166 protein-coding genes, 1 tRNA gene and 7 pseudogenes (2 of these 174 cut by a window edge) are annotated in these 230,686 nt (G+C 72.0%); 99 read left to right on the top strand and 75 right to left on the bottom strand.

Annotated features, from left to right (window positions below; all coding sequences use genetic code 11):
- Positions 1–1,374, bottom strand: the 5' portion of a protein-coding gene (locus CLT72_RS10290) for a DUF3732 domain-containing protein (protein WP_486484213.1). Its footprint begins 297 nt before the window's first position; the window shows 1,374 of its 1,671 coding nt (coding positions 1–1,374); its start codon is at positions 1,372–1,374; its stop codon lies beyond the left edge, outside the window.
- Between the two features lie 125 nt (positions 1,375–1,499).
- Between CLT72_RS10290 and CLT72_RS10280 the strand changes: the two genes are divergently transcribed.
- A protein-coding gene (locus CLT72_RS10280; protein WP_375547185.1) for an IS3 family transposase occupies positions 1,500–2,701 on the top strand; the annotation gives its coding sequence in 2 pieces (ribosomal slippage) (positions 1,500–1,784 and positions 1,787–2,701; 1,200 coding nt in all).
- Here the strand turns inward: CLT72_RS10280 and CLT72_RS10275 are convergent.
- The 3 genes from CLT72_RS10275 to CLT72_RS10265 are packed head-to-tail and all read right to left on the bottom strand — an operon-like array spanning position 2,653 to position 4,617.
- Positions 2,653–2,958, bottom strand: a complete 306-nt coding sequence (locus CLT72_RS10275) for a hypothetical protein (RefSeq protein WP_199184539.1) — start codon at positions 2,956–2,958, stop codon at positions 2,653–2,655. The two genes, CLT72_RS10280 and CLT72_RS10275, sit on opposite strands and share 49 nt — an antisense overlap.
- A gap of 4 nt (positions 2,959–2,962) precedes the next feature.
- Complete coding sequence (locus tag CLT72_RS10270) at positions 2,963–3,433, bottom strand: three component ABC system middle component (RefSeq protein ID WP_101411160.1); 471 nt, start codon at positions 3,431–3,433, stop codon at positions 2,963–2,965.
- On the bottom strand, positions 3,430–4,617 hold the full coding sequence (locus CLT72_RS10265) for an ABC-three component system protein (RefSeq protein WP_101411158.1): 1,188 nt from the start codon (positions 4,615–4,617) through the stop codon (positions 3,430–3,432). Before CLT72_RS10265 ends, CLT72_RS10270 begins: the two co-directional genes overlap by 4 nt.
- A gap of 622 nt (positions 4,618–5,239) precedes the next feature.
- Between CLT72_RS10265 and CLT72_RS10260 the strand changes: the two genes are divergently transcribed.
- Positions 5,240–5,593 carry a nuclear transport factor 2 family protein gene (locus CLT72_RS10260; protein ID WP_101415076.1) on the top strand — a complete coding sequence of 118 codons (354 nt, stop codon included), beginning with the start codon at positions 5,240–5,242 and terminating at the stop codon, positions 5,591–5,593.
- Positions 5,594–5,602: 9 nt separating this feature from the next.
- Here the strand turns inward: CLT72_RS10260 and CLT72_RS10255 are convergent.
- Positions 5,603–5,764, bottom strand: a pseudogene (locus tag CLT72_RS10255) (IS5/IS1182 family transposase); the annotation flags it as partial.
- A gap of 33 nt (positions 5,765–5,797) precedes the next feature.
- Here CLT72_RS10255 and CLT72_RS32635 point away from each other — a divergent pair.
- From CLT72_RS32635 to CLT72_RS32630, 7 genes and pseudogenes are all read left to right on the top strand, one after another.
- Positions 5,798–6,031, top strand: a pseudogene (locus CLT72_RS32635) (hypothetical protein); the annotation flags it as partial.
- Positions 6,032–6,262: 231 nt separating this feature from the next.
- Positions 6,263–6,646, top strand: coding sequence for a PadR family transcriptional regulator (locus tag CLT72_RS10250; RefSeq protein ID WP_101411156.1), 384 nt, complete (start codon positions 6,263–6,265; stop codon positions 6,644–6,646).
- A gap of 29 nt (positions 6,647–6,675) precedes the next feature.
- Positions 6,676–7,539, top strand: coding sequence for a hypothetical protein (locus CLT72_RS10245; RefSeq protein ID WP_486484212.1), 864 nt, complete (start codon positions 6,676–6,678; stop codon positions 7,537–7,539).
- A gap of 422 nt (positions 7,540–7,961) precedes the next feature.
- Positions 7,962–8,798: a CPBP family intramembrane glutamic endopeptidase gene (locus CLT72_RS10240; protein ID WP_101411152.1), complete on the top strand. Its 837-nt coding sequence runs from the start codon at positions 7,962–7,964 to the stop codon at positions 8,796–8,798.
- Positions 8,795–9,952 (top strand): sensor histidine kinase, encoded by a 1,158-nt coding sequence (locus CLT72_RS10235; RefSeq protein WP_101411150.1) that lies wholly within the window; start codon positions 8,795–8,797, stop codon positions 9,950–9,952. Before CLT72_RS10240 ends, CLT72_RS10235 begins: the two co-directional genes overlap by 4 nt.
- Positions 9,949–10,608: a response regulator gene (locus CLT72_RS10230; RefSeq protein WP_101411148.1), complete on the top strand. Its 660-nt coding sequence runs from the start codon at positions 9,949–9,951 to the stop codon at positions 10,606–10,608. The genes CLT72_RS10235 and CLT72_RS10230 overlap by 4 nt, the downstream gene beginning before the upstream one ends.
- 11 nt (positions 10,609–10,619) lie before the next feature.
- Positions 10,620–10,781 (top strand): annotated as a pseudogene (locus tag CLT72_RS32630) (ISL3 family transposase); the annotation flags it as partial.
- A gap of 120 nt (positions 10,782–10,901) precedes the next feature.
- Here the strand turns inward: CLT72_RS32630 and CLT72_RS32625 are convergent.
- Positions 10,902–12,269: a ricin-type beta-trefoil lectin domain protein gene (locus tag CLT72_RS32625; protein ID WP_101411146.1), complete on the bottom strand. Its 1,368-nt coding sequence runs from the start codon at positions 12,267–12,269 to the stop codon at positions 10,902–10,904.
- 955 nt (positions 12,270–13,224) lie between these two features.
- Here CLT72_RS32625 and CLT72_RS10215 point away from each other — a divergent pair.
- Together CLT72_RS10215 and CLT72_RS10210 are read left to right on the top strand one after the other, a co-directional pair.
- Positions 13,225–14,808, top strand: a complete 1,584-nt coding sequence (locus tag CLT72_RS10215; protein ID WP_199184538.1) for a class I adenylate-forming enzyme family protein — start codon at positions 13,225–13,227, stop codon at positions 14,806–14,808.
- A gap of 98 nt (positions 14,809–14,906) precedes the next feature.
- Complete coding sequence (locus CLT72_RS10210; RefSeq protein WP_101411142.1) at positions 14,907–17,060, top strand: MMPL family transporter; 2,154 nt, start codon at positions 14,907–14,909, stop codon at positions 17,058–17,060.
- An 88-nt stretch (positions 17,061–17,148) separates the two neighbouring features.
- Here CLT72_RS10210 and CLT72_RS32220 read toward each other — a convergent pair whose 3' ends face one another.
- Positions 17,149–19,545, bottom strand: coding sequence for an acyl-CoA dehydrogenase family protein (locus CLT72_RS32220; RefSeq protein WP_199184537.1), 2,397 nt, complete (start codon positions 19,543–19,545; stop codon positions 17,149–17,151).
- Between the two features lie 22 nt (positions 19,546–19,567).
- Entirely contained in the window at positions 19,568–21,211 is a 1,644-nt protein-coding gene (locus CLT72_RS10195) for a fatty acyl-AMP ligase (RefSeq protein WP_101411140.1), read from the bottom strand.
- 203 nt (positions 21,212–21,414) lie between these two features.
- Between CLT72_RS10195 and CLT72_RS10190 the strand changes: the two are divergent.
- Positions 21,415–27,057, top strand: a pseudogene (locus tag CLT72_RS10190) (type I polyketide synthase); the annotation flags it as partial.
- Positions 27,058–27,131: 74 nt separating this feature from the next.
- On the opposite strand, the gene CLT72_RS10185 reads toward CLT72_RS10190, so the two are convergent.
- The 3 genes from CLT72_RS10185 to CLT72_RS10175 are packed head-to-tail and all read right to left on the bottom strand — an operon-like array spanning position 27,132 to position 29,900.
- Positions 27,132–27,602: a type II toxin-antitoxin system RatA family toxin gene (locus CLT72_RS10185; protein WP_101411136.1), complete on the bottom strand. Its 471-nt coding sequence runs from the start codon at positions 27,600–27,602 to the stop codon at positions 27,132–27,134.
- Positions 27,603–27,633: 31 nt separating this feature from the next.
- Positions 27,634–28,659: an SDR family oxidoreductase gene (locus tag CLT72_RS10180; RefSeq protein ID WP_101411134.1), complete on the bottom strand. Its 1,026-nt coding sequence runs from the start codon at positions 28,657–28,659 to the stop codon at positions 27,634–27,636.
- Complete coding sequence (locus CLT72_RS10175; protein WP_199184536.1) at positions 28,656–29,900, bottom strand: aspartate aminotransferase family protein; 1,245 nt, start codon at positions 29,898–29,900, stop codon at positions 28,656–28,658. Before CLT72_RS10175 ends, CLT72_RS10180 begins: the two co-directional genes overlap by 4 nt.
- Positions 29,901–30,021: 121 nt before the next feature.
- Between CLT72_RS10175 and CLT72_RS10170 the strand changes: the two genes are divergently transcribed.
- Genes CLT72_RS10170 through CLT72_RS10160 form a run of 3 tightly spaced genes read left to right on the top strand, consistent with a single transcriptional unit; the run spans position 30,022 to position 31,582 of the window.
- Positions 30,022–30,855: an enoyl-CoA hydratase-related protein gene (locus CLT72_RS10170; protein ID WP_101411132.1), complete on the top strand. Its 834-nt coding sequence runs from the start codon at positions 30,022–30,024 to the stop codon at positions 30,853–30,855.
- Between the two features lie 16 nt (positions 30,856–30,871).
- Entirely contained in the window at positions 30,872–31,351 is a 480-nt protein-coding gene (locus CLT72_RS10165) for an SRPBCC family protein (RefSeq protein ID WP_101411130.1), read from the top strand.
- 36 nt (positions 31,352–31,387) lie between these two features.
- Positions 31,388–31,582 (top strand): beta/alpha barrel domain-containing protein, encoded by a 195-nt coding sequence (locus tag CLT72_RS10160; protein WP_144082228.1) that lies wholly within the window; start codon positions 31,388–31,390, stop codon positions 31,580–31,582.
- A 68-nt stretch (positions 31,583–31,650) separates the two neighbouring features.
- Here CLT72_RS10160 and CLT72_RS10155 read toward each other — a convergent pair whose 3' ends face one another.
- From CLT72_RS10155 to CLT72_RS10110, 10 genes are read right to left on the bottom strand one after another with little or no spacing between them, the layout of a single operon-like run.
- Positions 31,651–33,213 carry an ABC transporter ATP-binding protein gene (locus CLT72_RS10155; protein ID WP_486484211.1) on the bottom strand — a complete coding sequence of 521 codons (1,563 nt, stop codon included), beginning with the start codon at positions 33,211–33,213 and terminating at the stop codon, positions 31,651–31,653.
- Positions 33,210–34,025: an ABC transporter permease subunit gene (locus CLT72_RS10150; RefSeq protein ID WP_101411126.1), complete on the bottom strand. Its 816-nt coding sequence runs from the start codon at positions 34,023–34,025 to the stop codon at positions 33,210–33,212. Before CLT72_RS10150 ends, CLT72_RS10155 begins: the two co-directional genes overlap by 4 nt.
- On the bottom strand, positions 34,022–34,972 hold the full coding sequence (locus CLT72_RS10145; protein WP_486484210.1) for an ABC transporter permease: 951 nt from the start codon (positions 34,970–34,972) through the stop codon (positions 34,022–34,024). Before CLT72_RS10145 ends, CLT72_RS10150 begins: the two co-directional genes overlap by 4 nt.
- Complete coding sequence (locus tag CLT72_RS10140) at positions 34,969–36,537, bottom strand: ABC transporter substrate-binding protein (RefSeq protein ID WP_101411124.1); 1,569 nt, start codon at positions 36,535–36,537, stop codon at positions 34,969–34,971. Before CLT72_RS10140 ends, CLT72_RS10145 begins: the two co-directional genes overlap by 4 nt.
- Positions 36,538–36,569: 32 nt before the next feature.
- Positions 36,570–37,388, bottom strand: a complete 819-nt coding sequence (locus CLT72_RS10135) for a class I SAM-dependent methyltransferase (RefSeq protein ID WP_101411122.1) — start codon at positions 37,386–37,388, stop codon at positions 36,570–36,572.
- Positions 37,385–38,626 (bottom strand): MFS transporter, encoded by a 1,242-nt coding sequence (locus CLT72_RS10130; protein WP_101411120.1) that lies wholly within the window; start codon positions 38,624–38,626, stop codon positions 37,385–37,387. The genes CLT72_RS10135 and CLT72_RS10130 overlap by 4 nt, the downstream gene beginning before the upstream one ends.
- Positions 38,623–39,672, bottom strand: coding sequence for a dipeptide epimerase (locus CLT72_RS10125; protein WP_101411118.1), 1,050 nt, complete (start codon positions 39,670–39,672; stop codon positions 38,623–38,625). Before CLT72_RS10125 ends, CLT72_RS10130 begins: the two co-directional genes overlap by 4 nt.
- Complete coding sequence (locus CLT72_RS10120; RefSeq protein ID WP_486484209.1) at positions 39,663–40,766, bottom strand: PLP-dependent cysteine synthase family protein; 1,104 nt, start codon at positions 40,764–40,766, stop codon at positions 39,663–39,665. The genes CLT72_RS10125 and CLT72_RS10120 overlap by 10 nt, the downstream gene beginning before the upstream one ends.
- A complete protein-coding gene (locus CLT72_RS10115) occupies positions 40,763–41,590 on the bottom strand; it encodes a Rossmann-like domain-containing protein (protein WP_101411116.1) in 828 nt (275 codons plus the stop codon). The genes CLT72_RS10120 and CLT72_RS10115 overlap by 4 nt, the downstream gene beginning before the upstream one ends.
- Positions 41,587–42,861, bottom strand: coding sequence for an ATP-grasp domain-containing protein (locus CLT72_RS10110; protein ID WP_101411114.1), 1,275 nt, complete (start codon positions 42,859–42,861; stop codon positions 41,587–41,589). The genes CLT72_RS10115 and CLT72_RS10110 overlap by 4 nt, the downstream gene beginning before the upstream one ends.
- Before the next feature lie 507 nt (positions 42,862–43,368).
- Between CLT72_RS10110 and CLT72_RS10100 the strand changes: the two genes are divergently transcribed.
- Positions 43,369–47,487: a S8 family serine peptidase gene (locus CLT72_RS10100; RefSeq protein ID WP_158242008.1), complete on the top strand. Its 4,119-nt coding sequence runs from the start codon at positions 43,369–43,371 to the stop codon at positions 47,485–47,487.
- A gap of 173 nt (positions 47,488–47,660) precedes the next feature.
- On the opposite strand, the gene CLT72_RS10095 is transcribed toward CLT72_RS10100, so the two are convergent.
- The 7 genes from CLT72_RS10095 to CLT72_RS10065 all read right to left on the bottom strand — a co-directional run bounded on the left by CLT72_RS10095 (position 47,661) and on the right by CLT72_RS10065 (position 55,644).
- On the bottom strand, positions 47,661–48,863 hold the full coding sequence (locus CLT72_RS10095; protein WP_486484208.1) for a zinc-binding metallopeptidase family protein: 1,203 nt from the start codon (positions 48,861–48,863) through the stop codon (positions 47,661–47,663).
- Positions 48,860–49,669 (bottom strand): amino acid ABC transporter ATP-binding protein, encoded by an 810-nt coding sequence (locus CLT72_RS10090; protein ID WP_284039786.1) that lies wholly within the window; start codon positions 49,667–49,669, stop codon positions 48,860–48,862. The genes CLT72_RS10095 and CLT72_RS10090 overlap by 4 nt, the downstream gene beginning before the upstream one ends.
- Positions 49,666–50,520, bottom strand: coding sequence for an amino acid ABC transporter permease (locus CLT72_RS10085; RefSeq protein WP_101411110.1), 855 nt, complete (start codon positions 50,518–50,520; stop codon positions 49,666–49,668). Before CLT72_RS10085 ends, CLT72_RS10090 begins: the two co-directional genes overlap by 4 nt.
- Positions 50,521–50,640: 120 nt before the next feature.
- A complete protein-coding gene (locus CLT72_RS10080) occupies positions 50,641–51,585 on the bottom strand; it encodes a transporter substrate-binding domain-containing protein (protein WP_101411108.1) in 945 nt (314 codons plus the stop codon).
- Between the two features lie 102 nt (positions 51,586–51,687).
- Complete coding sequence (locus CLT72_RS10075) at positions 51,688–52,623, bottom strand: MurR/RpiR family transcriptional regulator (RefSeq protein WP_250101213.1); 936 nt, start codon at positions 52,621–52,623, stop codon at positions 51,688–51,690.
- A gap of 152 nt (positions 52,624–52,775) precedes the next feature.
- A complete protein-coding gene (locus CLT72_RS10070; RefSeq protein ID WP_101411106.1) occupies positions 52,776–54,215 on the bottom strand; it encodes a pre-peptidase C-terminal domain-containing protein in 1,440 nt (479 codons plus the stop codon).
- Between the two features lie 175 nt (positions 54,216–54,390).
- Complete coding sequence (locus CLT72_RS10065; RefSeq protein WP_101411104.1) at positions 54,391–55,644, bottom strand: cyanophycinase; 1,254 nt, start codon at positions 55,642–55,644, stop codon at positions 54,391–54,393.
- 421 nt (positions 55,645–56,065) lie between these two features.
- On the opposite strand from CLT72_RS10065, the gene CLT72_RS10060 reads away from it, so the two are divergent.
- The gene (locus CLT72_RS10060; RefSeq protein ID WP_101411102.1) at positions 56,066–56,662 is read left to right on the top strand and encodes a redoxin domain-containing protein; all 597 of its coding nucleotides are present in this window, start codon (positions 56,066–56,068) and stop codon (positions 56,660–56,662) included.
- Between the two features lie 2 nt (positions 56,663–56,664).
- The gene (locus CLT72_RS10055) at positions 56,665–57,552 is read left to right on the top strand and encodes a cytochrome c biogenesis CcdA family protein (RefSeq protein WP_101411100.1); all 888 of its coding nucleotides are present in this window, start codon (positions 56,665–56,667) and stop codon (positions 57,550–57,552) included.
- Positions 57,553–57,738: 186 nt separating this feature from the next.
- Here CLT72_RS10055 and CLT72_RS10050 read toward each other — a convergent pair whose 3' ends face one another.
- From CLT72_RS10050 to CLT72_RS10015, 7 genes and pseudogenes are all read right to left on the bottom strand, one after another.
- Positions 57,739–58,758: a sensor histidine kinase gene (locus CLT72_RS10050; RefSeq protein ID WP_101411098.1), complete on the bottom strand. Its 1,020-nt coding sequence runs from the start codon at positions 58,756–58,758 to the stop codon at positions 57,739–57,741.
- A pseudogene (locus tag CLT72_RS10045) lies at positions 58,751–59,275 on the bottom strand (winged helix-turn-helix domain-containing protein); the annotation flags it as partial. The pseudogene CLT72_RS10045 and the gene CLT72_RS10050, both read right to left, overlap by 8 nt.
- 12 nt (positions 59,276–59,287) lie before the next feature.
- A protein-coding gene (locus tag CLT72_RS10040) for an IS3 family transposase (RefSeq protein ID WP_486484205.1) occupies positions 59,288–60,492 on the bottom strand; the annotation gives its coding sequence in 2 pieces (ribosomal slippage) (positions 59,288–60,258 and positions 60,258–60,492; 1,206 coding nt in all).
- Between the two features lie 66 nt (positions 60,493–60,558).
- Positions 60,559–60,789 (bottom strand): annotated as a pseudogene (locus tag CLT72_RS10030) (response regulator); the annotation flags it as partial.
- Positions 60,790–60,875: 86 nt separating this feature from the next.
- Complete coding sequence (locus CLT72_RS10025) at positions 60,876–61,430, bottom strand: class I SAM-dependent methyltransferase (RefSeq protein WP_486484207.1); 555 nt, start codon at positions 61,428–61,430, stop codon at positions 60,876–60,878.
- 89 nt (positions 61,431–61,519) lie between these two features.
- On the bottom strand, positions 61,520–62,194 hold the full coding sequence (locus tag CLT72_RS10020; protein ID WP_101411092.1) for a TIGR04282 family arsenosugar biosynthesis glycosyltransferase: 675 nt from the start codon (positions 62,192–62,194) through the stop codon (positions 61,520–61,522).
- Positions 62,191–62,865 (bottom strand): glycosyltransferase family 2 protein, encoded by a 675-nt coding sequence (locus CLT72_RS10015; protein ID WP_101411090.1) that lies wholly within the window; start codon positions 62,863–62,865, stop codon positions 62,191–62,193. The genes CLT72_RS10020 and CLT72_RS10015 overlap by 4 nt, the downstream gene beginning before the upstream one ends.
- Positions 62,866–63,011: 146 nt before the next feature.
- Between CLT72_RS10015 and CLT72_RS10010 the strand changes: the two genes are divergently transcribed.
- Positions 63,012–64,493: a hypothetical protein gene (locus CLT72_RS10010; RefSeq protein WP_101411088.1), complete on the top strand. Its 1,482-nt coding sequence runs from the start codon at positions 63,012–63,014 to the stop codon at positions 64,491–64,493.
- A gap of 42 nt (positions 64,494–64,535) precedes the next feature.
- Here the strand turns inward: CLT72_RS10010 and CLT72_RS10005 are convergent, their stop codons facing one another.
- Entirely contained in the window at positions 64,536–65,597 is a 1,062-nt protein-coding gene (locus tag CLT72_RS10005; RefSeq protein WP_101411086.1) for an NAD-dependent epimerase/dehydratase family protein, read from the bottom strand.
- Positions 65,598–65,846: 249 nt separating this feature from the next.
- On the opposite strand from CLT72_RS10005, the gene CLT72_RS10000 reads away from it, so the two are divergent.
- Both CLT72_RS10000 and CLT72_RS09995 read left to right on the top strand, forming a co-directional pair.
- The gene (locus CLT72_RS10000; protein ID WP_199184535.1) at positions 65,847–67,193 is read left to right on the top strand and encodes a molybdopterin-dependent oxidoreductase; all 1,347 of its coding nucleotides are present in this window, start codon (positions 65,847–65,849) and stop codon (positions 67,191–67,193) included.
- Positions 67,186–67,674 carry a hypothetical protein gene (locus CLT72_RS09995; protein WP_101411082.1) on the top strand — a complete coding sequence of 163 codons (489 nt, stop codon included), beginning with the start codon at positions 67,186–67,188 and terminating at the stop codon, positions 67,672–67,674. Before CLT72_RS10000 ends, CLT72_RS09995 begins: the two co-directional genes overlap by 8 nt.
- A 79-nt stretch (positions 67,675–67,753) precedes the next feature.
- Here the strand turns inward: CLT72_RS09995 and CLT72_RS32620 are convergent, their stop codons facing one another.
- Both CLT72_RS32620 and CLT72_RS32615 read right to left on the bottom strand, forming a co-directional pair.
- Positions 67,754–68,065, bottom strand: coding sequence for a hypothetical protein (locus tag CLT72_RS32620; RefSeq protein WP_486484369.1), 312 nt, complete (start codon positions 68,063–68,065; stop codon positions 67,754–67,756).
- A 165-nt stretch (positions 68,066–68,230) separates the two neighbouring features.
- Entirely contained in the window at positions 68,231–68,410 is a 180-nt protein-coding gene (locus CLT72_RS32615; RefSeq protein WP_101411078.1) for a hypothetical protein, read from the bottom strand.
- A gap of 510 nt (positions 68,411–68,920) precedes the next feature.
- On the opposite strand from CLT72_RS32615, the gene CLT72_RS09980 reads away from it, so the two are divergent.
- The 6 genes from CLT72_RS09980 (at position 68,921) to CLT72_RS32600 (ending at position 74,520) form a co-directional block, all read left to right on the top strand.
- Positions 68,921–70,387 (top strand): endo-1,4-beta-xylanase, encoded by a 1,467-nt coding sequence (locus tag CLT72_RS09980; RefSeq protein ID WP_101411076.1) that lies wholly within the window; start codon positions 68,921–68,923, stop codon positions 70,385–70,387.
- Positions 70,388–70,580: 193 nt separating this feature from the next.
- Complete coding sequence (locus tag CLT72_RS09975; protein ID WP_101411074.1) at positions 70,581–71,963, top strand: RICIN domain-containing protein; 1,383 nt, start codon at positions 70,581–70,583, stop codon at positions 71,961–71,963.
- Positions 71,964–72,073: 110 nt separating this feature from the next.
- Entirely contained in the window at positions 72,074–72,466 is a 393-nt protein-coding gene (locus CLT72_RS32610) for a type 2 periplasmic-binding domain-containing protein (RefSeq protein WP_250101223.1), read from the top strand.
- Positions 72,439–72,723: a hypothetical protein gene (locus CLT72_RS32605; protein WP_250101224.1), complete on the top strand. Its 285-nt coding sequence runs from the start codon at positions 72,439–72,441 to the stop codon at positions 72,721–72,723. The genes CLT72_RS32610 and CLT72_RS32605 overlap by 28 nt, the downstream gene beginning before the upstream one ends.
- A 169-nt stretch (positions 72,724–72,892) precedes the next feature.
- Positions 72,893–73,822, top strand: a complete 930-nt coding sequence (locus CLT72_RS09965) for a carbohydrate ABC transporter permease (protein ID WP_486484206.1) — start codon at positions 72,893–72,895, stop codon at positions 73,820–73,822.
- Positions 73,823–74,064: 242 nt separating this feature from the next.
- Positions 74,065–74,520 carry a carbohydrate ABC transporter permease gene (locus tag CLT72_RS32600; RefSeq protein ID WP_250101226.1) on the top strand — a complete coding sequence of 152 codons (456 nt, stop codon included), beginning with the start codon at positions 74,065–74,067 and terminating at the stop codon, positions 74,518–74,520.
- Here the strand turns inward: CLT72_RS32600 and CLT72_RS09955 are convergent.
- Positions 74,517–77,255 carry a beta-L-arabinofuranosidase domain-containing protein gene (locus CLT72_RS09955; protein WP_101411072.1) on the bottom strand — a complete coding sequence of 913 codons (2,739 nt, stop codon included), beginning with the start codon at positions 77,253–77,255 and terminating at the stop codon, positions 74,517–74,519. The genes CLT72_RS32600 and CLT72_RS09955 overlap by 4 nt on opposite strands.
- A gap of 1,051 nt (positions 77,256–78,306) precedes the next feature.
- A protein-coding gene (locus tag CLT72_RS09950) for an IS3 family transposase (RefSeq protein WP_486484205.1) occupies positions 78,307–79,511 on the bottom strand; the annotation gives its coding sequence in 2 pieces (ribosomal slippage) (positions 78,307–79,277 and positions 79,277–79,511; 1,206 coding nt in all).
- A 176-nt stretch (positions 79,512–79,687) separates the two neighbouring features.
- Here CLT72_RS09950 and CLT72_RS32595 point away from each other — a divergent pair.
- Together CLT72_RS32595 and CLT72_RS32590 are read left to right on the top strand one after the other, a co-directional pair.
- Positions 79,688–79,990 (top strand): DUF4913 domain-containing protein, encoded by a 303-nt coding sequence (locus CLT72_RS32595; protein WP_250101227.1) that lies wholly within the window; start codon positions 79,688–79,690, stop codon positions 79,988–79,990.
- 27 nt (positions 79,991–80,017) lie between these two features.
- Positions 80,018–80,413 carry a hypothetical protein gene (locus CLT72_RS32590; RefSeq protein WP_250101228.1) on the top strand — a complete coding sequence of 132 codons (396 nt, stop codon included), beginning with the start codon at positions 80,018–80,020 and terminating at the stop codon, positions 80,411–80,413.
- An 80-nt stretch (positions 80,414–80,493) separates the two neighbouring features.
- On the opposite strand, the gene CLT72_RS09935 is transcribed toward CLT72_RS32590, so the two are convergent.
- Both CLT72_RS09935 and CLT72_RS09930 read right to left on the bottom strand, forming a co-directional pair.
- Positions 80,494–81,420 carry an IS3 family transposase gene (locus tag CLT72_RS09935; RefSeq protein ID WP_101411066.1) on the bottom strand — a complete coding sequence of 309 codons (927 nt, stop codon included), beginning with the start codon at positions 81,418–81,420 and terminating at the stop codon, positions 80,494–80,496.
- Positions 81,417–81,728 carry a transposase gene (locus CLT72_RS09930; protein ID WP_101411064.1) on the bottom strand — a complete coding sequence of 104 codons (312 nt, stop codon included), beginning with the start codon at positions 81,726–81,728 and terminating at the stop codon, positions 81,417–81,419. Before CLT72_RS09930 ends, CLT72_RS09935 begins: the two co-directional genes overlap by 4 nt.
- Positions 81,729–82,020: 292 nt before the next feature.
- On the opposite strand from CLT72_RS09930, the gene CLT72_RS09925 reads away from it, so the two are divergent.
- Positions 82,021–82,554, top strand: a complete 534-nt coding sequence (locus CLT72_RS09925) for a GNAT family N-acetyltransferase (RefSeq protein ID WP_144082227.1) — start codon at positions 82,021–82,023, stop codon at positions 82,552–82,554.
- On the opposite strand, the gene CLT72_RS31870 is transcribed toward CLT72_RS09925, so the two are convergent.
- The 3 genes from CLT72_RS31870 to CLT72_RS09910 form a co-directional block, all read right to left on the bottom strand.
- The gene (locus CLT72_RS31870) at positions 82,519–82,890 is read right to left on the bottom strand and encodes a hypothetical protein (RefSeq protein ID WP_158242007.1); all 372 of its coding nucleotides are present in this window, start codon (positions 82,888–82,890) and stop codon (positions 82,519–82,521) included. The genes CLT72_RS09925 and CLT72_RS31870 overlap by 36 nt on opposite strands.
- 312 nt (positions 82,891–83,202) lie before the next feature.
- A complete protein-coding gene (locus tag CLT72_RS09915; protein WP_250101230.1) occupies positions 83,203–83,814 on the bottom strand; it encodes an HAD domain-containing protein in 612 nt (203 codons plus the stop codon).
- Between the two features lie 38 nt (positions 83,815–83,852).
- Positions 83,853–85,583, bottom strand: a complete 1,731-nt coding sequence (locus CLT72_RS09910) for a cellulose binding domain-containing protein (RefSeq protein WP_101411060.1) — start codon at positions 85,581–85,583, stop codon at positions 83,853–83,855.
- Between the two features lie 1,193 nt (positions 85,584–86,776).
- Here CLT72_RS09910 and CLT72_RS09905 point away from each other — a divergent pair.
- From CLT72_RS09905 to CLT72_RS09875, 8 genes are all read left to right on the top strand, one after another.
- The gene (locus tag CLT72_RS09905) at positions 86,777–88,285 is read left to right on the top strand and encodes a lyase family protein (protein WP_101411058.1); all 1,509 of its coding nucleotides are present in this window, start codon (positions 86,777–86,779) and stop codon (positions 88,283–88,285) included.
- A gap of 70 nt (positions 88,286–88,355) precedes the next feature.
- Positions 88,356–89,342, top strand: a complete 987-nt coding sequence (locus tag CLT72_RS32585; protein WP_250101233.1) for a PLP-dependent cysteine synthase family protein — start codon at positions 88,356–88,358, stop codon at positions 89,340–89,342.
- Positions 89,291–90,655: an ATP-grasp domain-containing protein gene (locus CLT72_RS32580; protein WP_396802751.1), complete on the top strand. Its 1,365-nt coding sequence runs from the start codon at positions 89,291–89,293 to the stop codon at positions 90,653–90,655. The genes CLT72_RS32585 and CLT72_RS32580 overlap by 52 nt, the downstream gene beginning before the upstream one ends.
- 9 nt (positions 90,656–90,664) lie before the next feature.
- Entirely contained in the window at positions 90,665–94,024 is a 3,360-nt protein-coding gene (locus tag CLT72_RS09895; protein WP_101411056.1) for an AMP-binding protein, read from the top strand.
- Between the two features lie 10 nt (positions 94,025–94,034).
- Positions 94,035–100,721, top strand: coding sequence for a non-ribosomal peptide synthetase (locus CLT72_RS09890; RefSeq protein ID WP_158242006.1), 6,687 nt, complete (start codon positions 94,035–94,037; stop codon positions 100,719–100,721).
- Between the two features lie 34 nt (positions 100,722–100,755).
- On the top strand, positions 100,756–103,476 hold the full coding sequence (locus CLT72_RS09885; protein ID WP_101411052.1) for an amino acid adenylation domain-containing protein: 2,721 nt from the start codon (positions 100,756–100,758) through the stop codon (positions 103,474–103,476).
- Positions 103,477–103,550: 74 nt separating this feature from the next.
- Entirely contained in the window at positions 103,551–104,747 is a 1,197-nt protein-coding gene (locus CLT72_RS09880) for an MFS transporter (protein WP_101411050.1), read from the top strand.
- Positions 104,744–107,131 carry a penicillin acylase family protein gene (locus CLT72_RS09875; protein WP_101411048.1) on the top strand — a complete coding sequence of 796 codons (2,388 nt, stop codon included), beginning with the start codon at positions 104,744–104,746 and terminating at the stop codon, positions 107,129–107,131. Before CLT72_RS09880 ends, CLT72_RS09875 begins: the two co-directional genes overlap by 4 nt.
- Here the strand turns inward: CLT72_RS09875 and CLT72_RS09870 are convergent.
- Positions 107,070–107,930 (bottom strand): hypothetical protein, encoded by an 861-nt coding sequence (locus tag CLT72_RS09870; RefSeq protein ID WP_101411046.1) that lies wholly within the window; start codon positions 107,928–107,930, stop codon positions 107,070–107,072. The genes CLT72_RS09875 and CLT72_RS09870 overlap by 62 nt on opposite strands.
- Before the next feature lie 482 nt (positions 107,931–108,412).
- Between CLT72_RS09870 and CLT72_RS09860 the strand changes: the two genes are divergently transcribed.
- The 18 genes from CLT72_RS09860 to CLT72_RS31860 are packed head-to-tail and all read left to right on the top strand — an operon-like array spanning position 108,413 to position 137,378.
- Positions 108,413–110,023, top strand: coding sequence for a condensation domain-containing protein (locus CLT72_RS09860; protein ID WP_144082226.1), 1,611 nt, complete (start codon positions 108,413–108,415; stop codon positions 110,021–110,023).
- The gene (locus CLT72_RS09855; RefSeq protein ID WP_158242005.1) at positions 110,023–111,831 is read left to right on the top strand and encodes an amino acid adenylation domain-containing protein; all 1,809 of its coding nucleotides are present in this window, start codon (positions 110,023–110,025) and stop codon (positions 111,829–111,831) included. Before CLT72_RS09860 ends, CLT72_RS09855 begins: the two co-directional genes overlap by 1 nt.
- Entirely contained in the window at positions 111,828–116,315 is a 4,488-nt protein-coding gene (locus CLT72_RS09850; protein ID WP_101411038.1) for a type I polyketide synthase, read from the top strand. The genes CLT72_RS09855 and CLT72_RS09850 overlap by 4 nt, the downstream gene beginning before the upstream one ends.
- Before the next feature lie 4 nt (positions 116,316–116,319).
- Entirely contained in the window at positions 116,320–117,546 is a 1,227-nt protein-coding gene (locus CLT72_RS09845) for a MupA/Atu3671 family FMN-dependent luciferase-like monooxygenase (protein ID WP_199184534.1), read from the top strand.
- Positions 117,543–121,601 carry a non-ribosomal peptide synthetase gene (locus CLT72_RS09840; RefSeq protein WP_101411036.1) on the top strand — a complete coding sequence of 1,353 codons (4,059 nt, stop codon included), beginning with the start codon at positions 117,543–117,545 and terminating at the stop codon, positions 121,599–121,601. The genes CLT72_RS09845 and CLT72_RS09840 overlap by 4 nt, the downstream gene beginning before the upstream one ends.
- Positions 121,598–122,848 (top strand): MFS transporter, encoded by a 1,251-nt coding sequence (locus tag CLT72_RS09835; protein WP_158242004.1) that lies wholly within the window; start codon positions 121,598–121,600, stop codon positions 122,846–122,848. The genes CLT72_RS09840 and CLT72_RS09835 overlap by 4 nt, the downstream gene beginning before the upstream one ends.
- A complete protein-coding gene (locus CLT72_RS09830; RefSeq protein ID WP_101411032.1) occupies positions 122,845–125,157 on the top strand; it encodes a non-ribosomal peptide synthetase in 2,313 nt (770 codons plus the stop codon). The genes CLT72_RS09835 and CLT72_RS09830 overlap by 4 nt, the downstream gene beginning before the upstream one ends.
- Positions 125,150–126,439 carry an ATP-grasp domain-containing protein gene (locus CLT72_RS09825; protein ID WP_101411030.1) on the top strand — a complete coding sequence of 430 codons (1,290 nt, stop codon included), beginning with the start codon at positions 125,150–125,152 and terminating at the stop codon, positions 126,437–126,439. Before CLT72_RS09830 ends, CLT72_RS09825 begins: the two co-directional genes overlap by 8 nt.
- Positions 126,421–127,269: a thioesterase II family protein gene (locus CLT72_RS09820; protein ID WP_101411028.1), complete on the top strand. Its 849-nt coding sequence runs from the start codon at positions 126,421–126,423 to the stop codon at positions 127,267–127,269. The genes CLT72_RS09825 and CLT72_RS09820 overlap by 19 nt, the downstream gene beginning before the upstream one ends.
- On the top strand, positions 127,266–127,601 hold the full coding sequence (locus CLT72_RS09815) for a cupin domain-containing protein (RefSeq protein ID WP_101411026.1): 336 nt from the start codon (positions 127,266–127,268) through the stop codon (positions 127,599–127,601). Before CLT72_RS09820 ends, CLT72_RS09815 begins: the two co-directional genes overlap by 4 nt.
- 14 nt (positions 127,602–127,615) lie before the next feature.
- Positions 127,616–128,155: a hypothetical protein gene (locus CLT72_RS09810; protein ID WP_199184533.1), complete on the top strand. Its 540-nt coding sequence runs from the start codon at positions 127,616–127,618 to the stop codon at positions 128,153–128,155.
- Positions 128,148–129,098 (top strand): aminotransferase class IV, encoded by a 951-nt coding sequence (locus CLT72_RS09805; protein WP_101411022.1) that lies wholly within the window; start codon positions 128,148–128,150, stop codon positions 129,096–129,098. The genes CLT72_RS09810 and CLT72_RS09805 overlap by 8 nt, the downstream gene beginning before the upstream one ends.
- Positions 129,095–129,796 carry an RraA family protein gene (locus tag CLT72_RS09800; RefSeq protein ID WP_101411020.1) on the top strand — a complete coding sequence of 234 codons (702 nt, stop codon included), beginning with the start codon at positions 129,095–129,097 and terminating at the stop codon, positions 129,794–129,796. Before CLT72_RS09805 ends, CLT72_RS09800 begins: the two co-directional genes overlap by 4 nt.
- A complete protein-coding gene (locus CLT72_RS09795) occupies positions 129,797–132,865 on the top strand; it encodes a condensation domain-containing protein (RefSeq protein WP_101411018.1) in 3,069 nt (1,022 codons plus the stop codon).
- Between the two features lie 48 nt (positions 132,866–132,913).
- Positions 132,914–134,494 (top strand): AMP-binding protein, encoded by a 1,581-nt coding sequence (locus CLT72_RS09790; RefSeq protein ID WP_101411016.1) that lies wholly within the window; start codon positions 132,914–132,916, stop codon positions 134,492–134,494.
- On the top strand, positions 134,491–135,183 hold the full coding sequence (locus tag CLT72_RS09785; RefSeq protein ID WP_158242003.1) for an HAD family hydrolase: 693 nt from the start codon (positions 134,491–134,493) through the stop codon (positions 135,181–135,183). The genes CLT72_RS09790 and CLT72_RS09785 overlap by 4 nt, the downstream gene beginning before the upstream one ends.
- 21 nt (positions 135,184–135,204) lie before the next feature.
- The gene (locus CLT72_RS31865) at positions 135,205–136,380 is read left to right on the top strand and encodes a hypothetical protein (RefSeq protein WP_158242002.1); all 1,176 of its coding nucleotides are present in this window, start codon (positions 135,205–135,207) and stop codon (positions 136,378–136,380) included.
- A complete protein-coding gene (locus CLT72_RS31860; protein ID WP_158242001.1) occupies positions 136,377–137,378 on the top strand; it encodes an NAD-dependent epimerase/dehydratase family protein in 1,002 nt (333 codons plus the stop codon). The genes CLT72_RS31865 and CLT72_RS31860 overlap by 4 nt, the downstream gene beginning before the upstream one ends.
- A 158-nt stretch (positions 137,379–137,536) precedes the next feature.
- Here the strand turns inward: CLT72_RS31860 and CLT72_RS09775 are convergent, their stop codons facing one another.
- Complete coding sequence (locus CLT72_RS09775; protein WP_250101244.1) at positions 137,537–138,406, bottom strand: DUF6745 domain-containing protein; 870 nt, start codon at positions 138,404–138,406, stop codon at positions 137,537–137,539.
- A gap of 297 nt (positions 138,407–138,703) precedes the next feature.
- Here CLT72_RS09775 and CLT72_RS09770 point away from each other — a divergent pair.
- Positions 138,704–139,441, top strand: a pseudogene (locus tag CLT72_RS09770) (class I SAM-dependent methyltransferase); the annotation flags it as partial.
- A 65-nt stretch (positions 139,442–139,506) separates the two neighbouring features.
- Here CLT72_RS09770 and CLT72_RS09765 read toward each other — a convergent pair.
- Positions 139,507–140,100 carry a TetR/AcrR family transcriptional regulator gene (locus tag CLT72_RS09765; RefSeq protein WP_101411012.1) on the bottom strand — a complete coding sequence of 198 codons (594 nt, stop codon included), beginning with the start codon at positions 140,098–140,100 and terminating at the stop codon, positions 139,507–139,509.
- A gap of 104 nt (positions 140,101–140,204) precedes the next feature.
- Here CLT72_RS09765 and CLT72_RS09760 point away from each other — a divergent pair, with 104 nt between their 5' ends.
- The 3 genes from CLT72_RS09760 to CLT72_RS09750 all read left to right on the top strand — a co-directional run bounded on the left by CLT72_RS09760 (position 140,205) and on the right by CLT72_RS09750 (position 142,770).
- Entirely contained in the window at positions 140,205–140,582 is a 378-nt protein-coding gene (locus tag CLT72_RS09760) for a DUF4267 domain-containing protein (RefSeq protein WP_101411010.1), read from the top strand.
- Positions 140,583–140,648: 66 nt separating this feature from the next.
- Positions 140,649–141,116: an SAM-dependent methyltransferase gene (locus tag CLT72_RS09755; RefSeq protein ID WP_101411008.1), complete on the top strand. Its 468-nt coding sequence runs from the start codon at positions 140,649–140,651 to the stop codon at positions 141,114–141,116.
- 88 nt (positions 141,117–141,204) lie between these two features.
- Entirely contained in the window at positions 141,205–142,770 is a 1,566-nt protein-coding gene (locus tag CLT72_RS09750) for a class I SAM-dependent methyltransferase (RefSeq protein WP_101411006.1), read from the top strand.
- A gap of 252 nt (positions 142,771–143,022) precedes the next feature.
- Here CLT72_RS09750 and CLT72_RS09745 read toward each other — a convergent pair whose 3' ends face one another.
- Positions 143,023–145,026, bottom strand: a complete 2,004-nt coding sequence (locus tag CLT72_RS09745; RefSeq protein WP_101415063.1) for an endo-1,4-beta-xylanase — start codon at positions 145,024–145,026, stop codon at positions 143,023–143,025.
- A gap of 375 nt (positions 145,027–145,401) precedes the next feature.
- Here CLT72_RS09745 and CLT72_RS09740 point away from each other — a divergent pair, with 375 nt between their 5' ends.
- From CLT72_RS09740 to CLT72_RS09710, 8 genes are all read left to right on the top strand, one after another.
- Positions 145,402–146,088, top strand: coding sequence for a hypothetical protein (locus CLT72_RS09740; protein WP_199184532.1), 687 nt, complete (start codon positions 145,402–145,404; stop codon positions 146,086–146,088).
- 6 nt (positions 146,089–146,094) lie between these two features.
- Positions 146,095–146,685 carry a MauE/DoxX family redox-associated membrane protein gene (locus tag CLT72_RS09735; protein ID WP_101411002.1) on the top strand — a complete coding sequence of 197 codons (591 nt, stop codon included), beginning with the start codon at positions 146,095–146,097 and terminating at the stop codon, positions 146,683–146,685.
- Positions 146,682–147,230 carry a hypothetical protein gene (locus CLT72_RS09730; protein ID WP_199184531.1) on the top strand — a complete coding sequence of 183 codons (549 nt, stop codon included), beginning with the start codon at positions 146,682–146,684 and terminating at the stop codon, positions 147,228–147,230. The genes CLT72_RS09735 and CLT72_RS09730 overlap by 4 nt, the downstream gene beginning before the upstream one ends.
- Entirely contained in the window at positions 147,227–148,162 is a 936-nt protein-coding gene (locus tag CLT72_RS09725) for a peptidoglycan-binding domain-containing protein (RefSeq protein ID WP_101411000.1), read from the top strand. Before CLT72_RS09730 ends, CLT72_RS09725 begins: the two co-directional genes overlap by 4 nt.
- Positions 148,159–148,332, top strand: coding sequence for a hypothetical protein (locus tag CLT72_RS32215; protein ID WP_199184530.1), 174 nt, complete (start codon positions 148,159–148,161; stop codon positions 148,330–148,332). The genes CLT72_RS09725 and CLT72_RS32215 overlap by 4 nt, the downstream gene beginning before the upstream one ends.
- A gap of 81 nt (positions 148,333–148,413) precedes the next feature.
- A complete protein-coding gene (locus tag CLT72_RS09720) occupies positions 148,414–148,917 on the top strand; it encodes a hypothetical protein (RefSeq protein WP_199184529.1) in 504 nt (167 codons plus the stop codon).
- A 131-nt stretch (positions 148,918–149,048) separates the two neighbouring features.
- Positions 149,049–149,939: an ABC transporter ATP-binding protein gene (locus tag CLT72_RS09715; RefSeq protein ID WP_101410998.1), complete on the top strand. Its 891-nt coding sequence runs from the start codon at positions 149,049–149,051 to the stop codon at positions 149,937–149,939.
- Positions 149,936–151,537, top strand: a complete 1,602-nt coding sequence (locus tag CLT72_RS09710; protein WP_101410996.1) for a polyketide antibiotic transporter — start codon at positions 149,936–149,938, stop codon at positions 151,535–151,537. Before CLT72_RS09715 ends, CLT72_RS09710 begins: the two co-directional genes overlap by 4 nt.
- Before the next feature lie 127 nt (positions 151,538–151,664).
- On the opposite strand, the gene CLT72_RS09705 is transcribed toward CLT72_RS09710, so the two are convergent.
- Entirely contained in the window at positions 151,665–152,957 is a 1,293-nt protein-coding gene (locus tag CLT72_RS09705; protein WP_250102525.1) for a phospholipase D-like domain-containing protein, read from the bottom strand.
- A 288-nt stretch (positions 152,958–153,245) separates the two neighbouring features.
- Between CLT72_RS09705 and CLT72_RS31855 the strand changes: the two genes are divergently transcribed.
- Positions 153,246–153,374: transfer RNA gene (locus tag CLT72_RS31855), tRNA-OTHER, on the top strand.
- A gap of 56 nt (positions 153,375–153,430) precedes the next feature.
- Positions 153,431–155,590, top strand: coding sequence for a TerD family protein (locus CLT72_RS09700; protein WP_101415061.1), 2,160 nt, complete (start codon positions 153,431–153,433; stop codon positions 155,588–155,590).
- 125 nt (positions 155,591–155,715) lie between these two features.
- On the opposite strand, the gene CLT72_RS09695 is transcribed toward CLT72_RS09700, so the two are convergent.
- Entirely contained in the window at positions 155,716–156,432 is a 717-nt protein-coding gene (locus tag CLT72_RS09695) for a hypothetical protein (RefSeq protein WP_101410992.1), read from the bottom strand.
- A gap of 494 nt (positions 156,433–156,926) precedes the next feature.
- Here CLT72_RS09695 and CLT72_RS09690 point away from each other — a divergent pair, with 494 nt between their 5' ends.
- A complete protein-coding gene (locus CLT72_RS09690; RefSeq protein WP_101410990.1) occupies positions 156,927–158,447 on the top strand; it encodes a non-reducing end alpha-L-arabinofuranosidase family hydrolase in 1,521 nt (506 codons plus the stop codon).
- A 363-nt stretch (positions 158,448–158,810) separates the two neighbouring features.
- On the opposite strand, the gene CLT72_RS09685 is transcribed toward CLT72_RS09690, so the two are convergent.
- Together CLT72_RS09685 and CLT72_RS09680 are read right to left on the bottom strand one after the other, a co-directional pair.
- A complete protein-coding gene (locus tag CLT72_RS09685) occupies positions 158,811–160,619 on the bottom strand; it encodes a family 43 glycosylhydrolase (RefSeq protein WP_101410988.1) in 1,809 nt (602 codons plus the stop codon).
- A 131-nt stretch (positions 160,620–160,750) separates the two neighbouring features.
- The gene (locus tag CLT72_RS09680; protein ID WP_396802758.1) at positions 160,751–162,268 is read right to left on the bottom strand and encodes a glycoside hydrolase family 27 protein; all 1,518 of its coding nucleotides are present in this window, start codon (positions 162,266–162,268) and stop codon (positions 160,751–160,753) included.
- Positions 162,269–163,109: 841 nt separating this feature from the next.
- Between CLT72_RS09680 and araB the strand changes: the two genes are divergently transcribed.
- The 10 genes from araB (at position 163,110) to CLT72_RS09630 (ending at position 176,675) form a co-directional block, all read left to right on the top strand.
- Positions 163,110–164,786 (top strand): ribulokinase, encoded by a 1,677-nt coding sequence (gene araB / locus CLT72_RS09675; protein WP_101410983.1) that lies wholly within the window; start codon positions 163,110–163,112, stop codon positions 164,784–164,786.
- A complete protein-coding gene (locus tag CLT72_RS09670; RefSeq protein WP_101410981.1) occupies positions 164,783–165,490 on the top strand; it encodes an L-ribulose-5-phosphate 4-epimerase in 708 nt (235 codons plus the stop codon). Before araB ends, CLT72_RS09670 begins: the two co-directional genes overlap by 4 nt.
- Positions 165,491–165,593: 103 nt before the next feature.
- Positions 165,594–166,586, top strand: a complete 993-nt coding sequence (locus CLT72_RS09665; RefSeq protein ID WP_101410979.1) for an ABC transporter substrate-binding protein — start codon at positions 165,594–165,596, stop codon at positions 166,584–166,586.
- An 89-nt stretch (positions 166,587–166,675) separates the two neighbouring features.
- Positions 166,676–168,217, top strand: a complete 1,542-nt coding sequence (locus CLT72_RS09660; RefSeq protein ID WP_101410977.1) for a sugar ABC transporter ATP-binding protein — start codon at positions 166,676–166,678, stop codon at positions 168,215–168,217.
- On the top strand, positions 168,214–169,284 hold the full coding sequence (locus tag CLT72_RS09655; RefSeq protein ID WP_101410975.1) for an ABC transporter permease: 1,071 nt from the start codon (positions 168,214–168,216) through the stop codon (positions 169,282–169,284). Before CLT72_RS09660 ends, CLT72_RS09655 begins: the two co-directional genes overlap by 4 nt.
- Positions 169,281–170,273 (top strand): galactofuranose ABC transporter, permease protein YjfF, encoded by a 993-nt coding sequence (yjfF, locus tag CLT72_RS09650; protein ID WP_101410973.1) that lies wholly within the window; start codon positions 169,281–169,283, stop codon positions 170,271–170,273. Before CLT72_RS09655 ends, yjfF begins: the two co-directional genes overlap by 4 nt.
- Before the next feature lie 24 nt (positions 170,274–170,297).
- On the top strand, positions 170,298–171,800 hold the full coding sequence (gene araA, locus CLT72_RS09645; RefSeq protein WP_101410971.1) for an L-arabinose isomerase: 1,503 nt from the start codon (positions 170,298–170,300) through the stop codon (positions 171,798–171,800).
- 54 nt (positions 171,801–171,854) lie between these two features.
- On the top strand, positions 171,855–173,936 hold the full coding sequence (locus tag CLT72_RS09640; RefSeq protein ID WP_374208851.1) for an RICIN domain-containing protein: 2,082 nt from the start codon (positions 171,855–171,857) through the stop codon (positions 173,934–173,936).
- Between the two features lie 444 nt (positions 173,937–174,380).
- A complete protein-coding gene (locus CLT72_RS09635; protein WP_199184528.1) occupies positions 174,381–175,373 on the top strand; it encodes a LacI family DNA-binding transcriptional regulator in 993 nt (330 codons plus the stop codon).
- A 408-nt stretch (positions 175,374–175,781) separates the two neighbouring features.
- Entirely contained in the window at positions 175,782–176,675 is an 894-nt protein-coding gene (locus tag CLT72_RS09630; RefSeq protein ID WP_101410968.1) for an SGNH/GDSL hydrolase family protein, read from the top strand.
- Between the two features lie 115 nt (positions 176,676–176,790).
- On the opposite strand, the gene CLT72_RS09625 is transcribed toward CLT72_RS09630, so the two are convergent.
- The 3 genes from CLT72_RS09625 to CLT72_RS09615 all read right to left on the bottom strand — a co-directional run bounded on the left by CLT72_RS09625 (position 176,791) and on the right by CLT72_RS09615 (position 180,896).
- On the bottom strand, positions 176,791–177,618 hold the full coding sequence (locus CLT72_RS09625; protein WP_101410966.1) for an SDR family oxidoreductase: 828 nt from the start codon (positions 177,616–177,618) through the stop codon (positions 176,791–176,793).
- Positions 177,619–177,821: 203 nt separating this feature from the next.
- Positions 177,822–178,766, bottom strand: coding sequence for a GNAT family N-acetyltransferase (locus CLT72_RS09620; RefSeq protein WP_350822504.1), 945 nt, complete (start codon positions 178,764–178,766; stop codon positions 177,822–177,824).
- Between the two features lie 138 nt (positions 178,767–178,904).
- Positions 178,905–180,896 (bottom strand): acyl-CoA dehydrogenase family protein, encoded by a 1,992-nt coding sequence (locus tag CLT72_RS09615; protein WP_101415059.1) that lies wholly within the window; start codon positions 180,894–180,896, stop codon positions 178,905–178,907.
- Positions 180,897–181,228: 332 nt separating this feature from the next.
- Between CLT72_RS09615 and CLT72_RS31850 the strand changes: the two genes are divergently transcribed.
- The 3 genes from CLT72_RS31850 (at position 181,229) to CLT72_RS09600 (ending at position 183,176) form a co-directional block, all read left to right on the top strand.
- Positions 181,229–181,507: a BON domain-containing protein gene (locus tag CLT72_RS31850; RefSeq protein WP_158242000.1), complete on the top strand. Its 279-nt coding sequence runs from the start codon at positions 181,229–181,231 to the stop codon at positions 181,505–181,507.
- Between the two features lie 111 nt (positions 181,508–181,618).
- Positions 181,619–182,026, top strand: a complete 408-nt coding sequence (locus tag CLT72_RS09605) for a YciI family protein (protein ID WP_101410960.1) — start codon at positions 181,619–181,621, stop codon at positions 182,024–182,026.
- A gap of 4 nt (positions 182,027–182,030) precedes the next feature.
- A complete protein-coding gene (locus CLT72_RS09600; RefSeq protein WP_101410958.1) occupies positions 182,031–183,176 on the top strand; it encodes a DUF6596 domain-containing protein in 1,146 nt (381 codons plus the stop codon).
- 102 nt (positions 183,177–183,278) lie between these two features.
- Here the strand turns inward: CLT72_RS09600 and CLT72_RS09595 are convergent, their stop codons facing one another.
- From CLT72_RS09595 to CLT72_RS09585, 3 genes are all read right to left on the bottom strand, one after another.
- Positions 183,279–183,551: a GlsB/YeaQ/YmgE family stress response membrane protein gene (locus CLT72_RS09595; RefSeq protein WP_101410956.1), complete on the bottom strand. Its 273-nt coding sequence runs from the start codon at positions 183,549–183,551 to the stop codon at positions 183,279–183,281.
- A 291-nt stretch (positions 183,552–183,842) separates the two neighbouring features.
- Entirely contained in the window at positions 183,843–185,564 is a 1,722-nt protein-coding gene (locus CLT72_RS09590; protein WP_144082225.1) for an exo-alpha-sialidase, read from the bottom strand.
- A 548-nt stretch (positions 185,565–186,112) separates the two neighbouring features.
- Positions 186,113–186,844 (bottom strand): FadR/GntR family transcriptional regulator, encoded by a 732-nt coding sequence (locus CLT72_RS09585; protein WP_101410952.1) that lies wholly within the window; start codon positions 186,842–186,844, stop codon positions 186,113–186,115.
- Positions 186,845–186,981: 137 nt separating this feature from the next.
- On the opposite strand from CLT72_RS09585, the gene CLT72_RS09580 reads away from it, so the two are divergent.
- From CLT72_RS09580 to CLT72_RS09545, 8 genes are all read left to right on the top strand, one after another.
- Positions 186,982–188,607: an ABC transporter substrate-binding protein gene (locus tag CLT72_RS09580; protein ID WP_101410950.1), complete on the top strand. Its 1,626-nt coding sequence runs from the start codon at positions 186,982–186,984 to the stop codon at positions 188,605–188,607.
- Between the two features lie 103 nt (positions 188,608–188,710).
- On the top strand, positions 188,711–189,667 hold the full coding sequence (locus tag CLT72_RS09575; protein WP_101410948.1) for an ABC transporter permease: 957 nt from the start codon (positions 188,711–188,713) through the stop codon (positions 189,665–189,667).
- Complete coding sequence (locus CLT72_RS09570) at positions 189,667–191,625, top strand: dipeptide/oligopeptide/nickel ABC transporter permease/ATP-binding protein (protein ID WP_101410946.1); 1,959 nt, start codon at positions 189,667–189,669, stop codon at positions 191,623–191,625. The genes CLT72_RS09575 and CLT72_RS09570 overlap by 1 nt, the downstream gene beginning before the upstream one ends.
- The gene (locus tag CLT72_RS09565; RefSeq protein WP_101410944.1) at positions 191,622–192,692 is read left to right on the top strand and encodes an ABC transporter ATP-binding protein; all 1,071 of its coding nucleotides are present in this window, start codon (positions 191,622–191,624) and stop codon (positions 192,690–192,692) included. Before CLT72_RS09570 ends, CLT72_RS09565 begins: the two co-directional genes overlap by 4 nt.
- A complete protein-coding gene (locus CLT72_RS09560) occupies positions 192,689–193,627 on the top strand; it encodes a dihydrodipicolinate synthase family protein (protein WP_101410942.1) in 939 nt (312 codons plus the stop codon). The genes CLT72_RS09565 and CLT72_RS09560 overlap by 4 nt, the downstream gene beginning before the upstream one ends.
- 2 nt (positions 193,628–193,629) lie before the next feature.
- A complete protein-coding gene (locus CLT72_RS09555; protein WP_101410940.1) occupies positions 193,630–194,580 on the top strand; it encodes an ROK family protein in 951 nt (316 codons plus the stop codon).
- Entirely contained in the window at positions 194,577–195,257 is a 681-nt protein-coding gene (locus CLT72_RS09550; RefSeq protein WP_101410938.1) for an N-acetylmannosamine-6-phosphate 2-epimerase, read from the top strand. Before CLT72_RS09555 ends, CLT72_RS09550 begins: the two co-directional genes overlap by 4 nt.
- A 95-nt stretch (positions 195,258–195,352) precedes the next feature.
- Entirely contained in the window at positions 195,353–196,321 is a 969-nt protein-coding gene (locus tag CLT72_RS09545) for an acetylxylan esterase (protein ID WP_101410936.1), read from the top strand.
- Positions 196,322–196,410: 89 nt separating this feature from the next.
- Here CLT72_RS09545 and CLT72_RS09540 read toward each other — a convergent pair whose 3' ends face one another.
- Positions 196,411–196,854 (bottom strand): DUF6223 family protein, encoded by a 444-nt coding sequence (locus CLT72_RS09540; RefSeq protein ID WP_101410934.1) that lies wholly within the window; start codon positions 196,852–196,854, stop codon positions 196,411–196,413.
- Between the two features lie 229 nt (positions 196,855–197,083).
- On the opposite strand from CLT72_RS09540, the gene CLT72_RS09535 reads away from it, so the two are divergent.
- Entirely contained in the window at positions 197,084–198,208 is a 1,125-nt protein-coding gene (locus CLT72_RS09535) for a sensor histidine kinase (RefSeq protein ID WP_101410932.1), read from the top strand.
- A complete protein-coding gene (locus CLT72_RS09530) occupies positions 198,205–198,867 on the top strand; it encodes a response regulator (protein WP_101410930.1) in 663 nt (220 codons plus the stop codon). The genes CLT72_RS09535 and CLT72_RS09530 overlap by 4 nt, the downstream gene beginning before the upstream one ends.
- Before the next feature lie 81 nt (positions 198,868–198,948).
- On the opposite strand, the gene CLT72_RS09525 is transcribed toward CLT72_RS09530, so the two are convergent.
- Positions 198,949–199,356: a RidA family protein gene (locus CLT72_RS09525; protein WP_101410928.1), complete on the bottom strand. Its 408-nt coding sequence runs from the start codon at positions 199,354–199,356 to the stop codon at positions 198,949–198,951.
- A gap of 70 nt (positions 199,357–199,426) precedes the next feature.
- Here CLT72_RS09525 and CLT72_RS09520 point away from each other — a divergent pair, with 70 nt between their 5' ends.
- The 3 genes from CLT72_RS09520 (at position 199,427) to CLT72_RS09510 (ending at position 203,163) form a co-directional block, all read left to right on the top strand.
- Positions 199,427–200,050 (top strand): TetR/AcrR family transcriptional regulator, encoded by a 624-nt coding sequence (locus CLT72_RS09520; protein WP_101410926.1) that lies wholly within the window; start codon positions 199,427–199,429, stop codon positions 200,048–200,050.
- A gap of 66 nt (positions 200,051–200,116) precedes the next feature.
- The gene (locus tag CLT72_RS09515; RefSeq protein ID WP_101415058.1) at positions 200,117–200,833 is read left to right on the top strand and encodes a carbon-nitrogen hydrolase family protein; all 717 of its coding nucleotides are present in this window, start codon (positions 200,117–200,119) and stop codon (positions 200,831–200,833) included.
- 200 nt (positions 200,834–201,033) lie between these two features.
- Positions 201,034–203,163, top strand: a complete 2,130-nt coding sequence (locus CLT72_RS09510; RefSeq protein ID WP_199184527.1) for a cellulase family glycosylhydrolase — start codon at positions 201,034–201,036, stop codon at positions 203,161–203,163.
- A gap of 77 nt (positions 203,164–203,240) precedes the next feature.
- Here the strand turns inward: CLT72_RS09510 and CLT72_RS09505 are convergent, their stop codons facing one another.
- Positions 203,241–204,512 carry an MFS transporter gene (locus CLT72_RS09505; protein ID WP_101410922.1) on the bottom strand — a complete coding sequence of 424 codons (1,272 nt, stop codon included), beginning with the start codon at positions 204,510–204,512 and terminating at the stop codon, positions 203,241–203,243.
- Positions 204,513–204,549: 37 nt separating this feature from the next.
- Positions 204,550–205,701: a SagB/ThcOx family dehydrogenase gene (locus tag CLT72_RS09500; protein ID WP_101410920.1), complete on the bottom strand. Its 1,152-nt coding sequence runs from the start codon at positions 205,699–205,701 to the stop codon at positions 204,550–204,552.
- A gap of 609 nt (positions 205,702–206,310) precedes the next feature.
- Here CLT72_RS09500 and CLT72_RS31515 point away from each other — a divergent pair.
- Positions 206,311–206,496 carry a hypothetical protein gene (locus tag CLT72_RS31515; RefSeq protein ID WP_144082224.1) on the top strand — a complete coding sequence of 62 codons (186 nt, stop codon included), beginning with the start codon at positions 206,311–206,313 and terminating at the stop codon, positions 206,494–206,496.
- A 62-nt stretch (positions 206,497–206,558) separates the two neighbouring features.
- On the opposite strand, the gene CLT72_RS09495 is transcribed toward CLT72_RS31515, so the two are convergent.
- The 6 genes from CLT72_RS09495 to CLT72_RS09470 are packed head-to-tail and all read right to left on the bottom strand — an operon-like array spanning position 206,559 to position 211,637.
- On the bottom strand, positions 206,559–207,857 hold the full coding sequence (locus CLT72_RS09495; protein ID WP_158241999.1) for an SDR family oxidoreductase: 1,299 nt from the start codon (positions 207,855–207,857) through the stop codon (positions 206,559–206,561).
- Positions 207,858–207,915: 58 nt separating this feature from the next.
- The gene (locus tag CLT72_RS09490; protein ID WP_101410916.1) at positions 207,916–209,469 is read right to left on the bottom strand and encodes a long-chain-fatty-acid--CoA ligase; all 1,554 of its coding nucleotides are present in this window, start codon (positions 209,467–209,469) and stop codon (positions 207,916–207,918) included.
- Positions 209,466–209,717 (bottom strand): acyl carrier protein, encoded by a 252-nt coding sequence (locus CLT72_RS09485; protein ID WP_101410914.1) that lies wholly within the window; start codon positions 209,715–209,717, stop codon positions 209,466–209,468. Before CLT72_RS09485 ends, CLT72_RS09490 begins: the two co-directional genes overlap by 4 nt.
- A gap of 2 nt (positions 209,718–209,719) precedes the next feature.
- A complete protein-coding gene (locus tag CLT72_RS09480) occupies positions 209,720–209,992 on the bottom strand; it encodes an acyl carrier protein (protein ID WP_101410912.1) in 273 nt (90 codons plus the stop codon).
- Positions 209,989–210,999: a hypothetical protein gene (locus CLT72_RS09475; RefSeq protein ID WP_144082223.1), complete on the bottom strand. Its 1,011-nt coding sequence runs from the start codon at positions 210,997–210,999 to the stop codon at positions 209,989–209,991. The genes CLT72_RS09480 and CLT72_RS09475 overlap by 4 nt, the downstream gene beginning before the upstream one ends.
- Complete coding sequence (locus tag CLT72_RS09470; protein WP_101410908.1) at positions 210,996–211,637, bottom strand: hypothetical protein; 642 nt, start codon at positions 211,635–211,637, stop codon at positions 210,996–210,998. The genes CLT72_RS09475 and CLT72_RS09470 overlap by 4 nt, the downstream gene beginning before the upstream one ends.
- Before the next feature lie 275 nt (positions 211,638–211,912).
- Between CLT72_RS09470 and CLT72_RS09465 the strand changes: the two genes are divergently transcribed.
- Positions 211,913–212,968, top strand: coding sequence for an FAD-dependent oxidoreductase (locus CLT72_RS09465; RefSeq protein ID WP_101410906.1), 1,056 nt, complete (start codon positions 211,913–211,915; stop codon positions 212,966–212,968).
- 81 nt (positions 212,969–213,049) lie between these two features.
- On the opposite strand, the gene CLT72_RS09460 is transcribed toward CLT72_RS09465, so the two are convergent.
- The 6 genes in view from CLT72_RS09460 to CLT72_RS09435 are tightly spaced (at most 22 nt apart) and all read right to left on the bottom strand, a layout consistent with a single transcriptional unit that may run on beyond the window.
- Positions 213,050–213,925 (bottom strand): TauD/TfdA family dioxygenase, encoded by an 876-nt coding sequence (locus tag CLT72_RS09460; RefSeq protein WP_101410904.1) that lies wholly within the window; start codon positions 213,923–213,925, stop codon positions 213,050–213,052.
- A gap of 22 nt (positions 213,926–213,947) precedes the next feature.
- Positions 213,948–214,643 carry a hypothetical protein gene (locus CLT72_RS09455; protein WP_199184526.1) on the bottom strand — a complete coding sequence of 232 codons (696 nt, stop codon included), beginning with the start codon at positions 214,641–214,643 and terminating at the stop codon, positions 213,948–213,950.
- On the bottom strand, positions 214,606–215,661 hold the full coding sequence (locus tag CLT72_RS09450; protein ID WP_101410902.1) for a GSCFA domain-containing protein: 1,056 nt from the start codon (positions 215,659–215,661) through the stop codon (positions 214,606–214,608). Before CLT72_RS09450 ends, CLT72_RS09455 begins: the two co-directional genes overlap by 38 nt.
- On the bottom strand, positions 215,658–225,083 hold the full coding sequence (locus CLT72_RS09445; protein ID WP_101410900.1) for a non-ribosomal peptide synthetase: 9,426 nt from the start codon (positions 225,081–225,083) through the stop codon (positions 215,658–215,660). The genes CLT72_RS09450 and CLT72_RS09445 overlap by 4 nt, the downstream gene beginning before the upstream one ends.
- A complete protein-coding gene (locus tag CLT72_RS09440) occupies positions 225,083–229,141 on the bottom strand; it encodes a non-ribosomal peptide synthetase (protein ID WP_101410898.1) in 4,059 nt (1,352 codons plus the stop codon). Before CLT72_RS09440 ends, CLT72_RS09445 begins: the two co-directional genes overlap by 1 nt.
- Positions 229,138–230,686, bottom strand: the end of a protein-coding gene (locus CLT72_RS09435; RefSeq protein WP_158241998.1) for a non-ribosomal peptide synthetase. Its footprint extends 9,545 nt past the window's final position; the window shows 1,549 of its 11,094 coding nt (coding positions 9,546–11,094); its start codon lies off the right edge, out of view; its stop codon occupies positions 229,138–229,140. The genes CLT72_RS09440 and CLT72_RS09435 overlap by 4 nt, the downstream gene beginning before the upstream one ends.

Here is a 230,686-nt window from a genome sequence, read left to right as displayed (position 1 = left end):
GCGAACAAAGTAGCGGTGCAGTGCGAGGTGGGCGATGAGGTGGTAGCCGATCCAGTTCTCGGCGCTGCCGATGCGAAACAGCGGTGCTGGCCCGCTGTCGGTGTCGATGACGACGGTGAGGCGGTGCAAGTCGAGACGGATGTTGCCGCCGCGGTGCTCAAGTTCAAGTCGGTCCGCCCAACGGGTCATGTCGGCGCCGACGACGCCGAGCCGTGAGGTCACCTGCTCACGTTCTTCGTCGGGGTCGAGGTCGGCGGCTAGACGGTCGACGTTTCGACGGGCTATGTCGACGCGGGTGCGTAGACCGTCGAGGGTGTCTTCATCTCCGGCTTGGCGTAGGCGGGTCAGATACAGGTCGATGCGGCCCTTGGTGAAGGCTCGGTCTTCTCCACGGCTGCGGGCCGCATCGAGGGCGGCGTCAGCGGCGCGGAGTCCGGCCAGGGCAGCGTCGGCTCCGCGTAGCTCTTGGCGGACGCTGTCGGCGCGACGCTCGAGTTCGTCGAGGGCAGCCACACGTCGCGGCTGGGCGCTCTCGACGGCCCGGAGCTGGCTCCGAAGATCATCGAGGGTCTGCTGCAACTCGCTGATCTGGGGATCGGGCTCGCCCAGGCCGTTGCCGCATATCGGGCAGATGTGGGCGTCAACGTGACCGTTGGGTTGCACTAACTCCAGGCTTTGCAGCCGGCCGGCACCGACGCGGACGGCTGTCTGGTAGTCGCGCTCGCCGCGAGCTTGGTCATCCAGTAGTGCGCGCTGCTCGCCGATGGCCCGCAACTGTCGGCGCAGGTTGTCGCGGCGCTGTTCGAGTTCCCGGCGTCGGGTGTCGTTGTTGTGGTCGATGGCTAGGTCGACGGTTGGGGTACCGAGGGCCTGTGTCAGGGCTTCCACGGCAGCGTCACGGCCGTCGACGTCCGTGCTGGCAATGAGCCCTTTGGCGTGGGCTTCGTTCAGCAACGCTCGGAGCTCGACCTCCACATCGCGGTTGAGTCTCTCGGCAGCGGCCAGGTCGGCCTCAAGGCGGCGAAGCTGGCGGCGAGCAGTCTGCAACTGCTGGCGCCTGGCGGCTTGGTCACCCGGCACGGCGCCAAGGAAGTACGGCAGTGTGTCGGTGATCGCCTGGTGGATCCCGCGGTCGCCTTGCCGATGGAACAGCAGGTCGCGGTTACCAATTTCGCCCTGGCGTTGCAGGCATAAGAGCAGTGCGTGGCCGAGGTGGGCCTCCAGAGGGGCACGTAGGGCACCGGCCTCGGGGAGGTGCAGGTTCTCGCCGATCCCGATAAGCCGGCCGAGCTGCTGGCGGACGGTGTCGGAGTCGACGTTGACCATCAGGTCGGCGTAATCCAGCGGCTGCAGATCCGCGCCGAGTTCCAGCATTGCTTGTTGGGTGGAGGCGCGACCGGCCCGTGGGGCTGGGCGGGCGACGAACGCGCGGGTGGGCTTCCCCCTGAGATGTGGACACCCTGAGACTGGATGTTGGTCCAGAGGAAGGGGTGTCCCCGTTGGGGCGTCCATCGAAGTACACGGAAGAGTTCCGGCGTGACGCGGTTGATTTGGTTCGCTCGTCGCGGCGGCCGATCAATCAGGTGGCCCGTGAGCTGGGGATGAGTCACGAGACGCTGCGCAACTGGGTCCGCGCCGCTGAACGCCAAATCCAGACGGGTTCGGGGGCCTCGGGCGAGGCGCTGTCGGTGGCTGACAAGGACGCCGAGATCGCTCGGCTGCGGCGTGAGGTCGCGGAGTTGCGGCAGGAGAAGGAGATCCTGCGTAAGGCAGCCGCCTATTTCGCGAAGGAGATGGATCGGTGACCGGCCGCTTCCGGTTCATCTCCGCCCACCGTGCCGTGTTCGGCGTCAAGCGGCTGTGTCGGGTCCTGGCGGTGTCCCGCTCGGGGTTCTATCGCTGGAGCGCCAGCGAGCCCGCTCGGCAGGCTCGCGCCGCCGGTGAGGACGCCCTCGCCGAGCAGATCAGGGCCATCCACGCCGGCTCCGGCGGCACCTACGGCTCCCCGCGGGTGACCGTCGAGCTGCACCACCAGGGCGTGCGCGTCAACCGCAAGCGGGTCGAGCGGATCATGCGCCAACGCGACGTGGTGGGCCGGCACCTGCGCCGCCGCAAACGCACCACCATCCCCGACCCGGCCGCCCCACCAGTGCCGGACCTGATCGGCCGGGACTTCACCGCCACCGCACCGGACCAGCGATGGTGCGGCGACATCACCTACCTACGCGTCGGCGCCGGCTGGCTCTATCTGGCCACGGTCATCGACATCGCCACCCGACGGCTGATCGGCTGGTCGATCAACACCCACATGCGCGCGGAACTGGTCATCGACGCCCTCGACGCGGCGGTCGCCGCCCGCGGCGGCCGGGTCGACGGCGTGGTCTTCCACTCCGACAGGGGCGCCCAATACGGCAGCGGCGATTTCGCCGACGTCTGCCAACGGCACGGCATCCGCCGCTCGATGGGGCGGATCGGCTCGTCGTACGACAACGCCCTGGCCGAGGCGTTCTTCGCCACCCTCAAACGTGAACTCGACGTCGACCGCCGCACCTGGACCAGCGAAGCCGACGCCCGCCGCGACGTGTTCCGGTGGATCGCCTTCTACAACCACCGACGCCGCCACTCCGCACTCGACTACCTCAGCCCCGCCGACTACGAACAGACCCTCACACCGACTACGCTGCACCAGATCGCGGCATAACCCGGTGTCCACATCCCGGGGGGAACCTCACGGGTGGTGGGTAGCTGGACAAGCACCGCGTACCACGAGACGGTGTTGGTAATCGGCCCAACTGGCATGGTGACGGTGTCACGGCCCAAGCAGAACTCGGTGATGTCGAGCAAGGCACTCTTGCCGGTGGCCGACCAGCCGGTGACGATATTCAGCTCACCGGGCCGGAAGTCGACCACGCGCCGGTCACCGGCTCGGTTGTACAGCACGATTGCTAGCAGATTCATGTCGTCAGGGCTCCACACCGAGAATCGCGAAGGCGGTGCCGGGCTGGTCGGCCTTGGCCAGCCAGCGGCCCACTAGTTGTGCACTGCGCAGCAGTTGCCGAAGCTCAGGGTCGCGGCTCCTCCCGACCGCGCCGCTGAGCCCGCCAGCCTCGACGGTCAAGACGCCATGGCGCAGCCCGAACCGGAGGCCCTCCCGGACTGCCGGCGTAAGTGCCCGCGCCCGCGCCGCGAAGCCAGTGTGCAGCAGAGCGTTGCGGGACACCCACGAAGCGAGGTGCGTCGTGGTGCTGCGGGGCAACGCCTGGCGGGTGCTGCGGTGTAGGACCAGAGGTGCGACGACAAACGCTAGCGGCCAAATCATCGTCCGCTGCCGTTCAGTCCGGTAACCAGCCGCGGCAGCGGCCAACACAGTCGCCACCATCGCTGGGTTGAGGTACGCCGCCGACACCTGCGGTCGATCCTGCCAAGCCGTCACTGGCTGCCCGCCAGCAGCAACGACCCAACCCGGTCGGCGAACTCGGGATGCCAACCCACCCGACCCGCATCGGCGAGTTCGTGGTGCTTGCCCCGACAGAAAAACGACTCGTCGTAGCGGTCGCGAACCCGGATGCCAGTGCGATCGAGAGTCTCGCGCAGCAGCCGCAGCCCGGCCCGCCGCTTGGCATCCTCGTCCGCGTCGGCAGGTAGCTCGGCCACCATCCACTCGTACTCGCGTTCCCACTCGTCGCGTAACCGTGCCTCAAACGCTTCCAACTCATCCAAGCCGATGAGGTCGTCATCGATCCAACGAGCCGTCTGCGCATACGCCCGGTAATAGTCGATGATCGCCTTCTGGATCAGCCGTGCTGGTGTGCCGACCCAGCGCAGTTGCTGCACGAAGCGCCGGTCCAGGTAGGTCACTTCTTCGGCAGGATCGAAGTGCTCCGGCTGCACCAGCGTCGGAAGGTTGTCGCGAGTGAACTGGTCACGCAGCTCATCAATCTTTACCGCGACATCGACGGCGTTGACCCGTCGTCGATGCCCCTGCAGCAGGTCGACGACCTTGGCGTGCCACCACGACCACAGCAACCCCATAAAGGTGTCTTCGTGCCCGCGCGGCAGCGCCCAGCGCAGGACCCGACGCACCGCATCGTCCAGATCGCGGATCAGAGGTGCGGCATCCAGCAGATAGATACGGGCGACGAAGACTGCGCGCACCGCGGGGTCAAGGTCCAGGAACTGGCGACGCCAACCAGCGCTCACCTCGGCGGTCGAATCCGCTGCTGCGGCCTCCAGCAGCGCCAGCGCCCGCTTGACGTCTCGTTCCAGCGGTCGTAGCGCCGCTGCGGCACTGTGCGGTCCCGCTGTCTGCGTCGTCACCATGGTGAGCGTCGGGCCCTCCGGATCACCCACGTCCTGGGTATCCATCCACGCTCTGAGCGTGCGCCATATGTCGACGTCCTTGTCACCCAGCCCGCGGCCGGCACGGAGGTGATGCTTCAGCTGCAACAACTCAGTAGGTGTTCCGTCTCGCTCCCAAGCGACATCGTCGTGCAGCTCCAAGGTGATGGCACAGTCAGGCCGCTCTTCGGACCGCCGCAGCAGCTCAAGCAACGGCCACTGTGACTGGTACAGGTAGCCCAGCGCAGATGGTGCGGCGTTGTGCAACGACGACGACACGACGCGTAGTGTCGCGGAGTGAGCCGATCATGTCCAGACTTGCGTCGCTCTTTTGGCCGACGGGCCGGGCACCAATCCACTGTTTGGCAGGCCGTCCCAAGGTGACACGACAGGGCGCTCGGTACGACGTGTTGACGGCGCTGCCGAAGCACGGCTGCCTGACCGATCGTGACTACCTGGACCGTCGGGCTCTGCGCCGGTCTGACTTGGTGACCTCTTCGGCGATCCCGAAGAGGTCACCAAGGCGGCTAGACTTGCGCGAGCTTCAAGGTCTTGCCGATTGTCATCGGCGGTGGGGCAATGGTTCGTGTCGCCCCTCGGACACGAACAGAATCCCAACGGTGCGCGGCAAGCTCAACACTTGCCCGCACCGTTCGTGTTTCCGGGTCGTACGACAGGTGCAGCCCGAGGCTGCGGTAGACCTCCAGATTGTGTTCCGGCTCGGCGTCTCGCAGGGCGTGCACGAGGTCGCCTGCGCATGGAGAGCGGTCGCCGTGCCCGCGAGGTCGGCACCGGGTTCGTGGCGGTTCCGGAAGCGACGGCGTCCTGGCCGGTCTCCAGCAGGGTTCTGCCGCGAGCGAACCCGCTTGTCTTGTTGCGGTGCGCTTCGGAGGATCGGTGGATGGATCTCCTCACCGCGGAACGGCAACTCCAAGCCGCCCAGCGCGCCGCCGACGTCGAGTCCCTCGACGTGCTACTGCACCCGCAGGTGGTGGGTGCCGGACCGGACGGCACGGTCTTTACGAAGGAAGACGACTTGGAGAGCTACCGCTCCGGTGCACTGCGAATCACCAGCCTGGTGGAGGAGTCGCTCGGCGTCCAGGAAGACGGTCAGACTGGGGTGACTCGCATGGTCGCTGCGGTGGATGCCGTTCAGGGCGGTGTCGCTATGTCCGCGCGGTTGCGCTACACCCGACTTTGGGTGCGTGAGGACGGCAACTGGCGGGTGTTGGCCGCCACCTTCGTCCCGGTCTAGGGAGCCTCTTCAACTGCGGTGCACCGGGTTCTCGAGGTGATGAAGGACGAGGATGGAGTGCACGATCGCGGTGGCGCGGCGTGGGCGGCAGCGCAGCTTTGTCAGGACTTGCCAGGTTTTGGAGGTGGCGTTGGCGCGTTCACCGATGGCGCGGATGCGGGCGTGAGCGGCGGTTGACCTTCTTCTGCCAGGGCGCTGCGGGCCGACTTTCACCAGAATTTCCTCACCCCTCGCCAACTCCCTGGACGCCATGCTCGCCGAAGCCCGCGAGTGCCGGCTGTCCCTCGTGCTGTCCCACCAGGATCTTGCCCAGGTCCCAAAGATCTCCTCGCCGCCGCCTCGACCAACGCCCGCAACAAGCTCTACTTCTCCTGCGCCCCGGAGGACGTACGCGTCCTTGCCCGCCACACCCTGCCGGAACTCGACGAGCACGACCTTTTCGGCTACTGAACGTAGTCTGCGCTGGTATTTGCCGAGCAGTGAGGGGCGCCGACCTCGCGCCTTGTCTGCGGCAGACCCGCGCACGAGGCTGGTCACTCGATGTCGTGCCCGGGGTGGTGTGCGCGTCCGGACGTCCGGCGTGCGCGTCTATTGGGGACGTTCAGGTGGGTCGGCGAGAGCGTACGGTCACCTTGGCTAGATATTCATGTTGCTTGTATATTCGGCACCATGCGATCGACTTCGCGTCCCGCGCTGCGGGAACCGTCGTACTTCGTCCTTGCTGCCCTACTCGGTGGCCCTCTCCACGGGTATGCCGTGATCAAGCGGGTGACTGAGCTGTCCGATGAGCGGGTGACACTCGCTGCCGGCTCGCTGTACTCAGTGATCGATCGGCTGCTCGGCGAGGGACTCATCACCGCCGACGGTGAAGAGATCGTCAACGGGCGTGCCCGCCGCTACTACCGGCTCACCGACGAGGGCCACCGCGTACTCGCCGAGGAAGCCGACCGGCTCGCCCGGGCCGCCCGGGTGGTCATGGATCGCCTGCCGCACCGGAGCTTCCCGCAGGGAAGCACCCATCAACCTTCTATCGCGAGGATCAGACCAGCATGAGTTCTGATGTTCTGGAGAAGCGTTACCGCATGCTGCTGCGGGCCTATCCGGCCGGTTATCGCCGCGAACGTGCCGACGAACTGATCGATACGTTGATCGGCGAGGAACCGACCACCCGCCGCTGGCCCAGCGTCCGGGAAGCGGCCTCGCTGATCCGGGGCGCCCTACATGTGCACGGTGGCAGCACCGCGGCCCGGCCCACCGCCGTGCTGCTCTGGCAGGGCATCCACCTGGGTGCCATGGCGGTGCTGGCGCTGGGTGCGCTCATCGGCCTGGACGACCTCGTCGAGGCGTTCCAGTTCGGCGGATTCTTGGACCCCCTGGCCGTCCTGCGGGATCAGGGCATCTTCGCGGTCATGGTGATCGCGGCGCTGGTGGCGCTCGTCGCGGGCCGCACCCGCACCGCTGCCGTCCTGGTGGTAGCTGCGGTGGTGGTGCCGACCGCGATCTCCCCGTACCTGTTCCTCAACGGCCTGCCGCAGTGGTGGGCAGCGGTTGTCGCCACGCCTTTGATCCTGGTGGGCCTGCGGCGTCCGGCGGACGTGCCGCCGACGCCCCGGGCCAACGCCGTTCTGGTCACCGCCGGCATACTCGCCCTGCATCTGATTCCTGGGGACGGCTTCCGCAGGGTCGACATGAACTCGCAGATCGTTGCCGCCACCATGGTGATAGTCGGGGTAGTCGCCTTCCTGTGGGTGGCGACGGCCGACCAGCGACTGCTGATTGCCGTCGTTCCCACCCTCCTGCTGGGCACGCTCCACCAACTGGGCAACGCCGGGTCGACGGGGGAACTGCTGCACCGGCCCGACGCCCTGCCGTCCCTGGTCGTCGCGGTCCTCATGGCAGTCGTCGCGGTCATTTCGACCCGGCTGCGTCAGCGCACCCGCGCCTGACCAACCGACGGGCGGTCCGGCCACGGCCGGACCGCCCGGGCAAGAATCGGTGGAACAGCCTTACGCCATAACGACATAGCCGATGAGCGGCGGCAGCGGCTGGTGGCAGCGTTGGACGGCTGTGTTCCAGGCCGCGATCGACGGTACCGACTGTCCGCGTATCGACTACGGCTACTCGCGACACCTTTCACGCCGCAGGGGCGGCAGTTCGGACGTAATAGAGCGACACGGGCTGCACTCGGCTGCTCTTCAACGGTCGTTGGCTGCGTCGCTGATCTCTCACGGCCGGACTCCGGAGGGAGTCTTGTCCCCCATGCGAGCTACCTGCAAGTGTCCACCGCACGGGGACGATTGTGGCGGCCGAACTCCATAGGTTTCTTTGTGTCCGCGGCGCTCCGGTCGCGGACTGCGAAGGAGTCGTCATGCGCTTCGTCAAACAGCTTCTCGCCGTCGCCGCCGTCGCCCTCGTCGGCGGGCAGAGCATCGCCGCCGTCGAGGGCAGTTTCTTCCTCACCTTGGTGATCGGCGCTGTGACGGCGGTGCTGGGCGTGGTCGTCTACCGGTGGGTCGTGCGGCGCACCGAGCGCCGTGAGCCGACCGAGCTCGGCCCGGACGGTTGGAGCGGGAAGCTGGGCCGCGGGACGCTCATCGGCTTCGCCATGTTCGCGGCCGTCATCGCCAACATCGCGTTCCTCGGCGGTTACCACGTCGAGGGCTGGGGTTCGCCGACGCGAGCGCTGGGTCTGCTCGGGCTCATGGCGGCCATCGCGGTCACCGAGGAGCTGCTGTTTCGCGGGGTGCTGTTCCGCATCATCGAGGAGCGTACGGGCACCTGGATCGCTCTCGCCCTGACTGGCGTGGCGTTCGGCGCGATGCACCTGGTCAACCCGGACGCCAGCCTGTGGGGGGCGACCGCCATCGCGATCGAGGCCGGGTTCATGCTGGCCGCCTGTTACGCCGCCACCCGGAACCTGTGGGTCCCGATCGGCCTGCACTTCGGCTGGAATTTCGCCGCCGGCGGCATCTTCAGCGTCGCCGTGTCGGGTAACGGCGAGTCGAAGGGGCTGCTTGAGGCCTCGACGTCGGGGCCGGTCGCGCTCAGCGGCGGCGCTTTCGGGCCGGAGGGCAGCCTGTACGCGGTGCTGGCCGGCGTGGTGCTGACCGTGGTGTTCCTGTGGCTGGCCAAGCGCCGCGGGCGCATCGTCCCGCGCCGCGGCCGTACAGCGAAGGTCCCGGCAACCGCTACGGTGTCCCAGTGAGCAAGTTCCGGAGGCTCCCGGATCTGTGGCGGCAGTGGCCGATCACGGTCCGGGACCTCCCGTTCGCGCTGGCCTTGGCCCTCGCGGCGGTGGTCCCGGCCCTGGAGCGGCAGGGTACGCAGCTCGGCGACCTCCCGGACCGCCCGTACGACGCGCTGACCGTCGGTGCCGTCGCCCTGGAGTGCCTGCCGCTGGCCGTACGCCGTCGGTGGCCGGCCGTCTGCCTCGCGCTGGTGTCGCTCGGCTTCGCGATCGACCAGCTCCGCGGCTACCACACCATCGCGGGTACGGGACTGGCCATCGCGCTCATCAGCGCCGGCGCCCACCTGGAGCGGCACCGCTGGGTCGTCGCGGGTCTCGCCTCGGCGGCGTACGTGCCCCTGGCGATCTCCCTCGACCGGCTCGGATCGGGTGAGGGCGTCGCCGGGTTCACCACCTTCTACCTTCTGCTGGCGCTCGCGTGGGGCATCGGGGCGTGGCTGCGCCAGAACCGGGCCGCCGAGGCGGAACGCCGCCGCCATGTCGAGCAGGCCACCCGCACGGCGGAGCGCACGCGCATCGCCCGGGAGCTGCACGACGTCGTCACCCACCACGTGACGGCGATGGTCGTGCAGGCCGAGGCGGCACGCTATCTGACGGGCGCCCCGGACAAGCTGGACCAGGCCTTGAGTGCGATCACCGGCACCGGCCGCCGGGCCGTCGGCGACCTGCGGCAGCTGCTCGACCTGCTCAACCCGGATCACAACGCAGGCGACCCTCGTACGCCCTCCGTCGGCGACCTGGACACCCTCGTCGACCATTCCCGGCAGGCCGGGCAGCCGGTCGAGTTCGTCCGGGAGGGCACGCCGGCGACGGCCACCGGCAGCGCCGAGGAGGCGGCGTACCGCGTGGTGCAGGAGGCGCTGACGAACGCGCTGAAGCACGCGCACGGCAGCCGGACCGAAGTTCGCCTTCACCACGGGGAAAGGGAGACGACCGTGGAGATCAGCACCGACGGCTCCGGATCCGCCAGCGCGTCTCCGGGCGGCAGCGGGCGCGGCCTCGCCGGGCTCCGCGAGCGGGTCACCGCCCTCGGGGGCGACTTCAGCGCTGGCGTGCAGACCGACGGCGGCTTCCTCGTGCGGGCCCGGATCCCGGCCGGGTACCCGTCGTGACCGCGCCGATCCGGGTGCTGGTCTGCGACGACCAGGAGCTGATCCGCGCCGGATTCGCGACGATCATCGACGCCCAGCCCGACATGGAGATCGTCGGCGAGTGCGGCGACGGGCGCGCTGGGGTCGACCTGGCCGCTCGGCTCCGGCCGGACGTGGTGGTGATGGACGTCCGGATGCCGGTGCTCGACGGCATCGAGGCGACCCGCCTGCTGGCCGGCGCCGGGGTCCCCGAGCCGGTGAAGGTCCTCGTGGTGACGACGTTCAACCTCGACGAGTACGTCTACGAGGCACTGCGTGCGGGCGCCAGCGGCTTCCTGCTCAAGGACGCCCCACCGGCGCAACTGCTCCACGGCATCCGCACGGTCGCGACGGGCGCCGCGCTGCTGGCCCCGGAGGTGACTCGGCAGTTGGTGGGCCGCTACGCGGCCCGCATCCGCCCGGCCGAAGGCGACCCGAGCAGCGGCGCGCTGACCCCGCGCGAGATGGAGGTGCTCCGCCTCATCGCGGAGGGTTTGTCCAACAGCGAGATCGCCGCGGCCCTGGTGATCAGCCAGGAGACGGTAAAGACATACGTGTCCCGCATCCTCACCAAGCTCGACCTGCGCGACCGGGTGCAAGCCGTGGTGTACGCGTACCGTCGGGGCCTGGTGACCTGAGGTGGCCGCTACTCCTGTCGGCGCTGGCGGTGCCACTATCGCGGCATTCCCCGATCCGGGCGCTGCTGCGGATACCGTATGCCGCGCCTGTGGTCCCACGGATGCTGGGCGTGGATGATTCCGCGCTGCGGCGACGCAGCCGCTACGCGACCGTGCTGATCGATGCTCGAACACGGCTGCTCGGCCAGGGACGTACGGCTGCGGTGGTCGCTCTGCGGCCGAGGTCGAACCTCCGCGCACAAGAAGAAGGCCCGCACCGAGCCGGTGCGGGCCTTCTTCTTGCTGACATCCGGTCAGAGCTTGCCCCAGATCTGGTTGGCGGTGCCGGCGCAGTCCCACAGTTGCAGCGCGGCGCCGTTGCTACCGACCCAGTCCTTGATGTCCACGCATCGGCCGGAGGAGACGTTCACCAGGGTCCGGGCGGAGGTGAGGGTGAATCGCTGCACCGGGTTGGTGTTGCAGGCGGTCAGTTGGATCGGCGTGCCGTTGGCGAGGGCGCCACCGGCCGGGTCCATGCACTTGCCCATCGCCCGCAGCGTGCCGTCCCCGTGGAAAGCCCAGCTCTGCGCGGCGCTACCGTTGCAGTCGAACATCTGGAGGCGGGCTCCGTCGACCGGGTTGCCGCCCGGGATGTCGATGCAGCGACCGCTGAAGTTGGACTGCAGCATCGTCGCCCCGACCGGCGGGGTCGTCGGCGGGTTGGTGCCCGGTGGTACGCCGGGGTCACAGTCGTTGGTGGTGACGACGCTGTCGACGTGCACGGTGCCTCCGGAGCGGTACCCGTTGATCGCCGCAGCCGCCTGCGTGGGGCTCAGCACCTGCTTCTTGGCGTGGTACACGTAGTCGACCGACTGGATCCAGGTGCTGGTGCCGACCCCCGTGTGCCCCGTCAGGTCGATGAACCACTGGTTGAAGTCGATCGACATGTTCTGCCGGGGGTAGAACTTGCCTGAGTGGTCACCGACCAGCGCGCCGTCGATGTAGTACTTCACGTGACCACCGGAGACCGTCGCCATGACGTCGTGCCAGCCGTTGATGCTGCCGGCCTGCTTGCTGTGCTGGTTGTCGGCGTACCACGGATCGGCCACGTAGGTGTACCAGCTGGTCTGGTAGTTGATCGGGCCCGGCTCACCCCAGCCGCCGTTTGGCAGGTACTCGGAGAAGTCCAGCTCGGAGTACATCGGGTCGCGCGGCGCGGCAAGCGGGGAGATGGCGTAGAAGGTCTGGTTCACGTGGTCGCCGTCCGGGCCGCTGACCGGGGCGTCGGCGAACTTTATCCGGGCGAGGTAGGTGCCCTCGAAGAAGCGGCGGTCGCTCTGCGAGAACTCGGCGTGCGACGTACCGCCCGCGGTACCGTCGGTGACCGCTCTCAGCTGGGCGACCTTCTGCCCGTCGACGGTCGGGAACGACACGTTGTCAGCGAGCCAGCGCGCACCACTCACGCCCGGGCCGCCGGGACTGCTCCGGATGCGCCAGCCCCGCTGGCCAAGGGCCGCGTCCGTACGGGATGAGTAGTTGAAGTCATCGAAGAGCACGCCGCAGCCGACCGCGGCGCTGCTGCTCGGTGCGGCGACGATACCGATGCCGGTGAGGGCTGCGACGGTTGCGGCGAGGGTCGCACCAATGGCGACCTTGCGGATTGGCGTTGGCGTAGGCCCCATGAGGGTGGGCTCCTTCGCATGAGAGGCGCCGGCCGGCCTGGGGGCCTGCCAGGACTGAGGCGGGACGATGATCTCAGCACCGGACTGACCAGTGGTGTGGCAATCGGCTGTCTGGATACCCTCGCCCACGCCAATGATTTACGTCAATACCGCGCGTGCGGGCAGGTGTACCGCAACGACGTAACCCCCCGGTACGGCCACGGGAGCGGGGACCGTTCACCGCGCCGCAGCTCGCCGGGCACATGGAGGACCTCAAGCCGATCGCACAGTGGATCTGGGCCCCGGCCGCGACCGAGACCCTGGAGCAGGTGATCGGCGTCGGCGAGGCGGGCCGGTACTGGTGGTCCCACGAGTCCGTCACCATCGCCGCCGCCGAGCGACGAGCCGCAGCCCCGGACCGGTACGGCGGTAACCGGCACGCCACCGGTCACCACGGCAGCCACGGCGTTGGCCATGACGGCGGTGGTTTCGCCGGCGGTGGTCCCAGCGTGCACGTCTGGTGGTCGAACTGCTGCTGCACCCTGCCGTGCAGGGCACCTCGGTGGTGCTTTTGCTCGACGCCGCGCTCGACCGCTGACTGGCCAAGCCGGGGGAGGCCGTGTCCCGCTACGTCGCCGGGGTGCATTATGGCCGGTGGTCGTGCCGTCCACACTGGTCTGACGGTCCGAGTTGAGGCGCGTTCGTGGGCGGACGTCCGTCCAGGCAGGTCTGGCCGACGCCGGAGAACGTCGATATCGTTACCGGCCAATCGGACGGCCGGTGATCATTCGTCGTCCGCCGACCTGCCCAAGCCCCGAGATGAGAGGACGCGCTCGTGGCCTCACCCGCCGATTCGACGGTCGCCGGCGGCGACGTCGAGCCGCAGCGGCCCATTCCACGGTTCCTCACCGAGTTCACGCCCACTCGGTGGCGCCGTCGGCTGAGCCCTTTCTCGCGCGTACCAAAGCATTCCAAGATGGGCGAGACCTGGCACGTGGCGGCGAAGACCGCCCCGGACGAGCTGGTCATCGTCGATCGCCCGCCGGACATCGACCCCGACGGAGCCGAAGCCCGCACCTACACCGAGTGGGCGGAGCTCGTCGATCGCGCCGCGGCCTGGCTGCACAAGGCGGGCGTGCGCCCGTGGGACCGGGTGGCGATCCTCAAGCAGAACCACCTGGACATCGTCGTTCTCGGCTGCGCCATCGCCCGGATCGGCGCCATCCCCTGCATGTTCTCCGGCTCCTATGGCCCGGAGGCGATGATCCCGATGCTGGAGCGGCTGGAACGGCCGTTCCTGTTGACCGACCAGAAGCACCTCGACAAGTGCGGCATCACCCCGGAGGTGGTGGCGGAGCTGACCGTACGCACGATCAGCGTCGACGCGGTCGCGGACCGGCCGGACGTGCTGCGCCTGGACGACTTCAAGGACGCGCCACCGGTCCAGCCGAACATGCGCGAGTTCAAGGAGCCGGTGGTCATCACCCACACCTCCGGCACCACCGGCATCCCCAAGCTGGTCATGCACTCCGCCGAGTCCATCTACGCGATGGCGATCGTGGAGACCGAACGGTGGCCCCGGTTCGGGCTGCGGCGCAGCGACACGGTGGCCTTCTGCGACCCCTACACGCACGAGCGGCTCACCACCATGCAGCTGGCGATGGCTGCGGTCGGCCCACGGGTGATCTATCTGTCCGACCCGCTGTCGCCACGGGTCCGGGAGCTGCTGGCCGAGCACAAGCCGACACTGGTGGAGGCGCTGCCGAACATCTACCTCGCCTGGGAGCCGCTGGCCCGCGACCCCGCCGGCCTGTTCAGCAACGTGCGGGAGTACGTCAACTCGTTCGACGCCATTCACACCCGCACGATCCGCACCTTCATGGCCGCCACCAAGCGCCGCTTCCCGATCTGGGTCCAGTCGTGGAGCCAGAGCGAGAACGGCGCGCTGTGCATCCGGCCGTTCTTCCGCTTCGTCGTGCGGCGCAGGGGGCACCGGCCGCCGCCGACGCAGCTGATCGGCTGGCCCATCCCGTTCCACGCCAAGATGCGGGCGGTGGACCCGGAGACCGGCAAGGAGGTCCCGCGCGGCCAGGTCGGCCTGATCGAGATCGACCAGCCGGGACGGTGCCTCGCGTACGTGGGCGAGCAGGACCGGCATGACCTGAAGTGCAACGGCAGGTGGTGGAACACCGGCGACCTCGCAGTCATCAACAAGTGGGGTGCCGTCCGGATCGTGGACCGGGAGATCGACCGGATTCCCGGCGGCAGCGCGATCGAGTTCGAGGACCTCATCCTCGACCGGATCGAGTACACCACCGAGGTCGTCATCCTTCCGGTCGCCGGTGACCTGCCGGTACCCGTGGTCAGCACCATGGACGACGTACCGCTGGACAAGGCCGACTGGGATCGGGCGGTCGCCGACCTGAGCCCGATGGCCCCGCCGATCCAGATAGAATGGGACGAGTTCCCACGAACCGGCACGTGGAAGATCCGCCGAGTCGCGCTTCGGGAGAAACTGCTCTCCGGTGCCCAGGCGATCGGCATCGGGCGCTGGAACTGACCGTCGTCGTCCTCTGACCACAACGACGCGGCGCCGGTGGAGACTGTGCCGGCGCCGCGTCGTTGTGGACCACCGCAGTCGAGCGAAGGGTAACTGCGATGTTGGATCTCCTCGGCCGGCTCGCCCACCGGGCGCGGTGGTGGGTGATCGCTGCCGCCGCGGTGTTCCTGGTCGCCGCGGGCGGCTGGGGCGCGGGCGCCTTCGACGACCTGGCCGTCGGCGGGTTCACCTACGCGTCCAGTGAAAGCTCCCGCGCCGACGAGGTCGAACGCAAGGCGCTCGGACGCAACGACGCGGACGTCGTCGTGCTGTTCGGCAGCGACCGCTGGACGGTGGAGGACCCCGCGTACGCCGACGCCGCCCGGCGCGTGCTGGACGGGCTGCCGGCGGACCGGGTCGAGGGCGTCACTGACTACTGGCGGGCCAGGGTTCCCGCCCTCGTCAGCACCGACCGGCAGGAGACGTTTGCGGCGGTGCAGATCGCCGGTGCCACCGAGAACGACCGCCTCACCAACTACCTGGCCATCAAGGACAGCCTGACCAGTCCGGATCTCGACGTCACCGTCGGGGGCCCGCTGGCGCTGATCGACGACGTCAACAGCCAGAGCAAGGCCGACCTGACCCGCGCCGAGGCGTTGGCGTTGCCGATCCTGTTCCTGCTGCTGGTGTTCATCTTCCGCAACCTGCTGGCGGCGCTGCTGCCGGTTGTGGTCGGAGTGCTGGCGATCGTGGGTTCGATGGCCGGCCTGCGGCTGCTGGCGCAGTTCACCGACATCTCGATCTTCGCGGTCAACGTGGTCACGCTGCTCGGTCTCGGACTGGCCGTGGACTACAGCCTGTTCATGGTCAGCCGGTTCCGGGAGGAACTCGGCGCCAGCCACCCCGTCCCGGAGGCGTTGCGACGGACCATGGTCACCGCGGGCCGGACCATCGTCGTCTCCGCGGTGACCGTCGCGCTCGCGCTGGCCAGCCTGGCCGTCTTCCCGCAGGTGTTCCTCCGGTCCATCGCCGTCGGAGGGGTCGCCGCGGTGCTCCTGGCGGGGTTCTTCGCGATGACCGTCATGGCGGCGATGCTGTCTTTGTTCGGGCTGCGGCTGCGGGAACGTCGCCGCAGGCCGGTCGACACCGACCCGAACTCCGGCGCGTGGGCGCGCATCGCGCGGACGGTGATGCGCCGACCCGTACTCGTCGGGGGCGCGGTCATCGCCGTGCTTCTGGTTCTCGGTCTGCCGTTCCTGCGGATCTCCTACGGCTGGCTGGACACCCGGGTGCTGCCCGCCTCGGCGGAGAGCCGGCAGGTCCAGGACGCCATCGAGCGGTCGTTCCCGGACAGCGTCACCCGGCCCATCGAGGCCATCGTCACGCTGGACGGCCCGGTGACCGGTTCGCCCGGTCGGGAGGAAATCACCGCGTACGTGCAGCGGGTGGCCGCGCTGCCGGGCGTGCGGCAGGCGGACGTGAGCGGTCTGGCCGGCGACACCGCGCGGGTCACCGTCCGCTTCGACGCGGAACCGATCTCCGAGCAGGGCAGGCAACTGGTCGACGCGGTGCGTGGCGTCGCACCGCCGCCGTCCGGCACGGTGCTGGTCGGCGGCGACGCCGCCGGGTTCGCCGACCTGATGGACATGCTCGGGCAGCGGCTGCCGTGGATGGCGCTGCTCGTCGTGGCCACCACGTTCGTGCTGCTGTTCCTGTCCTTCGGCTCGCTGGTGCTGCCGGTCAAGGCGATCCTGATGAACGTGCTGAGCCTGACCGCGGCGTTCGGCGCGGTGGTGTGGGTCTTCCAGGACGGCAACCTCGCCGGGCTGCTGCGGTTCACCTCCACCGGCAACATCGACGTGGTGCAACCCATCCTGATCTTCGCCGTCGCGTTCGGGCTGTCGATGGACTACGAGGTGTTCCTGCTCTCGCGCATCCGCGAGCACTACGACCTCAGCGGTGACAACACCGAGGCGGTGGCGGTCGGATTGCAGCGGTCCGGCCGGATCATCACCAGCGCGGCCCTGCTGCTGGTGGTGGTGATCGGGTCGTTTGCGACCGCGAGCGTGCTGGTCGTGAAGATCATCGGTATCGGGCTCGCACTTGCCGTCGTCGTCGACGCCACCATCGTCCGGGCGCTGCTGATGCCGGCTACGATGCGGCTGCTCGGCCGGCTCAACTGGTGGGTGCCCGGGCCGCTGCGGCCGCTCTACAGCCGGTGGGGGATCCGGGGGGAGAGCGGCAACCTGGACGCGGAGCGTACGTCCGTCTAGAGCCGCGCCGCCGATGCCCGTACCGGAAAGGCCCCCGCCGTGCCCGCGTGCCGTGGCCTGGGGGCGCCCCCAGGCCACGGCACGGAGGTCAGTAGATCAACGCCCGGCCGAGGCCCATGTCGGTGAGGCGGGTGGAGTGCACGATGCTCGTGATCTCGACGGCCTTCTGGAGGCGTTCCTCCGGCGTGGTGTCGATCAGCCGCCGCCCGTCCCACACCTCGTAGTCGCCGATGGCGGCCAGGTGCGGGGCGATGCCTTCCTGGAACCAGTTCTCCCAGCGGGTGAGCTGGTCGGAGACCGGCAACTGCTCCCACAGTCGCATGCCCTCGCGGATGAGCTCGACGAGGCGTTCCTTGTCGTCGGGGTGCCGCTGCAGGTGCTCGCGGATGATCGACGTGCCGACGGCCAGGTGGCGCACCTCGTCGATGGCGGCGCCCTTCTCCATGTCCGCCATCCGCGGGTCGATCGGCCGCCACTTGCGTTCGCTGAGTTCGAACGACGGGGCGAGGAAGCCCTCGACCAGGATCGTCAGCAGCACCACGCCGCCGAGGAAGTCCTGTCGATCGCGCACGATCGGCATACCGTAGTCCTCCAACGGATCGAGGATGGCTGCCCTGTCGTGCGCGGTCTCCCGCGCGATGACGGCGGCGACGTCCCGCTCGTCGATGCCGAGGTTCCGCAGGTGGTTTCGGAAGATCATTGCGTGCCGGGTCTCGTCCATCAGCTGGGTGGCGTAGAACTCGGCGGTCGTGGAGTCCGGTGCGCACGCCACGATGTAGCCGATCGCGCGGGCCGCCCGCTCCTCGGCCAGCGCGCGGAACGCGACCTCCTGGATCAGCGCGTCGCGCAGCGGGCCCGGCTCGTGCAGGAAGCCCGGGATCACCAGCTCCGGCGAGTAGCCGAGGATGTTCCCGCGCAGCGTGCGCTGCGGAACGTTGGCGAACCAGTACCGCAGGTCGCAGTCGCGTGCGGTCAGCCGGATGCCCTCCGCGCCGTCGAACAGGGAGGACGCCTGGTCCCAGTCGGCGGCCTCGTCCGCCGTCATCCCCGACCGCTCGCCGCTGCGGGGGGCGGCGGGCTGGGGGCCGTAGGTGACCACCGGACGCGGAGCGGGCACGGCGACCGGTGCCCCGTCGGCGGCTCGAGCCGGGGCCGGGGCTGGCTCGATCGCGCGGCCGGCCGCGGGCGCGGCGGACGGCGCGACCACGGACGGCTGCGCCGCAGCGGTCGGTGCCTGCGGCGCGACTGGTGCCTGCGGCGCGACCCGCGGCTGTGATGCGACCGGCGCCTGTGCCGCTGCCACTTGCTGTGGCGCCGCCGGTGGCTGCGCGGCCGGTGCCGGGCTGTCGTTCATCATGAACGGGCCGGTGCCATCGAGGAAATCGACCAGCGGCGACGCGACGCTGGCCCGCGACGGCGGATGGAACGCGACGCACTGGCAGGCCGCGACCAGGTAGGCCACCTCGGGGGAGCGGATGAACGACATGCCCCCGAGCATCTCCACCGCCTGGCGGGCGGCGTCGGTGATGGCGTCCTGCGCACCGTAGCGGGCCATCAGGACGCGGGCCAGCGCGTCGTTGTCCCTGTCGCCGGCCTGCATGGCGCGGGCCGCGCCCTCCAGCAACTGCGTCGCCGTCTCCAGGCGGGTGCCGAGGGCGGCGCGGTCGGTGACCGCGCCGCGCCGGTCGGCCAACGCACGTTCCACGAGCGCGCTGGCCATGCCCAGGTACGACGCGGTGATGAGCAGCTCGAACCAGATGAACCCGACGGTCTGCAGGTCGTCGAGCATCCCGTCCGGGCCGTTCTCGGTCGGGATGACCAGTTCCTCCTCGATGAACACGTCGGTCAGCCGGACTTCGTCGCTCTCCGCGCCGGCGAGCACGCTGCTGCCCCAGAACGGGTGCCGGGTGATGCCGCGTAGCGTGGCCGGCATGAGCAGGAAGGCCGTCTGCTGGCCGCCGCCCTGTGCGGGCACCGCCACGCTGGCCGTCAGCAGGTCCATCGAGTGGCTCAGGCTGCACGGTTTCTTCGACCCGTTGATCCGGTAGCCGCCGTCCACCGGCGTCGCCGTCATCGCGGGGGAGAGGATCCCCTGGGCCGGGCGGCCCTCGGCGAAGCCCGAGGAGACCAGCAGGTTGCGGTTGGTGATCGCCTCCAGCAGGGCCCACTCCATGCCCGAGTTCTTGATGCTCTCGGCGAAGGTGAACAGCGTCGCCACGGAGAAGTGGTGCATCGTGGTCGCGACCGTCAGCGACGGCGCGTGGGCGCCGATCGCGCGGGTGACCCGCACCGCGTCCAACGGGGACGCGCCGAGCCCGCCGTAGTCCTTCGGGATGACCAGGCTCGGGCCGCCGCTGGCCCGGAACGCCGGCAGCGTGGCGCCGCCGGAGGCTTCCCGTTGCTCGAACGGGATCTTCGACAACCCGTCGAGCAGCCCCGGCAGGTACGACTCGCAGAGGGCGCGGGCCTGATCGAGGGATCGCACAGAATTCCTCCGGGGACGACGGTCAACGAGGGATGAGTGAGTGGGCCGCCGCGCGGCGCAGCTTGCCTGACGGCGTCTTCGGCAGGGTGCCCGGTGGCAGCACCACGATCTGCGCCGGACGGGCGTCGACGTCGGCGAGCACCCGGTTGGCGATGGCGTCGGACAGCGCCTTCTCGGCGGCCGGGTCCCCGGCCAGGCGTGACTCGACCAGCACCGCGAACGACTCCCGGGCCACCGAGTCGCCGGCCATGAGTCGTACCGCCGCGACGTTGCCGTCCCGGACGCCGTCGACGCCGGCGGCCGCGCGTTCGATGTCGGTGGGGTAGATGTTGCGGCCGCCCATGATGATGACGTCCTTGCGGCGGCCGCAGACCACGATCTGCCCGTCGACCAGGTAGCCCTCGTCGCCGATGTCCAGCCAGCCGTCGTCGTCGAGGGCGGGCGCCGGGCCGTCCTCGGTGAGGTAGCCGCGGGTCACCGAGTCACCGCGCAGCTGCAACCGGCCGACCTCGCGGTCGCCCAGCTCGGCGCCGGAGTCGTCGACGACCCGCACGGCGGCGCTCGGGTGGGCGGCGCCGAGCATGGGCAGCCGGCGTACGCCGGCCGGGTGGCCGTCGCCCGCCGGTACCGCCCGCCGGTTCTTCTCCAGCTCCAGGGCATCGACGGTGTCGAGGAGCATCGGATCCGACAGCGCCGACAGCGAGATGACCAGGGCACTCTCCGCCGCGCCGTAGCAGCAGTTCACCGCCTCGGGGCGCAGGCCGAACCGTGCGCCGGCCGCGACGAATGCCTCCACCGTAGACGGGTCGATCGGCTCCGCGCCGTTGCACAGGGCCTTCAACCGGGACAGGTCGAGCGAAGCGGCGTCGGCGCGGGCGAGCTGCCGGGTCAGGATCGCGTACGCGAAGTTCGGCGCGGCCGTGATCGTGCCGCCGTAGCGGCTCATCAGTTCCGCCCACACCATCGGACGGGCGAGGAACTCCGCGGGCGTCACCATGACCAGGTCGATGCCAGTGAACATGGGCAGCAGCAGGCAGCCGACCATGCCCATGTCGTGGAAGAGCGGCAGCCAGCTGACCAGCACGTCGTCGCCGCCGCACTCGAGGTGGGCCGCGGTGTCGGCGAGGTTGGCGTGGATGTTGCGGTGGGTGATCCGCACCGCCTTCGGCTCGGCGGTCGAGCCACTGGTCAACTGCAGCAGCGCGGCGTCGTCCTCGGCGGCGGTCACGACGGTGAACTCCCGGTCGCTGTCCAGGTCGCCGATCATCAAGTGGGGGATGCCCCGTTCGCGCAGCACGCCGGCCATCGCCTCGAACGGCGCGCCCACCAGCACCAGCCGCGCGTCGATCATGCGCAGCACCCGCAGCGTGTCGTCGCGCCAGACCGACAGGTCGGTCCGCGGGGTCGGCTGGTGCAGCATGGTCACGCTGCCGCCGGCCAGCCACGTCCCCTGGACGACCCGCGCGACCTCCCCCGGGTCACCGGCCAGGACCGCGACGGCCTGGCGGGGGGCCAGCCCGCCCGCGACCAGCGCCGCCGCCGTACGCCGGGCCGCCTCGTGCAACTGCCCCCAGCCGCGCCGCACCGGGTTCGCGGGGGCGCCGGTGACCATGCCGCCCGGGGACCTCCCGGCGATGCCGACGACGGTGTCGACGAAACGGCTCACCTCAGTCTCGCCAGAATCATGCGGGCCAGCCTAGACAGGCCGATCGACAAAGACCATAGATCCTTTGTGGAGTCCGTACGGGCGATTGTGCACGCGGACAGGACCGATAAAGGATGACCGCTGCCCGGTAGTCGACCGCGGCACTGACGATGATGATCCGGAAGGCGGCCGCCTGAATGGGTGACTCCAGGACGCAGTGGTGGTTGGATGTCGTACGCACCCAGGCGGCTGAGGCGCTCGGCCGGCCGCGTGGTGACGTCACTCCGGACGGCGCCTTCGCCGACCTGGGCTTCGACTCACTGACCGCGCTCGAACTGGCCGACCGGCTGTCCGAGGCGAGCGGCCTCCAACTGTCCGGCACCCTCGCCTTCGACTATCCCAACCCGCAGGCCCTGGCTGAGTACCTGGCCACACAGGTCGACGGCCCGGACGCGGACCCGGGGCCGGGGCAGCACAGCGCGGCGGGCGAGCCGGGCGGCACGCGGTCGGGTGAGCCAGGTGGCACACCGGGTGAGCCCGAGCCGATCGCCATCGTGGCGATGGCCTGCCGCTTCCCCGGCGGAGCGGCCACCCCCGAGGACTTCTGGACCTTCCTGGCCGACGGCCGCGACGGCGTCGGGCCGTTCCCGACCGACCGGGGCTGGGACCCGCAGGTGTTCCACCCCGACCCCGACCGCCCCGGCTCCACCTACGCCCGGCACGGGGGATTCCTCTACGACGCCGGCGACTTCGACGCCGGGTTCTTCGGCCTGTCGCCCCGCGAGGCGTTGGCCACCGACCCGCAGCAGCGGCTGATGCTGGAGATCTCCTGGGAGGCGCTGGAACGCGCCGGCGTCGACCCCCGCACGCTGCGCGGCAGCCGCACCGGCGTGTACACCGGCGTCATCGCCAGCGACTACGCCCCGCGCCTCGGCGCCATCCCGGCGGAGGTCGCCGGCTTCCTGATGCCCGGCAACGCGTCCAGCATCGTCTCCGGCCGCGTGTCGTACGCGTTGGGCCTGGAAGGGCCCTCGCTGTCGGTCGACACCGCCTGCTCGTCGTCGCTGGTCGCGCTGCATCTGGCAGCCCGCTCGCTGCGTAGCGGCGAGTGCGACCTCGCCCTGGCCGGCGGGGTCACCGTGATCGGGACGCCGCTGGTGTTCACCGAGTTCAGCCGTCAGCGTGGCCTCTCGCCGGACGGGCGGTGCCGGTCGTTCGCCGCGTCGGCCGACGGCACCGGGTGGGCCGAGGGCGCCGGTGTGCTCGTCCTCGAACGGCTCGCCGACGCACGCCGCCACGGTCGGCGCGTCCTGGCGGTCCTGCGGGGCAGCGCGGTCAACTCCGACGGGGCGTCCAACGGCCTCACCGCGCCCAACGGCCCGTCCCAGCAGCGCCTCATCGCCGACGCGCTCGCCGATGCGGGACTCGACGCCTGCGACGTGGACGTGGTGGAGGCACACGGCACCGGCACCCGGCTGGGTGACCCGATCGAGGCTCAGGCGCTGATCGCCGCGTACGGGCCCGGCCGGCAGCGTCCGCTGTGGCTCGGATCGGTCAAGTCGAACATCGGACACGCCCAGGCGGCGGCCGGCGTGGCCGGTGTCATCAAGATGGTGGCGGCGCTGCGGCACGAGCGGCTGCCCCGCACCCTGCACGTCGACGAACCCACCCCGTACGTGGACTGGTCCGCCGGCCCGCTGCGGCTGCTCACCGATGAGCAGCCGTGGCCGGCCGGTGCCCGGCCGCGCCGCGCGGCGGTGTCGTCGTTCGGCATCAGCGGCACCAATGCGCACGTCATCGTCGAGGAGGCGCCGCAGGACGAGCCCGCCGCCGCGACCGACGACGCGGCCGTGCCGGCGCCACTGGTGCTCTCCGCGCGGACCGTTCCCGCGCTGCGCGAACACGCCCGCCGCCTCGACGCCTTCCTCGACGCCCACCCCGATCTGCCGGCCCGCGCGGCGGCGGTCGCGGCAGCCCGGCGTACGGCGTTCGAACAGCGCGCCGTCGTCCTCGACCGCGCCGCTCTCGCGGCGCTCGCCGCTGGGCAGGACACCCCGGCCGTGGTCACCGGCACGGCGGGCGAGGGCAGGCTGGCTCTGGTCTTCCCCGGACAGGGCTCGCAGCGGCCCGGGATGGGGCGGGAGCTTGCCGCGGCCGAACCGCGCTTCGCCGCCGCCCTGGACGAGGTGTGTGCCGCACTGGACCGGCACCTGGACCGCCCCATCCGCGCGGTCGTCGACGGCGACCCGGACCTGCTGGACCAGACCGAATACACCCAGCCGGCGCTGTTCGCCGTGGAGGTGGCGCTGTACCGGCTGCTGCGACACTGGGGCGTCCGGCCGGACTTCGTCCTCGGCCACTCGATCGGGGAGATCACCGCCGCCCACGTGGCCGGAGCGCTCTCGCTGGACGACGCCGCCCGCCTCGTCGTCGCCCGCGGACGGCTGATGCAGGCACTGCCCGCCGGCGGCGCGATGGCCGCGATCCAGGCCACCGCGCAGGAGGTCGAGCCGCTGATCGCCGACCCTGCGGCGCAGGTCGGGCTCGCCGCCGTCAACGGCCCGACGTCGGTCGTCATCGCCGGCCCACACGACGCGGTGCAGACCGTCGCCGACGCGTTCGCCGCCCGCGGCCGCAGGACCACCCGGCTACGCGTCAGCCACGCGTTCCACTCCCCGTTGATGGAGCCGATGCTCGCGGACCTCGCCAAGCTGGAGGCGGACCTCACCCACCGGGCGCCGGAGATCCCGCTGGTCTCCAACGAGACCGGCCTGCCGGTGGACATGGTCACACCGGGGCACTGGAGTCGGCACGCGCGGCAACCGGTGCGGTTCGCGCAGAGCGTACGCCGGCTTCGCGAGCAGGGGGTGAGCCGGTTCCTGGAGGTCGGGCCCGGCGGCGTGCTGTCGGCCATGGTCCTCGACTGCGTCGGCGACCTGGACGCCGACACGGGTGACACGGCGATCGCCGTGCCGCTGCTGCGCGACGGGCGCGACGAACGGGACTCCGCCTGGGACGCGGTGGCCCGCCTGTTCGTCCGCGGCGTGGACGTCGACTGGCCCGCGCTGGTCGGCGGGGACGTCCCGCCCGCGCAGCTGCCCACCTACCCGTTCCAGCACCGGCGGTACTGGTTGACCCCGGCGGCCCGGCCGCTGCCCGGGGAGCCGGTCGAGACGTCGGACGCTGTGCTGTTGACCGGCGAACTGTCGGTCGCCGCCCAACCGTGGCTCGCCCAGCATCGGGTGGGCGGGGCGGTCGTCGTACCGGGCGCGCTGCTGGCGGAGCTGGCGGCGCGCGCCGGTGCGCGCGCCGGCTGCCCCGAGGTGGTGGAGCTCCTGCTGCAGGCACCGCTGGTGCTGCCCGAGGCCGGTGCCGTGCAGACCCGGGTGGTCGTCGCCGGGACCGACGGCGACCCGACCCGCCCGCTGACGATCCACGCGCGCCCACCCGGCGGAGCGTGGACGCCGCACGCGACGGGAACCGTCGCCCCGGTGCGGAGCAGCGACGCCACCCGGTTGAAGCTGTGGCCGCCGCCGGGCGCGACGCCGTTGGACACGCAGGGCTTCTACGACCGCCTGCGAGCCGGTGGCTACGACTACGGCCAGGTGTTCCAGGGCCTCGGTCGGGCGTGGAAGCGGGGCGACGAGATCTTCGCCGACGTGACGCTGCCGGCCGACGCCGCCGGCGCGACCGAGGGTTTCCTGCTGCACCCGGCGCTGCTCGACGCCTCGCTGCACGCCCTCGGCCTGCTCGGCGACGCCGGCGCGGACGACGGGATCGCGCTGCCGTTCTCCTGGGCGGGCCTGCAGGTGCACGCCCGGGGCGCCACGGCGCTGCGGGTTCGGCTGACCCGCGAGGGCGACGGTGTGGACGTCGTCCTCGCCGATCCGTCCGGTGCGCCGGTCGCCTCGGTGCGGCACGTCGCGCTGCGGCCGATCGCCCCCGACCGCCTCGCCCTCGGGCCGTCCGGGTCGGGCGGCGGGTACGAGCTGCGCTGGGTGCCGGCCGCCGTGGTCCGCTCCGACCAGCCGGTGGTGGCGTCGGCCAGCCTGTCCGAGCCGGTCTGGCTCGACGAGTTGACAACCAGCGACCAGGTTCCCGACCTCGTCTTCACCGAACTGCCGCCGGGCGGTGACGACCCGAACCCCACCGTCGCCGCCGCGCTCGACCTGGCACACCGCTGGCTGGCCGACCCGCGGTTCGGTGCCGCCCAGTTGGCGGTGGTGACCCGGGGGGCCGTCGGCGACCAGTGCCGGGATCTGGCTCAGGCGGCGGCGTGGGGGCTGCTGCGCTCGGCGCAGTCCGAGCACCCCGACCGGCTCGTGTTGATCGACCTGGACGACGACCCGGCGTCGCGGCAGGCGCTCGCCGCGGCCGGCGCCGCCGGAGAACCGCAGGTCGCCGTCCGCGCTGGCAGCCTGCTGGTGCCTCGGCTGCGCCCCTCGGCCGCCGACGGCCGCGGCCCGGAGGCCGGGGCCCTCGCCGATTCCCCGGCCGTCACCGGCGTCGGAGCACGGTCGTGGGCCCCGCAGGGCACCGTCCTCGTCACCGGCGCGACCGGCGCCATCGGCCGTCTCGTGGCACGGCACCTCATCGAACGGCGCGGGGTGCGGCACCTGGTGCTCACGTCCCGGCGTGGAGCCGACGCCCCCGGCGCCGCCGACCTGGTCGGCGTGCTGTCCGCGCTCGGCGCGGAGTCGGTGCGCGTCGTCGCCTGCGATGTCGCCGACCCGTCGGCCCTGACCGACCTGCTGAGGTCCATCCCCGCCGAGCATCCGCTCACCGCCGTGCTGCACCTGGCCGGCATGCTGGACGACGGGGTCGTCGAGACGCAGACCCCGCAGCGGGTGGCCGCGGTGCTGCGGCCGAAGGCAGACGGCGCCCGGCAGCTGCACGAGCAGACCCGCGGGTGCGAGCTGGCCGCGTTCGTGCTCTTCTCCTCCGCCGCCGGCCTGCTCGGCTCGCCGGGGCAGTCGGGGTACGCCGCCGCCAACGCCTACCTCGACGCCCTCGCCGAACAGCGTCGCGCGCAGGGGCTGCCCGGGCAGTCGCTGGCGTGGGGCCTGTGGGAGCTGCCGGACGGGATGGCCGGACAGGTCAGCGCCACCGGCCTGCGTCGCATGCGCGGGATCGGGCTGACGCCGTTGTCGCCGGAACGCGGACTGGCCCTGCTGGATCGGGCGCTCGACTCGGACGCGGCGACGCCCGTCCTCGTCGACGTGGACGGCGCCCTGCTCGACGGGCACGACCGGCGGTCGGTGCCGCCGGTGCTGCACGACCTGATGGCCACGGACCGCCTGACCGGCGCGCACGTCGCCGGCCTGGCGTCGCCGGCCACCGCGTCGGTCGACTCGGTCACCGGCGGCGCGCCCGGCGGCACCCGCGCCGCCGGCACGGAGCTCGCCGGGACGTTGCCCGGGCTCGCTCCCGCCGAACAGGACCGGGTGCTGCGTGAGTTGGTGCTCGCCGAGGCCGCCGTCGTGCTCGGCCACGCCTCCGCCGCCGACCTGGATGGCGCCCGGAGCCTGCCCGAACTCGGATTCGACTCGCTGACGGCGGTCGAGCTGCGCAACCGGCTCGCTGCCGCGACCGGGCTGACGCTGCCGGCGACCCTGGTGCTGGACTACCCGAACGTGCGGGAGCTCGTCGGCTACCTGCGCGGTGAGCTGCTACCCGAGCAGGCGTCCACCCCGATCGGGGTGCTGGAGGAGCTGACCCGGCTGGAGTCCAGCCTGGCCAACCTCACGATGGACGCCGTGGCGCGCAAGCGGCTCGCCGACGCCCTGAACCAGTTGCTGTCGCTGGTCGACACCGAGTCGGACAAGGTCGACGCGGCGAAGGACGACTTCTTCGACCTGCTCGACTAGGAATCCGCCCCGGCCGCAAGAAAGCGGGCCGTCTTCCAGCCGCTCGGACGACTGGAAGACGGCCCGCGGGTCGCTCAGCCGAGCGGGGCGGCCTCCACCACGGTGACCTCGATGTCGGAGCCGAACAGCCCGAGCAGGATGTTCCGGATCGAGTCGCGCATCGCCGCGCACGCCACCGGGTCGATCAGGCTCGCCAGGGAGGCGATGCCCAGGTCGAAGCGGCTCTCGAACTCGACTCGCACCGCCTCGTCGGCCTCGACGACCAGCCACGAGCCGGTGAATGTCGCGAAGTCGCCCTTGGTCTGTTCGAAGTCGATGCGGCGGCTGACCGGGTCGATCTCGTCGCGTTCGGTCCAGACGAGGATGCCGCGGCGGAAGTTCACCTCCCACGTCGACTCCACCTGGGTCGGGCTGACCTGGGTCACCCCGACCGTGCGTACGGTGTCGGTGAACTCCGGATACGCCGCGAAGTCGGCCAGCCGGTCGAACGACTCCTTGGCCTCTGCCGCGGGCAGCAGAGCGTGCACGATGACGGAGCACTCCATCGCGGGTGGCCTCCTCAGCTCGGGTTGAGGATCACTGCTGCAACCCCCGGATCAGGTGACGCAGGCTGACCCGCCACGCGTCCTCGGCCTGCGCCGGGGTCATCGCGTCGGGTCCGCCGGGAATCGTGCCGAACGACGTCGGCAGCAGTTCGGGGATGATGACCAGCCCGCAGACAGCCACCACGCCGTCCAGCCGTGCCAGGTCCTCGGGGGGAAGGACGTCCGCGAATGCCGGCCGGACCAGCCGATCGACGATGGACGGGTCCGCGATCCGGCCGTCGGGTACGTCCATGCCGCACTCGCGGGCGGTCTCCGTCACCAGTTCGAGGTAGCGCTCCACGGGGATGCCGGCGGGTCCGGCGGTCAGCCAGTAGTCGCCTTTGCGCAGGTCGGCGTCGAGCACCGCGCGGATCGCCTGCGCGACCATGTCCTGCGGGACGAGGTCGAAGAACGTGCCGGGATGCGCCGGGACGAAGGGCAGGTCGCCCGTCACCAGGTACTCGGCGAGCTGGTGCACCCCCTGGTGCTGGCGGATGGCGCCGGTACGGGAGTCGCCGATGACGATCGCCGGCCGGACGATCACCGCGTCGATGCCGCTGTCGCGGACCAGTTGCTCGCCGAGGTACTTCGACGTGACGTACTCGTCGGTCCGGGCGGCCGCCTTCTCGGTGCCCAGCCTGCCACCGCCGCCTTCGCGGCCGTACCGGGACACGTAGGCGGTGCTGACGTGGACCAGGGTCGCGTCCGCCTCGGCGGCGAACTCGACGACCCGGCCGAGGCCTTCGATGTTGAGCCGGTTCACCTCCGTCTGGTCGGCGGAGAAGTTGACGATGGCGGCCGTGTGGACCACCGCGTCGACCTCGGCGCACAACTCGCGGTAGGCGCGGCGGTCGAGCCCGAGCGAGGGGGCGTGCAGGTCCAGCCTGACCACCCGGTTCGAGCCGCCCGGCAGGCGTCGGTAGGCGGCGGCGAGCACGTCGTACCCGGAGAGCTCGGCCAGCACGGCGGTGCCCACGACGCCGCTGGCTCCGGTGACCAGGACCGTACGTCGCTTCATTCGGGGGAGTCGCTTCCGGTGGCGGGGAAACGCGCGGCCAGGCCGGCGCAGGCCCGCTCGAACGAGGCGACCAGCCGCATCTCCTCGTCGGGGGCCATCGTGGCGGGCGGGGTCAGCCGCAGCACCGGGTGCGCGTTCATCGAGTGGTTGACGACCACGTCGTTGTCGAGCAGGTCCATCAGGAACTCCGCGGCGTGCATGGCGGAGCGGAACTCTACCCCGATGAGCAGCCCGACCCCGCGTACGTCGGCCACCAGGTGCCCGATCGGGCGCACCGCCTCGGTGATCGCCGCGAGTAGCCGCGTGCCCAGATCGGCGGCCCGCTCCACCAGCTTCTCATCCCTGATCACCTCGACCGTCGCGCGGACGGCGGCCATGGCGAGGGGGTTCGCGGAGAACGTGGACGTGTGCAGGTAGGGGTCCTTGTCGAACGGGGCGAACGCCTCCGCGGTCGCCAGGGTCGCCGCGACCGGCACGAGCCCGCCGCTGAGCGCCTTGCCGACCAGCAGGACATCGGGTCGTACGCCTTCGCGGTCCGCTGCCCACCAGGCCCCGAGCCGCCCCAGCCCGGTCATCACCTCGTCCAGGACGAGCATCGCCCCCCGATCGCGGCACAGCTCCTCGACCGCCTTGAGATAGCCGGGCTCAGGAATGATCACCCCGCCCTCGCTCTGCACCGGTTCGACGACCACGCAGACGTCCCGGTCGACGACGGCGGCCAGTTCGTCCAGGTCGCCGAACCTGACGTGGGTGACCTCGGGCAGCAGCGGGCGGAACGGATCCTGGTAGAGCGATCGCGCGGTGAGTGACAGCGCGCCGACGGTCTTGCCGTGGTACCCGCTGTGCATGGAGACCAGCCGGTGCCGCCCGTTCGCCCGGGCGATCTTGATCGCGGTCTCCACCGCCTCCGCGCCGGAGTTGGAGAAGTGCACCTTGACCAGGCCCTCCGGCGCGACCGAGACCAACGCCTCGGCGGCCCGGGCGGCGGGCTCGTTCAGCAGCACCCGGGTGGACAACGCCTGCCGTTCGAGCTGGTCGCGCACCGCCGCGAGCACGACCGGGTTGCCGGCACCGACGAAGAACACGCCGTAGCCGGCACAGTTCAGCAGTTGACGACCGTCCGCGGTGTGCACCACGGTGCCCGTGGCGCCGACCTCCAGTGGTGTGTGGAGCATGGCCGCGACCCGCCCCAGCCCTTCGCCCAGATGGCGGCGGTAGATCTCGAAGACACTGGAGGACACGGCGGAAGTCTGCCCGAATGGCGCCAGCCGAACAATGGTCTACTCAGGACGGCCGACGGTGTCCGAACAGCCGACCCGTCGAGCATTGCTGCGGGCGTTGACCTTGCTCTATGGTGCGGCCGTGGACACGTACCGCGAGATCATTTACTCCGTTTCGGACCGGATCGCCACGGTCTCGCTCAACCGTCCCGAGGAGCGCAACGGCTACACCCTGCGGATGGCCGACGAACTCGCCGACGCGTTCGACCGTGCCGACCGCGACGACGACGTCCGCGTCGTGGTCCTCACCGGTACGGGTGAGCACTTCTGCGCCGGGCTGGACCCGTCCGTGACGGAGTTCGACACCCCCGACGACCCCGAGGCCGAGTGGGCGGAGCCGGCGGGGCGGTGCTCGATGCGGATCTTCGCGATGAACAAGCCGGTCATCGCCGCGATCCGGGGCGCGGCTGTCGGCGCGGGCGCCACCATCATCCTGCCGGCCGACTACCGCCTCGCCGCCACCGACGCGCGATTCGGGTACGTCTTCAGCCGACGCGGCATCTACGCCGAAGGCGCGTCCACCTGGTTCCTCCCGCGGCTGGTCGGGATGGGCTGCGCGCTCGACTGGATGATCAGCGGGCGGGCGTTCGACGCCGCCGAGGCGCTCTCGGCCGGCCTGGTGCACAGCGTCCACGAGCCGGAGCACCTGCTCGACAAGGCCTACCAGCTCGCCCGGACCATCATCGCCACCACCGCGCCGGTGTCCGTGGCGGTCATCCGGCAGATGCTGTACCGGACCAGCGCGCTGGACTCGCCGTACCCGGCACACCGGCTGGATTCCCGCCTCTCCGCCGAGGCGCTGACCAGCGCGGACGCGAGGGAAGGCTTCGACTCCTTCCGGCAGCGACGCGCTCCGGCCTTCCCCGGGCGGGTCAGCAGCGACCTGCCCGACCATCTCCCGTGGAGGAACGAATGACATCTGTGGTTGCGGCATGACGCAGACAGCCGGGCACGTTCCGGAAATCGCCGAACAGATCACCGTCGCCGCGCCGGCGGGGACGGTCTACGCGGCCGTCGCCGACGTGCGGCGGATGGCCCGGTGGAGCCCGGAGTGCGTCGCGGTCTGGGTCACCCGGCGCGACGGCGGGCAGCCGCGACGGTTCGTCGGCTGGAACCGTCGGGGCCCGTTGCTGTGGTTCACCACCTGCCGGGTTGTCACCGCCACACCGGGCAGCGAGTTCGCCTTCGACGTCACCACCTTCGGCCAGCCGGTGGCCCGCTGGGGCTACCGGCTCAGCGTGACCGACGGCGGCACCGAGGTGACCGAGTACTGGCAGGACCGGCGCAACAAAGCGGCCCACGTGCTCGGTCGGATCTTCACCGGCAAGGTGGCGGGCGACCGCCCGACCGTGAACCGGAACGGCATGCGTGAGACCCTGCGCCGGTTGAAGCGGGAGCTGGAAGCGGCCTGACCCCAGGTGGCAACTGGCGGCGATCAACGGATTGTCATGCCTGGCCACGCGATGACCCTCGCCGACATCCGTTTCCCGGCTCGGCCGCGCAATCTGACCGGCTGGGTCAAACACGTCACCGGTCCACCCTCCACCACCGTCGGCTCGATCGGCCTGACCCGCGACTTCCTCGGCTCCCGTCCGCTACGCGACGCGCTCACCGGCTCGACGCGGGCGAAATCGACCTCGTGACCCCCGGTCGCATCCTGCGCGGCAAGCCGCGGCCTGCCGCGCGGTGTGGTCGCCGACAAGGTGTCCGGTCACAGTGGTTCGCTCGTGATCAGGTGGTCGGTGGAGCGCAGCAGGGCGCGGGTCAACGGTTGCCGACCGGCGGTGAGCAGGTCCGCGGCCGGGCCGTGCTCGACGATCCGGCCCTGGTCGAGGACGACGATGTGGTCGGCGAGCCGGGCCACGACCTCCCGGTCGTGACTGATCACGACGAGGCTCAACTCCTCCGTCCGGCGGAACTGCCCGACGAGGTCGAGGATGCGGTCCTGGGTTCCGGCGTCGAGCCCGGAGGTGATCTCGTCGCAGATCAGCAGCCGGGGCCGGGCCAGCAGGGCGCGGGCCAGGGCGGCGCGTTGTAGTTCCCCGCCGGAGAGCCGCTCGGGGTGCCGGCCGGTGAACTCCCCGGTGAGGCCCACCGCGGTGAGGACGGCCTGCGCCGCGTGGCGGGCCGTCGCCGTCTCCAGGGCACGCAGTCGTACCGCGACCCGGGCCACCTGGTCGAGCAGCGGCAGGTACGGGTGGAAACTGGCCCGGGGGTCCTGGAAGACGTACTGCACGGCGGCGAGGTCGGCCCGGCCGCGCCGGTCGAGGTTCGCCGCCAGCCGCCGCCCGTCCAGCTCGACGGTGCCGCCGGCCGGCCGGTGCAGGCCGGCGATGCAGCGGGCCAGGGTGGTCTTGCCACTGCCGGACCGGCCGACCACGGCGAGGCACTGCCCGGCGGTGAGGCTGGCGTCGATGGCGTGCAGGACGGTGTGCCGGCGGGCGCCGTCGCGGTGGCGGGCCACCAGCCCGGTGACCCGCAGCACCGGGGCCCGGTCCCGGTCGGGTCGGTCACCGTCGGCCGGTCGGTCGTCGACGGCTGCGGCGGGCGGCTGGTGCAGGGCGAGGACCTCGGCGGTGGGACCGCTGGCACCTACCGTCCCGTTCGCCAGGACCAGGGTTCGGTCCGCTACCAGGCGTACCAGGTCCAGGTCGTGGCTGAGCAGCACGACGGCCAGGCCGGCCGTGGCGAGGCCGCGCAGCTCGGTGGCGATGTCGGCCCGGTTCAGGTTGTCCTGCCCGGTGGTGGGTTCGTCGGCGATCAGCAGCCGGGCCCGGGACAGCAGCGCGTGGGCCAGGACGAGGCGCTGCTGCTGCCCGCCCGAGAGCTGGTACGGGAAGCGGCGCAGCAACTCCCGCCCGTTCGGCAGGCCCACCCGGGCGAGTGCGTCGGCCACGGCCCGGCGGAGCTGCGCCCGGCCGGTCGCGCCCGCGGCGGCGTGCCGGTGGGCGATCTCGCGCAGCACCGCCCCGATCCGGCGGACCGGGTTGAGCACGGCGGCGGGCTGCTGGGGTACGTAGGCGACGGTGCCCGGCGGCGGTGGGCTGTCCGGGGTGACCGGCCGGCCCGCGATCTCGATCCGGCCGGTGAGCCGTACCCCCGGCCCGGTCTCGCCCAGCAGGGCGCGGCCGGTGGTGGTCTTGCCGCTGCCGGACGCCCCGATGACGGCCAGGACCTGCCCGGCCGCCACGCCGAACGACACGTCGTCGACCAGGACTCTCCCGTCGCCGGTGCGGGCGCCGAGCCCGGTGACGCGGACCAGCGCGGGACTCACCGGAGCACCTCCGCCGGATCCCGGTCGCCGGTGGACCGCCGGCCGGCCAGCAACTGGTCGGCGACCAGGTTGACGCCGACGGCCATGGCCACGATCAGCGCGGCCGGTACGACCACCGCCCAGGGTTGCAGGAACATGCCGGTCCGGTTGCGGTCCACCATCACCGCCCAGTCGGATGCGTCGGGTGCCACCCCCACGCCGAGGAAGCTGGCGGTGGCCACCAGGTAGAGGGCGCCGATGAACCGGACCCCCGCGTCGGCGAGCAGCACCCGACGGATGCCGACGGCGACATGGCCGACGGCCCGCCGCCACCAGGTCTCCCGGTACAGCCGCATGGCCTCCGTCACCGTGCCGTGTGCCAGCGGCAGCGCGGCGGCCCGGGTGACCCGGGCGATCTCGGGCAGGGCGATCATCGCGACGATCACCGTCAGGGTGGCCGGGCCGCGTGGCGCGGTGGCCGCGACGAGGATGAGCAGCAGCAGGGACGGTACGGCCAGCAGCAGGTCCAGTGGCCGCATCAGCAGCTCGTCGACCAGTCGGTGCCGGGTCGTCGCGGCCAGCAGTCCCACCGGTACGCCGACCAGGTACGCCAGCGCGGTGGCGGTGAGCGCGACCAGCACCACGGACCGGCCGCCGAGGAGCAGCTGGTCGACGACGTCCCGGCCGACGAAGTCGGTGCCGAGCGGGCCGGCCGGGTCGAACGGGCGCGCGTGCCCGACCGGGCCGGCCACCAGCAGCGGCCCGGCCAGGGCGAGCAGCAGCGGTCCGCCGAGCAGCACCGCCCCGGCCACGGTGCGCAGCCCGCGCTTCACCGGGCACCCGCCGTGCGTGGCGCGAGCCGGAACGCCACCAGGTCGGCGGCCAGGTTGACGGTCACGGTGGTGACCGCGACCAGCACGCACAGGCCCTGCACGGTGGGCACGTCACGGGCGGTGACCGCGTCGACCAGGGCGGTACCGAGGCCGGGGATGACGAACACCGCCTCGACCACGATCACCCCGCCGAGCAGCCAGTCGGTGGTGCGGGCGAGCTGCTGCACCACCGGGGCGAGGGCGTTCGGCAGCGCGTGCGCCAGCCACCGTCGGCGGGCCGGGATGCCCAGCCGACGGGCGTGGGCGACGTACTCGGAGCGCACCGCGTCGACCATGCCGGCGCGGGTGAGCCGGCTGATCGAGCAGACTGGTCGGGCAAGCAGCACCAGGAGCGGCAGCACCAGCACCGCCGGCTGGGCCAGCAGGTCGCCGTCGGTACCGACGGCGGTGGGCGGGAACCAGCCAAGGTGTACGCCGAACAGGGCGGCGAGCAGGATGGCCAGCGCGAACTCGGGTACGGCGTAGAGGCCCACCGCCACCGCGGACAGTGACCGGTCGAGCCGGCCGCCCTCGCGGCGTGCCGCCAGCATGCCCATCCCGACGGCGAGGGGAACGAGCAGCAGCAGGGTCGCCGCGGCCAGCAGGACGGTCGGTGCGGCGGTGGCCGCCAGCACCTCGGTCACCGGCCGTTGCGAGACCAGCGAGACCCCCAGGTCGCCGTGCAGCAGGTCGACCAGCCAGTCCAGGTAGCGTTCCCCGGCGGGCCGGTCGAGTTCGAGTTGGGCCCGGATGAGCGCGATGCGCTCCGGGTCGGGCTGGTCGCCGGCGATCACCACCGCCGCGTCCCCGGGCAGCGCCTCGGTGAGGACGAACACGGCGGTGGCGACACCGGCGACCTGCCCGCCGCCGAGCATCAGCCGCCCGGCGGCGTAGCGGGGCAGGCTCAACCCAGCCAGACCTTGTCGAAGCGGGCCCAGTCCAGGGTGTTGGCCGGGGCGTCGGCGGAGACCCCGCCGACGTTCGGGCCGGTGGCGACCAGGAAGTCGGCGAACCCCCAGATCAGGAAACCGCCCTCGGCGTGCAGCATCCGCTGCATGTCGCCGTACGCCTGCCGGCGGGCCGCCTCGTCGGCGGTGGACACCGCCTTGGCGTAGAGCGCGTCGAAGTCCGGCCGCGCCCAGCGGGTGGCGTTGGTGGTGGAGTCGGTCAGCAGCCGCTGGGAGATGTGCGTCTCGATCGGCATGGCCCCGGAGCGGTAGCAGGCCAGGACCCCGTTGGTCAGGATGTCCTTCCAGTAGGTGTCCTTGTTGCCGGTGGCCGGTACGACGGTGAGGCCGACCTGTCGGGCCTGGTCGGCGAGGACGGTGGCCGCCTCGACGAATCCGCTGGCCACGGCGGCGGTGTCCAGGGTGATCCGCAGCCCCTTCGCGCCGGCCCGGTCGATGAGGAAGCGGGCCCGGTCGAGGTCCCGGGCGCGTTGCGGGATGTCTGCGGCGTAGTACTGGTAGCCCTTGCCGTAGAGGTCGTTTCCGACCTGCCCGGCACCGGAGAGGACCGTGTCGACGAGCTGCTGCCGGTCGGTGAGCAGGAACATCGCCTCGCGCAGGTCCCGGTTGTCGAACGGCGGCCGGTCGACCTTCATGGTGAAGCCCTGCATGGTGCTGTTCGCCATCCGGGTGATGGCCACCCGTCGGTCACCGGCGTGGGTACGGGCGGTCGTGGGGGTGATGTCGTGTGCGTACTCCACCTGCCCGCCGAGCAGCGCGTTGATCCGCGCCGACTCGTCGTTGCTGATCAGGTACTCCAGCTCGTCGAGGTACGCCGCCCCGTCCCAGTGCTCGGGGTTGCGCTTGAGCAGCAGCGACCGGCCCGGCTGGAAGGAGTCGAAGACGAACGCGCCGGAGCCGACCGGCCGGTCGAAGGTCTCCGTGCCCTCGGGCACGATGTAGGCGCCGAACGCGGCGAGCAGGTTGCCGAACTCGGCGAACGGGCGGGTCAGAGCGAACTCGACGGTGCGGTCGTCGACCGCCCGGCTGGCCCGCAGGTCGATCATCGCCAGGCTGGCCTTCGCCCGGAACGCGCGCTTCGGGTCGGTGATCCGGGCGTAGCTTGCCAGCACGTCGGCGGCGCGGACCGGGCGGCCGTCGTGGAAGGTGGCCTCGCGCAGGCTGACCCGCCACCGGGTGAGATCGGCGGTGGGTTCCCAGCGCTGCGCCAGGCGCGGCTGGATCGACACGTCCGGGCCGTAGTCGGCGAGCTTGTCGTACATGGCCTTGGCCCGGGACGCCTCGACGAAGAGGTTCGCCAGGTGCGGGTCGAGGGTCTCGTTGGCGCCGCCGCCGGCGAATGCGGCCCGCAGCCGGCCGCCGCGCCTGGGCTGCCCGGTCGGGGCGGTGGCCGGTGCGTTGTCGGTACCGCAGCCGGTGAGCAGCACCGCGGAGAGCGCGGCGGCACCGCCGAGCAGGCCGCGACGGCTCAGCCCGGGTGTCGTGCCGGTCAGAAAGGGGGTCATGCGTGGCTTGTCCTTCCGAGGGTGTGCGTGGTTCAGGCCGCGTCGTCGCGGCGGCGGGCGACCAGGTGCAGGCGGTCGCCGGAGAGCGTGGTGGACAGTTCGGCGTCCGGCTGCCACGGCGGTTCGGTACGTGGGCCGGGCAGGTCGAACAGGGCGAGTACGTCGAACCCGGCGGCGTCGAGCAGGTGCCGCAGTTCCAGGGGGAACAGCAGCCGCCAGGCGGAGTTCTGCACCAGTGGCTGCCCGCCGCCCGGCCAGGTCCAGACCCGTTCCCGGCGCAGCAGTTGCGCGGCGTGGTCGATCCAGAGCCGGGTCCGTGAGGTGTAGGCGACGCCGCGCCAGGTGACCGTGCGGGTGCGTGGGGCGTCCAGCAGGTCGGTGTCGCCCAGGAAGTACGCGCCGTTGCGCATCTCGGCGACCAGCAGCCCGCCGGGCACGAGGTGGGCGTGGCAGCGGTCCAGGAACGCGGTCAGGTCGGCGTTGCGGTGGCAGTACAGCATGGCGCTGTCCAGGCAGGTGACGACGTCGAACCGGGTACCGAGGTCGAAGTCGCGCATGTCGGTGGCCACGAACCGGACCTGCCGGTGGTGCCGGCGGGCGTGGACCAGCATCCGGGCGGAGGTGTCCAGCCCGGTCGCCGCATACCCGATCCGGGCCAGGTGGCCGGCGTCCCGGCCGGTACCGCAGCCGATGTCGAGCAGCCGTCGTCCCGGGCCGCCCTGCGGGGCGAAACGCCGTACCAGGTCGTCGACGAAGGTCGCCGCCGCATGATGCGGGTCCGGGAACTGCGCCTCGTACAGTTCGGGGTTGTCGGTGAGCAGGTTGGCCGTGGCCACGACCGGGTCGGTCATGCGGGCACCTCCGCGTCGACGGGTACCGGTCGGGGTCCGAGCCGGTGCCGGCGGTGCAACAGTCGGACCGCCGCCGCCGAGGCCAGGCCGAGCGCCGCGCAGAGCAGCCAGGCGCCGGCCGGCACCGCGGCACCGTCGGCGTCGCCCATCACCCGGCCGACCGCCGTGGTGGCCGCCGCCGCGACCACGCCGGAGACCAGGTAGAACAGGCCGAAGTAGGTGCCGGTCAGGCCGGCGCGGGCGAAGCCGGGGATCAGTTCCAGCACGAACGGCTGCGCGATCATCACCCCGACGGCGAGCAGCACGGCTGCGCCGAGGACGGGCAGCAGCCCGACCAGCCCGGTGCCGGCCGGTAGCAGCGGCAGCAGGAAACCGCTGCCCATGGCCGCCATCCCGACCGTGATCGCGGTGCCCCGGAGCATCCGACCGGACAACCAGCGGGTCAGCGGGACCTGCCCGGCCAGGGTCACCACGGTCGACGCCACGAACAGCGCCGCCACGGCCGCGGGTGACCCGGTGGCGTGTTCGGCCTGGACCGGCAGGACCAGGTAGAGCTGGTTCTGCAGGGCGAACATCGCACTCAGCGCGAGGGTGAAGACGAGGAACCGGCGGTCGGTGAGGCACTCCCGCCAGTCCCGGCCGAGGGCCTGCCCGCTGCGCGCCACGGGCTGCGGGGGCAGGACGAGTGCCTGCGCGACGGTCAGCGCCGCGAAGACCGCCGCCGCGCCCCACGCGGCGGCGGTGAAGTCGACCAGCAGCAGCGCGCTGCCGACCAGCGGGCCGAGCAGCGCGCCGGCGCTGGCGAACACGTTGAACAGGGCGAACGCCTCGGCCCGACGGTCGGGCGCGGCCTGGGCGAGGTAGGCGCGGACCGCCGGGTTGAACAGCGCCCCGGCCAGCCCGGACAGCACCGACGCGGCGAGCAGCGCCGGCAGGGACACCCCGAGGGCGAACACCGCGAAACCGACGGTACGCAGCGCACAGCCGGCGATGATGACACCCCGGGCACCGAGCCGGTCGGCGGCGGACCCACCGATCAGGAACATGCCCTGCTGGCTGAGGTTGCGTACCCCGAGCACCAGCCCGATCAGGGCGGCGGAGAGGCCCACCTCGTCGGCGAGGTATCCGGCGAGGTAGGGCAGCAGCATGTAGAAGCCGATGTTGACGCCGAGCTGGTTGACCACCAGCAGCCGGACCGGCAACGGGAAGCTGCGCAGCGTCGCCCAGGTGGCGGTCATCGGGGCGCCACCGCCCGGTCACCGGTGCCGGCCGGGGTGACCCCGAGCCCCGACGTGCCGGCCAGCCGCAGGGTCCCGTCGTGACCGCCGATGCCGGTCCACGGGTCGTCGGCCAGCAGCAGGTGCCCGTCGAGGTCCACCCAGCGGGCCCGCGCGCTCAGGTGTACGGCAGGGGCGATGCCGAGGGAACTGGCGACCAGGCAGCCGAGCATGACGTCCATGCCGTAGCCGGTGGCGACGTCGATGATCTCCCGGGCGGCGGTGATCCCGCCGCACTTGGCGAGCTTGACGTTGACCCCGGCCACCGATCCGGCCAGCCGGTGCACGTCGGTGACGGTGACGGCGTCCTCGTCGGCGACGACCGGCACCGGGGTACGGGCCGCGATCCAGGCCAGCCCGTCCGGGTCACCGGGTGGCACTGGCTGCTCGACGGCGTCGACGCGGTGTGCCGCCATGGCCTCCAGCAGCCGGACGGCCTGCTCGGCGTTCCAGCCGCCGTTGGGGTCCAGCAGCAGCCGCGCCTGCGGGGCGGCGGCCCGCACCGCCGCGACCCGGGCCAGGTCGTCCGCGTCGCCGGCCTTGATCTTCAGCGTGGTGAAACCGGCTGCGACCAGCCGCCGCGCGGTCGCGCCCGCCGCGTCGGGCGCGACCAGCCCGAGGGTGTACGCCGTGCCGACCGGGGTGCCGTCGCGCAGCCCGAGCAGTCGGTGCACCGGTACGCCGGCCCGCCGTGCGACGAGGTCGTGCACGGCGGCGTCCAGCGCGGCCCGTACTCCGGGCCTCACCGTCTCGGTCAGCGTGGACAGGTCCGCGTGCAGTGTCTCCGGATCGGGGTGGCCGGCGATCCGGCCGGCGACACCGGCCAGCGTGGTGACCGCCGTGGTCAGGTCCAGCCGCTGGTAGTTGCTGGTCACCAGCTCTCCGTGGCCACTCACCCCGTCGTGGCTGACGGTGACCTGCACGGCGTCACGTCCGGCCATGCTGGACCGGGAGATCCTCAGCGGCTCACGCAGCACCAGCGGGTACGACCGCCAGGTCAGTTCCATGCCGGCCCCCGTGTCCCGCCCGGTGCCGTGCCGCTCGCCGTGCTCTCGCGCCGCCCGACCGGACCGATGGGATCGACGACGACCCGGCAACGGCTCCACCGGCTCACCTCGACCGCCTGCGGGTGGTGGATCTCCACCGGATGCCCGTGCGTCGGGCCGAGCAGCCCGTGCCGGGCGCAGTAGCCGTCGTCGAAGATGGAGTCGAGGTACCGGTGTGGCCCGTCGGGAAAGACGGTCAGCACCCTGGCGCCGGGCTGGGTACGGGCCGCCCAGGCGGACACCCGGGCCACCGCGCCGGTGCTCCACCCGCCGGTGACGAAGTTGCTGGTCGCCAGGCGCCGGCAGCTCTCCACCGCCTCGGCCGGGCCCACCCAGTGCACCTCGTCGAACGCCAGGTAGTCGACGTTGCGGGGGTGGATGCTGCTGCCCAGGCCCCGCATCAGCCGGGAGCGGGCCGGCTGGCCGAAGATGGTGGAGCCGACGGTGTCGACCCCGACCAGTCGCAGTGCCGGCCAGTGCCGACGTAACGCCCTGGCCAGTCCGGCGCTGTGCCCGCCGGTGCCCACACTGCACACCAGCACGTCGACGGCGTCGACCTGCCCGGCGATCTCGTCGGCTAGCCCGGCGTAGCCGGCGGCGTTGTCCGGGTTGTCGTACTGGTCCGGCCAGTACGCCCCGGGCAGGCCGGCCCGGACCTCGGCGAGCCGGTCGAGGCGGGCCTGCTGCCAGCTGCCCACCGGGTGTGGTCGGTCCACCACCTCCAGCCGGGCCCCGTACGCGCGCAGCAGGGCCCGCATCGACGGTTCCAGCTCACCGTCGACGACCAGGACCACCGGGTGCCCGAGGGCCTGCCCGGCGAAGGCCAGCCCGATGCCGAGGGTGCCGCTGGTCGACTCGACCACCGGGGCGCCCGGGCGCAACTCGCCCCGCATCCGGGCGCCGGTGAGCATGGACACCGCCGCGCGGGCCTTCATCCCGCCGGGGCTGAGGCACTCCACCTTCGCCCAGAACCCGTCGTGCGGGTACGGCAGCGGGGTGTCCACGAACAGCACCGGGGTGTGTCCGACGAGGTTCAGCAGGTGCGGGGCGGTCACGGTGCGGCCCGGTACTGGTAGAGCGGCGTGGGGCCGCCGTCGAGCCAGAAGAACGGGTACGGCTCGGCGGACACCGCGGTCACACCCGAGCCGACGAACCAGGGAAGCACCCCGCTGCCGGTCTGGGCGAACATCACCAGCGGGGTACCGGTGGTCGCCGCGTGTGCCAGCAGCGGCGCGAAACTGTCGTTGCCCAGGGTCATCCCGGAGGCCAGGATCGCGTCGGCCGCGCCGAGCAGCGCCTGCGCGTCGGGCAGGCAGGCCTCGTCCCACTCGGTCCGCCCACCCGCGTAGTCGCAGGGCAGGTAGCGCAGACCGCGCCGGCGCAACTGCTCCAGCAGCGAGTTGACCACCCCGACCACCAGTACCGTCTGCCCGGGTGTGCAGGGCAGCAGATCCACGACGGCCGCGGCGCGGGCGGTCGACTTCGCCAGGGACGTACCGGCGGGCACGGTCAGCACCGCGTCGGCCGCGTCCAGGTGCGGCCGGACCGTGAGCAGGTACGCGTCCAACGCCGCGACCCGCACCGGCAGCGCCGGATGGGTCAGCAGCTCCGCCACCGACCGGCCGACGCAGGCGTAGGCGACGTCGTCGGGCAGTTCGTCCGGCTCGACGGCGCACGAGCCGACCGCCGCCCCGACCCGCAGGCTGAGCACCTGGTTGCGGTAGCCCCGGCCCCGGGTGACGTGCCGGGCCCCCTGGCGGGTGACGAAGCCGACGCTGACCTGATGCTGTGCCGGATCGGGGCCGACCCGGCCGTCGCGCACGTCGGTGACCAGCGCGTCGAACGACCGGTACCCGGGTCGGGTCGTCGGGCCGGTCACGCCGGCACTCCGGCCGGCACCTCGGCGTACCCGACCCGCAGGCCGGCGACCAGCCGGTCCGCCAGCGCCCGTGCGCCGGCACCCGTGGGGTCGACGACCATGACGTGACCCAGGTAGTGGTTGTTGCTGCTGGCCTCTCCGGTCCGGTGCCCGGCCGGTTTCACCGCCCAGTCCACCACCCGGGGCTCGGCGGCCACCGCCTCGGTGCCGGTGATACCGGTGACCGTGCCGGGGCGCGGGGGCAGCAGGAACGCGATCGCCGCGCTGCGTACCCCGGTGTCGGCCGGGGTCAGGTCGGGCCGCTCGCCGAGCGCCAGTTGCGCGTACCCCATGGGCAGGTCGATGCCGGTGACCCGGCGGACCAGTTCGGTGATCTGGTTGCCCGCAGGCCGGGGGTTGACCTCCACCACCCGGGGGCCGTCCGGGGTCAGCCGCAGCTCGGTGTGGGCCACGCCGTGGTCGAGCCCGACCGCGCGCAGGGCGGCGGTGGCCGTCGCGCCGACGGCGCGGGCGAGATCGGGCTCGATGGACGCGGGGAACATGTGCCCGCTCTCCACGAACCCGGAGGTGCCGGCCAGGCTCTTGTCGGTCACCCCGATCACGGTGGTGACGCCGTCCACGGTGACCGTCTCCACACTCACTTCCGGCCCGTCCAGCAGTTTCTCCAGCAGCACCAGCGGCATCCTCGGCTGGCGTCGGGCGTTGACCGGGAATCCGGCCAGTGCGTCGTACGCCGCCCGCAGTTCGGTCCGGTCGTCCACCCGACGGACGTACATGCCGGCGCAGAGGTCGACGGGCTTGACCACCAGCGGGTATCCGATGCCGTCGGCCGCGTCGCTGGTGGCGGTCCAGCCCTGGGTCACCGCGAACGCAGGCTGGGGGACCCCGGCCCGGTGCATCGCGGCGCGGGCCAGATCCTTGCGGTACGCGCACTCCACCGCCTCCGGTGCGGCGCCCGGCAGGCCCAGGCGCGCGGCCAGCCGGGCGACGGTGCCGAGGTAGTAGTCGCAGGAGGTGACCACCCCGTCGAAGCGCAGCACCCGATGTACGGCCTCTACATAGGACAACAGTTCCGGCAGGTCGTTGGTCTCGGTCGTCAACACGTTCTCGGCCGCCAGTAGCGGGTGCGGCCTGTCTGTCGGCGCGCTGCGCAGGTAGTGGTGCAGGTCGCGGGTCAGGAACGAGAAGCGGTGACCGGCCTCCCGGATGGCCCTCGGTAGCAGGCCGCTCATGGCGCCCACCCAGCTCTCGACCACCAACAGATGCGCCATCGGCGACCCCCGCTCCCTGCGACAACCGGACTTGGTGATGGTAACGGTTTTCATTTCGGATGGCTAGCGTGTCGTCCGCCGGTCGCTGCGCGCGGGGACCATGGCGGTGAGGGGATGCATCCGGGCGGCGAGGTTCCCGGTCTCCCGCGCAGGATCAGCGTCGCTCCTGGTGCCGGGACGACCGACCGCCAGGTGCCCGTAGACGCGTGCGCTCTCGGCGCCACCATCCTGGCCTCGGAACGTGCCGTTTCCGGCCCGTCGCCCAGAGACCGCGGCCTGCCGGTCCATTGATCGATAGTTCTAACTGCTTCGTTGACCTGCCCTACGGCCTGCCGTAGCGTTGCCGATCAATGCCGGTCATGGGGACCACCGGCATCATCCCTAGGAGCAACGTTGGCCATCCCTGGATTTTCCATGCCCAGACGAAGGTTGGCAGCCGCTGTCGCTGCCCTCGTGGCGGCAACAGTCAGCGTGGTGGCGGTAGGCAGCCCTACCACCGCCGCCCCCTTGTCCACGTCGAAGACCGGCTCGTGGATCGTGCGGCTCGACGAACCGTCGCTGGCCGCGCACCAGGCGAGATCCGGCAGGATGAACGTCAGATCGGCTGAGGCCCGCACCTACACCGACCGGCTCGCCGCCCGGCAGTCGGAGGTCGCCAAGCGGATCGGCAAGCGGCTGGGCCGCAAGGTCACGGTGACCAGTTCCTTCCGGAACGTACTCAACGCCATCGTCATCACGGCGGACGCGGCGGAGGCCGCGAAGCTGGCCAAGGTGGCGGGCGTGACCGCGGTCGAGCCCGAGGAGGTGTACGAGCTCACCAGCGACGCCAGTCACGAGATCATCGGTTCGCCCGCGGTCTGGGCGGGCGAGACCGGCCCGGAGCTGGCCACCAGGGGTGAGGGTACGGTCGTCGGCATCCTCGACAGTGGCATCAACGCGGGCCACCCGGCCTTCGCCGCCACGGACGGGGAGGGCTACGCGCACACCAACCCGTACGGCCGGTACCTGGGTGTCTGCGACCCGACGCACCCGAACCACGACCCGATCTGCAACGACAAACTGGTCGGCGCGTACAGCTTCGTGTCGGGTAACTCGGCCCGGGACACCAACGGCCACGGCAGCCACACCGCCTCCACCGCCGCCGGCAACCGGCATCAGGTGACCCTGAAGTACGGCCCGGACCAGCCTGTGCGGACCGTGCAGGGTGTCGCGCCGCGCGCCAACGTGGTGATGTACCGGGTGTGTGTCGAGAGCTGCCCGGTCTCGTCCATTCTGGCCGGAATCAACCAGGCCGTCGTCGACGGTGTCGACGTGCTCAACTACTCCATCTCCGGGGCGGACCGGCCGTGGACCGACTCCGTGAGCCGGGCGTTCCTGGAGGCGTTCGGGGCCGGCATCTTCGTGGCGGCGTCGGCCGGCAACAGCGGACCCGGTGCCGGTACGGTGGCGCACACCTCGCCCTGGAACGCCTCGGTCGCCGCGACCACCACCGACCGTACCTGGGGCAAGTCCCTGTCGGTGGTCGGTCCGACGCCGGTCCCGCCGGCGCTGGCGAACCTGAAGGGCTGGCCCGGCTTCGGTCCGGGCAACTCCAGCCCGATCGACGCCGAACTGCGCTACTCCGGCGAGGTGGGTACGGCGACGGGCTGCTCCGCGTTCCCGGCGGGCTCGTTCGCCGGGGCGATCGCGCTGATCCCGCTGGGCACCTGCACCTCGGCCGTCAAGATCACCAATGCCGCCAACGCCGGTGCCGTCGCGGCCGTCCTGTTCGAGCGGCAGCCCGGCCCGCCGGTGTTCCTCTCCGGCGTGGAGAAGACGACGATCCCCGCGATCAGCGTCACCCAGACCGACGGTGAGGCGCTGCAGAGCTTCGCCACCACCACCGTCGAGCCGGTGACCGCCCGCCTGGGCGCCGCCACGGAACTGGCCCGCGACGCCGGCAGTGCCGACCTGGTGGCGTGGTTCAGCTCCCGAGGCCCGAGCGACTACGACCTGCTGGCCCCGACCCTCGCCGCTCCCGGGGTGAACATCCTCGCGGCCTACCGCGAGGTCGACGGGGACCCGAACCAGTACAACATCATCCGCGGTACGTCGATGGCCTCGCCGCACGTGGCGGGGGCCGGAGCGCTGCTGGCCGCGCTGCACCCGGACTGGTCCCCGGCGCAGATCCGCGCCGCACTGGCCGGTACCGCCGACCCCGACGGCGTACGTGAGGCACCCGGCACCCCCGCGGACCCGCTGGACGCCGGAGCGGGTCGCCTCGACCTCGCCGCCGCCGGCCGGGTCGGCCTGGTGATGGATGAGTCGTACGCCAACATGCTGGCGGCGAACCCGGCCACCGGCGGTGTGCCGCGCGAGCTGAACGTGCCGTACCTGGTGAACCGGCAGTGCAACCTGTCCTGCTCGTGGACCCGTACGGTGACCAACGTCGCCGACACTACCGCCACCTACTCCGCGTCGGTGACGGTACCGGCGGGGCTGACGGCGACGGTGAGCCCGGCGACGTTCACCCTCGCCCCCGGTGCGAGCCAGCGGTTCACCGTCGACCTGAACGTCTCGGGCAGCTCCGGCGGCAGTTGGACCTTCGCCGACCTGAAAGTGACCACCGACGGCCACCACGCCAACGGCGCGGCCATCGCCGGGGTGCACTACCCGGTGGCGGTGATCCCGGTGGCTCCGGGAATCACCGTCGACCCGACGAAGATCGAGGTGACGCAGAAGCCGGGCCTGTCCACGACCCGCAGCGTCACGATCCGGAGCACCGGCAACGGCGCGCTCAAGTGGCAACTGGCCGGCGGTGACGGTTGCGTCCTCCCCGACCAGGTGGACTGGCTGTCGACGGACGTCACGTCCGGCACGCTCAACCCCGGAAGCACGACCCAGCTCCGGATCACCCTGGACTCGACCGGCAAGGCACCGGGACAGCTGCGAGCGATGTTCTGTGTGGCGAGCAACGACCCGGCCAACCCGCGCGTCCCGGTCACGGTGGCCCTCGTCGTCTCCGACCTGCCGACCATGAAGGTCACGCCGGAGCTGGCCGTGAGCCAGCCGGCGGGAACGGTCACCGGAACGAAACTGACCATCGAGAACACCGGCACCGCGCCGCTGGAGTGGACCGTCGGCGAGGCGCCGGTGGTCGCGAACCGGACCACGCTCGCGACCACCGACCCGAAGCGACGCGAGTTGCTGCGCAACGGTGTCCTGCTGGTACCCAACACGGCGCTGCCCGGCGTGGCGGCATTCGACCCGCAGAACGGCGACCTGCTCGAACCGGCGTTCATCACCTACCCGCCGAAGACCGAGGTGGACCTGGGGACGACCACACACATCATCCTCAACCAGGCGCAGGATGGTTTCCTGGTCTCGTCCCAGAGCACCGGTGCCGTCTACTCGTTCAACCTCGACGGGCAGTACCAGGGGGTGCACGCGCCGGTCGGTGGACCGAATCCGGGCATCATGGGCAACGTCCGGGGCATGACGCTCTCGCCCTCGGGCACGCTGCTGGTGGCCTCCGGCAGCGGCAACAAGGTGGTGGAGTTCGACGCCAAGGGCAACTACCTGCGTGACTTCATCACGTCTGGGTCCGGTGGAATCTCCGGACCGTGGTACCTCACCTTCCGGGAGAACGACCTGCTGGTCTCCGCCAGCGGCGGCAACATCTACCGGTACGACCACTCCGGTCAGCCGCTGTCGGTCTGGGAAGACACGATCAACTTCCCGCAGCAGATGTACCAGCAGGAGAACGGCAACATCCTCGCGGCGGCCTTCTCCAGCCCGCCGGGCGTCTGGGAGATCGACCCGAACGGCGCACCGGTCAACCGGTTCACCGGGGCGCTCAGCAACCGCGGGGTGCACCCGCTGGGCAACGGGAACATCCTGACCACCAACAGCGGCGGGGTGCACGAGATCGATCGCGGGTCGACGCTCGTCGAGACCCCGCTCGCCACCAACGGTGCCCGCATGATCAGCGAGATCGCGCGGTCCCAGCCGTGTGACGAGCCGGCCGACGTGCCGTGGTTGCGGGTGACCACGCCGAAGGGCAAGACCCCGGCGGGGGGCAGCAGCAAGGTCACCGTCCTGGTCGACTCCACCGGGCTGACGCCCGGGGTGCACGAGGCGCATCTCTGCGTCGCGGGCAACGACCCGGACAGCCCGCTGCTCGGCGTACCGGTCAAGGTAACGGTCACCGACCAGGCGTGTGCCCGCACCATCACCAAGGCTCACCTGGGCCCGCTGACCGCGTCGGCCGGGCTGACCTGTCTCGCCTACGGGTCGTCCGTCGCCGGCAAGGTGACCGTGGCGCCGGGTGCCAGCCTGCACACCAACGGTGCGAACATCGTCGGGGCAATCTCCGCCGAACGCGCGGCCGGTGTGGAGCTGTCCGCAACGGCCGTGGTCGGCGCGATCGACCTGAGCAGCGGGACCGGGCCGCTGTCGCTGACCGGTAACCACGTGACCGGCCTGGTGTCGCTGACGGGTAACAACACCGGCTCGGCAGCACCTCTGGTCTCCGGCAACACCGTCGTCGGACCCCTGAAGTGCAGCGGTAACGAGCCGCCACCGGTCAACGGTGGCGTGCCCAACACGGTGTCCGGAGTAGCCACCGGGCAGTGCCGTGGCCTGTAGCCGATAGCTCGACGCAAGCATCATCCGCCGGATGGCCGGGCCCCCGCCCGCCATCCGGCGGCTTTTTGGGCCGCGTTCCGGCCGGGACCCGGGGGCAGCCCGCGCTGCCGGACATAGGGCGACGGGTCCGCGCGGTTGCGTCGCCGTGAGCGGGACCGAAAGCGCCGCCGTGGTCAGCCTGGGTCGGCCCGGCTGACCTCGTCGATCAGGCCGGCGAGCAGGGCCGTCCGGGGTACGACGGAGTCCAGGTCCAGCCATTCCGAGGGGCTGTGGTCGTTGCCGCCGACCGGGCCGAGCCCGTCGAGCACCGCCGCGCCGGCTTCGGCGAGAAGGTTCGCGTCGGCACAGCCACCGGTCGCGGTGTGGGACACGGGTACGCCGAGCCCGGCGCCGACCTTCGCGGCGAGGTCGGCGAGCCGCTGCCCGGCCGGACCCAGCTCCCAGGGTGGGGTGGGGGCGTGCACGGCCACCTCGGCGCGTACCCCGCAGACCCACGGCTCGGCGACCAGGCGGCGGATCTCGGCGAGCGCGGCCTCGTACTCCCGGCTGTGCCAGGCACGCAGGTCGACGAGCATGCGGGCCCGGTCCGGGACGACGTTGGGCCGGTCGCCGGCGGTCAGGTGACCGACGTTGACGGTGACCCCCGGCCACCGGCCGTTGAGGGCGTCCAGGGCGACGGTCAGCCGGGCGGCGGCGAGCAGGGCGCTGGCTCCGCGTTCCGGTTCGATGCCGGCGTGGGCCGCCCGCCCCCTCAGGATGACCTCCAGGTCGGCGACGCCCTTGCGTGCCGACACCAGGTCACCGTTGTCGCGGGCGCATTCCAGGCAGAGGGCCACGTCGGCAGCGGATCCGAGGGTACGCAGCAGCGGCCGGCTGCCCGTCGAGCCGATCTCCTCGTCGGGGGTGCAGACCAGCACCAGCTCGGCGTACTCCGTCCGGTCGAGCGCGGTGAGGACCTCGACGGCGACCAGGCCCGCGAGCACGCCGCCCTTGTCGTCGCTGACCCCCGGTCCGTACGCGCGGCCGTTCTGCACCCGGAACGGACGGGCGGCGGCCGTGCCGGGCGGGAAGACGGTGTCGAGGTGGCCGGCGAGCAGGATCCGTCGGCGGCCCCGCCCACGGTGCCGGCCGATCAGGACGTCGCCGAGGGGCCGGCCGGACGGGTCGGCCACCGGTTCCCGCTCGACGGCCATGCCGGCTTCCAGGCACCAGGTCTGCATCAGGTCGGCGACCTGCCGCAGGCCGTCCACCTGTCCGGAACCGGAGTCGATGTCGACCAGTCGGGCGAGTCGCTCGTGGTAGGGGGCGAGCCGGTTCCCGGCCGCCGCGAGCAGTTCCGCACCGTCCACCACACCGCCGACCTTCCGTTCGTTCACAGGACCTTGTCCAGGAAGGCGCGGGTGCGGTCGTGTTTCGGATTGCCGAGCACTTCGCTCGGTGTGCCCTCCTCGACGACGCAGCCACCGTCGAGGAACGCGACGGAGTCGGCGACCTCACGGGCGAAGCCCATCTCGTGGGTGACCACGACCATCGTCATGCCGTCGGCGGCGAGGCCCTTCATCACGTCGAGTACGTCGCCGACGAGTTCCGGGTCGAGCGCCGAGGTCGGCTCGTCGAAGAGCATCAGCTTGGGATGCATGGCCAGTGCGCGGGCGATGGCGACCCGCTGCTGCTGCCCGCCGGAGAGCTGAGCGGGGTAGCTGTTCGCCTTCTCGGCGAGACCCACCCGTTCCAGCAGGGCCGTCGCCTCGGCGCGGGCCTGGTCGCGGGGGGTGCCGAGGACACGTACGGGTGCCTCGATGACGTTGCCGAGCGCGGTGAGGTGCGGGAAGAGGTTGAACCGCTGGAAGACCATGCCGATGTCGCGGCGGCGACGGGCGACCTCGCGGGCCTTCAACTCGTGCAGCTTGTCGCCCTGGCGACGGTAGCCGACCAGTTCACCGTCGACCCAGAGTTGCCCGCCGTCGATGCGATCCAGGTGGTTGACGCAGCGCAGAAAGGTGGACTTGCCGGAGCCGGAGGGCCCGAGCAGGCAGGCCACCTCGCCGGGGGCGACGGTCATGTCGATGCCCTTGAGGACCTCGATCGGCCCGAACTTCTTGGTGACGCCCTCGGCCCGCACCATCGGCCGGGCCCCGGCCTGGCGGGTGGGGCTGATGGAGGTGTCGGTCTGGGTGGTCATCGGACTCCTCTCCCGGCGAAGCCACGGCCGAACCGCCGCTCGATCGCCCACTGGCCGGCGGACAGCACGCTGACGAGCGCGAGATACCAGATCGCCGCCACGACGAGCAGCGGGATCACCTTGTAGTTGCCCTGGTAGACGGTCTGCACGGCGGTCATCAGGTCACGACCGGCGATGATCGACACCAGCGCGGTGGACTTGAGCATGGTGATGGTCTCGTTGCCCATCGGCGGGATGATGACCCGCATGGCCTGGGGCAGGACGACCCGCCGCAGGATGAGCGCGGGGCTCATGCCGAGCGCTGCGGCGGCCTCGGTCTGCCCGGTGTCCACGGCGAGGATGCCACCCCGGATGACCTCGGCGGCGTACGCCATCTCGTTGAGCGACAGGGCGAGGACGGCGGCGACCGTGCCGGTGACCACGACGCTGGTCGGTTTGTCGAACAGGACCAGGTCGGTGAACGGCAGGCTGAAGGTGATCCGGGGGAAGAGCGCGCCGAGGAAGCCGAAGAAGATGATCTGCACCAGCAGGGGAGTGCCCCGGAAGACCCAGACGAAGGCCCAGGAGACACCCCGCAGTACGGGGTTGGCTGACAGCCGCATCACCGCGAGCAGGACGCCGCCGACGGTGCCGAGCACCATGGCCAGCAGGGTCAGCCAGAGCGTGGTGACCACGCCGTCGAGGATGTAGTCCCTGAACAGGTATTCGCCGATGGTGGCGGGTTCGAGGTTGGGGCTGTCCAGTAGAGCCCGGAGGAAGAGGGCCGCCACGCCGACCACGAGGATCGCGGTCAGCCAGCGTCCGTAGTGTCGTACGGGGACGACCCGTACGGTCTCGGTGTCGCTCGTCATTGGGTCGCCTCCAGCGGGGGACGGGGTGCGGCGGTCGCCGGGCGCGCCTTCCGGGCCCGCCCTCACGGGTGTCGAAAGGGCGCCCGGCGACCGCGGTTCAGGGAGTCGTCTCCGCCAGGGTCAGTCGATGGCCTGGTCGATGGTGGCCTGCTTGACCGCGATCGGCTCCTGCTTCCACTGGGCGAGGATCTTGGTATAGGTGCCGTCGTCGATCAGCGACTGCACGGCGGCCCGGTACGCCTGGGCGAGCTCCTTCTGCGCCTTCAGGAACCCGAAGCCGTTGGGGCTGGCCAGCCAGCCGTTCGGGGCGGACGGGTCGTCGACCAGCTCGGCCCTGCCGGTCAGGGCGGGGGCGATGTCCACCAGGTTGACCTTGGTGGCGGCGACCACGTCGACGTTGCCGGCGATGAGGGCCTGCACCGCCTGCGGGTTCTCCGGGTACTCCTTGACCTCGACGGCTCGGCCGGCGCAGTCGGACCGGCTGTACTCCGCGAGGTTCTTGGCCTGGTTGCTGGCCTTCTGCACGGCCACCTTGCGCCCGCAGAGGTCGGCGACGGTCTGCACGCCGAGCGGGTTGCCGGTCTTGACGAGGAAGCCGGTGCCGGAGGCGGAGTAGTCGACGAAGGTGGCGACCTGCTGGCGCTCCTTCTTGTCCGTGATGCCGCCGGCGATGGCGTCGTACTTGGCGGCCTGGAGGCCGGGCACGAGGCCGTCGAAGGGCTGCTGGGTGAAGGTGGCCTTGATGCCGAGCCGGGCCGACGCGGCCAGGAACAGGTCGTGGTCCAGACCCTTGAACTCGTCGGTGCGGCCCTCGGTCTTGAAGTCGATGAAGGGTTCGTACGGGGCGTTGGTGGCGACGGTGATGGTGCCCCGGTCCCGGACGTCGCCGGGGACCTTCCGGGCGAGGTCGGCATCGGTGCCGACCTCACCGACGCCCTCGATGGTGACGGAGACGGTCGTGACCTCGTCGCCGGAGCCGGCGGCGGTGGAGTCGCCGCCGCAGCCGGTGGTGACCGCGAGGAGGGCCGAGGCCGCGGTGGCCAGGGCGAGGTGACGGATGCGCATGGGGGGTGTCCTTCCGGGTGCCAGCCGAACCAGCACCCGGACTGTAACGCACATTACTATCTAGGTGTAGTTACAGTTTCCTGTAACGAGCTTCCGTCGCTCTCAGTTGCCACCGTACGTCTGCTGGGTCTGCTCCATCGCCTTCAGGCGCTTGCCGGCGACCGGCCCGAGGCGGTCGATCAACGCCGCCACCAGCGTCTCCACCAGCGCCAACGTGGGCACGAAGCTGTCGTACGGCGACGGCGACTCGACCCGGCTGGGCAGCACCACCTCGGCCAGGCCGGCCACCGGGGAGAGCCACCGATCGGTGAACAGGAGCACTCGGGCGCCCCGCGCGGTGACCTCCCGGGCCAGGGCCAGGGTGGGCTCCTCGTACCGGCGGAAGTCGAAGAGGACGAACAGGTCCCGGCGGCCCACGTCGACGAGCATGTCGGTGCGCTCCACCGGCGTGGACGGCAACAGACGACTGCCCCCGCGCACCTGCATGAGGTGCAGCACCAGGTAGTGCGCGAGCAGACCGGAGAACCGGCCACCCACCGCCGTCACCCGCAGTTGTTGGTCGGCCAGGAGGCGGACCGCCGCGTCCAACTCGCCCTGCGGCAACTCGGCCAGCGTCCCGGCCACGGCCTCCGGCAGGCTCGCCGCCGCCCGGGGCAGCGCACCCTCCGGCCGACCGCCGGTCCGCTCCGCCGCCCGGTATGCCGTCAGCGGCGACGTCTCCCGCTCGGTGAGCTCGTCGCGCAGCGCGCGCTGGAACTCCGGATAGCCGCCGAACCCGAGCCGGCTGAGGAACCGCAGCACGGTCGGTGCGCTCACCTCGGCCCGCTCGGCCAGCGAGGCGACCGTACCCAGCCCCGCGGCCGGGTACGAGGCCAGCAGCGCACGCGCCACCCGACGTTCGGCCGGGCTGCACTCACCCAACCTCTGTCGGACCAGGGCGGCCACCCCGACTGCGGGCGGCTCGACAGCGGCGTCGTCGGGCAGGTGTTCCGGACCGGCACCCGTACCCGGCTCGCCAGCAGGATCGAAGGTCGACACGCGCTGAGCGTATCCGCCGGTCCGTGCCGGCCGACCCCGACACGGAACGGGCGAGTGTCCCCGCCCGCGCACCCCCTACCTGGAGGTCGGACCGCACCGGCGGGGCGCGCCCGCCCCCGGGCTGAGGAGGGCGCGCCTTCGGCCGGGTGGAATCAGGACTTGGCGAGGGTGCAGGCGTAGTCGGCCGTACCGGATCCGGAGTATGCCTCCACCTCGACGTAGTAGGTGGCCGACCCGGACGACGTACGGGTCAGTGAGACCGACTCGTCCGCACCCGCCCCGTCGTTGACCGACCGGGTCAGCGTGCTGCCGGTCGAGCTGAGCAGGTAGAGGTCGGCGTCGTACGCGGTCGGGACCGCACAGTCGACGGTGAGCGTCTGGCCACTGGCGAGGCTGACCTCGAAGTAGTCCCGGTCGCTGCCGCTCTTCATGTCACCGGTCACGGTCAGCGGGTAGCTGTGGCCGCTGACGTCGTTCGCGGCGGTGCGGCTGTCGTTCGGCTCGACCTCGGCGTACGCGGAACCACCTCCGGGCGGGGGCGGCGGGGTGGTCGAGCAGTCGGTGACCGGCGTACCGCTGTAGAGGTTGCTGCTCGGCACCCCGTTGGTCACGCTCTTCAGGTAGTAGCCGCAGGTGGGACGCTTGGCGAAGTTGTAGGTCTGGCCGTTCGCGAGCTTCCAGATCTTGAAGTTGGAGTACGTCAGCGGCTGCCCGGAGACCGCCACCTCCGGCTGGTGGTCGCCGAGGACCACGTACGCGTTCGAGCCGCTCAGCGTGGCCAGCCCGGACTTGTCGATGAACAGCGACGCGCCCTCGTTGACCCCGACGCCCCAGGCCGCGCCTGCGCTGGTGCGCCCGTCCTTGACGGCCCGCGCGACGAACGCCATCGTGCGGCCCATCCGGTCGCGCTCCTGGAAGTGCGAGTCGTTGACGGTGTTGGCGTAGTTCGCCCAGCGGAACATGCCGGTGGTGAAAGTCATCGACCGGTCGTACGGGTCGTCCAGGGCGATCGCCGACGTGGCGCTGGCGGCGCACGCGTCGTACACGATGTCGCTGTTGATGTGGTGGCCGGCGCTGCCGCCGCCGACGCCGCCGCCCTTGGCCACGACGGACTCCACGGACGCCTCCAGCGCGGTGCCCTTCCATGCCGCGTAGTTGCACTGGTTGCCGCCGGCGAAGTAGACGAACTCGGCGTTGCGGATGTCGGCGTTCACCTGGCTGTTGTTGCCGTCGTTCTTGGCGGTCAGCGTCAACGTGGTGCAGGAGTTGACTCCGGCCAGGCCCATGATGTCGTCGCATTCGGGGGTGCCGCCGTCGGACGCGGCGACGACCGCCACGTCGATCGTGCCGCTGGCGCCGCGGATCGCGTTGATCGCCCGCGTCATGGTGGCGGACACGACACCGCCGGAACCGTTCATCGTGTATGCCGGGCCGGACCAGCTCGCCCGGCTCGCATCGGTGGAGCTGCCCTGCCGGTCGCGGATGACCTGGGCGTGGGCTGCGGTCACCCCGATCGGGGCGAGGCTCGCGACGAGGCTCGCGGCGGTCAACACCGCGAGACGGGTACGCAGGGGGTTGCGGACAGGGAACATGGGCACCTCCGAGGGGCCACGAATCGATGAAACAGAAGTTACATCGATTAAGTTCCCTGCTCAATACGTAACTTCCGTTACATCCTGATGACGTGTTCCGGCCCCATGCGCGACTGTGGAAGGGCCCCTCGACAGGCGTCGAACGGCCCTTCCCCACCTATCTACCGGACCACGCCTACCGGGCGGCGATGCCGATCACGACGCCGGTGAACGATGTCGACCCACCAGCCCGGAACGCGGCGAAGCCCCGTCCCCGGGTCAGCGTCGCCTCCCACCGCGGGTCGTCCTCGTACGACACGTCGGACACCGACGCGCAGCCGGCGTTGTCGATCAACGCCTCGGCGCCGGTGACGAGGCCGTAGTTCCAGAACACGTCCCCCGTGGGCGTGACGTCGCAGCCCGGCACCCCGGTGACCCGCTGCTTCGACCGGGCGATGACCGGCTGCCAGCGGTCCGAGCGGTACTGGTCGCCCTCGGTCAACCGGGTCCAGCGCACGCCCCCGACACCCCAGACGGGAGTACGGGTGGTGCGCGCCCACCGCAGGTCGAGCACGGTCACCCCGCGCTGGCCGAGCACCCGCAGTTGCTGGTGCCGCGAGCCGACGCCGGTCACCTCCAGCGCGGTGTTCTCGTCCAGGCCGAAGATGCGCTTGTTGCGAGTGTCGGTGGCGAGCCGGATCGACCGGGCCTCCCGGCCGCGCCGGGAGAAGTGGGTGTCCACCAGACCGTCGCGGAAGAAGCCGAACCCGCCCTTCGGCAGGTACCCGAGGACGCTGGAGTCGTCGAAGTAGCCAGCCTTCGACCCGTCCCGCAGGCCGGGGTCGACCGACCCGCCCGTGATCATGTCGCGGCCGGCCATGATCTGCGCGCCCGCGCTGGTGCCGGCGACGACCGCGCCCGCGCGCAGCTTGCGCCGAACCGCGGCCAGCGCCGCCGAGTCGCGCTGTGCCCCGCCCCGCGTCATCGTCGTGACGTACCGGTACTGGTCGCCACCGCCGAAGAAGAAGCCGGTCATCGAGTTGATCTGGGCCACCACGACCGGGTCGTCGGCCTTCTCGGGGTGGTCGACGTCGATCGGGATCCACTGCGCGTCGGCCACGCCGTACGTCTTGAACAGGTTCGCGTAGTAGTCGCCGTTGCAGACGCTGTTGTTGCAGTCCGGGGTGTCCGCGTCCGGATCCTCCGACGGGGTGGGTGCCGCCGCCGTGAAGATGCCGATGCGGGCCCTGCCGGTGCCGCCGGCCAGCCGGACGATGTCGCCGTAGATGGTCGCGTTGTCGTCGGCGAGCGCGCCGCCGACCAGCACGAGGCTGCCACCGGAGGGGTGGGACGACGAGGTTGCCGAGGCGGGGACCGCAGCCAGGGGGACGCTCAACGCGACCGCCGTGCACGCGCCGACCCCGAGGGTCAGCAGACGGTTCAAGGGCATGACTGCTCCTCACTGGAGACCGTGAGGGCGGGCCGACGTGAGCGTACGGCAGAACAACCACCCCGACAACGGCCGGTCGCGACCCCTCGGCGACGGGTGGGTTCGGCTCACCGGCGGCAGAAGCGGTTTCCGGCATCGCCCGCTGGACCTCCTCGGGCGATGCCGTTCGTCCGTCGGCTCGGGTGCCGGTGTCACGGTCGATAGGCCATGCACGTTCGAGGAACGTATGGGCACTGTTCGAACGGCATCCGTTCGTCACTGCGCGGCGACCCTCCAGTGTGCAGAAGGACGGTCCCGGCGCGTCTGCCGCAGGGGTTGGCGTTACCGACCAGACCGGCTGCCTCGACCGGCGACGGCATCTCACCTGCACGTAAGAAAGCGGTAATGCTGCCCGACCAGGCGGCCGGGCTAATATCCGCTCATGCCCGGTCCCCGTACCGCATCCCTGCCCGGTGTGGCCGCCTTGACGGCGGTCGTTCTCGCCCTCGCTGCCTGCGGCGGCACCGAGCCGCCCGCCGCTCCGGCCGGCACGACCGCCGGGCCACGCACAGCGGCCCCGCCGACCACTGCGGGCACGGTCGGCCCGCCGGCCAGCGCTGCGACGAACGCCGCAGTCCCGGAGACGATCTCGTTCACCGGCCGGACGATCGATGGCGGGGCCTTCGCGGGTAGCAGCCTCGCCGGCAAGCCCGCGGTGCTGTGGTTCTGGGCGGCCTGGTGTACCCGCTGCCGCGCGGTCGCCGACGAGGTCGCCGCCGTGCAGCGCGAGAACGCCGGCCGGGTCAACGTGGTCGGCGTGGCCGGGCTCGGCAGCGGCGACGAGGCGATGCGACGGTTTGCGAAGGAGACCGGGATCGAGGGCTTCCCCCACCTGGCCGACGACGACGGCCAGGTCTGGCGTCGCTTCGAGGTGACCAGCCAGGAACAGTACGTGCTCCTCGACTCAGCCGGCACCGTCGTGCACACCGGACCACTGTCCCCGGCGGACCTGCGCAAGCGTGTCGCCGGGCTGAACTGACCATGCCGGACACGCCATACGGCCTCGCCGTCGGCGCCGGGCTGCTGGCCGCGGTCAACCCGTGCGGCTTCGCACTGTTGCCCGCGTACCTGTCGATGCTGGTGCTGGGCGACGAGCCGTCGGCCGAGCGGGGCCTGCTCGCACCGATCGGCCGGGCGGTCGCGCTGACCGGCGCGATGACACTGGGGTTCGTCGCGGTGTTCGGCGCGTTCGGGCTGCTCGCCGCCCCTGCGGCGGACGCGGTCGCCCGTCACCTGCCCTGGGTGTCGATACTGATCGGCCTCGCCCTGGTGGCGGCCGGCGGCTGGCTGCTGGCCGGACGCCAACTGCCGGCCTTCACCCCGAAGGTGGCGACCGGACCGGCGGTCCGCCGACGGTTCGGCTCGATGATGCTGTTCGGCATGGCCTACGCGATCGCCTCGCTCGGCTGCACCATCGGCCCCTTCCTGGCCGTCGTGGTCGCCGGGTTCCGCGCCGGGTCGGCGCTCTCCGGCATCGGCCTCTTCGTGGCGTACGCGGTGGGTATGGGGCTCGCGGTGGGGGCCGCCGCACTGGCCGTCGCGTTGGCCCGCGATTCACTGGTGCGCCGTGCCCGTCGGGCCGCACCGCTGCTGGGGCGTGTCGCCGGCCTGCTGCTGATGGTCACCGGTGGATACGTGGCCTGGTACGGCTGGTACGAGGTGCGGGTCTTCGCCGGTCGAGGTGACACGGACGACCCGATCATCGACGCGGCCGGCGCCGTTCAGACAGCGCTCAGCGGCTGGCTGGCGGTTCTGGGGCCGTGGACCGTCGCCGCGCTGGCGCTGGCGCTGCTCGCCCTGGCCGCCGGCGTGACACTGACGCGCCGGCGCCGAGCACTGGCCCAGCAGGGCCGTCGCCCATCCAACTGAGGATCGGGCCAGCACTCTGATCACGTGACCTGCCGAAGCGCGCGGCCGTCGTCGTACGCTGCCGGCCAGCATCGCGGCGGCGCGGGCAGCGCATCATCCCCGCGACGATCGCCATCGCCGTGCGGCCACGACTCACTGCGGCCGGCGGCGTGCCGCGCTGCAAAGGCACCCGCCCATTGTCGAGGCTCAGACGGCCGCGAGCCGGACCACGAACCGGCATCCGTCTGCGGTGTTGCTTACCTCGACCCGGCCGCCGTGCGCTTCGACCAGTCCGCGCACGATCGCTAGTCCGAGACCTCCGGACGCGCTGTCACCACCTGCGGTGCGGGGGGTGCGGGCGGGCTCGCCCCGGAATGCGACGTCGAACAGCCGAGGCAGATCGGTAGGGGGGATGCCGCCGCAGGTGTCGGCGACGGACAGCCAGGCGTGGTCCCGGTCGCGGCCGGCCTCGACGAGTACGGTGCCGTCCGGTGGCGTGTAGCGCACCGCGTTGAGCAGCAGGTTCGCCACTACCCGGGTCAGCTCTGGTTCACTGGCGGCGACCATCGGCCAGCCGGACTCCGCAGCGACCAGCTTGATTCGTCGGGCTGCGGCCAAAGGGGCGGTGCTGGCCAGTGCGTCCGAGACCACCTCGCCGAGCGGTACCGCCGCCATGGACAGCCGTAGGGCCCCGGCGTTGATCCGGGACAGTTCGAACAGATCGTCGACGAGCCTGGTCATCCGGTCCGTCTCCAGCCGGATACGCAGGTGGTACTCCTCGACCGTCGCGGGATCACGGACGACGCCGTCCTCGAGCGCCTCCGCCATCGCCCGCAGCCCGGCGAGTGGGGTACGCAGGTCATGGGAGACCCAGGCGACGAGGTCCCGACGCCCGGCCTCCACCTGTCGCTCCCGTTCGCGGGCCTGGTCGGCCCACACCGCGGCAGTGGCCAACCGGCGGCCGAAGTGCCCGCCGACGCCGAGGCTGACCACCGCCGCCGCGCCGACGGTGATCAACACCACCTCCAGGTCGTGCGGGGACAGGAACATCGCCTCCGCGACCGCTACGACTCCGAGGACAACCGCGACCACCGCCGTGGTGAGCAGCACGCAGAGGTGCACGATGATCGAGCTGCCTCGGAGCAGACGCAGCAGCAGCGCTCCGACGACGCCGGCGGCGAGCGCCGCGCCGAGAGCGATCGCGAAGATCAGTGCCAGATCACGCATCGGCAGGCCCGTATCGATAGCCGATGCCCCAGACGGTCACGAGCCGTTGGGGGTTGGCAGGGTCGGTCTCAATTTTCTCGCGCAGGCGCCGGACGTGCACGGTCACGGTCGAGTGATCGCCGAAGCTCCAGCCCCAGACCCGCTCGAGTAGTTCGGCTCGGGTGAACACCCGGGCCGGGTGCCGCATCAGGTGGACGAGAAGGTCGAACTCGCGCAGGGTCAGAGCGAGTTCCCTGCCGGCGAGATGGACCGTGCGGGGGCCGGTCTGCACCATCAGGCTGCCGTCGGTGAGAGTCTCTGGCCGCCCGAGGGGCTGCTCACCGCCGGCACGGCGAAGCACCGAACGGACCCGCAGCACCAGCTCCCGCGGCGAGAAGGGTTTGGTCAGGTAATCGTCCGCACCCAGTTGCAGGCCGAGGATCCGGTCGGCCTCGTCACCAAGCGCGGTGAGCATGATGATCGGTACGCCGTGTGGCCCGGCCCGCAGCTCACGACACACTGAGGTTCCCCCCGGGATGTGGACACCGGGTTATGCCGCGATCTGATGCAGCGTAGTCGGTGCGAGAGCCTGTTCGTAATTGGCGGGGCTGAGGTAGCCCAGCGCGGAGTGGCGTCGTCGGTGGTTGTAGAAGGCGATCCAGCGGAACACGTCACGGCGGGCGTCGGTCTCGGATGTCCAGTGTCGGCGGTCGACGTCGAGTTCCCGCTTCAGGGTGGCGAAGAACGACTCGGCCAGGGCGTTGTCGTACGACGAGCCGATCCGCCCCGTCGAGCGGCGGATGCCGTGCTGTTGGCAGGCGTCGGCGAAGTCGCCGCTGCCGTATTGGGCGCCCCTGTCCGAGTGGAAGATCACCCCGTCGACCCGGCCGCCGCGGGCGGCGACCGCCGCGTCGAGGGCGTCGATGACCAGTTCCGCGCGCATGTGGGTGTTGATCGACCAGCCGATCAGCCGTCGGGTGGCGATGTCGATGACCGTGGCCAGATAGAGCCAGCCGGCGCCGACGCGTAGGTAGGTGATGTCGCCGCACCATCGCTGGTCCGGTGCGGTGGCGGTGAAGTCCCGGCCGATCAGGTCCGGCACTGGTGGGGCGGCCGGGTCGGGGATGGTGGTGCGTTTGCGGCGGCGCAGGTGCCGGCCCACCACGTCACGTTGGCGCATGATCCGCTCCACCCGCTTGCGGTTGACGCGCACGCCCTGATCGTGCAGCTCGACGGTCACCCGCGGGGATCCGTAGGTGTCGCCCGAGCCGGCGTGGATGACCTTGATCTGTTCGGCGAGGGCGTCCTCGTCGGCGGCGCGAGCCTGCCGGGCGGGCTCGCTGGCGGTCCAGCGGTAGAACCCGGAGCGGGAGACCGCCAGGACCCGGCACAGCCGCTTGACGCCGAAGGCGGCACGGTGGGTGGAGATGAACCGGAAGCGGCTGGTCACCGATCCATCTCCTTCGCGAAATAGGCGGCTGCCTTGCGCAGGATCTCCTTCTCCTGCCGCAACTCCGCGACCTCACGCCGCAGGCGGGCGATCTCGGCGTCCTTGTCCGCCACCGACAACCCGTCCCCACCCGAGGCGGTCGCGGCGATCCCGCTCTGGCGTTCGGCGGCGCGGACCCAGTTCCGCAACGTCTCGTGACTCATCCCTAGCTCACGGGCCACCTGATTGATAGGCCGCTGCGACGAGCGGACCAGGTCGACCGCGTCACGCCGGAACTCTTCTGTGTACTTCGATGGACGCCCCAACGGGGACACCCCTTCCTCTGGACCAACATCCAGTCTCAGGGTGTCCACATCTCAGGGGGAAGCCCACACCTGCAGGCCGCTGACCTCGGGCAGCATCAGGTCGAGAACCACCAGGTCCGGCGTCTGCCGGGCGACGGCCGCCAACGCCGCTGCCCCGTCGCCCGCGTGGCTGGCCTGAAAACCGTCGTGCTCCAGATAACGGCAGATCACGTCGCTGACGTTGTGGTCGTCGTCGACCACCAACACCTGCTTCTTGGCCTGCGGCCCTCGTTCCCGCCATGTCCCGGCCGCATCCATCTGGCCAGCGTAGCGACGAATCGGTCGCCGACGGCCGGCCCAAAGCTTGCCAGGTTCTTACGGCTGCGGCCTGCCAGGGGCGGAGGTCATGGCGCGGCGGGACGGTCCAAGCGGGTCAACTCGGCGAACCAGCGACAGCCAGACCGGAACACCTCGCCGACCGCCAGTCCCGCCGCGGCAGCGACACCTGACACCGCATCCGTGTCCAGCCACGCCCAGCGGAAGGTAGGGCCCTGGTGTCGTCCGGTCGCCACGTGGACCTGCCCCTGCCAGGCGCCGGTGCCAGGCGGTTCCAGCTCGACCAGCACCGTGCCGGACGGACGCAGCAGCGCCCCGCACCGTCGCAGCAGCGCGACCGGGTCGCCCCCGATGCCGATGTTCCCGTCGAGCAGCACCGTGTGTGCCCACCGCCCCTCGGCTGGCAGCGGGCCGAACAGGTCCGCGTGCACGGCGACCGCGCCGCGCGCCCGGGTCAACGCCACCGCCTGCGACGACACGTCCACCCCCACGGCGCTCAGCCCGGCCCTGGTCAGTGCCATCGACATCCGGCCCGGACCGCACCCCAGGTCGAGGGTGGGGCCGGCACAGCGGGCGACCACCGTCGCGTCCGCGGGGGTGGCCGGTCGATGCCACCGCTTCACCGACAGACGGCGGCAGGGCCCGTCCGCAGGCATCAGCCAGTGCACGTCTCCAGCTTGGTCGCGTAGCGCGGAGGCAAATCCGTCCCCGTTCACGCGCGTACCACCATGGCGCGACGCACGGCCTCGACCTGGCGGGCGAACCGGCCATCCGGGATCGCCGCCGCCACGGCGCCCGCGTCGGACCAGTTGTCGACGTCTCGCAGCACGGGCAGCGGCACGACGCGTAGCCCACGTCCAGTCAGTGCGGACCATGTCGATCGGCCCGTATCCGGCGTCGACATCGGCACCGCGCGCAGCATCACCGCCTGCCGGGGGTCGCGTAGCCCCAGCGCCCACCAGCCGCCGTCGTGGGCGTACCCAAGCGCTGCGTCGGCATCTTCGAGCCGGCACATGGCGGCGGCCAGCCGCGCCGGGGTCAGTTGCGGGGTGTCCATCCCGATCTGCAGCACCCGACGGTCGGGGAATGTCTCGGCGACGTCGAGGTGGGCGTGCGCGAGTCGGTCGGCGAGATCCGTGCCTCGCTGCGGCAGGACCGACCAACCGGCGAGGGCGGCGGTCAACTCCACGCCGTCCACGGCTTCCGCGAGGTGTCCGGCCAACGCCAGAACGGGTGTCACCCCTGGCGTCTCTCGGACGGCATCCAGGGTGTCCCGCAGCGCGGCGGCGGCCAACTCGGCGGCCTGGACGGGAGTCGCCGGCGGGCACAGCCGGGTCTTCACCAAGCCGGGCACGGGCGCCTTGGCCATCACCAGCACGACGGTCACCGGGGCTCCCGTACGGTACGCAACACGGCGGCGAAGTCTCGGGTGGCCCGCAGGGTGCCCCGTACGGACCCGGAGACCTTGGAACGGGTGCCGGCAGCGCGCGGGGCGTAGGTGACATCCACCTCGTGGATGCGCCAACCCGCCGCGGCGGCCCGGATCAACAGCTCCAGCGGATAGCCGAAGGCCCGGTCTGTGACTCCGAGGGCGAGCAGTGCCTCCCGGCGTGCCACCCGGATCGGGCTGAGGTCACGCAGCGGCACGCCCCGGTGCCGCAGCAGCGCGGCGACCAGCGCCGTGCCCGCCCGGGCGTGCCAGGGCCACACCCCGACGCCGACCGGTCGACGACGGCCGACGGCCAGATCGGCGACCCCGTCGGCGACGAGGGCGACCAGGGCGGGTAGCTCTCGGGGGGCGAAGGATCCGTCGGCGTCCAGTACACAGACCAGTTCGGTGTCGGCGACCTCGATCCCGGTGTGCACGGCCGCTCCGTACCCCCGCCGTGGTTCGTACACCACCCGCGCACCGTGCCGTGCGGCCACCTCGGGTGAGCCGTCGCGCGACCCGTTGTCAACGACGATCGCCCGGTATCCGGGCGGCAACGCGGTCAGCACGGCGGGTAGGGCGGCGGCCTCGTCCAGGCACGGCAGCACCACATCGATCTGTGTCGGCATACCGCCGACGCTAGGGCCGGCCCAGGGCGGCCCGCGCCCGATTCGACCTTACGGAACACTTACCGCACAGACACTTCTTACCGTCCGGTGACATACCGACGAAGTGGCTGACGGGGGCGTGGACCGAGCCGTACCGTCCGGTCGACATGAGACCCGGTGCCACCGTTTCCCGCTCGTCCGTCCACCACCGCATCCCGAACCGCCACCGGGGCGACCTGCTGGTGCTGGGCGTCGAGGCGACGCTGTTGGTCACCGCCGTGGCGGTGGGCGCGATGCTCAACCGCGCAGGCGTGGGCCTGCACGCCGACGCCGCGCCGCTCTACGCCACCTGGAGACCGCACCTGGGCTGGGGCACGCCGGCCGCGTTGGCGATCGCCGTCGCGGTGGTCGGGCCCGGAACGCAGTGGGCCCGCACCGCCCGGTGGGGCCCTCTGCTGTCCGTCGGCTACCTGGCGGCGGTCGGCTGGACGCTCGCCCTGGCCCTCGTGGACGGCTGGTCGGAGGGGCTGACAAGACGGCTCACCCCGCAGGCGGAGTATCTGCACGAGGTACCCCGGGTGACAGACATCGGGCGGATGTTGGCCGGTTTCGCGGACCGCATTCTGGACTTCCAGCCCGGCTCGTGGTCCACCCACACCGCCGGCCATCCACCAGGTGCCCTGCTGGTGTTCGTCGCACTCGACCGGGTGGGCCTGGGCGGTGGCACGGCGGCGGCGCTGGCCTGCGTCCTGGTCGGGGCAAGCGTCGTGGTATCCGTGCCGATCGCCTTACGGGCCCTGGGCGCCGGCGGGGCCGCCCGAGCATCGCTGCCGTTCCTGGTGCTGCTGCCCGGAGCGGTTTGGGTAGGTGCCTCCGCCGACGGTCTCTTCACCGGGGTGGTAGCCGCCGGCCTCGCGCTGCTGGCAGTACGAGGAACCGCGACCGCGTTGGCCGGCGGCGTACTGCTCGGCTTCGCGCTGTACCTGTCCTACGGCTTCGTGCTTGTCGCGCCCCTGGCTCTCGTCGTGCTCGCGCTGCGTCCAGGAGGCCGAGGTGCCGCGCTGCTCGCTGGCGCGACCGGTGTGGCCACGGTGGCAGTGGCGTTCACCGTGGCGGGGTTCTGCTGGTGGCAGGGGTACGACCGGGTGGTCGAGCGCTACTACCAGGGTTGGGCGGCCGACCGTCCCTACGCATACTGGGTCTGGGCCAACCTGGCGGCGCTGCTGCTCTCTGCCGGGCCGGTGGTCGGGCCGGCGCTGCGCCGCACTCTGCACTCGGCATGTCGGGCCTGGCGGGCGTGGGCCAGACCCCCGGAACTGACCGCGCCGACGCCGAGGGCCAGCGGATCGGGACTGGGCGGTGAACTGCTGACCCGCGTCGCGATGCGAAACCGGCGGCTCGGCGCGCTCGCGCGACGGGTCGAGACACTCGGGCCTACCGTTCTGCTACCGGCCGCCGCGGTGCTGGCAGTGCTCGCCGCCGACCTTTCGGGCATGAGCAAGGCAGAGGTGGAGCGGATCTGGCTACCGTTCACGGTCTGGCTGCTCGTCGCCACCGCGCAGCTGCCCGCGGCGACGCACCGCTGGTGGTTGGCCGGGCAGGCGCTCACCGCCCTGGCCGTCAATCACCTGCTGTTCACCGTCTCGTGAGCCTGCCTCCCGGCCGCCGATGAGGGGGTGGGGCGAGTCTGCTCAGACCGACACGACGGCGGGTTCCCGTAGCGGATCGGTGGCGAAGGCGCTCACTCCGTCGACGAAGCTGACCCGGGCGGTGTATCCGAGCAGGTCGCGCGCGCGGCCGGGGTCGGCGACCACGTGCCGCACGTCGGCGGCCCGGGCGCCGCCGACGACCACCGGTGCTGGCCCGTCCATCGCCGCCGCCAAGGCGGTGGCGAGATCGCCGACGGTGTGCGGCTGGCCGGAGCAGACGTTCACCGGCACCAGACCGTCCGGAGCCGAAGCGGTCAGCGCCAGCACGTTCGCGCGCGCCACGTCGGAAACGTGCACGAAGTCGCGCTGCTGCAAGCCGTCCTCGTAGACCTGTGGCGGCCGACCATGGGCCAGCGCCGACCGGAAGATCGACGCGACTCCGGCATACGGGGTGTCGCGGGGCATCCGGGGGCCGTACACGTTGTGGTAGCGCAGTGCCCAGACCCCTGCCCCGGTCTGCCGGCTCCACGCGGCGGCCAGATGCTCCTGGGCCAGTTTGCTGGCCGCGTAGGTGCTGCGCGGTTCGAGCGGGGCGTCCTCCGGTACGAGTGCGCTGGTGAGTGGGCCGGCGCATACCGGACAGATGGGGTCGTACCGGCCGGCGGCGACATCGGCCTCGCGACGTGGGGCCGGTCGAACGACCCCGTGCCGGGCGCACGTGTATCGCCCTTCACCGTAGACGACCATGGAACTGGCCAACACCAGACGAGACACGCCAGTCCGGTGCATCGCTGCCAGCAGTACCGCCGTGCCGTAGTCGTTGTGGCTGACGTAGTCGGGAGCATCCGACGGGTCCAGTCCGTGCCCGACCATCGCCGCCTGGTGACACACGGCATCGACCCCGGCCAGCAGATCGTCGAGCAGGTGCGGATCGCGGATGTCGCCAACGACCGGATCATGGCGGCGGAACCACGCGGGCAGCACGCTCCCGTGCGCCTGGGGCAACAGCGCGTCCAGGCACACCACCTGGTGCCCCTGTGCGACGAGCAGGTCCGCGACCTGCGATCCGATGAACCCGGCGGCGCCGGTGACGAGTACCCGCATTGCGTCACGCTAGGTCAGCGGGGCGGCCGCCGGGGCCGGTTCGGCTCCGACGTCAGCACTTCGTAAGGGGACGGCCGGTAAGCCTTCGGTAATGCCGCAAAGCCCGCCCGAGGGCGCCGTTGCCGGTTAGCGTCCTGCACGAAGCCCGTCGCGTCCGGTTCGACGCCCTCGCCGACTGGAGGAACCGTGCCAGCCGACCCGCCGTCTGACGATCCACCTGCGGGAGCTGACCGTGGTGAGCCGAGGCGCATGTCCGACGGGCCTGGGCGGTCCGCCGGGGCGATCGGTAAGCGAGTGGACGCCTACCCGGCGCGGCTGTGGCGTGCGTTGGATCGGCATCGCCCGCCTGGAGCGGACGCCGCCACCAACGCGTGGCGCAGTCCGGTGCGTGGCCCGTGGTTGACGTCCGTGTTCGGCGTCGTCCTGCTCGCCACGCTACCGTTGGTGATCATCACCGGCCTCCTGGACTGGATCGCGTACGGCCCTCGGCTCGGCCAGGCTTTTCCCCGCGACGTGGGCTGGTTGCGCCCTCTCGTCTTCGACTGGCCGACCCGCCCCGCCTGGTTGTTCCGGCTCACCCAGGGGCTGCACGTGACGCTCGGCATCGTGTTGGTTCCGGTGGTGGTGGCGAAGCTCTGGTCGGTGGTACCCAAGCTGTTCGACTGGCCGCCGGCCCGTTCGCTGGCCCAGGTGCTCGAACGGCTGTCGCTGCTGCTGTTGGTGGGCGGAATCCTCTTCGAGATGGCGACCGGCCTGCTCAACATCCAGTACGTGTACCTGTTCGGGTTCGACTTCTACACCGCGCACTGGTACGGCGCCTGGATCTTCACCGTCGCCCTCGTCACGCACGTGGTGATCAAGCTTCCTCGTACGATCTCCGCGCTGCGTGGCCCGCGCCTCACGCGTACGACGGCGGAGGAGACCACGCCGGAGCCGGCGGATCCGGACGGGCTGGTAGCCCGCCGGCCCGGCCCGGCGACGATGAGCCGACGTGGCGTTCTCGCCCTGACCGGGGGCGGCGCGTTGCTGTTGGCGGCGCTGACCGTCGGGCAGAGCCTGGACGGGATGCTGCGCCGGACCGCGCTGCTGCTACCCAGGGGGCGGCAGCCCGACGAAGGACCGAACGGATTCCCGGTCAACCGGACCGCCGCCGCGGCCGGTATCCGACCCGCTGACGCCGGGGCCCGGTGGCGACTGATGGTGCGTGGCGGCAGCCGTACGGTCGAGGTGGACCGCGATGGCCTGCTCGCGATGACGCAGCACACTGCGGATCTGCCGATCGCCTGCGTCGAGGGTTGGTCGACGACGCAGACCTGGACCGGGGTCCGACTACGGGACCTCGCCGCTGTGGTCGGCGCACCCGACAGCGCCGTGGCGTGGGTCGAGTCGTTGGAACAGGCCGGTCTGTTCCGTCAGGCCCGGTTGCAGGTCAACCAGGTCCGCCACCCCGACTCGTTGCTCGCCCTGCGGGTCAACGGCGTCGACCTCTCGGCCGACCACGGCTATCCGGCGCGGATCATCGTGCCTGCGCTGCCTGGCGTGCACTGCACGAAATGGGTCCGCGGAATCACCTTCGAGGAGCAGCCCCATGACTGAGTTCCGGCGCACCTATGGCGCCGCGCTCTGGCATCTACTGCTCCTGCTCGGCTGCTTCGCGGTGACCGGCTGGATAGCCTTGCGGCTGGCCGGAGAGCCGACCGCGGGGCGGATGCTGCTCTGGTTCATCGGCGCGGTCACTGCCCACGACCTGTTCCTGTTCCCGCTCTACGCGCTGGTCGATCGGGCGCTGCGCGCGGCGGTGGGTAGCCCCGAGCGTCGATCGGCGCTGAATCACGTGCGGGTGCCCGCGCTTGCCTCAGGGCTGCTCCTGCTCGTCTACCTTCCCAGCATCCTCGGACTCGGCGGCAACACGTACACGGCTGCGACGGGCCTGCCTCCGCAGCCGCTGCTGGCCCGCTGGCTGGTGGCCAGTGCAGCGATCTTCGCCGTCAGCGCGGTGCTCTACGCGCTACGGCGGCGTCCCACTCGAAAGGTTGAGGGTTCGAGTCCGGACACACCTCGTGACCAGCACAGATAGTGGACCGTCCCGGAAGCGACCGAGGGCAGGGCAGGGCGGGGCGTCGCGGCAGGCGCTACCCGCGACGCCCCGCTGTCCGTCAGACGGGGCTGCCGGTGACCGAGCTACCGGACTTGCTCAGGCGGTACGTGATCTGCGTGCCGCTCCAGAAGTGGAACGTCAGGGTGACCGGGCCGTTGTCGACCTCGGCGAAGAACTCCGGCTTCATGAGGATGCTGTTCGCGCCGTAGTCGGGCTGGAAGTTCGTCCAGAACTCCTTGTACGAGGTCCAGTTGCTCGGTCCGGCGGGGCTTCCGTCGGCGTACTTGGCCTCCATGGTGGCGAGTTGGTCACCACGGAACTGGGTGGGGATGGCGAACGAGCCGGTCGTTCCGGTGGCTGCGGCCTGGATCGGCCGGTCGTACGAGATGAGGTTCAGGGTGGGCGCGCTGCTGGTTGATGGCGCCGGTGCGGGGCACGTAGACCTGCTCCGAGGACGCGGTGGCGGATCAGCTGGTCCAGCTCGCCTTCATCAGCGCGAACAGGCCCGGGTCGCGCCACCGCAGGTCGTTGCGGTTCAGGAACGAACCCGCGTCCCAGAGATGGTGGTGAGCTTCCTGATCCGGGCCTGGTAGCCGACGGCCTCGAAGAACTTCAGCAGCTCACCGCGTTCGATGACGCCCGGTCGGGTGTAGTCGTAGCTGGGCAGCGCCCAGCCCGGAGCTCGCCGCTCGGCCGGCCATGATATCGCTAACATGAGTTGCCCCCGGCTTTTCTGCCCCCAGGTCGTCGCCCGGGGCACCCGGTCGGGATGCCGCGTTCCGACGTGACCGTCGCCGGCTTCGCGTCCGCCGCAACTGATCGCGCGAACGTGCGCCGATGGCGATGCGGGCCGCGCCCGGCGCGCTCCGGCGCTGTCCCGGAGGTGTGGCATGGCGACGCCGGCACGTCTTGACGAACCGAATGTTATCGCTCACTCTCGATGTCGAGGATGACGGCAGCCGTGGCTCACCGGGCGAGCTCGCTGGCCGGACCTCGCGTCCAGGGCATCCCAGGCGCCGCCTCAGGACCATCAGCAGCTGTGTACGACAGCCGATAGGGCTGGCGTGCCAGCGCGGACCGGCCGAGGACCGGCGGAGCGCGCCTGGGAGGGCGTCGCCACCCACCCGTCTCACCGTCGGCGAACCGCGTCCGCCGTCCGGACCGGCTTGCCTGAGCGCGAAATGGCACATCACCACCACCGCTGAGGACAACGAGAAGGAACGACATGAGAATCAAGAGAACCCTGCTGTCGACGGCGACTCTCGTCGTCGCACTGACCGCGGGTATGACGGTGGCGCTGGCCTCGACGGCCAGTGCCGGCACGACCCTGAAAGCATCCGCCGCCGAGAAGGGGCGCTACTTCGGCGCGGCCGTCGCGACGGGCAAGCTCTCCGACAGCCAGTACGTTGGCATCCTCAACCGCGAGTTCAACAGCGTCGTCGCCGAGAACGAGATGAAGTGGGACGCCACCGAGCCGCAACAGGGTCGGTTCACCTACACGGGCGGCGACCGTCTCGTCAGTCACGCACGGGCCAACGGCATGAGCGTGCGCGGTCACGCCCTGCTGTGGCACGCGCAGCAACCGGGTTGGGCGCAGGGGCTGTCCGGCACCACCCTGCGTAACGCCGCGATCAACCATGTCACCCAGGTGGCCGCCCATTTCCGTGGGCAGATCCACTCCTGGGACGTGGTCAACGAGGCGTTCGCCGACGGTGGCGGCGGCGGTCGGCGTGACTCGAACCTGCAGCGCACGGGCAATGACTGGATCGAGGCGGCGTTCCGCGCCGCCAGGGCGGCCGATCCCGGCGCGAAGCTGTGCTACAACGACTACAACACCGACGGCGTCAATGCGAAGTCGACCGGCATCTACAACATGGTGCGGGACTTCAAGTCCCGGGGCGTGCCGATCGACTGTGTCGGTTTCCAGTCCCACCTGGGCACCTCGCTGCCGGGGGACTACCAGGCCAATCTGCAGCGCTTCGCCGACCTCGGCGTCGACGTGCAGATCACCGAACTCGACGTCATGACCGGCTCCAACCAGGCCAACATCTACGCGACGGTCACCCGCGCCTGCCTGGCCGTCTCGCGCTGCAACGGCATCACCGTCTGGGGTGTGCGGGACAGCGACTCCTGGCGCGGCACCGACGACGCCCTGTTGTTCGATCGATCGGGCAACAAGAAGCCGGCGTACACCTCAGTCCTCAACGCCCTCAACGCCGGCGCCAACCCGCCCTCCACGCCTCCGCCGGGCACCCCGGTGGACACCAGTGCCTGGTACGTGCTGGTGAACCGGCACAGTGGCAAGGCGTTGGACGTGTACAACCTCGCGACCAATGACGGCGCCCGGATCACCCAGTGGGCCAGGAACAACGGCAACCAGCAGCAGTGGCAGTTCGTGGAGTCGGGTGGCGGCTACTACCGGTTGAAGTCCCGGCACTCCGGCAAGGTGCTGGACGTCTACAACTTCTCCACCTCCGACGCCGCGGCGATCGTGCAGTGGAGCGACGGCAACGGCATCAACCAGCAGTTCCGGCTCGCCGAGTCGGCCGGAGGTTACGTGCGCGTGATCAACCGCAACAGCGGCAAGGCCGTGGAGGTGCAGGGTGGGTCCACCGCCGACGGGGCGAACATCGTCCAGTACACCGACTGGGGCGGCAACAACCAGCAATGGCAACTGATCCGCATCGGGTAGCTGGTCCTCCGTCCGGTGCGCGGACGGCATCCGTTCGCGCCACCGCAGGCGGGCAGCCGGCCAAGGACGTGCGCCGGTGGCCGCATCGCGCCCGTACGACGAACACCGTGCTGACGCCACCAGACGTCGGCACGCACGCCAGGCCACCCGCAGGCGTTCCGCTCGCGGATGACCCCGACCAGAGGAGTGGACCATGAATGCCATCGGTGCGGGTCGTCGCGCCCTTCCACCGAGACATCGCTGGCGGTCAGGGCTGGCCGCGACGGCTGCGGCGGTCATCGCGGCCAGCACGTTGGTCGCCGTGGACGTGGCCCCCGCGGCTGCGGCGACCGTGGACACCAGCGCCTGGTACGTCTTGCTGAACAGGAACAGTGGCAAGGCGTTGGACGTGTACAACCTCGCCACCAATGACGGTGCGCGGATCACGCAGTGGGCGCGGAACAACGGCAACCAGCAGCAGTGGCAGTTCGTGGACTCGGGTGGCGGCTACTACAGGCTGAAGTCCCGGCACTCCGGCAAGGTCCTCGATGTGCACAACTGGTCGACCGCCGACGGCGGAGCGATCGTCCAGTGGTCCGACACCAACGCGACGAACCAGCAGTTTCGGCTCGCGGACTCGGACGGCGGTCACGTCCGGCTGATCAGCCGGCACAGCGGCAAGGTCGTGGAGGTGCAGGGTGCCTCCACCGCCGACGGTGGGAACATCGTGCAGTACTCCGACTGGAACGGTGCCAACCAGCAGTGGCAGCTTGTCCGCGTGGACAGCGGCAACCCGCCGTCGGGAGGCACCGGGTGCGGTAGGGCACCGACGCTGTCCAGCGGCACGCACACGATTCAGAGCAACGGCAAGAGCCGCTCCTTCATCCTGCGGGTGCCCACCAACTACAACAGCAACAACCCCTACCGGCTGATCTTCGCGTTCCACTGGCGCGGCGGCACCATGCAGGAGATATCCTCGGGCGGCACCAGCGGGACGGCCTGGTCCTACTACGGGCAGCAGGAGCAGTCGAACAACAGCGCGATCCTGGTCGCGCCCCAGGGAATTGGCAACGGCTGGGGCAACGCCGGCGGTGAGGACGTCACCTTCGTCGACGACATGATCAGACGGATCGAGAGTGACCTCTGCGTCAACCCGAGGCAGCGGTTCGCCCTCGGCTTCAGTTGGGGCGGCGGCATGAGCTATGCGCTCGCCTGCGCGCGGGCCACCGTCTTCCGGGCGGTCGCGGTCATCTCCGGCGCACAGATCAGCGGGTGCAGCGGCGGTACGCAGCCCATCGCGTACTTCGGGCTGCACGGCATCTCGGACAACGTCCTGAACATCTCGCAGGGGCGGTCGTTGCGCGACACGTTCGTCCGGAACAACGGTTGCACCGCCCAGAACGCGCCCGAGCCGGGGCCGGGCAGCCGTACGCACATCACGACCACCTACTCCGGCTGCAGGGCCGGCTACCCGGTCCAGTGGGCCGCGTTCGACAACGGTCACATGCCCGGGCCGGTGGACGGGACGTACGCCGAGAGTGGCGTCACCACCTGGACCAAGGGTGAGATCTGGAGGTTCTTCGCGCAGTTCTCGTGACGCAGACGGGTCAGCCGGCGCCGGCTTCCGCGATGCGGGGATCGGCGCCGGCTGACCTCGGGTCGAGATGGCGAGGATCCTGAGCGCGGCCTCCTGTCTGGCTCTCGAGCATGGCGTCGGGCACCCTTACCGCCCAGGAGCACGACGACTGGATCGCCGGGAAGCGGGACTGGAGCTCGGCCAACGTCAAGCGGATCTTCCAGCTTTGGAAGGAGGCCGGTGACGCGGGGATGAACAACGACGGGGCCAACTCGACCGCGATGTTCAACGACTCCTTCGCGCTCTTCCAGTCCGGCAAGGCCGCCCACGTCAAGGGCCTGAGGTCGAACGTCAGGCACTGGCAGGACTTCAACGAGTTCCTGACCGCCGACAAGCTCGGCGTCATGAAGGCTCCGGTCGTCACCGCTGGCACCACTGCGAGCCATCCGTACGACGGTGGCATCGGCTACGGGGTCGCCAAGTGGACGAAGACAAGGTGGCCGTCGACCTGGTGCGCTCCCTGACCTCGACCGAGGCGCTGAAGGCGTTCCACGCCGACGCGGACGCCATCGCCGCCGACGCCACGATCGACGTGTCACAGGGCGGTCCGGTTGTCGCCACCATCGTCTCCGAACTCAGGGGCGGCAAGCCCGCTCTGCACGTGGCCCTGTTCTCGAAGACGCTGGACCTGATGGGGCGGCTCTCCCAGCAATTGCTCAGCGGGTCGGTCACCGTCGACGAGGTGGTGAAGCAACTGGCCGCTTCCGACCAGGTGGGTTGACCTCGTGCCCATCGGAGACACGCGACCGTCGGTCCGTTCGGCGCAGCCGCCACGGGCCAGCGGGGCGGCGGTCACGTTCCCCGCCCCGCGAGCCGGCGCGCGTCCCCGGCGCGCCCGCGATGGCCTGAGGTCCGAACGCTTCGCCGCCTACGTCCTGGTCGCTCCGGCCGTGCTGACGATCGTGGCGCTGCGGCTCTACCCGTTGCTCCTCGGCGTCAACTTCTCCTTCACCGGTGACGGTGCGCAGAACGGGACGGCGGTCGGATTCGGCAACTACCGTGAGCTGTTCGAGGATCCGCTCTTCCGGACCGCGCTGGGCAACGTCGGGTTGCTGGTGCTGCTGCTTCCGGTGGCGGTGGCGATCCCCGGTCTGCTCGCGACGTTCAACCACCTCCGGGTGCCCGGCCACCGCTTCTACCGCAGCGTCTACTTCTTTCCGGCGGTGCTCTCCCCGGTCATCGTCGGTGCGATCGTCAACCTGCTGCTCGCCTTCGACGGCCCTCTCAACGCCGTCCTCGGGTCGGTCGGCGTCAGCCCGGTGGACTGGCCCGGGGACCCGGACCTCGCGATGTTCATGGTGGTGGGCGTGCACCTCTGGGCCACGTTCGGGATGGCCCTGGTGATGATCCTCGCCGGCTTCGCCACCCTGGACTCCGCGCTCCTGGACGCCGCCCGGGTGGACGGGGCGTCCCTACGTCAGGTCGTCTGGCATGTGATCGTCTCGAGCCTCACGCGCACCATCCAGTTCGTCATCGTGACCACGATGATCGGGATGCTGACCTCCATGTTCGGGCTGCTCTTCGTCATGACCAGCGGCGGCCCGGAGGGGTCGACGTACCTGCCGGAGTACTACATCTGGATCCAGCAGGTCCAGATGTACCGGCCGGCCCTCGCGTCGACCGCATCGACGATCCTCTTCGAGATCATGATCGTGGTGGGCTACTGCAGATCAAACTGCTCGAACGAACGGGAAGCAAGGACTGATGTCCCGCGTCCGTCTCGGACGATGGTTGGTCGCGATCCCGATGTCGCTGCTCGCGCTGGCGACGATCTACCCCCTGTTGTTCACCGCCAACGTCGCGATGAAGACGCGGCGTGACTACATCCTCGACCGGTTCTCCCTGGCCGACGCTCTGTGCTGGGAGAACGTCGACACCGCAGGGAGCAGCGTCGGCATGGGCCGCTACTTCGCGAACTCCCTGCTCGTGGTGACGACGTCGGTGGTCCTGCTGCTACTGCTGGGATCGATGGCCGGGTTCGGGCTCAGCCAGCTGCGGTTCCGCGGCTCGTCGGCGCTGTTCATGGGCTGCCTCGCGGGCCTGTTCGTCCTTTCAGGTGATCATGGTGCCGCTCGCCCGGATCATGGCCGACACCGCGCTTATCGACACGTACCCCGGCCTGGTCCTCGTCTACATGGCCCAGATCCTGCCCTTCACCGTCTTTCTGAGGACGAGTTACTACAAGGGCATCCCGCCCGAGATCGTGGATGCCGCCCGGACCGACGGCAACACCGTGTACGGCGTGTACCGGCGGATCATGCTGCCCCTGGGCACCCCGGCGCTGCTGTCGGTCGGCATCCTCGACGCTCTGTTCTGCTGGAACGACGTTCTCATGGCGTTGGTGATGATGCCCTCGGCCGAGCACCGGACGCTCATGGTCGGCGTCACCTCGTTGCGAGGCAGTACTCCGACGGCATCCCCACCTCCGCGCGCGTCCCGAGCGGGACGCGCGCGGATGGCCCGTCCGGTAGGGAACAGGCCCGGCGCGGGCGCCCGGCCTGTTCCCTACCGCTTCTAGACGAACCGCCAGCGCTGGTCGGCCGACCCGCTGTCGTTGCCGAGCAGGACCTGCGCGCCCTGGCTGCCGGAGCCGCCGCTGACGCCGAGGACTCGGCCGCCGTTGGCGCACTGGATACGAAAGTAGGCGTTACCGCCGTAGCGCAGCCGCCACCGGTGGTCGAGTGTGCCGTTGTCGGCCCACTGCACGATCCGGGCGCCGGCCGCGGCGGAACCACCCTCCACGGCGAGCACCTTGCCGCTGTGCGAGTTTCGTAGGCGCAGGTATCCGGCGGTGTCGACGATCGCGGTCCACAGGTGGTCGGCGGTGCCGCTGTCGCCCCATTGGATGACGAGGCCGCCGTCGGCGGTGGACATGTTCTGCACGCCGAGGACGAGCCCACTGGCGAGGTTCTGGATCCGGCGGGCGCCGTTGGGCAGGAACCGCCACTGGTTGTCCAGCGTGCCGTTGTCCTGGTCCTGCACCGCCTGGGCACCCTGGCTGACGGAGCCGTCGATGATGGCGAGGAGCTTGCCGGTGTGCGTGTTGCGCAGCTTGTGCGTACCGTCGCCCACGTCGACGATCGACCAGGTGTGATCGGCTGTGCCGTTGTCGGCCCACTGGAGGATCCGCGCGTTGTCGGCGGTGGACATGTTCTCCACCCCGAGGACCTTGCCGCTGTTGACGTTGCGGAGTCGGATCGCCGAGCCGTCGACCAGCAGCTGCCAGTCGTGGTCCGCCGTGCCGCTGTCACCCCACTGGATGGCGAGCCCGCCGTCGGCCATGGACATGTCGCGGATGCCGAGCACGAGACCACTGGCCGTGTTGGCCAGCCGGAAGCTCGCGACGGTGCCGTCGGCCGTCCCGTCAGCTCGCCAGTACACCGTGTAGTTGTGCCCGTGCGCGTCGTAGAACGGCCCGAGGTTGACGGTGACGCCGTTGGCGACTGCGGTGAAGGCCAGCGCGCTGCTGCTGGTACGGGTGATCGAGCCGCTGGTCAGCGAGGGCAGGTCGCTCAGGGCGGTGTTGCCGTAGTTTCCGGAGAGCACCACCGGGCCGTAGGTGACCGCCTGGACCGCCGCGTTGTCGTTGGCGGCAACCATCACGACGCGCATCGGCAGTCGGACCGTGACCGTGTCACCGGAGGCCCAGGATCGGGTGAGCTTGGCGTAGCTGCCCGGCGTCGCGGTGACGTTCTGCGGCGTGCCGTTGACACTGACGGTGGCACCGCTCGTCCAGCCCGGGATCCGGATCCGCATCGTCCACGAACCGCCGACCGACCCGGTGACGGTCAGGGTGGTGGTGTCGCCGACCGGGTACGACGTGGTCTGGGTAACCGTGATCGCCCGCTGTGTCCACGTGAGGACCGATGGCATGAACAGGTTCACGGTCAGCGTCGTGTCGTTGTGGAAGTAGATCGAGTCCATCAGCGTGGTATTGGTCTCCACGCCGGTGCCCTGACAGCACCAGAACGAGTTGTAGTCGGTGCTCCAGGTGCCGCCACCCCACGCCGGGCCGACGCCACGACGGCCGCCCGGGTTGAGCGGGGTGAAGTAGGTGACGTGCCCGTGGCTGTCGGCCGGATTCTGTTGGCCGATCATGTGGTTGAGCAGCGCACGCTCGTAGAAGTCGAAGTAGGCCGCCCGGTCTGGGTCGAGCAGCCACAGCTCCCGGGTCAGCTTGAGCATGTTGTACGTGTTACAGGCCTCGCAGGTGTCCGCGCGCAGATATCCGGCGATGGCGTTCGGTGCCCGGAAGTGTTCGGCCTGGCTGTTCCCGCCTATCACGTAGGTGTGCGCGTTGACGGTGATGTTCCATGCGTTGCTGGCGATGTCCCGGTACCGGGTGGTGCCGGTGGCCTTGTACTCGCGGGCGGCGCCGATCCACTTGGGCACCTGCGTGTTCGCGTGCAGCCCGTTGAGCTGGTCGGAATTGGCGGCGAGCGGATTGAGCACGGCGTTGTGGTCGAAGCGCTGCGCGGCGGTGAGCCAACGGGCGGTGCCGGTCTGCTGGTATAGGTCGGTCAGGACGGCGTTCATGCCGCCGAACTCGGTGCCCAGCATGGCCTGCATCTGGCTGGCGGTGAGCCGGCCGGTGCGCCAGTCGACCCATCCGGCGAGCGCCAGCAACACGTCGCGGGCCTGGGTGTTGCCGATGAGGCGCCAGACGTCGAGCAGCCCGGCGAGCGTCTTGTGGATGCAGTAGTACGGCACGTTGCCGTTGCTTAGCGTCCGTGCCTCGAGCGCGGTGAAGTCCGACTCGGGGAAGCCGGACAGGTAGCCGGTGTTGAAGCCGGCGGCGCCGTTGTTGGCCTGGCACTTCGCCAGCTCGGCCACCATCTGGTTGGCCTTGTCCCGGCAGGTGGTGTCCCCGAGGACGGCCCAGGCCTGGGCCCAGGCGGTCAGGAGGTGCCCCTGCATGTGGGTGCGGAAGGGGAACGTCGGCGCGTCCCAACCCCCGTTGGGCGTGGCACCGGCGGTGGAGAGCCGATGGTTGGCGCGGAAGTTGTAGAGCAACCGGTTGACATCCACGAAGCGCAGATAGTTGAGGGTGCGGTTCTGGTTGTCCTGCCAACGGCTCCCGGTCAGCCTGACCTGGCTCGGCTCGAACGCGTGGGCGGAGACACCTATGTCGGCGCGGGCCGGGGGCAGGGCGGCACTGGCGGCACCGGCGAGGGCGGGGCCGGCGGCGCTCGCGACAGCGGCTCCGCCGGCTGCCTTCAGCAGGGTACGACGGTTGACGAAGGGGGCGGGCATGTCGGCCTCCGTTGGTGGTGGTGGCGGGGTGGTGGGCTCGCGCGGCAGCGGGATCCTCACGAACTGATCCGGAAGGTGGCGTCCTGCCGCCTGCCCCGGCTCCTCGCGGCGGCGTCCGGCAGCCCGCTCCTGCCGGCCGGTGGCACTGGAGGGCGTGCTCAACGAGTTGGTGCGCTAGCAGCATCCGGCGGTGTGGATGGCAGCCGTGGCCGCCCCTGGTGCGACGGCGAGGTGGGTGGCGGTGGCCGCGCCGGCTGCACTGGGCGAAGCGCGTGCCAGGCGTCTCGTCTGCCGTGAAAGCGCATCGTGCGCGGTCCCCACAAGCACGGTCGGGCCGGCGGCGCTTCACCGACCCGTCAATGGCGAATTAATGGGTAGACTTCGATGTTATCGATAACATAGCCTCGGCCCCGGCTTCGCGCAAGACCTGGTGGTTCGCTTAGGCACGGCGTCCGGCTCCGTGGCGACGGTGAAGCACCTGAGCGCATCGCTGCCGGTGGCCCACCCGGGACCGGCTCGGAGGGCGTGTCGGATCACTCGGTTTCGCTGCCACGCCCGGGTGGCTCAGGTCGCGCCGATGGCGATGTGTTTCCGGATGCTCCAACGATCCAGCTCGTTAGCGATAACAGTGGCCCTCGCCGAACGACGGATCGCGAGTCCTCGATCGTCGATGCGGGTCGCGGGTGTAGCGACATTGCTCTGCGACCTGGTCAGGGTGGCGGGCGATGGTGGCCATCCGCCCGTGTCCACGGGCCAGGGACGCGAACGGCCAACGCGTCCGCGTCTCGGCATGCAACGGGGAGCGGCGGCTCGGCTGCGTCACTTCAGCGGGCTGGTCCGAGAACGTCTGTGTGATCATGCTGCGGTGGAGACCTGCCTCGCACCGCAGTCGATGAGCACACCGAGAGGCTCGTTGTGGCTACGGGGCATTTCGGATCGGCCAGCCACGACGAAGCCGTGGCCCAGCAGCGCCGCCTCGGCAGTACGTTCGCTCCGCTGGTCGTCGGCGGGAAGGTGGACCTGAGGTTCCCCCCGGGATGTGGACACCGGGTTATGCCGCGATCTGATGCAGCGTAGTCGGTGCGAGAGCCTGTTCGTAATTGGCGGGGCTGAGGTAGCCCAGCGCGGAGTGGCGTCGTCGGTGGTTGTAGAAGGCGATCCAGCGGAACACGTCACGGCGGGCGTCGGTCTCGGATGTCCAGTGTCGGCGGTCGACGTCGAGTTCCCGCTTCAGGGTGGCGAAGAACGACTCGGCCAGGGCGTTGTCGTACGACGAGCCGATCCGCCCCGTCGAGCGGCGGATGCCGTGCTGTTGGCAGGCGTCGGCGAAGTCGCCGCTGCCGTATTGGGCGCCCCTGTCCGAGTGGAAGATCACCCCGTCGACCCGGCCGCCGCGGGCGGCGACCGCCGCGTCGAGGGCGTCGATGACCAGTTCCGCGCGCATGTGGGTGTTGATCGACCAGCCGATCAGCCGTCGGGTGGCGATGTCGATGACCGTGGCCAGATAGAGCCAGCCGGCGCCGACGCGTAGGTAGGTGATGTCGCCGCACCATCGCTGGTCCGGTGCGGTGGCGGTGAAGTCCCGGCCGATCAGGTCCGGCACTGGTGGGGCGGCCGGGTCGGGGATGGTGGTGCGTTTGCGGCGGCGCAGGTGCCGGCCCACCACGTCACGTTGGCGCATGATCCGCTCCACCCGCTTGCGGTTGACGCGCACGCCCTGATCGTGCAGCTCGACGGTCACCCGCGGGGATCCGTAGGTGTCGCCCGAGCCGGCGTGGATGACCTTGATCTGTTCGGCGAGGGCGTCCTCGTCGGCGGCGCGAGCCTGCCGGGCGGGCTCGCTGGCGGTCCAGCGGTAGAACCCGGAGCGGGAGACCGCCAGGACCCGGCACAGCCGCTTGACGCCGAAGGCGGCACGGTGGGTGGAGATGAACCGGAAGCGGCTGGTCACCGATCCATCTCCTTCGCGAAATAGGCGGCTGCCTTGCGCAGGATCTCCTTCTCCTGCCGCAACTCCGCGACCTCACGCCGCAGGCGGGCGATCTCGGCGTCCTTGTCCGCCACCGACAACCCGTCCCCACCCGAGGCGGTCGCGGCGATCCCGCTCTGGCGTTCGGCGGCGCGGACCCAGTTCCGCAACGTCTCGTGACTCATCCCTAGCTCACGGGCCACCTGATTGATAGGCCGCTGCGACGAGCGGACCAGGTCGACCGCGTCACGCCGGAACTCTTCTGTGTACTTCGATGGACGCCCCAACGGGGACACCCCTTCCTCTGGACCAACATCCAGTCTCAGGGTGTCCACATCTCAGGGGGAAGCCCAGACCCCCTCGTGGCTGCCAAGCGGCCGGCGACCGTGGTAACGGAGCGGGTCCGGGCGGTGATGCGATGACCAGCGTGGAAACCTCAAGTCCTTGCGGCGAGGTGGACGGGATGACAGAGGGCCTCGCAGCCCAGGTGGCGCTTTTGACCAGGCAGGTCGCCGAACTTCAGCGGGTTGTCGCCGACCGCGTGGCCAGCGGCGGGGAGGGGCAGCCACCGGTGTACGTAACTGTCGAGGAGTGGGTCCGCGACTACCTTCTGCCGGGATTTCCCCGGCCGGTCGGCGAGGTTGGGCTGGTGCGGTGGCACTGGTGCGAGCAGTGGTGGCGCCACGACGAAGCTGTCACCCGGCTGACCGCCTTGTGGTACGGCTGGGAACACGCCCGGCTGGAGATGACCGGCATGCTCGGCTGACTGCGCGAACTGGACCACCACCTGCCGGTGCTGTTCGGCCCCGACGGCCCGTTCCGCTTCTGCGCCCCCGGCATCGACGGCAGCATTGCCCGACACAAGGCGCCTACCGTTGCTGCCTTCGAGCAAGCGCCGGAGCGGTGGTGGGACTGGTGGGATACCAAGTCCGCCCGAGTTCGCCAGGTGCTACAGGACGCGGGCGGCCAACGGGCCGCTGAGCTGCGTGAATACGGCGCAGACTACCTGGTCGACCTCGATCTGTTCGTGCCTCGATATACCGGCGCCGAGGGCGTATGGAGCGATAACAGCCTTGCCTGGATCGCCTACGCCTCACATGAAGGAACCGTAGCGTTCGGTGGGCTGCTGGCCACCGCCCTTACCACCCGATGGCCCGATGTCCGCCGATGGCACTGGTCCGGCTGGTAGCCGACCTCCTGACCCCGACTCCGGGCCAGCCGAAAGAACGTCCTCAACTCTGAGTTCCCCCCGCTTTGATGGAGCGGTGGTTACCTGCTCCCGGCTGGTGCCGGGATGGCGATAGGCGGCTCAGCTGGTTGCGTCTGGCGGCTGTGCCAGGCGGTCTCGTACTCGTTCGGGCTGAGGTAGCCCAGCTCGCGTTGGATGCGGCGGGTGTTGTACCAGCCGTCGATGTAGGCGAAGATCGCGTTCTCGGCCTCGTCGCGGGTCCGCCACGAGGTGCGGTAGACGAGTTCGATCTTCAACGTTGACCAGAAGTTCTCCATCAGCGCGTTGTCGTATGAGTCGCCGACGGAGCCCATGGAGGGCAGGATCCCGTTGTCCTGTAAGCGTTCTGAGAAGCGGAACGACGTGTAGTTCGATCCCCTGTCCGAGTGGTGGATCAACTGGCCGTCGCGGACGTCGCGCGACCAGATGCCGTATTCGAGGGCGGCGAGGATCAGGTCGGTGTCGCAGCGGTCGGAGGTCTTCCACCCCACGATCCGGCGGGAGAACACATCCCGGACCGCGGCGAGCCAGAACACCCCTTCGCCGCACGGTATGCGGGTGGCGTCGGCGACCCACAGGCGGTTCGGCCCCGCTGCGGTGAACTGCCGGTTGACCAGATCCGGCGCCGGGATGTGCCGCGGGTCCTGCCGGGTGGAGCCGCCGCGCCAGCCTCGACGCAGGAACGCCCCCTGCCAGCCCTGCTGCGTCATCAACCGCTCGACGCGTTTGCGGCCCACATGGATGCCGTCACGGCGCAGCTGCCGATGCACCCGGTCCGCGCCGTAGGTGCGCCCCGATGTCTCCCAGATCTCGTGGATGTTGGAGATCAGCCCCAGGTCGACCACGTCGCGGTCGCAGGGCTGCTCGGCCTGCTTCACCCACGCGTAGTAGGTCGAGGCGCCGATGTTCAGGACCCGTAGCAGGAGCGCGACCGCGAACTGGTCACGATGTTCGTGGATGAACCTCATGACCGTCGCCGGGTCGGGTCGAGCTCCGCCGCGAAATACGCGCTCGCCGCCTTCAGGATCTCGTTCGCCCGACGCAGCTCGACGACCTCCCGGCGCAGCCGGCGGTTCTCCTCGGCCATCTCGCTGGTCGGCCGGTCGTGACGCTCGTCGGCGTCGGCCTCGGCCTGCCGGATCCAGTTCCTGAGCGCCTCGTGATGCACGCCGAGCTGCTCGGCCAGGCGCCGGATCACCGGCTTCGGGTCCGACTCGCGGTACAAACGCACAGCGCGCTGACGTAGCTCATCGGGGTACTTCTTCGGTGCTGCCACGGACGACTTCCTCCCCCACGGCCATCAGACCATGGTCAAGAAGCTCCATGAAAGCGGGGGTGGCTCAACTCGGCAGTTCCGGGTGTTGCCGGCTCGGGGTGCCGCCCGCCACTGAGTGTGATGACTCCAGGCCGACTGCCGCGCACGGACGGCGGCATGAGAGTGCACCGAGCGGGCCGCCGCGTCGACCGCGTCGCTTGATGGTTCGGGCTTCCGTGTGTGCTTCAGCAGGTCGACTGGCTCTGGCGGGCATAATGCCTGGGTGGAGTGGCCCTTGAGGGTGCGGACCCCGATGGTTGACGGTGACGTGGTGTTGCGCCCGTACAACGCTGAGCGGGACTTTCCAAACCTGTTCCGGGTGCTGGATGACCCGATCGTCTGGCTACACATCCCCGGAGGGGCCCCGGACTCAGCCGCTACGCTGGCTACCCGGTTTGCGAGGCGCCTGGCTGACGGCCTGCGTTCGACATGGGTCATCGAAGTCGCCGGTGACGTGGTAGGCACCAGATCCTTCCTCCTCGACCCCGACGACGATGCCGGTGTGGAGATCGGGTCGACGTACCTGTCGCCACGACTGTGGGGTAGCGGCGTCAATCGCCGGACGAAGCAGTTGATGGCGTCCGCGGCGTTTGACGATGGCGCGGCATCGGTGCAGTTCCGCACCGATGAACGCAACCTACGCTCGGCTGCGGCCATCCTCAAGCTCGGCGCAGTAGAGCTTCCCGCTCGCGAAGACCGGTGGATCCGAACCGACGGCACGCGGCGAGTAAGCCGCTTCTTCAGGCTCTCTTCAGGCGTTCGACGCCTCCGCCATCCCGTCGTCTGACGAGAAGCCGGCGCTACTCATCGGCACGCCCTGATGCACCCGTGAGCTGGGGTACCTTGCGTGACGAGCGCTTCGCGGCGATAGCGGATGCTGACCGCCGCCGTCGCTGATGGGATGATCGTCGGCATGGACGCGAGGCCGCTGACTCAGCGAGAGCGAGCGGTGCTTGAGGCGCTGCTGGCTGTTGAATTCCAGGGCGTTGAAACCCTGCGGCGCCAGACGGGGGAAGTGGTCGTCGTCGGCACGTGCGGCTGCGGATGCCCGTCCATCGACTTCCAGCACGGGCACGGCCTCGGGATGGCCATAAGAGTCAATGCGGGCGTTCGAGGCTCCCATGACGGTCTGTTCCTATACACGATCGAGGACCGCCAGCGGGGGAAGGCCTCGGCGGCATCGAGTGGGTCGGCGTCGAGGACACGGATCCAGATGAGCTTCCATCGCCCGAACTGCTCGACATCCGGGCTGCTTGATTCGCCAGCCCACCCACCGCTCGCTCATAGGCATGAGCGGGCATTCAGGCGGTCGGCGCCGGTCGCTCCTCCCGTTAGGCGACGTGACCCGGCTCGTTGAGATCGGATCCCCGTGGGCCCCTCATGAGCGTCCTGGTGCGCCAGGTTCGGCAACTGCGGATGCAGCGCAGAGTAATTGTCAAATCCTGTGGTTGGCCCAGGCTGCGCGTAGCCATTGATCGAGGAGTGCGAAGTCATCGTCAGTGAGGCCGCGTGAGGACACGACGTGATGGAGGAGGGCTCGGCCGGTATGGTGCGCCGACACCCAGTCCCGATCGGCGTCGGTGATCTCGTCGTCGACCCAGGCGAACGGGTGTCCATCCGCCCACGCCACCACGGTCCGGGTTTTCCAGTGAAGGCCGAACCACTGGTCCTCACGCTCGTGCTCGTCGGAGGCCTCCGGCCAGGACACGACTGGTAGGCGTGGCAACCCGATCCGGGGCGCGATCTCGGCGTTCGCCTCCTCTTCCCAGGTCGTGGCCCAGACCAGCGCACATGGCAGCGCCGCCAGACGGTGCCCGACTTGTGGGTCGAGCCGCGCCAGATGCGAGGTCGATGCGTCGCCTGGCGTTCCGCGCTGCGGGCCGTCCCGGAACGGCAGGAGCGGCCCGTCGACGTCGAGGAACAGCGGGGGCAGGCCGTCGAGGGCCTGCCCTCCGTTCGCTGCGCACTGGCCCCGCGCCGGCGGCAGACCTCGGGCAGACCCGGGGACGGGGCGGGTGGGTGCGGGTGCCGCGGTACCTGCACCCACCCGCCCGAACGCGATGCGACGAGCGCGGTGGGGAATCTTCAGAGGGTGAAGACGACCGTGGAGATGCTGCGTGCGCCGATGTTGACGCTGACCTGCCCTCCGTTCACGCTGGTCGGCTGGCTGGCCGCATTGGCGTTCTGCGAGGTGAGGTAGTGCTCCGCCCTCGTCACGTTCTGCGGTGCCTGGATCACGGCATTGTCGACCGCGCTCGCCGAGCGGTTGAGGATCACCAGCGTGATCTTTCCACCACCCTGGTAGGCGGTGACCTCCAGCGGTGAGGCCTTGGAACTCTTCGTCAGGGCGACCCGCTGGTAGCCGGGGCGGACGTACTTGGCGTACTGCGAGAACGCGTACCCACGCTTCAGCGGAGCACCCGCGATCGTGCCGTAGGCGGCCTCCCCGTCGCCGATGAAGGAGTAGTAGCGCTTGCCGTACCACCAGATGTAGGCACTCCAGTTCGATTCCATCGACTTGTGCACCGTGCGCATGATGTCGTCGAGCGTCTCGTTCCAGACCGCCTGGTTGCCGGGGTTGCCCCAGATGTTGGAGCCACTGCCGTCGGCCTCGTGCAGGTTCCACTCGGTCATCCACACCGGCTTGTTGTGCAGGTCGGCCAGGGAGTACGGCTTCAGTCGACCGGAGTCCTCGGTGCCGTACAGGTGTCCGCCGATGTAGCCGATGATGTTCCGGGCACTCGTGTCGTTCAGTGTCGGGTCGGTGTAGTTGTAGTTCAGGTTCACCGCCTCGGCGACCATCAGCTTGGTGTTCTGCACCTTCGTACCCTGGTCGCGGACGAAGTTCCGCAGCTCGGTGCCGCTCCAGTCCATCGAGTCGTAGTTCGGGTGCCAGTCCGGCTCGTTCTGCACCGAGGTGACATCAACGGTCACCCCCTGGCTGCGCATGTACTGGACGTAGCTGTTCAGATGGTTCGCGTAGTCGTCGTAGTAGTCGGTCTTCAACTTGCCACCGTTGGTCCGGCTGTTGTTGGTCTTCCACGCTGCCGGCGCTGTCCACGGCGACCCGAGGATCTTCACCCCCGACCCGTACGACTTCGCCGTCTTCAGGGCGTTCACCTGTGTCGGCCATTCACCGGAGACCGGCGAGATGCCGGTACGCACGATCGACAGGCCCAGCTGGTTGGCGCCCATCCCGACCAGGGTCTGCGTCTCCGCTGCCGACCAGGTGCCACCCCAGATCGGTGTCGCGGCTCCGAACCCGTCGATCGTCTGGTACCTGGTCGCGCTGTCGACCATGATGTCCGCTGGCCCGCTGGGCGGCGGCGTGGTGGACGGTGGCGCGGTCGGCGGGGTGGTCGGAGCCGTGCCGCCGGTGCAGGCCACCCCGTTCAGGGCGAAGTTGGTGGGAGCGGGGTTGCTGCCGGCCCACGAGCCGTTGAAGCCGAAGGAGGTGGTGCCGTTCGTCGGGATGGCGCCGTTGTGACTGACGTTCTTGGCGGTGACCGCGGGACCGCTCTGGGTGAGAGCCGTGTTCCAGGCCTGCGTGACGGTCTGGCCGGCACTGTAGGTCCAGGTCAGCGTCCAGCTCGTGAGCGGATCACCGAGGTTGGTGATGATGACGTTGGCACCGAAGCCACCCGGCCACTGAGACGACACCGTGTGGTCCACGGCGCAGCCGGCCGCGGCGGCCCCGGCCGGCAACGCCCCGGCGACTGCGACCGAGGCCAGCAGGACAGTGCCAGCCGACACCAGGGCGGTGCTGGTCGCCCTGCGTCTTCTCCCGATCGACGGAGATGTACCTGAGGCAGACATGATTCTCCTTTGATGACCGAGCCGAACGGTCTACTCGAAGATGGGCGTACCGCGACGTGTGGCCGGGTGCAGGCGTCGACGGGGCGTCTGCATGCCCCGGCGCACGGCGGATTCGAGATTGACGAAGCAGGCTCGCCCGGTAAGCCACAGGTGTCGTCGTCTCTGGCCATCGACTGTGAGCGATAACATGCCGCTCGTCAAGTCATGGTGTTCCGGCCACTTGCCGCTGGCATGCCCGCCCCTGGGCGACCCGCCGGCGGCGCTCCGGGCAGCGTGGCTTCTGGGTCAGGGCCGGGGGCCCCGACACTCCGCGGCGCCAGGAGTGACACCATCGGGTGAGCGATCGGCGGCGCGGCTGCGTGGTCCCGCTCCTCGTGGGAACTTGGCTCGGTCACCGGCGGTGCTGGAGCGGCTGTCGGCCGTCTCTCCGACCCATCGAGAGCGTCCACCACCGACACGGCATTGCCCGCCCTCGGTCAGTCAGGTGGCGGGGGGAAGTCGCCGCCGTCCCGGGAAGTCGCAATGCCATGATCGCCCGCACGGACGGTAGCCGCGGAGCGGCTTATGGTCAGGCGTCATCGACGGAGCCTGGAATCCTGCTTGAATATGCCATGTGTGGACAGACGCTGTCCCGTGTTGGCTGACGATGATCGGGGTCAACTCGAACCGGCCTAAATCCCCTGACGCCTTCCAAGTCTCCAAGCGCCAAAGACGCTCGACCCGTCCAGGTCGCCAGCCTTTCCAGCAGTAACAATAGCCAGGGGTGGCCTCAGGCGCGGGGAAAGATCCCACCATCGTCAAGGTGCTCAGGCGGATGCTTCGGAGCCGGATGCCGGGTTGAGCAAATACGACCTGTACCAGACATAGCGTGCGAATGCAGTGCCTTGCGTGGCCCAGGGTGCGCGGCTACGCTCGCCCCATCGAAAATCGCCCATTGGTGCGAACTGCCGTTCCACGCTCCGTTGTTTGCACGAGTTCGTAGTCGCTCCACGGGGGAGTTGGTCCGATGTCTGCTGACGGCAAACGTCGAATTCGTCCAGCGCTGCCGATCGCGCCTTACCTGTGAATCGTCGCGCCTTCCTCGGGTGACTGTCTTTCATTCGGGGGGCCAGATCCGCAGGCGGTGTCACGCGCCGCAAGGCGCGGATCCGGGTTGCAGTCCGGCCGTGCAACTGCGTAACGGAGGTCTTCAGTTGCAGTTCGTTTCCGAGGGCTCCGCCCTGATGTCGGGACGCTTGTCCAGCGGTCCGTCCCGTCAGGTGCATGAAGAAATCCTCCGGCCGCAGTTCATCTTCGACATGACTCACCTGCTTCCGCACTATCTCGCTGTGGAAGTGGTTCTCCTGTTCGAGTACGAGCGGATGGGGGTCATCACCGGCGATCAGCGACGAGACATCACGGACATACTGGGCGGGATCGACGAATCCACGCTCAGCGCGGACCCCTCCACCAACATGTCCGATACGTCGATGGCCATCGAACAATGGGTGCATCGTCAGCTGACCGGGCCGGTCCCGGCCTGGCACGTCGATCGCAGTCGTAACGATTCCCAGGCGACCGCACACGCTCTCGCGGCACGCGAGTGGTTCGGTGGGGCGGCGGAGGACCTGCTGGGCCTCGGTGAGTCCGTCCATCGACTCGCCAACGCTACGACCGACATGCTGATGCCGGGATACACCCATCTCCAGGCAGCCCAGGTGATCACTCCCGGCTTCTATCTGGCCGCCCTCTCCCAGCAGATCCTGCACAACCTGCGCCGGTGGCTCGCCACCTATGACAGCAACGACCTCTCACCGCTCGGCGCGGGCTCGATGGCAGGTCAGCAGCTGCCCTGGGACCGTCACCGCATGGCGCACCTGCTCGGCTTCGCGGGACCGGTTCCGCACGCCCTGACCGCGGTGGCGTCCCGGTCGCTGGCCCTGGAGATGATGGCGGAGTTCTCCATTCTGGGAGCCGAGCTGAGCCGCTTCGTCACTGACCTCATGACCTGGGGTAGCAACGAGTACGCCTTCATCGACCTACCTGACGAGCTTTCCGGCATCTCGGCGGCGATGCCGCAGAAGAAGAACTTCCCGATCCTGGAGCGGATCCGCGGCAAGCTGGCGCATCTCGGCGCCTTCGGTGTGGACATCGTCCTCGCCCAACGCTCGACGCCCTATTCCAACATGGTGGAGGTGTCCAAGGAGGCGACCGCGAACCTCCATGTCTCCGTCTCCACCACGCGGACGGCTCTGCGGCTCCTCTCGACCGTCATCGACAACCTGCGTTTCCGATCCGACCGGATGCGCGAGGCCTGCCGGCGGGAGTATCTGGGCGCGTTCGCACTGGCGAACGACCTGACCCTCAACGACGGGATCCCCTGGCGCGACGCCCAGATCGTCGTCGGGCAGTACATCGCCGCCGCCGTCTCCTCCGGCATCCCGCCCCATCCCGGAGACCCCGGGCTGTTTGCCGAGGTCGCCGGCCGGCACGGATATCAGGTCTCCGACGCCGCACGCGTGCTCGCCAACGCCTTCGACATCGAAAACGCAATTCGTGACAAGCGGTCGACGGGCTCGGTCAATCCCCAGGCGTTGGCCGACCTGCTCGCCAGCCAGGCGGACGACTTCCGACTCCTCCGGCAGCAGTGGGACGACCGTCGTGAACGGCGAGGTTCCGCTCGGGCCCTGCTCGGGCGTCAGCGTCGAATCGGGGAAGAATGACGATCTTGAGCGGAGCAGCCCGGGTGGGCGCTAACGACGTCGGCACCGACGCACGATCGGGGGTCAGCGCGTGATCTTCCAGAACGTCGTCGACGCCATCGGGCACACGCCGTTGATCAGGCTGAGGATGGATGTCGACCCGCGCGTCCAGGTGTACGCCAAACTCGAACTCCAGAACCTCTTCGCGATGAAGGACCGAGTCGCCCGCCACGTGATCCTCGAGGCCAGGCGGCTGGGCGTCCTCCGACCGGGCGCGCCGATCGTCGAGAGCTCCTCCGGCACGATGGCGCTGGGAGTCGCCCTCGTCGGAACCGCCCTGGGACATCCGGTGCACGTCGTCACCGACCCCCGCATCGACCCCGTGACGCTCGCCAAGCTGCGCGCCCTGGGCTGCCAGGTGCACGTCGTCGACCGGATGTCCAGCCAGGGCTGGCAGGGGGCCCGCCTCGAACGGCTGCACGAGCTCCTCGAAGGCCTGCCGGGTGCGTTCTTCCCCGAGCAGTACCGGAACCCGGACAACCCGGGCGCGTACCGGTCCCTGGCCGGCGAGCTGCTGGGGGACCTCGCCTCCTTCGACGTCCTGGTCGGGGCGGTCGGCACTGGTGGATCGCTGTGCGGCTCGGCCCGTGCGCTGCGACGCGCGCTGCCCGAGCTGCGAGTGGTGGGGGTGGACTGCGTGGGCAGCGTGCTGTTCGGTCAACCGGACGTGCCCAACAGGCTGCAGGGCGGACTCGGCAACAGCCTCGAGCCCGCCAACCTGGACCGTCGCCAGATCGACGAGGTGCACTGGCTCAACGACCGGGAGGCCTTCGGCGCCACCCGGGACCTGGCCCGCGAGCAGCAGATCTTCGGCGGCAACACGTCGGGATCGGTCTACCAGGTGTTGAAGGACGTGGCTCGCCGGGCGGAGCCGGGGACCGGATCGTCGGCATCTTCCCCGATCGCGGCGACCGGTACGCGCAGACCGTCTACGACGACGGATGGGCCGCCGACCGCCTCCACGAAATGGACGCGGCGGACCGACCGCGTCCGATCAACCCCGGCGAGGTCGCCGTGAGCTGGTCGCGGACGCACGACGTCCCGCGCACGAACGACGAGCGGTACCTGTTGTTCCTGGAGGCGAACACGAGCGGCACCGGCGTGCTCGCCCTGGGCGTCGCGCGACAGATGGGGCTGCGTCCGGTACTGCTCACCGACCGTCCCGACCGCTACCCGGGGCTCGCCGACACCGACTGCGAGGTCCTCGTCTGCGAGACCCACGACCTGCCGGGCCTGCGCTCGCTCATCCAGGGCAGGTTCCGTCGTGAACAGCTCGCCGGGGTGACGACGACGAGCGACTTCTACACCGTGCTCGCCGCCGAGCTGGCCGACTGGCTGGGACTGCCGGGCAACCCGCCGGCAGCCGTGGCCGCCTGCCGGAACAAGGCCCTGCTGCGGGAGGCGCTGCGCGACAGCGGGATCCGGCAACCCCGCTTCGTCGCGGTGACGGACCCGGCACGGGCCGCTGCCGCGGTGAGCGAGGTCGGACTGCCGTGCGTGGTCAAGCCCGCGGACGACTCCTCATCGAACGCCGTGCTGCTCTGCGCCACCGTCGAGGAGGCGACGGCGCACGTGGAGACGGTCCTGGGGATGCGCTTCAACGTCCGGGGAATGCCGACCGCCCGCTGCGCACTGGTCGAGGAGTACGTGCGGGGCGCCGAGTTCAGCGTCGAGGTGTTCGGCGAGAGCACCGGGAACCGCTGTCTCGGGATCACCGAGAAGCGGGTGACCGGTGGGCCGCACTTCGTGGAGCTCGGTCACGTCTTTCCCGCGGACCTGCCGGCGGATCAGGCGATCGACATGGTGGATGCCGTCCTGCGGGCGCTCGCCACGGTCGGGATGTCACACGGGGCGACCCACACCGAGGTACGCCTCACGCCGTCCGGCCCGGCCATCATCGAGATCAATCCGCGCCCGGCCGGCGGGATGATCCCCGAGCTCTACCGCCTCGCCACCGGCTCCAACCTGCTCGCCGCGCAGCTGGCCGCGGCCGTGGGAGAACCGACCCGGCTCTCCTCGACCACGCACGGGTACGCCGGGATCGAGTTCCTGGTGGCCGCTCGACCCGGCACGCTGCGGGGTACCGCGGGCGGGGCGGAGATCGCGCGCCTCGACGGCGTCGAACAGGTGACCGTGACGGCGTCCCCCGGCACGTCCGTGCGACCACCACGAAACGCCTACGACCGGCTGGGGTACGTCATCGCCACGGGCTCCAGCAGAGCGGAGGTGATCCACCGGATCCACACCGCCGTGGACCAGGTCCGGCTGCTGGTCGACGAGGACAGCCCGGTCGCCGTCAGTGACGAAGCGTCCCTGGCCCCGGCCCACTGAGAGACGACCATGACGCACACCTCGCTCATCGCGGCCCTGTCAGCCTGGGCGGACACCCGGGCCGACGACCACGCGCTGACCTTCGTCGACAGTGCCGGGGCGGCGACCAGCACCACGTACGGGCAGCTCGACGAGGGCGCCCGTACCGTGGCCGGCCACCTGCGGTCGATCGCCGCACCGGGCGACCGGGCGCTACTGCTCTTCCCACCCGGCCTCGACTACGTCACGGCCTTCCTCGGCTGCCTCTACGCCAACGTGGTCGCGGTGCCGCTCTACCCGCCGGGCCCCAACGCGCGCCTCGACCGCGTCACCACCGTCGTGCGCGACTGCGGAGCCACCCACGCGCTGACCACCGCGAAGCTGGTCGAACCGCTGTCGGGCCTGGCGGCCGAGCCGGACGGACCGGCGGTGCACCCGATCGAGGCGGTGCGGGCGCAAGCCGCTCCGGTGGGGCCGCACCGGCCGGGGCGGGACGACCTCGCCTTCCTCCAGTACACCTCCGGATCGACGGGCGATCCCAAGGGGGTCATGGTCGGCCACGGCAACCTCACCGATAACCACCGGGCCATCGCTGCCGGCTTCGGGATCACCACCGACGACGTGGTGCTCAGCTGGCTGCCGATGTACCACGACATGGGCCTCATCGGCACCACGTTGCTGCCACTGTTCGTGGGCATACCGGCGATCCTGCTCGACACGTACGCGTTCGTCCGGGATCCGCTGCGGTGGCCGGCGGAGGTGTCCCGTTTCGAGGCGACCCTCTCCGGTGGACCCAACTTCGCTTATCAGCTCCTGGCGGACCGGTTCGACGCCGGGCTGCTCGACGGCATCGACCTCAGCTCGTGGCGGATCGCCTTCAACGGCGCGGAGCCGGTGGACAGGCGGACGATGGACGCGTTCTCCGCCGCGTACGCGCCGCTCGGGTTCGACCGCCGAGCGTTCTATCCGTGTTACGGCCTGGCGGAGGCGACGCTCTTCGTCAGCGGCCCCGAGGCCTCGACCGGCTACCGCGCCAGCACCTTCGATCGGCACGCTGTCGAAACGGGCCGGCTGACCGAGGCGACCGGAGCAGCAGGGACCGACTCGGTCACGCTGGTCTCCTGCGGCACCCCGCCACCGGGTACGACGGTCGCCGTGCGCCGCCCGGACGGCGAACCCTGCGCCGCGGGCGAGGTCGGCGAGATCTGCGTGAGTTCCGGCGGGGTGGCCGCCGGGTACTGGGGCAAACCCGACTCCGCCGCGACGTTCGCCGCCACCGTCGGCGGCCAGCGGGGGACGTTCCTGCGTACCGGGGACCTCGGCGCGACGTACGACGGCGAACTCTACGTCGCGGGGCGCCAGAAGGATCTGATCATCCGGGCGGGCCGCAACTACCACCCGCACGACATCGAGGCCGTCGCCACCGCGGGCGACGAGCACCTGCGCCCGGGCGGCGCCGCGGCGTTCCAACCGGAGACCGGTGATCAGCGGGTGGCGCTGGTGGTCGAGGCCTCCCGCAGCGGGCTGGCGCGGCTGCGCGCGGACCCCGCGCTGGTCACGTCGCTGACCGGCGGGCTGCGGCGGCGGGTGGCCACCGAGTGCGGGTTGGACCTCGACGACGTGCTCGTCGTCATGCCCGGCGCGATACCGAAGACCTCCAGCGGGAAGATCCGCCGGCGTGCCACCAGGGAGCAGTTCGTCGGCGGACGGCTCAAGCTCGTCGTGCCGGCGGTCCCGTCTGTGGCAACCGAGCGGGCCGCCGCCGACACCCACCCCGGCGAGCAACCCACTGGGGTGGAACAGCTCGTCCGGCGCTACGCGAACCTCGGAGGGTCCGAGCTGGATCCGTCGCTGCCGCTGGCGGCGCTGGGACTCGGATCGCTGCGACTGATCGAACTCAAGGCGGCGGTCGAGCGCCTGGTTAACGGGACCCTGGACACCGAGTTGTTCTTCGGCGACCGGTCGGTGGCCGAGCTGGTCGCCGCCGCCGCGGCTCCCGGCCCGGCCGCCGTACCGCTGCCGGTGCAGACCGGCGCGGTGAGCCCCGCCTCGGCCGGCCAGGTCGAGCTGCACTTCTACGACGAGGTGTCCCGCGGCAACCGGGCGAACAACCTGGCGATCGCCCTGCGCTTCTGCGGCCGCGTCGAGGAGGAACTGCTGCGTGCCGCGATCGACACGGCCGTCGCTCGGCACCCCGCGCTGCGCACGACGCTCGGACCGCTCGGCTCCGGCGTCCAGACCGTCCACGACCAGGGCACGGTCGACTGGGAGTGCCGGGCCTTCCCGGACGGCCCCGACGAGGCGGCACGGACCTACCTGCACGAGCGGGCCTACCGCCCCTTCGACCTGGTGAAGGGCCCGTTGGTGCGGGCCGGGGTGGCGTACCCGCCGGACGGCACGGTGCTTCTCGTGGCGTGTCATCACGCGGTCGTCGACCACTGGTCGCTCCAGCTCCTGCTCGCCGAGATCCTGCCCCGGATCACGGGCGCCGACGCCCCGCCGGCCACGGCGGGACCGGGCGCGGCGGACGCCACCGACTGGGCCCGGCTACAGCAGCGGGCGCGACTCGATCCCGATCGGCGCGACCGGGTCACGGCCCTGGCGGAGAGGTGGCGGTCACTGCGTGACCTCGTCCTCTTTCCGGAACGACCCGCTTCAGCCCGGTCGCCACGACGACGACCGGACCCGGACCGGCACCGGGCCGGCTGGATCGACTTCGAGGTCGACCCGGACGTCGTACGGACCCTCCACCGGCACGCGGCGCGGCGCGGCTTCACCCCCTTCGTCCCCCTGCTGGCCGCCTACGTCGAAGCCCTGCACCAGGTGACCGCCGAGCCGCGGATCGTGATCGGCACGCCGCACCACGGGCGCACCGACCAGCGCTTCGCCGGCACCGTCGGCTACCTGGTCAACATGGTGCCCATCCTCGGTGACCTGACCGACCGGCCCGATCCGTCGGCGCTCGAGGAACGCCTGTGGCGGGAACTGCGGGCGGCACTGTCGACCGCGGACGTTCCCTTCAGCGACCTGGTCCGGGCACTCGCCGCGGATCGGCACGGCCAGAATCCGCTCTTCCAAGCGACGCTGACGCTCCAGCAGCCGGTGGACGGCAGCGACGTGGGACTGTCCGTGCCCTGGATCCGCCGGCGGCGACGGATCGGCTCCCACGACGTCGAGACGTTCGACCTGCCGCCCCTGGACGCCGCCTTCGCGACGAGCCTCTACGGCGCCCTCGACGCGGGCGGACTCGCGTTCCGCCTCGTCCACCAACGCCACCTCGTGCCTGCGGAGGCGGCAGCCGAGGTGTGCCGGCGGTTCTCCGAGAATCTCGCCCGGTTGGTCCGACGGCCGTCCACACCACTCGCTCACGACACGGTTCGACTCAGCTAAGGCGGAGATGATGACTGCTTCCGATGGTGCCGTCGGTAATCTGGTGGAGTCGTTCGACGAGGTCGTCCGCGCTCATCCGGACAGCATCGCGGTGTGCTGCGCAGACCGGCGGATGTCGTACGCCGAGGTGGCCGCCCGGTCGACGGCGCTCGCCGCGGCGATCAGGGCGCGGGTCGACGACCCGTCGCGTCCGGTGCTGCTGCTCCTGCCGCGTTCGGCGGACATGGTGGTCGCGAGCCTGGCCGTGCTGCGGGTGGGCGCGGCGTACGTGCCGGTCGATCCGTCCACTCCCGCCGCCCGGCTGAGACTGATCGTGGCGGACGCGACGCCCTCGGTGGTGTTGACGACTCCCGGGCTGGCGGAGCTGCTGCCGCCGGGCACCCCGGTCCTGGGGCCGCAGGACGTCGCGGCGGACCGCAGCGACGACGCCGACGGGCGGTGCCCCGCGGCGTGGGACACCCGCGCCTACGTCATCTACACCTCGGGCACCACCGGGCGGCCGAAGGGCGTGGAGGTCAGCCACGGCAACGTGCTGCGCCTGATCCGGGCCACCCGGCCGCAGTTCGGCTTCGGCCCCGGCGACGTCTGGACGATGTTCCACTCGTTCGCCTTCGACTTCTCCGTCTGGGAGATGTGGGGGGCGCTGCTGTCCGGTGGCCGCCTGGTCGTCGTGGGACAGGACGTCGCACGGGACCCGGTGGCCTTCCGGGCGTTGCTCGCCGACGAACAGGTGACGATGCTCAGCCAGACGCCCACCGCCTTCAACAGTCTGGTGGCGCACGAGACCTCCCAGCCCGACAGGCTGCCGCTGAAGTGGGTGGTCTTCGGCGGTGAGGCGCTGCGCTTCGGTGACCTCCGGCCCTGGGTGGACAGGTACGGCGACCAGCAACCGCAGCTGGTGAACATGTACGGCATCACGGAGACGACGGTCCACTCCTCGTACCGCAGGGTGCTGGAAGCCGACCTGACGAGCACGGCCAGCCTCATCGGTCGTCCGCTGTCGGATCTCGGTTTCCTGCTCTGGGACGAGCAGGGCCGGCCGGTGGCCCCGGGCCAGACCGGTGAGGTCATCGTGACCGGAGCAGGGGTGGCCACCGGATACCTGGGCCAGCCCGGACCGACCGGCGAGCGGTTCCTCGACCTGACCGTCGACGGCAGGCCCGTGCGGGGATACCGCTCCGGTGACCTCGCGCGCCTGACCCCCGCCGGGGAGTACGAGTACCTGGGGCGGGCCGACGACCAGGTCAAGATCCGTGGGCACCGGGTCGAGCTCGGGGAGATCCACGCGGCGCTGACCGCGGTACCCGGCGTCGAGCAGGTCGCGGTGACCGTCCGTCGGGCGCGGCCGCAGCGCAACCCGGTGGTGAAGCAGGAGGCGGTGTCCGGGCAGATCTCCGCGGTCCGCAGTCTCGTCCGGGCCGGGCAGGCCGCGCCGGGCACCGGCAACAACCGGACGCAGATCGTCGCGTACGTGACCCACGACCCCGGCTGCGAGCTGGGGGAGATTCCGGAACTGCTGCGGGCGAGCCTGCCGTCGTACATGCTTCCGGCGTTCGTCGTCCCGGTGCCGGAGATTCCCGTGAACGCCAACGGGAAGGTCGACTTCACGCTCCTGCCCGCACCGACCGCGGCCAACCAGCTCCGGGCGCCGATGGCCACGGAGGCGGTCGCCGACGCCTCGTCGGCGACCCTGCAGCGGGCGATCCGCGCGCTGTTCGAGGAGGTGCTCGGCATCGAGGGGGTGGGACCCGACGACTCCTTCTTCGGCATCGGCGGGGACTCCATCATCGCGGTGCAGCTGCGTGCGGCCGCTGCGAACCGCGGGATGACGCTGGACCTGGCCGACATCTACGAGCTGAAGACGCCGCGTGCGCTGGCCGCCAACGCGGTCGCCACGGACGAGTCGATCGACCCGCCGGTCGAGCCGTTCAGCCTCATCGACCCGGCGGACCGGGTGCACCTGCCGGCCGGCGCGGTGGACGCCTACCCGTTGGCCACCCTCCAGGCCGGCGTGCTGTTCCACAGCGCGTACGCCGAGGGCGTCAACATGTACTGCGACATCTTCATGTTCCGGTTGCGCGCCAGGTTCGACCGCGACGCCATGAGCCGCGCGCTCGCACGGGTGACCGAGCGCCACGAGATCCTGCGGACGTCGTTCCACCTGTCCGGCTTCTCGCAACCGCTCCAGGTCGTCCACGCGCAGGCCCGGACCCCACTGAGCGTGGCGGACCTGAGCCGGCTCGACGAGGACCGGCAGCTGGCCGAGTTCGAGGCCTGGCAACGTCGGGAGATGAGCAATCCGTACGACTGGGCGCGGCCGCCCCTGGTCCGGTTCACGGCGCACCTGCTCGGCCCGGACGAGTTCATGTTCTCCATGAGCTTCCACGACACGATGTTCGACGGGTGGAGCGAGACGTCACTGCTCGCGGAGATCCTCGTCGACTACTGGCAGGACCTGCGGGGCATCGCGTCGCACGACCGTGCCCTGCCCGTGCGCCGGTACGCCGACTTCATCGCCAAGGAGCAGGCCGTGCTCCGCGACGAGGCGGTCCGGGAGTTCTGGCGACAGGAACTGGCCGACGTCGAGCCGAGCCTGCTGCCCCGCCTGGCCCGGGGCTCCGGTGAGGTCCACGAGGGGCGGATGGGCTTCCTCAGCGTGGACCTCCCGGCGGAACTCTCCGACCGCCTGCACCAGCTCGCCGCCGCCTGCGGGGTGTCGGTCAAACACGTGGTGATGGCCGTCCAGGCGCGGGTGGTCATGGCGCTCACGGGACGCGACGACGTCGTGCTCGGCGTCGCCGCCAACGGGCGCGTCGAGGAGGAGGGCGGCACCGAGGTCATCGGCCTGCACCTCAACCTCGTGCCCTTCCGGCTGCGGCCGCGGGGCCGCACCTGGCGCGAGCTGATCGCGGCGACCAGTGACAAGGAGCGGGAACTGCTGCCGGTGCGGCGCTTCCCGCACGCCGAGATGCTCCGTCTCGCCGGCGTATCCGAGCTGACCGACATCATGTTCAACTACACCCACTTCCACGGCTACGAACGGCTCGCCCACGCCACGGGCATCGAGGTGGTGGACGGCTTCGGCTACATCCAGACGAACTTCACCCTGCGGGCCGAGTTCAACAAGGATCCGTTCAGCCGGCTGCTCACGCTCGACCTCGAAGCGAACATGGAGCGGATCTCGGAAGACCAGCTCCACGAGGTGGCGGACATCTTCCTGCGGGCGCTGACGAGCGTCGTCGACCAGCCGGACGACGAGCCGACGCAGGTCGCGATGCTCGGTGAGCAGCGGTACCGGGCGTTGCTGGCGATCGCACGCGGGCCGGTCGAGCCGGCGACGGCGACGGGCTTCCTCGACCGGATGGCCCACTCGGTGCAGACGTTCCCCGACGAGGTGGCCGCAGTCTGCCGGGGCCGCGAGGTCACCTACCGGGAGCTCGCCGCACACGTCGAGCGGGTGGCCGGACGGCTGCGCGAACGGCAGGTGGGCCACGGCACCGTGGTCGGCCTGGCCAGCGGCCGGAACATCGACTACCTCGTCGTCACCCTCGCCATCCTCCGCCTCGGCGCCGTGTATCTGCCGCTGCCGCAGGGCCCGGCCGCACGCGTCGCCCGCATGGTCCAACGGGCGGAGACGAGGCTGGTGGTGTGCGACCCGACGCACCGCGCCGCGTTGGCCGCGATCGGTGAGGTCGAGCTGGTCGATCTGGCGGACGTCCTCGCCGCCGATGCCGGCAACCCGGTCGCGCTCGGCCCCGCACCGGGCGGTCGGGACAGCGCGTACGTCATCTTCACCTCGGGCTCCACGGGCGAGCCCAAGGGCGCCCTGATCCGGCACGACGGCATGCTCAACCACATCGACGCCAAGATCCAGCAACTGGGCCTGCGGCCGGGCGACCGGTTGGCCCAGGACGCCGCCGCCACCTTCGACATCTCCGTCTGGCAGTTCCTCGCGCCACTTGCCGTCGGCGCCACGACCGTGATCTACCCGGACGAGGTCGGTCAGGACGCGGCGTCGCTGCTGCGGGCCGTGGCCGAGGACGGGGTCACCGTGCTGGAGGTGACGCCCTCCGTGCTCAACATCATGTGCGCCGAACTCGCGTTCTACGGCGTCGACGCGTTCCCCCCGTTCCGCCTGCGCTGGGTCGCCTCGCAGGCGGAGACGCTGACCCCACAGTCCGCCAACACGTTCCGCCGGCTGCTGCCCGCGGTGGGGCTGCTGAACATGTGGGGGACGACCGAGACGTCCGACGACGTCCTGCACCACCTCGTCGCGGTGGACGTCGACGAGCGGGACCCCTCCGTCCCCATCGGACGGCCCGTGCGCAACACCGCCCTGTACGTGTTGGACGGCGGCCGGGAGCCGGTGCCCACCGGCACGCCGGGCGAGCTCTACGCTGGCGGCATCTGCGTCGGCGGCGGCTACGTCAACGACCCCGACCGGACCGCCGCGGTCTTCGTCAGCGACCCCTTCGCCGTCGACGGGGAGGGCATCATGTACCGCACCGGTGACCGCGGCCGCCGGCTGGCGGACGGCTCGCTGGAGTTCCTCGGCCGGATCGACAACCAGCTGAAGATCAGAGGGAACCGGGTCGAACTGGACGAGGTCAGCCGCGCCCTCGCCGGTGTCGAGGGGGTCCAGGAGAGCGTGGTGATCGTCCGGCAGTCCGACGACGGCGGCAAGCAACTCGTCGGGTTCTTCGTACCGGAAGTGGTCTCCGGCGGCGCCGGCGGTTCGACCGAGGGCTCCCTGGTCCGCCGGGACCTGCGGCCCGAGGAGGTCCGCGCCGGGCTCAGCCAGGTCCTGCCACGCAACGCCATCCCGGACTTCCTCGTCCGCATCGATGAGTTGCCGCGCACGAGCCACGGCAAGGTCGACACCCGCTCGCTGGCGGCGACGGCCCTCTCCCCGGTCGACGAACCGACCGGGGAGAGCTCCGCCCCGATGACCTCGATGGAGGAGGCCGTCGCCGAGATCTGGGCCTCCGTGCTGTACGGTCGCCGGCCCGGACCCCAGGTCAGCTTCTTCGACCTGGGCGGCCACTCCCTGCACGCCACGCAGGTCCTCGCCCGGCTGGGGGACCGCCTCGGGGTCCGCCTGCCGATCCGGGAACTGTTCGAGAACCCGACGCTGCGGGGTTTCGCCGCTCGGGTCGAGTCGGCGCTGACGGACGAACGGGAGTCGGCGGTGCCGATCCCGGCGAGGCCGGCCGGCCTGCGGGAGTTCCCGCTGTCCATGGCGCAGTCGAGCCTCTGGTACCTCGACCAGCTCGACTCCGACGGCGCCTACACCGACGGCTACCTCCTGCACTTGCGTGGTGACCTCGACGTGGCGGCGCTGCGGGCGGCCGTCGACCGCCTCGTCACGCGGCACGAGGTGCTGTCCAGCCGGATCGTCGAACGTGACGGCGTGCCGCTGCTGGTCGTGGATCCCGAAGCGAGACCGCGCCTGCGGGTACGGCAGGCCACTGACGCGGTGGCCGTGGAGGGGGACACCGAGGCGATGCTGGAGTACGTCCGGCAGCGGGCGACGCGGCGCATCGACCTCGGTGGCGTGCTGACCGAAGCCACCCTGTACCGCTTCTCCGACCGGGACCACGTGCTCGAATGGACGAGCCACCACGTCGTCACCGACGGCTGGTCCAACGAGGTGATCCTGCGGGAGATCGCGGAGTCGTACGCGGCCCACCGGGCGGGACGGGAGGCGGACCTGCCCCCGCTCCCGATCCAGTACGGCGACTACTCCCGCTGGCAGCAGAACTACCTCGAATCGGCGCCGGCCCGACGCGAGGGCGACTTCTGGCGGTCCTACCTCAAGGGTTACGACGGGGAACTCGCCCTCGCGACCGACCTGGAGCGGACCGAGGACCGTGCGCGGGCCGCGGGCCAGCACCGCCGGGAGTGGGACGAGACCTTCTCCGCCGAGGTGCGGGCGTTCGCGAAACAGCTCAACGTGACCCTCTTCATGGTCGTGCACGCCGTCAGCGCGGTGCTGATGGCCAAGCTCGCCCAGCAGTCGGATGTGGTGATCGGCGCGGCCGTCGCCGGTCGGCACCCGGCGGAGACGAGGGACCTCGTCGGTTTCTTCGCCAACACCGTGCCGTTCCGGTACCAGGTCGACCCGGAGCACAGCGCGCGGGCCGTCATCGCATCGGTCCGGGACAGCGCCCTGAACGCCCTGGATCACCAGAGCCTGCCGTTGCAGAAGATCGTGGACCTCGTGGGAGCACCCCGTCGACCCGGGGTCAACCCCCTGGTCCAGGTCGTGGTCTCCGTCGCCCGGTCGATGCGTGGTGTCGCCGCGCTGCCGGGCCTGGACACGACCGTGACCCAACTGGGCGCGCAGACGAGCCGCTTCGACCTGTTGCTGCACTTCACCGACGAGGACCGGATCGGGCTGACCATCGAGTACGACCGGTCGCTGTTCACCCCGGAGGCCGTCGACCGGCTGGCCGGGGCGGCCGACCGGCTGCTGAGGTTCTTCTCGGGCAGCCCGGACCGGCCGGTGCAGGAGGCGACGCTCGTCGACGACGAGGACCGCGGGGCGCTCGGGGAGCTCTGGCGGGAGGTGAGCGGCCAGTCCCTCGAGATCGACCACCGCGCGACGGCGACGCTCATCGACTCCCCGCACTGGGGCGCGTACGTGTCACGGGTCGAAGCGGCAGGGCTGATCGTCCCGCTGGTGCTCGCCCTGTGAGGACCGGCGGGACGAAACCTGGGGAGAACCGCTCATGACGTCGACCGATCGCGCGCTCCGGCTGCGTCGGCGGCTCGCCGGCCGCCACGACGTGTCCGTACCGGCGGTCGACCGGACCGCCACCGCGACGGTCACCGCCGACAACCTGGTCGCCGCCTTCGACGAGGTCGCCGGCCGGCACCCCGACCGGGTCGCCGTCCGCTGCGACCGGCAGGCCCTGACGTACCGGGAACTGGCCACCGCCTCCCGGACCCTGGCCAGCCGGATCGCGCCGGTCGCGCCGCCCGGCCAGCCGGTCGGCGTGCTGCTGCCGCGCTCGGCACGGATGATCGTGGCGGCGCTGGCGGTGCTCCGGACGGGCGCCGCGTACCTGCCGCTCGACCCGGAGGCGCCCGCCGTCCGCACCGGCATGATCGTCGGTGACGCGGCGCCGTCCCTGGTGATCACCACGGGTACGCTGGCCGGCTCCCTGCCCGCGACGGTCGCGGCCGTCCTGCTCGACGCGTCGGACCCCGGCGGGGAGCAGCCGGACCCGCCCGCCGCACCGGTGCGCCCGATCGCGCCCACCGACCGGGCGTACGTCATTCACACCTCGGGCACGACCGGCCGTCCCAAGGGGATCGAGGTCTCCCACGCCAACGTCCTGCGCCTGATCGGCACCACGCAACCCCTGTTCGGGTTCGGGCCCGGGGACGTGTGGACCATGGCGCACTCGTTCGCCTTCGACTTCTCGGTGTGGGAGATGTGGGGGGCGCTGCTCACCGGCGGGTGTGTGGTCGTCGTCGGGGCCGAGGTCATGCGGGACCCGGTCGCCCTACGGCGCCTGCTGCGGGCGGAACGGGTCACGATGCTCAGCCAGACGCCCACCGCCTTCGGTTCGCTGGCGGCCCAGGAGGACGAATACGACGACCGGCTGCCGCTGAGGTGGGTGGTCTTCGGCGGTGAGGCGCTCCGGTTCGCCGACCTGCGGCCGTGGGTCGCCAAGTACGGCGACGCCGCGCCCGAACTGGTCAACATGTACGGCATCACCGAGACCACCGTCCACGCGTCGTACCGCCGGATCCTGGCCTCCGACGTCGCCGGCACGACCAGCCTGATCGGCGTTCCCCTTCCCGACCTCGACTTCCTGCTGTGGGACGAGGACGATCAGCCGGTCGCCGACGGTGAGACCGGGCAGATCATCGTCACGGGTGCGGGCGTGGCCCTCGGCTATCTGGGGCAACCGGAACTCACCGCGCAGCGGTTCGTCACCGTCACCGACGCGCAGGGCCGGCCCGTACGCGGCTACCGCTCCGGGGACCTCGCCCGGCGGACGCCTTCCGGCGAGTACGAGTACCACGGGCGCAACGACGACCAGGTCAAGGTCCGCGGCTACCGCCTGGAGTTGGGGGAGGTGCACGCCGCCCTGGCCGCCCTGCCCGGTGTGCGGCAGGCCGCGGTGGTGCCGCACACCGCACCCGGCACGGGAACCCGACTGGTGGCGTACGTCGTCGGCGACGATGGCGTCGGTCCGGCGCAGCTGCGCTCCTGGATGGAGGGTCGGCTTCCGGTGTACGCCGTTCCGTCCGCGTTCATCGTCGTCGACGCGCTGCCGCGAACCGTCAACGGCAAACTCGACCGGGCGGCCCTGCCCGACCCGGGCCCCGTCCTGACGCCACACCTGCCCGCAGGCGTCGACGACGTCACGCGGTCCCTGCTGGCGATCCTGGCGGAGCTGCTGCCCGGCACCGAGGTCGAGCCAGACACCGACTTCTTCCGGCAGGGCGGGAACTCCCTGCTGGCGACCCGCCTGCTGGCCGCCGTACGCCGGCAGTTCGGTGTCGTCGTCCCGCTGCGCGACTTCCTGAAGGCGCCGACGATACGGGCGGTGGCGGGCGCGGTCCGCCGGGCCCGGCCGGCCGGACGGAGCGCGGCGTCCCGCCGCGCGGTCGACCTGCTGCCACTGGGGGACTCCACGGCGGGCCGGGCGCCCGTGGTGGCGCTGCCCGGCGTCTTCGGGATCGGAGCCTCGATGGCGCGGCTGTCGACGCACGTCCGGGGCCGCCCGTTCTACGCCCTGCACACCCGCGACCTCCTGCGGGCGCAAAACGGCACGCCGTCCTCCGCCGTCGTCGCGCAGGCCTGCCTGGCCGAGTTGCTGCCCGTCGTCGAACCCGGCGTCCACCTCGTCGGACACTCCCTGGGTGGGGCGATGGCGCTGCACCTCGCCCACGCGATGCGGGCGGCCGGCCGTCAGGTACGGAGCATCACCCTGCTCGACGCACCGAGCCCACGATGTCTCCACCAGCGCCTCTCCGAGGATCACCGGACCCGGCTGGTCGCCTTCCTCTCCGACGTCGCCCTCGCGTTTCCCGAGCACACCCGCCGGTGGCGCGAGCTCTCCCCGCAGTCCGCGGCCGGGCTGGCCGACACGGAACTCCTGCGGTGGGCCGCCTCCACCGCGGCGCCCGCCCTGGCTGCCACGATCGGCGGGCTCGCCCACGCCTTCGCGGACTACCGGACGATGGGGCGGATCATGGCGGAGCCGGCGCCTGCCCTGGCCGTGCCCGCACTGCTGCTGGTGGCGGGCCTGGAGAGGTCCGACGACGATGACGGGCACACCGAGGACTGGCACCTGGTGCTGCCGAACCTGACCGAGACGGTGGTGGCCACCAGCCACGAGGGCATGCTGCGTGACCCCGAAGCGGCTACCGTCGCCGAGGCAATGATCGAGTTCCAGCGCCAGCGGGACAAGACGGAAGGAAACCCGAGTTGACCCGGGAACCGGCTGCGAGCGCAGCGTTCCGCCCACCGCGACTGGCCAGGATCCTCGTCGGCGGTTCCGGCGTGATGAGTCTGGCCAACGGCGTGACGATTCCCTTCCTCGCCATCTACCTCCGCAACGAACTCGGCCTGTCCGTCTCGACGGTCGGCCTGGTCATCGGCTCCTCCGTCCTCTTCGGCATCTCCGGCGGGTTCCTCGGCGGCGCGCTCTCCGACATCGTGGGCCGCCGCCGGGTCCTGCTCTCCTGCCTGCTGGTGGTGATCGGCAGCTTCGTCGGGTTCTTCTTCGCGCGCGACGCCGTGACGGCCTTCGCCTTCAACGCGTCCATGGCGTTCGCCACCAGCGCCTTCAGCCCGGTCGCGAAGGTGCTCATCAGCGACCTGCTCCCCGTCCCGCTGCGGGTGAAGTGGTTCTCCTACCAGTACCTCGCGATCAACGCCGGCTACGCCGTCGGTCCGCTGATCGGCGTGGCCCTCGGGTTCACCGGCGCCCGGATCTCCTTCCCCGCCGCCGCCGCCGTGTACCTGGTCTATTTCGCCGTCCTCTGGGCGGCCACGCGGCAACTGCCACGACCGTCCCTCGAAGACAGAGGGCTGGCGACGCTCGGCCGCAGCACGGGCGCCATCGTCCGCGGACTGGGCGAATCGGCCCGGGCGGTGATGTCGGACCGCCGCCTGCTTCTCCTGCTCATCGGCGCGATCCTGTTGGAGACGGTGCACAGCAGGATCTCGGTGCTGCTCGCCCAGAACTTCGTCACCGACTTCGCCGACAGCGCCCGGGTGCTCGCCGCGGTCATGACCACCAACGCGGTGGCGGTGATCGTCCTCCAACTCTTCGCCGCCGGCTACGTGCAGCGCTACAACCCGCTGAACGCCATCACCCTCGGCGGGATCCTCACCTTCGTCGGGATGGCCGGCTTCGCGATCTCCGAGCAGATGTGGCACTACATCGTGGCGATGGTGGTGTTCACCGTCGCCGAGACCCTGATCGTGCCGTCGGAGTTCGCGCTCGTCGACCGCATCGCGCCCGAGGACCGGCGCGGGGCCTACTTCGGCGCACAGACCTTCGCCCAGGTCGGCGGGTTCACCGGACCGTTCCTCGGCAGCCTCGTCCTCGCGTCCTTCGGCGGGCCGGTCATGTTCCTCGCCATCGGCTCCCTGGCGTTGGTGAGCGTCGCGCTCTACCTGCTGGTCGGCCGGCGCATTCCCGACCTGAGCCGCCATGACACCCTCCCGGAGGCGGAGACCGAGAAGGCGTCATGAGAGCCGCGGCGGGCATCCTGCGCCTGGCCGCCTGGCCGAGCAGTCGTGCGCTCCGGCGCACCCGGGTGCTCTCCGTGGCGGCCCTGCACGGGACCGTCGACATCGACCGTGACGAACGCGGCATCCCGTGGATCCGCGCGGGCGACGAGCGCGATCTCTACGTGGGCGTCGGGGTCGCGATGGCGTACGACCGGCTGTGGCAGATGGACGTCCTGCGCCGGCGGGCGACCGGACGACTGGCGGAGGTGTTCGGCGCTCGCGCCGCCGGTTCGGACGTCCTCGCCCGTACCCTCGCCTTCGAGCGGACCGCCCGCCAGAGCGAGGCGCTGCTCTCACCGCCTGCCCGCGCCAACCTCGCGGCCTTCGCCCACGGGGTCGACACCGCCGTGCGCCGGATGCGCCAGCGCGGGCAGCTCCCGCCCGAATTCCACCTCACGAGGTACCGGCCGGGCCCGTGGTCGGTCGGCGACTCGCTGGCCATCGTCAAGCAGCTCGGTTTCCATCTGGGCCGCAACCTGCAACAGGAGGTCTTCCGCAGCCGGCTGCTGGCGGCGCGACCGGAGTTCGTCCGCAGCTTCCTGGCGCCGAAGTACCCGCCAGGCGGCAGCGTCACCATCGACGCCGACGCCCCGGCGGGGCCGGCGGCACGGCGCGGCGACACCGCGCTGCTGTCCGCGGCCGGCGCCGCCCACCTCGGCGACCTCTTCGCGGGCCGGCAGGGCAGTGGCTCGAACGCCTGGGCGGTGTCGGCGGCCAGGTCCGCCACCGGCTTCGCCGCGCTGGCCAACGACCCGCACATCCTGTTCACCCAGCCGAGCCTCTGGTACCAGCTGGGACTGGACCTCGACGGCGAGCGCGCGTACGGGGTGACGGTGCCGGGCGTGCCCGGACTGGTGATCGGCGCCAACCCGGATCTCGGGTGGGGGGTGACCAACTCCACCATCGACACCCAGGACCTGGCCGTGGGGGAGCGGGCGGTCCCGCCGGGGGAGCCACGGTGGACACAGCCCAGCGTCGTCCGGGTGCGGGGCGGGACCGAGGTCTCCGTGGTCGCGGCGGGCGGGGCCGGATACGTCGACCTGCCGGGCCCACGCGGTGCGGAAGCGGACCCGGTGGCCCTCTACTGGAGTGGCCTGCACCCGTCCACGGAGGCCGAGAGCTGCCAGCGCATGTGGCGGGCGCACGACTACCCCGCGTTCCGCGAGACCCTGCGGGGCTTCGGGGTGCCCGTGCTCAATCTCGTCGTCGCGACCCGCGACGGTACGGTCGCGCTGCGGACCGTCGGGATCGTGCCCCGCCGTGACCGCCGGGAGGGCCTCGCCCCGGCCGGCGCGGCCGAGGTGGCCGCTCGCTGGACCACCACGCTCGGATTCGACGAGCTACCGGAGGTCGTCGATCCGCCAGCGGGCTACGTGGTCAGCGCCAACCACCAGATCCTGCCCGACGGGGTCGGCCCGCACCTGGGCAGCGACTGGGGCGGACCGTACCGGGCCGACCGGATCGGGGAGCTGTTGACGGCGACGCCGACGGCCCACCCGGACGACTTCGGCGCGTGGCAGATGGACCTGCGCAACGGCCGGGCACAGCGCATCCTGCCCACCCTGCTGAAGGCGCTCGACGAGAATCCACCGGAGTCGCCGCTGGCCGTGTTCGGCCATCAGTCGTTGGCCGCCTGGGACGGCAGGGACGACGCCGAACAGGCCGCACCACTGGTCTTCGGGGCGCTGGCCCGGGTGCTGACTGAACGCTGGATCACCAGCCGGCTCGGCGCGGCCGTCGCCGACGCCATGACCGATGCCACCCTTCAGGTGGACCACCTGGTGCTGGACGGCGACGCCCGCCGGCGGCTCGGCGAGACGGAGGACCTGCCGGTCGTCGTCGCGGACGCCCTCACCGAGGCGGCGCGTCGAATCGCCGACAGACTCGGCGACGACCCCACCGGCTGGCGCTACGGCAGATTGAACCGGATCGCGGACCAGCACCCCCTGGCCGCGGTGTCGGACACGCTGCGCTCGCTGTATGGATCACCCCCGACTCCGGTGGGCGGCGGCGGGCAGAGCGTCTGTCTCATGTATCCCGACCGCGACGGCCAGGTGGTCGAGGGCGCGCCGTGGCGCTTCGTCGTCGAGTTCGGCCCCGCCGGCAGCACCCGCATCCGCGACGTGCTCCGCCACGGCAGCTCGGGCCATCCCCTCTCACCGCACTACGGGGACCAGACGCCGGCGCACGCCGAGGGGCGGCTGTACGAGGTACGCCTCGACAGCCCGCCGGAGGTGCGGAGACGCCTGACCCTGACGCCCGGACGGCGGGCGGCGCACACCGTCACCCGTTCCCGAGGGGAGGCGACGGGAGGCGACTCGAACGGGTCATCGCCAGCGAGATGAACACGGGCAGCACCGGAGCAAGCAGCACGTAGAGCCATCCCGTCGACCCCAACACCAATCCCTGGTACGCCGCCAGGGCCGCCGCTGAGGCGACGTAGAGCACGGCGTGCGCCGGCGCCCACCACTGCCCTCTCGCGACCAGTGCGGTCAGGAACCCCAGGACCAGCGGGGCCACGAACTGGCCCAGCACGCGTGTGTCCGAGCCGGATGCCAGGCCGACGCCAGCCATGAACGCGAACAGCAGCGAGACCGCCGTGTAGCCGAGGAAGGCGATGCAGGCGACCGACAGGGCGGTGAGCAGCTGCCGTGCCCGAGGTGCCAGCGGGTGCGTACGCGCCCGTAGGCTCCGGTGCACCAGCACGCTGAACGCCATGGTCTGAAGCAGCATCTCCGGCAGCCCGACGGCGTGGAACCACAGCGGCAGCCGGGTGTAGAGAAGCCCCTCGAACGAGCTCGGGGCGGCTGCGGGGGTACCGAGGATCCCGATCGTCACGAACACGGCCCAGAGCCACAGCCATCCCCACCGGGAGGCGGCCAGGACGCCGCGGAAAGGCAGCAGCACCGCGCCGAAAAGGACCCCTCGGAGCACCTGGAGCGTCGTGGACGCCACGATGTCCACGGACCCGTAGGGCAGGTAGTAGTCGCCGATCACCGGTCGCCCGAGGATCTCGGCGTAGTCCAGGGCGCGGGATGCGATCAAGCCGACGAGGAGGTAGGTGGCCACCTGGCTGAGAGCGGCCGAGGCCACGAAGCGGAGCGACCCGGGGATCCTGATCGCGACACGAGTGGATGCGGCCATGGTTGCCTCCCGTCCGCCGTGTCGGGACCGGGCGCCGGCGGTGGCGGGACCGATCGATGGGGTGCGGCGGCCATCTCAGGCTACCGGTCGACGCGACCCGGGCGGCGGCGGGTGCGGTCGTACGCTGGGCGATCGTGCTCTTCGCCGACCGGCTCGCGGTCCAGCGAGCCAGGCTGCGGTATGACGCACTTCACAATGTTTTCATTTGGCTGGCTCGTTCGGGCTGCGTGGGGGAGCGCTTGTGGGCCCACTGTCAGCGGGAGGGCACCGAGGGTAGCCGCGGGGTGGACCGCCGCACGGGCCCGAGGCGCGCGGCAATGCCCTGGTGGCTGCGGTTGTCCCTCTGGGGCAGTTAGCTGAACGGTGCGAGAGGGTCACGCTGTGTCGCGACGATGTGAGTGGTCATCCGGGCGGCACCTCCTCCAGGTTCCGCCTTCGAATTAATACATGTAACTGGTTGATCAAGCCGAGACGGTGTGTAAGTGTTCCTCCTGGTAGGCGACGGGGGGAGCCGGGTGTCCGATCCATGCCTGGAAGTTTCCGACTATGTGCTCGAGGAACTTGCGCACATAGTCGGCGGAAGCGCCACCGGAACGATCTCCGCGAGTGTCGCGGGTGACGTCAACGCCGTCTTCGGGATCGAGTTGACCGAGCGTGAGATCGCCACCGCGGACTCCCTGGTTGCCCTCGGCGCTCTCGTGCAGACGGCGCTCACCAGACGTTTCGCCGCCGGGAAGGCCGACGGCGAGCCCCGGCCCGATCCCTCGGCCGACGAGGATTTGCCGCTGTCCGGCGCCCAGCGGCGCATCTGGTTCATGCAGCAGTTCTCCCCGTCCTCAACCGTCTACAACGTGCCGACCAGGTTGGAACTGACGGGCCCACTCGTCGTCGAGGCCCTGCACGCGGCGCTCACCGACCTCCTCGCCCGGCACGAGATCCTGCGGACCTACTACCCGGCGCGCTCGGGTGTGCCGTCCGTCGCGGTCCGGCCGGCGGGGCCTGCTGACGTATCGCGGGTCGACGCGTCCACGGAAGCCGAGGTGGACCGCCTGGCCGAGGAACAGGCGCGGATCCCGTTCCGGCTGGAGCGGGACCTGTCCGTCCGGTTCGTGCTGGTCCGCCGCGCGCCCGACCGACACATCCTGATCGGCACGTTCCAGCACATCGCCGTGGACGGCCTGACGCTCGATCTGCTCGGCCGGGAACTGGGCGCCCTGTACAGCCGGCACGCCGGCTCGGGAGCGGCGCCGACCCCGCCGCCCGCGCGGCAGTACGCGGAGTTCGCTCGCGCCGATGCGGCGGCGGCCACGTCCGAGGCCCGGCGGAGGGCAGTCGCCGAGCGGGCCGCGCAGCTGAGCGGGCTGCCGTTCCCACTGGTGCTGCCCACCGACTTCCCGCGGCCCCGGTTTCCCCGGTTCCAGGGCGACGCGGTGGCCGTGGCGCTCGACGAGAGCCTGACAGCGGGAGTGCGCAGCCTGGCCCGGCAGCAGCGGGTGACGCCGTTCGCGGTGCTGCTCGCGGCCCTCGCGGTCGTGCTGCGCCGGGCCGCCGGACGTCCGGATGTCGTCGTCGGGACGCCCGCCGCCGGGCGTCTGCTTCCAAAGTGGCACGACGTCGCGGGCTGTTTCATCAACATGGTGCCGGTGGCGGTCACGGTGCCGGACGGCAGTACCGGCGCCGGGGTGATCGCCGGCGCGGCGGAGGCGGCGTGGCGTGCGCTGGAGCGGCAGGACGTGCCCTTCGAGGACCTGATGCGCACGATCACCCGCCGCAACGTGCAGCCGCTCACCGTCATGCTGTCGTACCAGGTCAGCGGTCCGCCGGTCCGCTTCGCCGGGCTGGCCGACACCACGCTCACGGTGAGCCGGCCGGCGGGGACGGCCAAGTACGACCTGAGCCTGTACGCCGTCGCCACCGGCCCCGCGTTGCGGCTCGAGCTGGAGTACGACACCGACCTGTACGCCGCGGAGACGGCGACCGCGATCCTGGGTGCCTTCCGCGCCCAACTGAAGGCGTTCGTGGCGGACCCGGCGGCGGTCGTGGACCTCCACGGGCCGAGTGGCTTCGACAAACCCGAATGTGTGGAGTTCTGATGACGCGACTGGAGCCGGGCCTACGGGCCTGCGTCCATGAGCTGTTCTCCCGGCAGGTGCACGCTCGGCCGGACGCCGTCGCGGTCACCCGGGACGGCCGCGACATGACCTACCGCGACCTGGACCGGCGGGCCAACGGCCTGGCCCACCGGCTGCGCCGGCTCGGCGTCGGGCCGGATGTGCCGGTCGCCGTCTGTGTCGAACGGTCGGCCGAGGCGGTCGTCGCGCTGCTCGGCGTGCTCAAGGCGGGCGGGGCGTACGTGCCGCTCGATCCGGAGCACCCGGACGACCGGCTGGCCTTCGTCTGCGACGACTCGGGCGCGACCCTGCTGGTCACCGACCAGCGGGAACGGACGTTCGGGAGCGCGCGATCGATCCTGCTCGACAGCTCCGACGAGGAGATCTCCGGCGAGGACGTGCAGCCGCCGCCGGTGGAGGTCCGGCCGGAGCACCTGGCGTACATCATCTACACCAGTGGGTCGACCGGCACGCCGAAGGGCGTCATGGTCGAACACGGCAACCTGGTGGCGCTGTTGGGTAGCACCAGCGCCCGGTTCGACTTCCGGCCGGACGACGTGTGGACCCTCTTCGCGTCGCTCGCCTTCGACGTCTCGGTGTGGGAGATGTGGGGCGCGCTGCTGCACGGTGCCCGGCTGGTCGTCGTGCCGAACGAGGTGCGGCGGTCGCCGGCGGCCTTCCACGCCCTGCTGGCCCGTGAGGGCGTCACCGTGGTCAACCTGACACCCGCCGCGTTCCGCCAGCTGTCCCGCTACGACGAGGAAGCCGCCCCGGCGCCGGTCCGCACCCTGCGCTGGCTGGTCTTCGCCGGCGAGTCGCTCACCCCGGGCATGGTCGGCGCCTGGATGCGGCGGCACGGTGACGAACAGCCCGCCCTGGTCAACATGTACGGCATCACCGAGACCACAGTGCACAGCACGTGGCGGCGGATCACCCTGGCGGACCTCGCCGAGCCGGAGGCCAGCCTGATCGGCCGGCCGTTGGAGAACTGGACGGCCGTCGTCCTCGGCCCGCAGGGGGAGAGTGTCGCGCCGGGTGAGCCGGGCGAGCTCTACGTCGGCGGTGTCGGGGTGGCACGCGGCTACGTCGGGCGTCCCGACCTCACCACGGCCAGGTTCGTGGACGGCCCGGACGGCGCGCAGCTCTACCGCTCGGGTGACGGCTGTCTGCTGCGGCCGGACGGGGAACTGCAATATCTGGGCCGGCTCGACCACCAGGTGAAGCTGCGGGGCTACCGGATCGAACTGGGCGAGATCGAGGCCGGGCTGCGCGGGCATCCCGCGGTGCACGAGGCCGTGGTGATCCTCGATCCGGACGGGGCGGCCGAACCCCGGCTGGTCGCCTACCTGGTTCCCGCCGGCGCTGAGGCACCCGCGCCGCCGGACCTGCGGGCCCACCTGAGCCGCACGCTTCCGGAGTACATGCTGCCGGCGCTGTACATGGTGCTGGACCGTCTGCCGCTGACCCCTAACGGAAAGGTCGACGTCGCCGCCCTGCCCGCCGCGAGCGCGGAACGTCCGGAACTGTCCACACCGCTGGTCGCCCCGTCGTCACCGGCGCAGCAGCGGCTCGCCGAGATCTTCGCCGAGGTTCTCGGCCTGGACCGGGTGGGCCTGGACGACGACTTCTTCGAGTTGGGAGGGCATTCGATGCTTGCCGTACAGGTGGCCGCCTTGGCCCAGGAACGCTGGGAGATGCCTGTCTCGCTGCGGACGATCTTCGACGCGCCGACGGTGCGGTTGCTGGCCGCGGAGGCGGACGCCGCGCCGGTGCTGGAGGCGCGGGCATGATCCCGGACAACGCCGTCGCCGTCATCGGCATGAGCGGCCGCTTCCCCGGGGCGCCGGACGTCGAGGCGTTCTGGCGACTGATCGTCGACGGCGGTGTCGCCGCGACCCGGTTCACCCGCGACGAGCTGCTCGCCGCGGGCGTGCCCGCGCACGAGATCGACGCCGACGGACACGTTCCGGTGGGCTATCCGCTGGACGGGTGGGCCGAGTTCGACGCCTCGTTCTTCGGCTACTCGCCTGCCGAGGCGGCGATGATGGACCCGCAGCACCGGCTCGCGTTGCAGACCTGTTGGCAGGCGTTGGAGCGGGCCGGGTATCCGCCGCGCGGCACGCGGGAGCCGATCGGGGTGTTCCTGAGCGCCTCGTCCAGCGCCTACCTGGAGCAGCGGATGCCGCCGCGGGACGCCGGCGAGCGGGGCTCGGACGAGCTGCAACGGGTGATCGGCACCGACCCGGGGATGCTGGCGCTGCGGGTGTCGTACAAGCTGAACCTCACCGGTCCCAGCCTGACCGTCCAGACGGCCTGTTCCTCGTCCCTGGTGGCCGTGCACCTCGCGGTGCAGAGCCTGCTCACCCGCGAGTGCGACACCGCTCTCGCCGGCGGTGCGGCGATCCGGTCGCTCGACCCGCGCGGCTACCGCTACGAGGAGGGTTCGATCCTGTCCCCGGACGGGCTGTGCCGTCCGTTCGACGCCGAGGCCGGCGGCACCGTCTCCGGTGACGGCGTCGGCGTCGTGGTGCTCAAGCGGCTCGAGGACGCGCTCGCCGCCGGCGACCACATCGATGCGCTGATCATCGGCTCGGCCGTGAACAACGACGGCAGCACGAAGATCGGATTCACCGCGCCTTCGAGCGCGGGCCAGGCCGCGGCGATCGACGAGGCGCTGGCCGTCGCCGCCGTGACCCCGGCCGACGTGCAGTACGTCGAGGCGCACGGCACCGGGACGCCGCTCGGCGATCCGATCGAGGTGCGTGGGCTGACCGAGGTGTTCGCCCGTACCCCGCGTGCCGAGGCGTGCCTGCTCGGCAGCGTCAAGTCGAACATCGGCCACCTGGACGCCGCGGCCGGCGTCGCCGGCCTGATCAAGACGGTGCTGGCGATGCGGTACGGCATCGTCCCGGGCACGGCCCACTTCCGGGACGCCAGTTCGCAGCTCAAGCTCGACCCGGCGCTGTTCCGCGTCAGCGGCGAGAGTTCGGCGTGGCCGTCCCCGCCGGGCGGGGCGCCCCGCCGGGCCGGGGTCAGCGCCTTCGGCGTCGGCGGCACGAACGCCCACGTGGTGCTCCAGGCGGCGCCCGCGCGCGCGGAAGCCGCCGACGACGGTGCCGGGAGGCGGGTGCTGCCGTTGTCCGGGCGCACCGCCGAGGGTCTGCTCACCACCGCCGGCAAGGTGGCGGCCGTGCTCGCCGGCCCGCATCCGGCCTCGCTCGCCGACGTGGCCTACGCGCTCCAGCAGCGGCGCCGCCCGCTGACGGCCCGCACCTCCGTGGTGGCCCGTGACGTCGGCGAGGCGATCAGCGCCCTGAACGCGCTCACCCCGCAGGACGTGGACACCGTCGGCACCGACGACGACCAGCCGCCCGGCGTGGTCCTGATGTTCCCCGGCCAGGGCAGCCAGTACGCCGGGATGGGCGCCGAGCTCTACCGCGACGAGCCGGCGTTCCGGCGGGCGATGGACGAGTGCGCCGAGGCCTTCCGGCCGCATCTGCGCTTCGATGTGCGCGAGGTCGCCTTCGGCGACGACGACGAACTGCTCGGGCAGACCGAGTACACCCAGCCGGCGGTCTTCAGCGTGGGGTACGCGACGGGCCGGCTGCTGCTCGATGCCGGCATCGAACCCGCCGCGATGATCGGGCACAGTCTCGGCGAGTACGTCGCGGCCTGCCTGGCCGGGGTGTTCAGCCTGCCGGACGCGGCCCGGATCGTCGCCGCCCGTGGTGCCCTGGTCCAACGGGCCGCCCCCGGCCGGATGATCTCGGTGGCGCTCGGTCCGGAGGAACTCGCCACGGTGGTCCGGGACCACGGCACCATCGCCGCCGTGAACGGCGCCGAGCTGTGCGTACTGGCCGGCACCGACGACGAGATCGCCGCCGCCGAGCGGCTGCTCGCCGAACGGGACGTGCCGGTCCGCCCACTGGCGACGTCCCACGCTTTCCACACCGCGCTGATGGACCCGATCCTGGCCGAGTTCGCCGCGGTCGTCGCCGACGTCACCCGCCACGCGCCGCGACGTCCGTTCGCCTCCAACGTGACCGGTCGCCTGATCACCGCCGGGCAGGCCACCTCCCCGGACTACTGGGCCGCGCATCTGCGTCAGCCGGTCCGGTTCGCGGACGGCCTGTCCGGGCTGCTCGGCACCGGCGACGACCGGCGCGTACTGGTGGAGGCCGGCCCCGGATCGGCGCTGACCGCGATGGCCCGGCTGACCGGAACGACCGCGGCCCTGGTGCCGTTGCTCGCGCGACGCGACCGGCCGTCGTCGCCGCTCGCCGCGGTGTGGCGGGCCGGCGTGGAGATCGACTGGGCTGCCGGGGGGTGCGCGGGCCGGGTGGTCCCGCTGCCCGGCCTGGAGTTCGACCGCCAGGAACACGCGCTGCCGCGCCGTGATCCCGCCGCCGGACGGGCGGACGAGCCGGCCGAGCCGCTGCGTTGGACGTACGCGCCGGTGTGGCATCGCGGCGGCCGGGTGGCCGCCGACCCGGCGGGGACGCCGGAGACCTGGCTGGTGATCGAGGACGAGGTCGGGCTCGCACACCGGATCGGTGTGCTGTTGCGGGCGGCCGGGCACGAGGTCGAGTCCGTCGCGGCGTCCGCCCTGACGGATTCGCGGGAGGCACAGCGGCTGGTGCAGGGGCTGGCCGCCGACGGTCGGCTGCCGAGCCGGGTGCTGTACGCCGGGGCGATCCTCGGCGCCGACGCGGGCGATGCGATCGGCTCCTTCGACCTCGTGCAGGGTCGCGGTCTGCTCGGCCTCGTCGGGCTGGCACAGGCGCTCAACGACCGGGGCCACCTGGACGGGCTCGGCGTCGTCGTGCTGACCGACCGGTTGCAGGAGGTCGCCGGGTCCGTTCCGGTCCGCCCCGAGCGGGCCACCGTCCACGGGGCGGTGACGGTGTTGCCGCAGGAGTTCACCGGCCTGCGCTGCCGCGGCGTCGACGTGGAACTGCCGCCGCCCGGTGCGGAGGCCCGGTGGGCCGACCTGGCCACCACGCTGACCGGCGAACTGCTGGCCGCGGAGCCCGACGACCTGTTCGTCGCCTACCGTGACGGCGTCCGCTGGCGCCGGGCGTTCGCTCCCGTCGAGCTGGCCGGCGGCGTGACGGTGTGGCGTCCGGACGGCGGCTATCTGCTGCTCGGCGCCGACACCGAGACCGGGCTGATGGTGGCCGAGGAGCTGATCGTCCGCGGGGCGCGCGTCGTCGGCGTGACCGGGCCGGCCGCGTCCCCGCAGGACCGCCGGGCTCGGCTCGCCGACCTGCAGGAGCGGGCGGGGGGACAGCTGACGCTGCTCACCGCCGATCTGCTGGACGCGGTGCAGGTCACCGCCGTGATCCAGGAGGCGCTGGTCCGGCTGGACCGGCTGGACGGCGTGTTCCACCTGCTCGACCACCGGGCCTCCGGCATGGTCGCGATGAAGTCGGCGACCGACATCATGGCCACCCTGAACGCCCGGGTGCGCACCACGTTGCTGCTGGGCGCGGCCCTGGACCAGATGACCGGCGACGGCTTCGACGGCTTCCTGCTGCTCGGCTCCTCCATCACCGGCGTGGTCGGCGGGTTCGGGCAGCTCGAGAACTGCGCCGTGGCTGCCTTCCTGGAGGCCTACGCCCACACGCACGACGTGCCGGGGCGTACCGTCACCGCCCTGCACTGGGGGCAGTGGAGCTGGGACGACTGGTTCGAACAGCAGATGGCGGACCTGCCGGAGATCCGCGCCGACTACGAGCGGCAGCGCCGCCGGTACGGCATTCCGGTCGCCGAAGGGCTGGAGCGCACCGAGGCCGTGGTGGCCGAGGGGCTGCCGTCGGTGCTCGTCTCCACCCGCGATCTGCGGGACGTGCTCACCGAGCAACTGCAACTGACCGCCGCCGGGTTCGCCTCGGCGGTCGTGGCACCCGGCGACGCGGCCGATCCGGGCTGGGACCCCGCCCGGCTGTGGCCGGACGACGAGGTGGCTCAGCAGGTCGCAACCGTCTGGCGGGAGGTGCTCGGCGTCACTCTCGACGAGCCGGACACCGACTTCTACACCGTCGGCGGCAACTCGCTCTTCGCCATCCAGGTGGTCGCCCGGCTCCGGCAGATCTTCGGCCCGCTGCCGATGAGCGTGATCTTCGAGGCGCCGTCCGTGGCGGGTCTGGCCGCCGCCATCCGTGCCCAGCAGACCCGAGCGCTGGCCGACGAGGAGATAGCGAGCATGCTCGACGAGGTCGAAGCCATGTCACCCGAGGAACTCGAAGCGCTGCTGGCGAGCGACCATGGCTGAGGCCATGGCGTCTCGCGACGAACTCCAGCGGCGACTCGCCACCCTGACCCCGCAGCAGCGTGCGGCGTTCGAGCGTCGCCGCCGTGAGCGGGCGGCCGCCACCGGACCGGTCCCGGCCGTCCCACAGGCGGGCGGCCCGGCAGCCCCCCGCCGCCGGCGACGTCCGGGCAGCACCATGGACTTCAGCGTCTTCTTCTTCTCCGGGAACGGGTCCAGCGTCGAGGAGAACCGCTACGACCTGTTGCTGGAGTGCGCCCGGATAGCCGACCGGGAGGGATTCGCCGGCATCTGGGTGCCGGAGCGGCACTTCGTCGACTTCGGCGGTCTCTACCCGAACCCGTCGGTGATCGCGGCGGCGCTCGCCGTGGCCACCGAGCGGATCCAGATCCGTGCGGGCAGCGTCGCGCTGCCGCTGCACCACCCGGCCCGGATCGCCGAGGAATGGTCGGTGGTGGACAACCTCTCCCACGGCCGGGTGGCGATCTCGGCGGCCTCCGGATGGCATCCGGACGACTTCGTCCTCGCCCCCGGCGATGGCGCCCAGGTCTACCAGGACCGCAAGAACGTGATGTTCAGCCAGTTGGAGACGGTGCAGCGACTGTGGGCCGGTGAGACCGTCGAGATGCCCGGCATCACCGGCACACCGACCGCCGTGCGCACCCTGCCGCGCCCGATCCAGCCGCGGCTACCGGTGTGGGTCTCCTCGCAGGGCAGCATCGACACGTTCGTGCAAGCCGGCCGGGTCGGCGCGAATCTGCTCACCGGACTGGTCGCGCAGCAGCCGGAGCAGGTCAAGGCGAAGATCGCCGCCTACCGGCAGGCACGCGCCGACGCCGGACACGACCCGGACGCCGGCGTGGTCACCGCGATGGTGCACACCTTCCTCGGCTCGGATCTCGACGAGGTACGCGAGATCGTCCGCCGCCCGCTGATCGACTACCTCGGCACGTTCCTGCGCCAGCAGGACAGCACCGGCAGCGGGTACGCGCTGCTGTCCGGGGCCGAGCGTGAGGTGATGCTGTCGGCCACCTTCGACCGGTACTTCGACCATCTGGCACTGCTCGGGACGCCGGACACCGGCGAGAGCTTCGTCGAGGACCTGATCGACCTGGACATCGACGAGGTGGCCTGCCTCGTGGACTTCGGTGTGGCGCCCGACCTGGTGATCGAGGGACTGACCCACCTGACCGAGTTGAAGAACCGCTACCAGGGGACCCGGGGTGCCGCATGACCGACCTCGCACAACGGCTGGCGCAGCTGACTCCGGCACAACGGGCGGTGCTCGACCGCCGGCTGCGGGAGAAGGGTGCGCGGGCGCCCGAGGTGCCGCCGGTCACCCGCCGTAGGGACATCGGCGGCCACGCGCTCACCGTCGACCAGGAGCGGATCTGGCTGATCCACCAGTTCGACCCGGACGACCCGGCGTACAACATCTTCTTCGCCGCGCGTCTCACCGGGCGGCTGGATCTCGACGCGGTACGCCGGGCGGTCGGCGACTTCGTCGCCCGGCACGAGCCGCTGCGGACCACGTTCGTGGCGGTGGACGAGCGGCCCCGGGCGGTCGTGCACGCGCAGGTTCCGGTCGATGTGGTCGTGACCGACCTGCGGCACGTGCCGCGGGACGAGCGGGAGGCGGTGGCGCAGCGGCTCGCACTCGACGAGATCCGTACGCCGTTCGACCTGACAGTGTGCCCGCTGATGCGGATCCGCCTGCTGCGGATCGCCGACGACGAACACCTGCTGATCGGCACCGTCGACCATCTGATCTGGGACCGGGCCTCGCTCACCGTGTTCAACGCCGAGTTCCCGGAGTTGTACAACGCGCACGCCACCGGGCGCGCGCACACGTTGCGACCGGTGGAGCTGCACTACGGCGACTACGCCGAATGGCAGCCCGGCTGGCTGAGCCGGGAGGTGGCGACCCGGCACCTGCCGTACTGGAGGGAACACCTCGCCGGGGCCGCGCCGGCGTTGGAGCTGCCCACCGACCGGCCGCGCCCGCCGGTGCAGACCTTCCACGGCGCGCGTCACCAGTTCCGCCTCACGCCGGAACTCACCACGGCGATCCGGGAGCTGGCCCGCGCGGAGAACGTGACCGTGAACGTCGTCCTGCTGGCCGCCTGGCAGCTGCTGCTGCACCGGCTGTCCGGCCAGGAGGACATCGTGGTCGGCACCACCTCGTCGACCCGGGGGCGGCCGGAGACCGAGTCGATGATCGGTTACTTCCTCACCATGCTGCCGCTGCGTGTGCGGGTGCGGCCGGAGATGAGCTTCCGGGAGCTGCTCGGCGAGGCCCGGACGGCCGTCCTGGGTGGGTTCGACCATCACGACGTGCCGTTCGGGGTGCTGCTGGACGCGCTCGACGTGCAACGCGACCCGAGCCGGAACCCGGTCTACCAGTCGACGTTCATCTACGTCGACTTCGTGCACGAGGATCGCGTGCCGCTGCACGGACTGCGCACCGAGACGGTCATGCTGGACAACCTCACCGCGAAGGACGACATCACCCTCGGCTTCTTCGACGATCGTTCACTCGGCGACGACCACTTCTACGGCCTGCTGGAGTACAACACCGACCTGTTCGACGCCGAGACGGTGGAGCGGATCGGCGAGCAGGTCGTCCAGCTGCTGGAGCAGCTCGTCGTTGACCCGGGGCGCACCGTCGCCGACTACCAGCTGATGCGCGCCGAGCAGGTGCACCAGGTGGTGGGGGAGTGGAACGCGACGGCGGTCGAGCGGGAACCCGCCGCCACGGTCGACCGGCTCGTCCGCGAACGGGCGCTGCGCACACCGGACGCGGTCGCGGTCCGGTGCGGTGCGCAACAGTGGACGTACCAGCAGCTGATCGATCGTGCGGCGGTGATCGCGCGGCGGCTGCGGCTGCTCGGGGTCGGCCCGGAGGTCGTGGTCGGCGTCGGACTGGAGCGCTCCTGCGACCTGGTGGCGGCGCTTCTCGGCGTCCTCTGGGCGGGCGGCGCGTACCTGCCGCTCGACCCGTCGCACCCGCGGGAGCGGCTGGCCGGCATCGTCGGGCGCTCCGACGCACGCGTCGTGATCACCACGGCGGAGCACAGCGACGATGTCCCGGCGCCCGAGGTGCTCCTCCTGGACGACCTGCCGCAGCGGGAGACGGAGCAGGAGCCGCCCGCGTCGGGTGACGGCCGGCGGCTGGCGTACGTGATGTACACGTCCGGGTCGACCGGCACGCCGAAGGGCGTGGAGATCACCCACGGCAACTTGATCAACGTGCTGCTCGACCTCAACGACCGGGTCGGCGTGGAACCCGGCGAGGTGCTGGCCGCGGTCACCCCGGTCACCTTCGACATCGCAGGTTTCGAACTGTTCGGGCCGCTGCTGGCCGGGGCCACCGTCACGGTGCTGCCACGGGCGGACACCCGCGAGGGCGGTCGGCTGGCGCGGGCGCTGGCCGAGTGCGGCGCCACCGTGATGCAGGCGACGCCGACGACCTGGCGGCTGCTGCTCGACGCCGGCTGGCGCAACCCGGCCGGCCTGCGGATGCTGGTCGGCGGTGAGGCGCTGCCGCCCACCCTGGCCGCCGAGATGGGCTCGCTGCCCGGTCGCGCCTGGAACGTGTACGGGCCCACCGAGACCACGATCTGGTCGACCAGCTGGCCCGTCCCGGCCGAAGGCGGGCCGGTGTCGATCGGCCGGCCGCTGGCGAACACGCAGGTCTACGTGCTGGACGCGGATCGCCGGCCGGTGCCGGTCGGCGTGCCCGGCGACCTCTACATCGGCGGGGCGGGCGTGGCCCGCGGCTACCGCGGCGCACCGGAACTGACCGCGCAGCGGTTCCTCCCCGACCCGTTCCGCACGGGCGGCATGCTCTACCGGACCGGCGACCGGGCCCGGTGGCAGCGCGACGGCACCCTGATCTTCCTGGGCCGCGACGACAACCAGGTGAAGCTGCGCGGACACCGGATCGAACTGGGCGAGATCGAGTCGGCGCTGGAGCGGCATCCCGGCGTACGACGCGCCGTGGTGATCGTTCGCGAGGACCGGGCCGGCGACGCGCGGCTGGTCGGTTACGTCGAGCCGGCCGGCGAGGAGCTCCCCACCGCGCCCGAGTTGACCTCGGACCTGCGCGGAACCCTGCCGGACTACATGATCCCCGCCGCGGTCGTCGTGCTGGACACGTTGCCGATGACGGCCAACGGCAAACTGGACCGCACGTCGCTGCCCGCGCCGACGGTCGACCGCGCCGCGGCCAGCTACGCCGCGCCACGCAATCCGTTGGAGCTGCGGATCGCCCGGATCTGGGAGGACGTGCTCGATGTCCGGCCGGTCGGCGTCCACGACCGGTTCTTCGACCTGGGCGGGCACTCGCTGCTGGTGCTGCGGCTGATGGCCGAGCTGGAGGCGGAGTTCGGGGTGACCCTGCCGATGACGGCGATCTTCCAGGGCGCGACCGTCGAGCAGTTCGCCCGCATGGTGCGGGACGGCTTCCGCCCGGAGGGCGACGTGCACGCGATCCGGCTGCGGGCAGGCGCGGACACCGAGACACCCATCTTCTTCGTGCATCCGGCGGGCAGCGAGGTGGTCTGCTACATGCCGTTCACCGAGCTCGTCGAGCCGGCCGAGCGGCCGCTGTACGCCCTGGCGTCGCCCGAGCCGGTCGACGGCCGGTTCCCGTACGAGACGTTCGAACAGCGTGCGGCCGCATTCGCCGGGTTGATCCGCGAGCTTCAGCCGTCCGGCCCGTACGAGCTGGTGGGGTGGTGTTATGGCGGCTCCAACGCCTATGCCGTGGCCGCCGAGCTGGAACGTGCCGGTGAGACCGCGTCGGTGGTGCTGATCGACGCCCACCCGCCGGCCCCGGTGGACGTCGAACCGGACCGCGCCGAGATCGTCGCGGCGATCGCCGCCAATCTGCGCTGGGACCACCAGGACGACACGGCTGTCGACGACCTGCGCGCGATGAGCGACGACGAGCACATCGACCACCTGCTGCGCATCGCTCGTGCGGCGAACTACCTGCCGGCCGACAGCGGGCGGGCGCAGATGGCGTCGGTCGTCGAGATGTGGCTGGCGAACCTCCGCCTGCTGTGGAGGTACGAACCGCCGCCGCTGCGGGGCCCGGTGACCCTGGTCCGGGCGGAGGCCGAGGAGCTCGTGCCGTTCCGCGCGTGGCAGTCGCTCGCGGCGGGGCGGTTCCGGGAGGTCGAGGCGCCCGGAAACCATTACACGGTGGTGCGGTGGCCCCACGTCAGAGTGGTGGCACAGGTCGTGAGCGATGCCCGTATCCGGGCGCTAGGGGACGAGTCGTGAGAGAACTGCTGCGGGACAGGGTCTACATTCGCTACTGGCTGGCGGTGGTCACCTCCTTCCTGGGAGACGGCATCGCCAAGGTCACCGTGATCTTCGTGGCGGCCGACCTGACAGACTCGCCGGCGCTGTTCATCGCCGCCATCGTCATCGCGCAGCTGTTGCCGTCCGGGGTCCTCGGCACGTTCATCGGCCCGCTGGTGGACCGGATGTCGCCGCGCGTGCTGCTGGTCGGCGCGGACCTCGCCCGCGTGGTGATCGTCCTGGCGATGATCTTCGCGGTGGACTCGGCATGGCTCCTCGTGGTGCTGATCTTCCTGGAGGGGCTCGGCAAGGCGGTGTTCGAGACCGCCCGGATGGCCGCCATCCCCAAGGTCGTCGGCAAGCACAGCATCCCGGTCGCCATCGCCCTGTTCCAGAGCACCGTGCAGGCGCTGAACCTGGCCGGGCCGCTGCTCGGCGGCCTCCTGATCCTGGTCGCCGGGGTCAAGCTGGCGTTCGTGGTCAACGCGGTGACCTTCGTGGTCTCCGCGCTCCTGCTGGGCAGCATCGCGGTGCTCAAGGAGGCTACCGTGACCGCGGCCGGTCCGGGCCAGTACTGGAGCTCGCTGCGGACCGGTGTCACCGGTGTGCTGAGCATCGGGTCGCTGCGCCTGGTGGCGTGGGCGATGGTCCCGGTGATGCTGGCGATCGGGCTGTTCACCACGAACGTCAACACGCAGTTGCTGGCCGGGTTCGACCTGCCCGCCTTCGAATTCGGCCTCGCCCAGGCGATGCTCGGTGGCGGCGCGATCATCGGGGCGTTCCTCGGGCCGGCCCTGGTCCGGCGGCTCTCGCTGACCGGGCTGCTGGCCGGTGCCGTCGCCCTGTTCGCCGTGTCCCTGCTGGTGTTGTGGCCGATCGACGACCGCTGGCCGGGCAGCGGCCTGGCCCTGGTCTGCGCGTGGTGCGCCCTGGTCGGCCTCGGCATGAGCCTGGTGCAGGTGCCGGTGGCGAACATCCTGCTCCGGGACCTCCCCGAGGAGCTGCGGGGACGAGGGATCGCCCTGCTCAACGCAGTAATGATCAACTTCTCGATCGTCGGCGTCCTGCTCGGCGGCGTGGTGGCCAACGCCATCGGCGCGGCCGCGTCGATCGTCCTCACCGGTGTCGTCCTGCTGCCGCCGGCCCTGGTGCTGTTGTCCAGGTCGCGCACCGAGAAGAAGAACCTCGCTCCCGCTGCCGACACCGAGGCGGGGGTCCCGCGATGAGCGCCGACGACCTCGCCACGCCAGTCGACGCGGAGCTCGGCCTGCCGGAGGCGGAGCTGGTCGCCGCCTGGGCGATCGTCCGTGCCGCCGCCCTCCGGCAGCAGGCGCTCACCGTCCCGCTCGACCTGCGCGGGCAGTCGACCGAAGTGGACGTCGACCTGGCCGCCACCCCCACCACCAGCGACCTGATCGCTCACTGCGCGTCCGCGCTGGCGGTGCGGCGGCCGGCCGGTCGAGGCCCGGCCGCCGACCCGATCACCCTCGCCGTCACCGAGGCAGGGGCGGAACTGCGGCACCGGCCCGGCGCCGTCGACCCGATGCAGGCCACGCTGCTGGCCGAGCTGGCGGGCCGGGCCGTACGGGAGCTCCACCGCGCGCCGCACAGCCCGCCGTCCGACCTGGACCTGCTCAGCGACGACGACCGGCGCCAGCCGCAACGCTGGCGGCAGGCCGCTCACCAGGTCGTCGACGGGCCGGCGCCCGAGCGCCACCGGGCCGTCAGCGAACAGGCACGCCAGGAGCCCACCCGGCTCGCCGTGATCTGCGGGGAGCAGCGGCTCACCTATGGCGAACTCGACGCCCGGTCGAACAGGCTCGCGCACCTGCTCGCTGACCGGGGCGTCGGCGCCGACGTCCGGGTCGCCCTCTGCCTGCCACCGGGCATCGACCTGGTGGTGGGCATGCTCGCCGTGCTGAAGGCGGGCGGTTGCTACCTACCGGTCGACCCGGGGTTCCCGAGCGCCCGGATCGCGTTCCTGCTGGACGACGCCGACGTCGCGGTGGTGCTGGGCGACGACGCGACGCCCGCCGCCGCCACGGCGGGCCGGCCGGTCGTCCGGCTCGGCACGCAGCAGGCGCGCGAGCAGTTGGCGGCCTGGCCCGAGACGCCGCCGGCCGACCCGTCCGACACCGGACGGCTGGGCTACATCCTCTACACCTCCGGGTCCACCGGCGAACCCAAGGGCGTTGCGGTGCCCGAGGCAGCGGTCGGCAACCTGCTGCGATCGGTCGGCCGGTACGTGACGCTTGGACCCGGCGACACCGCGCTGGCCAGCTCCGCGCCGATCTTCGACATCTCCACCATCGAGATATTCCTGCCGCTGGTCAACGGCGCGCGGGTCGTCGTCGCGACCCGGGACCAGAGTCGCAGCCCGGCCGAGATGGTCCGGCTGATCGACGCGTACGACGTGCGGTTCGTCCAGGCCACGCCGACCGCGTGGCGTCCGCTCACCGACGCCCTGACGGCCGGTGGGCGACGCGAGCGTCTCCAGGCGCTGACCGGCGGCGAGCCGCTGACGCCGGACCTCGCCGCCCGGATGACCGCGGTGGCCGGTCAGGTGATCAACGGGTACGGCCCGACGGAGACCACCATCTACTCCACGTTCGCGCGGATCACCGACCCCGCCGACGTGACGATCGGGGGGCCGGTCGACGACACCACCCTCTACGTGGTCGACGCGCGGGACCGGCTGGTTCCCGCCGGCGTCCCGGGTGAGCTGCTGATCGGCGGCCGCGGCGTGGCCCGCGGCTACCTCAACCGGCCCGAGCTCACCGGCCAGCTGTTCGTCCCGGACACGTGGGGACCGGCCACGCCCGGCGGGACGGTGTACCGGACCGGCGACCTGGTGTGGTGGGCGCCGGACGGCCGGCTGCGGCCGATCGGGCGCATCGACGCCCAGCTCAAGGTCCGCGGCCACCGGATTGAACCTCGCGAAGTGGAAGCCCGGCTCGACGCGCACCCCGACGTCACCGCGTGCGTGGTGCGGGCGCGCGAGTTCGGGCCGGACGACACCCGGCTGGTCGCGTTCGTGGTCACCAGGGACGGCCGCCCGCTGTCCCTGGCCGACCTGCGGGCCTGGTGCGCCGACACGCTACCGGAGTACCTCGTCCCGACCGTCTGCCTGACGCTTTCCGAGCTGCCACGCACCGGCACCGGCAAGCTCGACGAGCGTGCCCTGCCCGACGCCGCGCGGATACGGGCCGGGCTCACCTCCACCCCCGACCCAGAGCACGGCCGGGTGGAACCGCGTACCGCCGCGGAACGGGCGGTGGCCCGCATCTGGCGGGAGGCGCTGTGGGCGGACGAACTCGGCGTGCACGACGACTTCTTCGAGTTGGGCGGCGACTCGCTGGTGGCCACCCAGGTCACCCTCCGCCTGCAACAGGAGTTCGTGCTCGACGTGCCGATCCGCGCGATCTTCCAACACCCGACGGTGAGCGAGCTCGCCGCCGCGCTGGTTCGGGCGCGCCGCGCCGGCGGATTCGAGTTCCCGGCACGAGCCGGAGCCGGGGAGGGGCGCGATGGGTGACCGCGAGACCCTCCTCGTCGTCTATGACCGGGGCAGCCTGGCACCGACCCGGCTGGCTCAGGCCGCCGAGGCCAACGACGTCGAGCTGCTGTTCCTGGTCGGCGCCCAGACCCTGGGCGGCGGCGCGCCGGACCGGCAGGCCGAGGCGCACACCGAGCTGATGCTGCCGACGCTGCGGATGCTCGGGGAGACGATCGACGCCACCGGTACGGGCGAGGACGAACTGCTCTCCCTGATCAGCGGGCACCGACCAGCCGGCATCGTGACCTTCAGCGAGTTCCGGCTGGAGTGGACCGCCCGGCTCGCCGCCCGGCTCGGCCTGGCCCACCACCGGCCCGCCGATCTGCCTGGGATCACCCGGAAGGACGTGCAGCGGCGGCGATTCGCCGAACGGGGGGTCGACGCCGTACGGGTCGCCACGATCACCGGCACCGAACAGGTCGACGCGGCGATCGAACACGTCGGGCTGCCCGCCGTGGTCAAGCCGGTACGTGGCGCGTCCAGCCGGAACACCGTCGCCGTGCACACCGCGGCGGAGGCGCACACGTTCGTGGCCCGGGCCCTCGCCGGTGACGGACCGGGCCCCCGCGAGTCGGCTCTGATGCTGGAGGAGCTGCTCGTCGGCCGGCCGACGCCCGCGCCCTGGGGTGACTACATCGCGGTGGACTGCGCGGTCTCCGCCGGGCGGGCCGAGGCGATGTTCGTGACCAGCAAGTTCGCGCTGGCCGAGCCGTTCCGTGAGAGGGGCGGCTACGGCGGCCGGTCGTTCGTGGAGGACCCCCTGGTCGCCGAGGTGGAGGCGCTCGCGTGTCGGGCGGTGGAGGCGGTCGGCGTCACCACCGGCATCGCCGACGTCGAGATCAAGCTGACTGCGGCGGGCCCACGGGTGATCGAGGTGAACGGCCGCCTGGGGGCTTGGGTCGACGACCTCGCTGTCCGCTCCGGCTTCGCCGACCCGGCGGACGTCGCTGTCCGGGCGGCGCTGGGCCGCCCGTTCGAGGCCCGCCGGCGGCCCGCGCCGGACAGCCCGATCGCGTTCCACTACCTGCTCGTGCCGCCGGTGCACGCCCGCCGGGTGCGCAGCATCCAGAACGTCTCCGCGCTGCGCCGGGTGCCGGGCGTAGGACGGGTCACGGTGCTGACGGCTCCGGGGGAGCCGGCGGACTGGCGGCTCGGCGCGGCGGCGAACGCGGCCGCGGTGACCGGCGCCGCCGGATCCCACACCGAGCTGGCCGACACCGTCGCCGCCCTGGAGGAGGTGCCGTGGATCACCTACGACTGAGCGGTGGCGACTCCGCGTCGATCGAGCTGCCACCGTCGCGGTGGCTGCGGCCCTGCACCGCGACCGGGACCACCGGCCCCTTGCGCGCGATGCTGGTCCTGCTGCCCCACGCGGGCGGTGCCGCGCACACCTACAGCGCCTGGGGCCCGGCCCTGCCGGAGGGCGTCACCGCGCTGGCGGTCGAGTACCCGGGCCACGGCACCCGGATGAGCGAACCGCCCAGCGCCGACCTGGGCAGCGTCGTGACGGAACTCAGCGACCTTCTCGTCGCGGTGCAGGATGCGCTCGACGGGCGTCCGCTCATCCTGGGCGGGCACAGCCTCGGCGCCCTGCTCGCCCACGAGATCGCCGGTGAGCTCCAGAACCGTGGCCGGCCCGTCCCCGACCTGTTCCTCTCCGCGGCGGCGCCGCCGCACCGCCGGGCCGGGCTGCCGGACATCAGCCGATGGGACGACGACGCGCTCGCCGCAGCCCTGGGCGACATCGGCGACCTGCCGCGGGAGATCCTCGCCGACGCCGAGGCCCGCGCCCTGTACCTGCCGATGATCCGACACGATTTCGTGCTCGCGCGACGGTACGGCCCCGACGCCCGCACCGCCGCCACGGTGGTGCGGACCCGGGCCGTGATCGTCGGCGGCGCGGAGGACGGCCGGTGCCCCGCCGCCGACCTCGCCGCCTGGACCGATCTGATCGACGGCCCGGCACAGGTCACCGTGCTGCCGGGTGGCCACTTCTACTACCGCGATCAGCTCGGCGCGGTCGGCCGGCTCATCGACGGCCTGGTGACCGCGTCGCGACCCGCCACGCCACTGAAGGAGGGACCCGAATGACCACGAGACGACTGCACTTCACCCCCGCCACCGGCACGACGACCGAACTCATCCCCGGCTACCAGGGCCGGTTCGTCCACGGTGACCAGTTGACGGTGGCGATCTGGGACGTCAAGGCCGGCAGCGAGGTGCCCAGCCACAGCCACCCGCACGAGCAGATCGTGAACTGCCTGGAAGGCACGTTCGAGATGCGGGTGGGTGGCGAGGTCTACCTGATGGGCCCGGGTGACAGCGTCGTGGTGCCGGGTGGGGTCGAGCACTCGGCCGTGGCACACACCGACGCGCGCTGCCTGGACGTCTTCCATCCCGTACGCGACGACTACCGGATCTGAGAACGATGACGCTGATGGAGTCCCAGGTTCACGTCCACACCCTCGGCCCGTCCGGCACGAACTGCGAGGCCGCGGCGCACCACTGGCTCGACCAGCAAGGGACCGACGACCACCGGGTGACCCTGTACGGCACGCTGGAGGAAGCCGTCGAGGTGGTCACCACGGCGCCCGGCGCACACGTGCTGCTCGGCTGCGTGGTCTACCCGGACCTGCACCACATCGTCTTCCGCAACCTCGGCGCGCTGGCCCTGGTCGAGTGCTTCGTGATGCCGACCCACCACATGGTGGTGGCCGGCGACATGTCCAAGCCGGTGCCGACGGTCGCATCGCATCCCGCCCCGATCAACCTGCTGGACGCGTGGAAGCCGGAGATCAGGTTCGTCGACAGCAACGTACGGGCCGCGCTGGCCGTCGCCAGCGGTGCGGCGGACGCGTGCGTGACCACCTCGGTCGCCGCCGCCGAGCTCGGCCTGCCCGTGGTGAAGGACTTCGGTCCGGTGCCGATGGGCTTCACCATCCACGCCAACCGCACCTACCGGCGCCGGCATGGCTGAGCCGGCGGTCTGGTTCGACGGCCGCGTCCACACCGGTGTCACCGCCGAGCCCACACTGAGCACCTTCGGCCTGCACTACGGGTACTCGGTCTTCGAAGGACTGCGGTCGTTCGACGTCGGCGGCACCGCGTCGATCTTCGCCCTGCAACCACACATCGACCGGCTGCTCGGCTCCGCGGCCGCCCTGGACATCCCCATCCGGTACGACAACGACACCCTCGTCGCCGCGCACTACGAAGTGCTCGCCGCGAACGGGCTGACGGAGGCGTACATCCGGCCGATCGCCTTCTTCGGCGACGGCCTCGCCGGGCTGGGCACCCAGCGGCACGAGGCACACCTGGCGATCCTGGCCTGGCCGTGGGCCAACCCGGCACCGGGCGGAGGCGGTGTCCGGTTGGCGATCGCCAGGCGGCGGCGCCCGTCGCCGGAGAGCCTTCCGCCGCACGCCAAGGCCGCCGGGAGCTACCTGATCGCCAAGCTGGCCCACAACGAGGCGACGGCCCGCGGCTTCGCCGACGCGATCATGCTGGACGACCGCGACCACGTCGCGGAGGCCACCAGCATGAACGTGTTCCTGGTGCGCGACGGCGGCCTGCTCACCCCGACCACCCGGGCCTGCCTGCCCGGCATCACCCGGCGGACCGTCATCGACCTGGCCCGCCAGGCGGGCATCGGCGTACGGGAGGCCGACCTCACCGTCTCCGACGTGCTCGGCGCCGACGAGGTGTTCCTCACCAGCACCGCGGCCGGCGTTCGGCCGGTGCTGGCCGTCGAGGACCACGTGTTCGGCGACGGCTGCCCCGGCGCGCTCACCACCCGGCTGCTCGGCCACTACGACGAGCACGTTCTCACCCACTCCACCCCGTCGGCCGCGTTCGCCGATCCCGCACCGCGCGGGACGTCCGGCCCGGCCGCCGTTCTGATCCCGGGAGGCCGCGCATGACAGAGACCCGAGACATCGTCGCGAAGACGATCGGTGACGTGGAGCTGAGCACCTGCGCGCTGGTCGACGTCCTGGACGGGCTGGGCGTCACCTCCGCCGTGCTGCCCGGCACGCTGCAGCAGCGGGCCGGCCGGCCCGCTCTGGCCTACGGGACCGCGTACACCGTGTCCTGGGTGGAGGTGCGCAAGCAGGCCTCCATCCACCAGCCGGCGCCGAGCACCTGGCAGCAGGTCCGGGACTTCCTGGTTCCGGAGGTCACGGACGGCGCCGGCCGGATCTACGTCGGCGGCGCCGGCGAGCTGCTCACCCACGCCGCGCTGGCCGGCGGCATGTCGGTGACCTACCTGCTGGAGCAGGTCGGCTTCGAGGCGATCGTGCTGGGTGGCGCCGTGCGGGACCGGGCGGTGGTGGAGACGGCGGAGCGTCCGGTGATCGCCAGCAACTTCACCCCGACCGACACCCAGGGCGCCTACCGGGTCGCCGCCACCGGCACCGAGTGCCGGATCGGCGACGTACGGGTCGTCACCGGCGACTGGGTGTTCACCGACGGCAACGGCACCGTCGTGATCAAGGACGAGATCCTGCTGGAGGTGCTGACGAAGGCGGTCGCGGTGGAGAACGCCGAGGCCCGCATCCTGGCGCAGGTCCGGGCTGGCCGGCCGTTGCACGAGATCGTGGACGAGGGCGGGCAGATCTGAGTGGGCCACACCGTCGTACCGCTGTCGCCGGCACAGGAGCGGCTCTGGATCTCGACCCAGATCCGTCCGGGTGACCCGTTCTTCCACATCCCCTTCGTCATCGACATCGACGGCCGGCTCGACGACGCCCTGTTGCACGTCTGCCTCGGTCAGCTGATCCGCCGGCACGTCGCCCTGCGCGCCCGCATCGCCTCGCGCGACGGCCGGGTCTGCCTGAGCGTCCCGCCCGCCGACGAGTCCGTCGTGGACTGGTTCCGGGGTGCGGTGCTCGACGTCCCGGACGAGGCGGCCGCCGATCGGGAGATCGACGCCATCGGGCGCGCGCCGTTCGACCTGACCGCCGGGCCGCCGCTGCGGCTCCAGCTGATCCGGCTCGACGAGCGGCGGCACCGGCTCGCGGTCACCGTGCACCACCTGGTCTTCGACGGCTGGTCGATGGACCTGTTCGTCGCCGAATTGGCCGCCCTGTACCGGGCCGGGGGCGATCCGGAGCAGGCGTTCTCCGGGCCGCCGCCGGACTACGCCGACTACCTCGCCCGGCGCGACGCCGGCCGGTCACCCGACGCGGACGTCGAGTTCTGGTCCGCCCGGCTGGCCGGCGCGCCGGCCGCGATCCCGCTACCCAGCGGCCGGGTGCGCCCGGTGACCACCGACCATGCCGCCGCCCGTTACACCCGGGTGGTGCCGACGGACGCCGTCGAGCCGCTGCGGCAGCTCGCCCGGTCGCGCCGGGCGACGATGTTCATCCTGCTCAAAGCCGCCTGCGACGTCGTGCTCAGCCACTACGGCGGTGCCGACGTGCTGACCGGCGTGGCGCTGGCTGGCCGCGATCACACCGAGAGCCACGGCCTGATCGGCTATCTGGCCCGGCCGGTCGTGCTGCGCAGTGACCTGGGCGGCGATCCGTCGTTCCTGACGCTGCTGAGTGCGGTACGCGGGGACCTGCTCGACGCCCACGAGCACCCCGAGCTGCCGTTCGACGCGGTCGTACGGGCCCTCGGCGTGCCCCGCGACCCCAGCTACAACCAGCTCTACCAGGTCATGTTCGCCTACTCCGGTGAGCGGGCGGCGCATTGGGCCGGCGAGCTGCGGCTCACGGTCACCGAGTTCGCCCCGGCGACCATGAAGGTCGACCTGTCGGTGGTCTGCACCGACACCCCCGGCGGCCTGCGACTGGACCTCGACTACCGACGTGACCTCTTCGCCGAGGCCGATCTCGTCCGGATCGCGGACCGGATGGAGGCCGTGCTCGCGCAGATCGCCGTCGACCCGACCGCGACCGTGTCACAGCTGAGGCAGCTCAGCGAGAGCGAACTGCGCGCGGCGGTGGACGAGCCGAACCGTCCGGCCGCGTTGCCGGACTCCGGTCCGGTCGCGCTGCACGACCTGGTCGCCTCGGTCCTGGACCGGGCGGCCAGCACACCGGACGTGATCGCCGTGCAGGCGGCCGGGAGCACGCCGGAGCTGAGCTACCGGGGCCTGGCCGCGGCGGTCGCCGCGACCACCGGACGGCTGGTGGCGGCCGGGGTCAGGCCGGGGGACCCGGTCGCCCTGTGCGGCGAGCCGTCGGGTGCCCTGGTGGCGGCCCTGCTCGCGGTGATCCGGATGGGTGTGCGCGCGGTGCTGCTCGATCCCGGCCGGCACTCCTTCGAGCTGCGCAACGCCCAGTCCGAGGCGGGCTTCCGGGTGGTGCTGGCCGACGCGCACGTGGCCCGGCTGTTCGACCGGTCCCGGGTCGACGTGCTCGACATGGGCGCCGCCGGCACCCCCACGGACGACGTCGACGCCGGGCACGGCGGAGCCGCGTTCGTCGCGTACGACGATGACGCGGAGCAGCAGGCCGTCGTCCTGTCCGGCGACCTCCTCTCGGCGGTGCTGCGCACCCTGCGGCGCGAGGTCGCGTCGCCGCCGGCGGTGGTGCTGCCGCTGGTCAGCTCGACCGCTTCGATCAGCGTCGTGATCGAGACGCTGCTGGCCACGACGGCGGGCGGCACTGTCGTACCGGCACCGCCGGCCGAGGCCGGCGCCACCCTGCTCCTCGCACCCGCCGACGGCATCCACCGGCTGGCCGGGACGGTGCCGGCCGGCGCCGTCGTGGTCGCCGGCCACGTCGGCGCGGTGCCGCCGGCCGCCGTGCGGCGCCTGCTCGACGAGCACGGGCTGCGGGCGGTGCATCAGGTGTTCGGCCCGCTCGCCGCAGGCGGGCTGGCGCTGCTCGACGGCCGTCCCCGGCCCGGGATCCGCGCCTACGTGCTCGCGCCGGACGGTACGCCGGTGCCGCCGGGCGCCGCCGGTGAACTGTTCCTCGGCGGGGACCTGATCGCCGACGGACACCTCGACGAGGAAGCCACGGCGGCCACGTTCCGGCCGGACCCGCTGGCCGCCCGTCCGGGCGCGCGCCGCTTCGCCACCGGGCGCCTCGCCCGCCTCACCACGGACGGTCGCTTCGAGATCCTCGGCGACGCCCGCGAGCCGCTGCTGCGCCAGGGGCTGCGGGTGGACCCGGGGCCGGTCGAGGACGCCCTGCTGGAGCATCCCGGGGTCGCCGAGGCCCGGGTGCTGCCGTGGCGCCCCGAGCACGGCGGGCCGGAGCTGCTCGCGCTCGTCGCCCGTACCGCCGCCGCAGCCGAGCCCGGCGCCCTGGCCGTCCACCTGGCCGCCCGGCTGCCCGGCTACCTACGGCCGGACCGGATCGTCGTTGTGGACGCGTTGCCGGCCGACCACGAGGACATCGAGCAGATCCTGGCCGCCGCGCGTACCAGCGTGGACGCGGCGGAGCCGATGGCGGCGGACGGGCAGGCGATCGCGGCGGCCTGGGAGAAGGTCCTCGGGCGCGCCGTTCCGGCGAACCTCAACTTCTTCGAGGCCGGCGGCAACAGCCTGTTGCTGATCCGGTTGCGCGACGAACTGCGGACGGCCCTGGGAACCGAGGTGTCGCTGACGGACCTGTTCAGCCACCCGACGATCCGGGCGATGTCCGACGCACTGGGCCAGCCGGTGGCGGCGCCGCCACCCGCGGCCAACCGTGGCGAGGCACGGCGGCACACCCACATCCGCCGTGGCTGCTGACCCGTGGCCGGGACAGACCGCCGCACCGATTCCGATCTGGGAGACGTCATGCTGACACGGACGCTGTATCAATGGTTCGAGGAGTCGGCCCGCCGGCACCCGGAGGCCACGGCGCTGAAGGCGGGCGGGACCGCGCTCAGCTACGCCCAGCTGCACCGGCGGGCGCTGGCCGTCGCGGCCGACATCATGGCCGGGCGCGACCGCCCGCCCGCGCGGATCGCGCTGGTCGCGCCGCGCACCACGCCCTCCGCGTACGTGGGCATCCTGGCCGTGCAACGGCTCGGCGCCACGGTGGTGCCCCTGAACCCGGAACACCCGAGCCACCGCAACATCGACATCGCCCAGCGGGCGGACGTCGAGGTGGCGCTGGTCGACCGCGACGTCCGTGACCCGTTCCAGGACCTGCCGCGACGGTTCCGGCCGGCGACCCTGGTGGTCGGCGACACCGACCCGGGCGGGCACGCCGACGTGGACGGACTGCCGCCGGTGGGCGAGGACGCCGACGCCGAGGCGTACCTGCTGTTCACCTCCGGCACCGCCGGCATGCCGAAGGGGGTGCCGTACAGACACCGGCACATCTCGCCGTACCTGACGCACAACCTGGTCCGGTTCGAGATCGGCCCGGGCTGCCGGATATCGCAGACGTTCGGGCTGACCTTCGACGCGTCGGTCGGCGCGACCTTCATGACCTGGGCAGGGGGTGCCACCCTCGTCGTGCCGAGCCGCGAGGAGCTGTTCCAGCCGGTCGACTTCATCGTGCGCAACCAGCTGACGCACTGGTTCTCCGTACCGTCGGCGGTCCGGGTGGCGCAGCACCTGGGCAACCTGCCGTTGGGCGTCGCGACGTCGTTGCGGCACAGCCTCTTCGGCGCCGAGCCGGTCACGCTCAAGCACGCCCGGCTGTGGCGCTCGGTCGCGCCGAACACCGACATCTACAACCTGTACGGCCCCACCGAGGCCGTGGTGAACTGCACCGAGTTCCGGCTGACCGGCGATCCGGCGGGCTGGACGGCGGCCAACAACGACACCCTGCCGATCGGGGTGATGTACCCGGGCATGGAGTCCCTGGTCATCGACCCGGACGGCAATCCGGTCGACGACGGCGAACTGTGTCTGCGGGGATGGCAGAGGTTCGACGGTTATCTCGATCCGCGCGAGAACGACGGCCGGTTCGTGGCGTACGACGGCACCGGCCCGGCCACCCCGTGCCCGCCCGGCCACGCGCCGTCACTCGACGACTGGTACCGCACCGGCGACCGGGTCACCCGCGAGGGCGTTGACCTGGTCCACCGGGGCCGCCTGGACCACCAGGTCAAGGTGATGGGACACCGGATCGAGATCGGCGAGGTGGAGGCCGCGATCCACCGCCATCCGGGCGTCACCGACGCCGCGGTGATCGCGATCCGCGTCGACGACGACACCCAACTGGTCGGGGTGCACACCGGCTCCGGGGTGGCGGCCGCCGAACTCGACCGGTGGCTGCGCCGCGAGCTGCCGATCCACATGGTGCCCGCCCGGCTGGAACACCTGCCCGCGATGCCGCTGAACGACAACGGCAAGATCGACCGGCGGGCGCTGACCGACCGGTTCGCCGCGCGGGACGCCGCGACGCTCGGCGCGCGGCCGTGACGGCGCCGGAACTGGTCATCTTCGACCTGGACGGCGTGCTGGTGGACACCCAGGCCGCCGAGACCGGGGCGCTGAACGACCTGGCCGGGCTGATGGGCGTGCGACTGTCCGCCGCCGAGGCCGCCGAGCTGTTCGCCGGCAAGCGGATGGCCGACTGCATCGCCGCGATCTCCGATCGGGCCGCGGCGGAGCCGCCGCCGGGCGCGGTGGAGCTGGTCCGGGCGCGCTGCGAGGAGCTGATCGGCGACCGCCTGGAACCGATCGACGGCGTACGCCACGTGGTCGACGCCGTGGACCGACTGATGTGCGTGGCTTCCAACAGCCCTCGCGAGCTGATCCGTAAGCGGGTGGAGGCGGCCGGCATCGCCTCGGCGTTCGGAGAGCGGCTCTACTCCGCGTACGACATCGGCAGTTGGAAACCCGCCCCCGACCTGTTCCTCTGGGCGGCCCGGGAGTGCGGTGTGCCCCCGGCCTCGTGCGTGGTGATCGAGGACAGCCCGGTCGGGGTGGCCGCCGCGATCGCGGCGGGCATGCCGGTGCTGCGGTACGGCCCCGACGGCACCCCGGCCGACCATGCCGCGATCAGCCCGCACCTGCCGCCCGGCACCGCTGTCACCGGCCTGAGCTCCTTCGCGAAGATGGCCGACCTGCCGGCGCTGATCTCGCACTTCTCCGGTCCTCGTGCATGAACGCGTTGGGAGAGTCACACGATGGTTGATACCCGCAAGGCAATGGTGATCGGCGCCGGAGACCTCGGCAGCCGGGTCCTGCAGGGCCTGGCCTCGGGCGGTTCCGGACGCGAACTCCGGCTGGTCGGGCGCGACGGCGAGGCGACGCTGCGCGCGGCGAACCTGGCCGCCCTGAGTTCCCTGCAGACCGGCCACCGCAACGTGGTGTCGGACGCGGTCAGTGACCTGTTCGACGTCGACCGGACCGCCGAGACGATCAGCGCGTTCCAGCCCGACGTCATCTTCCTGACCGCCAGCCTCCAGTCGTGGTGGGTGATCTCGACGCTGCCGCAGCCCGCCTTCCAGCGGCTCTACCAGGCCAACTTCGGTCCCTGGCTGCCGATGCACCTGGTTCCGGTGCTGTACGCGATGCGCGCGGTCCGGGCCGCCGGCAGCGACGCCGTGGTGGTCAACGCCGCGTTCCCCGACGCGGTCCACCCCGCGCTGGCCGGCGCCGGCCTGTCGCCGCACGTCGGCATCGGCAACGTCGCGAACAACGTGCCGGGCCTCCGGAGTGCCGCCGCCGACCTGCTGGGCGCGGACGTCCACCGGGTGGAGATCAGGTTCATCGCGCACCACTACGTCTCGCACCGGCTGTCCCGCACGGGCGACAGTGGCGCCGCCGAGATGATCCTGCGGGTGCTCCTCGACGGCAGGGACGTCACCGGCCGGCTGGAGCTGAGCGAGATGCTCCGCGCGCTGCCCGGGCGTTACCGGCGCACCGGAGGCCGCGACGGGCAGGTGATGACGGCGGCATCCGCGCTCAGCGTGCTCGCGCCGCTGCTGGACGGCCGGAATGCGATCGTGCACGCGCCGGGACCGCTGGGGCGGGTCGGCGGCTATCCGGTGGCGCTGTCGCCGTCCGGCGTCGACGTGGTGCTGCCGGACGGTGTCAGCGAGGCGCAGGCCGTCGCGGTCAACCTCAGTGGGCAACGCTGCGACGGCATCACCGAGATCGACGGCGCCGGTACGGTCGTCTTCGAACCGGAGGCGGCCGACGTGCTCGCTCGGGAACTCGGCTACCACTGCACCCGGATGCGGCTCGACGAGGCGGAGGAGCAGGCCCGGGAGATCGCCGAGCGGTTCGCGGCCTACCGCGAGCGGGTACTGATCGACCCGGCCTACCAGGCCGGGGCACGATCGGCCGTGACGGTGTGAGCACGCTACTGGTGCTCGGCGGGACCCAGTTCCTCGGCCGGGCGGTGGCGGAGGAGGGGGCCCGCAGGGGAGCGCGGGTGGTGGTCGCACATCGTGGCGAGCATGAGCCGCCGCCCGGCGTGACCGCGGTCCGTGGCGACCGGACGGATCCGGGCTCGTGGGCCGCGGTCGAGGAGCGGCTGACCAGGGAACGCTGGGACCTCGTGGTCGACACCTGGTCCGGCGACCCGGCCGCGGTCCGCCGGTCGACCGCCGCGCTGCGCGAGAGGGCCGACCGGTACACCTACGTGTCGAGCCGTTCGGTCTACGCCTGGCCGGCTGTGGACGGTGCCGACGAGGACGCGCCACTGGTCGATCCGCCGTCCGGCGACGATCCGGAAAGGATCGGCTACGCCGAGAGCAAACTGGCCGCGGAACTCGCCGTCGAGCAGGCCTTCGGCGCACGGGCGCTGATCCTGCGCGCCGGCCTGCTGGTCGGGCCGCGCGAGAACACCGGTCGGCTACCCCGCTGGCTGGCCCGGCTGGCCGCCGGCGGTCCCGTACCGGTGCCCGGGCCCGCGGACCTGGACTGGCAGTACGTCGACGCCCGCGACCTCGCGGCGTGGACGCTGCGGGCCGCGGCGGACGGACTCGGCGGGGCGTTCGACGCCGTCGGCCCGCCGGGCGGAACGACCACGGCCGAGCTGCTCGAGTTGGGCGTGGAGATCACCGGGGGCGGGAGCACGCTGCACTGGCGCGAACCCGCGGCCTTCGCCGCCGCCGGTGTCGAACCGTGGACCGACCTGCCCGGTTGGTTCCCGCCCGGCCCGGAGCACGCCGCGGTGCATCGCGGCGCGGCGGCCAGGGCGGCCCGGCACGGGCTCGTGCAGCGCCCGCTGCGGGACACCGTGGCCGACACCTGGGCCTGGATGTGCACCGCCGACGGCCGCGCGGCCTGCCGGGACCTCGATCCGCTGTGGTCCCCGGAGGTCGAGCGGCGACTTCTGGACGCGGGCTGAACGCAGGCCGGGCAGGCCCGCCGACGACGTGCGAGGAGCCGCGATCGGCTCTCCGCCGGGGTTCGACCGTCCTGTTGGAGTTCGTGCCGAGGTTCGCGGGCTGTGAGCGGACCGGCCGGGACTGGCGAGTGCCCGTCCCGGCCGGCTGTCGGCTCAGGTCACCTGCTCAGGTTTGGTTGCCAGCCGTCGCGGTAGCGCAGGCCGCGAGGTTGCAGTCGGATCTGGTCGTGCACCGCCCCGGAGATCGGCTCGGTTCGTACCGCCTGGGGCCGGTCCACCACGACGCAGACGTCCTCGCCGGGCCACCACCAGCCGCAGGAGCGGGCCAGGCCGGCCCAGGCGTCGAGGTGTGCGGCATCGTCCGGCTCGTACCGGGCAAGGCCGAGTCGATGCAGCACGTCGTAGTAGGCGATCCACGAGGCGTCCTGCTGCCCGTACCAGCACACGGGCACCGGGCCGTCGTCCGCGAGCGCCGCGCGCACGGGCAGGTGGTACCCGTGCGCGAGGCTCCGGTGCAATGCCGTGCGTACGCCCTGGTGCAGCACCACAGCGAGCGGGACGCCGCTGTCGAGCGCCTGCGACGGCGCCAGTTCGGGCCATGGTTCCTTGGTCCTGCTCGTGCGCACGGGTGACAGCTCGGGATCGGTGTGCGTGACGCCCGCGCTCAGCGCGCCGCGCAACTGGGAGGCGATCATGGCGAGATCGCTGGCCAGCGGCGGTGCTCCGCGCGGCCGGGGCGCCCGGATGCGCTCGTAGAGTTGATCGAGGGTGGGCCAGCCGGTGATCAGGGGCCGCGCCTTGTCCGGCGAGTCGACCCATTCGAACCGAGGTCGCGGCCGCGATGCCCGGGCGTAGATCGCGGTCAGGCACCGTTCGGCGGTCGGCTTGTCAGCCGGCTGTGTGGACAGGGCGTGATCGAGCCATTCCTGGCGGATCCGGATGGCTTTCTGCCACAGGTCGTGCGGGTTGCCGCTGCGAACGGTCTGTGGAGGTTTCGCGGCGTCGTTGCGCCGCGCGGAGGCGCTCACAGCGCCAGGGCGTCGCCGCCCTTCCGGTACGAGATCATGGCACGACTATGGCCCACGACGCGGCACCGGCGCAAGGCGGTTTCCCACCCGAGGCGCCCCGTCAGGGACGTGGCGCGACGTGCTGCACGAGGCTGACCAGGGCGGCGGCAGGGGGCTTGCGCCGAGGCATGCCGGAACGTAAGTTGCCGATGTATCAGACCGATATATCGCCTGACACCAGCCGAGATCCAGGGCGGCGAGACCGTCGCGCGCACCGCGCGGGATGGTGACAGCCGGGGAGGCAGCGACATGTCCAGCGCGCAGCTGTACGACACCATCGGCGCCACCTACACCGCGACACGGCGCACCGAACCGCGGATCGCCGCCCGGGTCTGGGCCGCCCTCGGCGACGCGCGGACGGTCGTGAACGTCGGGGCCGGCACCGGCTCCTACGAGCCCGTCGACCGTGCCGTCACCGCAGTGGAACCGTCGGCGCTCATGCGCGCGCAGCGCCCCGCGGGCGCAGCCCCGTGTGTGGCTGCCGCTGCGGAGAGCCTTCCGTTCGAGGACCGGTCGTTCGACGCGGCGATGGCCTTCGCCACCCTCCACCACTGGCGGGACCCGGTCGCGGGCCTGCGTGAGATGCGGCGCGTCGCCCGCCGCGTGGTGGTGTTCACGCACGACACCAGTGCCGCCGGGTGGCTCGATCGATTCTGGCTCACCCGCGACTACCTTCCCGAGGCCGCGAGCCTCCTCGTCGGCCGGCCGGCGCTGGGCGGACTGGCCGGCGCGATCGAGGCCCGGGTGGAGCCGGTACCCATCCCGTGGGACTGTGCGGACGGCTTCTTCGAGGCCTACTGGCGCCGGCCGGAGGCGTACCTGGACGAGGGGGTCCGGCGCGGCATGTCGGTCTGGACCAAGGTCGGGCCGGACGCCGAGCAGAGGGCGGTACGCAGCCTCCGTGACGACCTCGCCTCAGGTCGGTGGACGGAGCGCAACCACGACCTCGTCGGCCTCGACACGGCAGAACTCGGCCTGCGCCTGCTCGTGGGCTGAGTCCGGTCGGGCCTGCGAGCTGGGCCCGGCCGCAGCCTGGCGAGCTGAGTACGGCGGCGGGCCCTTCACGGCGTGGCCGGGTTCGTCGGGGTGCCGGCGAGCTGGGTGACGAGGAAGTCGAGGCGTTCCTCCTGCGCGTCCGGTGGGATGCGGCCGGTGGCCGACAGGACGGCCATGCCGTGCAACGCGCTCCAGACGACCTCGGCGAACAGCTCCCGCCGCTTGTTGCCCGGACGGAAGCAGCTGACGAACTCGTCGAACGAAGCCCGCAGCGGAGGCGGTGTCTCGACGCTTGCGAACTTCAGGTCGGTGGGCAGGATGAACATGGCCTGGTACAGGGCGGGTCGCTCGGTCGCGAAGTCCAGATAGGCGCGGCAGACGGCGCGCAGGGCCCGCCCGGCGCCGGGGGCGGCCTGCCGCGCGTGGCGCAGGTGGACGGCGAGTTTCCCGAAGCCGTCCAGGGCCACGGCGCTGACGATGGCGTCCTTGCCGCTGAAGTGGCTGTACAGCACCGGCTGGCTGTACTCGACGCGCTCGGCCAGCCGTCGGGTCGTCACCGCCTCCCAGCCTTCGGTCTCCGCGAGCTCGCGGGCGGCCGTGATGATCAGCTGATGACGGTGGGCGCGTTCGCGTTCGCGGCGCTCGCTGATGGCGGACATGACGACATCCTAGCGGCGCTAGACCTATTGTCGGCGGTAGAGTACCGTCGCTCTCACCGCTAGCGCCGCTAGATCGGACGCTTCCGCCGACGAGGGGACAACCCATGCTCATCAACGTCGCCAACGTGCTCGCCGGCCTGATCGGCGTGAGCATCAGCTTCATCGGCGTACGCGCCTTCTGGGCACCGCAGGCCGCAGCCGGCTTCGGCATCCCCGGCACGCCGACCGAGGACCGCACCTTCCAGGCATGGCTGTCGGTCAAGGCCGTGCGCGACATGGCCGCGGGGCTCTTCATCTTCGTCCTGCTGGCGGGAGCGACACCCGACCTGCTGGGCTGGTTCATGCTGGCCGCCGCCGGCATACCCGCCGGCGACGCACTGGTCGTGTGGCGCAGCAAGGGGCCGAGGGTGGCCGTCTACGGCGTCCACGGGGCGACCGCCGTGGTGATGCTGGCGATCGGCGTGATCCTCCTCGTCGCCTGACCGATCGTCTCACTGCTCCGGCCGGCCAGGACGCCCACTGGCGGACGGGGGGAAAGGTGTCCAGCCATGCTCAGCTTCCAGATCACTCCGATCGGTACGGTCCGAAACGACCGTACGGATGTCCAGCACACCGACAACTGGGGTGCCGTCCGCAGCACGATCACCGTCGACGAGCGCTTCGGCGAGGCGTGCCTCCAGGGCCTGGAGGGCTTCTCCCACGTGGAGGTCCTCTTCCTCTTCGACCAGTTCCCGGAACACGGCGACCACCGCGAACCCCGCCCCAACCGTGGCCGCACCGATCTCCCGCCCGTGGGCGTGTTCGCCGGCCGCGGCCCCCGCAGGCCGAACCGCATCGGGGTGACGTGCTGCGCCATCGAGTCCGTCCACGGCCGCGAACTGACGGTGGTTGGCCTCGACGCGGTGTCCGGCACCCCGGTCATCGACCTGAAGCCGACGATGACGGAGTTCCTGCCGGTGGACGTCGAGCAGCCGGAATGGGTCAGCCGCCTGATGTCGGAGTACTTCCGGCCGTAGCCGGGACCGGGGGCGAAGCTCGACCCCGCGTCGCGCAGGAGCCACCCCTGCCGCGCGCCGCCCAGCAGGCATCGGCTAGGAACGTGACATGCCCCGCTACCTGCTCTTTCCCGGCCGCCACCACCTGCTGACCCGGTTCCAGGCCGGGTACCTGCGCCAGCTCGCGGCGCAGGGCGACGACAGCCTCGCCGACGGTGACGCGGCGGCCGGGAGCGAGGACGCCGGCGGAGCGACCGTCGTCTGGGCGGTGACCTCGGCCAACCACGAGAACACCCGGCGCAACCCGCTCCCGTACCACCGGCGGGAGGCGGCGATCGAACGGTTCAGCGTGCTCACCGGGCTCCGGTCGGTGGTGGTGCCGATCTTCGACACCGCCCCGACCGACCGGTTCGCCGAGGTGACCCTCAAGACCGTCGCGGCGTCCACCGGGCTGGAGCTGACCCCGGTGGACACGGTGGTCGCCTGCTCCACGCCGGAGGTCGCCGCGATGTACGAACGACTCGGCTTCCGCATCGCCGGGGTGGAGGCCGACGTCGAGCCGGCACCGGTGCGGCCGTGGGACGTCCTGCTGCGGCTGGCCGACGACGACCCGTCGTGGCGTGACCTCACCCACCCGGCGACCGTAGACGTGTACCGCCGCTACCGGCTCGACGACCTGGTCCGCTCGGTGGTGAACGACCCGGTGGTCGGCGACGAGGGCGGACTGACCGCCACCCGCGACTACCGGACGTACGCCGAGGCGTTCAGCGACGCCGCGCGGCGCAAGTGGGACGCGGTACGCGAGCACGTGCGGCCGGGGCGGATCGTCGACGTCGGTTGTGGCGCGGGCGCCGTCCTGGAGTTGGCCGACCGGGAGCCGGCCCTGCGCGAGAGCGACCTGATCGGCGTCGAGGTGGCCCGGCAGTTGTTCGAGGAGTGCGTGCACAAGAAGGCGCAGGGCGTGTTCACGAACCCGAACGTCTTCTTCTACCGCCGTAACGTGCTCGGCGGGGCGGTGTTCGCGCCGCGCTCGGTGGACACCACCATGACCTTCGCGCTGACCCACGAGATCTGGTCGTACGGCGAGCGGATGGCGTCGCTGCGCCGGTTCGTGCGGGCCCTCTACGACCACACGGTGCCTGGCGGCGTGTGGATCAACAGTGACGTGTGCGGGCCGGACGGCAGGGACCGGACGGTGCACCTGCGGCTGACCGCCACGGACGGCGCCAACCCGCCCCGGCCGCGTACCGACCTGGCGAGCCTGCCGCCCGGCGAGGTGGCGGCGTACGTCGGCGGGCTGTCGACCCGGGCCCGGCTGGACCAGTTCGCGGTCGACTACCGGTTCCCGTTCGCGTACCGCCCGGTGGACGGGGCGGACGACACGGTCGAACTGACCCTCGGCGCGGCCATGGACTTCCTCACCCGCAAGGACTACACCGACAACTGGCTGTCGGAGACCCAGGAGCAGTTCTGCGGCATGGAGTACGCCGACTGGAAGTCGTTGCTCACCGACGTCGGCTTCGAGATCGACGGCGCGAGCGGGACGTCCCGCAACGACTGGATCGTCACCAACCGGCTCGCCCCGGTGGCCGCCCTCAGCACCCCGGCGGGCGAGCCGCTGGACTGGCCGGTCACCCACGTACGCCTGGTCGCCCGCCGTCCGGTCAACACCTGACACCTGCTGGCCGGTCGGGCGAGGACCACCCGGTCGTCGACGCCGCCTGGTGCGGCTCCGGTGGTGCCCGACCTGCCGCCAGCGCCGCAGGGCGGCGGACCCGGACATGGCGGTGGCCGGGCCTGCCCGGCCCGGCCACCGCCCGGCCCACACCTCGGGTGCCCCGGGGCCCTCCACCGACCGGCGGCGCCGATCGGGCGTCGCGCTCGGGCGGCGGCTGGTCACCGGCCTTTGGCGTACGCGGCCGGCGGGTCAGCCCGTCGTGCAGGTCAGCCCGTCGAGGGTGAAGCCGACCGGTCGGTTGTTGCTCGTCTTCCAGCCGGCGAGGAAGCCGAACTCGACCGTCCCGCCGGCGGGCAGGGCGGAGTTCCAGGACGTGGGGGTGACCGTCACCTCCGGACCGTCCTGCCGGACCGTGCCGTTCCAGAGCTGGCTGACCAGCTGCCCGTCCGGGAACCGCCAGCGCACGGTCCAGCCGTCGTGCGCGGTCACCCCGGTGTTGGTGATCCTGAGGCTCGCCTGGAAGCCGCCCGGCCACTGGTTGGTGACGGTGTACGTCGCCCGGCAGGTGTCCAGCCCCGTGGTCGGCGTGGCAGTCGGGCTGGCCGTCGGGGAGACCGTCGGGCTGACCGTGGGGGAGACCGTCGGCGTCGGCGTCGGATCGATGCGGGTCGGGTCGACGATCCCCCAGTACGCCGACTTCGCCTGGAGTTCCGTGTCGAACAGCAGCGGCGCGTCCTTGCGGGCCACCGGGAAGGTGTCCAGCCAGGTGTCGTCGTCCGCCAGCCCCCAGAGGGTCACCGAGGTCAGTTCGTCGGCGTAGCGGCGGTAGAGGGCGAACAGGTCCCGGTACCGGTGTGCCTGGGTCAGCAGCCGGTCGGCCGGCGGGGTGGGGAAGGACTCGCTGTTGTCGACGTAGATGCTGACGTCCATCTCGGTGACCTGTTGCTCCACGCCGAGCGGGACGAACGCCTGGAGCATTGCCTCGGTCTCGGCGATGGACGGCCACTGGACGTTGACGTGCATCTGGTGCCCGACGCCGTCGACCGGCACCCCTTCCGCCCGCAGCCGGGTCACCAGGTCGCGCAGCTTGTCGCGCTTGGCCGGCACGTTGGTGTTGTAGTCGTTGATGTAGAGCCTGGCCGTCGGCGCGACCTCCCGGGCCACCCGGAACGCGGTCCGCAGGTAGTCCAGCCCGCTGATCTCGTACCAGCGGCTGCGCCGCAACCCGTCGGACTGGTTCTCGTCGATCACCTCGTTGGCGACGTCCCAGACCCCGATGGCGCCGCCGTAGCGGCCGACGACCGCCCGGATGTGCGCCTCCAGCCGGGACAGCAGCAGGGCCTTGTCGGCCGGGTCCGACGTCAGCGGGGTGCCGTCGGTGTCGGTGAAGACCCAGGCCGGGGTCTGCTGGTGCCAGACGAGGGTGTGTCCGCGTACCGCCAGGCCGTTGTCGGTGGCGAAGCCGACCTGGGTGTCGGCGTCGGCCCACCGGAAGGCGCCCTCGGTCGGCTGGGTGGCGTCCCACTTGAGCGCGTTGCCGGGCGTCACCGTGTCGAAGTGCCGGCGCAGCAGGACCGCCTGGTCGCCGATGATCTGCCGGTTGCCGATCGCCGCCCCGATCGGGAAGTCGGCGGCCAGCACCTCCCGCAGGGCCGGGATGTCCGTCTGCACGGGCTTGGTCGGCTGGTACGCCATGGTGAAGTCGTCGATGTGCAGGTCGGCGGTGCCGCCGGCGGTCTCCACGTACGCCGACAGCCCGTCCACGTCGTGGGCGAGCACGTACGTGCCACTGAGCCGGACCCAGGCGTCGGCGGTGACCGCGGTGTCACCCACCACCTGGTCGTAGGCGGAGGTGCCGTCGGAGTCGCGTTGCACGCTGAGCCGGACCTGGTCGGGTGACTGGCCGGCGGCGAGCCGGACCCACACCGACAGCGTGTAGCGGGTTCCCTTGACCATCTCGTCGAGCAGGTCGATGGCGGGGCCCTGCCAACTCGCGGTGCGACCGGAGGTGCGCAGGCTGCGGGTGCCGCCGTGGGCGACGGCGGTGCTGACCGCGACGGTCTCGCCGGCCCGGGGCCGGAAGCCCTGGGTGGTGCCGTCCTCGAAGGTGGCGTCGAGGACCAGGACGGGGTCGGCGGCGCGGGCGGAGGGGGTGGACAGCGGCACGGCGGCGGCCACGGCGACGGTGGCGAGGCAGGCCAGGGCCAGCAGCCCCGGCAGGAGGCGGTGACGGCGCGTCCAGGGAGCGCGCATGGGGGTGTCCTTCCGGTACGGGTGGATGCGCGCGGACCGCTGGGCGAGGTTCTCGCGGAGGTGGTGCGCACGCCGGTCGACCGGCATGAGCCCGCATGCCGGTGGTCGGTGGCCCCGCTCCGCTCGCGGCGCCCGTGCCGGGCGCCGCTGTCGAGGACCGATGGTACGGATCACGGACGCGGCGCTCCAGCGCCCGAGCCGACCGGCGGGCAGGAGCGGTCGTCCGCGCGCCCGCGGCGCCACGGCATCGGACCGGCGCGGTCACCACCTCGTCACGTGATCGATCTTGTCAAATATTTACCGACTCGTATATCGTGCCGGTGCTAAGTTCCGGACCAGACGAAGGGCGGTCGAATGGCAGCCAGAGGTGCGCCGGTGACGCATCGTGCGATCGACCAGAACCGGTTCACGCTGGACGGCTCGCTCGACCTCAGCGCGCCGTTCACCTCCGTGGCCGACGTGACGATCGGTGGCCGGCTGCACGAGTTCACGGCCGGCGCGATCGGGCTCGCGGACGACGTGGCCCGCACCCTCGGCGTCGAGGCGTTCGACGAGGAACTCACCTATCAGGGCGGAACCCTGCTGACCGCGCGCATCCGGTCCTACGACCCCCAGATCCAGTTGGCCGAGGAGCGGCTCGTGGCGGTCTGGCGGGGGCGGCGACACTGCTTCTTCACCGAGATGTACGGCGCGGCCACCACCGACCTGCTCGGCGCGCTGCGGGCACTGCGCGTCGAGGAGCACGACGACGGGCTGGCCCTGCGCCCGACCTCGAAGACCGGCGCCAAGTTCGCCGAACCCGCCACCGTGCTCAAGGAGGTGCCCGGGCTCGGCCTGCTGGAGATCGCACCGCTGACCAAGCAGCGCGTCGGGCAACTGCCCTCCTGGCGTGGCCTGCGGACCCAGGCCGGTGAGCTCTTCCGCGACGTCCTGCCCGACGGGCAGCCCTACTTCGTACTGGCTGCGGCCGACGCCTGGCTCAGCCTGGTGCCGTTCGCCGACACCGACATGGAGCAGGTGCCCGCCCTGGTCGACCGGCTCCGCGTCCGGACGGCCGGGTAGGCCGCGATGTCCGTACTGCTGGCCGGCGTGGCCGCGTACACCGTCCTGTTCACCCTGCTCGTCAGCACCGCCGAGCACCTGTCCCGGCCGGCGGCGCTCGCCGGGGCCCTGGCCGCGCACCGGATCCTTCCCGCCCCGACCGCGCTCGCCGCCGTCGCCGTCGCCGTCGAGGCGGTGCTCGCCGGCGCCGGGATCGTGGCGCTGCTCCGTCCCGGCGGCGAGGGCCTGCTCGTCGGGGTCCTCGCCGGCAGCGCCGCGCTCCTCGCGCTGTACGCCGGCTACGGCCTGCTCGTGAGGTCGACGGGGCGCGCCGGGCCGTGCGGATGCTCCCGGGTGGAACTGCCGATGACCGGTTGGGTGGTGGCACGAGCGGCCGTGCTCGCCGGGCTGGCCCTGGTCGCGCTGTCGCTGTCCGACTCGATCGTTGCGCTGAACCGCGCCGACGCCGCACTCGCCGTCGTGCTGCTGGCCTCCGCCACGTTCACCGCGCTGCTGTGGCACCTGCCCGCCGCGATGCACGACCCGACGACGGCGCCGGCCGGGCGCCCCACGACCGGCCGGTCCATCGGCACGACGGAGAAGGGCCTGCCCGGATGAGCTTCCAGACCAGCGCACTGATCCTGAGTTGGATCGCGATACTCCTGCTGGCGTTCACGGTCTCGGGCCTGGTACGCCAGGTGCACGCGCTGTCGAGCGGGGCGGTGCAGCGTCGCCCCGAGTCGGTCGGCCTGCGGCCGGGCACACCGGCCCCCGGAATCGCCCGGTTGGCGCCGGCGGCACCGACGGTTCCGCTGGTGCTGCTCTTCCTGGCGCCCGACTGCGGGACCTGCACCGAGGTGCTGGCCGAAGCCACCGACCACCACGAGCGCCCCGGCCTGGAGTTCCGGGTCCTCTACCGGGAGGACCCGCCGGCGCGGGCGGCGCAGTCGCCGATCACCGTGCTCGGTGGGCAGGCGGAACTGTTCGAGCGGTACGACGCCATCGCCACCCCGTTCGCCACCGTCGTCGACCGGGCCGGGCGGGTGCTCCGCGCCGAGCCGATCGGCTCCCGCGCGGCACTGCACCGCCTGCTCGACGAGGTCGACAGCCCACCCGGCGGCTCCGCACCGGCGGGCGCCACGAATCAGGGAGGCCGGGCATGACCGGTATCGACACCGTCCCCTGGCTGCGCGGCGACGACCCGGGGACCGGGCCCGCCGTGCGGCGGGTGCCGCCGGAGCGGGGCGGCCACAGACGCGCGGGGTGGGCGCTGTCGCGACGCACCCTGCTCCGGGCGGGCACCGCGGTGGGCATGGCCGCGCTCAGCGTGTTCCCGGCAGCCCGCCGCGCGTACGCCGACGGCTACACCATCTACGCCGGGTGCCCGACGTACGCCAGCGACCACAACTGCTCGCCGGGGTGCGGCCCGAGCACGATCTTCGCCGATTCCTGCAACACCAGCGGGACGTACACGGGGTTCCACAAGAACGACGGCGTCACCTGGATCCTGCGGCCGAACCAGTGCTACGGCGGCACCTACGACGGCTGGCTGTGGGCCTACAACGGGGCGTGCGGCGCCTGCGCCTGCTCGGTGGAACGCCGGTGCCACGACGGGTACAAGAAGACCAGCGCGGGCTGGGTGAAGTCGATCTGCCGCTGGAACACCAAGTGCGGATGCCTGGGCGCGGCCAGTTGGCCCACCACCCGGCGGAGCAACACGGGGGTCAACGTCTACACCGTGCAGCACCTGCTGACCGTCCGGGGGCACGCGACCGACATCGACGGGATCTTCGGTGGCGACACCGAGGCGAAGGTGAAGAGCTTCCAGACGGCGGCCGGCCTCGGGGCCACCGGTGTCGTCGACGCGACCACCTGGCCGAAGCTCGTGACCACGGTCCGCTCCGGGAGCAACGGCCACGCCGTCAGCGCCGCCCAGCGCCAGCTCAACAGGCGCGGCTACGCGCTGGTGGTCGACGGCTCCTTCGGCCCGGCGACGGACAGCGCGACGCGGGACTTCCAGCGGCAGAACGGGCTGACGATCGACGGGGTGATCGGGGGCAACTCCTGGCGGACGTTGACCGGCGCCGCCGTATGACCCGGACGCTGCCGGGACGTGCCCGGGCGGTACTGCGCCGGGGCGGCGACCCCCTCGTACCCCTGCTGCTGCTCGCCGTCGGCGCGCTCGCCGCCGCCGCGTACGGGCACGTCCTCACCTGGGCGATGATCGGGGGGCTCGCGGGTTACACGCTCTCCGGCTCCGTTTGAACGCACAACAGCGCGCACGCGCTGGCCTCGCCCGGGTGGCGGGATCGAGATCGGCAGGGCGTCGTCCTCACCCTGTTCGTTGTGGGGTTGATCGCCGGTGGCCTGCTCAGCGGATCGGTGCTGTGGTTGCTCTCCGGCCTCTCCGCGCCCCTGCCCGTCCCGTGGCGGTATGCGGGCATCGTGGCGGTGGCGGTGCTGGGGCTGCTCCGCGAGGTCGGCCTGGTGCCGGTCCGGCTGCCGCAGAACGCCCGGCAGGTGCCGCAGGACGTGCTCCAGCGCAGCCTGCGGCGCGGGGCGCTGCAGTTCGGCTTCGAGATGGGCACCGGGGTCCGCACGTACGTCTCGGCGAGCGCCCCGTACGTGCTGGCGGTCGCTGTGCTCCTCGGCGGTCAGCGCCCGCACGTCGCGATGCTCGCCGGGATCGGATTCGGCGTCGGACGGGCGATGACCCCGCTGGCCCGCCGTGCCGCCGGCACCGGCGACAGGTGGGACGCCGACCTGCGGGTACGGATCCGGACGATCACCGTGACGGCGGGCGCCGTGCTCGTGGCCGCCGTCGGCCTGCTGGCCGTGCGGCAGTTCTGAACGCGGCGGGAGCCGCTCCTGCCCCGACAGTTGCGGCTTCCCCGCGATGACGGCCGGGAGTACGGTGACAGCAGGTGCGCCGGGAAGTCTGGTCGGCAGTTCGGTCCTGCTGCTGACCTCCGGAGGCTCCGATGGACACTGCCGCCCTGCGCACCGAGAACCTGTCCAAGCGGTACGGTCGGCTACTCGCGGTCGACGACGTCACCCTCGACGTCGCGCCGGGGGAGGTGTTCGGCTTCCTCGGCCCGAACGGCGCCGGGAAGTCGACCACGATCCGGCTGCTGCTCGGCCTGGCCCGGCCTACCTCGGGCCGGGCGTGGATCTTCGACACGGACGCTGCCGATGTCGCCGCCGCGCATCGCCGGCTCGCCTACGTGCCGGCGGACGTGGCGCTGTGGCCGCGGCTGACCGGCGCCGAGGTCCTCGACCTGCTCGGGCGCATCGGCCCCGGCGTCGATACCGCCTATCGGGACGAGCTCGCCGAGCGGTTCGCGTTGGACCTGTCCAAGCCGGCGGGCACCTACTCGACGGGTAACCGGCAGAAGGTGGCCCTGGTCGCGGCGTTCGCCACCCGGGCGCCGCTGCTGGTGCTCGACGAGCCGACGAGCGGCCTGGACCCGCTGATGGAACTCGAGTTCCGGCGGGCCGTCGGGACCGCCCGCGACAACGGGCAGACGGTGTTCCTCAGCTCCCACCAGCTCGTCGAGGTGGAGTCCGTCTGCGACCGCGTCGGCATCCTGCGCGCCGGCAAGCTGATCGAGGTGGCATCCGTCGCGGGGCTGCGCCGGCTGCACCGCACCGAGGTGGCCGCCACGTTCACCGGCACGCCACCGGACCTCACCGGCATACCCGGCATCGACGCGCTGCGCGCCGACGGCGTGTCGGCCCTGCGGTTCACCCTGAACGGCCCGCCCGCGGCGGCCCTGCGCGCCCTGGCAGACGCCGGCGTGGCGACGATCGCGGTGCGCGAGCCCAGCCTCGAGGAGATCTTCCTCGCCTACTACGGCCGGGACGCCCGATGAGCGCCCCCACGCTGACCGCGGTGCGCCCCCGGCTGGTGCTGAACGCTCTTGCGGCGCGGCAGGTGCGCCGTGGTGCCGCGGTCGTCGTCGCGATCTGCGCCGGCATGTCTGCGCTGGTCGTGGGCACCTACCGTGCGCAGCCGCTGGATCCGGCCGCGTTGGCGGCGCTGACGCGCAACCCGGCGATCCGCACCCTGTTCGGCGAGCCGGTCGCCCTCGACGACGCGGGCGGGTTCACGGTGTGGCGGACCGGAACGGTCCTGGCCGTGCTGCTCGGTGTGTGGTCGATGCTGGCCGCCACCCGGATCACCCGTGGCGAGGAGGATGCCGGTCGGTGGAGCCTGCTGCTGTCCGGTCGCGCCACCCTCCCCGAAGCCGTCCGCTGGCACCTCGGCATCCTCGCGGTCGTACCGGCTGTGGCCGGCGGGGCGACCGCGGCGGCGATGATCGCCGCAGGCGCGGGCGTCACCGGTTCGTTGCTGCACGGCGCCGCTCTGACCGTCGTCGGGTTCTTCTTCGTCGTCGTGGGTGGACTCGCCGCGCAACTGTTCGCCAGCCGGTCGGCGGCCAACGGCGCCGCGGCCGCCGTTCTGGTCGTCGGGCTGCTGATGCGGATGGTGGGCGACGGCGCGTCCGCCCTGGCCTGGCTTCGCTGGCTGTCACCGTTCGGACTCATGGCGTTGGTCCGCCCGTTCGACACCGACCGGGGGCTGCCGGTGCTGGTGCTGGCGCTCGCCGCAGTGCTGCTGACGGTCGGCACGGGCCGGCTCGCGGCGCGCCGCGACGTCGGCGGGGCGATCGTCGCTCCGGCCGGCGGCCGGTCGGCGCGCACGACGCTGCTCGGTTCCGTGCCGGCCTTCGCGGTGCGGGGCACCCTGCGGCCGTTGGCCGGGTGGTCGGCCGGCGTCGGCGCGTACTTCCTGCTCATCGGGGTGATCGCCCGGTCGATGACCGACTTCCTGACGGCCAGTCCGGAGTTCGCGACGAGGGCGGCCGCGGCCGGCTTCGGGGAACTCGGCACCGTGCGGGGCTACGCGGCAACCATGTACGCCCTGCTCGCGGTGCCCGTCGGGGTGTTCGTCGCGGTCCGGCTCGCGGCCGTCGCGGCGGACGAGAGTGCCCGGCGGCTCACGTTGGTGTTGGCCGCGCCGGTGACCCGGCTGCGGCTGCTGACCGCCGAGACGGCCGCCGCGATCGGCGGCGCGTTTGTCCTGGTCACGGTGGCGGGGCTAGCCATGTGGGTCGGTACGGCCACGGTCGATGCGGGACTGGGCGTGGGCGAGGCCCTCGCCGGTGCGTGGAACGTCCTGGCCGTCGTGGTGCTCTGCCTCGGCGCCGCGGTCCTGGCGCTGGGCTGGATGCCCCGCGCCGTCGCGACGATCGGCGTCCTGCCGGCTGCCGGTGGCTTCCTGTGGCACGTCGTCGCGGACAGCGTCGGCGCCCCCGCCTGGCTCGCCGCGTCGACTCCCTTCGCGCATCTGGCCGCCGTGCCGGCCACGACACCCGACTGGGCCGCAGCCCTGGTCATGGCCGGCCTGGCAGCGGCCGGGCTCGTCGCGGGCGCGATCGGATACCGCCGCCGCGACCTGCACGCCTGAGCGCCTGAGCGCCTGAGCGCCTGAGCGCCTGCGACGCTGTCTCGGCCCTGCGCCGACGGTTGCGGTGACGCGCGGGGTGGCCGGAGTCCGACACCCGGACGGCGGCGGGAATCCGGTCAGGTCGTGTTCAGCGGACGGCGCCGCCGCGGGCCCGGCAGGTGTCCCGCACGTGCCAGAAGTCGCGCAGGTACTCGTCGTGCATGCCGCGCCCCATGATCCGCAGCAGGGTCTCGTCGGCCTGTCGCAGGGCCGAGACGGCGTAGTTGTGGCTGCCGGTGAAGACCCGCGGCACGATGTCGTCGTCGTACGCGCCGTCGATCAGCATGTACTTGTTGTGGGTCCGGACGTCGCGCCCCGGGCCGACGTTGAAGTTGCACCTGGTGAGCTGGATGTTGCCGCCCAGCGCGTTGAGCACGGCGGTGTTCGCCTCGGTGTAGACGACGTCGACCCAGCAGCCGGCGTTACGCAGGGCGGTGAGTCGCTTGGCCACCTCGGGCCGGTTGAACGAGTACATGTTGACCCGGATGTCGGTCTGCCGGCGGGTGCCCGCGTCGTCGTAGCTGCACGAGGTCACGGCGTTCAGGATGCTGACCACGGTGTCGGTGGCGGGGTCGGAGAGCGGCTGGCCGGAGCGTTCGCGGCGGGGGAAGAAGTGCGCCTTGTAGGTGCTGCCGGTCGGGGTCACCCAGTAGTAGTCGTTGTCGCCGGTCGAGCTGTACCGGTGGGAGCGCAGGTCCGCGAAGTACGTCCGGTAGGCGTTGTAGGTGGTGGCGTCGCTGAACGTCACCCCGTTGTTGTACGCCTCGTTCGCGTCCCACCACGTCAGGTTCGCCGAGCCCTGGAAGACCACGTTGGACACGCTCGCCCCGGTGCCGAGCACGATCCTCGACGCGGTCAGGAACTTGTTGTGGTTGTACGCGGTGACCGTGGAGTTGGTGTACTGGATCGCCCGGGTGCCGATGCAGCCCCGGTCCTGGCTGGGAAAGCGGTCCGCGCAGTGCACGATGTACGAGCCGGCGGTGTCGGTCGAGCCGAGGACCGGTTGCAGCCGTTGGAACGGGCGCCCGGTCGCCGAGGACTGGTCCACGATGATCTTCACTCGGACGCCCCGCTGGTAAGCGGAGATGAGGCGGCCGGGGATGTCCGGAGTGGTGGCGGAGTCCGTCACGTCCGAGAACGAGAAGTGGAACCACGACATCTGGATCTCCTCGCCCGGCGGGACCCGGTCGATGATCCCGCCCAGCTGCATGAAGATCGCGTTCTGCTCGGCGACCGAGCCGAGCGGCCGGCTGAATGCCGGCTTGTCCAGCACCGGGTCGGGCCCGGCGGCGCTGGCCGGCGTGGGGCAGAGGGCGGGGACGCCGCTGGCGGCGAGGACGGTCACGAGGACCAGTGCCGAACGGGTCGCGAGTCGCGTCAAGAATCGATTGGCATCCATTAATGGAGGATCCCATCGGCGCCGGTCGGCGGGCTACCCCTCGCCATGCCGGTCGGGAAGGGCGCGGGCCGCCATCCCCGCTGCTCCCGCGAACGTCCACGCGCCCCACCGCCGTCCACGACGCCCAGCCAAGGCGGTCAGGACCTCCTGGACCCTGAAGCAGCCGGGCGACGTCCATGACGTCCTGATCACCATGCGGGCCCACCGCAGCGCCATTCGCCGGCAAATGCGATAGCCACGCCGAAGCGGCGGGTGCGATGATCGACACCTGGGTCGCTAGCTCAACTGGCTAGAGCATTCGACTGAGTAGCGCGTCCGCTCTCCGCCTGTGCGGGCATGGAGGCGCTTCCTTCTCCTTGTTGGATCGAAGGGTTCGGGGTTCGAGTCCCCGGCGACCCACTGTGCCGCGGCTGCGGGTCGGCAACCGCCGGAGTCGACCGGAACGGGGGGACCACGTGCTCGAGAAGCTGATCATCCAGAAGACACTGCGGGTGCCGGCCAGCACCGGTGCGGCCGGCGACGGCGGGCCGGTGGCCCGGCAACTGGACGCGGCGCTGCTCGACGTCGGGTTCTCGGCGTCGCGGGCGCTGCTGGAGCACGTCGGCGCCCTGGCGCCCGCGCCGGCGATGGACCTCGCCGCCACGGTCGTCGCGGCGGTGCGCGAGCTGGTGGGCGACCACGTCCAGCACAACGCCTATTTCATCGGCTTCCCCGACGAGGTGCCGGACACCATCGAGTTCTGGACGGACCGCCTGCGGGCGGCCGTACTCACCGGCGGAGGCACGGCGAGCGACGCCCAGCTGCGCGACGCCGTGACCTCGGGCGGCGTGAACCTGCTCGGCCTGCCGGCCTACGGGACGTACCAGCACACCTGGGCCGAGCTCCTTGCCGCGCACGACGATCTGATCAGCGCAGCCGGTGACCGGGTGACGGTGCTGCGTCTCGGCGACACCGCCGACGTGGAGGCAGAGCGGCTCTATCTCGCCCTCGCCGGCAGCTCGACGCCGCACGGCGAAGCGGACCTCGCGATCCTCAGCGAGCTGGCGGTCGTCTGCGTGGACGGCGCGCAGCCGGCCGAGATCCCGGTACGCGAGAACCGGGCCGTGCTCAACGGGATCCGGCTCGTCCTCGGGCGGCCGCTGGTCGGCGTCGACACGACGACCGACGTACTGCGCCTCGCCTGCCAGGTCTCCGGCGGCGACGCCGCACTGGTGACACCCACGCGGTTCCGTGCGTTCCGGCGCCCCGAGCGGCGGATGCTGCTGGCCGCGCTGGACGAGGTCGTCGGCGCGAGCCCGGCGAAGCTCGCCGACGTCGTGCGGCACGCGGAGCGGTGGAAGCGGCTGGGGGAGCGGCTGCACCCGCACGAGTACGGCCAGTGGCCGCACGCGCAGGCGGTGTTCGCGGTCGCGCGCGGAGAGCGGCCGGTCCGCACCATCGCCGGCCGCGCGGAGGCCGCGATCCGCGCCGGAGCCGTCGGCCGGGCCGCATCGGTGCTGTCGGCCGCGCCGGGCCTGCTCCTGCGCTCCGCCGACCGGCTGCTGCGGCTGGCGCCGCCGGCGGAGCGGGCCGCTGTGGTCGAGTCGGTCACCGGTGCGCTCGCCTCGGCGTCGGGCCGGGTCCTCCTGTCGCTGCGCGAGCATGTCGACAACCGGCTGACGCCCGCGTCCGCCCGGCTGTACGCGAGCCGTTCGCGCAACGCCTGGGTCGGGCCCGACGAGCGGCCGCCGCTGCCGGCCGGGCTGGTGGCCGAGCTGTCGTCGTTGCTGGACGCCGGGATCAGCGCCCGGCTGCCGGAGCTGGAACGACCGCTGGTGGTGGATCCGGAGGTGCTCGACGTCGCACTGCCGCTGTCCGGCAAGGCGGCCGAGGGCGGTTTCGCGGTGCTGCCGAGGGGCTCGCGCGCGGTGGTCACCGGTGAGCTGCTGCGCTTCTTCACGTACTGGCGTCAGAGCAGTCGTCGCACCGACTACGACCTGTCGGTGCTGCTGCTCGACGACGGGTTTCACAGCGCGGGCCAGGTGTCGTGGACGAACTACCACCACGACGGCGTGGTGCACTCCGGCGACATCACCGAGGCGGTCAACGGTGCGACCGAGTTCATCGACGTGCCCCTGACGGTCGGTGGGCGCTACGTGGTGCCGCAGGTCAACATCTACGCGGGCGAGTCGTTCGACGAGGTCGCCGAGTCGATGTTCGGGTACCAGACCCGTGCGCGCGACCAGCTCGGCGCCCCGTTCGACGCGCGTACGGTGCGGGCGCGTTCGCACCTGCGGGGTCAGGGCCGGGTCGCGCTGCCGATGGTGTTCGTCAGGGGCGAGCATGGCTGGCAGGCAGTGTGGCTGCACCTGTACCTGCGCGGCCGGCCCTCGTTCAACCGGGTGGAGGGGACCACGTTCACCACGGCCGACCGGGTGCGGGCTCTGCTGGAGCGGCGTTACCTCACGGTGTCGTACCTGGTCGACCGGTGGCGGGCGGGAGCCGAGGTGACGATGTGGGACGGTCGGCTGCCGGAGGAGCCGGTCACCTTCGTCGGCATCGAGGCGCCCGAGGGGCTGCCGGACGGATCGGAGGCGTATACGCTCGATCGGCTCAGTGAGTTGATCCCTGAGTAAGCGGCGAGAGCCGAGGCCATGCGGGCGCTTCCTGCTATCCCGTTCGATTCGGTACCTCCGCCAGGCGGGGGATTGGTATTCAGCACCCGCGCTCTCCTCGGCCCTCGCCCGCCCCGGCGGTGTCCTCAGGCCAGCAGGCCCTCACGCATCCGCGCGCCCAGGTTGATCGCACCTACCGCCCGGGGGCCGGTCGGGTCGTACACCTCGTAGGTGTTGTTGCGGCGCATCAGCTCACGGACGGCGGGTGGCAGCCGGGGCGGGTCGTCCATGGCCGCGAGGACCTGCGCGGTGCTCGAGATCAGGCGGTCGGCCAGGGTGGCGGCGTCGGTGTCCAGCCGCACCCGGCCGTACTCCCAGCCGGCCGTGGTCAGGTCGAGCACCTCGAACATGCGGGTCACCAGCGGGTCCGGGTCGGTCACCCGGTCGAGCCGGGACGCCTGGCTGCCGAGCACCGCGACGGCGGCGGCCACCTGGGCGTACGGATGGAAGCCGCACGGCAACGCGGACAGCGGCCATCGCAGGGCCTGGCCGGCTTCCTTCCACAGCGGACGGTAGTTGCGGCGGTTCACCAGGAGCCGCCGGCCGGTGCGGCGGTGCACCTCGTGGGCCTGGGCCTGCAGGTCCGCGTGGGCCTCGTCGGCGACCTGGCTCACGATCCGGGCCGCCACCACCAGGCCGTCGTCGTCGCCCAGCATGGCGGTGACCGCCTGGGCCTGCTCGCGGAACGGGATTCGCGTGTGGGCGCCGTACCGGTGCTGGACGTCCCGCAGCAGCGCCTGCTGCCGACCCGCATCGAGTTGGAGCCGCCCGCCACCGCCCAGTAACCCCCGGAGCCACCGCATTTCGCCTCGTTTCAGCAGAGCCGTCCCGGACCGCGGCAATGCTAGTGCGTCAGAGCTTTCCCGTACGGATCGGGTGGCCTGACCGCCACGGCGCCCGTGGTGGCCACCCCGGGCACCCGTCGTGCCCTTCGTGGCGGCGGGCCAGCGGCACACGTGGCCTCGCGCGGCGGACCATGAGCATCGTGGCCCTCCGCGCGGCGGGCCAGCGGCACGCGTGCGGGGATGTCGCAGTCGTGTTTCGGGTGCGTGGCGCGTCACCGGCTGGCGGCCTGGCGACGTTACGGCTTGACGAACGGCATGTTATCGCTCACAGTCGATGGCTAGGGACGGCGGCGGTGTGGTTCACCGGGCGGCCACGCTCGTCCGCCTCGGGTCAGGTTTCCACCAGGGCGTGCGCGGAATGTGTTAGCGCTAACTCCTGCGCGCCCGGCGTGCCGCCACGCGAAGCGGTGCGCCCGTCCTCGTACGCCATCTCCCTGTGTTTGAGGAGGATCATGTCTGTCTTTCGTCAGGCTCCATCGATCGCGCCGCCGTCGTGGCGTCGCGGGCGGCTGCTGCGGTTCGTCGCCGCCGGCGTGGCCCTGTTGGTCGGCGGTGCCGCCGCGGCGGTGGTGTCGTCGACGCCCGCCGCCGCGGCGACGGTCGACACGAGCGCGTGGTACGTATTGATCAACCGCAACAGCGGCAAGGCCCTGGACGTCTACAACCTGGCCACGAATGACGGCGCGCGCATCGTGCAGTGGGCGCGCAACGACGGCAACCAGCAGCAGTGGCAGTTCGTGGACTCCGGCGGTGGCTACTACCGGTTGCGGTCGCGGTTGTCCGGCAAGGTGCTGGACGTCTACAACTTCTCGACCGCCAACGGTGGCAGCATCGTGCAGTGGGCCGACAACAACTCGGTCAACCAGCAGTTCCGGTTGGCCGACTCCGCCGGTGGCTACGTCCGCCTGGTCAACCGCAACAGCAACAAGGTGGTGGAGGTCCAGGGCGCCTCGACCGCCGACGGCGGCAGCGTCGTGCAGTACGACGACTGGAACGGCAACAACCAGCAGTGGCAGCTCGTCCGCGTCGACGGCGGCGGAAACCCCACCACGCCGCCGCCTGGTACGTGTGCTCTGCCGTCGTCGTACCGGTGGTCGTCGTCGGGTGCCTTGGCGCAGCCGAGGGCGGGGTGGGTGTCGCTGAAGGACTTCACCCACGCCCCCTACAACGGCCGGCACCTCGTCTACGCCACCACCCACGACACCGGCACCACCTGGGGCTCGATGAACTTCGGCCTCTTCAACAACTGGTCCGACATGGCCTCGGCCAGCCAGAACCCCATGCCCTTCGCGGCCGTCGCACCCTCACTGTTCTACTTCGCCCCCAGAAACGTCTGGGTCCTGGCCTACCAGTGGGGCGGACCCGCCTTCTCCTACCGCACCTCCACCGACCCCACCAACGTCAACAGCTGGTCGTCACCGCAGACGCTGTTCTCCGGCAGCATCTCCGGCTCCGGCACCGGCCCCATCGACCAGGCGATCATCGGTGACAGCACGACCATGTACCTGTTCTTCGCCGGCGACAACGGCAGGATCTACCGCGCCAGCATGCCCATCGGCAACTTCCCCGGCAGCTTCGGCTCCACCTCCACCGTCATCATGAGCGACACCACGAACAACCTGTTCGAAGGCGTCCAGGTCTACAAACTCCAGGGCCAGAACCGGTACCTCATGCTCGTCGAGGCGATCGGCGCACAAGGCCGCTACTTCCGCTCCTTCACCGCCACCAGCCTGGGCGGCACCTGGACACCGCAGGCCGCCACCGAGAGCAACCCCTTCGCCGGCAAGACCAACAGCGGCGCCACCTGGACCAACGACATCAGCCACGGCGAGCTGATCCGCAGCAACGCCGACCAGACCATGACCATCGACCCCTGCAACCTCCAACTGCTCTACCAGGGCCGATCCCCCAACTCCGGCGGCGACTACGGCCTGCTGCCCTACCGACCGGGTCTGCTGACGCTGCAGCGTTGACGACGTGACACCGGTTCCGCTCGGCTGTTCCTGACGTTCGCGGGCGCCGGCGAGTGCCGACGGTCAGCGTCCGGGCGCGGGACCAGGATCGGAGAATCACCAGGGGCGGGCTCGGCGCGACGCCGAGCCCGCCCCTGACCACGCGGAGGGTACGTGGTGCGGGAGACGACCGGTCCCGCGCCGGACGCCCGGCGTGCGGGTCTCCCGCCGGCCAGCGGTATCCGCTCGACCCTGGCCTCGATGACACGACAGGTGTCGGCTGCTACCTGACTTCGTATACCGACAATCGGTCATCGCCGACGGGAGAGGGCTGTGCGGCGACGCGCGAACGTCGCCGCACAGCCCTCTGCCGGGGAGGTCGACTCAGGCGCGGGACCACTGCATGCTGGCGGCGGAGCTGCACGTCCGCTGTTCCAACGCGGCGCCGACAGCGGTGGATCCGGCGACCACGCTCACACACTTGTTGCTGTTGGCGTTGACCAGGTGGTGGTAGCCATCACCGGTGGATCGCCAGCTGAACACCTGGTTGAGGCCGTCGTGGCAGGTGTACTGGACGATCTGGGCCCCGTCGGCCGTGGAGAAGTTCAGCACGTCGACGCACTTGCCGCTGTGGACGCTCTGCAGCCGTACGTTGCCGCTGCCGGCATCGAGGAACCGCCACTGCTGCCAGCTCTGTCCGTTGCCCGTCCACTGACCGATCACGGCCAGGTCGTCGAGGTTCGGCTGCTGGACGTCGATGACCTGGCCACTGTTGCGGTTGGTCACCCGGTACGACGGGGCGGCCGTCCCGCTGCCGAACTGCCACCAGTCGACGTTGAACAGGTTTCCGGTGCCTCCGGCGAATCGCAGATACAGGTCGCGGGTGCCGGTGGCCCCGCTGACCGCGCAGGTGGAGGTGGTCCACGTCTGCCAGCCGCCGGTACCGCCGACGGCACACGTGCCGGCGGGCGGACCGGTGACGCTGTCGAGTCGTACCTCGATCCGACCGCCGGCCGCTCCGGAGGCCACCCGGGCGCTGAAGGAGCTCGCGCCGGCGCCGAAGGCGACGCCCTTGACCTTGATGTAGTCGCCGTTGGCGAGGTAACCCACGTTCATGCCACCCTCGCTGGACGGCTCGGTCTCGATGCCGGAACCCCAGGCGATCGTCTCGGCCTCCTGCCGTGTGTACGGGTTCAGCGTGCCGACCTGTGGGACGCCGGCGGTGGTCATGTTCATCGTGGGGATGGTGCCGTTGGGGTTGTAGGCGAACTTCTCCACCGCCACGGATCGGGTGAATCCGCCGCCGCCGGGCAGCGCCCCGTTGTGGTAGAAGAAGTACGATCCCCCGTTGAAGTCGACGAGGCCGGGGTGATTGGTGAAGCTGGCACCCTGCCGCGGCATGATCGTGCCCCGGTACGTCCACGGTCCGGTCGGGCCGGGTGCCGTCGAGTAGCCGATGAACTCGGAGCAGCACTCCGCCGCGAACACGTTGTAGTAGAGCCCGTTGCGCTTGAAGACCCACGGGCCTTCCTCGTAGAGCGTCGGGCGGCTCGGGTTGCCGGTCCGGGTGCCGAACCCGGCGGTGGTGAGCGGGATCCGGGTCGGGCTGCCGGAGAACGAGATCATGTCGGGATTGAGCCGCACGAACCACAGGTTGGGGTTACCCCAGTACAGGTAGGCCTGCCCGTCGTCGTCGACGAAGGCGTGCGGGTCGATCTCACCGTTGCCGACCAGCGGGCGGCCGAGCGCATCCCGGAACGGCCCGGTGGGGCTGTCGGCGACCCCGACCCCGATCACCATTCCTCCACCGCGTTGCCGCACCGGGACGTACCAGTAGAACTTTCCGTTTCGCGGGACGACGTGGCCTGCCCAGGCGTCCGCCTCCGCCCAGGCGAAGGTGCCGAGGTTCATCGGGACGCCGTGGTCTGTCCAGTTGACCATGTCGGCCGACGAGAAGACCCGCCACTCGCGCATGGTGAAGTACGTCGAGCCGTCCTCGTCGTGCCCGGTGTAGACGTAGACACGTCCGTTGTGCACCATCGGAGCCGGGTCGGCGGTGTAGATGTGCTGGACGATCGGGTTGTCGGCCTGCGCCGTGGCAGGCAGTAGGGCGATGGCGCAGATCAGGCCGGCGAGTACGGCGATGGCGCGCCGGGTTCTCGTCCTGATACGGCGTGCACGTGTCAGCTTCATGGTTCACTCCCAAGGTGTCGGGTGGTCCAGCGCCGGCGCAACCGCTGACCGGTATGGCCCGCGTCCGCGGGCGGCGGCCGGGTGGGAGAGGGCGCGTCCACCGGCCGCCGGACCACGGTCGGCGCCACCGGTCACACCCGGCTCCATCGCTGGTTGGGGTTGCCGTGGCAGGACCAGAGGATGACCGTGGTCCCGTTCGTGGTGCCACCGTTGTTGACGTCCAGGCACAGCGACGGGAAGCGGACGTTGCTCACCGTGCCGTCGCTGCGGAAGGCCCACTGCTGGTTCGTACCGCCGTTGCAGTCCCAGATCTGCACCCGGGTGCCGTTGGCGGCGGTCGTCGGGACGTCCAGGCACTTGCCGAGGATCCGCAGCGTCTGGCCGCTCTGGGTGATCTGCTGGTTGGGACCGGCGTGGCAGTCCCAGATGAGCGTCCCGGTGCCGTTGGCGGTGTTGGAGTTGTCGACGTCGAGGCATCGCCCGGCGGAATCGCTGCGTAGCCGGAACGTGGCGGGGGGAGGCGGGTTGGTGGTGCCGCCGCCGCTTACCCGGTACACCACCGTGCCGTGGGCGGGGACGCTCGCGGAGATGGCGCCGGTGGTCGTGGAGGTGGCGTCGGTCCACGCGTCCCGCAGGGTGAACGAGGTGCCGGTCTTGCCGATCGCCGTCGCCGTGGTGGAGATCGTCGTGGCCGAGCTGCCCTGGTTGAACAGGGCGACCGCGACGTCACCGTTGGCCAGCCGCTTGGCCAGGACCCGCCGGGTGCCGTCGTGGGACACCTGGACCGCCTGCCGGCCGAGACCGTCCTGGTTGATGGCGATCAGGTTCTGGTTCCGCAGGATGGTCAGCGTCGCCGCGCTGGCCGAGCGCAGGTCGTTGCCCATCATGAGCGGCGCCGCCATGATCGACCACAGTGCGAAGTGGCTGCGCATCTCGGTGTCGGTCATGCCGCCGTTGCCGATCTCCAGCATGTCGGGGTCGTTGAAGCCGCCCGGTGCGGCGTACCCGGCGAGCGGCACGTTGACGTCGACGATGTTCTGGATGCCCATCGGGTAGCCGTTGGTCTGGCCGGTGTTCCACGCGTTGGTGATGTCCTCGGTGGTGCGCCAGAGGTTCGCCACGTCGCTCCAGTTGCGCTGCGGCCCGGTCTTCTCGTGGATGCTGTTCGGGTTGATGCTGTAGACGATCGGCCGGCCGGTGGCGGCCAGGGCGTCCCGCATGATGCCGAACCTGGCGACCTGGTCGTTGATGGTCCCGGTGGGGGAGCACCAGTCGTACTTCAGGTAGTCCACGCCCCAGGCGGCGAACTGCCGGGCGTCCTGGTATTCGTGCCCGAGGCTGCCGGTGGAGCCGGGGAAGGCGTCGAAGTACTGCGCGCAGGTCTGGTCCAGTGGCGCCTGGTAGATGCCGAACAGCAGGCCGCGCGAGTGCAGGTAGTCGCCGAGCGCCTTCATGCCGCTCGGGAATCGCTGCGGATGCGCCTGGAGGTTGCCCTGCGCGTCCCGGTCCGGGTTGAACCAGCAGTCGTCGACGACGACGTACCTGTACCCGAGGTCCCGCAGCCCGTTGGCGACGATCGAGTCGGCCATCTGGCGGATGAGTGTCTCGTTGATGTTGCAGCCGAACGTGTTCCAGGTGTTCCAACCCATCGGCGGCGTCCGGGCGACGCCGTTGTTCAGCGCCTGTGCGGAAGGGGGCGCGATGACCCCGTCCGCGACGGTCGTCGCGAGGGCCACCGCCAGGACGCCCAGGGCGGCGGTCAGCCATTGCCTCGGTCTGCGCACGTGTTCCTCCTCGGTCTGAGTGGTGAGTGGCGTCGGTGTCGGGCGCCGACGCCGGGTACGGCGGACGAGGGCGTCACCGGGCGTGGCCGGGGGGATGCTCGCCCGGCCCTGTCGGCGGGCATCGATGGCGCGCCTCGGGTCGGTTCGGTCAGTCCGCGGCCGACCTCGTGCGGATCACGTCGTCGCCGTCCGTCGTCGCGACCCCGGTCGGCTCCAGCCCCGTGGCTGCCCGGGGGTGTCGCGAAGATGTGCGAAATGTTATCGCTGACATCCACCGATGTAAATCAGTCTGTCGATGCCGGTCGGTTTGCGCCGAGGTCGGCGCCAATTTGGATCCGCCTCGGTGCGCCATGCATGCTGGTCAATGCGTATCCGAAGGTGACCGACCCCGGAGCGGAGCTGCCGCCCGGCTGCTTGTCGCTGCGGGCGGGCGAATGCAGACGGGGGTCGAGAGTTGTCGCTAACAATGTGCGGCCGGCGAGTCGGAGGCGGGTGGCGAGGGGGCCCCGCTCCGGTGTCCCCGCTCGGCGGGCCTCGGCGCCCCGTCCGGGCCGCCGGGCGCAGGCGGGCGGTGACGCCGCGTGATTTTTCTGGCCCGGGTTCGCGCTCCGGCCGTCCTTTCCGTTACGGAGCTGTTGCCGGACGGTGTCTTGACGGTGCTCGATGTGAGCGTTAACACTAAGCCGGTCATCGATCGGAGGTGGGCATGAGCAGTGTGGACGGTACGGGCGATCGGTACGTGGTCGGAGTCGACTACGGCACGCTCTCCGGGCGGGCCCTCGTGGTGCGGGTCCGCGACGGTGCCGAGGTCGGGACCGCGGTGCACGAGTACCGCCACGGCGTGATCGAGGCCGCGCTCCCCGACGGCGGTCCGGCACTGCCCCCCGACTGGGCCCTTCAGGACCCGCAGGACTACCGCGACGTCCTGCGGCACGCCGTCCCCGCCGCGATGGCCGACGCCGGGGTGGATCCGTCGCAGGTGATCGGCATCGGCACCGACTTCACCGCCTGCACGGTGCTGCCGACGCTCGCCGACGGCACGCCGCTGTGCGAGATACCGGCGCTGCGCCACCGCCCGCACGCCTGGGTGAAGCTGTGGAAGCACCACGCGGCCCAACCGCAGGCCGACCGCATCAACGCGCTGGCCCGCGAGCGCGGCGAACCGTGGCTCGGTCGCTACGGCGGCAAGATCTCCGCCGAGTGGCAGTTCGCCAAGGGCCTGCAGATCCTCGCGGAGGACCCGGAGATCTACCACCGCGCCGAGCGCTTCGTCGAGGCCGCCGACTGGATCGTGTGGCAGTTGTGCGACGAGGAGACCCGCAACGTCTGCACCGCCGGATACAAGGGCATCCGACAGGACGGCCGATACCCGTCGACCGACTACCTGAGCGCGCTCGACCCGGACTTCGCCGACTTCGTGACCAAGCTGGACGGCCCGCTGCTGCCGCTCGGCGCGCGCGCCGGCACCCTCAGCGCCCGCGCCGCCGCCTGGACGGGACTGCCGGCGGGCATCGCGGTCGCCGCCGGCAACGTCGACGCGCACGTCACCGTGGCCGCCGCGCGGGCCCTGGCGCCCGGGCGACTGGTGGCCATCATGGGCACCTCCACCTGCCACGTGGTCAACGGCACCCGGCTCGCCGAGGTACCCGGGATGTGCGGTGTCGTCGACGGCGGCATCAGCGCGGGCGCGTGGGGCTACGAGGCCGGGCAGAGCGGGGTCGGGGACATCTTCGGCTGGTTCGTCAGGCACGCCGCGCCGGCCGGAGTCGCGTCGCACGAGCGCCTCACCGAGCTGGCCGCCGGCCAGCCGGTGGGGGCCCACGGCCTCGTCGCGCTCGACTGGTGGAACGGCAACCGGTCGCTGCTGGTCAACCACGACCTCAGCGGGATGATCGTCGGGCTGACCCTGGCCACCCGGCCGCAGGACATCTACCGGGCCCTGCTGGAGTCCACGGCGTTCGGCACCCGGCTGGTCATCGAGGCCTTCGTCGAGGCCGGGATACCGGTGCACGACCTGGTCGTCGCCGGCGGTCTCACCTCGAACCGGCTGCTCATGCAGATCTACGCCGACGTCACCAACCGCCCGCTGGGCATCATCGGCTCCGCCCAGGGGCCGGCGCTCGGCTCGGCGATCCACGCGGCGGTCGCCGCCGGGGCGTACCCGGACGTCCACCGCGCCTCCGAGGCGATGGGCCGGGTCGACGAGGGCGTGTACCAGCCGGACCCGGACAACGTGCGGGCGTACGACGCCCTGTACGCCGAGTACCGGGCCCTGCACGACCACTTCGGTCGCGGCGGCGACGACGTCATGCTCCGCCTGCGGGCGATGCGGAACGCCGCCGCGCACGCGCCGAGGGCGACGGCCCTGGAGGTGGTCGGATGAACACCGACACGGCACGGCAGGTGCGGGCCCTGCGGGAGACGGTGGCCCGGCTGCACGGCGAGCTGACCCGGTACGCGCTCGTGGCCTGGACCGCCGGCAACGTCTCGGCTCGGGTCCCGGGCCAGGACCTCATGGTGATCAAGCCCAGCGGGGTGGACTACGACGCCCTGACGGCGGAGACCATGGTCGTCTGCGACCTGAACGGGACCGTGGTCGACGGGGGCGGGGCGCCGTCCAGCGACACCGCCGCGCACGCCTACGTCTACCGGGCCATGCCGCAGGTCGGCGGCGTCGTGCACACGCACAGCAGCTACGCCACCGCCTGGGCGGCTCGGGGCGAGGCCATCCCGTGCTGGTTGACCGCGCAGGCCGACGAGTTCGGCGGGGAGATCCCGGTGGGCCCGTTCGCGCTGATCGGTGGGGACGACATCGGCAAGGGGATCGTCAGCACCCTGTCCGGGCACCGCTCGCCCGCGGTGCTCATGCGCAACCACGGGGTCTTCACCATCGGCAGGGACGCCCGCGCGGCGGTCAAGGCCGCGGTGATGTGCGAGGACGTCGCCCGCACCGCGCACCTGGCGAGGGCCCTCGGGCAGCCGCTGCCGATGGCGCAGGCCGACATCAGCTCGCTTCACGACCGCTACCAGAACGTCTACGGCCAACGCTCCACCGGCGGGTCACCGGGAGTGCCTCGACGCTCCTGACCGGCCCATCCGTCGGGCACGGCCCCTCCCGCACCAACCCCGTCACGACCCGGGACACGCGCCCAAGGTCACGGATCCGGATCACCCATCCCGAGGAGAACCGATGAGAACCAGGAGAACGGCACGCACCATCGTCGCCGTCGTCGCCGCCGTGCTGCTCACGGGCAGCGTGGCGGCCTGCGGCAACAGCGACACCGGCGACGGCTCCGCCGCCGACGGCACGATCACGCTGGGCTTCTCGCAGGTCGGCGCGGAGAGCGGCTGGCGGACGGCGAACACCACCTCGATCAAGGAAGCCGCCGCGGCGGCGGGCATCGAGCTGAAGTTCGACGACGCGCAGCAGAAGCAGGAGAACCAGATCAAGGCGATCCGCAACTTCATCCAGCAGAAGGTGGACGTCATCGCCTTCTCGCCGGTGGTGGAGTCCGGCTGGGACACCGTGCTCAAGGAGGCCAAGGACGCCGGCATCCCGGTGATCCTGACCGACCGCTCCGTCGACTCGGCCGACAAGTCCCTCTACAAGACCTTCCTCGGGTCGGACTTCGTCAAGGAGGGCCGCCTCGCCGGCGAGTGGCTGGTGGAGCAGACCAAGGGCGCCAGCGGCCCGGTGAACATCGTCGAGTTGCAGGGAACGACCGGATCGGCGCCGGCCAACGACCGCAAGGAGGGCTTCGCCCAGGCGATCGCCGCCAACCCGAACCTGAAGATCGTCGCCTCGCAGTCGGGCGACTTCAAGCGGGCCGACGGCAAGCAGGTCATGGAGCAGTTCCTCAAGGCCAACCCGAAGATCGACGTGCTCTTCGCGCACAACGACGACATGGGCCTGGGCGCGCTGGAGGCGATCACCGCGGCCGGCAAGGTGCCCGGCAAGGACATCACCATCATCACCATCGACGCGGTGAAGGACGGCATGCAGGCCCTCGCGGACGGCAAGTTCAACTTCATCGCCGAGTGCAGCCCGCTGCTCGGCCCCCAGCTGATGGACCTGGCGAAGAAGGTCCACGCCGGCGAGGAGGTGCCCGCCCGGATCGAGACCGAGGAGACCACCTTCACCCAGGAGCAGGCCAAGCAGGCGCTGCCAAACCGCAAGTACTGACCGCCGCCGGGGCCGCCGCCCGGCGGCGGCGACCCCGGCTCGTCGCTGGCCCTTCTCGTACCGCCACTCTCCAGAAGAGGTCCGATCAGATGACGGGTAGCCGTCCGGTCCTGACCATGACCGGGATCAGCAAGACCTTCCCCGGGGTACGCGCGCTGCACGACGTCGACTTCCGGCTGTTCCCGGGCGAGGTCCACGCCCTGATGGGCGAGAACGGGGCCGGCAAGTCGACCCTGATCAAGGTGTTGACCGGCGTGCACGCCATCGACGAGGGCACCGTCGTGCTCGACGGTGAGCGGGTCAGCTTCAGCGGCCCGATGCAGGCGTCGGCCTGCGGCGTGAGCACCGTCTACCAGGAGGTCAACCTCTGCGCCAACCTGTCCGTGGCGGAGAACATCTTCATCGGCCGCGAGCCTCGCCGGTTCGGCGCGATCCGCTGGGGCGAGACGCGTCGGCGGGCGCGGGAACTGCTGGCCCGGCTGGACCTCGACGTGGACGTCGGCGCGCAGCTCGGCACGTACTCGCTGGCGGTGCAGCAGATGGTCGCCATCGCCCGGGCGATCGACGTACGGGCCCGGGTGCTGATCCTCGACGAGCCGACGTCCAGCCTGGACGCGGGCGAGGTCGCCCAACTGTTCCGGATCATGCGGCAACTGCGCGACGAGGGCATCGCCATCCTGTTCGTGACGCACTTCCTCGACCAGGTCTACGACATCGCCGACCGCATCACCGTGCTGCGCAACGGCGCCCTGGTGGGGGAGTACCGGACCGGGGAGCTGCCCCAGCTGAGCCTGGTGGAGAAGATGATCGGCAAGGAGCTCGACGTCCTGGAACGCCTCGACGAGCAGCAGCAGCGGACCACCGCCGTCCGGCGCGACGCGGCTCCGCTGGTGGACGCGTCGGCGCTGGGCCGCACGGGCGCGGTCGCGCCCTTCAGCCTGCGGATCCACGCCGGTGAGGTGGTCGGGCTCGCCGGCCTGCTCGGCTCCGGCCGTACCGAGGTGGCGCGTCTGCTGTTCGGCGCCGACCGCGCCGACCACGGCAGGGTCGCCATCGACGGCGGCGGGACGCCGTTGCGCCACCCCGGCCAGGCCATCGACCGCGGCGTCGGGTTCTGCTCGGAGAACCGCCGTGCGGAGGGCGTGATCCCCGAGCTGTCGGTGCGGGAGAACATGATCCTCGCGATGCAGGCGGCCCGCGGATGGCTGCGGCCGATTCCCCGCCGCCGGCAGGACGAGCTGGTCGAGAGGTACGTCCGGGCGCTCAGCATCCGGCCGGCGAACCCGGACCTGCCGGTGCGCAACCTCTCCGGCGGCAACCAGCAGAAGGTCCTCCTGGCCCGCTGGCTCATCACCGAGCCGCGTCTGCTGATCCTCGACGAGCCCACCCGTGGCATCGACATCGGCGCGAAGACCGAGATCCAGAGACTGGTGGTCCAGCTCTCCGACGACGGCATGGCGGTGCTGTTCATCTCCGCCGAGCTGGAGGAGGTGCTGCGGCTGAGCCACCGGGTCGCCGTGATGCGTGACCGGACGATGGTCGCCCAGCTCGACAACGACGACACCCTCGACGCCGACCGCGTCATGCGGACCATCGCCCGTGCCACCAGCGGCGAGGAGGCGATCCGGTGAACGCCCTCGCCGACCGCCTCCGCCCGCTGACCGTCCACCGCCTGTTCTGGCCGGTGCTCGTGCTGGTGGTGATGATCCTGGCCAACGCGGTCCACCGGCCCGGCTTCCTCGCCATCGAGGTCAAGAACGGGCACCTGTACGGCTCCCTCGTCGACATCCTCCGGCTGAGCGCACCGCTGATGCTGGTCGCGCTGGGCATGACCCTCGTCATCGCCACCGGTGGCATCGACCTGTCCGTCGGCTCGCTCTGTGCCATCGCCGGCGCCATCGCCTGCCTGCACATCAGCACGGCGCCCGACCAGAACAGCCCGTCGACCGTCCTCACGGCGGTCGCGCTGGCCTTCGGCGCCGCGCTCGTGCTCGGCGCCTGGAACGGGGTGCTGGTCGCCGTCATCGGCATCCAGCCCATCATCGCCACGCTGATCCTCATGGTGGCCGGGCGAGGCCTGGCACAGCTGATCACCGAGGGCCAGATCATCACGATCAACTCCGGCCCGTACCGGGCGATCGGGCTCGGCCACTTCCTGACCCTGCCGCTGGCCATCTTCACCGCACTCGCGGCGGCCCTGCTCATCGCCGCCCTCACCCGCCGCACCGCGCTCGGCCTGATCATCGAGTCCGTCGGCGGCAACGCCGAGGCGAGCCGGCTGGCCGGCATCCGTTCCGGGCGCGTCATCTTCCTCGTGTACGTGGTCAGCGCCGCCTGCGCCGCGATCGCCGGGTTCATGATGACGGCGAACGTGTCCAGCGCCGACGGCAACGCCGCCGGTCTCTGGGTGGAACTCGACGCGATCCTCGCGGTGGTCATCGGCGGCACCTCACTCGCCGGCGGCCGGTTCTCCCTCGGCGGCACCGTCCTCGGCGCGCTGATCATCCAGACCCTCACCACCTCGGTCTACGCCATGAACATCTCGCCGCAGACGGCCCTGCTGTTCAAGGCGGTCGTCGTCATCGCCGTCTGCCTCATCCAGTCGCCGGCGTTCCGGGCCAGGTTCCGCCGCCGACGGGGCGCGACCACACCCGGGCCCGCGGCGGCGCGGCGGGAGAAGGAGCAGGTGCCGGCATGAGCAGTACGTCGCTGACCACCGGCCGCGCCTGGCGGCCCGGGGTGCCCCGGCGGCACGTACCGGTCCTGGCCACGCTCGCCCTGCTGCTGGTCATGTACGGCGTCGGCGTGTCCCAGTACCGCGCGTTCTCCAACGTCCAGGTCGTCTTCAACGTCTTCATCGACAATGGGTTCCTGCTGGTCGTCGCGGTCGGCATGACCTTCGTGATCTTCACCGGCGGTATCGACCTGTCGGTCGGCTCCGTGGTCGCGATGACCGCGATGGTGTCGGCGTCGCTGCTGCGCGTCGGGCTGCCCGCGGGCCTGGTGCTGGTCATCGCGCTGCTGATCGGCCCGACCCTCGGGTTCCTGATGGGCTGCGCCATCCACTTCTTCGAGATCCAACCGTTCATCGCCACCCTCGCCGGGATGTTCTTCGCCCGGGGCATGTGCACGTTCATCAGCGACGCGTCGATCCCCATCACCGACGGCTTCTGGACGGCCGTGTCGCAGGAGCGCATCGGGGATCCCAGGGGGAACTTCGTGTCGATCAGCGTGCTGATCGCGTTCGCGGTGGTGCTCGTGGCCGCCTACGTGCTCACGTACACCCGCTTCGGCCGCAACGTGTACGCGATCGGCGGCAACCCGCAGTCGGCGTTGCTGATGGGCCTGCCGGTGGGGCGTACCCGGATCGCCGTCTACACGGTGAGCGGGTTGTGCTCGGCCGTGGGCGGCATCCTGCTGTCGTTCTACACGCTCTCCGGGGCACCGCTGATCGCCGTCGGCATGGAACTGGACGTGATCGCGGCCGTCGTCATCGGCGGCACCGTCCTCACCGGAGGGGCCGGCTACGTGTTCGGCACGGTGCTCGGCGTGCTGGTGCTCGGCGTGATCCAGACCCTGATCACCTTCGACGGGAGCCTCAACTCCTGGTGGACGAGGATCGTGATCGGTGGCCTGCTCTTCGCCTTCATCCTCCTCCAGCGCCTCATCGGCATCCGCTTCAAGTGACCGCCCCTCTCGGAAGGCAATTGCATGGCATCGCACCCCGAACCCGAGGTCTGGTTCCTCACCGGCAGTCAGGGCCTGTACGGCGAGGACACCCTCCGGCAGGTCGCCGATCAGTCCCGGCAGATCGCCGCGCAGCTCGACGACGCACCGGGGATCCCCGTACGGGTGGTCTGGAAGCCGATCCTGACCTCCAGCACCGACATCCTCGACGCGTGTCGGGACGCCGCCGTGCAGGGCGCGGTCGGGGTGATCGCCTGGATGCACACCTTCTCGCCGGCCAAGATGTGGATCGCCGGTCTGGACGCCCTGCGGACTCCGCTGCTGCACCTGCACACCCAGGCCAACGTCCTGCTGCCCTGGGACGAGATCGACATGGACTTCATGAACCTGAACCAGGCCGCGCACGGCGACCGTGAGTTCGGCTTCATCCAGACCCGTCTCGGCGTCGCCCGCAAGACCGTCGCCGGGCACGTCAGCGACCCCCGGGTGACCGCCCGGATCGGGGCCTGGGCGCGGGCCGCGCTCGGGTACTCGGCGATGCGTTCGCTGCGGCTGGCGCGCTTCGGGGACAACATGCGCGACGTGGCGGTGACCGAGGGCGACAAGGTCGAGGCGGAGCTGCGCTTCGGCGTCTCGGTCAACACCTACGGGGTCAACGACCTCGTCGCGGTCGTCGACCAGGTGGCCGACGCGCACATCGACGACCTGGTCAAGGAGTACGACGACACCTTCCGTGTCGATCCGCAGCTACGGCCGGGCGGGGCGCGACACGACTCCCTGCGCTACGCCGCGCGGCTGGAGCTGGGCCTGCGCGCCTTCCTGGACGAGGGCGGTTTCCGGGCCTTCACCACGAACTTCGAGGACCTGGGCGGTCTGCGCCAGCTCCCGGGCATCGCCGTGCAGCGGCTCATGGCCGACGGCTACGGCTTCGGCGGGGAGGGCGACTGGAAGACCTCGGTGCTGGTGCACTCGCTCAAGTCGATGGCGGTCGGGGTGCAGGGCGGGACGTCCTTCATGGAGGACTACACCTACGACCTGACGCCCGGCGACGAGCTGGTGCTCGGCGCCCACATGCTCGAGGTGTGCCCGACGATCGCCGGTGACACCCCGCAGGTCGAGATCCATCCGTTGAGCATCGGCGGGCGCGAGGATCCCGTCCGGCTGGTGTTCGACGCCGCGCCCGGTCCGGCGGTGGTGCTCGGCCTCGCGGACATGGGGGAGCGCTTCCGCCTGGTGGCCAACGAGGTCGACGTGGTGGCGCCGCCGCGTCCGCTACGCCGGCTGCCGGTCGCGCGGGCCGTGTGGCGGCCCCGTCCGCACCTGGCCGGCTCGGCGGAGGCCTGGATCACCGCCGGCGCCCCGCACCACACCGTGCTGTCCCAGGCGGTGGGCGTGGAGGAACTGTACGACCTGGCCGAGATGACACGCACCGAGCTGGTGGTCATCGACGGGCACACCGACCCACGCCGCTTCGCCGACGAGATCCGGTGGAACCAGGCCTACTACCGGCTCGCCCGGGGGTTCTGACCCGCGCGCCCCGACGGATCCGGTCCCTGTCAACGCTCCCGAAGGAGGATCATGATGGCCATCGATGAACCCCCGCGGGCTGTGCCCCGACGGCGCGGTTGGCTGACGCGTGTCTCGGCCGCGGTGGTGGCGGTGCTCGTGGCGGGCGGGCTCGTCGCGGTGTCCCCGGCACCGGCGTCGGCGGCGACGGTCGACACGAACGCGTGGTACGTGTTGGTGAACCGCAACAGCGGCAAGGCCCTCGACGTGTACAACCAGGCGACGACCGACGGGGCGCGCATCACGCAGTGGTCGCGTAACGACGGGAACTGGCAGCAGTGGCAGTTCGTGGATTCCGGCGGCGGTTTCTACCGGCTGAGGTCGCGGCACTCGGGCAAGGTGCTCGACGTGTACAACTTCTCCACGGCCAACGGCGCGGCCGTGGTGCAGTGGGCGGACCACAACGGCACGAACCAGCAGTTCCGGCTGGCGGATTCGGCCGGCGGTTTCGTGCGGTTGGTGAACCGAAACTCGAACAAGGTCGTGGAGATGCAGAACGCCTCGACCGCCGACGGCGGCAACGTCGTGCAGTACGACGACTTCAACGGCACCCACCAGCAGTGGCAGTTGATCCGCGTGGGCGACGCCGGCACCCCCGGCGGCACCTTCACCAACCCGGTCGTCTGGCAGGACTTCGCCGACGTCGACATCATCCGCGTCGGCGACGTCTACTACATGTCCGCGTCCACCATGCACTACTCCCCGGGCGCACCGGTGCTGCGCTCGTGGGACCTGGTGAACTGGGAGTTCGCCGGGCACTCGGTGCCCCGGTTGGACTTCGGCACGAAGTACGACATGGCAGGCGGCACCCACGGCTACGTCGACGGCATCTGGGCCTCCACGCTGAACTACCGGCCGAGCAACCGGACCTTCTACTGGGCCGGGTGCATCGACTTCGCCCAGACGCACATCTACACCGCGTCCGCGGTCGACGCCACGTGGAACCGCCACGCCACCATCCCCCACTGCTACTACGACGCGGGGATGCTGATCGACGACAACGACACCATGTACGTCGCGTACGGCAACGGCACGATCAGCGTCGCCCAGCTGTCCGCCGACGGGCGCACCCAGGTGCGGGCCCAGCAGGTCTACCAGACGCCGTCGAGCATCGGCACGCTGGAGGGAGCACGCTTCTACAAGCGCAACGGCGCCTACTACATCTGGCTCACCCGCCCGGCCAACGGCCAGTACGTGCTCAAGTCGACCAACGGCCCGTTCGGCCCCTACGAGCAGCGTCAGGTGCTGCTCGACATGCCCGGTCCGATCGCCGGTGGCGGGGTGCCCCACCAGGGCGGGCTGGTGCAGACCCAGACCGGCGCCTGGTACTACATGGCGTTCACCGACGCGTACCCGGGTGGGCGGATGCCGACGTTGGCGCCCATCACCTGGACCAGCGACGGCTGGCCCCGGGTGCAGGCGGTCAACGGCGCCTGGGGGAGCACCTATCCCCATCCGCTGCCACCGCGCCCGGTCAAGCCGCTCACGGGCACCGACACCTTCCCGGGCACCAGCCTCGGCGTCCAGTACGAGTGGAACCACAACCCGGACGACAACCGGTGGTCGGTGAATGACGGGCTGCGCCTGCAGGCCGCGTCGGTGACCAACGACCTCTACCGGGCCCGCAACACGCTGACCCACCGGATCCAGGGGCCGACCTCGACCGGAACCATCGAACTGGACTACTCCACGATGCGTGACGGCGACCGGGCCGGGCTGGCGATGCTGCGCGACACGTCGGCGTGGATCGGGATCAAGCGGGACAACGGCGCCACCCGCGTGGTCATGACCAATGGCCTGACCATGGGCAGCGACAACTGGAACACGACGGGTACCGGCACCGAGATCGCCAGCGCCCCGGTCTCCGGCGGGCGGATCTGGTTGCGCGCCAACGCCGACATCCGACCCGGCTCGGGGCGGCAGGCGAGGTTCTCGTACAGCACCGACGGGGTCACCTTCGTCGCGCTGGGCAACGCGCTGACCCTCAACAACGCCTGGCAGTTCTTCATGGGATACCGGTTCGGCATCTTCAACTACGCCACCCGGTCCCTGGGGGGCGCGGTGACGGTGCGCCGGTTCACCCTCAGCACACCGTGATGTCGGTCGCCTTCCCCGGGCGTACGGCAGCCTGAGGACGGCGCGGCGGACGGGCCGGGGGCGGGACGCGGACGATCGCCGCGAACCGCTCCGGCCCCGGGCCGCGCGCCGCCAGGAGTCCCTGCTCCGGGGGAGCCACGCGATCCCCTCGGGCAGCGGGCACAGACGTTGTCGCCGGACCCGTAGGGGCGATGGATGCAGACGCACCCCACCGATTCGTCGGGGTTCGGCGACGCGGTGCCGGACCGGACGGCTCAGCCGCACTCTGGGCGACGGGACGGCTGGCGTAGACTGTCGACGTTCCAACCTCGGTCACCCGGCACACGTCGCCGTGGCGGATGGGAGGGCGGATTCAGCACCACGAAGGCCGCTCCCGTCGACGTCGGCGTGCGCGATCGCCGACGGGCGGGCGGGGGAGGTGAGGTGACCGTGCGGAGTCCCGCGATGACGGATGTGGCTCGCCTCGCCGGCGTCTCCCACCAGACGGTGTCCCGCGTCCTCAACGGGCACCCCAACGTGCGCGAGCAGACCCGGCTTCGCGTCCAGGCGGCGATCGTCGAGCTGGGCTACCGACCCAACCGGGCCGCGCGGGCACTGGTGACCGGCAAGTCCCAGGTCATCGGTGTGGTCGCGCAGAACACCACCCTCTACGGTCCGGCTTCGCTGCTGGCCGCGCTGGAACAGGCGGCCGCCGAGGCGGGCTTCGCGGTCAGCGTCGGCAGTGTGAGCGACCTGGACCACCGGTCCATCTCCGCGGCGGTGGAGCGGCATCTCGCGCACCGGGTCGCCGGCATCGTCGTGATCGCGCCGGTGGAGTCGGCCGGGGAGGCCCTCGAACGGCTTCCCCAGGACGTGCCCCTGGTCACCGTCGACGGTGACCCGCGCCGACCGATCCCGTTGGTGACGGTCGACCAGGTCGCCGGCGCCCGGGCCGCCACGCAGCACCTCCTCGACGCGGGGCACCGGACGGTCTGGCACGTCTCCGGCCCGCCGGACTGGTTCGACAGCGCGGGGCGCATCGAAGGATGGCGGGAGGCCCTACACCTGGCCGGCGCCGAGGTGCCACCGCTGGTCCCGGCGGACTGGTCCGCGGCGGCCGGCTACCGGTGCGGTCAGATGCTCGCCCGGATGCCGGAGGTCACGGCGGTCTTCACCGCCAACGACCACCTGGCGCTGGGTGTGCTGCGGGCGTTGCACGAGCACGGCCGGCGGGTGCCCGACGACATCAGCGTGGTCGGCTTCGACGACGTGCCGGAGGCGGCGTACTTCATCCCGCCGCTGACCACCGTGCGGCCCGACTTCGCCGCCGTCGCCCGGGCGAGCCTGGACATGTTGCTCGCCCAGATCGGGTCCCCGGACCTCGCCGGCCCGTTGCGGCAGACGGTCGCACCGAGCCTGGTCGCCCGCGCCAGCGTCGCGGCCCCGCCGCGCCGCTAGCCACCCCACCGCGCGCGGGCGCGGTGCGACGGGCCGAGGCGTACGCCTTCGTGGCCCGCGGGCACGCCAACCGCCGGTCGCGGCAGGCCGCGTCCTGACCGCCGGAGCGCCCTCGGCGGCGTCGACCTCCGGCGCGCGGCTGTGTCCCGGCATGCGGTCGTGGTGGACGAGCGGGGTCGTCCGACGGGTCGCGGGCCGGGCCGACTGACCTGCTGATTCTCGGCCGAACACTCCCTGATCGCCGCAGGCGCCACTGGTCGGGCTGTCTAGACCCAACGTATGAGAAGCGGCCGAGTCCGACCAACCGCCGACCCGGCCGGGGGCACCGGTAAAGGCCGTCGATATTGACGTTCGACGACGGCACGGACAGAATCACGGCACCCACCATGATCCCCTCTGGGAGATGCCATGACCCGTCCCCGCCTGCCGTTGCTCCGGGCGGCCAGCCGGCTCGCCGCGTTCGCCGCGGCCACCGCCGGTGTGCTGCTCGCCTTCGCCGTACCGGCCAACGCCGCCGCACCCACCGGGCGCTACGTCGCGCTCGGTGACTCGTACACCTCCGCCCCGCTGGTCCCCACCCAGGTGGACCTGAACTGCCTGCGCTCCAACCGCAACTACCCGTCGCTGGTCGCGGCCTCCGCCGGCTCGTCGTCGTTCGCCGACGTGAGCTGCTCCGGCGCCACCACCGAGGACATCCTCGTCGGCGGCAGCGGCGCCCTGGGCATCTCGCTGCCGCCGCAGCTCAGCGCCGTCACCTCGAACACGAGCCTGGTCACCGTGCAGATCGGCGGCAACGACATCGGCTTCTCCGGCATCATCAGCGACTGCGCGGAGGCGAGCCTCAAGAGCCCGCTCGGATCCCCGTGCAAGAACCGGTACACCGCCGGTGGCGTCGACCAGTTGCAGGCCAGGATCGCCGCCACCGCGCCGAAGGTGACCGCCGTGCTGCAGGCGGTCCGCCGGGCCGCCCCGGGCGCGCGGGTCGTGGTGCTCGGGTACCCGGCGATCCTGCCCGACAGCGGCTACGGCTGCTGGCCGGTGGTGCCGATCGCCTACCAGGACGTGCCGTACCTGCGCAGCGTCCAGAAGTCGCTGAACACGATGCTCGCCGCCACCGCGGCCGCGAACGACGCCAGCTACGCCGATGTCTACGCCCCGTCGGTCGGCCACGACACGTGCAAGAGCAGCGGCACCCGGTGGGTCGAGGGGCTGATCCCGCAGAACGCCGCGGCCCCGTTCCACCCCAACGCCAGGGGCGAGCAGGGCATGGCCAACGCGCTGCTGGCCAAGCTGAACGGCTGACCGACCCGTCGGCCCACGGGGCCACGCCGCGCTCTGCCCGGTCTCCGGACCGGACAGAGCGCGGCTGCCGCCTCAGGCGCGGGGAACCGCGGACCCGGCCGGTTCCGGGCCGGGGTCACGCGACGATGTGATGGCCCGCCTTGACGACCTGGTCGTACTCGCTGCGCCGGGCGTCGTAGGCGGCCTCCAGGAAGGTCTCCGAGTCCGGTCCCACCGGCAGCCGTAGCGGCGGCGACTCCATCTGACCGAGCCGCCAGACCACGTCCGCGAAGAGTGCCGGAGAGTTCACCTCGACCTTGGTGTTCATGCCGCGCAGCGCGCCGAGCAGGCCGTCGCTGACGGGCGTGTAGTCCGCGATCCGGTGCTCCGGCATGACCAGGTTGGCGCTGTAGCCGGTGGCGAAGCCGCCCGGCTGAAGGATGGTGACCTTCACCCCGAGGTGCCCGGCCTCGGCGGCCAGCGACTCGGCCGCACCCTCCATCGCGAACTTGCTCGCCGTGTACGCGGCCAACCCGGGGAAGGGGACCACACCGGCGACCGAGCTGACGAAGACCGCGTGCCCGTGGCGCTGCGCCCGCCACACCGGCAGTACGGCCCGGGTGAGCCGCCACGGCCCGAAGACGTTGGTGTCGAACTGCGCGGCGAGTTCCGCGTCGGAGACCTCCTCGAAGGTGCCGAACTGCCCGTAGGCGGCGTTGTTCACCAGGACGTCGACGCCACCGAAGGCGTCCACCGCCCGCTCGACCGCCTCCGCGCACTGCGCCGGATCCCGTACGTCCAGGGCGGCGGCCACCAGGTTGCCCGGATGCCGGGCCACCAGTTCGTCGAGGGTCTCCGGCCGCCGGGCCGTCGCCACCACCTGTTCCCCCTCGGCGGCGAGTCGGGCTGCGAGGGCCCGGCCGAGTCCGCTCGAACACCCCGTGATCAACCATCGCTTCGCCATCGCTGTCGACCTTTCCCCAACCCGGAGGGTCACCCGTCGGAAGCAGAGTGTCAGGGGCGTCGACGCGGGTGAAGGGACAACGGCTGTCGCCAACCGGATTCGTCGGGTACCCGGCGCGGCTCGTCCGCCCTGGCCGCGCACCGTCGAGCTCCCCGGCACCGCCGAGCTCCCCGGGAGCGACGTGCGTTCCGTGCCGACGAGGGTCAGGTGGCGACGGTACGGTGCAGCCGGAGGAAGGACTCGGTGAATCCGAGTGCCGGCCAGGTGCGCGACGCGAGCAGGTTCGTCACCCGCCAGTCGGTCACCACGCTGTCGAATCCACTGTCGACGGCCCAGTCGATGACGGCCCCGCCGAGTGCCCGGCCCGCGCCCCTGCCCCGCGCGTGGGGGAAGACAGCGGCGAAGCCGAGGAATCCGGCGTTGTCCGGGCGGGCCAGACCCAGATGCGAACCCGACTTCTCCAGAGCACATCCGATGGCCGAACCGACCACGTGGCCGTCCGACTCGGCCACGAACGTGGCGAGTCCGGTGTCGGCGATGCCCTCCTCCCACTCGGCCAGGTTCTCCTCGACGGTCGACAGCACGCCGGGGGAGAACGTCGGGGACGAGCCGTGTTGCCGGGGGAGTTCGAGGTCGAGCTCGGCAAGTGCCGGGATGTCGGGACGACCGGCCCGACGCACCGACACCCCCGCGACGTCGACGGTCCGCGTCCTGACCGCAGGCCTGACGGCGTGCGCCTGCTGCTGCCCGAAACCGAGGCGGAACCAGGCCCGGACGAGGTCGGCGTCGTGCGCCGGCACCAGCACGTAGTGGGCCGTCCGGCCTTCTGCGACCCATCGGGTCGCCGCCGCCGCGTACAGGTCCCGTACCACCTCTGCGTCGGTCACCGCCTGCCCCGCCGCCTCCACCCAGATGTTCGGCCCCCACACCGGTGACGATTTGGGGGCTCCGAGGACGAAGCCGACCGGAACGGCGTCGCGCAGTGCCACCGCGCCTGATGCGCCGCTCGTCTCGAACGCGGCGGTCAGCTCGCGCAGCGCGGCGTCGACCGCACAGAACCGCGCGGACAGCAGCGGCTCGGCCGTCCGGTGCCGGCGGTGCCGTTCGGCCAGCAGCGCGCCGCACGCGGCCAGATCGGCGGACTCCATCGGCCGTACTCTGACTCGGGACATGTCCCGCAACGTAGCCACCGGCCCGTCCGTCGGCATCGGATTTTCGGGACGGGCCGCGACATGGCACGCCACGGGTCGCGAGTCACGACCCGGGTCCTGGTGTCGGAATCCGCCTTACGCCGGTACCGCCTGCGGATCCCCGGCGGCGTCGTGCGCGGCCATGGTCTCCTGCCGCAGGGGTTCCTCGCGCAGGATGGCGCAGTGCAGCCACGCGTCCGGGATGCCGAAGCCGTCCACGAGGGTCCGCATGTGCGGGCGTAGTTCCCTGAGCAGACCGTTCACCACAGCGGTGATCGCCTTGGAACGGGCCGGCGTGAGACGGCCGTGCTCCAGGAACCATCCCTTGTGGGCCTCGATGACGCTGAGCGCGTACAGGTCGCAGACGCGGGAGAGCAGCGCCCGGACGGCCGGGTCGGCGGTGTCCTCGATGCCGGCGACGAACGCCTCCAGGGTGACCCGGTCGACGTGCGCGGCGGCGACGGCGAGGACGTGGTCCTGGACGTCGTTGAAGATGTCGAACGGGCGGTCCTGCTTGGTAGCCGCTCCGTTGCGCAGGCGCCGGACGGCGCCGTCGAGGAGGTGTCTCTCGCGGTCCTCGAAGACCTTGAGCTGCCAGCCGCGGTCGGTGACGGCGACCTCGTCGTCGCGGCCGGGCACGGCGCTGATCATCCGCTCGATGAGCGAGCGCGCGGCGGTGCGTTCGAGCACCATCTCGCGGACCTGTTCGGCGACGAACGAGGCGCGCCCCCAGCCGTCCAACGAGCCGAACTCGTCCCGGTAGCCGGTGAGCAGCCCCTTGGCCACCAGTTGCAGCAGCACCGTGTTGTCGCCCTCGAAGGTGGTGAAGACGTCGGTGTCGGCCTTGAGGCTGGGCAGCCGGTTCTCGGACAGGTAGCCGGCGCCGCCGCACGCCTCGCGGCACATCTGGATGGTGCGGGTCGCGTGCCAGGTCTGCGCGGCCTTGAGACCGGCGGCGCGGGACTCCAGCTCCCGTTGCCGGTGCTCGTCGACCGGCTCGTCGCCGCCCTGCGCCTCGCTCAGCGCGGCCACCAGCTCGGCCTGGGCGAAGTGCAACGCGTACGTGGTGGCCAGGGCGGGCAGCAGCTTGCGTTGGTGGGCCAGGTAGTCGTTGAGCAGCACCTCCCGCTCCGCGTCGGGCGTGCCGAACTGGCGGCGGATGTCGCCGTAGCGCACCGCGATGGCCAGCGCCGACCTGGTGGCCGCCGACGCGGCCCCGCCCACGCTCACCCGGCCCCGGACCAGCGTGCCGAGCATCGTGAAGAAACGCCGGGAGTCGTTCTCGATCGGGCTGGAGTACGTCCCGTCCTCCGCGACCTGACCGTAGCGGTCCAGCAGCATGTCCCGGGGCACCCGCACGTGGTCGAAGCTGAGCCGTCCGTTGTCGACGCCGAGCAGGCCGGCCTTGGCTCCGGCGTCGCCGATGGTCACGCCGGGCAGCGTTCTGCCCTGCGCGTCGCGGATCGGGACCAGCCACGCGTGTACGCCGTGCCGCCGTCCACCGGTGATCAGTTGCGCGAAGACGACCGCCATCCGCCCGTCGCGGGCCGCGTTGCCGATGTAGTCCTTGCGGGCCGCCTCGTGCGGGGTGTGCAGGTCGAAGGTCTGCGTCTGCGGGTCGTACGTGCAGGTGGTGCGCAGCTGCTGGACGTCGGAGCCGTGGCCGGTCTCGGTCATCGCGAAGCAGCCGAAGATCTCGCCCGAGACGATGTCCCGCAGGTAGGCGTCGTGGTGCCGCCGGGTGCCGAGGGCCGCGACCGCGCCGCCGAACAGGCCCCACTGCACGCCTGCCTTGACCATCAGCGACAGGTCGACCTGCGCCAGCATCTCGCAGGCCACGATCGAGCCGCCGACGTCGCCCCTGCCGCCGTACTCGGTGGGGAAGGCCGACGCGATGCCCAGCTCGACGGGGAGTTCGGAGAGCAGCCGGGTGATCCGCTCACGTGCCTGGTCGCCGGTCTCGCCGTACACCGGGAGGAAGCGCGCGTCGAGGTGGTCCCGGTGCGCGTTGCGGACGTCGGCCCACGGCCCGTCGAGCGTTTCCCGCAGGCGGGCGAGGTCGATGCGGTCGGACGCGTGATCGGGCATGGTCACCCCTCGAAATGGCGGACATATCGGTACGTCTCTGCCCAATCAACACTACCCGCCACCTGCGGTGGCCTGGCGAGCGAGATCGCGGTGAGACGGGACACCATCGCCGTGTCGTGCCGCCGGCGCCCCCGCACGGTCGCGCTCGTCGCCGACCGCTCCCGTCGTCCCCGGCAAGGCATCTACCCGCGCGACGGCAGGCGCACACGTCCGATCCTCCGCCGCCGTGGCTCGTCACCGTCCCGGGCGCGAATCGTCACGGGGTTGTCGTATTGCGGCGGAGCCTGCGGGGTAGGGCTCTCCGGGAGACGCCAAGACGTGAGGAGCTAGTCGTGACGTACCCCTGGTTGTTCCCCGACGGCCTGCCGTCGCAGTTCCGTGCCGAGCCCACCTCGGCGGACGCCCGATTGGCCTGCCGGCTGCTCGACCGGATGCAGCGCGATCCGCTGCTGCGGCACGAGCGCATCTGCATCGAGGTGCAGAACCGCGTGGCGATCCTGGAAGGAGCGGTCGGCGAGCCCGCCCTGAAGGCTCGTGCCCACGCCCTCGCGTGGAGCATCCCTGGCGTGCACGACGTGAACAACCGGCTGTGCCCACCCTCCGACGCGTGACCGCGGAGACCCGAGAAGAATCTCCACGGCGATGTCGAGAATCCTCGACTGGCTCCGTCCCTGCCATGAACGCGACCACAATGGTCGGCGCCAGCACCGAGGAGAGACATCATGGCCAAGTACCTGCTGCTCAAGCACTACCGTGGCGCACCGGCCGCGGTCAACGACGTGCCCATGGACCAGTGGACGCCGGAGGAGATCTCGGCGCACATGCAGTACATGGACGACTTCGCGACCCGGCTCGAGGGCACCGGCGAGTTCGTCGACGGCCAGGCCCTCGCCCCCGAGGGGACGTTCGTCCGGTACGACGGTGAGGGGCGCCCGCCGGTCACCGACGGCCCGTTCGCCGAGACCAAGGACCTCATCGCCGGCTGGATGGTGATCGACGTCGACAGCTACGAGCGCGCCGTCGAACTGGCCGGGGAACTGTCGGCGGCCCCGGGGGCGGGCGGGAAGCCGATCCACGAGTGGCTGGAGCTGCGCCCGTTCCTGACCGCGCCGCCCACCATCACCGAGTGACCTGATGGACGAGGCACTGCTCCGGAGCCTCACGCCGGCGGTGCTCGGCGTCCTCGTCCGCCGCGGAGCCGACTTCGCGGCGGCCGAGGACGCCGTTCAGGACGCGCTGCTCGACGCGGTCCGGACGTGGCCGGCCGACCCGCCGCGCGACGCGAAGGGCTGGCTGGTCGCCGTGGCCTGGCGCCGGTTCCTCGACGCGACCCGCTCCGACGTGGCCCGCCGCCGGCGTGAGGACCTCCTCGACGAGGAGCCGACGCCCGGGCCCGTGCCCGTGGCCGACGACACGCTCCAGCTCTACTTCCTGTGCGCCCACCCGTCGCTGACGCCGTCGTCCGCGGTCGCGCTCACGCTGCGCGCCGTCGGCGGACTGACCACCCGCCAGATCGCCCAGGCGTACCTGGTGCCCGAGGCGACCATGGCGCAGCGCATCAGCCGCGCCAAGCGCACCGTGGCCGGCGTACGGTTCGACCAGCCGGGCGACGTCGCCACCGTGCTGCGCGTGCTCTACCTGGTCTTCAACGAGGGCTACTCCGGCGACGTCGACCTCGCCGCCGAGGCCGTCCGGCTCACCCGGCAGCTCGCGGCCGCGATCGACCACCCCGAGGTGGCGGGGCTGCTCGCCCTCATGCTGCTGCACCACGCGCGGCGCCGCGCCCGGACCGCGCCCGACGGCAGCCTGGTGCCGCTCGCCGCGCAGGACCGCGGCCGGTGGGACACCACGTCGATCGCCGAGGGCGTCGTCATCCTCCAGGCGGCCCTCGCCCGCGACCGGCTGGGCGAGTTCCAGGCCCAGGCCGCCATCGCCGCGCTGCACGCCGACGCGCCCACCGCCGAGGAGACCGACTGGGTGCAGATCGTCGAGTGGTACGACGAACTCGTGCGCCTGACCGACAGCCCCGTCGTACGGCTCAACCGCGCCGTGGCGGTCGGCGAGGCCGACGGGCCGCGTGCCGGACTCGCCGCGCTCGCGGCGCTGGACGACTCGCTGCCCCGCCACACGGCGGTGGCGGCCTACCTCCACGAGCGCGACGGCGACCTGGCGACGGCGGCCCGGCTGTACGCGGAGGCGGCCCGGAAGGCGCCCAACCTCGCCGAACGCGCCCACCTGACCCGCCAGGCCGCCCGGCTCAACACCCGCCGGTGCCCCTGACGGCCGGACTGGTGGTGACACCGGGAACGGTGCACCGGTGTCGCGCGGACAGCAGCGCCGGCCCGCCCCCTGGGGGGACGGGCCGGCGTACGCGCTGCGCGGTCAGCGAATCCGGCGGCGACCGTAGGCGCCCGCGACGACGGCCACACCGATCGCGGCGAAGATGATCTGGATGGCCAGCTCGATCCAGTCGATGCCCCTGGTGTCGTCGACACCGAGGGCGCCGGCGACGAGGGTGCCGAGGATCGCGGCGACAACGCCGATGAGCAGGGTCAGCCAGATCGGGATGTTCTGCTTGCCCGGTACGACCAGCCGACCCAGCGCGCCGATGATCAGACCGATGATGATCGCGGTGAAGAAGCCGGTAACTTCCACGAGAGTCGTCCCTCCAGAGGGGTTGTCGTCGGTTCTGATCTTGCCCAGCCCCGTCGGCGTCGAAACCCTCGCCGTGTCGGCCGTCAGGCGCCTCAGCAGGGACGGAGGACGCCCCGTACTGGCGGCCCGTAACGCATGATCACGGAGAGTGAGTCCATGCCTGCCCCACCGTAACCCCGAACCGGACCCGGCGGGCCGGAACACGCGCAACGCCGCCACACCGCAACGTTCCCCGTCGGCGGGAACCCGGCCGGGTGCCGCGGTGCGTACGGCACCCGGCCGGGTTCCGCGTCAGGCCGCCTTGACCCAGTCGAGGGTGAAGCGGGCGAAGTGGATGCCTCCGGTGTTGCCGACCTCGTACAGGTTGCCGACCTTCCCGTCGGCCAGCACGGCCATGGTCGAGTAGCCCGCCCCGCCCGGCTTGATCAGCGCCCGGGCCGGCCAGCTGGCGCCGTCGTCGGTGGACAGCCGGACGGTGAGGTCGTTGCGCGCGGTGGGGTGGGCGTTGTTGCTGAACAGCGCCGTACGGGTGCGCGCCGGCGCCCCGTTCGCGCCCACGTCCGACGGGCGCAGGTAGGACAACTCGTCGGCGTTGCACAGCGGATCGGTCAGCGCGGCGCTGGCCGTCGCCGGGCCGAACGTCGCGCCGCCGTCGGTGGACGTGGCGTAGAAGCGGCTGCGGGTCGAGTTGTGGCGCATGTTCTGCACGACGGCTCCGGTGCCGCGCTCGATCGCCTTGCTCTCGTTGATGTTCCCGCCGGCGGAGCCGCCCCGCCGCCACGTCACGCCGTGGTCGTCGCTGTAGATGTTGCCGGCGTGACTGGTGCCGGCCGCGTCCCGGTAGGCGATCGGCTGGACCAGGCGCCCGGTGCTGGTCTGGATACCGTGGCCGGAGGAGAAGAACACCTGCCGCCAGCCCGGGTCCTTGATCGCCGGGTTCAGCTCCACCGGCGCGCTCCAGGTGGCGCCGTCGTCCCGGCTCGTGATGTACCGCAGGTGCATGCTGTTCGGGTCGTCGGCCGTGTTGAGTCCGGAACTGCCCGACCAGAAGCTGATGCCCGGCCTGGGGGAGTACGTGAAGAAGCAGTAGACGGTGCCGGTGGCGCGGTCGACCAGCAGGCTGGGATCGCCCGCCCCCTCACCGGTGGTGGCGGGGGCGTGGATGACGCGCGGCTGCTCGAAGGTGCGGCCGCCGTCGGTGCTGCGGATCATGGCGATCTGGATGTTGTTGGTGCCGCCGCCGAGGTCGTACGAGCCGTCGACCCGCGCGTCGGCCACGGCGATGACGGTGCCGTTGTTCGTGACGGCCATGCCGGGGATGCGGACCGAGGCGACGGTGCCGTCGTAGCGGCCGCCCGCGCCGTTGAGGTTGCGGATGACGGTCTGCGTGGTCAGCAGCGTCGTCGTGGTCAGCTGCGGGTTGCCGGCGGCCATGTCGCACGCGGTGGTGCCCCGCAGCGTGGTGTCGAAGCCCGGGGCGGTGACCCGCAGGGTGTACGGGGTGCCGCTGCCGACCGTCCAGTAGTGCAGGAAGTTGCCGCCCGCGGCGACCGTGCGGGTCCACGGTGAGCCGGTGCGCCCGGGCCACGTGACGGTGAAGTCGCGGGCGGTGGTGGTGCGGTTCTCCAGGATGAGCTGGAGGCGGCCGGCGGTGCAGTCGAAGCCGGTCAGCGCGGACATGCCGGTGCCGCAGTGGAACACGCCGGCGGAGGTGTCGTCCAGACCCGTCGGGGTGGTCGTGCGCAGCGTGTACGCCGTGCCGGCCGCCAGGGTCCAGTAGAGCTGTGCGCTGCTGCCGGCGGCGACCGTCCGGGTCCACGGGGAGTTGGCGCGCCCGGGCCAGGTGACGGTGAACGTCTGTGTGGTGGTGCTGCGGTTGTCCAGCAGCAGGAGCAGCCGGCTGGTCGTGCAGTCGGCGCTGACCGTCGCGCCCACTCCGGCGGGAGCGGCGTGGGCCGGCGTGGCGGGCAGGAGCGCGGCCAGGCCGAGTAGGGCGGCCACGACGGCTGTCACTCGGCGCGGTATGGCGCGGGCAGGAGGCACGGGGGATTCCTTCCGGGACGGGTGGGGAATCGGAGAGCCGAATCAGCCATAAGACGTCGGATGTCCGATGTCCTGACGCTAAGGGGCGCCGCGCCGGCCGTCAAGAGATCGATCGATGGGCAGGCGTCGACGCCGGCGCGGGACGTGTCCACCTGCCACCGCCCCGAAGTTGTCCGGCCGAGGGCGGGTGCTGGGGACGTGTCCACCTGCCACCGCCCCGGAGCTGTCCGGCCGACGGCGGGTGCTGGCGGGTCTGCCCACGGGCGCGGGCCGGGCGGGTGTGACGGCCGGCCGGACGGCACGCTGCGCCACGGCGGGCATCCTCGTGCCCGCCGGTGGGCCGGTGCGGCGTACGCCTTCGGTCGGGTCGCCCGCGAGCGGGCGCCGGCCGAGAACCTGGTGCGGTGCGGTGCGGCGCGGTGCGGCGCGGTGCGGCGCGGTCGCTCGCGTGGGCGTGCGGGGTCGGGCGCTGTCGCGGGCGTGCGGGGTCGGGGGGAGGTGGGTCGCCGTCTGCCGGCTCAGGGCTGGACGGCGCGCGCGATGCTCGCCCGGATGGGCGCGTAGTGCTCGGCGATGGCGGAGCGCAGGCCGGCGGGGTCGCCGGCCGCGACGGCGTCCACGATCGCCCGGTGCCGCTGGGCGGTGATCACCCGGTCCTCCGGCTCGGTGCGCAGCGTGGGGGCCACGATGGCCTGTACCTGCCAGAACGCCTCGGTGAGCTGGAGGATCAGGTCGTTGCCGAGGGGCTCCATCAACTTGAGGTGGAACGCCCGGTCGACCTCGAGGAAGTCCTTGCCCTGGGCGGCCAGGTTCTCCATCTCGTCGGCGAGCGCGGAGAGCTCCGCGCGGTGCTCCTCGCCGAGGACGTCGATGGCCTGGGCCGCCAGCCCCTGCTCGAGGGTCTGCCGGACGTCCACGACCTGCCCCAGCACGTGGTGGTCCTCCTCGCCGCTCAGCAGGCCACGGAAGGCGAGGCTCTCCACGAGGGCGTTGAGGGACATGCGTCCGACGAAGGTGCCGTGGCCGTGCCGTACCTCGACGATGTCGAGGGCGGAGAGGATCTTGACCGCCTCGCGGACGCTGGAGCGGCTGGCCCCCACCGCCTCGCACAGCTCGATCTCGGTGGGCAGGAGGTTGCCCGGCTTGAGGCGGTTGCGCAGGATGTACTCCTTGATCCTGGTCGCGACCTCCTGCCGGCGGGGACCCGGGCGCTCCGTGCCGCGTAGCGGAGTCGCGTCAATGGTCGTCATCTGCCCCTTGCCCTTCGTTCATGAATCTGACACGCTCAGCCTATCGGCATCAGACGTCAGACGTCATACCCATAACTTCGAAACCCCCAAGCGCGAGCGGTGACGCGAGCGCATGAAGAGCCTATGGAGGCATCTCCGTGAGCACCACTGGTAAGCCGCCGAGGAGCCGACGCGTCCCCCCGCGCCGGGTCCGCTCACTGGCCATCGCGTCCGTCGCAGCGACCCTGGCGATCGGGCTGGCGGCGTGCAGCGGCGGCCCTGCATCGACCAACGCCGTCGGCGACGGTAAGGGGGGATCGTCGATCGAGACCACGTTGGCGTTCACCCTCTCCAGCGGGTTCGATCCCGCCAACGCCTCCTCGGCGGTGGCGACGGCGGTCAACCAGCACATCTTCGAGGGCCTCGTGGATCTTGACCCGGTCACCCGGGAACCCTACCGGGCGCTGGCCAAGGACGACCCGACGGCCAGCGCCGACGGGCGCACCTACACCGTGTCGCTGCGTGACGGCGCGAAGTTCTCCGACGGCACCCCCGTCACGGCCGAGGACGTGGCCTGGTCCTTCACCCGGGTACTCAAGCCGGCGGACCCCAAGACGCCGCCGCTGATGCAGGGGTTCGTCTCGTTCATCGACTCGGTCGACGCCAAGGACGCCACGACGGTCGAGTTCACGCTGAAGTACCCGTTCGCCCTGTTCGCCGAGCGCATCTCGGTCATCAAGATCGTCCCCAAGGCGAAGACGGCGGACGCCGCCGCCGCGAAGGCCTTCGACACCGCACCGATCGGCTCCGGCCCGTTCAAGATGGACAGCGCGTCCAAGGAGTCGGGCATCAAGCTGAGCAGGAACCCGAACTACGCCGGCCCCCGGCCCGCCAAGGTGGACACGATGACGTGGAACACCACCACCGAGGCCTCGGCCCGGGTGTCGGACCTGCAGGGCGGCCGCGTCCAGGCCATCGAGTCGGTGCCCTACCTCAACGTCGACGCGCTCAAGGGCAAGTACACCGTCGACGTGAAGCAGGCCTTCAACCAGGTCTTCCTCATGTTCAACTCGGCGGCGGCGCCGTTCAGCGACAAGCGGGTGCGCCAGGCCCTGCACCACGCGATCGACAAGGACGCGGTCATCAAGACCGCGCTCAACGGCTACGGCAGCCCGGCGACGAGCTACCTCGACGAGGGCAACAAGGACTACCAGAAGGCCGCCACGGTCTACGACTACGACCCCGAGAAGGCCAAGGCCCTGCTCGCCGAGGCCGGCGTCACGAACCTGTCCTTCCGGCTCGACACGACGGACAATTCCGTGGTGAAGGACGTCGCCCCGCTGGTCATCGAGCAGTGGAAGAAGATCGGCGTCAACGCCAGCCTGAACACGGTGCCCTCCTCGGCCATCTACGGCGACATCGTGCCGAAGGACACCTTCCGGGTGCTGATGGCCACCGGGGACCCCAGCGTCTTCGGCGTCGACACCGACCTGCTGATGCGCTGGTTCTACTACGGCGAGACGTGGCCGGGGCAGCGCTACCGCTGGAGCGACGCGAACCGTAAGGCCATGGCCGACCTGCTCGACAAGGCGGCCCAGACCTCCGACGAGGCGGCCCGCAAGGCGCTGTGGAAGCAGGCCCTCGACCTGGCGGCCGAGGAGGCCGCGCTGTACCCCGTCCTGCACACCAAGGTCGTCACCGCGTACGACCCCGCCAAGCTCACCGGCTTCTCGGGCGCCGCGACCACCGGCCTGTACTTCCTGGGCGCCAGCCGGAGCGGCTGAGCCCGCCCCGGGGCCCAGCCCCGGCCCTACGCGTCCCGCCCGGCCCACGCCACCTGCGGACCGGGCGGGACGCTCGGCGGCCCTCGACGAGAAGAAAGACACCATGCTGAGCGTTCTGAGCCTGGTCGCGCGACGACTCCTGACCCTGATCCCCCTGGTGCTGGGCATCACGCTGTTCGTCTTCGTGATCATGCAGTTCTCCCCGATCGATCCCGCGCTGTCCGTGCTCGGTGACCAGGCGACCCCCGCGCAGGTCGCGGCGTTCAAGGCCGCCAACGGCCTCGACGACCCGCTGCCCCTGCGCTACCTGCACTTCCTGGGTGACCTGGTCCGGGGTGACCTGGGCATGACCTTCCCGCCGTCGGTGCCGGTCGCCGACAAGATCGCCACCGCGCTGCCGCTGACCATCCAGCTGACCGCCCTGGGCGTCGTCGGCGCGCTGGTCATCGCGTTGGCCCTCGGCATCCCCGCCGCGCTGTACCGGGACCGCTGGCCCGACCAGGTCATCCGGTTCGTCTCCATGGCGGGCATCGCCACGCCGTCGTTCTGGCTGGCGCTGCTGCTCATCCAGGAGTTCTCCGTGCGGCGCCCGGTCTTCCCGACGGGCGGCTACGTCAATCCCGCCGACTCGGTCAGCCTCTGGTTGCAGTCCCTCGCCATGCCCGCGCTGGCCCTCGCCGTGCCGGTCGGCTGCTCGCTCGCCAGGATCGTGCGCACGTCGATGGTGGAGGAACTCGACAAGGACTACGTCCGTACGGCCGTCGGCGCCGGACTGCCGCCCCGGGTGGTGATCGGCCGCAACGTGCTGCGCAACGCGCTGGTCAACCCGCTCACCGTGCTGGGCCTGCGGATCGGCTACCTCATCGGCGGCACCGTCGTCATCGAGGCCATCTTCTCGCTGCCCGGCATGGGCACCCAGATCATGAGCGCGGTGCAGCAGAACGACACCGCCCTCGCGCAGGGAACCGTCCTGACGATCGCCGTCGGGTTCGTCGTCGTGAACCTGGTTGTCGACATCCTCTACCTCTTCGCCAACCCTCGACTGCGCGGAGCCCACTGATGCGTCGCACCCTCACCGCCCGGCTGTCGCGTCCCGGCATCGCCTTCAGTAGGCTCACCGTCACCTCCCGGATCGCGCTCGGCTTCGTCCTGCTCATCGTCCTGGTCGGCATCTTCGCGCCCCTGCTTCTCCGGCACGATCCCGCCCAGGCCGGGCTCGGCCCGGCCCTGACCGGCCCGAACGGCGAGCACTGGTTCGGCCTCGACAAGCTCGGGCGCGACGTCTTCTCGCGGCTGGTGGCCGGCACCCGGCGCTCACTGATCGTCGGCTTCGGCGCCGCCGGCATCGCCCTGTTCGTCGGCGCGATCCTCGGCGCGCTGGCGGGAACCAGCCGGACCGCTGTCGACGAGGCGGTGATGCGCTGCCTCGACGTCGTCATGGCCTTCCCGGCCATCGTGCTGTCCGCCCTGCTGATCATCTCCTTCGGGAAGAACAGCCTGCTGGTCCTCGTGATCGCGATCGGCTTCGTCTTCACCCCGTCCGTCGCGCGGATCGTGCGCGCCAACGTGCTCTCGCAGTACCGGGAGGACTACGTGGCGGCCGAGCGGATCATCGGCGCGCGCCGGCTGCACATCCTCTGGCGACACGTCCTGCGCAACTGCGCCGCGCCGATCCTCGTCTTCGTCACCGTCATGGTGGCCGACGCCATCGTCTTCGAGGCGTCCCTCTCCTTCATCGGTGGCGGGCTGGCCCCCCAGGAGGCGGAGTCCTCGTGGGGCTCGGTCATCGCCTTCGGCAAGGAGATGGTGCAGATCGGCGGCTGGTGGGCCACGTTCTTCCCCGGCCTGCTGATCCTGCTGACCGTGCTCGCCCTGAACGTGCTCTCCGAGGGGATGTCCGACGCCTGGGCCGCCCCGGCTGCCCGGCGCGCCACCAGCTCGCCAGCCGCCGATCCGCTGGTACGGGCACAGCCCGGCGCCGGCGAGGTCGTGCAGCTGCCCGGCCTGCCGGAGGCGGCGCGGCGGCTGCGCGAGCGCGCCCGCCCCCTCCCGCAGGGCGAGCCCGTGCTCGAGGTCAGGGACCTGTCGATCGGGTTCGAGGGACGCCACCGGGGCGTCGACATCGTCGACGGCCTGAGCTTCGACGTGCGTCCCGGCGAGGTCGTCGGCCTGGTGGGGGAGTCGGGCTCGGGCAAGTCGCTGACGTCCCTCGCGGTCATGGGGCTGCTGCCCCAGGGGGCCAGGGTGCGCGGTGCGGTCCACTTCGCGGGTACGGACCTGCTCACCGTGAGCGCGAAACGGCGGCGTGCCCTGATGGGCCGCGAGATCGCGATGATCTACCAGGACGCCCTCTCGGCGCTGAACCCCTCGCTGCGCATCGGCCCGCAGTTGGCGCAGATGATCCGCCGCGGCGGCACCCGGTCGGCCGAGGAGCTGATGGGACTGGTGGGCCTGGACCCCGGGCGCACCCTGGCGGCGTACCCCCACGAGCTCTCCGGCGGGCAGCGGCAGCGCGTGGTGATCGCCATGGCCCTCTCCCGCGACCCGCGCCTGATCATCGCCGACGAGCCGACCACCGCGCTCGACGTGACGGTCCAGGCGCAGGTGATGGAACTGCTGCTGCGGCTACAGGACCGGCTGGGCTTCGCCCTGATCCTGGTCAGCCACGACCTCGCGCTGGTCAGCGACGTCGCCGACCGGGTCGTCGTCATGTACGGCGGTCAGATCGTCGAGAGCGGTGTCACCGCCGACGTGGTCGGGGCCCCGGCGCACCACTACGCCCGGGGGCTGCTCGGCTCGGTGCTCTCGCTGGAGGCCGGCGCCCAGCGGCTCACCCAGATCCGTGGCGTGGTGCCGTCCCCGGCGGACTTCCCACCGGGATGCCGCTTCGCGGACCGCTGCCCCATGGCGACCGAGGTCTGCCGCGACACGGCGCCCCGCCTGACGGGCACCGCCGCCCACGGGTACGCCTGCCACCACCCGGCCGTCACCGTCAGCGAAGAGGAGCTGGCCCGATGAGCGCGACAGCCACGCGACAGCCGATCGTCGAGCTGCGCGACGTGCACGTGGTCCACCGCACCCGCAGCGGCGGCATGTTCAACCGGGAGCGGGTGTACGCCCTCACCGGCGCGGACCTTACCGTCCGCGCCGGCGAGACCATCGGCGTCGTCGGTGAGTCCGGGTGCGGCAAGTCCACCCTGGCCAAGGTGCTGGTGGGGCTCCAGCGGCCGACCAGCGGCACGGTCACCTTCGCCGGCTCCGACGTGTGGTCGATGGCCGCGTCGCAACGGCGCCACCTCATCGGCACGGGCATCGGCATGGTCTTCCAGGACCCGGCCACGTCGCTGAACCGCCGGATGCCGGTACGCGACATCCTGCGCGACCCGCTCGACGTGCACCGCCGGGGCGGCAGGAGCCAGCGGGAGGAGCGCGTCGCCGAGCTGATGGCCCTGGTGGGTCTGCCCGACTCGGTCGCCGACGTCCTGCCGAGCCAGCTCTCCGGCGGGCAACGCCAGCGGGTCTCCATCGCGCGCGCCCTGGCCCTGGAGCCGGGCCTGGTGATCGCCGACGAGCCCACCAGCGCCCTCGACGTCTCGGTACGCGCGCAGATCCTCAACCTGCTCCTGGACCTCAAGGAGCGCCTCGGCCTGGCCATGGTCTTCGTCTCGCACGACATCCAGACCGTCAAGCGGATCAGCGACCGCGTGGTCACCATGTACCTCGGCCGGATCGTGGAGCAGGCGCCCGCCGCCGGGCTCCCCGAGGGCGCCCAGCATCCGTACACGCGCGCGCTCCTCTCCGCCACGCCGGGTCTGCTCTCGCCCATCGACCCCATCCCGCTCGTGGGTCCCGTCCCCCTGGCCACCCGGCCACCCAGCGGATGCCCGTTCCGCACCCGCTGCTGGAAGGCCACCGACGTGTGCGCCTCCGACATGCCACCGGTCGAGCCGGGCGCCGACGGCGGCGGCCACGAGTTCCGCTGCCACCACCCCGTGCCCGCCGGGTCCAGCAACGCCGAGCTGGTGGAACTCGCCAGGGCAGCGACGGGCCGCACCACCCCCCTACACGTCGAGGAGACAGCGTGACCACCCCAGCCCCGCGGATCGCCGGAGTCGTACCGCCGGTCGTCACCCCCCTGACCGAGGAGGGCACGGTCGACGTCCGCTCCCTGGAGCGGCTCGTCGAGCGGCTGCTCGCGGCCGGCGTCGACGGCATCTTCGCGCTCGGCAGCTCGGGCGAGACGGTCTTCCTCACCGACAACCAGCGGGACCAGGTCCTCGAAACCGTCGTGAAGACCGTCGGTGGCGCCGTACCCGTCATCGCCGGCTGCATCGAACCGACCACCCGGCGGGTCCTGGACCGCGCGGAGGCGTCGGCGCGGCTGGGCGCCGACGGCCTGGTGGCGACCGCGCCCTTCTACACCATCGTCGGCCCCCACGAGATCGAGCGGCACTTCCGGTCCCTCGCCTCGTCGGTCGAGCTGCCCCTGTTCGCGTACGACATTCCCGTCTGCGTGCACACCAAGCTCTCCACGGACCTGCTGACCCGGCTGGCGGCCGACGGGGTCCTCGCCGGGGTCAAGGATTCCAGCGGGGACGACGTCGCGTTCCGCCAACTGGTGCTGCGGATCGCCGAGCGGGCGCCGGACACCGGCTTCAGCCTGCTGACCGGCCACGAGGTGGTCGTCGACGCGATGATGCTCGCCGGCGCCTCCGGCTCCGTTCCCGGGCTGGGCAACGTGGACCCGGCGGGCTACGTGCGACTGCACCGGGCCTGCATCGGTGGCGAATGGGACACCGCCCGGCGTGAGCAGGACCGCCTGACCCGGCTGTTCCGGATCGTCGACGCGGCCGACCCCGCCACGACGGCGGGGGCGACGAGGGGCGTCGGCGCGTTCAAGACCGCGCTGGCCCTGCTCGGTGTCATCGACGGCAACGCCGTGTCGCTTCCCCTGCGGCCGCTCGACGCCGACGAGACGGCCCGCGTGCGTACGCAGCTGGAACTGGCGGGGCTGCTCTGAGCATGTCCGAGGCACGCGATCGCGGAGCCGGCGCCGACGAGGCGGTCGCCGCGCTCGACATCGGAGGTACGAAGACGGCAGCCGCCCTCGTGACGGGGCAGGGGGTCGTCCTCGACCGGGTCACCGCCGCCACCCCGGGCACGGCGGGCGCCAGCGCCGTCCTCGCCACCGCCGCCGACCTCGTCCACCGGCTGCGGGCGAGGGCGCCGGGGACCCGCGTACGCGCCCTCGGCGTCGGCAGCGCCGGGGTGGTCGACAGCCGGACGGGCCGGGTGCTCTCGGCCACCGACGTGCTGACCGGCTGGGCCGGCACCGACCTGGCCGGGCGGCTGCGGGAGCTGACGGGCCTGCCCGTGGCCGTCATCAACGACGTGCACGCGCACGCCCTCGGCGAGGCGCGTCACGGCCCGGCAGCCGGGCACGAGACGATGCTCTTCGTCGCCGTCGGCACCGGCATCGGCGCCTCGTTCGTCGTCGGCGCCGGCGTGCTCGCCGGCGCCCACAGCGCGGCCGGCCACGCCGGTCACCAGCCCTCCCCGTACGCCGGGTCGCTGCCCTGCACCTGCGGCGGGCGCGGGCACCTCGAAGCGATCGCCGCCGGGCCCGGCCTCGCCGAGGAGTACGCGCGGCGCACCGGTCGGCCGGTTGACGACCTGCGGTCCGTGGCCGCCCGCGCCGAGGGCGGCGACGACACCGCGCGGGAGGTCGTCCGGCTGGGCGGGACGGCGGTCGGCTCGGCCGTCGGCGGGCTGGTCAACGTGCTCGACCCGCACGCCGTGGTGGTCGGCGGCGGCGTCACCGGGCTCGGCGAGCCCTGGTGGCGGGCACTTCGCGACGCCGTACGGCGGGAGACGCTGCCCGGCCTGGTGGACGTGCCCGTGCTGGCCTCGACCCTCGGCGCCGACGCACCCCTGCTCGGCGCCGCCTCGCTCGCCTGGGAGACCGTCGCGTGAACGCGCTCGTCGCACAGCTGCGCCACCGCCTGGTGGTGTCCTGCCAGGCCTACCCGGGCGAGCCGATGCGCGACCCGGACACGATGCGCCGGGTCGCCCTCGCCGCCGCCGCCGGCGGCGCCGCCGGCATCCGCGCCCAGGGGCTGGCGGACATCGCGGCCATCCGGGGCGCCGTCGGCCTCCCGGTGATCGGGCTCTGGAAGGACGGCGACGACGACGTCTTCATCACCCCGACGCTCGACCACGCGCTGGCCGTGGCCCGGGCCGGCGCGCACGTCGTCGCGCTCGACGGCACGTCCCGGCCGCGGCCCGACGGCCGTACCCTCGGCGAGACCGTCGCCGCCGTCCACGAGCGGACCGGGGCCCTGGTGATGGCCGACTGCGCGACCTTCGAGGAGGGGGTGGCCGCCGCCGAGGCGGGTGCCGACCTGGTGGGCACCACCCTGGCCGGCTACACGGCGTACACCCGCAAGCAGCCCGGCCCGGACCTGGACCTGGTCGCCCGGCTCGCCCGCGAGATCGACGTGCCGGTGGTCGCGGAGGGCCGCATCCACACCCCCGCCCAGGCGGCGCAGGCGCTGCGGGCCGGCGCGTGGGCGGTGGTGGTCGGCACGGCGATCACCCACCCCACCACCATCACCGGCTGGTTCGCGTCCGCCATGGCCGACGCCCGATAGCGACCGGGGCGTACGGCGGCCCGACCGCCGGCCGCCGTCGCCGGTCGCACCCGCACGACGACACCCGACGATCCTGTCTGCACGGAGGTCACACTGTGGCGTTGAGCGATCTCACCCTCGCCGACTGCCGGGCGTACCGGCCCGAACTGGCCGAGCCAGAGGACCTGGACGCCTTCTGGGCGCGGACGCTGGGTGACGACGGGGCGGGACCGGCGGCGTACGAACCCGTCGACACCGGCCTCACCCAGGTCCGTACGTTCTCGGTCACCGTCCCCGGATACGGCGGCGAGCCCGTGCACGGCTGGTTGCACCTGCCCACGGACGTCGCAGGGCCGCTGCCGTGCGTGGTCGAGTACCTCGGTTACGGCCGTGGCCGTGGCCTGCCGCACGAGAAGCTGTTCTGGGCGGCGGCCGGCTTCGCTCATCTGATCATGGACACCCGGGGACAGGGCTGGAGCGCCGCCGCCGGCAGCACCGCCGATCCGCACCCTCAGCCGGGGGGCACCGTGCCCGGCTTCCTCACGCGCGGCGTCACCGATCCCGACGACTTCTACTACCGCAGGCTGATCACCGACGCCGTGCGGTTCGCCCGCGCCGCGCGGGACCATCCCGCCGTCGACGCCGACCGCGTCGCCGTCACGGGTGTCAGCCAGGGCGGTGGCCTGGCGCTGGAGGTGGCGGCGCTGTTCCCGGGCGTGGCGGCGGCCATGCCCGACGTGCCGTTCCTGTGCGACTTCCGCCGTGGCGTGCAGGTCGCCCTCCGCGGCCCCTACGGCGAGATCGCCGAATACCTGAAGCTGCACCGCGACCGGGTCGGCCAGGTGTTCCGCACGTTGTCCTACTTCGACGCCGCCGTGCTCGCGCCCCGCGCGACCGCGCCCGCGTTGTTCTCCATCGCGATGCTGGACCAGGTCTGCCCGCCCTCGACCTGTTTCGCCGCCTACCACCGCTACGGCGGTGAGAAGGAGCTGCGCGTGTACGAGTTCAACGACCACGAAGGCGGCGAGGCGGCGCATCAGCTCGAACAACTCACCTGGCTGCACAAGGTCTTCGGCCGGCGGTGAGGGGGGCGGTCCGCCGATCCGGTGGGCGTCGCGGCCACGGCTGCCCGCGCCGCGACGCCCACCCCCGTTCCGGCCGGTCGTCGCGGCGGTCAGCCGGTGCGTCGGGAGCGGGCCATCGCCAGCCCGCCGAGGACCGTGGCGGCCAGCCCCATCACCAGGGCCAGGTAGGCTCCGCCCCGCCCGTTGCCGGTGCCGATGCCGCTGTCGGCGGTGAACACCACCACGGCGCCGAGGACCATGCCGGTCAGCGCCGCCGCCAGGGCCAGGGTGGCGCCGAGCCGCCCGGCGCCGGTGCCGATCCGACTGGTGGGGCGGGCCAGGGCCAGCCCACCGACGATCACGCCGGCCAGCGCCAGCACGCCGGCGACGGCCGCCGTGAGCCGTCCGGCGCTCATGGCGTACGCCTCGGCGGCCGCCGGTCGGGTCGCCACGTGTGCGGCCGCCGGCGCGGCGAGCCCGAGCCCGCCGATCGGGGCGGCCACGGCGGCGGCCAGCATCAGTCGGGCCGACTTCAAGGTTCGTGACGAGCTCATGTCGTCTCCTCCTGCGTGCGTCTCGATGGCGAGGTCCGGATGTCGTCCGATCATGTCGCCGGGCACGCCGCCGGTCGTCGTGCGTACGGATGCGGTTCGCGCTGCCGTGGACGCCGCAGCCGGCTACCGCGGACGCGGTAGGCGACGGCGCGCGTACCACGGGCGCGGCAGGCGGCCGCTCGCCTGCCAGGAGGAGTCGCGGGCGGCGGGATCTGGCTAAGGTGCGCCCATGGGCACAGGACGGTCCGGCGTTCCGGCCGGTGTCAGGGACTGGGCGGTCGCCGTCGGCGTGGCGGCGACGCTGCTGGTCGCCGGGCTGTCCGGGGACCGACCCGACGCCGGCCCGCTCGGCTACGCGCTGTTGGTGGCCGGTGGCCTGGCGCTGGCCGCCGCACGCCGGGCTCCCGTCGCGGTCCTGGCCGTCACCGGGCTGTGCGCGGTGGGCCACCAGGCGGTCGGTCTCGACGTGCCCGCCGTCGCGTTCCTGTTCGCGGTGTACGCCGCCGTACGGGCCGGGCACCGCGTCGTCACGATCGTGGCGGCGGTGGCGATGCTGGCCGCGCTGCCGCTCGCGGCCCTCGCCCGGCCGTCGGACCTGTCCCTGGGCGAGGCGCTCGTCCGGTCCCGGGGCGCCCTGGAGCTGGCCTGGCTGGTCGCCGCCGGGGCGGCGGGCGAGGCGCTGCGGCAGGCCGAGCGGCGCGCGGACGAAGCCGAACGCACCCGGGAGGAGGCGGCGCTGCGCCGCGCCGACGAGGAACGGCTGCACATGGCGCGGGAACTGCACGACACGCTCACCCACCAGATCTCGGTCATCAAGGTGCAGGCCGAGGTGGCCGTCCACCTGGCCCGCAGGCGCGGCGAACCGGTGCCGGAGGCCCTGCTGGTGATTCAGGAGGCCGGCCGGGAGGCCGCCCGGGAGCTGCGAGCGACCCTGGAGGCGCTGCGCGACGACGGCAGGACCCCGCCGCACGGGCTCGCCCACCTTCCGGAGCTGGTGCGACGGGCCCGGATGTCCGGTCTGGACGCGACGTTGACCATCGCGGGGCGGCGGCAGGACGTGCCCGTCGCGGTCGACCGGACCGCCTACCGGATCGTCCAGGAGTCCCTCACCAACGTCGCCCGGCACGCCGCTGCCGCCACGGCGTCGGTCCGCGTCGACTACCGACCGGACGCCCTCGCGATCCGCGTCGACGACGACGGCAGGGCCACGCCGGACGCGCCCCCGGTGCCGGGCATCGGACTGCTCGGGATGCGCGAACGCGTCACCGCCCTCGGGGGTCGGCTGCGCGCGGAACCCCGCACCGAGGGCGGCTTCACCGTCCACGCCGAGCTCCCCGTGGGCGGAACGGCATGATCCGCGTCCTGCTGGTCGACGACCAGCCGCTCCTGCGCAGCGGCTTCCGCGCACTGCTCGACGCCGAAGACGACATCGAGGTGGTGGCCGAGGCAGCCGACGGCAGGGAGGGGCTGGTGCTCGCCAGGGAACGCCTGCCCGACATCGCGCTCGTCGACATCCAGATGCCGGTCATGGACGGCATCGAGACGACCCGCCGCATCGCCGCCGACCCGGCCCTGGCCCGGGTGCACGTCGTCATCCTGACCAACTACGGCCTCGACGAACACGTCTTCCACGCGCTGCGCGCCGGCGCGGCCGGCTTCCTCGTCAAGGACATCCAACCGGAGGACCTCCTGCACGCCGTACGGGTGGCCGCGCGCGGCGACGCGCTGCTGGCGCCGTCGATCACGCGCCGGTTGATCGACCGGTACGTCAGCGAACCGCTCCACGGCGGTGCCGAGGCGGGGCTGCGGGGGCTGACGAACCGCGAACGCGAGGCCGTCGCCCTGGTGGCGAAGGGCCTGTCCAACGAGGAGATCGCCGAGCGTCTGGTGATCAGCCCGCTGACCGCGAAGACCCACGTCAACCGGGCGATGGCCAAGCTCCACGCCCGGGACCGCGCCCAACTCGTCGTCCTCGCCTACGAATCCGGTCTGGTCGCCCCGCGCAACCGTTGACGTCGCCGGCCCGGACGCCCTCGGGGGTGCGGAGCCGTGTCGCGCCTCAGGCCCCTGTTCGACCCGTGGTGTCGCGCCGGTTCAGTCGACGACCGCGGTGGCTTCGATCTCCACGAGGAGATCGGGGCCGGCGAGCGCGCTGATGCCGATCCCCGTGAACGGCGGGGCCGAGGTGACGCCGAGCTTCGCGGCGGCCCGGGCGATCCCCTCCATCAGCGCGGGCATCTTGTCGGGCGTCCAGTCGACGACGTAGGCGGTCAGCTTCGCCACGTCGGCGAAGGTGGCGCCGGCCGCGGCCAGGGCGGTGGCCACGTTGAGGTAGCACTGTTCCGCCTGGGCGGCGTAGTCGCCCGCGCCGACCGTGTCGCCGTCGGCGTCGACGGCGACCTGGCCGGCGGTGAAGACCAGCTTCGTGCCGGTGGCGACGGACACCTGCCGGTAGAGGTCGACCGTCGGCAGTCCTTCGGGGTTCACCAGGGTGATGGCCACGTTTCTTCCTTGTCCTCGACATCGGGTGTCCGCCGAAACATAGCACAGCTATGTTATGTATCGTCATGGCATGGCGAGGACGAAGGATCCGGCGGTACGCACCCTGCTCATCGAGCGCGCCGCCCACATGCTCCGCACCCGCGAGCCCGTCACCCTCCGCTCGCTGGTCGCCGGCACGTGCGTGTCGACGATGGCCGTCTACACCCACTTCGGCGGGATGGAGGGCATGTGGAAGGCCGTACGGCAGGAGGGCTTCACCCGCCTCGGAGCCCAGCTCGCCACGGTGCCGACGTCCCAGGACCCGGTCCGGGACCTGACCGCCCTGGTCGCCGCCTACGTCCACAACGCGTTGGAGCACCCCGACCTGTACCGGGTCATGTTCGACGCCGACTTCGACCTCGAGAACGCCCAGGCGGCGGACGACACGCTGGAGTACCTGGTCCGGGCCGCCGCCCGGGGCGGGGCGGCCGGTCGGTTCCGCGCCGACGTCGAGCCGCTGGAGTTGGCCACCCAGAGCTGGGTCGTCGGTCACGGACTGGTCTCCCTGGTCGCCACCGGCCCGCTGCCGCGACAGACCCTCGACCACGGCACCAACCTGCTGGCCGCCCTGTTCGTCAGCTCGGGGGACCGGCCCGACGCCTGTCGCCGGTCCGTCGAGGACGGCTGGCGGCAGGCGCGCCCCGCCCGCGGCTGACCCGGCCGTCCGACCAGGCGCCGACGACGGTCGGCACGCAGGATCTCGTCCAGCTCAGGAGTGCTCATGCCCCGTCAGCCGCTCGTCGTCGCCGTCGCCCAGCCGCACGTCAGGGCGTACGACGTGATCGCGAACGCGGTCGAGCACGCCGCCGTGGTCCGGGCCGCGCACGCGCGGGTGGTGGTCTTCCCCGAGCTCTCGCTGACCGGGTACGAGCTGGACGCGCCCGCGATCACCGCCGAGGACCCCGGCCTCGCGCCGATCGTCGGGGCGTGTGCCGAGGCGGGTTCCCTCGCGTTGGTGGGCGCCCCCGTTCGCGGCGAGGGGGGCCGCGAGCATATCGCGATGCTGGCCGTCGACGGGGCCGGCGCGCGCGTGGCGTACCGCAAGGTGCACGTGCACCGGTCCGAGGAGCGGTTCAGCCCTGGCGGGGGACCCGCGGTGCTCGACGTGGACGGCTGGCGGCTGGGCCTCGCGATCTGCCGCGACACCCGCTTCGCCGGGCACGACGCCGCCACGGCGGCGCTCGGCATGGACGTCTACGTCGCCGCCGTCCTCGAGCACGCCCGCGACGCCCAGGTGCCCGCCGAGCGGGCCCGGCGCGTCGTCGCCGACCGTCGGGTGTGGGTCGCCGCGGCGAGCTTCGCCGGGTCCACCGGCGGGGGCTTCGACCGGGCGGCGGGCGGCTCGGCGGTGTGGGCACCCGACGGCGAACTGCTCGCGCAGGCGGGACCCGACGCGGGGCGGTACGTCTCGGCCACGCTTCGCGACCCGGGCCACTGACCCGTCCGGCGCGGGGGAGGTGCCCGCGCCGGCTCGGGGGACGGGGCGGGTCGGCGGGGCGGGAGCGCATCCGGATAGAGGTACGCCGATTGACAAAGTTTGGAATCCAAACTTAATCTGCGATTCGCGATCGGGTGCCGGCCGCGTTCGGGCGGCACCGCCCGCCGTCCCGTCCCAGCGGTACCCACGCGAGGAGCGTCATGGTCGATAAACGAGGCACGACGAGTGCAACCCGATGGCGCCTGAGCCTGGTCACCGGCGTCCTCACGATGCTGGTGGTGAGCCTCGGCCTGACGTTCGCGGCGAGCGCGCACGCGGCGGCCGGCTGCCGGGTGGCGTACTCGGCCAACCAGTGGCCCGGTGGCTTCACCGCGAACGTGGCCGTGACCAACCTCGGTGACCCGATCGACGGCTGGCGCCTGACCTGGACTTTTCCGGCCGGGCAGCAGGTGACCTCGGCCTGGAACGCCACCGTGAGCGCCGTCGGCGCCGACGTCACCGCGGTCAACCTCGGCTACAACGCCGCCGTCGGCACCAACGCCACGGTGTCGTTCGGCTTCAACGGCACGTGGTCCGGCGCCAACACCGCCCCCACGACGTTCGCCCTCAACGGCGTCACCTGCACCGGCGGCGTGGGCCCCACCACGACCCCGCCGACGACGGCCCCGCCCACCACCGCGCCACCGACCACGCCGCCACCGACCACCCCGCCGCCGACGGGCGACCCGCTGGCCTACGTGGCCGCGATGCAACCGGGCTGGAACCTCGGCAACACCTTCGACGCGGTCGGCAGCGACGAGACCGCCTGGGGCAACCCGCGCGTCACCCAGGCGCAGCTGGACGCCGTACGGGCGCAGGGCTTCAACAGCATCCGGATCCCGGTCACCTGGAGCAACCACCACGGCCCCGCGCCGGCGTACACCATCGACGCGGCGTGGCTGAACCGGATCAAGGAGGTCGTCGGCTGGGCCCTGGACGACGGCTTCTACGTGATGATCAACATCCACCACGACTCGTGGCAGTGGATCAACGCGATGCCGACCGACCGGACCACCGTCCTCAACCGCTACAACGCGCTGTGGACCCAGATCGCCGCCGCGTTCCGGGACGCCTCGCCGAAGCTGCACTTCGAGAGCGTCAACGAGCCGCAGTTCGCCAACAGCTCCGGCGACGCCCAGAACGCGCAGCTGCTGCACGAGCTGAACGCGTCCTTCCACCGGATCGTGCGGGCCTCCGGCGGCAACAACGCCACCCGCATGCTCGTCCTACCGACCCTGCACACCTCGGCGGACCAGGCCCGCATCGACGAGCTGACCAGCACCTTCACCCAGCTGGGCGACCGCAACCTCATCGCCACCGTGCACTTCTACGGCTACTGGCCGTTCAGCGTGAACGTCGCCGGGGGCACCCGGTTCGACGCCACCGCCCAGAAGGACCTGACCGACGCGTTCGACCGGGTGCACGACGCCTTCGTCGCCAGGGGCATCCCGGTGGTGATCGGCGAGTACGGCCTGCTCGGCTTCGACCGGCACACCGGCACCATCCAGCAGGGCGAGAAGCTCAAGTTCTTCGAGTTCCTCGGCTGGTACGCCAGGACGAAGAAGATCACCACGCAGCTCTGGGACAACGGGCAGCACTTCGACCGCACCGCCCTGCGGTGGAAGGACCCCGAGCTGTTCGCCCAGATCAGGTCGAGCTGGACCACCCGCTCCGGGACGGCCTCGTCCGACCAGGTGTACGTGCCGCGTACCGGCTCCGTCGCCGCCCGGTCGCTGACGCTGAACCCGAACGGCACCACCTTCCAGGGGCTGTACCAGGGCGGCACCGCCCTCGTGCGGGGCAGCGACTACACCGTGTCGGGCAACCAGCTCACGCTGACCGCCAGCGCGCTGACCCGGCTGGTCGGCAACCGGGCGTACGGGGTGAACGCCACCCTCCAGGCACGGTTCTCCGCCGGGGTGCCGTGGCGGATCGACGTCGTCACGTACGATCCTCCGGCGCTGTCGAACGCGACGGGGAACACGACCTCGTTCGCCGTCCCGACCCAGTTCCGGGGTGACCAGCTCGCCACCATGGAGGCGAGGTACGCCGACGGCCGCAACGCCGGCCCGCACGACTGGACGCCGTTCAAGGAGTTCGACGTCGCCTTCGCCCCCGACTACCCGGGCAACCGCATCACCCTGACCGAGGCGTTCTTCGCGGCGGTCGACGACGGTGCCCGGGTGACGCTCACCTTCCACTTCTGGAGCGGCACGACCGTCACCTACCACGTCACCAGATCGGGCGGGAGCGTCACCGGCGTCACCGCCGCCGCCGTCCGGGCGGGCTGACCCGGCACGGATGTCTCCCCGTCGGAACGGGCCGTGGCCGCGAGCCGGTCACGGCCCGTCTCCGCGTACCCGACGGATCATCCGCCGTGGTCGTTGCCACCCGGCGCTTCGCCGCGGCGCGCGCGGGCGGGGTCGCTGAAGGTGCTGACGCCGGGGACCAGCAGCGTGACGGCGCTGGCCACGGCGGTCAGGACGGCCGCCGCGACGAGCGTGGGCCGGATCCCGAACGCCGCGACGGCGGGCCCGGTGAGGGCGTACCCGACCGGCAGCAGGGCGAAGGCGCTGAGCTGATCCAGGGCGAGGGTCTTGCCGAGCACCTCGGCGGGGATCTCGCGTTGCAGGGCGGAGAGCCAGTAGATGAAGTAGATCTCCACGACGAATCCGCCGACGGCGAAGCAGACGGCGGTGACCGGCAGCGGCAGGGCGAAGGCGAGGCTGCCGGGCAGGGCGGCGTACGTGGTGAGGGCGAGCATGCTGACCGTGCCGGGCCGGCGGGGCCGCCACCGGCCGGCCAGGGCGATGGCGGGCAGCGCACCGGCGGCGGCAGCGGCGAGGACGAACCCGTAGGCGAGTTCGCCGCCGAGGCGGTCCGCCGCGATCAGCGGGAGCAGCGTCAGGCTCGGCGCGGTGCCGGCGAAGAGCTGGACCGCCACGGCGGCCATGACGGCGGCGACCCAGGGGCGGCGCCGGACGGTGGCGATGCCGGCCCGGGCGTCGGTCAGGACGCTGCTGCCCGGCCGGTTGCCGGCGGCGACGTCGCGTACGCCCAGCACCGCGAGGGCGCCGGTCGCGAAGAGGAGGGCGGCCAGGCCCAGCGCGGCGTGGATGCCGATGGCGGTGACGATGGCGGCGCCGGCGAGCGCCCCGAGCAGGGTCGCGGAGCGCTGTACGGCGGAGACCAGGGCGTTGCCGCGTTCCAGCAGGGCGGCGGGGAGCAGCGCCGGGATCAGCGAGCGCATCGCCGGCCGGGACAGCGACTCGGCCACGCCGGACAGCGCGGTGACGATGCCGAGCGCCGCCAGGGGCAGATCGTCGAGGGCGAAGAGCGTGCCGAGGACGATGGCGGTGCGCAGCGCGTCGGCGGTGAACAGGATCCGGGGCCGCGAGACGCGGTCGGCGAGGATGCCGCCGGCGAGCAGGCAGACCACCAGGGCGATCGCCCGGCCCGCGAGGATGACGGCGATGGTGCCGGCGCCGGCCCCGAGCTGCACGGCGTGCAGCGCGAACGCCACCGGCAGGATCTGGTCGGCGACCGCTCCGGCGGACTGGCTGGCCCACACCCGCAGGAACCGCGGATGCTGGCTCAGCTTCTCCGCCGGCACGGTGGCCGGGCTGGTGGCGGTGCTCATGGCGTACGGCGGGGGACGCCGGTGCGGTCGGCCGCGCTCATCCGAGCTGGTCCGGGTCGGCTGCCAGGTCGGCGGGTGAGGTGTGCGTGCTGGCGGCGAGGCGGGCCGGTGGCGGGTACTCCGGCCCCACGGGGCGGGTGCCGTCGCCGGGAGCGGGATTGCCGGCGGAGAGCAGGTAGGTGGCGAACTCGTGGTCGCCGTCCACCCCGAGCATCGCCTCGACGCCGCTGTCGTGGAACGCCACCGTCTGGAACGGCGCCAGGCCCAGTGCGGTGCAGGTCAGCGCGAAGGTCTGACCGTAGTGGCCGGCGTCGAACATCCACAGCCGGTAGGCCCGCGGGTGCCGGTACTTCCAGGACAGGCGGGCGGCGACGGTGGTGGTGAGGCAGGTGAAGGCCCCCTGGTAGGAGGGCTCCTGCCCGTAGGCCAGGGCGGCGATGCGCTGCCGGTCGACGCTGGCGTCGAGGAGTTCGAGGCGGTGCACCTCGGGAGCGTAGTGGTAGAGGCCGGGCGGCACGCCGGTGACGTCGTAGACGGCCACGTAGCACTCGACCTCGTGCCGGCCGCCGGCTGAGGCGCTGATGCGTCCCTGCTGCGGGCCGAAGGCGCCGCCGTCGAGGAAGCGCTGGGGCGCGAAGGTACAGGCCAGCACGGTGGCGAGCGCGTCGATCCCGACCGGGGTCCCGGCGAACGCGCGGTGGGTGCGCCGGGCGGCGAACACCTCCTCGACGGGCGTACGCAGCGGCAGGGCGCGCCGGGGGAGGTGCACGGCCGGGGCGTGCGGGTATCGCTTGAACGGTGCCGGGGGCTCGCCGTCGGCGGCGATCTGCGCGGCGGTGGCGTCGCGGCGCGGCGAATCCACGAGGTAGTTGGCGTCGCGGGCCTCGGTGTGCATGCGCGACGCGACCGGACCCCAGTGCTGCCAGACGGGCGGGGTGGCGTCGTCGTCGGTGTCGGCCACGAGGATGCCGGCGTCGCGGAGCTGGTGGAGCGCCCGGGTGGCGCCCTCGGCGGCCTCGTCTCCGAAGTGGGCGGTGACCTCGTCGACGTCGGTGTAGTCGTCCAGGCGCTGCAACAGGGCGAACAGGTCGGGGGTGACGCGCAACCATCGGCGCTGGCCGGGCAGGGCGACCATCAGCGCATCGCTGTCCCAGCGGCAGATGAGCTGGTCGCGGCGGCGTACACGCATTCCGATGCCTTTCCCACGCACGATGAACGGAGATGGTGCCGGACCCGCGTGCGGGTCCGGCACCGGGCTCGTCAGGCGGCCCCGTGGTTCAGGACTTCCTCGTTCGTCTCGACGATCACGATGTCGAAGGCCATGGCTCGTACCTCCTCTCCGGCGCGGTGGGCTCGTGCCCCCCTGGACGGGACCGTCTCCGCCGGCTTTCGAGACGGGCGTACGGGGGAACCTCAGTGCCGCGGAAACGCGTTCGGGATGGCAGCCGGTCGGCTGGCGCCTGCGGCAGGGGAGTCGTCTCCGGCGGCTTTCGCAGAGCCCGTCGAGAATGCGGAACAGGTCTGCGGTCGGCGCACCGTCATGACAACTCCTCTCATCCGTTCTCGCTCGCGACATAAAGAAGGTAGCGAATGCGTTGACCCCTTGCCAAGGGATCGACCGCCGCTCATTCGCCGACATGCAGCGGAAGTCGATGAGAATGCAAGGCGCCCGTGAGGAATCCTCCAGACAATGGCATGGCGTGGGCGCAAGGGCGGCAGGAAAGCGCCTCCGGCCAGGCGATTCCCGGCCGGTGGGCGAGGAGTGGGCCATTCATGGGCGCAACGCTATATGGCGAGGGTGGACGCCGCGACGATTCCATTTCGTGAAGCCCCGCCGCCATTCGGGCCCGCGCTGCGCATCGACGCGTTCGGCTCGAATTCGGCCGCTCGACGCGATGCCGGCCGCGTCGACCTGACGACGCTTCCCAGGGCCGGCGACCGGGTCGGCGGCGCGGGAGGCCAGCCGGTCGCTCCCGCACAGTGAAAGGCAGCCGGCCGCTGCCCACCCGGAGGGGGAAGCGGCCGGCTGCCGGGAGAGGTGGGGCGTCAGAGGGCCCCGACGGCCACCGGCTCGGGGGCGGGAACCGGAGCGGGGACGCCCGCGCCGACGGCGACGGGAGCCGGCGTGTTCTCGGGCAGGTACCTGCCGAGCTTGCGGATCCGCCTGGCGTTGTTCTCCATGACGTCGATCGACGGCAGGTCGGCGTCGATCCGCACCGTCGTCGGGTTCGACGCGGCGGTGTGGATGTTGTTCAGCAGGGTGTGGAACGACCGCGGGAACAGGGAGCTGACGAACTTCGACTGCTGCCGGCCGCGCCGGATGCTGGCCACCGGCTTCGACCAGTCGATCTGGCCGGGCCGGAAACGGTGCTGGCGGACCAGCTCGCGGCGGAACGTCGCCCACGGCACCAGCTTCAGCTTGAACCGCTCGGCGATCTCCTCGGTCGTCACGGGGGTCACCGGGTAGCTGATCACCCTCGGCGCGCTCGACAGGGCGTTGGCCACCACGGACCGGGCCAGCACGTCGCCCGCCACGACCGGGCTGGTGACCTCCGAGTCCCAGACCATGCCGAGCTGGAGGATGTGGGAGATCATGTTCCAGAACGAGTACTCCATCCCGGGGTCCTTGAACCCGGTGCCCGGGCCGCCCAACGCGAACGGCGCCTGGTAGATGTGGATCGGCACGCCGTCGCGGTTGGCCCGCAGGCTGATGTGCTTGACGACCCACTTCATCCGGCTGTAGCCGGTGTAGAAGAAGCTGTTGCGGTAGAAGTCGCGCCACTGCTGGTAGACCTCGCTGCCGACCGAGCCGATGACGTGCAGCGTCTTGAACCGCTTCTGCAGGCAGAACTCCGCGAGCCGCAGCGTCGGCAGGACCTTCTCCTCGCGGTACCGGGAGTAGGGGTAGTCGTGGGTCGTCGCCCCCGCGGCGTCGATGACCACGTCGACCTCGGTGAGCAGTTCGTCGTACGCGGCGGGGTCGAGGCCCATCGCCGGGTCCAGGTAGCTGCCCTCCAGGACGGACAGCTTCCCGGTGTCGGGCAGCTCCAGCTTGTACTTGCGCAGCTGCCGGGCGATGCGGTCCTCGCCGGACTTGTCGCCCTTGCGGCGTACCAGGGCGTAGACCGTCGCGACGCGGGCGTCGCCGAGGAGTTCGCGCAGCATGTGCATGCCGACGAAGCCGTTCGCACCCAGCAGGAGCACGTTCTTCGGCTCGTCGTCGCCGCGACGTGGAAGTCTCTTCGCGACCGCCCGCGGGTCCTCCGAGTAGCCGAGCGAGATCCGGTTGGGGTTGCCCATCGAGAGCGCGATGCGGTCGCTGTTGTGTCGCAGGAAGATGTGCATGGGTCCGCCTTTGCATGAAGGGTGAGGGTCGTGGAGCCAGAACGGGAGCGGCGGGCCGTCAGGCCACGCGCCGCTCCAGGTGCTGCCAGAACCTTTCACGCAGCTCCCGGCGGAGGAGCTTGCCGCTGGGGTTGCGGGGCAGCTGGTCGACGAACTCATAGCTCGCCGGGATCTTGAAGTCGGCGATGCGCCCCCGCAGGAACGGGGTGAGGTCGCGTGCGGTCACGGGTTGGTCGGGGTGGGTCACCACGAAGCAGTGCACGACCTCGCCCCAGTGCTCGTGGGGCACGGCGACGGCGGCGGCCTCGACCACGCCCGGGTACGCGCTGACCGCGTTCTCGATCTCCGCCGGATAGACGTTCTCGCCGGCCACGATGATCGTGTCCTTGATCCGGTCGCGGACGAACAGGAAGCCCTCGTCGTCCAGGTAGCCGGCGTCGCCGGTGTGCAGCCAGCCGTTGACCAGGGTCGCGGCGGTGGCCTCGGGCAGGCCCCGGTACTCGATCATCCGCGCCGGGGTGGACAGGCAGATCTCGCCGACCTCGTACGGCGGCAGGACCCGGCCCGTACCGTCGATGATCTTCACGCCGAAGCCCGGGTACGGCAGACCGGCCGCCTGCATGCGCGGCCCGCCGACGACGTGCGCCGACGGCGGCAGGCAGACCGCGGTGTTGCCGCTCTCCGACAGGCCGTAGATCTGCGCGAAGTCGCAGTCGAACATCTCGATGCTGCGGGCGAGCAGCGCCTCGGAGATCGGCGACCCGCCGTAGACGATCTTGCGCAGCGAGACGAAGTCCTCCCGCTTGGGCCGGGGCGGCGCGAGCATCATCTGCAACTGCGCCGGTACGACGCACGCCGTGGTGACGCCGTGCCGGCGGATGAGGCGGACCGCCTCGTGCCCGGCGAACACCCGGACCGACACGTTGGTGATGCCGGCGCTGAAGCCCTGGATCGACCACCAGAGCCCACCGATGTGGAAGCCGGGGATGCCGATCAGGCTCACGTCGTCGGGGCGCCAGTCGATCCAGTCCAGGCCCTCGGAGGCGAGCGCGTCACGCACCGCGAAGAAGCTGCGGTGGGCCAGCACGACGCCCTTGGGATTGCCCGTCGTGCCGCTGGTGTAGACCTGCGCCAGCGGCTGTTCCTCGGTCCAGGACGGCCCCAGGTCGCCGTCCTCGTCGCCCTGCCAGCCGGTGAAGTCGGCCAGCGACACCACCTCGCGCAGTTCGGGCAGATCCGGCCGCAGCGCCTCGGCGGTGTCCAGCAGGTCCTCGTCGCAGAAGAGGACCGTGCTGCCGGAGTCGCGCATGATGTGGCGGATCTCGCCGGCGCGCAGCCGCCAGTTGATGGGCACCAGCACGGTGCCGGTCTTGGCGCAGGCGAACAGGACGTCGTAGTAGTGCTCGGACTCCTTGCCCAGGTAGGCGACGCGGTTCCCGGCCGTCGCCCCCGCGCGCCGCAGGGCGTGCGCCGTCCGGTTGCTCGACCGGTGCAGCTCGGCGTAGCTGACCGTACGGTCCTCGCAGTGCACCGCCGGGTGCTCCGGCCGCTGCGCGGCGTGGAAGGCGACGACGTCGTACACCGTGCGCAACTGCGGGTGGTACGCCCTCATCGACTCGTCCCGCCCGGGACCGCCAGCGTCTCCTCGAGGTACCGCACGATCGCCGGACCCGACGCCAGGGCCGGCAGCAGGTTCGGGTCGATCTCGATGCCGAACGCCTTCTCCAGCGCCATCATGAGCTGGATCTGACGCAGCGAGGTCCAGCCCGGCACGGTGTCCGGGTCCAGCCGCTCGGGCAACTCGCCCGGCGCGACACCGAACACCGAGGCCACCACCTCGCGGACACGGGTCTCCAACATTGCTACTCCTTGGGTGTCGCGCCGGGGCCCTGCCCCGGGGTGAAGAAACGTCGCGTGATCCGCGAGATCGTGCGGAAGTCGTCCGTGCTCACCTCGTCGAGGGAGATCTCCGTGCCCAGCTCCGCCTCGATCAGGTAGAGCAGCTCGACGAAGTGCATCGAGTTCAGGACGCCGGTGTCCACCAGGTCCTCGTCGACCCCGACCGAGTCGATGTCGGGACACCTGGCGCGCAGGAACGCGGTGAGGAACTCGGGAACCGTCTCGGTCGTACTCATGACCCCTCCTGGGGGCGCGTCGGTGCGGGGAGGATCTTCGTGGTGACCCGGGCCGCCGTCGGTCCGCCGGCGCACCGGTGCGCGGCGACGGTCCCTCCGGTGGACAGGCCGGTCGGGATGAGGCGGTTGGTGCGCAGCGCGACGGCCGGGTCGCGCAGCAGCGGATTGGCGTCGCGCACGGTGGCGGAGAACAGCGCGAAGACCGGGTCGATGACCTTGGTCGCCCCGTCGTCGTCCTCGACCTCCACCCACGCGTGGACCAGGTCGAGCATGCCGACCACCCAGCCGATGCGGGTGACCGCCGCGAAGCCGGCCCGCTCGCAGAGCCCGGCCAGGTACCGGCTCGCCGAGTCGCAGCTCGCCACGCCGCGCGTGGTCACCAGGTCGACGTCGTCGCTCAGGGCCTCGGGCAGCTTGACCCAACGCAGGTCCATGGCGGCGAACTCGGCGGCGATCGCGCGCAGCTCCGGCGAGCGCAGCTCGGCCCGCTCGCCGCGGGTGTGGACGGTGGCGGTGACGGCGAGCCGCGACGCCGTACGGGTGACGGTGTCGTCGCCCGGCCCGACCGTGCCGCCGGCGGGCTCGACCGTCAGGTCGTGCACCGCGCCGCCGCAGCGCTCGGGGCGCGGCAGGGCGAGCACGCTGGTCGGCTGCGGGCCGCACGCGTCGGCGGCGCACGCGACGCTCAGCGCGAACCGGGAGGCGCGGGGCGCGAGCAGCTCCTCGGTCGACGCGCGCATCCACCGCAGCGAGTAGGCGAAGGCCTGCTCCGGCACCGTCGAGCCGGTACCCGAGTACAGCGCCAGGTTGAACAGGTCGCGCGAGTCGAAGCGTTCCTCGCCCGCGTCGCCGCTGGCCGGGAGGCCACGGTCCAGCAACTCGGACAGCGTGTGGTCGTCGCAGCCGAGCACCTGCCGGGCCGTGACGCGGTCGACGTCGTCGAGCCGGTGCTCAGGTGGGACCGCGAAGAGCGTGTCGAGCCCGCGACACAACCCGGCCGCGGTCACGACGGGGCCGTCCTGTCGCGCCACATCGTCTTGATGACGCTCCCGGTGCTCAGCACGTACTCGTCGACCGAGGTCCAGCCGAGCATCTCGTTGATCTGCACCTGCTCCGGGCCGGCCGAGGTCTCCAGGTAGCCGGGCAGGCCGAGGGCGTCCGCCCGCGCCTGGCCGGCGCGGATGAGGACGTAGCCGACGCCGACCGAGTCGACCCGCCGGCCGAGCACCGCGAACCACACGTGCGGGCGGCTGGGGCGCATCCGGTCCAGCGCGTTGGAGATCCGCACCGCGTGCACCACGGCCCGCGGCCCGGCAAGCAGGCACGCCACCGAGCGCAGCGCCCAACCCCACCACGGCGTGGTGCGCTCGTCGCCGTAGAGGACGAGGATCCCGTCGAGCCGGTCGGCACGGTACGCGGCGAGGGTGATGCCCGAGCTCATCAGCTGGGCGATCACCAGTTCCGCCAGGTAGAGGGCGGTCAGCGCCGACCGGCGCTGCCACCGGGGGAGCGAGCCGGCGGCGGCCCAGATGGCGCCGTCCTCGTACGCCTGGGCGAGCAGCCGCGCGCCCGCCCACAGCTGTCGCCACCGGAGATCCCGGACCTCGAGCCGGGGCTCCGGCCGGGCGATCGTCTGACTGTTCACATTGCACCCCACGTCCCGCACGCGAGCCCGCTGACCTGGGTGAATTTAATGGTCTTGGGTAATCCGCCAGTAACAAACGAGGTCTCTGCGACGGGTCGCGCGCACCCGGCCGCTCGCCCGCGCGGGGCGCAGGCCAGCCGTCCCGGCACCCGCCGCGCGGGGCTGCCCGCCGGGCCGCCGCCTTCCCCCGGCCGGGTCCGGATGGGACACTGAGCCGTGTCGCGTGACGACGTCGGGAGCCCGCCCGAGCACCACCGCGTCGAGCCGGTGCCGGCGTGATCGCCGGTCACTGGGAGGTCGTCGTGGTCGGCGGCCGGATCGCCGGCGCATGCACCGCCTGGGCCCTCGCGCCGTACGCCGAGCGCGTCCTCGTCGTCGACGCCTCGCGGCCCACCGCGTTCTGGCCGCAGCAGTCCACCTGGGACCGCTCCGGCAACCTCGCGTGGGCCGAGCTGGGCCTGCTGGAGACGGTCCTGGCCTGCGGGGCCCCGCCCACCTACGGCGACACCCAGCGCATCGGCGAGGACGTCATCGAGCGGGTCTACCCGCGCGAGGACGCCCACTCGTTCCGGATGAGCGTGCCCCGCGAGGTGCTGGACCCGGCGCTGCTGGCCGCGGCGCAGAGTCGGGGCAACGTCACCGTGCTGCGCCCGGCCCGGGTGCGGGACCTCACGATCGACGCGGGTCGGGTACGCGGGGCGACCGTGCGGCACGGTGCCGTCGACAGCGAGGTCACCTGCGACCTGCTGGTGCTGGCCGACGGGCGGCTGTCGCGCAACGCCGAGCGCGTGGGGGCGGGCGCCTACCGGGTCGTCGAGTCACCGTGGTTCGCGCTGCTGGCCTACTACGAGAACCTGCCGCTGCCCACCGACCGCTCGTACTTCTCGTTGCAGGACCGCAGCGTCATGATCTCGACGCCCTGCGGCGACAAGCAGTGGTGCGTCGCGGTGGACCTGCACCAGAGCCTGATCGACGAGACCGGCCGGCACCCGGCCCACTCGTACGAGCGGATGGTGCGCGACGACCCGTACCTCGGCCCGGCCGTCGCCGCCGGGCGCCGCACCACCTCGATCGGCGGCGCCGGGCGGATGCGCATGCTGCGGCGGCCGATGAGCGGCCCGGGCTGGTGCCTGGTCGGCGACGCCGGCTACCACCTGGACCCGGTCACGGCCCAGGGCACCCGGGCCGCCGTGGTCACCGCCCGGATCCTGCGGGACCGGATCGCGGGCGCCGGCCGCGTCGCGGGCGCGGCCCTGACGGGCCTGACCGACGAGCGCGACGCCGCGTTGGACGCCGACTGGGCCTACACGGAGCAGATCGTGCGCGGCTGACCGACACCCCCACCGGCCGACGCCCCCACCGACCGGCGAGCGGATCCGCCGCCGAGCCGGCGCGGGGGTCGGCCCGACCGGCTACGCCACCGGCCGGCTGCCGTTGATGGTCACCCGCTGGCCGTAGCGGGAGTGCGGGTAGTAGTCCCACACGGCGTGGTGCTGGGTGCAACGGTTGTCCCAGAACACCAGCGTGTTCGGCGTCCAGCGCACCCGGCAGCTCAGGATCGGCTGCTGGGCGACCCAGTCGAAGAGCATGTCCAGCAGCGCCCGGCTCTCCACCCGGGACAGCTGCACGATGTGCGAGGTGAAGCCGGCGTTGACGAAGAGCAGCCGGCGGCCGGTCTCCGGATGGCGTACGACGACCGGGTGCTCGCTCTTCGGCACCACGTACTCCGGCGGCGGGGTGTGACCCTGCCAGGGGATGAGGCCGTCGTGGACCGCGGTGAGGCCGTCGAGGAAGGCCCGCATCGGCGGGGAGAGCATCTCGTACGCCAGGTGCATGTTCGCCCAGAGGGTGTCGCCACCGACGCCGATCTCCGGCGTCCTGGTGACGTAGAGCATCGAGCCCAGCGACGGCTCGGCCTCGGCGGTGCCGTCGGTGTGCCAGTCCTCGCCGGCCACGAACCGCGAGTCCCGGCCGGCGCTGATCTCGAGGATGGCGGGGTCGCCGCCGTCGAGGTCGGCCAGCGGCTGGCGGCGCAGCTCGCCGAAGTGCCCGGCGAAGCGCTTGTGGTCCTCGGCGGAGAGCACCTGGTCGCGGAAGACCAGCACGTGGTGGGCGAGGAAGGCGCGCCGGACCTCGGCCAGTTGCGCGTCCGACAGTTCGGTGGCGAGGTCGAGGCCGGAGACCTCCGCGCCGATGACCGGCGAGATCGGCTGGACGGTGATGGTGTCGTAGCGCTCCGGCGGGCGGGTCGTCGCCCGCTCGACGGCGGCAAGGACGTGCTCTTCCACTCGTTCCCTCCTGGATCCTGTGTCACAGCCCCCGCGCCAGCAGGTCGGCCACGATCAGCCGGCCGAAGGCGAGGTTGCCGTGGATCGGGTCGTCCGGCTCGCAGAACGCGGCCCGCTGCCGGCCCGTGCCGTCGGTCACCCGGGCCCGCAGGTCCACGATCTCCACGCCGAGCGCGACGAGCGCGCGGCGGATCGTCTCCTGGGCCGCCATGAAGACCTGCGGGTCGGACATCCCCGGCACCCGCTGCGGCGGCAGCACCGCGAGCACGCGCAGCCCGAGGCCGAGGGCGTGCCGGTAGAAGGCCAGCGCGTCGCGGGCCATGGCCCGCACGATGCCGTCGAAGAGGCCCCCGGCGAGGAAACCCGCCGGGAAGGCGCCGTCGCCGGCCCGGTAGATGGCCCAGTTCTGCGTGGTGGCGAAGAAGTGGGCGCTGAGACCGAACGTCGAGACCAGCGGAACGGTGAGCTGGCCGAGGTCGGCCACGCCCAACTCGCCCAGGAAACCCCGGTGGTGTTCCTGCGCGGCGGCGTCGCGGAACACCAGGCCCTCGTCGCGTACGTCGAAGAAGCCGACGTTGAAGTCGCGCCCGGAGCCGATCGGCCCGCCGACGAAGGGCACCCCGGCGGCGGTCGCCGCGCGGGCGACGGGCCCGGCGTGCGAGTCGCCCAGCAGCAGGAATCTAGCCGGCGCGGTAGCGGTCGAGGACGGCGTCGTCACAGTAGAGGTCACCTCCGTCGGCGGCGTCGGCGCGCGCGTCGGACGCCGTGGCGGTCGGACCCGCCGACCGGTCGGGGTCGAGGGCGTCGAAGAAGTGGCGCATGACGAAGGCGACCCCGGCCGGCGTCACGTCGCGCAGGTTCGGCGCGAAGAAGGCCCCCCGGAACGGGAATCCGGTGATCAGCTCGTACGAGGGGAAGTAGTCGACGTGGCCGTGTTCCTGGGCGAGCTGGCCCGCCGCAGCGCGCAGCACGGACTTGGAGTAGGTCGTGGCGGTCAGCGCGTGCGCCCCGGTCGCCGTCGCGGTGAGCGGCACCGGCGACACCGTCAGCAGGACGTGCAGCCGGGGGTTGGCGGCGCGCAGCAGCGCGACGGCCGCGTCGAGGTCCCGGTGCACCTCGGCCACCGTGAAGTTGTGGAAGGCGTGCCGCCCGGCGTCGAAGGTGCCCCGCACGGTGCCCGGGCAGACCGGGTAGACGGTGCCGGTGACCGTGTCGCGCCAGGCCTCGGTCAGGCCGAGGGTGAAGATGAGACAGCCCGCCCCGGCGACCGCCCCGCGGATCGCGGCCAGGGTGGACCGGCGGGCGGCCAGGACCGCCTCCGCCGAGTCGTGGCCGTCGGGTTCGACCGACGGGCGGTACGGGTCGAAGAACCGCCCGCCGTCGCGCCACACCTCGTCGGGCCCGGTGTCGTCCGTCAGCGCCCAGCTCAGCCACTGCCGCAGCGTGGCGGCGGTGTAGATGGTGCCGGTACGGAAGGAGAAGGCGCCGTAGTGGCGGGCGCGGCGCTCCGCCTCGGTCAGCCCCGGCGGGGGCAGTTCGACCTCACGCCAGTTCATCCCCTCGTCGAGCAGCGCGGGCCCCAGGTGGCGGGCGAAGCAGGAACCGGCGGTGAGGATCGGCTCGTCGGGGCCGATGCCGAACTTCGGCGTCCACACCTGCCCGATGGCCAGCATCTCCGGCTCGGCGACCGCCGTGCGCCAGAACGACCGCGGCGGCAGCGACCGGTACGGGTTCATGGCGTCACCGTCCGGCCGGTGGTCGGCTCCGCCGCGTTGATCGCCCCGGCCACCGCTTGGACGTGCGGCACCCCGACGATGCCGTAGTGGGTGGTGTCCACCAGGTGCCAGGCGAGCCCGGCGAGGTGGGCCCGCCACTGTCGGGCCTGCTCCTGCGGGTCGGCGAGCGCCGGCAGGCCGGCCGTCGGGCGCCCGGCGAGCCAGAGCCGGCCGGGGGTCGCGGCCAGCCGGGGCAGGGTGTGCTGCGCCATGCTCGCCAGGTTGGCCCGGCAGCAGCGGGCCAACGCGTCCGCGTACGCCGTCGCCGGGGTCCGCGTGCCGGCGGCCGCCCCCAGCTCGTGGGCGAAGAGCGCCGCGAGCCGCTGCTCGTCGTACGCCCCGAAGGCCGGCGCGGCGTCCGGCGGCGGCGGGTCGAGCAGGTAGAGCGCCTCCGCGGGCTGGCCCGCGGCCTCGGCCTGCGCCGCCATCCCGAGCGCCACCCAGGCGCCGAACGACCACCCGCCGAGCCGCCAGCGCCACTCGTCGCGGGGGAAGCGTTCCCGCAGGGCGGCGTGGTAGCGCGCGGCCCGCTCCGCGACCGACCAGGCCGGCTCGCCGGGCCGGGCCAGCGCGGGGTCGGCGATGACGCAGACCGTCAGCTCCGGGTCGAGCGCCGACACCAGCGACCGGTACGCCTGCACGTCGCCGCCGACGGGATGGACCAGGCAGAGCACCGTACGCCCCCGGCCCGCCTGCCACACCTGCACCGCCACGGTGGGCCCGGCGGGGTGGGGCGTCTCGCCGAGGAGTCCCAGCACCTCGGTCAGGCTCACCCGGTGGCTGAGCTGGGACAGGCTGATGCCGACGCCGAAGTGCTCCTTGACGTGGTCGATCAGGTCCAGCAGCAGCAGCGAGTCGGCCCCCTGCTCGTAGAGGGAGGCGGCCGGGTCGAGCCGGTCGGTGCCCAACCAGTCGCGCAGCCATCCGCCGATCTCCTCGGCGGCCGAGCGGGGCGGCGCGGCGGGTGGCGAGGCCGGGCCGGCCGGGGGCGCGTAGAACTCCGGCGCCCGCTCGAGCGCGGTGGTGCAGACGAGCAGCTGCGGCAGTCGCAGCCGCAGGGCCTGCGCGAAGATCCGGCGTCCCTCGTCGACGGAGAGGCCGACCGCCAGGTGCGCGCGGTGCCGGGCGTCGGTGGGCAGGGCGTCGCGGGCCAGGCCCACCTCGCTCCAGACGTCCCAGTCGACACAGACGCGCAGCGTGGTGTCGGCGGCGTCCGCCCGGTGCCGGGCGAAGCCGTCCAGCATTCCGTTGGTGGCGGCGTAGTCGAGCTGGCCGACGCCGCCGAACTGCGCCGACATCGACGAGCAGTAGACGACGAACGCCGGCCGGTGGTGCGCCACCAGCCGCTCCACGAGCAGCGCCCCCTGGGCCCTGGCAGCCGTGGCGCGTCGCATCGCGGCCGCGTCCCGCCGGCCGATCAGCCCGCCGGCCGCGATGCCCGCCGCGTGGACCACCCCGTCGACCCGTCGGGCGCCGAGCCGCGCCACCAGCTCGTCGGGGTCGGTCTCGGCCAGGTCCACCTCGACGAGGTCGACGCGGTCGGCCCAGGGCGCCAGTTGGGCCGGCAACGGCCCGCGCCGCGCCAGCAGGACCACCCGGCAGTCGTCGTCCTGCTCCAGCAGCCAGCCGGCGATGCTCCGCCCGATGCCGCCGGTGCCGCCGAGGACCACGTACCGGGTCGGGCCGGACGGCAGCGGACGCGCTGCCGGCACGGCCGGTTGACGCACCGGCAGCAGCGCCTGCTCCCACCAGTAGCCCCCGCGCAGCGCCAGGCGCCGGGGTGGTGGCGTCCGCTCCGCCAGCAGCGCCGCGAGCGCCGGCGCCCAGTCGGCGGCGTCGGGGCCCGGCAGGTCCAGCCAGTGGCTGTCGACGTCGCCCTCCTGGGGAGCGACCTCGCACGCCCCGGCCAGCATGCCCAGCTCCGGCCGGCGGACGTCGCCGTCGACCGGTTGCGCCTGCTGCGACAGCCACCAGGCGCGCAGGCGGGGCCGGTGGGGCAGCCCGGCGACGGCCGCGAGCAGCGCCGCCGGGGCGTCGACGCAGGCCCGGTACGACTGGGCGAGCGTGTCCGCGTCGACCGCTCCGTCGACGGCCAGCGGCAGCGCGTGCAACCACTCGACGCCGCCCCGCGCGTGGTCGTCCTGCGCGTTGCCGTCCAGCCCGACGGCGTCCGGCGGTGTCCCGGCCGCCGCGTCGGTGCCGGTCAGCGCGGCGAGCAGGCGGCCCAGCGAGTCGGGGTCGGCCGGGTCCACGCGGTAGCTGTCGGGCCCGAGCCGGGCGAAGCCGTCGGCGGCGGTGGCGACCACCACCCGGGCGTGGGACGCCGCGAAGGCGCGCAGCACGCCCGGCGACGGTGGCTCCGCGGCCATGATCACGAGCGTCTCCGGCCGGCGGGCGGCGGGGTCGGCGCCCGCGTGCCGCCAGCGCACCCAGTGCGGCTGGTGCAACCACTCGGCCTCGGGCAGCCGCGCCGGCCACCCCTGGTCGACCGTCTCCGCCCCGTTCGGCAGTGGGGCCCCGGCCGGTGACGTCTCCTCGGCTGGCAGGGCCTCCCCGGCGGGCGATGTCGTCCCGGCCGGCGGGGCGGCGCGGGCGAACTCGTGGTCCTCGAGCGCGAACGCCGGCGGGGGGAAGTCCCAGGGCGGCTGCGCCGGCCCGGCCGGCCACCGGATCGGCCGGCCGGCCAGCCAGGCGGCGACGAGGTCGGCCGCCAATGGCGTACCGGCCGGGCCGGTGGCCTCGACGGGTGCCGCCTCGACGGGGGCGACCTCGACGGCGGTCGCGGTGCGCAGCCAGGCCACGGCGGCCGTCGCGTCGGCGCAGACGGCCGCCGCCCGCCAGCGGCCCGGCGTGCGGCCGGCCTGGAGGTGGCGCAGCACCCGGCCGTACGTCTCGGGCCGGGCCGTCAGGTAGTCGGCGACGCGGCCGGCGTCGGCGCGCAGGGCGGCGGCACTGCCGCTGGCGAGCACCACCACCGGTACGCCCGGGCCCGGCGGCGGGTCGGCGCCGGCCGGCCCGGCCGCCTCGCAGACCAGGTGGGCGTTGGTGCCGCCGATGCCGAAGCTGCTCACCGCCGCCACGCGTGGCCGGTCGACCGGCCAGGGTCCGGCCTTCGTGGGGATGTGGAACGGAGTCGGATCGGGGCCCAGCCGTGGGTTGAGGCGCCGGAAGTCGACGTTCGGCGGGATCCGCCCGTGGTGCACGGCCAGCACGGCGCGCACCAGGCCGACCACCCCCGCCGCCGCGCCGAGGTGACCGATCTGGCTCTTCACCGACGCCAGCGCGGTACGGCCGGACTCGGCCAGGTCGAACGCCTGGCGCAGCGCCGCCACCTCCACCGGATCGCCCAGCTCCGTGCCGGTGCCGTGCGCCTCCACGTAGCCCAGGTCGCCGCCGACGCGCCCGCTGCGGCGCAGCGCGGCCCGGATCACCTCGCGCTGACCGGCCACCGAGGGGGCGGCGAAGCCGAGCTTCTCCGCGCCGTCGTTGTTGACGGCCGACCCGGTGATCGTCGCGTAGACGGTGTCGCCGTCGCGCCGGGCCAGCCGCAGGGGCTTGAGCACCACGACGCCCACCCCGCTGGCGCCGACGGTGCCAGCGGCGTCGTCGCTGAACGGCCGGCAGTGCCCGTCGGGGGAGAAGATGTGCTGCGGCTGGTAGCGGTAGCCGGCGGTGAGCAGCGGGTCCACCAGCACGCCGCCGACCAGCATCACGTCGCTGTCGCCCTGACGCAGCAGCCCGGCCGCGACGTGGACCGCCACCAGCGAGCTGGCGCAGGCCGCCTGCACGGTGAACGCCGGCCCCGTCAGGCGCAGGTGGTAGGCGACCTTCGTGGCGAGGAAGTCCTTCTCGTGGTGCAGCGCCAGCTGGAAGGAGTCCGGCAGCCGCGCCGGGTCGGCCTCGCGCAGCAGCGCCTGGAAGTAGGTGTTCTCGCCGCAGCTGGCGAGCAGGCCGACGCGCCGTCCGGCGGGATCGGCGATGCCGGCGTGCGCCAGCGCCTGGACGCAGCTCATCAGCAGGTGCCGCTGCTGCGGATCCATCAACCGCGCCTCCTGCCGGCTGATGCCGAAGTGCCCGGGGTCGAAGCCGAGCGGCCCGGCGAGCTGGCTGCGGGCGCCGACCAGGCCGTCGGCGGCGGCGAAGTGCTCGATGCCCCGGTCGCCGGCCTCCACCATCGCCCAGAAGGCGGCCAGGTCGTCGGCGCCGGGCAGCCGGACGGCCATCCCCACCACGGCCACCGGCTCGTCCGCCGGGCCCGCGGCGGCCTCGTCCCGCCCGGTCGCCACCACGCCAGCCGTCTGGCGGGCCGGCTCGTCCGCCGCCGGGTGGCGCGACTCCGGCGCGCCGGGGACGGCCCGCTCGTCGCCGAGGAACCGGGCGAGGCGGCGGATGGTGACGTGCTCGAACAGGTCGGGAATGCCCAGCGGCAACCCCTCGGCGACGCAGCGCAGGTGGAAGCGCATCAGGTCGAGGCTGCCCGCGCCCTGGTCGAAGAAGCGCCGATCGGGATCGGCCGGCGCCCCGACGACCTCCGTGAAGAGCGCGGCCAGTCGCGCCTCCAGGGCCGACATCACCGGTGCGGGCGCCGCACCTCCCGGTTGCAGGTCCTCGCCCGGGGCGCGCGCCGCGCGGCGGCGGTCCAGCTTCCCGCTGGCCGTACGCGGCAGTTGCGCCAGCCGCCGGAACCGGTCCACCCGCACGTACGCGGGCAGGAGCCCCGCGAGGTGGGCGTGCAGCTCCTGCGGGGTCGGCGCCTCGGCCCGGAACTCCAGGCAGGCGACCAGGTGCGGGTCGTCACGGACCACCACGGCGTTGACGACCGCCGGGTGCGTCAGCAGCGCCGCCTCGACCTGCCCCAGCTCCAGCCGGTGCCCGCTCACCTTCACCTGCTGGTCGTCGCGGCCCAGGTAGTGCAGCAGACCGTCGCGGTCGAAGCGGGCCTGGTCGCCGCTGCGGAAGAACCAGCCGAGGCCGGGCACCTCGACGAAGCGAGCCCGGTCGAGCGCCGGATCGTCCAGGTAGCAGGGCGAGACCAGCTCCCCGCCGATCAGCAGCTGCCCGGGGCAGTCCGGCGGCACCACCTCGTCGGCCGAGTCGACCACCCGCAGCCAGGTGTTCGCCACGGGCCGGCCGATGGCGGGACGGGTCGGCCAGGTGGCCGGGTCGCCGTCGAGGCAGAGACTGCTGACCACGTGGGTCTCGGTCGGGCCGTAGTGGTTGAACAGGCGCGCGCCGGGCAGCCCGGCGAACCAGCGGCGGATGCTGTCGGTGCAGATGAGCTGCTCGCCGGCGGTGACGACCTCCCGCAGCCGCGACGGGTACCGGCCGAGGCGTACCCCGTGCTCGGCCAGCAGTTGCAGGGCGACGTACGGCAGGAAGATCCGTTCGACGCCGGCGGCGTCGAGGTGCTCCAGCAGGGCCGGCATGTCCCGCCTGAGCCCGGGGCGGGGAAGGTGCAGGGTGCCGCCGCCGCAGAGCGTGCCGAAGATCTCCTGGAAGGAGACGTCGAAGGAGAGCATGGAGAACTGCAGGGTCGCCGCCCCGCCCGCCAGACCGCCGGCCTCGCCCTGCCAGCGCAGGAGGTTGACCAGCAGGGCGTCGCCGACCTGGACCCCCTTGGGCGTGCCGGTCGAGCCCGAGGTGAACAGCGTGTAGAGCGGACGGCCGGCGTACGTCCGCGCGACGGGCGCGGCCGAGCGGGACAGGACCACCGGCAGGCGGGGGTGGCCGCCCTCGTCGATGGCGTCGAGGGCGGGCCCGTCGCCGGGCGCCAGCAGCACGCAGAGCGGATCGACCTGGCCCAGGACCTGGCGCAGCAGCGCCGGCGGGTAGGCCCGGTCGAGCGGCACGACGGTGAGGTTGAGCCGGGCCGCCGCCAGCAGCGCCACCACGTGCTCCACCGACGGCTCGAAGAACAGGGCGACGCGGTGCGGGCCGTCGGGCGACACCGGCTGGTGCCGCACCAGCTCGGCGGCGAGCCCCGAGGCGTACGCGTCGAGGTCGGCGTAGCTGAGGCGAACCTCGCCGGCGACCAGCGCCGTCGCGGTCGGCTGGGCCCGCACCCGCCGCGCGAAGTCCTCGGCCACGGTGGGGCGGGCCAGGGGCGTACGCGGGCCCCGGCCGGGCTCGGGCAGGCCGCGGCGGTACGGCCGCACCAGCTCGGCCAGCGTGCGTGTGCCGGTGCCGGTCAGGGCGTCCAGGCCGCGCCGGAACAACTCGGCCGCCGCGGCCACGTCGGCGTCGTCGAAGTGCTCGTCGGCGTACTCCCAGAGGCAGTCGAGACCGGACCCGTGCGCGACGACCGAGAGGGTGAGCGGGCACTTGGCGTCGGTCGGCGCCAGCCAGACCGGGCGGGACGCGCAGCCGGGCAGCGCCAGCGTGGAGAAGTCGGTGTTGTCGAGAACGAAGAGGAAGTCGAACAGCGGCGCGTCGGCGCCGAAGTCGTGGTCGGCGACGGCGTGCGCGAGCGCCACGTCCTGGGCGTCGAGCACCGCACGTACGGCGTCGGCCTGCCGCCGCAGCTGCGCGCGCAACTCCTCGGCGGGCGCCAGCGTCAGGGGCAGCAGCACCGTGTTGGCGAACATCCCGACGCTGGCCTCGAAGGCGCGTACGGGTCGGTTCGCCACCGGGCTGGCGACGCGCGGACGGGTGCGGCCGGTCACCCCGTGCACGGCCCAGCCGAAGAGCGTCAGCAGCAGCGGGAAGCGGGTCAGTCCCAGCTCGGCGCCGAGCCGGTCGAGCGCGTCCCGGCGCGCCGGGTCGATCGTGGTCCGGATTAGGTGGTCCCCGCCGTCGCCGCGTCGTCGGATCGGCCGCAGCGGAGCGGCTGTCTCGTCCACGGCGGCGTAGTGGCCGCGCAGGGCCTCGCGCTGCGCCCGGTAGGCCGGGTGGGCGAACCAGTCGGCCTGCCACCGGGCGTAGTCCAGTGGGGTCGCGGCGGGCTCGTCCTCGTTGGCGTCCGTCCCGTGCAGCGCGGCCGCGTACCCGGCCGACAGGTCGCGGAACAGCACGTCGAGCGACCAGCCGTCGACCGCGACGTGGTGCAGGTGCAGCAGCAGCACCCCGCCGCCGGCGCGGGGCAGCCAGTACGCCCGCAGCATGCGCGGCTGCCCGAGGTCGAAGGGTGCGGCGAAGAGGGCGCGGGCGCGCTCGCGCCACCCGGCCGCGTCGCCGTCGTCGCCCGGCTCGCGCCACCCGGCCGCGTCGTCGTGCGCGGTGGGCTCGTGCCACGGGTCGTAGGGCCCGCCCACCTCCTGGCGCAGCCCCTCGGCAGTGGCCCGGAAGGCGGTCCGCAGCGCCGCGTGCCGCGCCACCACCCGGCGCAGCGCCTGCCGCAGCGCGGGCACGTCGACCTGCCCGCGCAGCTCGAAGGCGAGCCCGACGTGGTAGGCGGTGGACGCCGGTGAGCGTTGCTGCAACAGCCAGAGCCGCTGCTGCTCGGAGGTGGCCGGGGCGGAGCGGGCACCGGCCGGGGCCGCCGGCACCGGGTACGGCGAGCCGGTCGTGGCGCGGGCCTCCTCGATCGCCGTGGCCAGCGCGGCGAGGTCGCCGCCGAGCACCACCGCCTGCGGCACCTCGACGCCCCAGCGCCGCTGGATCGCGAAGCGCAGCCGCAGCGCCTTGAGCGAGTCCCCGCCGCTGGCGATCCACCCGTCCTCCGGGCGCAGGTCGGGCGTGCCCAGCACCTCGCCGGCCAGCCCCAGCACCGTGCGCTGCCACTCCGCGCCGCCCGCGTCGGCGCGGTCGCCGTCGCGCCCGTCGCGGGTGCCGTGTGGGCGCGGGTCGTCGCGTCTGTCGCGTCCGTCGCGTGGGTGCGGGTCGTCGCGTCCGTCGCGGGTGTCGTGTGGGTGCGGGTCGTCGCGCCCGTCGCGCCAGGGCGGGTCGTCGCGGCGCAGCAGCGCGTCGGCGTCCACCTTGCCGTTCGCGGTCAGGGGCAGCGCCGCGACGCGGTGGACCCGGTGCGGGCGCAGGTACGGCGGGAGGGTCTCGCCCAGGTGCCGGTCGAACTCCGCGTACGACAGGCCGGCGGCCGTCACCACGTACGCCAGCAGCTCGTTCGTCCCGTGCGCCGGGTCCCGCCGGGTGCACACGTACGCCTGCCGGACCCCCGGGTGGGCGAGGAGTTGCCGCTCCACCTCGCCGGGCTCGACCCGGAAGCCCCGGACCTTGACCTGCCGGTCGACCCGACCGACGTACTCGACGCGGCCGGCGGCGTCGGCGCGCACGAGGTCGCCGGTGCGGTAGTGGCGCCCGGCGGTGTCGTCCAGCCACGGCAGCCGGACGAAGCGGGCGGCGGTCTCCCCGGGCAGGTTGCGGTAGCCGGCCGCCAGCGCCGCGCCGCCGAGGTACAGCTCGGCGACCTCGCCCGGCGCGGCGAGGCGCTCGCCGTCGACCACCAGGTGCGCGTCGGTGCCCGGCAGCACCCGGCCGATCGGCACCACGTCCGCGTCGAAGTCGCGGGGGATCGGGTGGCACAGGGCGAACGTGGTCGCCTCGGTGGGCCCGTAGACGTTGTGCAGCCGGGTGCGGCTGGCGGGGTTGTCGCGGTACCAGCGGCGGATCAGCCGGGCGTTGAGCTGCTCGCCGCCGATGAGCACCTGCCCGACGTCGGCGAAGCAGTGCGGCAGCTCGTCGACGACCGCGTTGAACAGCGCCACCGTGATGAAGAGCGTGTCGATCCGTTCCCGGCGCAGCGCGGCGTCGAGCAGGTGCGGCGTCGCCACCGTCTCGTCGTCGAGCACGACGCAGCAGCCGCCGGTCAGCAGCGGCACCCACACCTCGAAGCTGATCGCGTCGAACGCCGGGTTGGCGAGGCTCGCGTAGCGGGCCGCCGGAGCCAGCGCGAGGTAGCCGGGCCGGGCCAGCCGCAGGACGCCCGCGTCGCGTACCTCCACGCCCTTGGGCCGGCCCGTGGTGCCGGAGGTGTAGAAGACGAACGCGACCGGCGCGGGCGGTGGATCCGGCTGCCCGTCCGTCCCGGTCGGTCCGTCGGCCGCCAGCAGCGCCGCCGCCGGCAGCGGCCGGATCCCGTCGGGCAGGTCGCCGGGCGCGTCCGGGCCGTGGACCACCGCCACGGCGGCCGAGTCGCGCAGCATGTGGTCCCGGCGACCGGGCGGGCTCTGCCGGTCCAGCGGCACCACGGTCGCGCCGAGCCGCAGGACGCCGAGCATGACGCAGATCAGCCGCCAGCCGCGCGGCAGCCGCACCGCGACCGCCTGACCCGGATGGACCCCGGCCCGGCGCAGGGACCGGGCGACCGTGGCGCTGGCGCCGTCCAGTTCGGCGTAGCTCAGGCGCCGGTCGCCGTCGACGACCGCGACCGCGTCCGGGGTCCGCCGGGCCTGGGCGAGCACCGAGGCGGCGAGGCCGGGGGCGGACGCCATCACGCCTCCCGTACGGCCGGCGTGGCCGCTCGGGGGTCGCGGAGCCGGTCCATCTCGCGGCGCAGCAGCGCGGCGACCCGCAGCACCACCGCGCTCTCCAGGATGTCCCAGTGGTCGCAGTGCACCTGCTCCAGCAGGAAGTCGGCGTCGCCGCGCCGGCGCCAGAAGGCGCGCACCTCCCGCAGGAAGCCCTCGTCCCGCCCGGCGGTGGCCTGCAACAGCACCAGCCGGGCCGGCGACGCGGGGGTCCGGTAGTCGCGCATGGTGGACCGGTTGTGGTTGTAGACGCGGTGGTACTGGTCGATCTGCTCGTCGTCGATGCCCGGGTACATCCCGTTGAACTTGACGAGCTTGTCGCGGAACTCGGCCATGTCCACCGGTTCGATCGCGCCGCGGTGGGCCGGGTCGTCGGTGCCGAGGGTGTCGAGCAGGACGACGCTCAGCCCGGGGCGCCCGGCGCGGGCCAACCGGCGTCCCATCTCGTACGCGACCAGGCCGCCGTAGGAGAGTCCGGTGAGCACCACCGGCCCGTCCAGCAGGTGCGCGACCTGCCCCAGGTACGCCTCGGCCATCGCCTCGACCGTGGGCAGGAACTCCTCGCCCGGGTTCACCCCCGGCGACTGGATGCCGTACACGCCGAGCGACTCCGGCAGCGCCTTGGCCAGCGACAGGTAGCAGAACGCGGTGCCGCCGGCGGGGTGTACGCAGATGACCCGGCCGGCGCCGTCGCCCGCCCGGAACTCGATGAGGTTGCTCGGCGGGCGGCCGGACGCGCCCCGCCGCAGCCGGCCGCCGAGCGCCTCGATCGTCGGATGCAGCATGACCTCGTGGACCGGCAGCGTCTCGCCGAACGCCTCGCCGATGGCGTGGGCCAGCTTGATCGCCGAGATCGAGGTGCCGCCCACGTCGAAGAAGCGGTCGCCGATGCCGATGTCCGGGTGCAGCAGCAGGCGCTTCCAGATCTGGTAGAGGGTCAGCTCGATCTGGTCGCGCGGGCTGGCCAGGTTGACCTGCCAGGGCGCGCCGGCCCGGGCCAGCCGCAGCACCTCGGCGCGGTCGAGCTTGCCGTTGGTCGTCTGCGGCAGCCGCGGCAGCTCCACGAAGAGCGACGGGATCATGTAGCCGGGCAGCCGTCGCGACAGCGCCTCGCGCCACTCGCTGACCAGCAGCGGCGTCGCCCCGCCCCGGACGACACCGGCCACCAGCCTCGGCTCGCCGGCGGCGTCGGCGTCGACCAGGACCGCCGCCTCGCGTACGTCGGGCCGGTCCAGCAGCGCGGCCTCGATCTCGCCCAGTTCGATGCGGAAGCCCCGGATCTTGACCTGGCCGTCGCGGCGGCCGAGGTACTCGATGTTCCCGTCGGGCAGCAGGCGGGCCAGGTCGCCGGTGCGGTAGACCCGTTCCCCGGGCACGAACGGGTCGGGGACGAACCGCTCGGCGGTCGCCGACGGCCGGCCCAGGTAGCCGCGGGCGACACCGGCGCCACCGATGTGGATCTCGCCGGTCACCCCGACCGGCACCGGTTCCCGCCGCTCGTCGAGCAGGTAGACGCGGGTGTTGGCCAACGGCCGGCCGATCGGGCACTGCCGGGCCCACGGCTGGGGGTCGAGGTAGGCGGTGCTGTAGACGGTGGTCTCGGTCGGCCCGTACCCGTTGCGGATGCGCAGCCCGGGCAGGGCCTGCCGGATGCGGTGCAGGCCCTGCTCCGGCAGGGGTTCCACCCCGACGAGCAGTTGGCGCAGCGCCAGCCCGGCCAGCCGCCCGGCCGGGTCCTCGTCGAGCCAGCGGACGAAGGCCGGCGGCAGGTAGGCCTGCACGACGCGGTGCTCGCGCAGCCAGCCCATCAGGGCCGCCGGGTCGCCCCGCAACTGCTCCGGTACGAGGTGCAGGACCCCGCCCGTGGTCAGCGGCAGGAAGATCTCCTGCACCGAGACGTCGAAGCCGACGCTCGACCAGAGCGCCGCCGCCTCCCCCTCGGCGGCGCCGAGGCGCGACACCCAGTCGTCGAGCAGGTTCGCCACCGCGCCGTGCGTGACCGCGACCCCCTTGGGCCGGCCGGTCGAGCCCGACGTGAAGATCACGTAGGCCAGGTTGGCGGGGTGCACGACGACGTCGGGCGGGCCGTCGTGACGCCCCTCGGCCTCCACGGCGGCCAGGTCGCCCTCGCCGAGCACCAGCGCCGGCGCGGCGTCGGCGACCATGCCGGCGAGTCGCTCCGGCGGCAGGGCCGGGTCCAGCGGCAGGTAGGCGGCCCCGGCCTTGAGCACGCCCAGGATGGCGACGATCAGCCCCGCCGAGCGCGGCGCGTGCAGGCCGACCACCTGGTCGGGGCGTACGCCCCGGGCGATCAACGCGTGCGCCAGGCGGTTGGCCCGCCGCTGGAGCGTGGCGTGGTCCAGCCGCTCGTCCCCGTCGACCACGGCGAGTGAGTCGGGGCGCCGCCGCGCCTGCGCCGCGACGCGCGCCACCAGGTCCGCCGGGCCGGCGAGCGGCCGCGCCGTGCGGTTGTCCTCGACCAGCAGGCGGTGCCGCTCGTCCGCACCGAGCAGCCGCAGCGCGCCGACCGGCGCCGACGGGTCGGCCGCCACCTGGGCGAGCAGGCGGACGAAGTGCCCGGCCAACCGGGCGACGGTCGCGGCGTCGAAGAGATCGGTGTTGTACTCGAAGATGACGTGCAGCTCGTCGGCGTGCTCCATCACCTCGACCGACAGGTCGAACTTCGCCGCGCCGGTGCTGCTCGACAGGGGCCGCAGCGTCAGGTCCGGCAGCTCCAGCCGGCCGCGCGGGATGTTCTGCAGCACCAGCATCACCTGGAACAGCGGCGAGTAGCTGGTGTGCCGTTCCGGGTTGAGCGCGTCCACGAGCTGCTCGAACGGCAGGTCGGGGTGGGCGTACGCGTCGAGCAGGTGCCGGCGGACGTCGGCCAGCAGCGCCGCGAAGGGCTGCTCCGCCGCCAGCCGGTTGCGGATCACCACCGTGTTCACGAAGTGGCCGATGAGGCCCTCCACGTCGCGGTGGTTGCGGTTGGCGAACGGGGTGCCGACGCAGACGTCGTCCTGCCCGCTGTGGCGCCACAGCAGCACCGACAGGGTCGCCATGAGCGTCATGAACAGCGTCGCGTCGCCGGCCCGCCCCACCTCCCGCAGCCCGCGCAGCACCGCCGCGTCCACCGTCGTGCCGTGGATCTCGCCCCGGTAGCGCTGCACCACCGGCCGGGGCCGGTCGGTCGGCAGGGACAGCAGGGCGGACGCCCCGGCCAGCGTCCGCGTCCAGTAGCCGAGCTGGCGCTCCAGCTCGCCGCCGCCGAGCTGCCGGCGCTGCCACAGCGCGTAGTCCGCGTACTGCACGGGCAGCTCGGCCAGTGCGGCGGCGCCACCGCGCGCGTACGCGCCGTAGAGGGCGGTGACCTCGCCGATGAGGATGCCGACGGACCAGCCGTCGGCCACCATGTGGTGCACGGTGAGCAGCCAGCGGTGCTCGTCGGGGGCCAACCGGAGCAGGGCGCTGCGCAGCAGCGGACCGGTGGCCAGGTCGAAGGGTGCGCGCGCCTCGGCCTCGGTGGCGGCGTCGGCGCGGCGGGACCGCTGCGAAGCCGGCAGCGCGCTGAGGTCCGTGACCGGCAGGGCGACCGGCCCGGCCGGCCGCACCACCTGGCAGGGCTCCTCGTCGACCAGGGTGAAGACGGTACGCAGCGCCTCGTGCCGGCGGACCACCTCGGTCAGGGCGCGGGCCAGCGCCGGCACGTCCAGCGCGCCCACGACGTCGAAGGCGACCGGGTTGTTGTAGAACGGGTTGCCGGGGGAGAGCTGGTCGAGGAACCAGAGCTGCCGTTGGGCGAACGCGACCGGCACCGGCGCGTCCGGTCGCGGCCGGCGGGGGATCGTGTCCGCGTCGGCGCCGGTCAGGATCGCGACCAGCTCCTCCTTGTGCAGCTTGAGGTCGGCCAGCAGGTCGGGCGTGAGGACCTCGCGGGAACCCGTGAGGCGCAGGCGGTCGCCGTCGACGCGCAGCCCGACCGCGTGCCGGTTGAGCGTGTCGAGCAGCTCGTAGGCGTTCACAGTTCCACCGTGATGGTGTCGGTGGCCGGCGCGTCGGGCGTCGGCGCGTCCACCCGGCCGCCCCCGAGAAGCGCGTAGACCAGCCGGTGCGAGGGTTCGAGGTCGAACAGGGCGGCCAGCTGCGCCGTGTCCAGTGCGCCGATCCCGCACAGGCCGAGGCCGTTGTCGGGGGCGGCCATCGTCAGCAGCTGGGCCATCTCGCCCGCCTCGATCGCGGTGAACGTCGCACTCTGCTCCTGGTAGAGGGGCTCGATGGCCGCGCGCTGCGCCACCAGGAACAGCGCGAACGCGGCGGCCTCGAAGACCGGGCGGTTGACGAAGTAGTCGAAGGCGTCGGGGCTCAGCTCGCGGTCGCGACCGAGCGCCAGCAGCCGGTGCGTCGCCGGGTCGTGGTAGTACGCCCCGGCCGGCACGCCGTCGACGCGTCCCGCCTTGACCAGGACGTACGTCTGCACGGCGTAGGTGCCGCCGGCGGAGGCGTACGGGAACCTGGCCCGGCCGTCGACCTCCCGCGCGGTGAGGACGGCCAGCAGGTGGCCGAGCGCCCCGGCCGGCAGCGGGTCCGCGGCGAAGCGGCGCACCGAGCGGTGGCCGGTGTAGCGGCGGTCGTACGCCGGGCCGGCCGGCGCGGTCAGCGCGACCGCCGGGGTGTCGGGCGCGAAGTCGCGCCGGCCCCGCCCGTCGGCCGTGAACGCGGCCCGGGCCGCCGGGTCCTCGACCAGCGTGGCGGCCCGCTGCGCGGTCGCGACGACGGCCCGTTCGGCGGTGTGTTCCCGGAACATCCGCAGCAGGTCGCCGAGGGTCGGCTGACGCATCAGCCGGGCCAGCTTCGGCCGGAAGCCCAACTCGCCGGAGAGGGCGTTGGCGATCCGCACGACGTCGATCGAGGTGGCGCCGAGCAGCAGCAGGTTGGCGTCGGGCGCGACGACGGGCAGGTCGAGGATCTCGGCCACGATCTCCACGAGCCGCTGCTCGGCCGGATCGGTGAGCACCAGCGCCTCGACGGCGGCCTCCGCCGACGGCTTCGGGTCGGGCAGCAGGGCGCGGTCGACCTTGCCGTTGGCCGACAGCGGCAGCGCGTCGAGGACGGTGAACGACGCCGGCACCATGTACGCCGGCAGCCGCCGCTCCAGGTACGCCACCAGGGTGGTCGGCTCGGGGGCGGCGGCGTCGGGCACCACGTACGCGGCCAGCCGCTTCTCGCCCTGCGCCTGACCGAGCAGCCGCAGCGCGGCGGCCCGTACGCCCGGGTGGCCCTCCAACGCCGCCTCGATCTCGCCCAGCTCGATGCGGTAGCCGTTCACCTTGACCTGGCCGTCCTCGCGGCCGAGGAACTCGATCGTGCCGTCCGGGCGCAGCCGGCCCAGGTCGCCGGTGCGGTAGAGCCGCTCGCCGGTGACCGGGTGCACGACGAAGCTGGCGGCCGTCGCCGCCTCGTCGCGCCAGTAGCACCGCGCCAGCCCGACGCCGCTGATCCAGAGGTCGCCGGTGGCCCAGGTCGGCCGGGGGCGCAGGGCCTCGTCCAGCACGTGGACCCCCTGGTGG

Source organism: Micromonospora sp. CNZ309, assembly GCF_002846525.1.
The sequence above is the reverse complement of the archived record's forward strand: the minus strand, read 5'-3'. Positions and strand labels throughout refer to the sequence as shown.

Bases quoted from the DNA above. Each gene is read 5' to 3' on its own strand.
- CLT72_RS10245 (WP_486484212.1), top strand. From the start codon at position 6,676: ATGCTGCTGCGGGCCTATCCGGCCGGTTATCGCCGCGAACGTGCCGAC.
- CLT72_RS09735 (WP_101411002.1), top strand. From the start codon at position 146,095: ATGTCCGTACTGCTGGCCGGCGTGGCCGCGTACACCGTCCTGTTCACC.
- CLT72_RS09685 (WP_101410988.1), bottom strand. From the start codon at position 160,619: ATGAAGCTGACACGTGCACGCCGTATCAGGACGAGAACCCGGCGCGCC.
- CLT72_RS10080 (WP_101411108.1), bottom strand. From the start codon at position 51,585: ATGCGCATCCGTCACCTCGCCCTGGCCACCGCGGCCTCGGCCCTCCTC.
- CLT72_RS10250 (WP_101411156.1), top strand. From the start codon at position 6,263: ATGCGATCGACTTCGCGTCCCGCGCTGCGGGAACCGTCGTACTTCGTC.
- CLT72_RS09805 (WP_101411022.1), top strand. From the start codon at position 128,148: ATGGCTGAGCCGGCGGTCTGGTTCGACGGCCGCGTCCACACCGGTGTC.
- CLT72_RS09895 (WP_101411056.1), top strand. From the start codon at position 90,665: ATGACGCACACCTCGCTCATCGCGGCCCTGTCAGCCTGGGCGGACACC.
- CLT72_RS10000 (WP_199184535.1), top strand. From the start codon at position 65,847: ATGTCCGACGGGCCTGGGCGGTCCGCCGGGGCGATCGGTAAGCGAGTG.
- CLT72_RS09690 (WP_101410990.1), top strand. From the start codon at position 156,927: ATGTCTGTCTTTCGTCAGGCTCCATCGATCGCGCCGCCGTCGTGGCGT.
- CLT72_RS10055 (WP_101411100.1), top strand. From the start codon at position 56,665: ATGCCGGACACGCCATACGGCCTCGCCGTCGGCGCCGGGCTGCTGGCC.
- CLT72_RS09510 (WP_199184527.1), top strand. From the start codon at position 201,034: ATGGTCGATAAACGAGGCACGACGAGTGCAACCCGATGGCGCCTGAGC.
- CLT72_RS09980 (WP_101411076.1), top strand. From the start codon at position 68,921: ATGAGAATCAAGAGAACCCTGCTGTCGACGGCGACTCTCGTCGTCGCA.
- CLT72_RS09555 (WP_101410940.1), top strand. From the start codon at position 193,630: ATGTCCGAGGCACGCGATCGCGGAGCCGGCGCCGACGAGGCGGTCGCC.
- CLT72_RS09745 (WP_101415063.1), bottom strand. From the start codon at position 145,026: ATGCGCGCTCCCTGGACGCGCCGTCACCGCCTCCTGCCGGGGCTGCTG.
- CLT72_RS09535 (WP_101410932.1), top strand. From the start codon at position 197,084: ATGGGCACAGGACGGTCCGGCGTTCCGGCCGGTGTCAGGGACTGGGCG.
- CLT72_RS31865 (WP_158242002.1), top strand. From the start codon at position 135,205: ATGGTTGATACCCGCAAGGCAATGGTGATCGGCGCCGGAGACCTCGGC.
- CLT72_RS09875 (WP_101411048.1), top strand. From the start codon at position 104,744: ATGAGAGCCGCGGCGGGCATCCTGCGCCTGGCCGCCTGGCCGAGCAGT.
- CLT72_RS10185 (WP_101411136.1), bottom strand. From the start codon at position 27,602: ATGGAGTGCTCCGTCATCGTGCACGCTCTGCTGCCCGCGGCAGAGGCC.
- CLT72_RS10260 (WP_101415076.1), top strand. From the start codon at position 5,240: ATGGATCTCCTCACCGCGGAACGGCAACTCCAAGCCGCCCAGCGCGCC.
- CLT72_RS09530 (WP_101410930.1), top strand. From the start codon at position 198,205: ATGATCCGCGTCCTGCTGGTCGACGACCAGCCGCTCCTGCGCAGCGGC.
- CLT72_RS09480 (WP_101410912.1), bottom strand. From the start codon at position 209,992: ATGAGTACGACCGAGACGGTTCCCGAGTTCCTCACCGCGTTCCTGCGC.
- CLT72_RS10180 (WP_101411134.1), bottom strand. From the start codon at position 28,659: ATGAAGCGACGTACGGTCCTGGTCACCGGAGCCAGCGGCGTCGTGGGC.
- CLT72_RS10065 (WP_101411104.1), bottom strand. From the start codon at position 55,644: ATGCCCTTGAACCGTCTGCTGACCCTCGGGGTCGGCGCGTGCACGGCG.
- CLT72_RS09725 (WP_101411000.1), top strand. From the start codon at position 147,227: ATGACCGGTATCGACACCGTCCCCTGGCTGCGCGGCGACGACCCGGGG.
- CLT72_RS09615 (WP_101415059.1), bottom strand. From the start codon at position 180,896: ATGCCCGATCACGCGTCCGACCGCATCGACCTCGCCCGCCTGCGGGAA.
- CLT72_RS10090 (WP_284039786.1), bottom strand. From the start codon at position 49,669: ATGACCACCCAGACCGACACCTCCATCAGCCCCACCCGCCAGGCCGGG.
- CLT72_RS10110 (WP_101411114.1), bottom strand. From the start codon at position 42,861: ATGGCGCATCTGTTGGTGGTCGAGAGCTGGGTGGGCGCCATGAGCGGC.
- araB (WP_101410983.1), top strand. From the start codon at position 163,110: ATGAGCAGTGTGGACGGTACGGGCGATCGGTACGTGGTCGGAGTCGAC.
- CLT72_RS09450 (WP_101410902.1), bottom strand. From the start codon at position 215,661: ATGAACCCGTACCGGTCGCTGCCGCCGCGGTCGTTCTGGCGCACGGCG.
- CLT72_RS09495 (WP_158241999.1), bottom strand. From the start codon at position 207,857: ATGCACATCTTCCTGCGACACAACAGCGACCGCATCGCGCTCTCGATG.
- CLT72_RS10135 (WP_101411122.1), bottom strand. From the start codon at position 37,388: ATGACCGACCCGGTCGTGGCCACGGCCAACCTGCTCACCGACAACCCC.
- CLT72_RS10070 (WP_101411106.1), bottom strand. From the start codon at position 54,215: ATGTTCCCTGTCCGCAACCCCCTGCGTACCCGTCTCGCGGTGTTGACC.
- CLT72_RS10215 (WP_199184538.1), top strand. From the start codon at position 13,225: ATGGGCGAGACCTGGCACGTGGCGGCGAAGACCGCCCCGGACGAGCTG.
- CLT72_RS09660 (WP_101410977.1), top strand. From the start codon at position 166,676: ATGACGGGTAGCCGTCCGGTCCTGACCATGACCGGGATCAGCAAGACC.
- CLT72_RS09855 (WP_158242005.1), top strand. From the start codon at position 110,023: ATGACGCGACTGGAGCCGGGCCTACGGGCCTGCGTCCATGAGCTGTTC.
- CLT72_RS10165 (WP_101411130.1), top strand. From the start codon at position 30,872: ATGACGCAGACAGCCGGGCACGTTCCGGAAATCGCCGAACAGATCACC.
- CLT72_RS32600 (WP_250101226.1), top strand. From the start codon at position 74,065: ATGGTGCCGCTCGCCCGGATCATGGCCGACACCGCGCTTATCGACACG.
- CLT72_RS09600 (WP_101410958.1), top strand. From the start codon at position 182,031: ATGGACGAGGCACTGCTCCGGAGCCTCACGCCGGCGGTGCTCGGCGTC.
- CLT72_RS10130 (WP_101411120.1), bottom strand. From the start codon at position 38,626: ATGACCGCCACCTGGGCGACGCTGCGCAGCTTCCCGTTGCCGGTCCGG.
- CLT72_RS10060 (WP_101411102.1), top strand. From the start codon at position 56,066: ATGCCCGGTCCCCGTACCGCATCCCTGCCCGGTGTGGCCGCCTTGACG.
- CLT72_RS09640 (WP_374208851.1), top strand. From the start codon at position 171,855: ATGGCCATCGATGAACCCCCGCGGGCTGTGCCCCGACGGCGCGGTTGG.
- CLT72_RS09585 (WP_101410952.1), bottom strand. From the start codon at position 186,844: ATGACGACCATTGACGCGACTCCGCTACGCGGCACGGAGCGCCCGGGT.
- CLT72_RS10140 (WP_101411124.1), bottom strand. From the start codon at position 36,537: ATGACCCCCTTTCTGACCGGCACGACACCCGGGCTGAGCCGTCGCGGC.
- CLT72_RS09765 (WP_101411012.1), bottom strand. From the start codon at position 140,100: ATGTCCGCCATCAGCGAGCGCCGCGAACGCGAACGCGCCCACCGTCAT.
- CLT72_RS09995 (WP_101411082.1), top strand. From the start codon at position 67,186: ATGACTGAGTTCCGGCGCACCTATGGCGCCGCGCTCTGGCATCTACTG.
- CLT72_RS32215 (WP_199184530.1), top strand. From the start codon at position 148,159: ATGACCCGGACGCTGCCGGGACGTGCCCGGGCGGTACTGCGCCGGGGC.
- CLT72_RS10160 (WP_144082228.1), top strand. From the start codon at position 31,388: ATGCCTGGCCACGCGATGACCCTCGCCGACATCCGTTTCCCGGCTCGG.
- CLT72_RS09975 (WP_101411074.1), top strand. From the start codon at position 70,581: ATGAATGCCATCGGTGCGGGTCGTCGCGCCCTTCCACCGAGACATCGC.
- CLT72_RS32580 (WP_396802751.1), top strand. From the start codon at position 89,291: ATGGACGCGGCGGACCGACCGCGTCCGATCAACCCCGGCGAGGTCGCC.
- CLT72_RS09505 (WP_101410922.1), bottom strand. From the start codon at position 204,512: ATGAGCACCGCCACCAGCCCGGCCACCGTGCCGGCGGAGAAGCTGAGC.
- CLT72_RS10125 (WP_101411118.1), bottom strand. From the start codon at position 39,672: ATGGAACTGACCTGGCGGTCGTACCCGCTGGTGCTGCGTGAGCCGCTG.
- CLT72_RS10240 (WP_101411152.1), top strand. From the start codon at position 7,962: ATGCGCTTCGTCAAACAGCTTCTCGCCGTCGCCGCCGTCGCCCTCGTC.
- CLT72_RS09575 (WP_101410948.1), top strand. From the start codon at position 188,711: ATGCTGAGCGTTCTGAGCCTGGTCGCGCGACGACTCCTGACCCTGATC.
- CLT72_RS09830 (WP_101411032.1), top strand. From the start codon at position 122,845: ATGAGCGCCGACGACCTCGCCACGCCAGTCGACGCGGAGCTCGGCCTG.
- CLT72_RS32615 (WP_101411078.1), bottom strand. From the start codon at position 68,410: ATGTTAGCGATATCATGGCCGGCCGAGCGGCGAGCTCCGGGCTGGGCG.
- yjfF (WP_101410973.1), top strand. From the start codon at position 169,281: ATGAGCAGTACGTCGCTGACCACCGGCCGCGCCTGGCGGCCCGGGGTG.
- CLT72_RS09445 (WP_101410900.1), bottom strand. From the start codon at position 225,083: ATGGCGTCCGCCCCCGGCCTCGCCGCCTCGGTGCTCGCCCAGGCCCGG.
- CLT72_RS09665 (WP_101410979.1), top strand. From the start codon at position 165,594: ATGAGAACCAGGAGAACGGCACGCACCATCGTCGCCGTCGTCGCCGCC.
- CLT72_RS09890 (WP_158242006.1), top strand. From the start codon at position 94,035: ATGACTGCTTCCGATGGTGCCGTCGGTAATCTGGTGGAGTCGTTCGAC.
- CLT72_RS10210 (WP_101411142.1), top strand. From the start codon at position 14,907: ATGTTGGATCTCCTCGGCCGGCTCGCCCACCGGGCGCGGTGGTGGGTG.
- CLT72_RS09880 (WP_101411050.1), top strand. From the start codon at position 103,551: ATGAGTCTGGCCAACGGCGTGACGATTCCCTTCCTCGCCATCTACCTC.
- CLT72_RS09570 (WP_101410946.1), top strand. From the start codon at position 189,667: ATGCGTCGCACCCTCACCGCCCGGCTGTCGCGTCCCGGCATCGCCTTC.
- CLT72_RS09935 (WP_101411066.1), bottom strand. From the start codon at position 81,420: ATGAGGTTCATCCACGAACATCGTGACCAGTTCGCGGTCGCGCTCCTG.
- CLT72_RS31870 (WP_158242007.1), bottom strand. From the start codon at position 82,890: ATGGGAGCCTCGAACGCCCGCATTGACTCTTATGGCCATCCCGAGGCC.
- CLT72_RS09515 (WP_101415058.1), top strand. From the start codon at position 200,117: ATGCCCCGTCAGCCGCTCGTCGTCGCCGTCGCCCAGCCGCACGTCAGG.
- CLT72_RS09925 (WP_144082227.1), top strand. From the start codon at position 82,021: ATGGTTGACGGTGACGTGGTGTTGCGCCCGTACAACGCTGAGCGGGAC.
- CLT72_RS09790 (WP_101411016.1), top strand. From the start codon at position 132,914: ATGCTGACACGGACGCTGTATCAATGGTTCGAGGAGTCGGCCCGCCGG.
- CLT72_RS09815 (WP_101411026.1), top strand. From the start codon at position 127,266: ATGACCACGAGACGACTGCACTTCACCCCCGCCACCGGCACGACGACC.
- CLT72_RS09760 (WP_101411010.1), top strand. From the start codon at position 140,205: ATGCTCATCAACGTCGCCAACGTGCTCGCCGGCCTGATCGGCGTGAGC.
- araA (WP_101410971.1), top strand. From the start codon at position 170,298: ATGGCATCGCACCCCGAACCCGAGGTCTGGTTCCTCACCGGCAGTCAG.
- CLT72_RS10015 (WP_101411090.1), bottom strand. From the start codon at position 62,865: ATGCCGACACAGATCGATGTGGTGCTGCCGTGCCTGGACGAGGCCGCC.
- CLT72_RS09695 (WP_101410992.1), bottom strand. From the start codon at position 156,432: ATGCGGTGGCTCCGGGGGTTACTGGGCGGTGGCGGGCGGCTCCAACTC.
- CLT72_RS32595 (WP_250101227.1), top strand. From the start codon at position 79,688: ATGACAGAGGGCCTCGCAGCCCAGGTGGCGCTTTTGACCAGGCAGGTC.
- CLT72_RS09750 (WP_101411006.1), top strand. From the start codon at position 141,205: ATGCCCCGCTACCTGCTCTTTCCCGGCCGCCACCACCTGCTGACCCGG.
- CLT72_RS10275 (WP_199184539.1), bottom strand. From the start codon at position 2,958: ATGAATCTGCTAGCAATCGTGCTGTACAACCGAGCCGGTGACCGGCGC.
- CLT72_RS09845 (WP_199184534.1), top strand. From the start codon at position 116,320: ATGGCGTCTCGCGACGAACTCCAGCGGCGACTCGCCACCCTGACCCCG.
- CLT72_RS09540 (WP_101410934.1), bottom strand. From the start codon at position 196,854: ATGAGCTCGTCACGAACCTTGAAGTCGGCCCGACTGATGCTGGCCGCC.
- CLT72_RS09730 (WP_199184531.1), top strand. From the start codon at position 146,682: ATGAGCTTCCAGACCAGCGCACTGATCCTGAGTTGGATCGCGATACTC.
- CLT72_RS09885 (WP_101411052.1), top strand. From the start codon at position 100,756: ATGACGTCGACCGATCGCGCGCTCCGGCTGCGTCGGCGGCTCGCCGGC.
- CLT72_RS09520 (WP_101410926.1), top strand. From the start codon at position 199,427: ATGGCGAGGACGAAGGATCCGGCGGTACGCACCCTGCTCATCGAGCGC.
- CLT72_RS09625 (WP_101410966.1), bottom strand. From the start codon at position 177,618: ATGGCGAAGCGATGGTTGATCACGGGGTGTTCGAGCGGACTCGGCCGG.
- CLT72_RS09500 (WP_101410920.1), bottom strand. From the start codon at position 205,701: ATGCGTGTACGCCGCCGCGACCAGCTCATCTGCCGCTGGGACAGCGAT.
- CLT72_RS10050 (WP_101411098.1), bottom strand. From the start codon at position 58,758: ATGCGTGATCTGGCACTGATCTTCGCGATCGCTCTCGGCGCGGCGCTC.
- CLT72_RS09710 (WP_101410996.1), top strand. From the start codon at position 149,936: ATGAGCGCCCCCACGCTGACCGCGGTGCGCCCCCGGCTGGTGCTGAAC.
- CLT72_RS10010 (WP_101411088.1), top strand. From the start codon at position 63,012: ATGAGACCCGGTGCCACCGTTTCCCGCTCGTCCGTCCACCACCGCATC.
- CLT72_RS09870 (WP_101411046.1), bottom strand. From the start codon at position 107,930: ATGGCCGCATCCACTCGTGTCGCGATCAGGATCCCCGGGTCGCTCCGC.
- CLT72_RS09565 (WP_101410944.1), top strand. From the start codon at position 191,622: ATGAGCGCGACAGCCACGCGACAGCCGATCGTCGAGCTGCGCGACGTG.
- CLT72_RS09715 (WP_101410998.1), top strand. From the start codon at position 149,049: ATGGACACTGCCGCCCTGCGCACCGAGAACCTGTCCAAGCGGTACGGT.
- CLT72_RS09635 (WP_199184528.1), top strand. From the start codon at position 174,381: ATGACGGATGTGGCTCGCCTCGCCGGCGTCTCCCACCAGACGGTGTCC.
- CLT72_RS09755 (WP_101411008.1), top strand. From the start codon at position 140,649: ATGCTCAGCTTCCAGATCACTCCGATCGGTACGGTCCGAAACGACCGT.
- CLT72_RS09490 (WP_101410916.1), bottom strand. From the start codon at position 209,469: ATGAGGGCGTACCACCCGCAGTTGCGCACGGTGTACGACGTCGTCGCC.
- CLT72_RS09955 (WP_101411072.1), bottom strand. From the start codon at position 77,255: ATGCCCGCCCCCTTCGTCAACCGTCGTACCCTGCTGAAGGCAGCCGGC.
- CLT72_RS09680 (WP_396802758.1), bottom strand. From the start codon at position 162,268: ATGGGTTGGAACACCTGGAACACGTTCGGCTGCAACATCAACGAGACA.
- CLT72_RS09670 (WP_101410981.1), top strand. From the start codon at position 164,783: ATGAACACCGACACGGCACGGCAGGTGCGGGCCCTGCGGGAGACGGTG.
- CLT72_RS09630 (WP_101410968.1), top strand. From the start codon at position 175,782: ATGACCCGTCCCCGCCTGCCGTTGCTCCGGGCGGCCAGCCGGCTCGCC.
- CLT72_RS32625 (WP_101411146.1), bottom strand. From the start codon at position 12,269: ATGGGGCCTACGCCAACGCCAATCCGCAAGGTCGCCATTGGTGCGACC.
- CLT72_RS09800 (WP_101411020.1), top strand. From the start codon at position 129,095: ATGACAGAGACCCGAGACATCGTCGCGAAGACGATCGGTGACGTGGAG.
- CLT72_RS09825 (WP_101411030.1), top strand. From the start codon at position 125,150: ATGGGTGACCGCGAGACCCTCCTCGTCGTCTATGACCGGGGCAGCCTG.
- CLT72_RS32610 (WP_250101223.1), top strand. From the start codon at position 72,074: ATGGCGTCGGGCACCCTTACCGCCCAGGAGCACGACGACTGGATCGCC.
- CLT72_RS09605 (WP_101410960.1), top strand. From the start codon at position 181,619: ATGGCCAAGTACCTGCTGCTCAAGCACTACCGTGGCGCACCGGCCGCG.
- CLT72_RS09850 (WP_101411038.1), top strand. From the start codon at position 111,828: ATGATCCCGGACAACGCCGTCGCCGTCATCGGCATGAGCGGCCGCTTC.
- CLT72_RS09840 (WP_101411036.1), top strand. From the start codon at position 117,543: ATGACCGACCTCGCACAACGGCTGGCGCAGCTGACTCCGGCACAACGG.
- CLT72_RS09810 (WP_199184533.1), top strand. From the start codon at position 127,616: ATGGAGTCCCAGGTTCACGTCCACACCCTCGGCCCGTCCGGCACGAAC.
- CLT72_RS09620 (WP_350822504.1), bottom strand. From the start codon at position 178,766: ATGGAGTCCGCCGATCTGGCCGCGTGCGGCGCGCTGCTGGCCGAACGG.
- CLT72_RS10005 (WP_101411086.1), bottom strand. From the start codon at position 65,597: ATGCGGGTACTCGTCACCGGCGCCGCCGGGTTCATCGGATCGCAGGTC.
- CLT72_RS10085 (WP_101411110.1), bottom strand. From the start codon at position 50,520: ATGACGAGCGACACCGAGACCGTACGGGTCGTCCCCGTACGACACTAC.
- CLT72_RS09485 (WP_101410914.1), bottom strand. From the start codon at position 209,717: ATGTTGGAGACCCGTGTCCGCGAGGTGGTGGCCTCGGTGTTCGGTGTC.
- CLT72_RS09910 (WP_101411060.1), bottom strand. From the start codon at position 85,583: ATGTCTGCCTCAGGTACATCTCCGTCGATCGGGAGAAGACGCAGGGCG.